The sequence below is a fragment of the Candidatus Nitrosocosmicus sp. R genome, assembly GCF_054408505.1.
Window position 1 is genome coordinate 2,316,103 of sequence record NZ_CP167090.1, and the last position, 230,686, is coordinate 2,546,788.

The 230,686-nt window shown below is 33.6% G+C and carries 262 protein-coding genes, 2 tRNA genes and 1 pseudogene (2 of these 265 running past the window's edge); 132 read left to right on the top strand and 133 right to left on the bottom strand.

From position 1 onward, the window contains the following. The 3 genes from AAGU22_RS11855 to AAGU22_RS11865 all read left to right on the top strand — a co-directional run. A protein-coding gene (locus AAGU22_RS11855) for an aconitase X (protein WP_458719314.1) crosses the window boundary here: on the top strand, window positions 1-125 show its 3' end. It extends 1,036 nt beyond the left edge of the window; 125 of the gene's 1,161 nt are visible here — the last part of the coding sequence; its start codon lies beyond the left edge, outside the window; it ends in the stop codon at window positions 123-125. Window positions 126-178: 53 nt separating this feature from the next. Beyond that, window positions 179-595 carry an aconitase X swivel domain-containing protein gene (locus tag AAGU22_RS11860; RefSeq protein ID WP_458719315.1) on the top strand — a complete coding sequence of 139 codons (417 nt, stop codon included), beginning with the start codon at window positions 179-181 and terminating at the stop codon, window positions 593-595. A gap of 328 nt (window positions 596-923) precedes the next feature. Next, on the top strand, window positions 924-1,133 hold the full coding sequence (locus AAGU22_RS11865; RefSeq protein WP_458719316.1) for a hypothetical protein: 210 nt from the start codon (window positions 924-926) through the stop codon (window positions 1,131-1,133). On the opposite strand, the gene AAGU22_RS11870 is transcribed toward AAGU22_RS11865, so the two are convergent. The 3 genes from AAGU22_RS11870 to AAGU22_RS11880 all read right to left on the bottom strand — a co-directional run bounded on the left by AAGU22_RS11870 (window position 1,130) and on the right by AAGU22_RS11880 (window position 3,641). Continuing rightward, on the bottom strand, window positions 1,130-1,942 hold the full coding sequence (locus tag AAGU22_RS11870; RefSeq protein ID WP_458719317.1) for a TIGR00269 family protein: 813 nt from the start codon (window positions 1,940-1,942) through the stop codon (window positions 1,130-1,132). The two genes, AAGU22_RS11865 and AAGU22_RS11870, sit on opposite strands and share 4 nt — an antisense overlap. Before the next feature lie 674 nt (window positions 1,943-2,616). Next, the gene (locus AAGU22_RS11875) at window positions 2,617-3,126 is read right to left on the bottom strand and encodes a hypothetical protein (protein WP_458719318.1); all 510 of its coding nucleotides are present in this window, start codon (window positions 3,124-3,126) and stop codon (window positions 2,617-2,619) included. A gap of 89 nt (window positions 3,127-3,215) precedes the next feature. Further along, window positions 3,216-3,641 carry a zinc ribbon domain-containing protein gene (locus tag AAGU22_RS11880; protein ID WP_458719319.1) on the bottom strand — a complete coding sequence of 142 codons (426 nt, stop codon included), beginning with the start codon at window positions 3,639-3,641 and terminating at the stop codon, window positions 3,216-3,218. Between the two features lie 96 nt (window positions 3,642-3,737). Here AAGU22_RS11880 and AAGU22_RS11885 point away from each other — a divergent pair, with 96 nt between their 5' ends. From AAGU22_RS11885 to AAGU22_RS11915, 7 genes are all read left to right on the top strand, one after another. Next, window positions 3,738-4,184 carry a 30S ribosomal protein S15 gene (locus tag AAGU22_RS11885; protein ID WP_458719320.1) on the top strand — a complete coding sequence of 149 codons (447 nt, stop codon included), beginning with the start codon at window positions 3,738-3,740 and terminating at the stop codon, window positions 4,182-4,184. Window positions 4,185-4,187: 3 nt separating this feature from the next. After that, window positions 4,188-5,711 carry a hypothetical protein gene (locus AAGU22_RS11890; protein WP_458719321.1) on the top strand — a complete coding sequence of 508 codons (1,524 nt, stop codon included), beginning with the start codon at window positions 4,188-4,190 and terminating at the stop codon, window positions 5,709-5,711. Continuing rightward, complete coding sequence (locus tag AAGU22_RS11895) at window positions 5,695-5,973, top strand: KEOPS complex subunit Pcc1 (protein WP_458719322.1); 279 nt, start codon at window positions 5,695-5,697, stop codon at window positions 5,971-5,973. The genes AAGU22_RS11890 and AAGU22_RS11895 overlap by 17 nt, the downstream gene beginning before the upstream one ends. Continuing rightward, entirely contained in the window at window positions 5,966-7,306 is a 1,341-nt protein-coding gene (serS, locus tag AAGU22_RS11900; protein WP_458719323.1) for a serine--tRNA ligase, read from the top strand. The genes AAGU22_RS11895 and serS overlap by 8 nt, the downstream gene beginning before the upstream one ends. A 168-nt stretch (window positions 7,307-7,474) precedes the next feature. Then, entirely contained in the window at window positions 7,475-7,750 is a 276-nt protein-coding gene (locus AAGU22_RS11905; protein WP_458719324.1) for a hypothetical protein, read from the top strand. A gap of 62 nt (window positions 7,751-7,812) precedes the next feature. Beyond that, window positions 7,813-8,463 carry a hypothetical protein gene (locus tag AAGU22_RS11910; RefSeq protein WP_458719325.1) on the top strand — a complete coding sequence of 217 codons (651 nt, stop codon included), beginning with the start codon at window positions 7,813-7,815 and terminating at the stop codon, window positions 8,461-8,463. An 87-nt stretch (window positions 8,464-8,550) separates the two neighbouring features. After that, window positions 8,551-8,943: a hypothetical protein gene (locus AAGU22_RS11915; protein ID WP_458719326.1), complete on the top strand. Its 393-nt coding sequence runs from the start codon at window positions 8,551-8,553 to the stop codon at window positions 8,941-8,943. A 7-nt stretch (window positions 8,944-8,950) separates the two neighbouring features. On the opposite strand, the gene AAGU22_RS11920 is transcribed toward AAGU22_RS11915, so the two are convergent. The 7 genes from AAGU22_RS11920 to AAGU22_RS11950 all read right to left on the bottom strand — a co-directional run bounded on the left by AAGU22_RS11920 (window position 8,951) and on the right by AAGU22_RS11950 (window position 14,638). After that, window positions 8,951-9,427 (bottom strand): cupredoxin domain-containing protein, encoded by a 477-nt coding sequence (locus AAGU22_RS11920; RefSeq protein ID WP_458719327.1) that lies wholly within the window; start codon window positions 9,425-9,427, stop codon window positions 8,951-8,953. 115 nt (window positions 9,428-9,542) lie between these two features. Beyond that, window positions 9,543-11,339, bottom strand: coding sequence for a cytochrome b (locus tag AAGU22_RS11925; RefSeq protein WP_458719328.1), 1,797 nt, complete (start codon window positions 11,337-11,339; stop codon window positions 9,543-9,545). Next, window positions 11,320-11,934: a twin-arginine translocation signal domain-containing protein gene (locus AAGU22_RS11930; RefSeq protein ID WP_458719329.1), complete on the bottom strand. Its 615-nt coding sequence runs from the start codon at window positions 11,932-11,934 to the stop codon at window positions 11,320-11,322. The genes AAGU22_RS11925 and AAGU22_RS11930 overlap by 20 nt, the downstream gene beginning before the upstream one ends. Window positions 11,935-12,138: 204 nt before the next feature. Continuing rightward, window positions 12,139-13,107: a rhomboid family intramembrane serine protease gene (locus tag AAGU22_RS11935; RefSeq protein WP_458719330.1), complete on the bottom strand. Its 969-nt coding sequence runs from the start codon at window positions 13,105-13,107 to the stop codon at window positions 12,139-12,141. Between the two features lie 116 nt (window positions 13,108-13,223). Further along, window positions 13,224-13,424, bottom strand: coding sequence for a hypothetical protein (locus tag AAGU22_RS11940; protein WP_458719331.1), 201 nt, complete (start codon window positions 13,422-13,424; stop codon window positions 13,224-13,226). Between the two features lie 95 nt (window positions 13,425-13,519). Beyond that, window positions 13,520-13,750 (bottom strand): Lrp/AsnC family transcriptional regulator, encoded by a 231-nt coding sequence (locus AAGU22_RS11945; RefSeq protein ID WP_144728919.1) that lies wholly within the window; start codon window positions 13,748-13,750, stop codon window positions 13,520-13,522. A 78-nt stretch (window positions 13,751-13,828) separates the two neighbouring features. Further along, complete coding sequence (locus AAGU22_RS11950) at window positions 13,829-14,638, bottom strand: helix-turn-helix transcriptional regulator (RefSeq protein ID WP_458719332.1); 810 nt, start codon at window positions 14,636-14,638, stop codon at window positions 13,829-13,831. Window positions 14,639-14,750: 112 nt separating this feature from the next. Between AAGU22_RS11950 and AAGU22_RS11955 the strand changes: the two genes are divergently transcribed. Further along, a tRNA-Asp gene (locus AAGU22_RS11955) sits at window positions 14,751-14,849 on the top strand. 356 nt (window positions 14,850-15,205) lie between these two features. Here the strand turns inward: AAGU22_RS11955 and AAGU22_RS11960 are convergent. Further along, window positions 15,206-15,475, bottom strand: coding sequence for a hypothetical protein (locus AAGU22_RS11960; RefSeq protein ID WP_458719333.1), 270 nt, complete (start codon window positions 15,473-15,475; stop codon window positions 15,206-15,208). 836 nt (window positions 15,476-16,311) lie between these two features. On the opposite strand from AAGU22_RS11960, the gene AAGU22_RS11965 reads away from it, so the two are divergent. Then, the gene (locus AAGU22_RS11965) at window positions 16,312-16,473 is read left to right on the top strand and encodes a hypothetical protein (RefSeq protein WP_458719334.1); all 162 of its coding nucleotides are present in this window, start codon (window positions 16,312-16,314) and stop codon (window positions 16,471-16,473) included. 43 nt (window positions 16,474-16,516) lie between these two features. Here the strand turns inward: AAGU22_RS11965 and AAGU22_RS11970 are convergent, their stop codons facing one another. From AAGU22_RS11970 to AAGU22_RS11980, 3 genes are all read right to left on the bottom strand, one after another. Next, window positions 16,517-16,669, bottom strand: a complete 153-nt coding sequence (locus tag AAGU22_RS11970) for a hypothetical protein (protein WP_458719335.1) — start codon at window positions 16,667-16,669, stop codon at window positions 16,517-16,519. A 117-nt stretch (window positions 16,670-16,786) separates the two neighbouring features. Continuing rightward, entirely contained in the window at window positions 16,787-17,173 is a 387-nt protein-coding gene (locus AAGU22_RS11975; RefSeq protein WP_458719336.1) for a response regulator, read from the bottom strand. A gap of 329 nt (window positions 17,174-17,502) precedes the next feature. Beyond that, window positions 17,503-17,736 carry a hypothetical protein gene (locus AAGU22_RS11980; RefSeq protein ID WP_458719337.1) on the bottom strand — a complete coding sequence of 78 codons (234 nt, stop codon included), beginning with the start codon at window positions 17,734-17,736 and terminating at the stop codon, window positions 17,503-17,505. 455 nt (window positions 17,737-18,191) lie between these two features. Here AAGU22_RS11980 and AAGU22_RS11985 point away from each other — a divergent pair, with 455 nt between their 5' ends. Then, window positions 18,192-18,473, top strand: a complete 282-nt coding sequence (locus AAGU22_RS11985) for a hypothetical protein (RefSeq protein WP_458719338.1) — start codon at window positions 18,192-18,194, stop codon at window positions 18,471-18,473. Between the two features lie 159 nt (window positions 18,474-18,632). On the opposite strand, the gene AAGU22_RS11990 is transcribed toward AAGU22_RS11985, so the two are convergent. Then, window positions 18,633-19,073, bottom strand: coding sequence for a hypothetical protein (locus AAGU22_RS11990; protein ID WP_458719339.1), 441 nt, complete (start codon window positions 19,071-19,073; stop codon window positions 18,633-18,635). Between the two features lie 476 nt (window positions 19,074-19,549). After that, a complete protein-coding gene (locus AAGU22_RS11995; RefSeq protein ID WP_458719340.1) occupies window positions 19,550-20,086 on the bottom strand; it encodes a hypothetical protein in 537 nt (178 codons plus the stop codon). A 120-nt stretch (window positions 20,087-20,206) separates the two neighbouring features. Here AAGU22_RS11995 and AAGU22_RS12000 point away from each other — a divergent pair, with 120 nt between their 5' ends. From AAGU22_RS12000 to AAGU22_RS12020, 5 genes are all read left to right on the top strand, one after another. After that, window positions 20,207-21,118, top strand: coding sequence for a transcription initiation factor IIB (locus AAGU22_RS12000; protein ID WP_458719341.1), 912 nt, complete (start codon window positions 20,207-20,209; stop codon window positions 21,116-21,118). Between the two features lie 217 nt (window positions 21,119-21,335). After that, entirely contained in the window at window positions 21,336-22,604 is a 1,269-nt protein-coding gene (locus AAGU22_RS12005; RefSeq protein WP_458719342.1) for an NAD(P)-dependent malic enzyme, read from the top strand. A 328-nt stretch (window positions 22,605-22,932) separates the two neighbouring features. Then, window positions 22,933-24,390, top strand: coding sequence for an NAD(P)H-binding protein (locus tag AAGU22_RS12010; RefSeq protein WP_458719343.1), 1,458 nt, complete (start codon window positions 22,933-22,935; stop codon window positions 24,388-24,390). A 163-nt stretch (window positions 24,391-24,553) separates the two neighbouring features. Then, window positions 24,554-25,276, top strand: coding sequence for a cobalamin B12-binding domain-containing protein (locus tag AAGU22_RS12015; protein ID WP_458719344.1), 723 nt, complete (start codon window positions 24,554-24,556; stop codon window positions 25,274-25,276). Window positions 25,277-25,286: 10 nt separating this feature from the next. Further along, window positions 25,287-25,472, top strand: a complete 186-nt coding sequence (locus AAGU22_RS12020) for a hypothetical protein (protein WP_458719345.1) — start codon at window positions 25,287-25,289, stop codon at window positions 25,470-25,472. A gap of 245 nt (window positions 25,473-25,717) precedes the next feature. Here the strand turns inward: AAGU22_RS12020 and AAGU22_RS12025 are convergent, their stop codons facing one another. Further along, the gene (locus AAGU22_RS12025; protein WP_458719346.1) at window positions 25,718-26,005 is read right to left on the bottom strand and encodes a hypothetical protein; all 288 of its coding nucleotides are present in this window, start codon (window positions 26,003-26,005) and stop codon (window positions 25,718-25,720) included. Between the two features lie 238 nt (window positions 26,006-26,243). After that, on the bottom strand, window positions 26,244-27,044 hold the full coding sequence (locus AAGU22_RS12030) for an inositol monophosphatase family protein (RefSeq protein WP_458719347.1): 801 nt from the start codon (window positions 27,042-27,044) through the stop codon (window positions 26,244-26,246). A 372-nt stretch (window positions 27,045-27,416) separates the two neighbouring features. On the opposite strand from AAGU22_RS12030, the gene AAGU22_RS12035 reads away from it, so the two are divergent. Further along, window positions 27,417-28,991 carry an ATP-binding protein gene (locus AAGU22_RS12035; protein WP_458719348.1) on the top strand — a complete coding sequence of 525 codons (1,575 nt, stop codon included), beginning with the start codon at window positions 27,417-27,419 and terminating at the stop codon, window positions 28,989-28,991. Between the two features lie 53 nt (window positions 28,992-29,044). Beyond that, window positions 29,045-29,338 (top strand): hypothetical protein, encoded by a 294-nt coding sequence (locus tag AAGU22_RS12040; protein WP_458719349.1) that lies wholly within the window; start codon window positions 29,045-29,047, stop codon window positions 29,336-29,338. 407 nt (window positions 29,339-29,745) lie between these two features. On the opposite strand, the gene AAGU22_RS12045 is transcribed toward AAGU22_RS12040, so the two are convergent. From AAGU22_RS12045 to AAGU22_RS12060, 4 genes are all read right to left on the bottom strand, one after another. Next, window positions 29,746-31,026 carry an SbcC/MukB-like Walker B domain-containing protein gene (locus AAGU22_RS12045; RefSeq protein WP_458719350.1) on the bottom strand — a complete coding sequence of 427 codons (1,281 nt, stop codon included), beginning with the start codon at window positions 31,024-31,026 and terminating at the stop codon, window positions 29,746-29,748. Next, a complete protein-coding gene (locus AAGU22_RS12050) occupies window positions 31,010-31,900 on the bottom strand; it encodes an AAA family ATPase (RefSeq protein WP_458719351.1) in 891 nt (296 codons plus the stop codon). Before AAGU22_RS12050 ends, AAGU22_RS12045 begins: the two co-directional genes overlap by 17 nt. A 2-nt stretch (window positions 31,901-31,902) precedes the next feature. Further along, window positions 31,903-33,156: a metallophosphoesterase family protein gene (locus tag AAGU22_RS12055; protein WP_458719352.1), complete on the bottom strand. Its 1,254-nt coding sequence runs from the start codon at window positions 33,154-33,156 to the stop codon at window positions 31,903-31,905. 71 nt (window positions 33,157-33,227) lie between these two features. Next, window positions 33,228-33,401: a hypothetical protein gene (locus AAGU22_RS12060; RefSeq protein WP_186434041.1), complete on the bottom strand. Its 174-nt coding sequence runs from the start codon at window positions 33,399-33,401 to the stop codon at window positions 33,228-33,230. Between the two features lie 101 nt (window positions 33,402-33,502). On the opposite strand from AAGU22_RS12060, the gene AAGU22_RS12065 reads away from it, so the two are divergent. Both AAGU22_RS12065 and AAGU22_RS12070 read left to right on the top strand, forming a co-directional pair. Further along, window positions 33,503-33,841, top strand: a complete 339-nt coding sequence (locus AAGU22_RS12065) for a hypothetical protein (RefSeq protein ID WP_458719353.1) — start codon at window positions 33,503-33,505, stop codon at window positions 33,839-33,841. Next, a complete protein-coding gene (locus AAGU22_RS12070; protein ID WP_458719354.1) occupies window positions 33,842-35,311 on the top strand; it encodes a UbiD family decarboxylase in 1,470 nt (489 codons plus the stop codon). A 127-nt stretch (window positions 35,312-35,438) separates the two neighbouring features. Here AAGU22_RS12070 and AAGU22_RS12075 read toward each other — a convergent pair whose 3' ends face one another. Further along, window positions 35,439-35,879 carry a hypothetical protein gene (locus tag AAGU22_RS12075; RefSeq protein WP_458719355.1) on the bottom strand — a complete coding sequence of 147 codons (441 nt, stop codon included), beginning with the start codon at window positions 35,877-35,879 and terminating at the stop codon, window positions 35,439-35,441. A 659-nt stretch (window positions 35,880-36,538) separates the two neighbouring features. Here AAGU22_RS12075 and AAGU22_RS12080 point away from each other — a divergent pair. Then, complete coding sequence (locus AAGU22_RS12080) at window positions 36,539-36,742, top strand: hypothetical protein (protein ID WP_458719356.1); 204 nt, start codon at window positions 36,539-36,541, stop codon at window positions 36,740-36,742. Here the strand turns inward: AAGU22_RS12080 and AAGU22_RS12085 are convergent. Next, window positions 36,739-36,897, bottom strand: coding sequence for a hypothetical protein (locus tag AAGU22_RS12085; protein ID WP_458719357.1), 159 nt, complete (start codon window positions 36,895-36,897; stop codon window positions 36,739-36,741). The genes AAGU22_RS12080 and AAGU22_RS12085 overlap by 4 nt on opposite strands. 457 nt (window positions 36,898-37,354) lie before the next feature. Between AAGU22_RS12085 and AAGU22_RS12090 the strand changes: the two genes are divergently transcribed. Together AAGU22_RS12090 and AAGU22_RS12095 are read left to right on the top strand one after the other, a co-directional pair. Next, window positions 37,355-37,678, top strand: coding sequence for a hypothetical protein (locus tag AAGU22_RS12090; protein ID WP_458719358.1), 324 nt, complete (start codon window positions 37,355-37,357; stop codon window positions 37,676-37,678). Between the two features lie 199 nt (window positions 37,679-37,877). Beyond that, window positions 37,878-38,249: a hypothetical protein gene (locus tag AAGU22_RS12095; protein WP_458719359.1), complete on the top strand. Its 372-nt coding sequence runs from the start codon at window positions 37,878-37,880 to the stop codon at window positions 38,247-38,249. A 531-nt stretch (window positions 38,250-38,780) separates the two neighbouring features. On the opposite strand, the gene AAGU22_RS12100 is transcribed toward AAGU22_RS12095, so the two are convergent. Continuing rightward, complete coding sequence (locus AAGU22_RS12100; RefSeq protein ID WP_458719360.1) at window positions 38,781-39,083, bottom strand: VOC family protein; 303 nt, start codon at window positions 39,081-39,083, stop codon at window positions 38,781-38,783. A 623-nt stretch (window positions 39,084-39,706) separates the two neighbouring features. Between AAGU22_RS12100 and AAGU22_RS12105 the strand changes: the two genes are divergently transcribed. Next, on the top strand, window positions 39,707-40,234 hold the full coding sequence (locus tag AAGU22_RS12105; protein ID WP_458719361.1) for a VOC family protein: 528 nt from the start codon (window positions 39,707-39,709) through the stop codon (window positions 40,232-40,234). Between the two features lie 287 nt (window positions 40,235-40,521). Here the strand turns inward: AAGU22_RS12105 and AAGU22_RS12110 are convergent, their stop codons facing one another. Further along, window positions 40,522-40,734, bottom strand: coding sequence for a hypothetical protein (locus AAGU22_RS12110; RefSeq protein ID WP_458719362.1), 213 nt, complete (start codon window positions 40,732-40,734; stop codon window positions 40,522-40,524). A gap of 199 nt (window positions 40,735-40,933) precedes the next feature. Beyond that, a complete protein-coding gene (locus AAGU22_RS12115; RefSeq protein ID WP_458719363.1) occupies window positions 40,934-41,539 on the bottom strand; it encodes a response regulator in 606 nt (201 codons plus the stop codon). Between the two features lie 620 nt (window positions 41,540-42,159). On the opposite strand from AAGU22_RS12115, the gene AAGU22_RS12120 reads away from it, so the two are divergent. Then, window positions 42,160-42,537 (top strand): hypothetical protein, encoded by a 378-nt coding sequence (locus AAGU22_RS12120; protein WP_458719364.1) that lies wholly within the window; start codon window positions 42,160-42,162, stop codon window positions 42,535-42,537. Between the two features lie 53 nt (window positions 42,538-42,590). On the opposite strand, the gene AAGU22_RS12125 is transcribed toward AAGU22_RS12120, so the two are convergent. Beyond that, complete coding sequence (locus AAGU22_RS12125; protein ID WP_458719365.1) at window positions 42,591-43,439, bottom strand: class I SAM-dependent methyltransferase; 849 nt, start codon at window positions 43,437-43,439, stop codon at window positions 42,591-42,593. 94 nt (window positions 43,440-43,533) lie between these two features. Here AAGU22_RS12125 and AAGU22_RS12130 point away from each other — a divergent pair, with 94 nt between their 5' ends. Then, window positions 43,534-44,193 (top strand): plasmid partition protein ParG, encoded by a 660-nt coding sequence (locus tag AAGU22_RS12130; RefSeq protein ID WP_458719366.1) that lies wholly within the window; start codon window positions 43,534-43,536, stop codon window positions 44,191-44,193. Window positions 44,194-44,443: 250 nt separating this feature from the next. Here the strand turns inward: AAGU22_RS12130 and AAGU22_RS12135 are convergent, their stop codons facing one another. Further along, complete coding sequence (locus tag AAGU22_RS12135; protein ID WP_458719367.1) at window positions 44,444-44,710, bottom strand: hypothetical protein; 267 nt, start codon at window positions 44,708-44,710, stop codon at window positions 44,444-44,446. Between the two features lie 281 nt (window positions 44,711-44,991). Here AAGU22_RS12135 and AAGU22_RS12140 point away from each other — a divergent pair, with 281 nt between their 5' ends. Then, entirely contained in the window at window positions 44,992-45,231 is a 240-nt protein-coding gene (locus AAGU22_RS12140; RefSeq protein ID WP_458719368.1) for a multiubiquitin domain-containing protein, read from the top strand. 82 nt (window positions 45,232-45,313) lie between these two features. Here the strand turns inward: AAGU22_RS12140 and AAGU22_RS12145 are convergent, their stop codons facing one another. The 3 genes from AAGU22_RS12145 to AAGU22_RS12155 all read right to left on the bottom strand — a co-directional run bounded on the left by AAGU22_RS12145 (window position 45,314) and on the right by AAGU22_RS12155 (window position 48,307). Further along, window positions 45,314-46,126, bottom strand: coding sequence for a class I SAM-dependent methyltransferase (locus AAGU22_RS12145; protein WP_458719369.1), 813 nt, complete (start codon window positions 46,124-46,126; stop codon window positions 45,314-45,316). Window positions 46,127-46,197: 71 nt separating this feature from the next. After that, a complete protein-coding gene (locus AAGU22_RS12150; RefSeq protein WP_458719370.1) occupies window positions 46,198-47,394 on the bottom strand; it encodes an MEDS domain-containing protein in 1,197 nt (398 codons plus the stop codon). A 112-nt stretch (window positions 47,395-47,506) separates the two neighbouring features. Beyond that, the gene (locus AAGU22_RS12155; RefSeq protein WP_458719371.1) at window positions 47,507-48,307 is read right to left on the bottom strand and encodes an LbetaH domain-containing protein; all 801 of its coding nucleotides are present in this window, start codon (window positions 48,305-48,307) and stop codon (window positions 47,507-47,509) included. A 401-nt stretch (window positions 48,308-48,708) separates the two neighbouring features. Here AAGU22_RS12155 and AAGU22_RS12160 point away from each other — a divergent pair, with 401 nt between their 5' ends. Both AAGU22_RS12160 and AAGU22_RS12165 read left to right on the top strand, forming a co-directional pair. Beyond that, a complete protein-coding gene (locus AAGU22_RS12160; RefSeq protein ID WP_458719372.1) occupies window positions 48,709-48,933 on the top strand; it encodes a hypothetical protein in 225 nt (74 codons plus the stop codon). 448 nt (window positions 48,934-49,381) lie between these two features. Further along, the gene (locus AAGU22_RS12165; protein WP_458719373.1) at window positions 49,382-49,714 is read left to right on the top strand and encodes a hypothetical protein; all 333 of its coding nucleotides are present in this window, start codon (window positions 49,382-49,384) and stop codon (window positions 49,712-49,714) included. A 1,024-nt stretch (window positions 49,715-50,738) separates the two neighbouring features. Here AAGU22_RS12165 and AAGU22_RS12170 read toward each other — a convergent pair. Then, entirely contained in the window at window positions 50,739-50,993 is a 255-nt protein-coding gene (locus tag AAGU22_RS12170) for a hypothetical protein (RefSeq protein WP_458719374.1), read from the bottom strand. A gap of 149 nt (window positions 50,994-51,142) precedes the next feature. Here AAGU22_RS12170 and AAGU22_RS12175 point away from each other — a divergent pair, with 149 nt between their 5' ends. Then, on the top strand, window positions 51,143-51,448 hold the full coding sequence (locus AAGU22_RS12175) for a hypothetical protein (RefSeq protein ID WP_458718797.1): 306 nt from the start codon (window positions 51,143-51,145) through the stop codon (window positions 51,446-51,448). A 19-nt stretch (window positions 51,449-51,467) separates the two neighbouring features. Further along, window positions 51,468-51,764: a hypothetical protein gene (locus tag AAGU22_RS12180; RefSeq protein WP_458718895.1), complete on the top strand. Its 297-nt coding sequence runs from the start codon at window positions 51,468-51,470 to the stop codon at window positions 51,762-51,764. A 222-nt stretch (window positions 51,765-51,986) separates the two neighbouring features. Here AAGU22_RS12180 and AAGU22_RS12185 read toward each other — a convergent pair whose 3' ends face one another. Continuing rightward, window positions 51,987-52,403 (bottom strand): hypothetical protein, encoded by a 417-nt coding sequence (locus AAGU22_RS12185; RefSeq protein WP_458719375.1) that lies wholly within the window; start codon window positions 52,401-52,403, stop codon window positions 51,987-51,989. Between the two features lie 653 nt (window positions 52,404-53,056). Between AAGU22_RS12185 and AAGU22_RS12190 the strand changes: the two genes are divergently transcribed. Next, window positions 53,057-53,230: a hypothetical protein gene (locus AAGU22_RS12190; RefSeq protein WP_458719376.1), complete on the top strand. Its 174-nt coding sequence runs from the start codon at window positions 53,057-53,059 to the stop codon at window positions 53,228-53,230. Between the two features lie 43 nt (window positions 53,231-53,273). Here AAGU22_RS12190 and AAGU22_RS12195 read toward each other — a convergent pair whose 3' ends face one another. From AAGU22_RS12195 to AAGU22_RS12205, 3 genes are all read right to left on the bottom strand, one after another. Next, window positions 53,274-53,621: a hypothetical protein gene (locus tag AAGU22_RS12195; protein ID WP_458719377.1), complete on the bottom strand. Its 348-nt coding sequence runs from the start codon at window positions 53,619-53,621 to the stop codon at window positions 53,274-53,276. Window positions 53,622-54,025: 404 nt separating this feature from the next. Beyond that, window positions 54,026-54,334, bottom strand: a complete 309-nt coding sequence (locus AAGU22_RS12200; protein ID WP_458719378.1) for a ZIP family metal transporter — start codon at window positions 54,332-54,334, stop codon at window positions 54,026-54,028. Next, complete coding sequence (locus tag AAGU22_RS12205; protein WP_458719379.1) at window positions 54,322-54,696, bottom strand: ZIP family metal transporter; 375 nt, start codon at window positions 54,694-54,696, stop codon at window positions 54,322-54,324. The genes AAGU22_RS12200 and AAGU22_RS12205 overlap by 13 nt, the downstream gene beginning before the upstream one ends. Window positions 54,697-55,043: 347 nt before the next feature. Between AAGU22_RS12205 and AAGU22_RS12210 the strand changes: the two genes are divergently transcribed. Continuing rightward, window positions 55,044-55,301, top strand: coding sequence for a hypothetical protein (locus tag AAGU22_RS12210; RefSeq protein WP_458719380.1), 258 nt, complete (start codon window positions 55,044-55,046; stop codon window positions 55,299-55,301). Between the two features lie 49 nt (window positions 55,302-55,350). On the opposite strand, the gene AAGU22_RS12215 is transcribed toward AAGU22_RS12210, so the two are convergent. After that, window positions 55,351-56,301, bottom strand: a complete 951-nt coding sequence (locus AAGU22_RS12215; protein WP_458719381.1) for a winged helix-turn-helix transcriptional regulator — start codon at window positions 56,299-56,301, stop codon at window positions 55,351-55,353. A gap of 157 nt (window positions 56,302-56,458) precedes the next feature. Here AAGU22_RS12215 and AAGU22_RS12220 point away from each other — a divergent pair, with 157 nt between their 5' ends. Next, on the top strand, window positions 56,459-56,587 hold the full coding sequence (locus AAGU22_RS12220) for a hypothetical protein (RefSeq protein ID WP_458719382.1): 129 nt from the start codon (window positions 56,459-56,461) through the stop codon (window positions 56,585-56,587). Beyond that, window positions 56,574-57,632 (top strand): class I SAM-dependent methyltransferase, encoded by a 1,059-nt coding sequence (locus AAGU22_RS12225; RefSeq protein WP_458719383.1) that lies wholly within the window; start codon window positions 56,574-56,576, stop codon window positions 57,630-57,632. Before AAGU22_RS12220 ends, AAGU22_RS12225 begins: the two co-directional genes overlap by 14 nt. Before the next feature lie 817 nt (window positions 57,633-58,449). Here AAGU22_RS12225 and AAGU22_RS12230 read toward each other — a convergent pair. Continuing rightward, a complete protein-coding gene (locus AAGU22_RS12230) occupies window positions 58,450-58,791 on the bottom strand; it encodes a hypothetical protein (protein WP_458719384.1) in 342 nt (113 codons plus the stop codon). Window positions 58,792-59,022: 231 nt separating this feature from the next. On the opposite strand from AAGU22_RS12230, the gene AAGU22_RS12235 reads away from it, so the two are divergent. The 8 genes from AAGU22_RS12235 to AAGU22_RS12270 all read left to right on the top strand — a co-directional run bounded on the left by AAGU22_RS12235 (window position 59,023) and on the right by AAGU22_RS12270 (window position 62,698). After that, window positions 59,023-59,373 (top strand): hypothetical protein, encoded by a 351-nt coding sequence (locus AAGU22_RS12235; protein ID WP_458719385.1) that lies wholly within the window; start codon window positions 59,023-59,025, stop codon window positions 59,371-59,373. A gap of 385 nt (window positions 59,374-59,758) precedes the next feature. After that, window positions 59,759-59,902, top strand: coding sequence for a hypothetical protein (locus AAGU22_RS12240; RefSeq protein ID WP_458719386.1), 144 nt, complete (start codon window positions 59,759-59,761; stop codon window positions 59,900-59,902). Beyond that, window positions 59,889-60,146 carry a response regulator gene (locus AAGU22_RS12245; RefSeq protein ID WP_458719387.1) on the top strand — a complete coding sequence of 86 codons (258 nt, stop codon included), beginning with the start codon at window positions 59,889-59,891 and terminating at the stop codon, window positions 60,144-60,146. The genes AAGU22_RS12240 and AAGU22_RS12245 overlap by 14 nt, the downstream gene beginning before the upstream one ends. Before the next feature lie 133 nt (window positions 60,147-60,279). Beyond that, window positions 60,280-60,477 (top strand): hypothetical protein, encoded by a 198-nt coding sequence (locus AAGU22_RS12250; RefSeq protein WP_458719388.1) that lies wholly within the window; start codon window positions 60,280-60,282, stop codon window positions 60,475-60,477. 192 nt (window positions 60,478-60,669) lie between these two features. Further along, window positions 60,670-60,876 (top strand): hypothetical protein, encoded by a 207-nt coding sequence (locus tag AAGU22_RS12255; RefSeq protein WP_458719389.1) that lies wholly within the window; start codon window positions 60,670-60,672, stop codon window positions 60,874-60,876. 48 nt (window positions 60,877-60,924) lie between these two features. Beyond that, on the top strand, window positions 60,925-61,164 hold the full coding sequence (locus tag AAGU22_RS12260) for a hypothetical protein (protein ID WP_458719390.1): 240 nt from the start codon (window positions 60,925-60,927) through the stop codon (window positions 61,162-61,164). A gap of 434 nt (window positions 61,165-61,598) precedes the next feature. Continuing rightward, window positions 61,599-62,009, top strand: coding sequence for a PPOX class F420-dependent oxidoreductase (locus AAGU22_RS12265; RefSeq protein WP_458719391.1), 411 nt, complete (start codon window positions 61,599-61,601; stop codon window positions 62,007-62,009). 407 nt (window positions 62,010-62,416) lie between these two features. Then, window positions 62,417-62,698, top strand: coding sequence for a hypothetical protein (locus AAGU22_RS12270; RefSeq protein ID WP_458719392.1), 282 nt, complete (start codon window positions 62,417-62,419; stop codon window positions 62,696-62,698). 253 nt (window positions 62,699-62,951) lie between these two features. On the opposite strand, the gene AAGU22_RS12275 is transcribed toward AAGU22_RS12270, so the two are convergent. Next, window positions 62,952-63,221 (bottom strand): hypothetical protein, encoded by a 270-nt coding sequence (locus AAGU22_RS12275; RefSeq protein WP_458719393.1) that lies wholly within the window; start codon window positions 63,219-63,221, stop codon window positions 62,952-62,954. Window positions 63,222-63,412: 191 nt separating this feature from the next. On the opposite strand from AAGU22_RS12275, the gene AAGU22_RS12280 reads away from it, so the two are divergent. From AAGU22_RS12280 to AAGU22_RS12290, 3 genes are all read left to right on the top strand, one after another. Continuing rightward, window positions 63,413-64,189, top strand: a complete 777-nt coding sequence (locus tag AAGU22_RS12280) for a hypothetical protein (protein ID WP_458719394.1) — start codon at window positions 63,413-63,415, stop codon at window positions 64,187-64,189. 213 nt (window positions 64,190-64,402) lie between these two features. Then, window positions 64,403-64,657 carry a hypothetical protein gene (locus tag AAGU22_RS12285; RefSeq protein WP_458719395.1) on the top strand — a complete coding sequence of 85 codons (255 nt, stop codon included), beginning with the start codon at window positions 64,403-64,405 and terminating at the stop codon, window positions 64,655-64,657. A gap of 95 nt (window positions 64,658-64,752) precedes the next feature. Then, window positions 64,753-65,226 carry a copper resistance CopC family protein gene (locus AAGU22_RS12290; RefSeq protein ID WP_458719396.1) on the top strand — a complete coding sequence of 158 codons (474 nt, stop codon included), beginning with the start codon at window positions 64,753-64,755 and terminating at the stop codon, window positions 65,224-65,226. Between the two features lie 198 nt (window positions 65,227-65,424). Here the strand turns inward: AAGU22_RS12290 and AAGU22_RS12295 are convergent. From AAGU22_RS12295 to AAGU22_RS12310, 4 genes and pseudogenes are all read right to left on the bottom strand, one after another. Continuing rightward, window positions 65,425-65,799, bottom strand: a pseudogene (locus tag AAGU22_RS12295) (NADPH-dependent FMN reductase); the annotation flags it as partial. Between the two features lie 277 nt (window positions 65,800-66,076). Beyond that, a complete protein-coding gene (locus AAGU22_RS12300; protein WP_458719397.1) occupies window positions 66,077-67,126 on the bottom strand; it encodes a diacylglycerol/lipid kinase family protein in 1,050 nt (349 codons plus the stop codon). Window positions 67,127-67,216: 90 nt separating this feature from the next. After that, a complete protein-coding gene (locus tag AAGU22_RS12305; protein ID WP_458719398.1) occupies window positions 67,217-68,200 on the bottom strand; it encodes a magnesium transporter CorA family protein in 984 nt (327 codons plus the stop codon). Between the two features lie 697 nt (window positions 68,201-68,897). Beyond that, on the bottom strand, window positions 68,898-69,527 hold the full coding sequence (locus AAGU22_RS12310) for a serine hydrolase domain-containing protein (protein ID WP_458721784.1): 630 nt from the start codon (window positions 69,525-69,527) through the stop codon (window positions 68,898-68,900). 860 nt (window positions 69,528-70,387) lie between these two features. On the opposite strand from AAGU22_RS12310, the gene AAGU22_RS12315 reads away from it, so the two are divergent. Then, a complete protein-coding gene (locus AAGU22_RS12315; RefSeq protein ID WP_458719399.1) occupies window positions 70,388-70,711 on the top strand; it encodes a hypothetical protein in 324 nt (107 codons plus the stop codon). A 66-nt stretch (window positions 70,712-70,777) separates the two neighbouring features. On the opposite strand, the gene AAGU22_RS12320 is transcribed toward AAGU22_RS12315, so the two are convergent. The 3 genes from AAGU22_RS12320 to AAGU22_RS12330 all read right to left on the bottom strand — a co-directional run bounded on the left by AAGU22_RS12320 (window position 70,778) and on the right by AAGU22_RS12330 (window position 72,316). Continuing rightward, entirely contained in the window at window positions 70,778-70,972 is a 195-nt protein-coding gene (locus tag AAGU22_RS12320) for a DEAD/DEAH box helicase family protein (RefSeq protein WP_458719400.1), read from the bottom strand. Window positions 70,973-71,339: 367 nt separating this feature from the next. Beyond that, window positions 71,340-71,498 (bottom strand): hypothetical protein, encoded by a 159-nt coding sequence (locus AAGU22_RS12325; RefSeq protein ID WP_458719401.1) that lies wholly within the window; start codon window positions 71,496-71,498, stop codon window positions 71,340-71,342. A 101-nt stretch (window positions 71,499-71,599) separates the two neighbouring features. Next, a complete protein-coding gene (locus AAGU22_RS12330; RefSeq protein WP_458719402.1) occupies window positions 71,600-72,316 on the bottom strand; it encodes an MIP/aquaporin family protein in 717 nt (238 codons plus the stop codon). A gap of 350 nt (window positions 72,317-72,666) precedes the next feature. On the opposite strand from AAGU22_RS12330, the gene AAGU22_RS12335 reads away from it, so the two are divergent. The 7 genes from AAGU22_RS12335 (at window position 72,667) to AAGU22_RS12365 (ending at window position 78,697) form a co-directional block, all read left to right on the top strand. Beyond that, complete coding sequence (locus AAGU22_RS12335; RefSeq protein WP_458719403.1) at window positions 72,667-73,101, top strand: hypothetical protein; 435 nt, start codon at window positions 72,667-72,669, stop codon at window positions 73,099-73,101. Window positions 73,102-73,344: 243 nt separating this feature from the next. Further along, the gene (locus AAGU22_RS12340; RefSeq protein ID WP_458719404.1) at window positions 73,345-73,716 is read left to right on the top strand and encodes a putative quinol monooxygenase; all 372 of its coding nucleotides are present in this window, start codon (window positions 73,345-73,347) and stop codon (window positions 73,714-73,716) included. Between the two features lie 50 nt (window positions 73,717-73,766). Further along, a complete protein-coding gene (locus tag AAGU22_RS12345; protein ID WP_458719405.1) occupies window positions 73,767-74,435 on the top strand; it encodes an alpha/beta hydrolase family protein in 669 nt (222 codons plus the stop codon). A gap of 8 nt (window positions 74,436-74,443) precedes the next feature. After that, the gene (locus AAGU22_RS12350; RefSeq protein WP_458719406.1) at window positions 74,444-74,887 is read left to right on the top strand and encodes a hypothetical protein; all 444 of its coding nucleotides are present in this window, start codon (window positions 74,444-74,446) and stop codon (window positions 74,885-74,887) included. Window positions 74,888-75,476: 589 nt separating this feature from the next. Further along, window positions 75,477-76,649, top strand: a complete 1,173-nt coding sequence (locus AAGU22_RS12355) for an aldo/keto reductase (protein ID WP_458719407.1) — start codon at window positions 75,477-75,479, stop codon at window positions 76,647-76,649. A 188-nt stretch (window positions 76,650-76,837) separates the two neighbouring features. After that, window positions 76,838-77,092: a hypothetical protein gene (locus AAGU22_RS12360; protein ID WP_458719408.1), complete on the top strand. Its 255-nt coding sequence runs from the start codon at window positions 76,838-76,840 to the stop codon at window positions 77,090-77,092. Window positions 77,093-77,665: 573 nt separating this feature from the next. Then, entirely contained in the window at window positions 77,666-78,697 is a 1,032-nt protein-coding gene (locus tag AAGU22_RS12365; protein WP_458719409.1) for an alpha/beta fold hydrolase, read from the top strand. Between the two features lie 336 nt (window positions 78,698-79,033). On the opposite strand, the gene AAGU22_RS12370 is transcribed toward AAGU22_RS12365, so the two are convergent. Beyond that, a complete protein-coding gene (locus tag AAGU22_RS12370) occupies window positions 79,034-80,587 on the bottom strand; it encodes a patatin-like phospholipase family protein (protein WP_458719410.1) in 1,554 nt (517 codons plus the stop codon). Between the two features lie 12 nt (window positions 80,588-80,599). Here AAGU22_RS12370 and AAGU22_RS12375 point away from each other — a divergent pair, with 12 nt between their 5' ends. Then, window positions 80,600-80,929 carry a hypothetical protein gene (locus AAGU22_RS12375; RefSeq protein ID WP_458719411.1) on the top strand — a complete coding sequence of 110 codons (330 nt, stop codon included), beginning with the start codon at window positions 80,600-80,602 and terminating at the stop codon, window positions 80,927-80,929. 418 nt (window positions 80,930-81,347) lie between these two features. Here AAGU22_RS12375 and AAGU22_RS12380 read toward each other — a convergent pair whose 3' ends face one another. From AAGU22_RS12380 to AAGU22_RS12390, 3 genes are all read right to left on the bottom strand, one after another. Next, entirely contained in the window at window positions 81,348-81,953 is a 606-nt protein-coding gene (locus AAGU22_RS12380; protein ID WP_458719412.1) for a hypothetical protein, read from the bottom strand. Further along, window positions 81,950-82,150, bottom strand: a complete 201-nt coding sequence (locus tag AAGU22_RS12385) for a hypothetical protein (protein WP_458719413.1) — start codon at window positions 82,148-82,150, stop codon at window positions 81,950-81,952. Before AAGU22_RS12385 ends, AAGU22_RS12380 begins: the two co-directional genes overlap by 4 nt. A gap of 233 nt (window positions 82,151-82,383) precedes the next feature. Continuing rightward, window positions 82,384-82,548 (bottom strand): hypothetical protein, encoded by a 165-nt coding sequence (locus tag AAGU22_RS12390; protein WP_458719414.1) that lies wholly within the window; start codon window positions 82,546-82,548, stop codon window positions 82,384-82,386. Window positions 82,549-82,749: 201 nt separating this feature from the next. Here AAGU22_RS12390 and AAGU22_RS12395 point away from each other — a divergent pair, with 201 nt between their 5' ends. After that, complete coding sequence (locus AAGU22_RS12395) at window positions 82,750-82,953, top strand: hypothetical protein (protein ID WP_458719415.1); 204 nt, start codon at window positions 82,750-82,752, stop codon at window positions 82,951-82,953. 498 nt (window positions 82,954-83,451) lie between these two features. Here AAGU22_RS12395 and AAGU22_RS12400 read toward each other — a convergent pair whose 3' ends face one another. Next, the gene (locus tag AAGU22_RS12400) at window positions 83,452-85,023 is read right to left on the bottom strand and encodes a sensor histidine kinase (protein ID WP_458719416.1); all 1,572 of its coding nucleotides are present in this window, start codon (window positions 85,021-85,023) and stop codon (window positions 83,452-83,454) included. Window positions 85,024-85,289: 266 nt separating this feature from the next. On the opposite strand from AAGU22_RS12400, the gene AAGU22_RS12405 reads away from it, so the two are divergent. The 4 genes from AAGU22_RS12405 (at window position 85,290) to AAGU22_RS12420 (ending at window position 87,400) form a co-directional block, all read left to right on the top strand. Beyond that, window positions 85,290-85,814: a hypothetical protein gene (locus tag AAGU22_RS12405; RefSeq protein ID WP_458719417.1), complete on the top strand. Its 525-nt coding sequence runs from the start codon at window positions 85,290-85,292 to the stop codon at window positions 85,812-85,814. A gap of 125 nt (window positions 85,815-85,939) precedes the next feature. After that, a complete protein-coding gene (locus AAGU22_RS12410; protein ID WP_458719418.1) occupies window positions 85,940-86,218 on the top strand; it encodes a hypothetical protein in 279 nt (92 codons plus the stop codon). Window positions 86,219-86,488: 270 nt separating this feature from the next. Then, window positions 86,489-86,911, top strand: a complete 423-nt coding sequence (locus AAGU22_RS12415; RefSeq protein WP_458719419.1) for a hypothetical protein — start codon at window positions 86,489-86,491, stop codon at window positions 86,909-86,911. A gap of 129 nt (window positions 86,912-87,040) precedes the next feature. Then, window positions 87,041-87,400, top strand: coding sequence for a hypothetical protein (locus AAGU22_RS12420; protein ID WP_458719420.1), 360 nt, complete (start codon window positions 87,041-87,043; stop codon window positions 87,398-87,400). 715 nt (window positions 87,401-88,115) lie between these two features. Here the strand turns inward: AAGU22_RS12420 and AAGU22_RS12425 are convergent. After that, the gene (locus AAGU22_RS12425; protein WP_458719421.1) at window positions 88,116-88,472 is read right to left on the bottom strand and encodes a hypothetical protein; all 357 of its coding nucleotides are present in this window, start codon (window positions 88,470-88,472) and stop codon (window positions 88,116-88,118) included. Window positions 88,473-89,166: 694 nt separating this feature from the next. On the opposite strand from AAGU22_RS12425, the gene AAGU22_RS12430 reads away from it, so the two are divergent. The 5 genes from AAGU22_RS12430 to AAGU22_RS12450 all read left to right on the top strand — a co-directional run bounded on the left by AAGU22_RS12430 (window position 89,167) and on the right by AAGU22_RS12450 (window position 93,515). After that, the gene (locus AAGU22_RS12430) at window positions 89,167-89,676 is read left to right on the top strand and encodes a hypothetical protein (RefSeq protein ID WP_458719422.1); all 510 of its coding nucleotides are present in this window, start codon (window positions 89,167-89,169) and stop codon (window positions 89,674-89,676) included. Between the two features lie 323 nt (window positions 89,677-89,999). Then, the gene (locus AAGU22_RS12435) at window positions 90,000-90,986 is read left to right on the top strand and encodes a hypothetical protein (protein WP_458719423.1); all 987 of its coding nucleotides are present in this window, start codon (window positions 90,000-90,002) and stop codon (window positions 90,984-90,986) included. 351 nt (window positions 90,987-91,337) lie between these two features. Continuing rightward, complete coding sequence (locus AAGU22_RS12440) at window positions 91,338-92,291, top strand: alpha/beta fold hydrolase (protein ID WP_458719424.1); 954 nt, start codon at window positions 91,338-91,340, stop codon at window positions 92,289-92,291. A gap of 227 nt (window positions 92,292-92,518) precedes the next feature. Next, window positions 92,519-93,091 carry a hypothetical protein gene (locus AAGU22_RS12445; protein WP_458719425.1) on the top strand — a complete coding sequence of 191 codons (573 nt, stop codon included), beginning with the start codon at window positions 92,519-92,521 and terminating at the stop codon, window positions 93,089-93,091. Between the two features lie 112 nt (window positions 93,092-93,203). Next, window positions 93,204-93,515: a hypothetical protein gene (locus AAGU22_RS12450; protein ID WP_458719426.1), complete on the top strand. Its 312-nt coding sequence runs from the start codon at window positions 93,204-93,206 to the stop codon at window positions 93,513-93,515. A gap of 287 nt (window positions 93,516-93,802) precedes the next feature. On the opposite strand, the gene AAGU22_RS12455 is transcribed toward AAGU22_RS12450, so the two are convergent. Then, window positions 93,803-94,060 (bottom strand): hypothetical protein, encoded by a 258-nt coding sequence (locus tag AAGU22_RS12455; RefSeq protein WP_458719427.1) that lies wholly within the window; start codon window positions 94,058-94,060, stop codon window positions 93,803-93,805. 551 nt (window positions 94,061-94,611) lie between these two features. Here AAGU22_RS12455 and AAGU22_RS12460 point away from each other — a divergent pair. Next, complete coding sequence (locus AAGU22_RS12460; RefSeq protein WP_458719428.1) at window positions 94,612-95,055, top strand: nuclear transport factor 2 family protein; 444 nt, start codon at window positions 94,612-94,614, stop codon at window positions 95,053-95,055. Window positions 95,056-95,262: 207 nt separating this feature from the next. On the opposite strand, the gene AAGU22_RS12465 is transcribed toward AAGU22_RS12460, so the two are convergent. Continuing rightward, on the bottom strand, window positions 95,263-95,721 hold the full coding sequence (locus AAGU22_RS12465) for an SRPBCC family protein (protein WP_458719429.1): 459 nt from the start codon (window positions 95,719-95,721) through the stop codon (window positions 95,263-95,265). A gap of 474 nt (window positions 95,722-96,195) precedes the next feature. On the opposite strand from AAGU22_RS12465, the gene AAGU22_RS12470 reads away from it, so the two are divergent. Then, complete coding sequence (locus tag AAGU22_RS12470) at window positions 96,196-96,582, top strand: VOC family protein (protein ID WP_458719430.1); 387 nt, start codon at window positions 96,196-96,198, stop codon at window positions 96,580-96,582. A gap of 592 nt (window positions 96,583-97,174) precedes the next feature. Here AAGU22_RS12470 and AAGU22_RS12475 read toward each other — a convergent pair. The 4 genes from AAGU22_RS12475 to AAGU22_RS12490 all read right to left on the bottom strand — a co-directional run bounded on the left by AAGU22_RS12475 (window position 97,175) and on the right by AAGU22_RS12490 (window position 100,385). Further along, complete coding sequence (locus AAGU22_RS12475; RefSeq protein WP_458719431.1) at window positions 97,175-97,432, bottom strand: hypothetical protein; 258 nt, start codon at window positions 97,430-97,432, stop codon at window positions 97,175-97,177. Window positions 97,433-97,495: 63 nt separating this feature from the next. Further along, window positions 97,496-97,840 carry a hypothetical protein gene (locus tag AAGU22_RS12480; protein WP_458719432.1) on the bottom strand — a complete coding sequence of 115 codons (345 nt, stop codon included), beginning with the start codon at window positions 97,838-97,840 and terminating at the stop codon, window positions 97,496-97,498. 488 nt (window positions 97,841-98,328) lie between these two features. Beyond that, window positions 98,329-98,619, bottom strand: a complete 291-nt coding sequence (locus AAGU22_RS12485; protein ID WP_458719433.1) for a hypothetical protein — start codon at window positions 98,617-98,619, stop codon at window positions 98,329-98,331. Window positions 98,620-98,732: 113 nt separating this feature from the next. Continuing rightward, window positions 98,733-100,385, bottom strand: coding sequence for a hypothetical protein (locus AAGU22_RS12490; protein ID WP_458719434.1), 1,653 nt, complete (start codon window positions 100,383-100,385; stop codon window positions 98,733-98,735). Between the two features lie 731 nt (window positions 100,386-101,116). Between AAGU22_RS12490 and AAGU22_RS12495 the strand changes: the two genes are divergently transcribed. From AAGU22_RS12495 to AAGU22_RS12520, 6 genes are all read left to right on the top strand, one after another. After that, complete coding sequence (locus tag AAGU22_RS12495) at window positions 101,117-102,097, top strand: hypothetical protein (protein ID WP_458719435.1); 981 nt, start codon at window positions 101,117-101,119, stop codon at window positions 102,095-102,097. A gap of 127 nt (window positions 102,098-102,224) precedes the next feature. Further along, window positions 102,225-103,256 (top strand): alpha/beta fold hydrolase, encoded by a 1,032-nt coding sequence (locus AAGU22_RS12500; RefSeq protein ID WP_458719436.1) that lies wholly within the window; start codon window positions 102,225-102,227, stop codon window positions 103,254-103,256. Window positions 103,257-103,528: 272 nt separating this feature from the next. Continuing rightward, window positions 103,529-104,563, top strand: coding sequence for an alpha/beta fold hydrolase (locus AAGU22_RS12505; protein ID WP_458719437.1), 1,035 nt, complete (start codon window positions 103,529-103,531; stop codon window positions 104,561-104,563). 323 nt (window positions 104,564-104,886) lie between these two features. After that, on the top strand, window positions 104,887-105,372 hold the full coding sequence (locus tag AAGU22_RS12510) for a hypothetical protein (protein WP_458719438.1): 486 nt from the start codon (window positions 104,887-104,889) through the stop codon (window positions 105,370-105,372). Next, the gene (locus tag AAGU22_RS12515) at window positions 105,329-106,165 is read left to right on the top strand and encodes a prolyl oligopeptidase family serine peptidase (RefSeq protein ID WP_458719439.1); all 837 of its coding nucleotides are present in this window, start codon (window positions 105,329-105,331) and stop codon (window positions 106,163-106,165) included. The genes AAGU22_RS12510 and AAGU22_RS12515 overlap by 44 nt, the downstream gene beginning before the upstream one ends. A gap of 431 nt (window positions 106,166-106,596) precedes the next feature. Then, window positions 106,597-107,628 (top strand): alpha/beta fold hydrolase, encoded by a 1,032-nt coding sequence (locus AAGU22_RS12520; RefSeq protein WP_458719440.1) that lies wholly within the window; start codon window positions 106,597-106,599, stop codon window positions 107,626-107,628. A gap of 82 nt (window positions 107,629-107,710) precedes the next feature. On the opposite strand, the gene AAGU22_RS12525 is transcribed toward AAGU22_RS12520, so the two are convergent. The 4 genes from AAGU22_RS12525 to AAGU22_RS12540 all read right to left on the bottom strand — a co-directional run bounded on the left by AAGU22_RS12525 (window position 107,711) and on the right by AAGU22_RS12540 (window position 109,627). Beyond that, window positions 107,711-107,785, bottom strand: a tRNA-Gly gene (locus tag AAGU22_RS12525). Between the two features lie 47 nt (window positions 107,786-107,832). Next, on the bottom strand, window positions 107,833-108,483 hold the full coding sequence (locus AAGU22_RS12530; protein ID WP_458719441.1) for a hypothetical protein: 651 nt from the start codon (window positions 108,481-108,483) through the stop codon (window positions 107,833-107,835). A gap of 326 nt (window positions 108,484-108,809) precedes the next feature. After that, the gene (locus AAGU22_RS12535; protein WP_458719442.1) at window positions 108,810-109,148 is read right to left on the bottom strand and encodes a nascent polypeptide-associated complex protein; all 339 of its coding nucleotides are present in this window, start codon (window positions 109,146-109,148) and stop codon (window positions 108,810-108,812) included. Window positions 109,149-109,156: 8 nt separating this feature from the next. After that, window positions 109,157-109,627, bottom strand: coding sequence for a PUA domain-containing protein (locus AAGU22_RS12540; RefSeq protein ID WP_458719443.1), 471 nt, complete (start codon window positions 109,625-109,627; stop codon window positions 109,157-109,159). Window positions 109,628-110,547: 920 nt separating this feature from the next. On the opposite strand from AAGU22_RS12540, the gene AAGU22_RS12545 reads away from it, so the two are divergent. The 3 genes from AAGU22_RS12545 to AAGU22_RS12555 all read left to right on the top strand — a co-directional run bounded on the left by AAGU22_RS12545 (window position 110,548) and on the right by AAGU22_RS12555 (window position 112,392). Beyond that, window positions 110,548-111,189, top strand: a complete 642-nt coding sequence (locus AAGU22_RS12545) for a helix-turn-helix domain-containing protein (protein WP_458719444.1) — start codon at window positions 110,548-110,550, stop codon at window positions 111,187-111,189. Between the two features lie 105 nt (window positions 111,190-111,294). Then, window positions 111,295-111,951: a tRNA (cytidine(56)-2'-O)-methyltransferase gene (locus AAGU22_RS12550; protein ID WP_458719445.1), complete on the top strand. Its 657-nt coding sequence runs from the start codon at window positions 111,295-111,297 to the stop codon at window positions 111,949-111,951. A 180-nt stretch (window positions 111,952-112,131) separates the two neighbouring features. Then, window positions 112,132-112,392, top strand: coding sequence for a winged helix-turn-helix domain-containing protein (locus tag AAGU22_RS12555; protein WP_196816873.1), 261 nt, complete (start codon window positions 112,132-112,134; stop codon window positions 112,390-112,392). Window positions 112,393-112,468: 76 nt separating this feature from the next. On the opposite strand, the gene AAGU22_RS12560 is transcribed toward AAGU22_RS12555, so the two are convergent. Then, window positions 112,469-113,542, bottom strand: coding sequence for a DUF1297 domain-containing protein (locus tag AAGU22_RS12560; protein WP_458719446.1), 1,074 nt, complete (start codon window positions 113,540-113,542; stop codon window positions 112,469-112,471). Between the two features lie 191 nt (window positions 113,543-113,733). Here AAGU22_RS12560 and AAGU22_RS12565 point away from each other — a divergent pair, with 191 nt between their 5' ends. Beyond that, window positions 113,734-114,291 carry an NUDIX hydrolase gene (locus AAGU22_RS12565; protein ID WP_458719447.1) on the top strand — a complete coding sequence of 186 codons (558 nt, stop codon included), beginning with the start codon at window positions 113,734-113,736 and terminating at the stop codon, window positions 114,289-114,291. Here AAGU22_RS12565 and AAGU22_RS12570 read toward each other — a convergent pair. Beyond that, complete coding sequence (locus AAGU22_RS12570; protein WP_458719448.1) at window positions 114,278-115,630, bottom strand: PfkB family carbohydrate kinase; 1,353 nt, start codon at window positions 115,628-115,630, stop codon at window positions 114,278-114,280. The two genes, AAGU22_RS12565 and AAGU22_RS12570, sit on opposite strands and share 14 nt — an antisense overlap. A 118-nt stretch (window positions 115,631-115,748) precedes the next feature. Continuing rightward, window positions 115,749-117,443: a thermosome subunit beta gene (gene thsB / locus AAGU22_RS12575; RefSeq protein WP_458719449.1), complete on the bottom strand. Its 1,695-nt coding sequence runs from the start codon at window positions 117,441-117,443 to the stop codon at window positions 115,749-115,751. A 132-nt stretch (window positions 117,444-117,575) separates the two neighbouring features. On the opposite strand from thsB, the gene AAGU22_RS12580 reads away from it, so the two are divergent. Beyond that, window positions 117,576-118,001 (top strand): thioesterase family protein, encoded by a 426-nt coding sequence (locus AAGU22_RS12580; RefSeq protein ID WP_458719450.1) that lies wholly within the window; start codon window positions 117,576-117,578, stop codon window positions 117,999-118,001. A 59-nt stretch (window positions 118,002-118,060) separates the two neighbouring features. On the opposite strand, the gene AAGU22_RS12585 is transcribed toward AAGU22_RS12580, so the two are convergent. From AAGU22_RS12585 to asd, 3 genes are all read right to left on the bottom strand, one after another. Then, window positions 118,061-118,939: a heme o synthase gene (locus AAGU22_RS12585; RefSeq protein WP_458719451.1), complete on the bottom strand. Its 879-nt coding sequence runs from the start codon at window positions 118,937-118,939 to the stop codon at window positions 118,061-118,063. A 77-nt stretch (window positions 118,940-119,016) separates the two neighbouring features. After that, window positions 119,017-119,478 carry an Lrp/AsnC family transcriptional regulator gene (locus tag AAGU22_RS12590; protein WP_458719452.1) on the bottom strand — a complete coding sequence of 154 codons (462 nt, stop codon included), beginning with the start codon at window positions 119,476-119,478 and terminating at the stop codon, window positions 119,017-119,019. Between the two features lie 85 nt (window positions 119,479-119,563). Further along, a complete protein-coding gene (gene asd / locus AAGU22_RS12595) occupies window positions 119,564-120,646 on the bottom strand; it encodes an aspartate-semialdehyde dehydrogenase (protein WP_458719453.1) in 1,083 nt (360 codons plus the stop codon). Between the two features lie 131 nt (window positions 120,647-120,777). Here asd and AAGU22_RS12600 point away from each other — a divergent pair, with 131 nt between their 5' ends. From AAGU22_RS12600 to cobS, 4 genes are read left to right on the top strand one after another with little or no spacing between them, the layout of a single operon-like run. Then, window positions 120,778-121,869 (top strand): pyridoxal phosphate-dependent aminotransferase, encoded by a 1,092-nt coding sequence (locus AAGU22_RS12600; protein WP_458719454.1) that lies wholly within the window; start codon window positions 120,778-120,780, stop codon window positions 121,867-121,869. Next, window positions 121,866-122,801: a cobyric acid synthase gene (locus tag AAGU22_RS12605; protein ID WP_458719455.1), complete on the top strand. Its 936-nt coding sequence runs from the start codon at window positions 121,866-121,868 to the stop codon at window positions 122,799-122,801. The genes AAGU22_RS12600 and AAGU22_RS12605 overlap by 4 nt, the downstream gene beginning before the upstream one ends. A 12-nt stretch (window positions 122,802-122,813) precedes the next feature. After that, window positions 122,814-123,818, top strand: coding sequence for a cobalamin biosynthesis protein (locus tag AAGU22_RS12610; protein WP_458719456.1), 1,005 nt, complete (start codon window positions 122,814-122,816; stop codon window positions 123,816-123,818). After that, window positions 123,808-124,560, top strand: coding sequence for an adenosylcobinamide-GDP ribazoletransferase (cobS, locus tag AAGU22_RS12615; protein ID WP_458719457.1), 753 nt, complete (start codon window positions 123,808-123,810; stop codon window positions 124,558-124,560). Before AAGU22_RS12610 ends, cobS begins: the two co-directional genes overlap by 11 nt. A 128-nt stretch (window positions 124,561-124,688) precedes the next feature. Here the strand turns inward: cobS and AAGU22_RS12620 are convergent, their stop codons facing one another. Further along, window positions 124,689-124,838 carry a hypothetical protein gene (locus tag AAGU22_RS12620; protein ID WP_458719458.1) on the bottom strand — a complete coding sequence of 50 codons (150 nt, stop codon included), beginning with the start codon at window positions 124,836-124,838 and terminating at the stop codon, window positions 124,689-124,691. A 114-nt stretch (window positions 124,839-124,952) separates the two neighbouring features. On the opposite strand from AAGU22_RS12620, the gene AAGU22_RS12625 reads away from it, so the two are divergent. Next, window positions 124,953-125,609 carry an NTP transferase domain-containing protein gene (locus AAGU22_RS12625; protein ID WP_458719459.1) on the top strand — a complete coding sequence of 219 codons (657 nt, stop codon included), beginning with the start codon at window positions 124,953-124,955 and terminating at the stop codon, window positions 125,607-125,609. 26 nt (window positions 125,610-125,635) lie between these two features. Here the strand turns inward: AAGU22_RS12625 and AAGU22_RS12630 are convergent, their stop codons facing one another. From AAGU22_RS12630 to AAGU22_RS12640, 3 genes are all read right to left on the bottom strand, one after another. Beyond that, window positions 125,636-125,833, bottom strand: coding sequence for a zinc finger domain-containing protein (locus AAGU22_RS12630; protein WP_458719460.1), 198 nt, complete (start codon window positions 125,831-125,833; stop codon window positions 125,636-125,638). Window positions 125,834-125,848: 15 nt separating this feature from the next. Continuing rightward, entirely contained in the window at window positions 125,849-126,127 is a 279-nt protein-coding gene (locus tag AAGU22_RS12635) for a 50S ribosomal protein L44e (protein ID WP_144728764.1), read from the bottom strand. A gap of 343 nt (window positions 126,128-126,470) precedes the next feature. After that, window positions 126,471-127,157 (bottom strand): ribosome biogenesis protein, encoded by a 687-nt coding sequence (locus tag AAGU22_RS12640; RefSeq protein ID WP_458719461.1) that lies wholly within the window; start codon window positions 127,155-127,157, stop codon window positions 126,471-126,473. A 110-nt stretch (window positions 127,158-127,267) separates the two neighbouring features. Here AAGU22_RS12640 and AAGU22_RS12645 point away from each other — a divergent pair, with 110 nt between their 5' ends. The 11 genes from AAGU22_RS12645 to AAGU22_RS12695 all read left to right on the top strand — a co-directional run bounded on the left by AAGU22_RS12645 (window position 127,268) and on the right by AAGU22_RS12695 (window position 135,287). Next, window positions 127,268-127,546, top strand: coding sequence for a ribonuclease P Rpr2/Rpp21/SNM1 subunit family protein (locus AAGU22_RS12645; RefSeq protein ID WP_458721785.1), 279 nt, complete (start codon window positions 127,268-127,270; stop codon window positions 127,544-127,546). 85 nt (window positions 127,547-127,631) lie between these two features. Continuing rightward, complete coding sequence (locus AAGU22_RS12650) at window positions 127,632-128,084, top strand: 30S ribosomal protein S19e (RefSeq protein ID WP_196816889.1); 453 nt, start codon at window positions 127,632-127,634, stop codon at window positions 128,082-128,084. A 10-nt stretch (window positions 128,085-128,094) separates the two neighbouring features. Next, entirely contained in the window at window positions 128,095-128,388 is a 294-nt protein-coding gene (locus AAGU22_RS12655; RefSeq protein ID WP_458719462.1) for a DNA-binding protein, read from the top strand. A gap of 110 nt (window positions 128,389-128,498) precedes the next feature. Further along, on the top strand, window positions 128,499-129,548 hold the full coding sequence (locus tag AAGU22_RS12660) for a zinc-binding dehydrogenase (RefSeq protein ID WP_458719463.1): 1,050 nt from the start codon (window positions 128,499-128,501) through the stop codon (window positions 129,546-129,548). Window positions 129,549-129,582: 34 nt separating this feature from the next. Beyond that, window positions 129,583-130,458: an HpcH/HpaI aldolase/citrate lyase family protein gene (locus AAGU22_RS12665; protein ID WP_458719464.1), complete on the top strand. Its 876-nt coding sequence runs from the start codon at window positions 129,583-129,585 to the stop codon at window positions 130,456-130,458. A gap of 76 nt (window positions 130,459-130,534) precedes the next feature. After that, window positions 130,535-131,191 (top strand): riboflavin synthase, encoded by a 657-nt coding sequence (locus AAGU22_RS12670; protein WP_458719465.1) that lies wholly within the window; start codon window positions 130,535-130,537, stop codon window positions 131,189-131,191. 23 nt (window positions 131,192-131,214) lie between these two features. Continuing rightward, window positions 131,215-131,928, top strand: a complete 714-nt coding sequence (gene ribB, locus AAGU22_RS12675; protein ID WP_458719466.1) for a 3,4-dihydroxy-2-butanone-4-phosphate synthase — start codon at window positions 131,215-131,217, stop codon at window positions 131,926-131,928. After that, window positions 131,925-132,383 (top strand): 6,7-dimethyl-8-ribityllumazine synthase, encoded by a 459-nt coding sequence (gene ribH, locus AAGU22_RS12680; protein ID WP_458719467.1) that lies wholly within the window; start codon window positions 131,925-131,927, stop codon window positions 132,381-132,383. The genes ribB and ribH overlap by 4 nt, the downstream gene beginning before the upstream one ends. A gap of 1 nt (window position 132,384) precedes the next feature. After that, window positions 132,385-133,182, top strand: a complete 798-nt coding sequence (locus AAGU22_RS12685) for a GTP cyclohydrolase IIa (RefSeq protein WP_458719468.1) — start codon at window positions 132,385-132,387, stop codon at window positions 133,180-133,182. Continuing rightward, window positions 133,179-134,564, top strand: a complete 1,386-nt coding sequence (locus AAGU22_RS12690; protein ID WP_458719469.1) for an amidohydrolase family protein — start codon at window positions 133,179-133,181, stop codon at window positions 134,562-134,564. The genes AAGU22_RS12685 and AAGU22_RS12690 overlap by 4 nt, the downstream gene beginning before the upstream one ends. Window positions 134,565-134,579: 15 nt before the next feature. After that, window positions 134,580-135,287, top strand: a complete 708-nt coding sequence (locus AAGU22_RS12695; RefSeq protein WP_458719470.1) for a 2,5-diamino-6-(ribosylamino)-4(3H)-pyrimidinone 5'-phosphate reductase — start codon at window positions 134,580-134,582, stop codon at window positions 135,285-135,287. A 7-nt stretch (window positions 135,288-135,294) separates the two neighbouring features. On the opposite strand, the gene AAGU22_RS12700 is transcribed toward AAGU22_RS12695, so the two are convergent. Further along, complete coding sequence (locus AAGU22_RS12700; RefSeq protein WP_458719471.1) at window positions 135,295-135,810, bottom strand: transcription factor; 516 nt, start codon at window positions 135,808-135,810, stop codon at window positions 135,295-135,297. 353 nt (window positions 135,811-136,163) lie between these two features. Further along, window positions 136,164-137,063: an NAD(P)-dependent oxidoreductase gene (locus tag AAGU22_RS12705; RefSeq protein ID WP_458719472.1), complete on the bottom strand. Its 900-nt coding sequence runs from the start codon at window positions 137,061-137,063 to the stop codon at window positions 136,164-136,166. 91 nt (window positions 137,064-137,154) lie between these two features. On the opposite strand from AAGU22_RS12705, the gene AAGU22_RS12710 reads away from it, so the two are divergent. Next, window positions 137,155-137,604 (top strand): hypothetical protein, encoded by a 450-nt coding sequence (locus tag AAGU22_RS12710; RefSeq protein ID WP_458719473.1) that lies wholly within the window; start codon window positions 137,155-137,157, stop codon window positions 137,602-137,604. Between the two features lie 53 nt (window positions 137,605-137,657). On the opposite strand, the gene AAGU22_RS12715 is transcribed toward AAGU22_RS12710, so the two are convergent. Together AAGU22_RS12715 and AAGU22_RS12720 are read right to left on the bottom strand one after the other, a co-directional pair. Continuing rightward, window positions 137,658-138,044: a hypothetical protein gene (locus AAGU22_RS12715; protein WP_458719474.1), complete on the bottom strand. Its 387-nt coding sequence runs from the start codon at window positions 138,042-138,044 to the stop codon at window positions 137,658-137,660. Next, entirely contained in the window at window positions 138,037-138,318 is a 282-nt protein-coding gene (locus AAGU22_RS12720) for a hypothetical protein (RefSeq protein WP_458719475.1), read from the bottom strand. The genes AAGU22_RS12715 and AAGU22_RS12720 overlap by 8 nt, the downstream gene beginning before the upstream one ends. A gap of 251 nt (window positions 138,319-138,569) precedes the next feature. On the opposite strand from AAGU22_RS12720, the gene AAGU22_RS12725 reads away from it, so the two are divergent. Both AAGU22_RS12725 and AAGU22_RS12730 read left to right on the top strand, forming a co-directional pair. Beyond that, window positions 138,570-139,076 (top strand): cupin domain-containing protein, encoded by a 507-nt coding sequence (locus AAGU22_RS12725; RefSeq protein ID WP_458719476.1) that lies wholly within the window; start codon window positions 138,570-138,572, stop codon window positions 139,074-139,076. 225 nt (window positions 139,077-139,301) lie between these two features. Beyond that, the gene (locus tag AAGU22_RS12730; RefSeq protein ID WP_458719477.1) at window positions 139,302-140,162 is read left to right on the top strand and encodes a hypothetical protein; all 861 of its coding nucleotides are present in this window, start codon (window positions 139,302-139,304) and stop codon (window positions 140,160-140,162) included. A gap of 63 nt (window positions 140,163-140,225) precedes the next feature. Here AAGU22_RS12730 and AAGU22_RS12735 read toward each other — a convergent pair whose 3' ends face one another. The 4 genes from AAGU22_RS12735 to AAGU22_RS12750 all read right to left on the bottom strand — a co-directional run bounded on the left by AAGU22_RS12735 (window position 140,226) and on the right by AAGU22_RS12750 (window position 144,431). Then, the gene (locus AAGU22_RS12735) at window positions 140,226-140,414 is read right to left on the bottom strand and encodes a hypothetical protein (protein ID WP_458719478.1); all 189 of its coding nucleotides are present in this window, start codon (window positions 140,412-140,414) and stop codon (window positions 140,226-140,228) included. An 80-nt stretch (window positions 140,415-140,494) separates the two neighbouring features. Continuing rightward, window positions 140,495-141,295 (bottom strand): right-handed parallel beta-helix repeat-containing protein, encoded by an 801-nt coding sequence (locus tag AAGU22_RS12740; RefSeq protein WP_458719479.1) that lies wholly within the window; start codon window positions 141,293-141,295, stop codon window positions 140,495-140,497. 174 nt (window positions 141,296-141,469) lie between these two features. After that, window positions 141,470-142,183, bottom strand: coding sequence for a M48 family metallopeptidase (locus AAGU22_RS12745; protein WP_458719480.1), 714 nt, complete (start codon window positions 142,181-142,183; stop codon window positions 141,470-141,472). Between the two features lie 181 nt (window positions 142,184-142,364). Next, the gene (locus AAGU22_RS12750) at window positions 142,365-144,431 is read right to left on the bottom strand and encodes a Y-family DNA polymerase (protein ID WP_458719481.1); all 2,067 of its coding nucleotides are present in this window, start codon (window positions 144,429-144,431) and stop codon (window positions 142,365-142,367) included. A gap of 584 nt (window positions 144,432-145,015) precedes the next feature. On the opposite strand from AAGU22_RS12750, the gene AAGU22_RS12755 reads away from it, so the two are divergent. Continuing rightward, a complete protein-coding gene (locus AAGU22_RS12755; protein ID WP_458719482.1) occupies window positions 145,016-145,462 on the top strand; it encodes a hypothetical protein in 447 nt (148 codons plus the stop codon). A gap of 48 nt (window positions 145,463-145,510) precedes the next feature. Here AAGU22_RS12755 and AAGU22_RS12760 read toward each other — a convergent pair whose 3' ends face one another. From AAGU22_RS12760 to AAGU22_RS12795, 8 genes are all read right to left on the bottom strand, one after another. After that, window positions 145,511-146,056 carry a VOC family protein gene (locus tag AAGU22_RS12760; RefSeq protein ID WP_458719483.1) on the bottom strand — a complete coding sequence of 182 codons (546 nt, stop codon included), beginning with the start codon at window positions 146,054-146,056 and terminating at the stop codon, window positions 145,511-145,513. A 557-nt stretch (window positions 146,057-146,613) separates the two neighbouring features. Then, window positions 146,614-146,904, bottom strand: a complete 291-nt coding sequence (locus AAGU22_RS12765) for a hypothetical protein (protein WP_458719484.1) — start codon at window positions 146,902-146,904, stop codon at window positions 146,614-146,616. Window positions 146,905-147,126: 222 nt separating this feature from the next. After that, entirely contained in the window at window positions 147,127-148,818 is a 1,692-nt protein-coding gene (locus AAGU22_RS12770) for a SagB/ThcOx family dehydrogenase (protein ID WP_458719485.1), read from the bottom strand. Window positions 148,819-149,020: 202 nt separating this feature from the next. Beyond that, window positions 149,021-150,781, bottom strand: coding sequence for a sensor histidine kinase (locus AAGU22_RS12775; RefSeq protein ID WP_458719486.1), 1,761 nt, complete (start codon window positions 150,779-150,781; stop codon window positions 149,021-149,023). Window positions 150,782-150,857: 76 nt separating this feature from the next. Continuing rightward, complete coding sequence (locus AAGU22_RS12780; protein WP_458719487.1) at window positions 150,858-151,268, bottom strand: response regulator; 411 nt, start codon at window positions 151,266-151,268, stop codon at window positions 150,858-150,860. Window positions 151,269-151,414: 146 nt separating this feature from the next. Then, window positions 151,415-151,867: a hypothetical protein gene (locus AAGU22_RS12785; RefSeq protein ID WP_458719488.1), complete on the bottom strand. Its 453-nt coding sequence runs from the start codon at window positions 151,865-151,867 to the stop codon at window positions 151,415-151,417. Between the two features lie 479 nt (window positions 151,868-152,346). Then, window positions 152,347-152,892 carry a hypothetical protein gene (locus AAGU22_RS12790; RefSeq protein WP_458719489.1) on the bottom strand — a complete coding sequence of 182 codons (546 nt, stop codon included), beginning with the start codon at window positions 152,890-152,892 and terminating at the stop codon, window positions 152,347-152,349. Between the two features lie 231 nt (window positions 152,893-153,123). Then, window positions 153,124-153,573: a PPOX class F420-dependent oxidoreductase gene (locus AAGU22_RS12795; protein WP_458719490.1), complete on the bottom strand. Its 450-nt coding sequence runs from the start codon at window positions 153,571-153,573 to the stop codon at window positions 153,124-153,126. A 381-nt stretch (window positions 153,574-153,954) separates the two neighbouring features. Between AAGU22_RS12795 and AAGU22_RS12800 the strand changes: the two genes are divergently transcribed. Beyond that, window positions 153,955-154,224 carry a hypothetical protein gene (locus AAGU22_RS12800; protein ID WP_458719491.1) on the top strand — a complete coding sequence of 90 codons (270 nt, stop codon included), beginning with the start codon at window positions 153,955-153,957 and terminating at the stop codon, window positions 154,222-154,224. A 309-nt stretch (window positions 154,225-154,533) separates the two neighbouring features. On the opposite strand, the gene AAGU22_RS12805 is transcribed toward AAGU22_RS12800, so the two are convergent. Together AAGU22_RS12805 and AAGU22_RS12810 are read right to left on the bottom strand one after the other, a co-directional pair. Further along, on the bottom strand, window positions 154,534-155,325 hold the full coding sequence (locus AAGU22_RS12805) for an ion transporter (RefSeq protein WP_458719493.1): 792 nt from the start codon (window positions 155,323-155,325) through the stop codon (window positions 154,534-154,536). 308 nt (window positions 155,326-155,633) lie between these two features. Then, a complete protein-coding gene (locus AAGU22_RS12810; protein ID WP_458719494.1) occupies window positions 155,634-155,933 on the bottom strand; it encodes a hypothetical protein in 300 nt (99 codons plus the stop codon). 628 nt (window positions 155,934-156,561) lie between these two features. On the opposite strand from AAGU22_RS12810, the gene AAGU22_RS12815 reads away from it, so the two are divergent. Beyond that, on the top strand, window positions 156,562-156,975 hold the full coding sequence (locus AAGU22_RS12815; protein WP_458719495.1) for a response regulator: 414 nt from the start codon (window positions 156,562-156,564) through the stop codon (window positions 156,973-156,975). A gap of 203 nt (window positions 156,976-157,178) precedes the next feature. On the opposite strand, the gene AAGU22_RS12820 is transcribed toward AAGU22_RS12815, so the two are convergent. Then, window positions 157,179-157,631 carry a hypothetical protein gene (locus AAGU22_RS12820; protein ID WP_458719496.1) on the bottom strand — a complete coding sequence of 151 codons (453 nt, stop codon included), beginning with the start codon at window positions 157,629-157,631 and terminating at the stop codon, window positions 157,179-157,181. A 207-nt stretch (window positions 157,632-157,838) separates the two neighbouring features. Between AAGU22_RS12820 and AAGU22_RS12825 the strand changes: the two genes are divergently transcribed. The 3 genes from AAGU22_RS12825 to AAGU22_RS12835 all read left to right on the top strand — a co-directional run bounded on the left by AAGU22_RS12825 (window position 157,839) and on the right by AAGU22_RS12835 (window position 160,078). After that, on the top strand, window positions 157,839-158,174 hold the full coding sequence (locus AAGU22_RS12825; protein WP_458719497.1) for a hypothetical protein: 336 nt from the start codon (window positions 157,839-157,841) through the stop codon (window positions 158,172-158,174). Window positions 158,175-158,485: 311 nt separating this feature from the next. Then, complete coding sequence (locus tag AAGU22_RS12830; RefSeq protein ID WP_458719498.1) at window positions 158,486-158,737, top strand: hypothetical protein; 252 nt, start codon at window positions 158,486-158,488, stop codon at window positions 158,735-158,737. 333 nt (window positions 158,738-159,070) lie between these two features. Then, window positions 159,071-160,078 carry an adenylate/guanylate cyclase domain-containing protein gene (locus AAGU22_RS12835; protein ID WP_458719499.1) on the top strand — a complete coding sequence of 336 codons (1,008 nt, stop codon included), beginning with the start codon at window positions 159,071-159,073 and terminating at the stop codon, window positions 160,076-160,078. A gap of 307 nt (window positions 160,079-160,385) precedes the next feature. Here the strand turns inward: AAGU22_RS12835 and AAGU22_RS12840 are convergent, their stop codons facing one another. Further along, window positions 160,386-161,672: a hypothetical protein gene (locus AAGU22_RS12840; protein WP_458719500.1), complete on the bottom strand. Its 1,287-nt coding sequence runs from the start codon at window positions 161,670-161,672 to the stop codon at window positions 160,386-160,388. A 446-nt stretch (window positions 161,673-162,118) separates the two neighbouring features. Between AAGU22_RS12840 and AAGU22_RS12845 the strand changes: the two genes are divergently transcribed. Further along, window positions 162,119-162,487 carry an MGMT family protein gene (locus tag AAGU22_RS12845; RefSeq protein ID WP_458719501.1) on the top strand — a complete coding sequence of 123 codons (369 nt, stop codon included), beginning with the start codon at window positions 162,119-162,121 and terminating at the stop codon, window positions 162,485-162,487. Window positions 162,488-162,612: 125 nt separating this feature from the next. On the opposite strand, the gene AAGU22_RS12850 is transcribed toward AAGU22_RS12845, so the two are convergent. Continuing rightward, on the bottom strand, window positions 162,613-162,780 hold the full coding sequence (locus AAGU22_RS12850; RefSeq protein WP_458719502.1) for a hypothetical protein: 168 nt from the start codon (window positions 162,778-162,780) through the stop codon (window positions 162,613-162,615). A 92-nt stretch (window positions 162,781-162,872) separates the two neighbouring features. Between AAGU22_RS12850 and AAGU22_RS12855 the strand changes: the two genes are divergently transcribed. After that, window positions 162,873-163,226 carry a PadR family transcriptional regulator gene (locus AAGU22_RS12855; protein WP_458719503.1) on the top strand — a complete coding sequence of 118 codons (354 nt, stop codon included), beginning with the start codon at window positions 162,873-162,875 and terminating at the stop codon, window positions 163,224-163,226. A gap of 123 nt (window positions 163,227-163,349) precedes the next feature. Here AAGU22_RS12855 and AAGU22_RS12860 read toward each other — a convergent pair whose 3' ends face one another. Continuing rightward, complete coding sequence (locus tag AAGU22_RS12860; RefSeq protein ID WP_458719504.1) at window positions 163,350-164,291, bottom strand: 6-bladed beta-propeller; 942 nt, start codon at window positions 164,289-164,291, stop codon at window positions 163,350-163,352. Window positions 164,292-164,615: 324 nt separating this feature from the next. On the opposite strand from AAGU22_RS12860, the gene AAGU22_RS12865 reads away from it, so the two are divergent. Continuing rightward, window positions 164,616-166,460 (top strand): sensor histidine kinase, encoded by a 1,845-nt coding sequence (locus AAGU22_RS12865; RefSeq protein WP_458719505.1) that lies wholly within the window; start codon window positions 164,616-164,618, stop codon window positions 166,458-166,460. Window positions 166,461-166,630: 170 nt separating this feature from the next. Here the strand turns inward: AAGU22_RS12865 and AAGU22_RS12870 are convergent, their stop codons facing one another. After that, window positions 166,631-167,290 carry an MOSC domain-containing protein gene (locus AAGU22_RS12870; protein ID WP_458719506.1) on the bottom strand — a complete coding sequence of 220 codons (660 nt, stop codon included), beginning with the start codon at window positions 167,288-167,290 and terminating at the stop codon, window positions 166,631-166,633. Between the two features lie 96 nt (window positions 167,291-167,386). Then, the gene (tatC, locus tag AAGU22_RS12875) at window positions 167,387-168,214 is read right to left on the bottom strand and encodes a twin-arginine translocase subunit TatC (protein WP_458719507.1); all 828 of its coding nucleotides are present in this window, start codon (window positions 168,212-168,214) and stop codon (window positions 167,387-167,389) included. Between the two features lie 145 nt (window positions 168,215-168,359). Between tatC and moaA the strand changes: the two genes are divergently transcribed. After that, window positions 168,360-169,355: a GTP 3',8-cyclase MoaA gene (gene moaA, locus AAGU22_RS12880; protein ID WP_458719508.1), complete on the top strand. Its 996-nt coding sequence runs from the start codon at window positions 168,360-168,362 to the stop codon at window positions 169,353-169,355. Between the two features lie 213 nt (window positions 169,356-169,568). On the opposite strand, the gene AAGU22_RS12885 is transcribed toward moaA, so the two are convergent. After that, window positions 169,569-170,888: a molybdopterin-dependent oxidoreductase gene (locus AAGU22_RS12885; protein ID WP_458719509.1), complete on the bottom strand. Its 1,320-nt coding sequence runs from the start codon at window positions 170,886-170,888 to the stop codon at window positions 169,569-169,571. Between the two features lie 188 nt (window positions 170,889-171,076). Here AAGU22_RS12885 and AAGU22_RS12890 point away from each other — a divergent pair, with 188 nt between their 5' ends. Together AAGU22_RS12890 and moaCB are read left to right on the top strand one after the other, a co-directional pair. Beyond that, window positions 171,077-171,241, top strand: a complete 165-nt coding sequence (locus AAGU22_RS12890) for a hypothetical protein (RefSeq protein WP_458719510.1) — start codon at window positions 171,077-171,079, stop codon at window positions 171,239-171,241. A gap of 210 nt (window positions 171,242-171,451) precedes the next feature. Then, window positions 171,452-172,360 (top strand): bifunctional molybdenum cofactor biosynthesis protein MoaC/MoaB, encoded by a 909-nt coding sequence (moaCB, locus tag AAGU22_RS12895; RefSeq protein WP_458719511.1) that lies wholly within the window; start codon window positions 171,452-171,454, stop codon window positions 172,358-172,360. Between the two features lie 29 nt (window positions 172,361-172,389). On the opposite strand, the gene AAGU22_RS12900 is transcribed toward moaCB, so the two are convergent. From AAGU22_RS12900 to AAGU22_RS12955, 12 genes are all read right to left on the bottom strand, one after another. Next, a complete protein-coding gene (locus tag AAGU22_RS12900) occupies window positions 172,390-173,673 on the bottom strand; it encodes a molybdopterin molybdotransferase MoeA (protein WP_458719512.1) in 1,284 nt (427 codons plus the stop codon). Window positions 173,674-173,800: 127 nt separating this feature from the next. Continuing rightward, the gene (locus AAGU22_RS12905) at window positions 173,801-174,340 is read right to left on the bottom strand and encodes a molybdenum cofactor biosynthesis protein MoaE (protein ID WP_458719514.1); all 540 of its coding nucleotides are present in this window, start codon (window positions 174,338-174,340) and stop codon (window positions 173,801-173,803) included. Window positions 174,341-174,347: 7 nt separating this feature from the next. Further along, window positions 174,348-174,608: a MoaD/ThiS family protein gene (locus AAGU22_RS12910; protein ID WP_458719515.1), complete on the bottom strand. Its 261-nt coding sequence runs from the start codon at window positions 174,606-174,608 to the stop codon at window positions 174,348-174,350. Window positions 174,609-174,944: 336 nt separating this feature from the next. Then, window positions 174,945-175,361: a hypothetical protein gene (locus AAGU22_RS12915; RefSeq protein WP_458719516.1), complete on the bottom strand. Its 417-nt coding sequence runs from the start codon at window positions 175,359-175,361 to the stop codon at window positions 174,945-174,947. A gap of 411 nt (window positions 175,362-175,772) precedes the next feature. Beyond that, window positions 175,773-176,870 carry an ABC transporter ATP-binding protein gene (locus tag AAGU22_RS12920; RefSeq protein ID WP_458719517.1) on the bottom strand — a complete coding sequence of 366 codons (1,098 nt, stop codon included), beginning with the start codon at window positions 176,868-176,870 and terminating at the stop codon, window positions 175,773-175,775. Window positions 176,871-176,883: 13 nt separating this feature from the next. Beyond that, on the bottom strand, window positions 176,884-177,705 hold the full coding sequence (locus AAGU22_RS12925) for a molybdate ABC transporter permease subunit (protein ID WP_458719518.1): 822 nt from the start codon (window positions 177,703-177,705) through the stop codon (window positions 176,884-176,886). A gap of 426 nt (window positions 177,706-178,131) precedes the next feature. Beyond that, window positions 178,132-178,974: a hypothetical protein gene (locus AAGU22_RS12930; RefSeq protein ID WP_458719519.1), complete on the bottom strand. Its 843-nt coding sequence runs from the start codon at window positions 178,972-178,974 to the stop codon at window positions 178,132-178,134. A 260-nt stretch (window positions 178,975-179,234) separates the two neighbouring features. Continuing rightward, a complete protein-coding gene (locus AAGU22_RS12935) occupies window positions 179,235-179,945 on the bottom strand; it encodes a helix-turn-helix domain-containing protein (RefSeq protein WP_458719520.1) in 711 nt (236 codons plus the stop codon). Window positions 179,946-180,196: 251 nt separating this feature from the next. Next, on the bottom strand, window positions 180,197-181,801 hold the full coding sequence (locus AAGU22_RS12940) for an MFS transporter (RefSeq protein ID WP_458721786.1): 1,605 nt from the start codon (window positions 181,799-181,801) through the stop codon (window positions 180,197-180,199). A 28-nt stretch (window positions 181,802-181,829) separates the two neighbouring features. Further along, the gene (locus AAGU22_RS12945; RefSeq protein WP_458719521.1) at window positions 181,830-182,378 is read right to left on the bottom strand and encodes a MarR family winged helix-turn-helix transcriptional regulator; all 549 of its coding nucleotides are present in this window, start codon (window positions 182,376-182,378) and stop codon (window positions 181,830-181,832) included. A gap of 208 nt (window positions 182,379-182,586) precedes the next feature. After that, a complete protein-coding gene (gene hflX, locus AAGU22_RS12950; protein ID WP_458719522.1) occupies window positions 182,587-183,711 on the bottom strand; it encodes a GTPase HflX in 1,125 nt (374 codons plus the stop codon). Window positions 183,712-184,089: 378 nt separating this feature from the next. After that, window positions 184,090-184,347 (bottom strand): hypothetical protein, encoded by a 258-nt coding sequence (locus AAGU22_RS12955; RefSeq protein WP_144732226.1) that lies wholly within the window; start codon window positions 184,345-184,347, stop codon window positions 184,090-184,092. 368 nt (window positions 184,348-184,715) lie between these two features. Here AAGU22_RS12955 and AAGU22_RS12960 point away from each other — a divergent pair, with 368 nt between their 5' ends. Beyond that, window positions 184,716-185,813 carry an MBL fold metallo-hydrolase gene (locus tag AAGU22_RS12960; RefSeq protein WP_458719523.1) on the top strand — a complete coding sequence of 366 codons (1,098 nt, stop codon included), beginning with the start codon at window positions 184,716-184,718 and terminating at the stop codon, window positions 185,811-185,813. A gap of 325 nt (window positions 185,814-186,138) precedes the next feature. After that, the gene (locus AAGU22_RS12965; protein WP_458719524.1) at window positions 186,139-186,609 is read left to right on the top strand and encodes a hypothetical protein; all 471 of its coding nucleotides are present in this window, start codon (window positions 186,139-186,141) and stop codon (window positions 186,607-186,609) included. Between the two features lie 120 nt (window positions 186,610-186,729). Here AAGU22_RS12965 and AAGU22_RS12970 read toward each other — a convergent pair whose 3' ends face one another. The 3 genes from AAGU22_RS12970 to AAGU22_RS12980 form a co-directional block, all read right to left on the bottom strand. Then, entirely contained in the window at window positions 186,730-186,987 is a 258-nt protein-coding gene (locus AAGU22_RS12970; protein ID WP_458719525.1) for a ChaB family protein, read from the bottom strand. A gap of 352 nt (window positions 186,988-187,339) precedes the next feature. Then, a complete protein-coding gene (locus AAGU22_RS12975) occupies window positions 187,340-187,489 on the bottom strand; it encodes a hypothetical protein (protein WP_458719526.1) in 150 nt (49 codons plus the stop codon). A gap of 673 nt (window positions 187,490-188,162) precedes the next feature. Next, the gene (locus AAGU22_RS12980) at window positions 188,163-188,615 is read right to left on the bottom strand and encodes a hypothetical protein (protein ID WP_458719527.1); all 453 of its coding nucleotides are present in this window, start codon (window positions 188,613-188,615) and stop codon (window positions 188,163-188,165) included. 609 nt (window positions 188,616-189,224) lie between these two features. Between AAGU22_RS12980 and AAGU22_RS12985 the strand changes: the two genes are divergently transcribed. Together AAGU22_RS12985 and AAGU22_RS12990 are read left to right on the top strand one after the other, a co-directional pair. Then, entirely contained in the window at window positions 189,225-189,581 is a 357-nt protein-coding gene (locus AAGU22_RS12985; RefSeq protein ID WP_458719528.1) for a DUF6659 family protein, read from the top strand. 590 nt (window positions 189,582-190,171) lie between these two features. Beyond that, window positions 190,172-190,996, top strand: a complete 825-nt coding sequence (locus AAGU22_RS12990) for an adenylate/guanylate cyclase domain-containing protein (RefSeq protein WP_458719529.1) — start codon at window positions 190,172-190,174, stop codon at window positions 190,994-190,996. Window positions 190,997-191,382: 386 nt separating this feature from the next. Here the strand turns inward: AAGU22_RS12990 and AAGU22_RS12995 are convergent, their stop codons facing one another. After that, window positions 191,383-191,754, bottom strand: a complete 372-nt coding sequence (locus AAGU22_RS12995) for a hypothetical protein (RefSeq protein ID WP_458719530.1) — start codon at window positions 191,752-191,754, stop codon at window positions 191,383-191,385. Window positions 191,755-192,100: 346 nt separating this feature from the next. Then, a complete protein-coding gene (locus AAGU22_RS13000; RefSeq protein WP_458719531.1) occupies window positions 192,101-193,057 on the bottom strand; it encodes a hypothetical protein in 957 nt (318 codons plus the stop codon). Between the two features lie 7 nt (window positions 193,058-193,064). On the opposite strand from AAGU22_RS13000, the gene AAGU22_RS13005 reads away from it, so the two are divergent. Both AAGU22_RS13005 and AAGU22_RS13010 read left to right on the top strand, forming a co-directional pair. Then, complete coding sequence (locus AAGU22_RS13005; protein ID WP_458719532.1) at window positions 193,065-193,412, top strand: hypothetical protein; 348 nt, start codon at window positions 193,065-193,067, stop codon at window positions 193,410-193,412. A gap of 200 nt (window positions 193,413-193,612) precedes the next feature. Next, complete coding sequence (locus AAGU22_RS13010) at window positions 193,613-193,804, top strand: hypothetical protein (RefSeq protein WP_458719533.1); 192 nt, start codon at window positions 193,613-193,615, stop codon at window positions 193,802-193,804. A gap of 522 nt (window positions 193,805-194,326) precedes the next feature. On the opposite strand, the gene AAGU22_RS13015 is transcribed toward AAGU22_RS13010, so the two are convergent. Beyond that, a complete protein-coding gene (locus AAGU22_RS13015) occupies window positions 194,327-194,752 on the bottom strand; it encodes a hypothetical protein (protein ID WP_458719534.1) in 426 nt (141 codons plus the stop codon). Window positions 194,753-194,908: 156 nt separating this feature from the next. On the opposite strand from AAGU22_RS13015, the gene AAGU22_RS13020 reads away from it, so the two are divergent. The 3 genes from AAGU22_RS13020 (at window position 194,909) to AAGU22_RS13030 (ending at window position 197,392) form a co-directional block, all read left to right on the top strand. Further along, on the top strand, window positions 194,909-195,313 hold the full coding sequence (locus AAGU22_RS13020; RefSeq protein WP_458719535.1) for a hypothetical protein: 405 nt from the start codon (window positions 194,909-194,911) through the stop codon (window positions 195,311-195,313). A gap of 821 nt (window positions 195,314-196,134) precedes the next feature. After that, on the top strand, window positions 196,135-196,371 hold the full coding sequence (locus AAGU22_RS13025; protein WP_458719536.1) for a hypothetical protein: 237 nt from the start codon (window positions 196,135-196,137) through the stop codon (window positions 196,369-196,371). Window positions 196,372-196,816: 445 nt separating this feature from the next. Further along, entirely contained in the window at window positions 196,817-197,392 is a 576-nt protein-coding gene (locus AAGU22_RS13030) for a class I SAM-dependent methyltransferase (RefSeq protein WP_458719537.1), read from the top strand. Between the two features lie 70 nt (window positions 197,393-197,462). On the opposite strand, the gene AAGU22_RS13035 is transcribed toward AAGU22_RS13030, so the two are convergent. From AAGU22_RS13035 to AAGU22_RS13050, 4 genes are all read right to left on the bottom strand, one after another. Then, the gene (locus tag AAGU22_RS13035; protein WP_458719538.1) at window positions 197,463-197,834 is read right to left on the bottom strand and encodes an antibiotic biosynthesis monooxygenase family protein; all 372 of its coding nucleotides are present in this window, start codon (window positions 197,832-197,834) and stop codon (window positions 197,463-197,465) included. 1,379 nt (window positions 197,835-199,213) lie between these two features. Continuing rightward, window positions 199,214-200,389, bottom strand: a complete 1,176-nt coding sequence (locus AAGU22_RS13040) for an alpha/beta hydrolase (RefSeq protein ID WP_458719539.1) — start codon at window positions 200,387-200,389, stop codon at window positions 199,214-199,216. Between the two features lie 419 nt (window positions 200,390-200,808). Then, window positions 200,809-201,414 (bottom strand): hypothetical protein, encoded by a 606-nt coding sequence (locus tag AAGU22_RS13045; protein WP_458719540.1) that lies wholly within the window; start codon window positions 201,412-201,414, stop codon window positions 200,809-200,811. A 304-nt stretch (window positions 201,415-201,718) separates the two neighbouring features. Further along, window positions 201,719-202,690: an AsnC family transcriptional regulator gene (locus AAGU22_RS13050; protein WP_458719541.1), complete on the bottom strand. Its 972-nt coding sequence runs from the start codon at window positions 202,688-202,690 to the stop codon at window positions 201,719-201,721. Window positions 202,691-202,721: 31 nt separating this feature from the next. Here AAGU22_RS13050 and AAGU22_RS13055 point away from each other — a divergent pair, with 31 nt between their 5' ends. The 3 genes from AAGU22_RS13055 to AAGU22_RS13065 all read left to right on the top strand — a co-directional run bounded on the left by AAGU22_RS13055 (window position 202,722) and on the right by AAGU22_RS13065 (window position 205,266). Next, on the top strand, window positions 202,722-203,072 hold the full coding sequence (locus AAGU22_RS13055) for an SRPBCC family protein (RefSeq protein WP_458719542.1): 351 nt from the start codon (window positions 202,722-202,724) through the stop codon (window positions 203,070-203,072). 8 nt (window positions 203,073-203,080) lie between these two features. Beyond that, window positions 203,081-203,377: an SRPBCC domain-containing protein gene (locus AAGU22_RS13060; protein WP_458719543.1), complete on the top strand. Its 297-nt coding sequence runs from the start codon at window positions 203,081-203,083 to the stop codon at window positions 203,375-203,377. A 554-nt stretch (window positions 203,378-203,931) separates the two neighbouring features. Further along, window positions 203,932-205,266, top strand: coding sequence for an ArsB/NhaD family transporter (locus AAGU22_RS13065; RefSeq protein ID WP_458719544.1), 1,335 nt, complete (start codon window positions 203,932-203,934; stop codon window positions 205,264-205,266). Between the two features lie 181 nt (window positions 205,267-205,447). On the opposite strand, the gene AAGU22_RS13070 is transcribed toward AAGU22_RS13065, so the two are convergent. Continuing rightward, entirely contained in the window at window positions 205,448-207,391 is a 1,944-nt protein-coding gene (locus AAGU22_RS13070) for a S9 family peptidase (RefSeq protein ID WP_458719545.1), read from the bottom strand. Window positions 207,392-207,798: 407 nt separating this feature from the next. Here AAGU22_RS13070 and AAGU22_RS13075 point away from each other — a divergent pair, with 407 nt between their 5' ends. Next, complete coding sequence (locus AAGU22_RS13075; protein ID WP_458719546.1) at window positions 207,799-208,137, top strand: hypothetical protein; 339 nt, start codon at window positions 207,799-207,801, stop codon at window positions 208,135-208,137. A gap of 802 nt (window positions 208,138-208,939) precedes the next feature. After that, window positions 208,940-210,838: a YncE family protein gene (locus AAGU22_RS13080; RefSeq protein WP_458719547.1), complete on the top strand. Its 1,899-nt coding sequence runs from the start codon at window positions 208,940-208,942 to the stop codon at window positions 210,836-210,838. 1,371 nt (window positions 210,839-212,209) lie between these two features. Here the strand turns inward: AAGU22_RS13080 and AAGU22_RS13085 are convergent. Together AAGU22_RS13085 and AAGU22_RS13090 are read right to left on the bottom strand one after the other, a co-directional pair. After that, a complete protein-coding gene (locus tag AAGU22_RS13085) occupies window positions 212,210-212,341 on the bottom strand; it encodes a hypothetical protein (protein ID WP_458719548.1) in 132 nt (43 codons plus the stop codon). Window positions 212,342-212,521: 180 nt separating this feature from the next. Continuing rightward, on the bottom strand, window positions 212,522-212,803 hold the full coding sequence (locus AAGU22_RS13090) for a hypothetical protein (protein WP_458719549.1): 282 nt from the start codon (window positions 212,801-212,803) through the stop codon (window positions 212,522-212,524). 941 nt (window positions 212,804-213,744) lie between these two features. Here AAGU22_RS13090 and AAGU22_RS13095 point away from each other — a divergent pair. After that, a complete protein-coding gene (locus AAGU22_RS13095; RefSeq protein WP_458719550.1) occupies window positions 213,745-214,224 on the top strand; it encodes a hypothetical protein in 480 nt (159 codons plus the stop codon). Window positions 214,225-214,783: 559 nt separating this feature from the next. On the opposite strand, the gene AAGU22_RS13100 is transcribed toward AAGU22_RS13095, so the two are convergent. Then, window positions 214,784-215,167: a response regulator gene (locus tag AAGU22_RS13100; RefSeq protein WP_458719551.1), complete on the bottom strand. Its 384-nt coding sequence runs from the start codon at window positions 215,165-215,167 to the stop codon at window positions 214,784-214,786. 141 nt (window positions 215,168-215,308) lie between these two features. After that, the gene (locus AAGU22_RS13105; RefSeq protein WP_458719552.1) at window positions 215,309-215,458 is read right to left on the bottom strand and encodes a hypothetical protein; all 150 of its coding nucleotides are present in this window, start codon (window positions 215,456-215,458) and stop codon (window positions 215,309-215,311) included. Window positions 215,459-216,086: 628 nt separating this feature from the next. On the opposite strand from AAGU22_RS13105, the gene AAGU22_RS13110 reads away from it, so the two are divergent. From AAGU22_RS13110 to AAGU22_RS13130, 5 genes are all read left to right on the top strand, one after another. Continuing rightward, complete coding sequence (locus tag AAGU22_RS13110) at window positions 216,087-217,139, top strand: extracellular solute-binding protein (RefSeq protein WP_458719553.1); 1,053 nt, start codon at window positions 216,087-216,089, stop codon at window positions 217,137-217,139. Continuing rightward, window positions 217,129-217,599 (top strand): type 2 periplasmic-binding domain-containing protein, encoded by a 471-nt coding sequence (locus tag AAGU22_RS13115; RefSeq protein ID WP_458719554.1) that lies wholly within the window; start codon window positions 217,129-217,131, stop codon window positions 217,597-217,599. Before AAGU22_RS13110 ends, AAGU22_RS13115 begins: the two co-directional genes overlap by 11 nt. A 90-nt stretch (window positions 217,600-217,689) precedes the next feature. Beyond that, on the top strand, window positions 217,690-217,995 hold the full coding sequence (locus tag AAGU22_RS13120; RefSeq protein WP_458719555.1) for a hypothetical protein: 306 nt from the start codon (window positions 217,690-217,692) through the stop codon (window positions 217,993-217,995). Between the two features lie 19 nt (window positions 217,996-218,014). After that, the gene (locus AAGU22_RS13125; protein ID WP_458719556.1) at window positions 218,015-218,311 is read left to right on the top strand and encodes a hypothetical protein; all 297 of its coding nucleotides are present in this window, start codon (window positions 218,015-218,017) and stop codon (window positions 218,309-218,311) included. Window positions 218,312-218,474: 163 nt separating this feature from the next. Beyond that, entirely contained in the window at window positions 218,475-219,575 is a 1,101-nt protein-coding gene (locus AAGU22_RS13130) for a cache domain-containing protein (protein WP_458719557.1), read from the top strand. Between the two features lie 1,124 nt (window positions 219,576-220,699). On the opposite strand, the gene AAGU22_RS13135 is transcribed toward AAGU22_RS13130, so the two are convergent. The 4 genes from AAGU22_RS13135 to AAGU22_RS13150 all read right to left on the bottom strand — a co-directional run bounded on the left by AAGU22_RS13135 (window position 220,700) and on the right by AAGU22_RS13150 (window position 224,549). Beyond that, window positions 220,700-221,518: a cupredoxin domain-containing protein gene (locus AAGU22_RS13135; RefSeq protein WP_458719558.1), complete on the bottom strand. Its 819-nt coding sequence runs from the start codon at window positions 221,516-221,518 to the stop codon at window positions 220,700-220,702. A 213-nt stretch (window positions 221,519-221,731) separates the two neighbouring features. After that, window positions 221,732-222,733, bottom strand: a complete 1,002-nt coding sequence (locus tag AAGU22_RS13140) for an extracellular solute-binding protein (protein WP_458719559.1) — start codon at window positions 222,731-222,733, stop codon at window positions 221,732-221,734. 80 nt (window positions 222,734-222,813) lie between these two features. Beyond that, entirely contained in the window at window positions 222,814-223,785 is a 972-nt protein-coding gene (locus tag AAGU22_RS13145) for a hypothetical protein (RefSeq protein ID WP_458719560.1), read from the bottom strand. Window positions 223,786-224,249: 464 nt separating this feature from the next. Beyond that, window positions 224,250-224,549, bottom strand: a complete 300-nt coding sequence (locus tag AAGU22_RS13150) for a putative quinol monooxygenase (protein ID WP_458719561.1) — start codon at window positions 224,547-224,549, stop codon at window positions 224,250-224,252. 736 nt (window positions 224,550-225,285) lie between these two features. On the opposite strand from AAGU22_RS13150, the gene AAGU22_RS13155 reads away from it, so the two are divergent. After that, a complete protein-coding gene (locus tag AAGU22_RS13155; protein ID WP_458719562.1) occupies window positions 225,286-225,840 on the top strand; it encodes an RICIN domain-containing protein in 555 nt (184 codons plus the stop codon). A 200-nt stretch (window positions 225,841-226,040) separates the two neighbouring features. Here AAGU22_RS13155 and AAGU22_RS13160 read toward each other — a convergent pair whose 3' ends face one another. From AAGU22_RS13160 to AAGU22_RS13175, 4 genes are all read right to left on the bottom strand, one after another. Beyond that, window positions 226,041-226,517, bottom strand: a complete 477-nt coding sequence (locus tag AAGU22_RS13160; protein WP_458719563.1) for a hypothetical protein — start codon at window positions 226,515-226,517, stop codon at window positions 226,041-226,043. Continuing rightward, the gene (locus tag AAGU22_RS13165) at window positions 226,486-227,859 is read right to left on the bottom strand and encodes an FAD-binding protein (protein WP_458719564.1); all 1,374 of its coding nucleotides are present in this window, start codon (window positions 227,857-227,859) and stop codon (window positions 226,486-226,488) included. Before AAGU22_RS13165 ends, AAGU22_RS13160 begins: the two co-directional genes overlap by 32 nt. A 470-nt stretch (window positions 227,860-228,329) precedes the next feature. Next, the gene (locus tag AAGU22_RS13170) at window positions 228,330-228,629 is read right to left on the bottom strand and encodes a hypothetical protein (RefSeq protein ID WP_458719565.1); all 300 of its coding nucleotides are present in this window, start codon (window positions 228,627-228,629) and stop codon (window positions 228,330-228,332) included. A 403-nt stretch (window positions 228,630-229,032) separates the two neighbouring features. After that, window positions 229,033-230,686, bottom strand: partial view of a trypsin-like peptidase domain-containing protein gene (locus tag AAGU22_RS13175; RefSeq protein ID WP_458719566.1) — the 3' portion only. Its footprint extends 200 nt past the window's final position; 1,654 of the gene's 1,854 nt are visible here — the last part of the coding sequence; its start codon lies off the right edge, out of view; it ends in the stop codon at window positions 229,033-229,035.

Consider the following 230,686-nt stretch of genomic DNA (forward strand, 5'->3'; position numbering starts at 1 on the left):
ATAAGAAAAATTACGATAGTATAATTACTAACAGCGTCAAGGCATCATATTATATGAAAACATCAAATAAGGTTTCAGTAGCTTTAAAGAGCCTTAAATCAATAATCAAAGAATATACGGTATAAGCTAGCTTGGAATCACTTTTAAAGCAATAGAGTTGAGGTTTGATCTGGAAATAATGTGTAAAAAGATAGTTCGAGGTAGAGCTAAAGGCAAATTATTGTTGTCAAAAAAACCCATAAATTTTCTTGGAATGGTTAATACCCAATCAGGAGAAATAACAAGTACTAGTAACGGTTTTGAAAGACAAAATTTAAAGGGAAAAATCCTCGTTTTTCCTAATTCAATTGGTAGTAGCGTAGGAGCATATACAATTTATTCTCTAAAGAGCAACAATGTAGCACCTAATGGCATAATTTGTACTAACAATGTAGATATAACTACTGCTTCAGGTTGTGCGATTTCAAATATACCATTAGCTTTTATCGACAACCAGAGCTATAATGATTTAGTCAATTGTATAAAAATTTTAGGTAAAAACAAGGAAATGGAAATCACACTAGATACAGAAGAAGGGAAGATTATTATCGATTAGAGAAATCTATATAATCTATACTTTTCATCTAATGTGTCTCGGCATTGGCTTTCGATGGGCGAACGGACCATTTTAGAATGGAATGAAGATAAAAGTCCATATGCCGAGACGAGAGGTAAATACTTTATAGTCTGGAAAATTAATTCGACATAGTATATCTATAATGATGAATACGGGTTTGGTTTGATCTGGCAGGTCAATGCATATAATTCAAACTGCGTAGTGTCTCTTTCATAATTACTATTTAGTCAAGAATATTCACGTTATCATAATGCAGATTGATTGATAATCCAAAACACTTTAGTATAAATCTTTACAAGTTATAATATTGGTCAAATTTTGTCCTGAATGTGGAGGTAGCTTGAATTTTGATACAATTACAAAGAACTTTATTTGTAGGGGTTGTGGCCTTTATGCTCCTAGAGAGAAATTCGAAGAATTGCATGAGAAAATAAATACGGTAGATCGGAAGAATAAAAGCGACGACTATCTAGACTGGTGGCAATCTTCTAAAAAAGATAAGAAGAACGATCACTAGTTCATTAGTTTTTTTTTATTCATATCCAACATTAATACCGTTTTGCAGACGGAACAAATTTCGTCGGTTGAAATCCCACCACAATTTAGGCAAGCATTTTTGGTTTGTTTATTATTATCAGAATTTTTTATTATTTTAGATAGTTTATTCATGGAGTTGAAACAATTGTATTTTATGCCCGGGTGGATTTTTTCTAAATCATTGAAAAATACTCGAAAGTCGCTACGGATGCTTTCGTTCATATAAGGACATTCATCTGCCTGAAATTCAATACCCATGTGGAAGGCGTAAAATACTATTTCATTTTCATATAACTCTACGAGTGGCTTAATTTTCTTTAATCCATTTTGATATGTTATGGGTTGAGGATACATCCAGCCGATTCTCCCAACATCACCCGAAAACAAATTTATCATAAATGTTTGAAGGTGATCATCTAAATTATGCGCAGTTGCAAGAATGTCTGATTGCATTGAAAGTGCTGCAACATCTAATGCCCTTCTCCTAAATGTTCCACAGATGGAACAGGAGCTAACCTTTTTTGATGGCCTTTTTACAATCGCTTCATCCATACTTGAACCAAACAATTCTTTATAACTGAAAATCTTAAAAGGCACTTCTAATTTATTGCAAAAATCTTTCACTATGGTGAGAGATTCATCACGGTAGCCCTCAATCCCCTCGTCGATTGTGATTGCGACTATATCATTATTATTATTTTTTAAAATTTTTTTTAAGATGTAAAGAAGAACAAGGCTGTCTTTTCCGCCGGATACTCCTACAGCGACCCGTTGACCATAATTAATCATGGAATACCTTGAAATGGTGTGTAAAGTTTTCTTTTCAATTGAATGTATGAAACAAGATTTACAAAGAACTTCACCAGAGTACAGCCGGTTAAACACCACTGGTCTTTTGTTACATTTATTGCATGTAGGCAGCAAAGCGCTAAGTACAGCATACTAACAAACAAGTTAAAAGTGTTAAAGTCAAAACAATAATCATTCGTTTTCAAATATGCGTAAATTTAGTTTTTTGTGTTTACATTAACTTGGTAATGATGTTTGTCTATAATCCCTTTATGATCCTCCAAAAAAATCATTAATGGTTAACATAGCATCTCAAGTTTTGTGGTGAAAATCTTAGAGTGAATGTTTAATGGTCACACTTTATCAATTAATCCTTGCCACGATCTTGGATCAGCGGATTATTAGTCCCTACTAAGGTGCAAAGACTTGATCTCACTCGAATGTGTTATTATGAAAATAACATGAATCCCGGTGTGACGAGTACCAAAATTATAGCGCATAGTTTTGATAATCTACAGATAAAAAATGCTAATAATTTTGGCTCAATCCGTTGAACAAATACAATATGTAAAAAACATCATACTGAAAGCCTAAGAACGTGTAATAAATTTCTTTAATATTGCAAAAATCATCTAAAAAAAGAAGGACTAAACCAGTAGGTTGTAAAAAAAGGTTTATTTATTTTGATAAAAAGACCTAATAAACGCGTTCCAGGCATTAAAGGCGTTTGTGATATATTCGGTATATGCATCTAATGTTTTATTATATAGCTTTACATTTTCACGAGTAGTATCGATTGCATCAAAATTAAATTGATTATTGGCGGTGATTGCTTTTACAAAGTTATCTACATTTTCATTGGTCTTGTTGAAGAGCTGTTGATATGTTTCATTAGGCTGTGATTGAGACACGTTTACATATTCCCTTATCAATTCTTTTTGATGGGTAATTGTCTTATTGATAGCATCCTTTGAAGATTGAATCACTTCAAGTTGAAAATCAGAAACAGACTGTAGAAATCTAGGTTGAATTTTAACATATTCATCGAATGATTTTATCATATTATCTTTCATAGTATCAAGTGTTTTTTCTGCCGATTGTTCTGTGAGGTTGATATAAGAATTTACTTTTTTGTCCATGTTGGTAGAGACATTTGTATTTGTTGTATTAACTTCTTTACTCATAAGTTATAGATCAACAAGGTGACTTATAAACTTTACCAAAATTACCCATTTAATTCCAATGAAAACCGCTAAATGGTCAAAACAAAAAATTAGGCTTTGGTTCCGCAGCTTCCACAGAATTTTTGTCCGTCACCCATTTGTGTACCACAGTTTGTGCAGAATTTGCCACTGGCAGTAGTACTACCATCAGCTGTTACAGCCAACTTCTTCTTCTTACCACTAACTCCGCTTGCAGCAAAGAATGCAGCACTAACCCCGCCAATAATTACAGTGATTAGAATTATCATCAATACTGTGCTATCCAAATTAGTTCCAAACATTGCAGTACCAGAACCGTATGCACCTTGTTGTTGAGCATTACTAATTTTCTCTTTAGCCAAGGTAAGTTGTTCTTCCAAAGTTGCAGAACCAGGTTGACCGCTATATTGAGCATATGCAATATTTAATACTGGTAATAATAGTATTGAACCCATTACCAATGAAAAAGCTGCTACCATTGAGTATGCCTTGTTCATATTAAAAATTACTCAGATAGGAATTATATAACTTTTATGTTAAAGAATAATGATAACATTTAAGATATGTAAATTTTCATATTAAGACAGAGAAAAATGGCACGAACTCATGCCCACACACATGGAAAATCACATTCTATTAGACCAACTTCTAAAAATGCACCCTCTTGGGCCATCGATAGTCAAGAGATTATAAAGAAAATTGTAGAGTTTGGAAAGGATGGTATGTCCGCTAGTGAGATAGGTTTAAGATTAAGAGATGAATTTGCAGTCCCCTTAGTTAAACCAATTATTGGAAAAACCATTACTCAAATTATGCAGGAAAATGATATCCAGAGATCAATGCCTGAAGATCTAGAAAGGCTCCTTCGCAAGGCCTTGGGATTACAAAAACACTTGAATGTCCACAACAGTGATAAGAGAAATGTCAGGTCGCTGGAGTTGATAGAATCGAAAATACATAGGCTATCCAGATATTATAAAAAAACAGGTAAAGTAACTAAATCTTGGAAATACGCAGCAGTAATCGCTAAACTAGAGTAGAGAATGCGATTTACTGATCGTGATCATATATTAAATACAGCAAGTCAAAAATTATTAAATCAAATAGAACACCAAAAAGATATTTTTATTCTTTCTAATTCAACCGTAGATGGCTTAGTGGGTAGCGCCATCTTACTAAGTTCTATTCATAACTCAAAAGGAAATACGACAGTTAGATGCATTAATTCATCAAAAGTTGAAGACTTTAAAATAGAATTGATGAAGGTAGCTGAAGAGAAGCACGATTTTTATGTTTTTGTAGATTTTGATTCAAACTTCTTTGATCTTATAACCAGCCTCATCCAAGAAAGCTATTATTTGTTTGTTAATTCAGATTCACGCAATTTAGATCAAATCATAGAAAAAGATAAAGCCGTAACCTTTGTTAATCCGTGGATATGGCAAAGGGATAGTGACAAAGAAAATAAACATACATCGTCCAGTTTGACATATTTAATAGCCAAAAACTTTGATAGAAAGATAATTCATAGTTCTTTCTTACCTATCGTTGCTGCATTTTCAAAGAACATTGATTTTAACAATATTGATCAGACGGAACTCAAAGAAATTTTGCAATCTGCACTGGACCTCACCTTAATCGAGAGAAAAAAGGGACTAAACTTTGGAGTAAGTGAAACTACACCAATTGTAGACGCCATAGAAAATAATACAACCCATTTCATCAAAGGAGTTACATGGGATAAAGAAAATTCAATTAAAATAATAGAGAAATCAGGGATCAAAATTACTGATAATCAAAGAATTAGAACATGGAATGAACTTGAGGATGAAGACTTCAATAAAATATTCAATGCCATTGAAAAGTACATAGAGGAAAATTGCTACCATAAAAACAAAAGCGATGACAATATCAAAGAGATGAAAAAAAGAAATCGAGATTTATTGTTTGGGTATAACTACATCTTGACGAATGAAGAAACAGGTAGCATCTTAAAAAATATTGGGTCATTTTCTAAATCTCTAGACTTGTGTGTCAGAAATCAAACGTTTGGACTCGGGTTATCAATATGCCTCGGTGAAAGAGACGACGCAATGATGCAAGTAAAGAACCAAATTATAGATCATGATAATCTCATAAAAAGTGTAAGCAACAAGATTTTTGATGAAAAATGGAGATTCTATGATGACAAGGAAACCATTTACGTTAACGGGGAGGGAATACTAGATGAAAAAAACATTGATCTTTTCACTTCAATTCTCGAAAAATCTGTTTCATTTGCAGACAGATTGATTTGTATTAGAATCCTGTCAACAGAGAGTGATGACGAATACAAGTATACCCTGATAAAACCAAAGCTAGCAAAGGTAGACTTTGTTAAAATGAAGAAAATGATTTATGAGCTTGCCGAAATCCATGACGGTTTGAATAGTTATAATACTAGACCCAGTCCAACAAGTGTTATAATAGATATTGCTGACAAGATAGAGATCAGAGTTCCCATAATTAATTTAGAAGTCTTTTTATCGAATATCAAAAAAATAGTTTTGGATGCAAAAAGATCCTGATATTTGTATTGATACAAAAATAGTGATAGAATGTAAAGAAGAAAAAGATGTACAAACCATTTTTAAAACTCTAAATCCCGATAATAAAGAATTTCCCGAGGGGCTAAAAATGGAAGTACAGACAAACAGAACACAGTTTTTGTTGAAAGTCGGATTCAGAGATAATATTGGAAGGAAAAATAATATTAATACGCTTATAAACACAATTGAAGAGATCATGGAACATATTGCTATTATCAAAGAAGTGACCAAAATTGATTGATCCAAAGATCATAAAAGAAAATCAGACAGCAGTAAAAGAAATGCTAGCTAATAGAAATATGGATTTTCCCCTGGACAAACTATTCAATGCAGACAAACAAAGACGGGATTTGATAGTTGAATTACAACGCGTAAAACATCAGAAAAACACACTGTCTAAGGAGATATCAGAAAAAAAGAAGAGAAAAGAGGATGCGTCTATGAAGATCGATGAAATGGGTGAGATCGGTACGGAAATTAGAAAATTGGAGGAGGAAAGCAAAATAAATGAAGAATTATTCTCTAAATACATCCGTAGCTTACCAAATTTCTTTCACGAAACTGTTCCATTAGGCAAAGACGAAAAAGACAATAAAATAACAAGGGAGTATAATGGAAGGCTAAAGGTATTAAAAAAACCTACCGAAGGAATTGAAAAATCAGCGAGTGAAATCATGGCCCATAATGAACTTTCAGGGATTTTACAAATGAAAAATCATATAGACCTTGCAAATGAACTTGGCCTAATTGATATGGAACGGGCTGGAAAAATTTCAGGATCTCGTTTTTATTTTTTAAAAAACGAAATGGTCAAACTAAGTATGGCACTATCTAACTTTGCAATAGATTATTTGATTAAAGAAGGATATACAGTAGTGCAACCTCCTTTCATGATTAGAAGGGATGCAATGGAAGGAGCGGTCATATTAAGCGATTTTGAGGAAACCATTTACAAAATAGAAAATGAAGACTTGTATATGATAGGCACCTCAGAACACCCCTTAGCATCAATGCACATGAATGAAATAGTGGACGGGAAAAATCTCCCCCTCCGATATGGTGGGATTAGTACTTGCTTTAGGAAGGAGGCTGGTGCACACGGTAAAGATATGAAAGGACTTTTTAGGGTACATCAATTTGAAAAAGTAGAGCAATTCGTCTTTTGCAAACCCGAAGACTCTTGGAAGGAACACGAAAAACTCTTGCAAATTACTGAAAAATTTTATGAAATTCTAGAGATTCCATTTAGGACAATAATTTTGTGTTCTGGAGATCTTGGAAAGGTGTCTGCGAAGACTTATGATATTGAAGCGTGGTTTCCTGCTCAAAATTCTTATAGAGAGATATGTTCATGTTCAAATTGCACCGATTATCAAGCAAGAAGTTTAAGGATAAGGTATAGAAACAATCCTAACGATGAAACATCCTTAGTTCATACATTGAATAGTACCCTTGTAGCGATTCAGAGAACCCTGGTCGCTATACTAGAAAATTATCAGACTAGTAAGGGAACAATTATGGTTCCGGAAGCTTTGAAAAAGTACATGGATGATATGGCGGAAATAGGCAAATAAGGTAAAAAATTGCATATCCATGTTCTATAAAAATTCATCCATGCTTGTCAAGATGTTCATTAACTTGGTTTTCATATAAACGGAGAAAAATTAATCGCTAATGAGATATTGTTTTGCAAAATATAGCAACCAAAATGTATATATCTTAGTTGTCAGGCTCATATTATAATGAGCTTGTTAAACGTACTGTCTCAAACAAGTAGTATGTTCCAAAACTTTGGCTTACAAATCGGGCCTCAATATGATCCATTGTTCTATGATGTAATGATATACATATTTGGAACCATGTTATTTGGAGTATTCTTGCTGAGTGTAATTGCATTTTGGTTGAGAAGGAAAGGTCTTGGGGGGTCATCTGCTAAAGAGAAATGGACTCAAGAATTAGAGAAATACTTCCAAAAAGAACAGATAGGGCTAATGCCTGACGAGAAACACCACTGGTAATAAATAAAAAGGATCAGTACTTTTTATTTATATAATAAATTTTTAATTATTGTTTGTTTCTCTTGTATCAAATTATAGTGAGCCAGTGGGGTCTATCGCTTGGTGAAATTGAGACTATCAATAATCTTTTCAAAGACTATTATATTTCAGAAAATTCTATTAATCAAGATGTAGGCTATGCAAGCACTTTAGAAATTGAATTTGTAAAAAACAAAGATACAGACTTTTTCGATTGCATAACAATCGAAAAATGGACAGATCTGGTAGGAGTTATCAAGAATATTAAGAAAAGAAGGGGAAGAAAAGGGCTTAAATTAAAAATAACCATAACAGATTATTTTGAATCTGAAGATACCATTGATGTTAATGTGCACGTCAAAAATAGTGATAAAGCAGACACCAAAAGGGAAGTTGAGCTATTATTTTTTAAGAGAACAATTTTTTTGTTAGTACATAAGATTGACTCGGAATTTATTAAAGGGCTTGAAAGAATCGAGGTAGCAATTGAAAACTTAACAGAATTATTCAAGAAAGTATCTCAATCCTCATTTTCAGAGGATCAATATGAAAAGAATAAACATGAATACGGTAAAGCCGAGTATTACGATAGTCTGCTCAATGACTATGACGGGACTACAGGTAATAAAGAAAGTGAGATCCAAATGCAGATCTTTTTATTTGATGACAAAAAGAGGGTTTGGAAAAGTCTTTAGATCAGTATTAATATGAATAATGAAAACGCAGTAGAGCGATTGCTCAACCCATAGAATTAAAAAAGACAATCTTTAGGAAGATAAAGTATGGGGAGAAAGGATGACACAAGTGGTGTCGAAAAAACTAAGAACATCTTTCTAGAATTCAAGAACAAAGAAATCAACGTGGGAGAAGAGTTGGAGTGTATAATAACAATTGATTATACTGGTAGATTCGACAGCATAAGTATAAATTCCCAAATCGAAGATTCGTCAGATGTTTTTACGTATACAGAGATTAATGGTAAAAAAATTAACCATCCATACGCAAGACTTTCTATAATGAAAAAGGAGCTTCAAAACCCTAGTAGTATAAGATTGAAAGCTATTACAAAACATGTTCCCAAAAATACTGAATCAGTTGTCAAGCTTAGAGCCACACTAATTCAAGAACATAAAGAAATAGCATCAGATATTAAATTCATAAAAATAAAAAAATGAAATAAATTTATCCGAAGCTGGGTTCAACTGATACCTGACCAGTCATCCAAGGATGCGGTTCACAATGGTACATGTAATCACCCCGTTGGGTAAAAGTGAAGTCATATGTACCTTGAGGTGGAATTAGACCTATTGTATCTAGAGAATTGAATGGGCCATTGATAGGGTCTACATAGTTATTATCGCTCGTTACCGTATGTGCAGTAACATCATCATTTGTCCAAACCACCTTATTTGAGACACCTAATGATGCTCTTATTTCTTTGGGAACAAAGAAAGTTGGATTTGCAGGTAGCGAAGAACCTTCAGCAATTGCAATATCAGTAGTTCCAGATGGATTCAAGATTTCCTCGGATACTTCAGGTTTTGCATTTATTGCTGGAGTATAAACGAATTGATAATATGCTAAACTAATAGTGACTATCACTACAAAGGAAATAATACTAATCCCGCCAATTTGGGACTGTTTTTTTACTTTTTCCAATTAGATTTTATTCCTTGATACAATAATAAATATTTTTTTTTATGAAACTATAAAAATAGAAAGGTACTTGGTAAATAAAAGAAATCAAGAGATAAAATTGCAGGAGTAAAAAAAATTAGGTACGATTCTTGTCTGGATTAGTAGCTTTTGATCCTTCCATATCCGAAATTGAAGTAGCAGGGGTTGATTCATTGGAATTAATCTGTTGGCGTAATTTTCCATCATTTTGATCATTTTTGATGGAATGTAATAAACCAGTAGTGGTTCGCAAATTCGGATTATAGTCATTATCTGGTGTAGACCCAGTACTAGCATCAATACCTGTTGCGGAATTGCTTGAGGACGGCGGTAAAGAACTTCCTTTTGATGAGGATATTTCAGGAACCGGGACAGGTTTTTTGTCTTCTAGCGACTTATCCGATGGGGCATTAAAGATGCGATCCGAAGAATCAGATAGTTCACCAGCCTTAGCAGTTTTATCCGGTAATGACTTTGTGGAACCCGCACCAAAAGACGGGAAAACGAATTTGCGCTTATTGGTAGTTATAACTTCTACATTAGACTTGGTAAGTCCCCGCGAATATCTATAAAGATGGAACATTCCCGCAAATACCAGCATCAATATTCCTATCAAGAAGAGAGAGTAGTTCTTCATACCATTTAATACAGCGTAATATGCAGCTATGTTCAAGTATACTTGAAATGCTATTAACACTATAAAGAGAATATACAGCCATTTAGCTGGAAGCTGTATTGGATTCTTCTCGGCGGGTTTTTGTTTCTTTGCGTTAGCCTCTGCATTTTTCGCCAGCTTTATCATCAAGTACGTAAAGCCAAATGACAATGGAACTAGCAATGCCATAACGGTGTATAGGAAAATCGGGTCAATTACCAATCGTTCCAACAAAGACTTGGTCCTATCGGGATCGATATAAAATCCCCAATATGTAGTAATAATGATCTGAGCTATACTGGTTATACCTATCGCGGTTATAATCGGCCTGTCCTTCCAAGAGAATTTTTTGTACCTATCTATGAATGGAATTATTAACAATGTGAATATGAATAGTCCAGGCCAGAGTACACCAGTAGTAAACTTGTCGAATGCACTTCTTAAGAAAGAATACAGCCCTGTAAGATACCATTCTGGAACGGTGATTCCCGGCGGCACATTTGGATCAAATTTAAGTCCCATATCAATTGGAAATACACCTCCGGTCAACATTATCGCTCCCGCAACAGCCATCACCATGGGAACATCAAATACCAAAAATCGTGGAAAATGTACTACCATTAATCCCAGCAGTACAATGGGCAAGAAGAAAACATGGAATGCATAGAATCTGAGTACAAAGTCGTGAAACCCAGACCCGAAGAACGCGTTCATCATGTCGGGCCCCAAAATGGGAATGGAATTAGTCAGCGATGCCGCTATAGAAATAGCTAGTTCAGCTCTTTCACTAAAAATGATATCATAGCCAGTAAAAGCCTCGAGAATAGTTAATACGCCTAACAAGATTCCTGTTACCCACAGCATTTCATTTCGGATTTTATATCTACCACTGAAAAACTGGTAATACATGTGCAGTATTGCAAGCATAACCATCGCATTGGAGGCATGATAATGTATATTTCTCATATGAAATCCGTATGGTATCGTATCGTTAATCTTACTTACACTATCCCATGCTCTATCGAGTATGGGTTCATACCATAACATTAAGAAGGCACCTGTGATACCTAATATGATAAAGACTACAAAAGTTAACATACCAAGGAATCCAAGCGGGCTGACAAACTTGGTGGGTAGGGTAAATTTTAGCCCCATGAATATGGTTCTATCGAAACCGGTGTAAATCCACTTGAATAGCCTTACCAGGCTGTTGTCTTGATTATGTAAGGAAGCGCCCATATCCAACTACCCCATTTCCAGATGGAGTCCAATTAGGGGGTTTGATCCAAACATTGCCTTCATCATCAACCTCTAGATCTAACATTGGTAAGACATTAGAAGGTGGGGCTTGAAGTGCGGCCGGCCCTGCAAAAGCTTCCCCGGTCAAAGGATCGTACATTGACCCATGGCATGGACATTCCCCACGCTTTCTGCCGTCTTCAGGCCAATATTTCCACAAGCACCACAAATGCAAGCAAACCATACTAAACATTCTGAAGGCAGATGCATCATTTTTTTCTCCTCCAAGTTCTGGCGGTAGCCTAATAAATTGCCAGGTTCTGAATGCTTCTTCATTTAGTACTGGATCCTCCGATAACGGATACACAACAGCTTCAGCATGATTTATTTTGAATGTATTAACATTTGCTTGACTTCCGTCAGGCAGAACCACCTTTGATCGCTCTTCCGAACTTTCTTTTGGATTAGGCAAAAATTTTCCCCAATCTACGAAAGGAGTAAAGGTCATAACTGTACCTGCGGCTGCAAGCAATTTTAAAAAATCTCTACGTGAAATCTTGCCTCCGTCAACTTTTGGAGGTTGTCGTTGAGACATTATATTCAAAAATGTGGAAAGATATCTTATAAATCTTTATTTAGATTTTATATATTCAACACCATGGTTTTTCACCAATAAATTTTTAATTGATTTTACTTTTCCAAAAAGAAAAAAATGCTTAGCAGTAGCAAGCTTTAAAATTGTTAGATCAAAACAATTATACAAAAAAGACTAGTGTTTGTAGACAATACTTAATATATTTTAGTTCACATCAAGTCTTATTCTAATAATTCCATTTCTAGCAGAAACATTTGATACACGGAGAATGGTATTCGCTGGATGTGGAACAGGTATATCATATCTCTTGTTAGTATCAATAATAAGTAAGGATAAGCTGTTTATTGATTCATCAAAATTTGCTTGAACTTGAGAATCACTCAAAGTATTCCGATCTTCTACTATTACGTCGATGAATTTCTCTCCGATTATGATTTCGGGAATAAAGGATTTTTCCAATTTATCTTCATCCATGGATTTTGAACGGTCATTTCTATTTGGGGAGTCGTTTGAAAAAGAGGGCGAGGAAATAGAGGACCTTCGTCGATAATTTTGTGAAGGGTATTGTTTTTGTTTAGAAAGCATATTCGAAAAGAACTTCCATCCAAAAGCTGTTGCCAAGCCGATAATAAATCCGCCTATGTGAGCTAGATATGCAACTCCGCCTGATTGTCCGATTAACGCAAATACTAATTGCATTATGAACCAAAATGGAATGTACGCTATTGCAGGAATTCTGACGGTAGTTATAAAAAATGCAAATATGATGGTATGAATCTTGGCATGAGGAAAGAAAACTAGATAAGCGCCTAAAACACCCGATATTGCTCCGGATGCACCAATTGCGGGTATACTTCCTTCACCTGTGGCTACAGCGTAAATACTGTGTGCAAAACCAGCCATAACCCCCCAAAAAAGATACAGCATCAAATACTTGAAATGACCAAAACGATCCTCTAAATTATCGCCAAAAACGTGAAGAAAGAACATGTTACCTAAAAGATGTGCTATGCCTCCATGCATGAACATTGAACTAAAAAGTGATCCCAGGTTTTGACCCGAAAGAATCAAATCTGGAATAGAACCATAGTTGTAAAATAATGCAATAACTGCGGATCTATTTGAAAAGTTAGAAGTTACAATGACTTCATAAATAAAAATGACAATATTCATGCCAATCAGACCATAGTTTACATATGGCCGTCCATTTAATCGAGGAGTATCATCATGAATTGGGAACATAATTAAAGCAGGTTGTCAATCATAAAATAGAAAAATATTTGTGTTTCTCACGTACCAAAAGGGTTGAAATTAGGCATATCGCTATTCGTTTCACTATGAGCTTTTCTAATATGTCGTCTTAGCCGATCATCTTCTTCGAATATCATATCACAATATTTGCATTTCTTTTTATTACCATCGTCCTCATTTTTTTTATTTTTATCCTTTGTATTTTTTTTATCTGTATTTTTTTTAGAAAATAATTTCACAATTATTTACAAAATGAGGATATAAATTAAAGTTGCTATTAACATCTTTTACCAAAATTCTACCAAACTAGAATAAAAGAATGAGTGGAATTTGATTATTCCATTACTATCATAGTCAAAGTAGACTTTACCCCATTCAGCTTTCTTAGCTTCCATGTTATAGTTTCTTTCACTTTATCCATGCTTTCGCCCTCTACTAAAGCTACTATATCATAGACACCATATACCTGATAAACATGTTTTACTAAATCTATTTTTTTTAATTCATTAACAATTGATTCCTCACTACCCAATTCTGCATTCATAAGCACAAAAGCTTCTGGCATATACCAGATAACTACCTATAACAAATATAAAAATGTGATTTAGATTCGAATTTATTAGTTCAATTGAATTTCAGAATACTAGATTTCTGGACTTAATTTTGATTCATCAAATAATTTAGCCCTGGCCCATTCATAATCAAAAAAGTCTTCACACCATTCATGAAATGAGGTATCTTGGCTATAAAACATAATATTAAGATCAGGTTCCCCCTTTAGAGTCGGAAAGGATATGCAGGATTCTTTTTCATTAAATATCGTCACTATGTTTGTTTTATCCATCATTCGACGTTCTACAATTCCCTTAGACACAAGATTTTTCCATCCAAGTTTTTTTAATAGTTCATTTCTTCCCTTGGGAATCACAACATCAGCCGGGAAGATATAACAGAATTTGACATTATTATTCACTCTTTCAGCTATGGTTTCTATCAAATCGATTGGAACTTGAGAGATGACCTCCTTGATATAGTCTTGAGAGTTGTGGTAAACAGCCTTCCATCGTTGAAGAACAGCCATTACACCCACGACCACCTCACAATTGTTCAAAGAACCAATTCTCTGAATGAATTTTAAAGGTAGGTTACTAAGTGTATGTTCTTGGAAATAGTCTTTGTGTTTAAATGGGAAGTTGAAGTTTGGAATAAGAGAAACAATAATCTCACCATACGGAGTCAATAATAATTCGCCTTCTCCTGTTTTTTTCACAAGTTTTGAATCAATTAATCGGTTAATATTACGATGTGATTCCTGCATAGTGGCATTTAAATCCGTTGCCAGCTGAGATAAGCGATAGGGTTTTATGGATAATTTCATGAGCATGTATATCCGCAGGTCCCCTGCAAGTTCAAAGAAAACTGATTGAAAGTCATCGTCGGCCTGGCTGAGCATACGTTAAATTGAGAGAACTGGAATTTAAACTTGATAATTTAAATGAAGTAAACCTACGGAGGGTATAAAACAAAACGTTTTAATTGGTTTTGGTAATGATAAAATTTGAAGTGCCCGGGTAGTATAGAAATGCATTAATTGCATTGTAAAGTCCGGTCCAGTATGGGGGACTGTCACTCCCTTGACCCGGGTTCGAATCCCGGCCCGGGCGCTTTATAGGATTCTTGTTTCCTCCTCAGAATTTACCTCATAACTAATAGTAAGGTTCTTGATAATAGGACGTTATGAAAGGTCGATATTAAATTAGTAATTTTGATAGCACCGTATATTTAGAAGTTTTTTGAATTCGTGCTATCAGTTGTTAAATAATATTTAACAACAGTATCGATAACTTACTCAAGAGGAACTTTGTTACAGATATCAAAATTTTTAGGGTTCTTACAAAATAAACCATTCTGCGGAAAGTTAAGTCTAGAGAATACTGAACACAGACAGCCAGGATAATTACAAATATCCACGAATTGACCAAAGCTAGTCTTAGTCAATTCTTAGATTTTGGATTTGGTTTTAGGATGGAATGGATGGATTCTTTTTGTCCGTCTTGGCGTACCATCCATAAAGCGATACAGCCCATCCAACAATAATTAACATGATAGAGACAACTTCTGCATCTACCATCGGATTTCGGAATTCTACTTCATTAGGAGGAGATTGTATATTATATTCCGTATCAGGTATAGCATCTTGAATTACAACAGGAAATGTAATCGATACCCCTATTACCCCAACCACTACCATGATTAAACCAGCTATTAATATTGGTTTATAACTGACCATGCAAAGAACTACATTTTTTCCTATATAAATATAACTCTATTTTAATGGAGATAGTTAGAAAAAGTCTTACAACCAGATGCCGGCTACTTTATATCTAACGATCGAATGACCAATCAACAATAAAATATAGAAAATGCAATATATGTTGGTCAATTGCTCTTTACAGCCTAGAAAAACCATTATAAGGATATTTTGATAATATTAGAAAAGTGAACCTGATTATTTTATATCTAACATATTTAACGCTTTCAGAAGAATCATCCGATTTGAAATTCTACAAATAGAATTAGGATTTTTTTTCAAGATATCCGATATCACGCGTAAGCGCAGTTGTCCAAAAAAAACATCAACAGTGACACAACGTAGTCAAACTATTTCATACTCGGCTTTCTAAAGTCACCAATTACAATAAACTTCTGCATTAATCAAGTGTTCTTATCAATCCAATATCTGCAATATCATTTTTTGAACCCGCTGGATTTTCAGTATATGATCTACTCCATTAAAACGTAAATCAAATACCAAAATCTAAAGTTACTTTCTTATGTCATTTTTCTATTTATTGTCATTAGATCAATCGTGTTTTATTGATAGGAACATCAAAATGGTCAAATAATACTGTACAAAATATTGATAGTTATCAAAGTAACATCTACAGCTAAATTTTCTAGATATTATATTTTTTACTACTTAAATTATAGTAATTCAACGTTTAAATAAACCACATGTATGGACAGTCGATATATTCTCTAGGACACTTTTATTATTGTTTTTTCTAGGAATCACATTTATCAATAATTTCAAAGTTTATTTATTGTTCTTGTACTATGATGTCTATGGACAATAATGAGAAAAAAAATGGGGAAACATTAGATAGCGACAAATTAAAAAAAGAAATGCTTAAACCTATAACCAAATCAAAAACTGAAGTAGACGAAGAATTAAAGGAGCTAGAAGTAGAAAGTTCGGGTGGTGGAAAAGACGGTGGAGGAGGGTAAGAAAATCAAGCCTACTAATGAAATGAAAAGTGGCAGTACGTGATCATGGTCGTTTAGCAGGTATCCTTTTTTCGCCTAACAAATCGATTAGTTTTTTCTCATTTGGAGTTGAATTTGTCAATACTATTTCAGTAAATCCTGCATTTTCAAAACTGGAGAACTTTTTGACACCATAGTCATTTGTGATCTGAAACATTAACTTTTTCAATATATCGTCTTCTATGATTATCCAATCAGGTTTGTTGTACTAACGGGAATCTTACCCAATTTAAACCACATTTTATTATCAATCTACTTAATGGTAACAACAATATTAGTTTTTGATTTGTTTATTGGGTCGTCTGTTCACTAAATCAACTGCTAATTCATTTAGCTTAGATAATTTAAATGGTTTAATTAACAATTTAATGTTTTTAGCAATGAATTTTTTCTCACTATTAAAAGATTGTTTAACTGAATCATACGCAGAAATGATTAGAATGGATGCAAATGGATACTTTCCAAAAATCTCATTTGCCGCTTCAAGCCCGTTCTTACCATCTGGAAGTTTGTAATCCAAAATAACAAGATCGGGTTTAAACTCTTCATAATCACCCAGAACATTTGAAGCGGTCGTGTTTGTAACAGAAATGTGATATCCCTTGTTTATTAGAAAATCTTTATATAAATTTAACAAATCCTGCTCATCTTCAATGATCATTATCTTTATCACTTCTGTAAGATATCAAGTACAACATACATTAATAAATTCTAATGTTTATATTTTATAGATATTTTCTAATCTCAGATTCGGTTTAAACAGTCAAGATTAAAAATATTTATCCATCAACTCATCTTAAATGATTGCATAATTCTGCAGCCATTAGTATCAATATACGTTTACTATTCATTTCTGACTAACATTTCAACTGCAAATCACATTTCAGAAAATTATGAATACATTATACGATCCTGACAAAAACGAGGTATTCTGTCAAAATGTGTATTCAGAATAAAACACACAGGTTTTGGTAAATTCTATATTTCTACTTATTGTTTATATTTATGGGCGTCTTGCTCAGAGACGGTAAAATGTAAATTATGTCCATCAAAATTAGAAACTAATGTTTTAGGTATCATATATTTAGTTTTGTCAACTACGCCTCTTTCTGCAATAATATAGTCTTCACTAATTTCTTGGACCTCCCCTAAATCATAATCATTAATCCCTCTTGCTTCCTTTTTAATTACATCTGACCAGTTTATATCCAAATTGCCCGACACACAATTTCATATAAAACAAGTTTTAAATAGATCATATAATTGGACAAACATTTTATTAATTATTTCGACGGAAGATAAATCTATGCTCAGATAGAAGGCCATATTTTTTTATGACTCCATATCGTATTAACTAGATGTTTTCTATACAGATTTTTATAGATAATGAGGCACGAATAAAGAATTTTTTACTATATATTGACTACCGTCGAGTATTAATACGGACCCTTAATGATTCAGAATGGGAATTTCTGCAATTATAACAATATAATAGCCCCATAATAATCCAAAAAATATTCTATGGGCATAATTCTCGAGGTGTTCTAACTTAATTATTTGGATCGTTGATCAAAAATTACATGAATATCCAATTATTTTGGAGTTATTTTCGAATCATCTAGACAAGACTTGGATTTCTAGCAATAAATATAATAACTTCAGATACAATAATAGATCGGTTGAACACAGAAAAAGAAAGTAATGTTCCTACACCTGCCGCCTCAAAATCTGTGGAATATGTTCTTTTAGATGGGTTTATAAACGAATTATGGGAAGTTGACTATGAAAATGGAATTGCATTAAATGTCACAGAGATAATAAAAGCAGAATTGGCAGGAAACGTAATAAAGTATTCCGGCAAGATCGAAGATTTCCTATCAAATGAAAGAGGTTTCAAGAAACTTCACTTTCATGAATCCGTCAACTTTCCAATGCGAGTACATTTTGAGACTTTAAAGTAGTTAACAATAATCAATATTTATTTGAAATATTGCATCCATAGTTATACTACATATTAGACATTTAGATTAAAGGTCTAAAAGATAATGATTATTTAAACGTGTTTTATCGCAACAAAAATGGGATTTTTGAAAATTATGATGATTCAACAAAGGAAATTATTATTGTCCGAATGGTGCCTGTAATTCAGCTCCTCCATACGTACCTGCTGCATTAGGGTCGACATCATCAACTGGTTCTTCAGTTATAATAAATTGTGTATAGGTATATGGATTTACCATGTTATCTGAGACTTTCAAGCTATTTCCATCAAGTGAACCTAGGCTTAACTTGTAGTTAGATCCGTCTGCGTCAACCAGCCATGCTTCAAAGACTTTATCCTGTTTAGGCGTTGCTGTCATATTTACTGAAATATCTAATGTTTTATTTTGGGTATCGATTGAGAGTGTCCCTATCTTTTCTGTACCAAATCCAGGACCAGGATCTTTAGCTTTATTAATATCCATAGTCATGGGTTCGGCATTGGCTGATTGTAAACTAAGAGTCATTGAAAATATAGTTGCAATCACAATTCCAAATAACGAAATATTTATTTTAGACATTGTAAAGATCTATTATTCAAACTATAAATAGTTGATATAAAGAAAGAACACAAATATATTTATCTAAAGAATCTAAAAAAGATTTCCAATATAGGAATACAATTGATGCTCCACCGAAGTTACCATATAGAATATCAAAAGAAAGATCTAGGAAAAATGAGATGATATATTATATAAAATATCTAAATATCTTTTACTTCTTCCTTTAACTTTTCTTCTTTGTATTCGGTGTCAAGGCCGGTGTTTGGATCTTTTATTTTGTTTCCTATGGCTTTAGCACCAGCTTTTATTTATCTCCTGCTTCATCAAAGCCTTCTTCGACATGATCTGCGGTATCTCTCACATCCTGTTCGACGTCATCTTTTCTGTTAATAGGTTCTTCGGACATTACAACTTCTTGTGTAACAAAGTTTTTATTTATCCATAAAAATTGACTGGCAAGATTTGTTTTTCCTTTTACGAGATCACAGATCTATTTATTCCGATACTCTTATCTTTATTTTTACAGAGTACTCGGTAATATCTATTTCAGCAACTATTCCCAAAGTTTGTTTGAGCAATGATCTAAAAAATCCTGACAGAAACTTTGAACCCTTCCCTTCCAATCTATGTCTAATTACAATTATTTTGTACTCACCGGTAATCAATTCATCGTAAGTTCCAATATATCCATAAGTACATACTATTTTTTCAATATATTCCAAAACACCATTAAATGTGATATCTTTTTTCCAAAATAGTATAGTATCATTTGGAATATCTTTGCCCATTTCAAGGCCAAAGTTATATGCATCATCGTCATTTAAACGACATAATAAAGACTTGAAAACTTCACGATTTACAATAAGCATGTCCAATTTTGATTGAAACCTCGTAAATTCAGCATACTGCTTAAGGACTGAATTAATCATAGCATTTACAGATATACCCATTCGCTCTGCCTCTGCATTTAGAATTTCAGAAAGGGATTTATCAATACGAAAGGATCTGACAGTAGACGATGGGCCATCCATGATATTATTTAGTACTCATACCTTAAAACCGTAACTATTTGTAACCATTTGTAATCGAAATAAGAGAAATGTGACATAGTATACATAGATGTCTTATATCCTGCAAGATAACATCCATCGATGTATAATAGTTTAATAGTTAAAAATATAGAAAAATATTCACCAGTACACGAACACACTATTATCTATGACTACGAGAAAGGTGAGAAGCTTTGTAAGTCATGTGGCATCATTGTTCAAGATAAGATATATGATGCTGAGTTAGACACTGATTTTCAAAAATATAAAAGTGATACTAACACCGTATTGCCTCATTCCATTATTCTTAATGATAAAGGAATGTCAACAGCAATTGCAGATTATGATACCAGTACATCCAAAAGGTTTTCAAATAGGAAAGAACATAATAAGATAGAATTCTTAAATAAAATTGTCAGTTGCTCAAACAAGAGGAGAAATTTGAAAATAGTCATAGATCTTTTGAATCGTATAAAAGATAAATTATCCTTGACATCGTTCTGCATAGAAGAGGCATTATCTTATTACAAGAAGGCATTAGAAAACGGACTAATTAAAGGAAGATCAATAAAGGAAATGATCGTTTCATGTGTATACCTAGTTTGTAAGAAAACCAATATCCCAAGAACATTGCCGGAAATCTCCCAAATGGTACAAGCTGATGAAATTTTTGCCGCCAGATGCTATCGTCTTTTAATGAGAGAGTTGAAAATTACACACGTACAATTCAAACCAGCTATTTTTATAAGAAAGATAGCAGACGAGGCAGAAATTAGTGAGAGAACAGCAAGAGAATCTATAGATATGCTTTTGGCCATACAAAATGAGAATGTATTCTCTGGTAAGAATTCGCTCTCAATCGCTGCAGCCATTCTTTACATAACATGTAGAAAACATAAACAAAAAATATCGCAAGCAAAAATCGCTTCGGCAGCTAATATTAACATAATGACGCTAAGAAAAAGACTTTCAGAAGTCAGAAATGTAGTTGTGAATGCATCATTTCTCAATTAACGCCCTCTTTTTAACTTTAGTCTTTTTTTGAACAATTACAACAAATAGTATTCATAATAGAATTTGGTCTTTTGCTAATTGTTTGTTGTGATTTGTTTTGTCTACTAAAATTTCATTCAAACATACTAATCACGAATATCATTTTTGTTTGACTATTGATAAAATACTAGAACAAAAATGATTCGTTTAAATAATTTTCAAGATATTCATAAGAAGATTGACATTAAAGGAAGACGCAATAAATTTACACCGCTTACTTAGAGGTAAAATAGAGATCTCAAGCAGGATATCTTCAGATAATATTTTTGAAAATTCAAAAGAAGGCCGTGGAACTTTAAGTTCGATCTATACTCCGGGTGTCGCATATGTTTCAAATGAAATCCAAAAGAATAAAGAATTGGCATACGACTACACCTCAAAATGGAATAATATAGCGATAGTGTGTGATGGAACTAGAGTCTTAGGACTCGGCGATATTGGTCCAGAAGGAGCACTACCCGTAATGGAGGGAAAAGCAGTCTTATTTAAGACTCTTGGTAATGTAAATGCATTTCCACTTTGTATTTCTATAAAGGATAAAGAAGAAATTATCAAATTTGTCAAAGCTATTGAACCTTCATTTGGTGCAATAAATATAGAGGATATTGAATCTCCCAAGGTTCTAGAAATAGTAGAAAGACTTCAAAAGGAAATGTCAATCCCAATTTTTCATGATGATAGACATGGTACAGCAGTCATTACTCTTGCAGCTTTAATAAATGCATTACGGATAGTACAAAAGAACTCGAAGAACGTTAAAGTCGTGATTGCAGGTGCAGGGTCTGCAGGGTACGGCATCTTTAAGATTTTATCGAGGGCAGGCTTTAAAGAGATAATAGTAATAGATAAGAAAGGAGCCATTTACGATGGAAGAGATAACAATGATAATAACAAAAAATTAAGAAATCTAGAATCAAACAAACAAAATGATCCAAAGCTCGATAGTAGTATTATCTTGAATTCATTTAAGAGAGAAATAGCTTTAAACTCCAATCCAAACAAGATAGTAGGCAATCTAGAAACAGCAATCAAAGAATCAGACATCTTTATTGGAACATCAGGGATTGGAAATCTCATGAGTTCACAAATGGTAAAATCGATGAAAAGAGATCCAATTGTTTTTGCATTGAGCAATCCTACACCAGAAATTTTACCCGACGAAGCAAAAGGTGCAGGAGCTAGAATTATGGCAACTGGTAGATCGGATTTTCCAAATCAAATTAATAACGCGGTAGTTTTCCCCTCAATATTTAGAGCATTATTAGATCTAAGAATAAGAAATTTGGATGAAAACATATTGATATCTGTATCCAAATCTATAGCAGACCTGGTTGACATTAAGCATTTAAACGAAGAATTCATCATTCCTAAAATAAACGATCCGAGGATACTACCGGTAGTTACAAATTCCTTAAAGGAATATATCTTGAATCAAAATCCAAGATGATTAGAACACAATACAAAAATATGATCGTGATTTATCATGAAATGGCGTACTTAGATCCATCTTAAGATCAAATTTATCAAACCGATATTTTAGTTGCAAGCAGTCATATATCACATATGATTATAAAATTTCATTAAATTGGGAAACATCCAGAAATCCTAATTTGATGATCCCTGAGAATGCATCAGACCTTTTAATATCTATATGAAGAGAAAAAAGAAGAAATGAAATATACAGTTTTGGTCACTAGTGGTAACAAAAACAAAAATGTGGTAATCTTATTAAGAGTTTAGCTTATCATCACTAATCATAGTAGTGAACAAGGATTATGAAAACAGACGACATTAAAAAATCTCAAAACGAAATCACAGATAAGAAAAATAATAATCCTGATGGTTTGAATTTCAACATAGATAAAACAGTTATCCTGATTACCGGTGCGAGTGGGTTTATAGGAAGCAGACTGTTGAATGAATTGATTGAAAACAAAGAACAGAAAGATGTTAAATATTTTATACGAGGTTTATCTAGACATAAAAATCAATTTGATATTGAAAAATTAAGGAATTCTCAAGTTTCAGTTGAAATTATGGAAGGTGATTTAAGTGATTATGATGATTGTGTAAAGGCATTATCAGATGTTGATATAGCTTATTATCTTGTTCATTCAATGGAAGGGTCATCCAGAAATTGGAAAAAATTCTCAGAAAGAGAAAAGATTACCGCAGAAAATTTTATGAACGCGGCAAACCAATGTAATGTAAAAAGGATCATCTATCTGGGTGGATTAACCTACGGTAAAGATGATGACCTATCTCAACACATGCAAAGTAGGAAACAAGTAGGAGACATATTGAAGAAATCGAAATCAAAGGTAACAATTTTCCGTGCAGCAGTAATTTTAGGTAGCGGCGGAGGATCATTTGAAATGTTAAGATATTTGGTGGAAAGATTACCTTTAATGGTATGTCCTAAATGGGTATTGACAAAGTGTCAACCAATATTCATAGGAGATGTTATAAGATACCTTTCTAAATCTATCGAGATAAAAGAAACAGAAGGTAGGACCTTCGATATAGGGGGTCCAGATATACTTTCGTATTTAGACATGATGAAGATTTACGCCAAAATTCTTGACAAATCTATCAAGATACTCATAATTCCTTTTTTGACTCCAAGATTGTCTTCATACTGGGTAGATTTGGTAACGCCCATAAGAGCATCACTAGCAAGGCCTCTGATAGACAGTCTAAAGCACGAATCAACAGTAAGAGACGATTCAATTCTCAGAATTATTCCTACTGAATTAAAGCCATTTAAAGAATCATTAGAATTCTGCATGAAGGAAGAGAAAAAGTATAAGAAAAAGGGTACAAGAAATTTGAAGAAAGAAAGAACATCTCTGTCAATAAACTACAAGATTCTTCTAATTTCTTTATTATTACTACTAGTAATAGGAACTACCTACTATTTTCTAGATGATAGAAAGACTTTCTTGGGACCCTTCTGGCTATCCATCGCAATCGTTTGGTATATTCTAATTCTAACAGCCATATACTTTGTACGCTTTGGAGCCAGGCTTGGTGCTTTGATTGCTGGAATACTCGCTTGGGGAACTTTATTCTTCTGGATCTTGGATAATGCGTATATTGTATTTGGACATCCAATAATAGCACAAAAGCCAGGAGCAGATGAAACATGGAGAGACATGATTGGAATAATAATTGCAATCTTTACCATCTTATCATCCCACAATATCTTTCACAAGATTAGATTACACAGTTAATTTCATTTTCCCGAAACTTAATCCGAACGAGGTTTTAGAATCAATGATATCATGATTTATTCTGAATTGACATCTCAATAATAATCATCCATTAGTATACGAGTTAGCACTAGTTACAATGTTTTAGCACTATGTTAATATCTTTGTATTAACACACAAGAATATGGTTTTCATACGAGTAAAAAAAGTAAAAGGCTTTGATTATTATTATTTGGTAAAGAGCCAATGGGATTCGAAGAGAAAGATATCCATGCAACATACAATAAAATATTTGGGAAAGGCTACTGATGTAACAATTGATAGTATTCCTCCAGAATATAAGAATAATCCAAGAATCTTATCTCTGTTAGCATCAGTTACTCAAAAACATGAAAACAAAGTGGTCGTAATAACAGCTTTGAAAAAAAGGGTTTTTGATGCATTAAAGAATGGTGATACTGAAAAGATAGCAGGTGTTGCAGGAAAATACAAAGAACAGGCAAGCTTAGCTGAATTTTATGACGATATTCTAAGACCCGTTCTATATGACATTGGGTATCTATGGCAAGAAAATAAATTAGATATTGGAATGGAACATGTCTGTAGCAACACGGCAAACAAAACAATTCACATGATCACAGATTCAATCAAGCCTAACGATAAAATGGAGAATATTATCATATGTACTCCTGATGGAGAACTTCACAATATAGCCTGCAACATCATAGAATCCTTACTATTTGAAAAAGGGTTTCGAGTTATTAACGTATCACCATCAATTCCCACTGATTCAATGATTAACTATATTGATGAAACTAAACCATTTATGATACTTATTTCAGTTACCCTTAAAGATAACATAGGGTCGGCAGTAAGGCTCATAAAAAAGAATCAGTACAATATTTAATATTCCTATCTTGGTTGGAGGACTAGCCATAAATCATAGTAGCGATATTGAAAGAAAAAATATAGAAGCTATTAGTCCTCATGTCAGAATAATTGTAAACTCTCCATTAACTGCAATCGTAAAAACCATTAAAGGTATAACCAAGAGTAATAACACAAGAAATATTAAGAAGTTTGAGCAAGAGTTGGTAGTTTAACTAAAAAACACCTCCTTCAGTAAGACACTGATGGGACAATAGATTGAAAAGTAGATCAAATTGATGAAAAATTAACCACTCAACATTTCTTTATTTATAGAGACCAATGATCATAATCATCATGCATATAATTTGTATAAAACGTTTTTAGATACATACACGGATTATTAGTACAGGAATCTGTATTTCAGGAACTTTGTCTTATTACCCGTAAAGGATACTTGCTTGTTCTTAGTTGCAAAATATTAGAAATTGTCGCCAAAATTTTTCATATTGGAATCTACCTGGTCTTGAGTATTTGCAGTCCCTTTCTTTTTATGTTCACTCTTATGAACCCTAGTGTCCATCTCTTTTTCATGTTCTTCACGTACATGATGTAATCTATCCTTTTCGTGAATGAATTCTTTCCCACATTTATGGCATTTTAAGATCAACTTATGATGTACTGTTTTATAATGATTCATCAGATCTTCCTCAGAACTAAACTTTTCCCCATCAACTTCGCAAGAATATTTATTATGAAAGAAATCCACACATCTTCTAGTCATAAGATATTATTAAGTTCTTTTATTGTGTATTTGTGGCAGAATATCTACAATAAGAAAAAATCATTATCAATGGTATTTCAATTTATGAGATTAAATCTCTGTTATAATAGTGGATTTGTCAAATTCATGAAATGAGAATAAAAAGGGTTTGTGGATAAAGTCAAGTATCGTATCAGACTAAGAATTCAAAATATTCTAAAATATTACATGAATAGATAAAGGATCAGCTTATCAGGTTAATTATCCAATCATACATAGGAATATTGGCAACAGCTATGAATGACATTCTAGAGTTTACAGAAAGATTAGTATTTAATTCCTTTCCAGAAGTATCAAAAATTAATCCTCCTGCTTCTTTAGCTATTAGATAACAGGCGGCCATATCTATTGCCCTTATCTTGTCTCGGATATCAATATATGCATCTATAGAACCACGTGCAAAATAGCACAATTCTAATGCATTTGCACCCAGGTGCCTAACGTGACTAATTGACGAAACCAATTTTGAAATGGATAAAAAATGGTCTTCCGATAGTCCAGAAATATTCAATCCAATCACCATTTCTTTTATAGAAAGTGAAGGCTCCTTAGCAGTATGGATTTTTTTTTCATTCAAAAATGAGCCGATGGACAGGGATGCATGGTATAAATCTCCAGATACTAGATTAAATACCACAGCATCAGTAACAGATTTTAAGTTAGTATCAGGAGAATAAGCAAGTGAACAGCAGTAAAATGGCAATCCACAATTAGCGTTGGTTGTACCGTCAACTCCATCCATAACAATTAGTCCACTATCTTTGCCTTCTATAAACCCGCATTCTTCTCCCACCACATCAGGATTAAAAGAATTCTTCTTTAGAATCTCAAAAACAGATTTTTCGGCAAGTAGATCAATTTTAGTGGATACATCACCGCCTGCACCGATTCCAAACTGTTCTTGTCCCTCAACGGTTCCAATCAAATCATGGGTATTCTTATAAACATTAATAGCACATTCTTTTAATATATCTAAGATCGGCACATCGAATCACAATGATCTTATTTTAACAAGCAAATAAAAACTATGAAATCAAGATTCAGGGTGAAGACAACAAACCTAGAAAATTAGATACAAGAATATATACTTGATCAAGACTTGAAATTAAATGTTATTTATTCACATGGCTATGAAATATTCTTAGTATCGATAACTATATTGTACAATATACATCAAATTAGAAGAAAATTGTAAATTTCATCTATCAAATGATTGAGGCTATGAGCAGATTAGCCTCATAGGTCATCAGTTTTGTCTATAGATTATATTAATTAGGACCTTATGACAAATAATAAAAACTCCAATCTCTTAATTACTGTATAAATGCGCAGAGAGGTAAATAAATTACAGAATGATTTGACGACTACCACGATTACAAATGAGGAGCTTTTAGGTGTGGTCATAGGCGTAACTAAACCAGGATACATTACTTTTGAAGGTAAAGAGCCTGTGGGCTTAGGAGAATACATCACAATAATAGAAGATCTTCAAAAAAGGATTCTTGGTGTAGTGGAATCATGTTCTATTAAGAGCGATGCGCTAGATGAGATTTCTAACTTTGAAGAAGCTCTAGAGAGTAAGGTCGTAGCTGAAATAAACAAGAGAGATAAGAGCTTTAAGGTTAATGTAAAAATTCTCGGCATGCTTGACTTGTTAAAAAAATCAAAGGCCATCTTACCGGAAATACCACCACTGCCAGGAACCGAGGTATATAGAGCAAAAAAAGATGATCTAAAGGACATTTTTGATTCCGAGGATGAATCATGGCTAAAGATCGGTACTCTCTTAAGAAATGCAAACGTGAATGTCAGAGTCAACATCAATAGACTTACAACTAGACACCTAGGAATTTTGGCAATGACAGGTATGGGAAAAAGTAATTTAGTTAGTGTCATTGCAAAATCAATAGCAAAAATTCCGGGCACTATGGTGATCTTTGACTATCACGATGAATATCGCTTTCTACAGGGAGAGAACATAAATTTTGTACAAGCTCAGATAAACCCAAGATTATTAACATCCGATAAGTTTGGAGAAGTCATAGAAATAAGAGAAAACGCAGACATTCAAAACACAATATTACTAAAGGCCTATGATAACGATGATCTGAAAAAGAAAATAGGGGACGACTTTTGGGAGGAATTAGAGAAAAATGTAAAAGACATAGGTTTTAGGGAAAAGAGATTTGCAAGTTCTGCAGACAGAGTATTAGACAAGATCAAGGAAGCTAGGAGAAGATTTGATAGCATTTTGATTCCAAATGCATCAGATCCTGTTTCTCAAATCAGAGAAGGTTGTATAAATATAATAAATCTAATAGAATTTACTGAGAAACAAGCTAATGTAGCGATATCGTTTTATCTCGAATCAATCCTGTATCAAAGAAAGCTCTCAAAGAGTCTGAGCTTTAAATCAAATTACGGAAGCACTGACCAAATATTATTTCATAGTCCTGTTATTGTGGTAATTGAAGAAGCCCATGTATTCATGCCTAAGAATGAGCATACCGATACCAAGTATATTGCTTCGAAGGTTGCAAGAGAAGGAAGAAAATTTGGGGTAGGACTAATAATAGTATCTCAACGACCACGAACTTTGGACCCAAATGTATTAAGTCAAATGGGTTCATTGGCAATAATGAAGTTGGTTCAACAAGAAGACCAATCACAAATTGAATCATCTAGTGAATCAATAAACGGTAAGATTATTGAACAATTGCCGTCTCTTAACCCCGGAGAAGCGATGTTAGTAGGACAGTGGGTAAATTTACCTTCATTTATAAGAATTGACGAAATAGTTGAAAGAACAATGGGAAAGGATCCAGAACCAGTAAACGAGTGGAAAAACAACAAAGAGAAAAAAGATATGTCAATCGAGGACAGTCAGATGTATATCAGAGAAGATTACATAGAAGAGGAATACATAGAATAATATGATAGAGTTAAATACATAAATTTGTTAGGCTCTATTCCCTATCTATAATAATGAACATCGCCATGATTACCAAAACTAGGGAAAGGATAGATTTAAAGCTATATGATGATAATCTAAAAAATTTGACTAACGAGATTTTTGAGGATATATATACACTGAATTTTTTCTTACAAACTATCCCAAAAACTTTTGGTCAAGACAAGACGCTTTTGATTTTTAACGATTTGGAAAGAACAAACAGCGTTTTGGACCTACCAGATAAAGATGCAAATCCAGAAAGTTATGGCCACAATGTAAAACTTTTACTGGCCAAGGATGAAAATTCCTATTTTATAGAAGAATAGGCAACTCTTTTACTTGACAAAGGATCATAATGAATGAGAGAAGGCTAAAGTCATTTATTTTCTACGTTTCAGGATTACTATATTTAAAACATTTTCTTGCTATTGAAACCTTGCTTATAGAGTGACATATTGGACATTCAGCCCAGTTTTTTCCTCCAGAGTATCTCCAATAATAATTACACTTTTGGTACATACATTGAATCCAAAATGTTTTTTTTGGACCCTTCAACCAGTTTTCTTGCAATGGTTTACGAGTTCTTCGTGCCGCTCTAGGCAAACGAGATAATTTCATGGTGTTTACGACATCTACTATATTTGTTCATGATCTATTAATCTTTTCTATACATGTGATCTTGGAGTTTCAATATTGCAAATGCGAATGAGTTCATACATACTCTAACGAATTTTTAGACAACACTCACACTGGAACCCTTCTCAGTCATCTTGAATTTATACACTTGTTCAACCTCAGAATTTTCAAATATCTCTTCATCATGAGTAATAATTATCATTTGGGACAACGGACTCATACCTTTGCTAAAGACGTCTGAAATAATTTTTACAAACGATCGACGTCTTTCTTCATCCAAATTGGTCGTAGGTTCATCTAAAACTATGAAATCAATTTTTGATGAACCCATCAAGAATGCAATCCCCATCCTAATAGCCAGTGATACAGCGACTTTCTCGCCTCCGCTCAATGATACAGTATCAATTTCTCCTCGCTTTCCATAACAAAGTACCTTTATTTCTCGTGGTTTTTCAACTAATGTAATTTTTGAAAGTCCAACGTTGAAAATGTTGATGTATTCAGAGGCTTTAGCAGAAATCAAGTTTAATGCTCGTGTCCTTAAACTTGAACTCACGATACCATCTCTGTTAAAGACCGTGGAGCGAATATTTTCAAGATCTGAAATAAATTTTGCGGCAGACGATAACTCTATAATCAATGTTTGAAATTCCAAATTTTCTCTTTGAATGTCTACGATTGTTTTTTCCAATATCGCTTTTTGATTGTGAATACTGACCATTTCCACTGAAAGCTTGCTTTTGGTTAATTTTTTTTGTTGATAAGAATTTAAATCAACCTCGATTACATCATTTCTCATATTTTGAATAATATCAATCAAGTTTGCAGAATATTCATCTAATTTGTATGCGGATAGATTGATATTTATTAAAGTATCCAATTGTAGTTTGGCTAGGCTCTGTTGATCTTTTTTTAGATTCTCTAGTTTATGCTCCAAGGTATCGGTACTACCATCAACATCAAAATCATAATTTAATAGAGTACGCTCTGCAGATATTATATTTTTCTCCTTCCTCTTGAATTCCATCTCCTCCTTGTTTAGTTTGGAAATTTCAGAGAGTATAGACTGTTTCTCTTTAATCTTTTTGTTGAGTTCAGAATTAATATGAGAAATATCAAACATTTGGTTAAGCGACATGATTTCAGAGTTACAAACAGGACATTTGCCATCTTTAATTTGGATTTTTTGAGCACATTCTGTAAATCCTCTTAACTTTCCTATCTCCCCCTCTACTTTGATAACTCTACTATTTAATTCATCTAATTCGGAATTGACCATCTGAATAGTGATATAGACTTCGTCTTTGTCCCTCAAAAATCTAACAGCACTTTTTATGTCCACAATCATTCTTTGTGATCTATCAATTTCTGTTTTCAAAGAATTTGATCGTTCTCGGAAATATTTTAATAAGGTATTTTCTAAAGAATCTGATCTCAGAAAGTTTGGCTATTTTTGGCTCAAGAATTTCGATTTGTTTTTCCAATTCATTTAATGTTTCTGTTTTTTGAGATAATTGTACGAGGACGGTATTTAACGTTTGTTTTGATTGCAAGAGTCTAGATTCATTATCTTTAGTTTTCTTAATGAGAATGTTTATTTGATTATCGTCATAACCTTGGGTTTTTTCTCGTAGTATTTTTCTAAATTCTTCAATAACAGTATGCATATTATTGAAAGATTTATCCAATCTATCTAATCCAATCATGTTATTTAGTAATTCTTTAAATTCCCTAGGTTGTGAATCTATTATTTTACTAATTTCACCTTGTTGAATAATGCCAGCTATTTGCAATTTAGTATAGTTAATCCCCATTATAGCCTCCGTTTCATGGATTACTGATTCACCAAGTTGCTTTCGTTCGCCAGAGATCATTGGTCTGTAGATGGATTTGTTATTTTGATCCATCTCCAAATTATTGTTGCCACTTTTAATCACCTGTTCTAATTTAACCGAAGTCAATCGGCCTTGGCTATCTATTTGTCTTTTGATCCTATAATTTGTGGACCCAATAGAGAATTCTAAAATAACATACGATCCCGTTTCATTATTAACATACCCACCCATTCCTCTTGTTAGCAAATTCTTGTTAGATTTGCGAGTGTGTTCATCGAATAGGGCAAAAGTTATAGAATCGATAATACTGGATTTACCTGAACCGTTGTGCCCCACAAAAACTGTAATGCCAGGATGAAACTCAAGAATAGTATCGGTGTGTGACAAAAAGTTGTTTAAAACAATCCTTTTTATCAATCTTAATCACCTTTCCCATCAATGTTTGATTCATTCAAATTTTGATAGGTTGATTTGTTATTTTCAAAAAACTTCCAAACGTAATTGGCAATTTGATTATTTTTACCTTTATCAAAATTGTTATTATCGTTGGGGTCATCCGGATTATGAAACATATTGATTAAGTCTAATGATAGATGAGTCAAAGGTTCAGAATGGAGAGATTTTAGAATTAATGAAGACATCTCTTTATCCATGTCAAAATCTCCAGATCTATCATAAGAAAATCCAGTGGCGGAATCTTCGTCTAAAATACTCCAGTTATAATATAAAAATGAAGCCCCTAATTGTAATAATTGTCTAGATAAGATTTTGGGATCTATATCCGCTCCACCTATTTTTAGATCAATAACAGGTTTCTTTGTGTATTGAGTAGATTCTCGTACGATATTACCCAGTTTAGTATCCAATTCGGGATATTCTATCTGGTATTCAAATTGATGTCGTCTCTTTTCTAGCTTTATCCAATGAGTATTAACGTTTGCAGAGACTTCCGAAAGATCTACTAACAGAAATCCCTTCTCCACGTCTGAAATGGCTTCGTTATGTCCTAGATCAATGGAACCAGGATAAGCCACCATACCTTCGTTTAGAGTAGGAAATCTTTTCTCAATATGGTCATGATAGTGACCCATAGCATAATAATCAAATCCGACTGGTAAATCATGAGAAAAAATTTCGCCTGCAAATTTATTAAAATCATAGAGGCCTTGATGAAGAACAAGTATTTTTTTTAACCAATGATTTTGGACTGAATGTTTTTGGATGTCATTTTTCATGGTAGACTCTAATTTTCTAAATGGTCTAATCAAACCGTTATCAATGTTGGAACGACGTTCCTTATTGAATCCATAAATTAGTAGATTTTCAATTTGAACCGGTGATTCGGGTTTGAGTCTTCTTGCTAACCCTAAATTATGAAAAAGGTATGGCAGAGGTACATCATTAGACCTACTTATGTCATGCTCACCTAATACAAAAAATACTGGAATTGATTTTTCTTTTAGTTTTTTTAATTCTCGGGCAAGCCGAATAATGGCCGCACCATTTGGTTTAGGATTATGAAATATATCACCCGCTAAAATGATAGCTTTTACGTGCTCACTAATGGATTTTTCAACGGCCTCTCCAAATACTTCGTAAAGATCTTCTTCTCGTTCTTGGAGATTGAATTGAGCATAGCCCAAATGAATATCGGAAATATGAGATATAAGCAACTATGGTTCAAAAGATCAATGCCATATTTTATTTATTAATTGAAATCATTCTTAAAAAGATGCATTTTAACTTAACCGCCACCTGCTCCACCTCCCAATGTACCCCATTGAACTTCTTGATAATTATCAATTAACTCATTTAACAAATCATTGATATCCTTATCTTGTTGTTTTGAAGAAATATACTCGCTTAGCAGTGATTGGAGTCTCTTATAAGTAATGTCGTCTATTTGTAGATTTCTCATTTCTACCTAGACTATCATGAGAATTTAATTATAGATATATATTTGCACCTGTGTTCAAAGAAAGATTTAACAGTAATATAATTTACTTAAAATCATAAATAATGTCGATTAATTATCCTACGGAGATTTTTTCGAACACATTTGGAAGAAAGTTTCTCCTAAATATACTAAGATTTGATAACGGTTATTTTATTTCAATATCAGAGAATGAATCAAAGCTTGGATCTATATCGGTATCTTTAGCTGTGACAAACAAATCAAATACGGCCAGAGTGATTCAAGACAAGAATGATCAATTATTCATTGACACCCTTTCTACCAGAATTTCCTTGATGAAAAATGGAATCTGCATAATATCAATGTTCACAAAAAATAAATTACATTTAGATGACATGAAAGTAATTAATGAAAAGATCCTTTCGGCAATAGAGGAGAAGTAAATGGTAAAAAAAGAACAAAACAACAATGATCGAAAGGTTATTTTGAAGAACAACAATTCTAGTAACTCTTCAAAGTCCAAACTAAAGAATGTTGAAAATAACATCAGAAAAGATGACTCAGAATTAAAGCATGAATATGATTTAAGAAGCTTTTTATCAAACCTCGAGAAAAGAGGCGAATTAATAACAATACACAAGAAAGTAAAAAAGAAGTTTGAGCTTGCAGCAATAATAAGTAAATTCGATAAGAAAGAGGCTATAATGTTTACCAACGTCGATGAATCTAAATTCAAAGTTGTTTCAAATATCTTGGGAACTAGGGAACGCTTTTTTTATGGGATTGAGTCTTCAACCCCAACTAGCAAAATCGATTTATCTAACTTTGGAAACATTGGATCAGAATATTATCCAAAAGAATTTTCAAAAGATGCGCTATTTAATAATAATAGTACTAGAAATCTTTATGATCTTCCAATCATAAGTCATTTTGAAAAAGATGCAGGCCCATTTATCACCTCATCTACAGTATATGTAAAAGACCAAGAGAATGGAAATCAAAATTCTTCAGTTCACAGAATGTTACTGCTAAATAATAGCCAAATGGTAATAAGAATGGTAGAGGGCAGACATCTTCATAAATGCTTCGTTTACGCTAAAGAGCATAAAGAAGATTTGAAAATTAATGTTGTAGTTGGAGTGCATCCAGCTCTAAATATTGCAGCAGCATATCAAGCAGCATATGGAATTGATGAAATTGCAATTGCAAATTATCTCTTGAATGGAAATCTAAAGCTTGCAAAGAATGATTATTCTGATTTAATGATACCAAAGCACAGCGAAATAGTAATAGAAGGCAAGATACTTCATGACGAAGTATCCGAAGAATGGATGGTCGAGATGCTGAGGACATATGACTTTAAACGAAAACAACCAGTTTTTGAAATTAATAAAATTTGGTACAGGGATAATCCCATATATTATGATATATTGCCTGGATACACAGAACACAGGTTATTAATGGGATTGCCCATCGAAGCCAAAATTTTTAGTTACGTTAAGAATACTGTTCCCTCTACTAGAACTGTACACTTATCTGATGGAGGGAGTAACTGGTTAACCGCAATCGTACAAATTAAGAAGAGACTAGAGGGTGAACCAAAAAATGCAATTTTAACTGCATTTGCAGCACACCCGTCTCTTAAGACTGCAATTATAGTTGATGAAGATATTAATCCCTGGAATCCTGTAGAAGTGGATTATGCCCTTTCAACTAGAACCCAAGCGGATAAAGATTATCTAATAATAACAAATGCAAAGGGTTCAAGTTTAGATCCCTCCAGTGATCAAACCAATCTATTAACTACAAAATTGGGAATAGACGCTACGATTTCTCTTCTCAAAGATAAAGAGAGATTTGAGATTGCTAAAATACCTGGTGCGGATAATATCGATATCAAAAAGTATGTATGAGAAGAAAAAGATAGTTACTTAAAATCATGAAGTTCTAAATCTGTGTATTCGTAGACAGAAATCTTTTGGCAGAGATTAATTCAAAAGGATCAGAAGTACTCTAAATTAGCAAGAATGAAAAAGAAATTTAGAAAATATGTATTATAAGAACAGATAGAATCGCACCATACAATAAGTGGCCAATTAAACTTGTGATGGACGGACCAGGTCCTAATGGATGTTTAAATGGATCAATTCCGGTTATGGGTTTGTGAATTGGCAGTAGCGTTAGAACCCATAAAACTAGACCAAATATGATGCCTACGAAAAACACCATGGTGCTTAAGAATGGAACCAAAGTCAGTAAAAAATAAAATCCAATTCCCCCCAATCCACCATTTACAAAATGAAGAAAAAAAAGTCCAGGAAAATTAATCTGCGTTCCATCAGTTCTAAAAAATTTGCTATATAACACCTGATTTTCATGCCATTCAAGAACCCCTTCTAGTCCCCATTTTCTCCACAAAGGAAATTCGAAAATACACATCATCAGTGTAGAAAATAAACCAGCCAGTAAACTTAAAAACATGGAATAATATTCCATCATGAGGTTATACCCAGGTTATATGGAATATAATGTATTATCTGAATTGCAAATTAGTTGGCATTAGATAGAAAATAGAGGATTCTAGGAAACAAGTAGACGCCGGTAATTATCATTTTAACATTGTAAGACATATGGTCTGAATATTATATTGAATCTCAAGCCAAAATATCAAGAGATCTTATGTTAATTTGCATCGGCAAGGAGAACCTGCCTTTATCAATCAGCCAGACCATCTTATCTTATCTTATCTTATCTTATATCTCATCTCATCTTATCTCATCTCACCAAAACAAATCATGGAGAAATGTTTGATATTCTATCGGAAACAAACGCAACTACAAAAATCACATGTCTTTGTTTGACAGTCTCTACAAATTATCACCTATATGGTATTTACAGCAGAAATGATTCCAATTAGAACTTTAATATATCTATGGGCTTTTAAATATACAAATTATTGATTGCTTGCGGGCTTTATAGAAAGATTGAATCCATATAACCTTAGCAAAATCAAGTTTTAACCAATCAAGTATCAACTAAAGTAATATCAAAAACAATAGCAGAAGCAAAAAACTGTATCATAGGTGAACAAATATGAGAGTAATATAGAAGAATAAATACTAGGAAATTAATAGTTTAGTATGAACCGCCTGATAGTCGAATCCTACACCAACTCGACAATAAACACAATTTTAGATGACATATCTAAAAAGTATCAAATCGATACATCCAAAGAGCACCTTGATGAGGATATTCCGATTAATGAAATTAAATTCAAATATAGAACTTATTCTGAAGTGGTTAAAATGCTCTACAAGAGTGCAGGCGTAGTCAACGCAATTTAGGTTCTAACTTTCATTAGTTTTATATGACCAGTAGTACAGGCTTCTGAACCTTCTTCATGTTCGTGCAAAAGCTTTTTTGCATTTTCCTCAGGTAATTTTTCTGTTGAAATATAACCACATTTTTCACAAATAACAATATAGCTCCAGCCAACCAAATAGATTTCATTGTAGTTATTAGCCTTCGATATTTATCTATATGTGCAAATTACCAGATAAGAATCTGGAAGATTACCACATTGATGATTTGAAAAAGAAAATACAATTTAAACCAAAAGAATAGGGATTAAAAATTTTGGAAATCTTTGTAGATCAGAATTTATTTTTTTGAACTGGATAATAAATATGACCCTATGATTGAAAATGATAGAGGGAATAGAATTACAAAAGACAGTGGTTTCAATTTAATCGAGTTTTGGATCAATATATGATAAAATCTTAAATAGATTCGAGTCTGCTATGTGTAATGAGTTGCAAAGACAGTTTTATTCGATATCCCCTACTATTAGTATAATAACCACAAAAAAAATAAAAGATTGATCATCCTTTTGTAATAAGAAAGCTAGATAACTATTTGAAGCAAGTGGTAAATAGCATATCTTTTCAGTGGAAAACATGGGTAAACTAATTACTGGAATTCTTTCAGTTTTTATAGTAACAGGCATATTGGGTGTTTACATCCCAAATGCAGTGGCAACACTAGGAACACCATTGGAAATTTGTAGTGGAAATAGTGCAGCAGGCCAAGCAGGTAATAGTGCTGCGGAACAGGATACAGAACTAGGACAGAGCGGTGCCACAGGAGCACAATCTGTTTCCCCAGAATTTAATGCGTTAACAGGAAATAACCTTGGTGTTGATGCACATCAAAATGGTGAATGCATACCAACTTTTGAACAACCACCCACCGATTCAACGGTCCTAACTCCTCGAAATTAAAGAGATAGATTAAGGCGCAAAGTCAACTCATTTAATAAATGCACCCAATCTTCTTTTTTTCTTTTTTTTGAATCAATTACTAAATCAATTCTAAAGAATATAGTGGATATTCATAACTTGCCAACATACCAATAATGAGAAAGATCTCAATTATTCTAACACAACATGTTTTAAAAGACGTGAAAGAGATTTGTGAACAATGATAAATATTTGGAAAAAGATATTTGATGAAATAGATGTTATAACCAATAGCAGAATAATTTCAGAGGATAAAGATAAATCAATAATCGAAAGAGAAAGCAGTTGGACAGGCAACATTAAAGGAATAGATTCGTTTCCAGATGGTACTGTAGATGGTCATGGGCGTTCAGTTATTTTTGAAAATGGTGTCTCCATATCCAACTGGCAAGGTATTTTGACCATAAAAAACGGGCAAGAAATATCCTTTGTTGGAAAAGATACAAGCAAGGATGGCAAATACTATGTACTAAGAACGTACTTTACTCACAATGAAGAGCTAAAAGATCTTGACGGCATGGTTTGTTTCTTAGACGGAGTATTTGATTCCTAAAACAAATCATATACTTGTAGTGGATACAGATTAATCTAATAATGCACCTGATTTGCAGCTTCACTCGTGTGATGACGACAGCAGGTATTCTATATTATTATCTAGATCAATAAATAATCTCAAGGTAAGCAAGTGTTTGACAAATTAATGCTCAAATAATGAACGCTTTTTTCTGAGTATTTGTCTTGACTTTTATCGTCTTTGCTAGATCAAGATCAAGAAATTATCATCGTATTAGCAATTCTAGACCGGTCTGAATCACATCATAATGTAAAATTAGGACAATTACATCCCTCAACCTTGCAAAAAGGGGGAGCATTGCCCATACCCATGGCCACATGAACGGATTTCGGATGGTTGCATACTTTACATGTTACAAAATCTTCAGGTCTACTAATGCTCATGTATTTGATTAGTTATTATTTTATAAAAAGCATAACTATTTCAAGTATAATCTACCAAGTCTATTAATCATAAATTGTGGTGCAGATCAATAAACCACAAAAAAAATATGGTTGCTCTAGTGTTCTTCTATCTATTTTCCGGGTATAGCCCGAACATGCTGCCCTCACCATCTAAATATATTTCATAATACCCCATATTCTGGATTTCTGTTTTTGGTACAATGATCTTACCTCCTGCCTGTTCAATTTTTTGTATATAATCCGCTATTGAATTAACAGTAATGTAATTTGTAACTTTGTGTTCCTGAGATTGTCTTTCCATCATTCCTCCACTCAATCTTTTGTTCCCATTCTCATCTTTTGTCTCAACAAAACCAGTAATCTTTATCAGGGTTTTCAGGATTTCCCTACTTCTCCATTTCCCATCCAAATACCTTTATAGAATTTCCTTGCCCTTTCTACATCACCAGCAGGAAATTCAAAGTGTTGGATATTAGGCATTGAGTCCTGTCTCATTTACCATCGACATTGTAATTTTCTTTTTATGTAATGAAGAATTGTTCAAGTAATTTTTACAAAATCAATACCATAAAAATTAGGATGGGATCAAAGGTATAACAATTAGAATAATACAAATTCCCATGCACCATAACATTCCCCAACACCTACTCAAAAATCTTGAAGTTAGCTTTATTCCAGATGGTTTATGTTCAAACCAATTCATTGAGCTTCCCTATTTATTTCAGTTTTTTACATAAAATACTAAAAGGGATTATACTATAGGACTAGTTTAAAAAAAAATTTGCTCGATAAGTCGGGTAAATATCTAATTCCAAGATTAGATGCTCTTCTCAATCTTTTTATTCCGTTGTGTTGTTTTCTTTCAGAAAAAAGGACTTTAGGTACCGTCGTCGAACTTTTCAAACATCATCAAAAGGGTCTGGCTTGGATGATTCCTTATTGGAAATATTCTCTCAACAATATTTTATTAAGTATACATTGTGAAAATTATATGACAAACTAAATTTTAAGATATAAAGTATATGATAAGCTATGGAAAATGTAAATCCTATTCCAACTGGATACGACAGAATAATTCCTCATATTTTTGTGCCTGAATCTGCAGCTGCCATCGAATTTTATACTAAAGTATTTGGTGCAGTTGAAGAATACCGTCATTCGATTCCTGGAGATAAGAGTAAAGGAAATAAAGAAAAGATTGTTCATGCGGTGATAAACATAGGAAAGTCAAAAATCATGCTGGCTGATGAATTTCCAGAAATGTGTAATGAACACGTCAAGGTGGGCGAAAAAATAGGGGCACCTAGTACGATAGGAGGTAATTCAGTATTTCTTAACATGTATTTTGAGAATGTTGATGATATCTTTGAAAGAGCTAAAATGGAGGGAGCAACTGTGATTATGCCTTTAACGGATGCGTTTTGGGGAGATAGATATGGTCAATTTAAAGATCCATTTGGACATATTTGGGAAGTTGCCACGCACAAAAAAGATATGACAAACAAGGAATTAGAAAATGCAGCTAAAGAATTCTTTGAAAAAATGGCAAATACGAGCTAAGGAACATATTTTTTACCTCAGGCATAATAGCAACAATAACAACAATCCATCACAGACAATACGCATAAAGGATTATTTTAAACCAATCCTTTCTTGTCGCAAGTTTTAAACAAATATAACATTACGCTAAGAAAATGCTTGAGAAATAAAGCGAGATGACATTTCTCCCTCAAATAGACAGAACAAGTAGTAAACGCAAGGCCCATTTAGATAGAAATAACGATTTGCCAGTATGGAAAAAGTTATAAAAGGAATTAGATCCAAAAGCTTTTTTTCTGATCTAATAATTATGCGGAGGCAGTAGTTACTGCAGGTTGACTATCAAAAAAGAGAGCCGACGAAGAAGATAAACATTCTCTCTCAGCACCATCGCCACTTTCAACTGCATTGACTTGTTGAACTGTAGAAGATATATCGATTGTTCCCGGGGTTACTGCAACTATTGAGAACAACACTACGGCTGCCAGAAGGCCAAGCCCCAAAATTTTTGGACTATTCATTATATAAATACACTCATGCCAATATTTAAAATTGATGGCAACGGAAATAGGGTCTCCGGCCTACTTGGATGCTATAAATTTCTAAATAATTATTTTGTCTGATAAATGATAAGTGGTAAGTGGTATTATGACTCTTTGAGTTTCCTCACATAAGCAAATCTATTACAAATTATGGCACCAAACATACAAAGTCCAGGGTTCATGCTAGCTGTTTTAGTCGGGAAATGAAATCGGATAGTTTGAATGGCATGGTTAGAATATCCACCTCATCTATCATTGCAGACCTTAAGACATTCTTTGGTAAGTATTCCACCGGAGTTGTTGTAACCATAAGTATTCTTTGGGTAGGATTTATATCGTGTATCTTTTTTGCTAGGTCAAGGCCGCCTAAACCTTTTAGGTGAGTATCCAATACAACCACGTCGTACGGTCTACCCTTGTTTTCATTCTCAAGAAAAACTTCAAGGGCCACCTCACCATCAGCGACTGTAGCCGATTTTACTCCCAGAGTTTCCAGAAATGTCTTAAACAAGGATAGAATATCTGGTTCTGGTTCTGCAATTAAGATTTGGTCGGGTTCAAATTCTTTTGATAAGGAATTATTGGACTTACTATCTTCATCTTTGCTTGATGTTCTTTTGTATTCAGTGGATAAGCTGGAATCTGCAACGGATGCAGCTGAACTATGGGTTTTGTCTTTAAACCAAGTAATTTCAGCATAATCTTTATAAGGTTTGTTCACAGGTTTTTCAAATGGTTGTTCCTTTTCTCGTTGGATTTCAGATTCTTCAAAGTACATAACCATTTCATTCACCTTAGACTACAAAGATGTAATCAACATACCTTAAATACATCGTTTTAAGCCAAATCATCTAATTTGTTCTGATAGCATACTGCCAAGGGTGAGGATTACTTTTATGGTGGCATTAAATATCCATACCCAAATTTTTGATATACTTCAATACATCACAATCTTTCAAACCACACTTAGACATAACATCAATCTTAAATTTGATAAAGCGAAATGAATAAGCATTTTAATACCTCAATTGAATAACACTAGCAAACTAATTTACCAAATCCTTCGGTGAAGATTAGTTATATGACTTTAAATGCCCAAAGTTTACACCAACTTGAAGGGTTTGCAATCAAAAAAAATAATAATTTGATTTACTACCGCATTTATACGTGACCATTATTACAGACCTTATGAACTTGATTTCAGTCTTATTCTATACAAACAAACATGTGCTATGTTGCTCCAAACCTCAACTATCATGATAAGATTGATCAATATATAATGCTTGAATCAACATGAAGATACATTTTACATTCTAGACAGATATTTCCCAGTTGGATAGATACAGAAATAACCACAAAATAAGATAAATAATTATGTGTAGACCACCAAAATAATTTAGATCTGTGAATAAAGACTTAGAAATAACAAAAAGTATAATGACCCATATACATCTGATCTTAGGAAACGAACCTAAGAAAAATCATACATTTAATTCCATACAGGAGTTATATGATAAAATAGATGCGAGACTTGAACCCAACGATACAACCAAAGGGACAAGTTATCATAGAAAGGAACTATTATATACATTTGACAAAAACATTGAATGGATGAAAGTTAGAAAAATAATTATTTTTGATCACGACAAGAAAAGTGGCATTCTAGGTATTAAAATAGATAAAGAAAAGTTGGTGAAATACATTGTAGATCCTGAGACGCCTTTGATAGAAACAAATGAAGATAATGATAGACAAAATGGACAAAATATGGTACAGTCATAATCATTACAAATGCAATATCATGAATTTGTTGATGCTTTACACCACAAAATGTACTATCTTTTTGCAATGGTCAATAGGTAACCTAATCCTATACTATTGTCATAGACATATGGATCTATCACTTTCAAGAAATCATCTCTAAGTGAATCGGTTTCATAAGAATCACCACGTTTCTTTAATAGTTGAATAGTATTAATCAATGGTCCATATTTTGTACTTGTACTCATAAATTCCCAAAAGTGATTTGGACTAAGAATTGGGAAAAGTACCGTTCCTCGTTCAAATTGCACTTTTGTTACCTCATTTAATCTTTTTTCTATTACTTCAGGAACACCCCACAGTATTGGGGAGGGCGAACTATTGACTGGTCTAGGTAAATGTTTCCCATTTACTTTAAATATTGATCCAATCGCAAGTTCGGGTGGCCAAGTTGCGAATCCTATTCTACCACCTTTCTTTGTTACTCGAATCATTTCTTTGGCAACGAGGTCTGCCTGAGGGGCAAACATATGTCCAAAGGTTGAAAGAACGACATCAAAGGATTCGTCCTCAAATGGTAGATTCTGGGCATCACCCTCTTTCCAAGTTATCCCGTCGACCTGTGCTATTTTCGCTTCTTCTGCGGCGAGATCTAAAAGTTCAGTCGTTATATCAATTCCGGTTACATTTGCACCCATTCTCCGGGCCGTAATTGCAGTGTTACCATTTCCGCATGCGATATCAAGAACATCCTCTCCAGATCGAATTTTTATTGATCTCACCAGGTGAGAGGAAATTGAAGGAAGCATTGTAGAAATAGTACGGTAATCACCTAGTTTCCATACATTCTCTGTTTTGGTTTTTTTCAAACTTTCTTTGTCACTTGCTTCATTCTCTTTATTTGATAGATTTAGTTGACTCATATTATGATATCACGATATCACTTTATAAAAAGTTTTCTATTGATGATATCTAGATATCAGAACTTATATTGCTCTGGAGGCATCATAATAGGATATGGCTCGTAACATGATAATCCGAGGCTTCGACGATGAGATTCATTCTCAACTGGGGGATCAATCAAAAAAGAAGGGTGTTTCCATAAATTCAATTGTAAAGGACGCCGTAGATCAATGGCTAAAAAAACAGGACGAAATCCCAAAACGACATCATTTACTTCTATATGATAATACAGAGTCTGTTATCCGAATGATCAAGTCATTAGATAAATTGGCCAAGGAAGGCGAATGGTTTAGATGTTTCGTCTCTTCATCAAATTCTTCACTTACCGAGGTGTTAGAAAAACTAGACTGGTTTGACGGGACAATAACACCGTACAAGTCGTCCCAAAAAGATTCCCTGAAACACATCAAAGACATATTGCAAAACATTTCCCAGAATTCTAATAATAAAGAAATATGTTTGCTTGATTTCCTCATTAATGATATTGCAGACTCGTCAGTCAACGAAGCATGTTATCTTGAAAAAGAATATGACAAGAATAGATTAGAGGGCCTGGTATTTTGTGCGTATGAGTTAAATAATCTATTTAAAGCTTCTACAACAGAAATGATAGAAATGTTCGAGTTACATGATCAGGTATTTATCCTCAATAATGATCAAATTTACAAAATGCATTTGACCAAAGAAAATATGCATAAACTTTTCTTGAGTTAGTAATATACACGATTAAGAATTAAACGTTCCTTACTATCGATACGATATGAATGAAAAAGAAGTTAGCGCAGAAATCAAATATAAAACATTAAGGTGCAATCGATAATTAAAATTATCATATTTGATCTAAAATTTGAATACCATTATTTAGAAATAGTAAACCATTATTGTTGGAATGTTAATTCAATACAAACATCAAAGATCAGAAAGTTCAATTATTTTTAATAGATGGTAAAAGCAAAAAAAAGATTTATTGTTGGCCTAATGCCAATTTGCCTAATTGTTCTTGTAATTGTATTCCTACATTGTTACATGATGCGAAGGTGATTTCACCAGATACACATTGTGCATTCTGTTCGTTTGATTGTCCTTGTTCGATTCCCTGCTCTGCTTCGTTATGTTTACCTGTTGCAAAGGCCATGTTATCACCAAAGGCTACGACTGAACCAACGAGAGCTGCAGCGATAAACATCATTGCAAATACTCCAGTCTTACTAGTTTTTGTTATGTTACTCATTATAATCATAATGTATAGATGAAATTTATTATATCATAGTTTGGATACTCATTCCTGTCATATTTCTATAAAATACTTAACCAGTAAAATATTCTGATATATAATTTTGTGAAAATGTAGGGACCATAATGCAACATAGATACATCGAATAGTCCACTCTATCAAATCAGCATACCAAAGAAAAGTATAATTGAAGACCTCCAAATTAGGTTTCATTACTGCTAACTTGAGACTGCCTCAGACTAGTTTTATAAATTATGATCGCAATACTATATCATATAATGGAATTAACAAAAGTCGAGAGAGAAAATAAAGTGTATGTAAATGATAAAGCAATAGTTCTGGACAAGAATACTATTACTGCATCTGAATTATTGGAATTAGCTGGATTTTCATCTCTAGCGTACAATATCTACCTAGTTCTAGATAGAAAGAGGAAGAAGATCAAATTGTTGGGCGAAAATAAGAAAATTAAGATTGAAACAGGGATGCGTTTTGATGCAGCCTTAAAACAGAATTAGTTATGGTATCATGATAAGATGGAACATGCTTTAGTTCCAGTATTTCTTCTATTCAAGTTATATAAGAAAAATTAGACCATAATTATACCTTAGTTGCTACAGTCAGCAAATAACCTAATCGCACTATATTATCATGTATGTATGGTTCCAAGGTTTTAAGATAGTCTTGTCTAATCAATTCTATTTTTTCTATTTTATTCTCCTTTTCAAGTCCTCGAATTAATTGAATCATTGATCCTGATTTTGTTGCCATCTCCTGCCAATAGTGATTTGGACTAAGGATAGGATATTCAATGGTATCATTTTCAAAAAATATATCCTTAACGTCGAATAATAGTTCTTGGATGTTGCTTGGGATTCCCCACTGCATAGGGGACAGAGGTGGTACTAGTGATTGGTTGTTTTGAACGGTGGGTAAATACTTTGAGATCGTTGCATACATTCTTCCCCATGCAAGTTCTGGAGACCATGTAGCAAATCCCATGCGTCCACCTTCCTTGAGAACTCTTTGCATCTCATTTGCCGTTGCTTTTTGATTTAATGCAAACATGTGACCAAATGTTGATAATACAATATCAAATGATTCATCTTCAAATGGAAGGCTTTCAACGTTACCCTCTCTCCATTCAATCCCGCTGACTTTTGCTATAGACTCCTCCTCTTTTGCTTGTGTTAAAAGTTTAGGTGTAATGTCTATGCCTGTCACCTTTGCACCGGCTCTGCGTGCAGTTATTGCAGTGTTACCAAATCCGCACGCCACATCTAAAACAGAATCTACAGGTTTAACATTAACAAGTCTTACTAGCTTAGCAGAGACTGGAGAAATTACCTTGCCAATATTTCTATAATCGCCTAAGGTCCATCTTTCTCTGATGCCCTGATCTGAATTATTCAATTTAAAACCATACCTCAGTTTAGTCTGATAAACTTTAATATTGTATTTATGACGATATATAGTAAGAGAGTCTATACCATATATTCGCGATTTAATTTTCCATTGCTATCTACAATTACATCATGGTTATGAATGAGTCTTGAAAGGAATGCATTAAATGGATATTGATCAAGTAATGACTTTGGGTATGGGCATACATAGGAACCGTCAAAAGGTTTTTCGTGCCACCAGTTCTCCAGATTTATGCATTCCTCAAAATGCTTGTTCTTAAGCAGCAATGTAGCACAATCTGCGGTTAAACGTATATGCTTATCTTTTCTGTTTGTGTCTTTATTGGCCTTAAAAATCATTTCTTCTTTTAATTTATTAAAAGATTCTAAATGTCCTACCATCGCATTAACATAATAGGGTACCAAGTCAACAACAATCAGATTTCCTTTTTCTAGGTTTTCTTGATAATTTGTGATCTGTGATGAAAAGTTTTTTAAATAGCCTTCATTTGCTAAACTAACAGAGGCATGAACGCATATCTGACCTCGCTTTAAGCCTTCATTAATATATGCCGAAATTGCCTTGTCTAAATCATCTTGTTTATTATACAAAAGTATGACATGCATGTTGGTACTAGGAGTAATCAAAGCATCGTAGTTCATTTCATTTATTAGAGTATGATTCTTTACTAATGTCCTAAATGCTTCTGGACTTATCTCTTGCATCAACCCTATTTCATAAGCACACAAAGTATTTGCTGGACGGGAAGCACCTTCTTGTGTTAATTCATAATGGAGCAACGCATCGTAATATTTCCTCTCAAAAAATGGTTTCATATCGTAAAAAGCTCGAAATATTTTTTTGCCTTCCTTTGGTAAAATAAAATGATTACACTCACTATTACCTTTATTCTCAATTTTAGCATCTTTGTGAATCGGGGAAAGACTTTTACTCACTGTTATTCCTCCAGAGGACGACACCCTACCCATTTCTAATATGTCGTCAGAAAAATACCACTGAGTACTCGACATGATAGTAATTGTCCCATCATTTACTAAGGTAGAGATATTGAATCGATATTGACAAATCTTTTTTAGTCTTTCTATAATTTCTTCTTTAGGAAGATCATCTGTTACAAACAAAACAGATTCATCATTTTCCAAACCCTCAATCAAATATTTAAAACCAGCATCTAATTTCTCTTGACTATTAGAATAAATGGAAAATGTATGTGAGATAATATCACTCTTTTTGGGTTTATATACATTAATTGTCAAGATTATACACTATTCTATTATGATCATGAAGTATATGAGTATTATTAAGAATAAAAAAATTAGATTCGAGAATGCTAAAAAACTAAGTGACCTAGCATACCCTTAACTATGTTTACTTTTCAATACTCGCGTTATTATACGCCTTCGCCAGAGCTTGACTATTCAAAAGATCCCCTTGATTTAGATTTTGACTTGGATTTCCAATAGTTGAAGGAAGATTGGTAACCTGTGTTTGGCTCGTTATTATACTACCAAAAGGAACAAGCGTATTGTCTGGAATTTCAACTCCTATCACAATGCTGCCAAGCCTTATGACAACATTATTACCTATTTTTGAATCAAGTACTGCACTTTTTACACCTACTATGGTGTTATTTCCAATCCAAACAGGTCCGTGGACTATTGAATCATGTGCTAGACTCACATTGCCACTGATGAAAATAGCATATCCCTGATCGAACCTCGTATCATTCTCCAGTAATCGTTCCCCATTCTGAGAGAACCTTTTGTTATCATTATTTACTCCATCTTTAACAGCTTCAATGGCATGTAGTATGACCCCATCTTGGACGTTAGAATAATCTCCGACATGAATTGGAACACCTTCATCGGCCCTGCAAACCGCCGTTGGAGCCATTAATACTTCCTTACCTATAAAACAATCACCTATGACAACTGCAAAAGGATGTATAAAAGCTGAATCATCTATTTTAGGAGAGGAAACATTTGAAACTACAAATGTTTTTACATTAGACATTATGTTTGGCCATTGGTTTGTTGCTCCCGTGTCATTAGTTTCTTTACCTATTGCTAGTAGTCCCTGATGACCAACAAAGACAACTATCCCCATTACTATTAGCAAGGTCATGACTGTTACCCGTATAGTAATATTCCTGTTTGTATTAAATCTCATTGGATCAATTGTATGTTTCAAATGTATATAAACAAATGAGTTTTGACGGATTATTGGTTAAATAATACATTTCCTTTTTTAGATTTATTCGCCTCACCCTTTTTCATTCTCATAATCTGGATCCTTAAAAAATAGGAAAAGCCTTTTTTATAGGTATGGTAATCAAAGTAAAAATTCCTATATAAAAAATTACATGCAGAATTTGAACCAAAATTATCAAATAATCAGGAAATAGGATATCTTGATCGTTCATAATACTACTGGCGATCTAGTTATCTATGATGATCAAAATGATAAATTATTAGTCTCAATCAATACTACCTTTTATTCAAAATCGATATCAGATTCATTATGCCCAAAATCTTATAAAAATACAAAAAGGATTTATTGCATTGTGCATCTTGGTCTCCTCCGTAAATGTGATTACGAATGAGTTGAGTCCAGTTGAACTGATTTTTGCTCAGAAAGAAGATAACAATGTAATTGAACAAGAAGGGGATGGAAATGACGCATCTCAAAGTGAAGAAGATTCTCAGGAAACAGATCAAAATAGTCAATCCATCCCCATAATTTTATCTTTTTTAGTAAATGACTTTTTTGGTGATTTCTTTATGAATAGTCCCTAAGGAAGGAATTCTTGAATTGTTACAAAGGAATCTTCTATTACCAATTGACAATCTAACACATAATACCAATCAACTAATAGTAATTTATTAACAGATCTAAAGTACTCTATTTTCATTAGAAAGTTTAAAATTCACTCTTTATATTTAAGATCATTTCAAAACATCATCATCATCTGATGGATACGCATATAATGATTCTAGCGTCAAATATAAGCAACATATCTAAATATCAAATTTGGGTTTCACCTTTTTTTGAAATAATACTCAATTTTTTTAAAGTAATTATAGTTTTTAGTACATGGAAGCCAGTAAATTAATTATTTATAAGGTCAATTAATGATATTTAGGGTGTTTTTTTTGAATTCTTCCTAATTACTGTATATTAACGGCTAGAATAATGTTGTCTTAAATGAAAATACTTATTTACCTAGGACTTCGATAAACCGTGATGAACAAAATTAGAAATTTAAGCATCTTTATTGTAGCATTTTCTGTACTGATGATTGGCGCATCAGCAGCATCTACCATAGGTTCAATTAGTCCAGTATTTGCTAGTACAGACAATTCTAACAATGATGATCAATCTAACAATGATCAATCTAACAATGATCAATCTAGTTCAAGTCAAACAGCTAATGAACAACCATCTTTAGAAACTGTAGACACTCATTTGGAAAGTTGTATTCAACAGATGCAAAATGATAATACTGATGAGGCCTTAAATGATTGTCAAAATGCTGATGATGAGTTAGACAGATTATTAGCTAATGCAACTGGATGATGATGTATAAGGTTCGAAATATAACAAATTCGTCTTAACTGAATGAAATAAGTACAACACATTCCTTAATTTTTTTATTACCAATCAGAGTTTATGATTATTAAAATTTATACAATGCCTGCATACCTACTAAACTAGAAATATTGAGGTAACACTATTAGATTTGATCAAAAATGGTACTTTATTACAAGGGAACGATAATGATCCAAATGATACTTTTTCCAGTAATCCATCTATAATTGAAAACCTTAAATTCTGACAAAGTGTCGAATAACTCGACAGATTTGTTTGAAACTGAATTAATTTTCATAAGCATAGAAACAAAGTTATCCTATAGGAAAAATTCGAAGTCAAATAATTGATAAAGTACAAATATTAAATTGAATTTGGATAAACACTTAAGTTTCGGTTGAGCCAAACTATTATTGTGATTCCTTCAAACTTTGTATTTTTATTGGTAACATTGATCCCAATGTTCCACAATGATTTCCAGTAACGGAAAATCGACAGACAATTTTGTTTTTTTTCCTTTAGAATATTTAGGATTAACATTTGTGACCTGGAAAATACAGACCAAATGCTTGATAAAAATACCTTAAACTTTCAATTCCAGGTTTAACTCCTGGAAATCCTGGGGCATAGATTTTTTGATTATTTGTTTGTATATAACCGTCGAGGCCTTGAGCATTCATCTTTCAACAATTCATGTAAAACATCTTCATATTGATTCAATTTGATTGGTTGAAAACAACAGAATCAATTAAGTATTTTGAGAACGATTAGCTAAAGATTGATAAAATCATCAGATCTTACAAAAATATATTAAGAAAAAAATGCAACGTGAAGGATTTGAGCTTGACTACAATCTGACTGCAAATATTAATTATTTAAAGGATCATTATTCGGGAGAGCAAAAAATAGCAAGCAAATCTAGAATACAATATACAATGACTACATTTACTAAAACAAGATACAGATGGATATTTATTGCCAAAATAACAAAAGAATTTGTTCTCTACATGCATTAATTTAAAACTATATCTATTTTATCCTTTATTTGAAAAAGATTTTTCTTATTTACGGTAATATTATGAGATTTGATAAAGTTTTCGCCCCCATAAACTTGATGAACTATTGAATACTGATTCTCAAACATAATGTCTACTTTATGTAGCTTGTAAAGATCATTAACTTCAATAATCCAACGGATTTTATTTTCTTCTCCTGATGTACTTTCTTGTGAGATCACGAACGATATTGTAAGGTGGCTAAACTTCATTTATTTGTATCCACCCAAAGATCTTTATTTTCATAATCAATATGAACCAATTTTACTGATTATAATGTACTATTTATTCTATCCAAAAGTGCAAAGGGCCCTGTTAACTTAACGATAAATCTTTAGCTTAAAGACGCTCTATTTCTGTTATGTTAAGTACAAGAAATAAAACATCTTCAGAGCATATTTACTATGGTCTGTATTTGTACTTTCTTGGCTTATCGCTTAGAAATACTGCCAAGGCATTGTCCTTTTTACATATTATCAATAGAAGTCACGTTGCAATTTGGAATTGGATTCAAAGGTATAAACCTCGAAAGGTTTCAACAAGAAGAACAAAAATATCAGAATACCTCATTGATGAGACATTAATAAAAGTCGGCTCAGAATACTCCTGGTTATGGGCAGCAATCGAACCAGAAAATAGGCAAATTCTCGCACTCTTTCTTAGCTAATAAATCCAAGGAGAGGAACATGCTTATCGCAGAGAGATTTATTTCAGGTCTGATCAAGATTCACGGAAAACATGTCGTATCAACAGACGGTGGAACCTGGTACCCAATGGCTTGTAGATTCCTAAAACTAAAACACCATATCAATTCTTCGTTTGAGAAAAGTCTGATTGAAAGAACTATGCAGTACATCAAGGATCGAACTGAAGGATTTGACGATTACTTTCCATGTAGTAAAGAGAAGTGTAAACTAGATCATGTCAAAAACTGGTTGAATCTATTTGTAAAAATACACAACAAGGAGGTGCCAAACGCCTAAGTTAACAGCGCCGTGCAAAGTGCGGGATTTGAAGCCGATCCTTCATGCAGTATTCGTCATTTAATTAAGTATTTCTTTAAGAAGGTGTTTATTCTTCATATGGTAGTATTTGGTTCTTGGTTCTAAAGTATTAAACAAAATGATCTGAAACCACATAGATATATCCATTTGGGCTAGAACCATCCAAATTGTTGATTTTGGTAAAAAAATGGAATAAATTATTTACTTGCAGTGACCTTTTGACCAGCCAACACTGTATCCTTTAGCGTAATCCCCTGATCCTGGAGAATATCCCCAGCAGTGATTATGATCCCACCAGCCCTGTTGGCATCCTTTTATCCAATTCTGAGACTTTCCAGAGTATTCTGTGCAATAATGGGGCGAGCTTTTGCATTCTCCTTTATTCCAACCAACTTTGTACCCCTTAGCTATCTCGCCGGTCCCTGGGTTGTAACTTTTACAATGGTTATGATCATACCAACCTTGTTTACATCCTTCTACCCATGCGTTTGACTTTCCTATTTCATCTGCACAATAATATGAAGCAGCATATACAGATTTACTGACGATCAATGACGGGGCGACTGCGATTGATATTGCAACAAATGCTATTGCGAGTATCTTTATATTAGTATCCATTAAATTGTTCTTATAATTTGGGCATATAAAAGCATTTTTGGGTCCTTTTGAATTATACATGCCATCTGATGTTATTCCAATTCTCAAAGATGCTGTAAATATGATGGTATGGAAGCCACAAGGTCATGAATATCATTTATGTTATCAGCAATTGTTTGAATCCAATATGTGGTCAGAATAGAAAAAGTCCAATAAATAAAGAAAATTTTAGTATTGATTTTTCCTCTGGATCAACAGGGATGAACCCTTTAATTTGAACCCTATTTTTTTTATTCTTATCAAATGAATAATGACTGTTGCCTTGTTAATTTCATGAATCTTAAATCTTAATTTTGGAAATTATTGACAATTCTTAAATAATTAATTTGCCTAGAGTTAAAATAATCCAATAAAACAAATTCGGGTAGCATTCTAACTCTCATAATAGTAGCTATAATAGTAGCGATTATGTCTACAATGATCATCACAAGTCCGGTGAAAATTGCTACCGTAGATACTCAAAATATGGATACCTATAGTCACACCCTATATGGTAATAACGTAGTATGATACTGTTTAATTGACCTTGATACTGCGAAAAAGTGGTATAGACATATTGAAATAATAATACCAACCTACAAGTGCGTACATACCGACTTCGGAAGAAAACACCGTTGGCTGAGATAACACTAGTCCAAAGGACGGTGGAGGAGTACAGAACCCACAGTTATAGCAATTCGTGTGGCCCAAAAGGAGGTGTTGATTCGACCAAAATCAATAGCGGTGCAATTTTTGATTATAAAGAATATCGCAAAAACATTGGAATATACAACATTTTTTTACTTTAATAATCTAAAAAATATAAAGATCGGGATTTGAGCCCCGTAAAGGTTATAAATTCCTTATCTTGTCAATTAGATCTAGTGAATTAGATCCAACATCAGTAGTGATATAGAGTAAGTGACTCTCGTCAAATGGCATGGTTATACGCTTTATCTTTTCGTACTCCGCTAGAACATATTTTCCTTTTCCTATCTTTGAAGCCAACTTACTCCGTGTTTTCCATGCGTTAATGGCCAACTGCAAGGATTCCTGACTCTCTTCTTTTGATAATAAATTTGTAGTTCCGGGATTATGCTCCGAATACAGGATCTTTTCATCCTTTGTATCAAATATTGTTACGAACCTTATTGCAGAATCCATTCCCAATATCCTTTTTCCTAGTTCATTGTATTCCAATTGTATAACTTTGTATCATACTTTTTTATAAACATTCTCTAGATAATATATATTTTTAATTAATAACATCTAAAATATGTATTATTTGTAAATTCCGTATAAATATTTGTAAAAATAATAATATGATTGAAAATATATTAATAATACATTTCTTATTTTGATGACTGCAACTTATTGAATCTAGTATTAAAGTAAAATTTCAACACCAAAATCATGATTAAGAAAAATTGCCAAACTTTACGGTTGCAAAATTGCGGTATTGAAATATCATATTTGGTTTAGATTCTATTGATTTCATCAACCCTGTAGTTTTGTTAATATAGCGGCGACTTGAAAGCCTGCTAATAGCGCGATTCCTTTAATAATTCCTCCTTCCTTAAATGCCACTGGAATCATAGAATCTGCTAGCATAACAAGTTACTGCTCCCCGCTGCGAAAGCGATTGATATTGAGATAATAGGTGGGCTAGCATATGATAAAATAGTATACCCCAGAGTTGTTGATACTGTACATAATACTAATGCTATGGACCATGTTACTAGTATTCGTTTTTCACCTATGCCACTAGATTTCATTCCATAAGTTGAAGCCAATCCTTCAGGAAGATTTGAAACAAAAATTGCAACAAGAAAGGCAAAATTTAAAGCACCTCCTGTAGCAAGTGTAAGCCCAAGGGCCGCATTTTCTGGTATACCATCCATTAGAGCACCCATGAATAATGACCGACCAGAATCTGATGATGTAGTATTCCCTTTTCTTGATAATTTGATCCCTTCTTCAGGTGATTGCTACTAGCTTTGGAATTCGATTTTTTCTTGAGGAAATAATTTGCAATGTTAAAAGATATTCCTCCGAGAATGAAACCAGTTACAGTAGCGGGGAGAGTGTGGGTGACCTGAAAAGCCTCTACTAAAATTGAAAAAGTCAAGGTTGCAATTAATACCCTGCTTCCAAAAGCCATTATTGTTGTAATGACTCTACGGGACAAATTGACATATAAAGCAATAACGCAACCAATAAGTAAAGGACTGCTTGCAATAAAACCCCAAATCAAAGAATCAACTATCCCATTCATATAGCTTCCTAATTTAGGTATTTAAAATATTTTTAATTACTTGAAAATGGAATAAATAACTCTATCTAAGTTCTATTAGAAGAATATCAAATTCAGTTAGCTTATATCCTAATCCATGTTGCACCTTGGAAAGATCTCTTACTCTTCCTACAATATGTGGTGGTTACTATCTGATTGAGCTTTCTGGAAATATTAACTAATCCTGATATTTGTTTTACCACAATCTAAGTAGTAAAGTTATGGAAATGAATGCCAAGACGATCTCCTCGGATTTTATATCCTATATTATGAGTGCTAATAATTGGGAAATCATAAAGAATAAGTTACCATTATAAGGATCTAACAGTATGAAACATTTAATTATTATCATCTATATCCTAAATGAAACAAAGATAAATGAACAAAATAAAGTAAAAAGTATATACGAAACTTATTCTTTAATGCTATGCATGGCAAAAATGATCACTTGCCCATGTGGTTGGACACTTATATCTCCCCAAGGAAATGACGATATAAAAAAGCACATACAAATACATGCTAAGGATCATCATCCTGGCTTAACGGAGACAGAGGATGAAGTTGAAAAGATGATTAAAACAGTTTAATGTTTAGCCAATGTTGGACCGGCGATAGTATTATGACATCGAATTGCCTTCACGAACTGCAAATTTTATCTAAATTTTGACTCATGATTTTCTGATCTATCAAGTCATCCATCCAATTTTGCCTTTTTGGTTCGACAATTTCTTTAAATATAAAAAGGGAGCAAGATCTAACACCTTCTAGTTTTAGTACGTTTACATATGTTTCTTCAGGCTCTGCAAGAGTAAATGCAAAAAGATTAGCAAGCAAGATCTTCTCTGCTATGATTCGTACAGACCAAAGTTTATCTGCATATATTTCCCTTAAATGCTTGATAATTTTGTATCGGCTTGCTGCATCGACTGACAACTCCAGTTCATAAAATATTAAACCTTGTTGTTTCTGGCTATTTATTATTGCTCGTACTATTAACATATCCGAACCTAAGAGTTTTGTAATCCTATATCGAACCATCCTCGGAGTAATTGATAATGAGGCTGAGATCTCGTTGATTCCGGATAGTGCATTATATCGAAGCTTTTGGATAAGTTTCCAGTCTAACTTGTCCGGAATGATTAGTGGTTTTTTTATTGCACAACTTCCAAGCCTCCACTTAAATAATTCAAATCTATTGGCTATTTCTATGGCTACTTGATCTATTTCCTCAGAGGAACCCCCTGTGATACTAATAGATACTGTATTCCCTAGATAGTCGACTATATCGACAATAAATGGATGTTCATAAGCATATTTTATAACCCCGTGTTTAGTGGTAATATTTAACGCTTCGAATCGATAGGTATTAATATTTTTGAATTCGAAGAAGCCCAGCCTGGGCATAGCCTGATAGTATTTTATGAATCCGTCATTTTCCATTTTCTTTACTCTTGATCTAACTGTCTTCTCATCTAATCCAAGCTTCCTTCCAATCGCTGAAGGACTAACTCTCCTGTCTGTAAACGAATCATAATCGACTCCTTTGAATGCTATTTCGCAGAAGATCCATACGTCTTTGGCATCCATCAATTTTCCCTGAACTACATTGCTAAAAAATTTAAGTAAAAATTGTCATCCATGATCGATGCATTGGCGATAGACGCAATGCTATCAATTAATATGTAGAATACGGGTGTCAAGCTCCCGGCATTTATTTACCAATCTTGCACCTTGTATCTATATAATGAAACAAGAAACAACATCATTGGTACCCTTTCAATTGGAGATGGTCGATCTCTTAAAAGGGCACCCAAGTATCACACAAGATTCTGCTAATTATACAGGAGAAGTGGAAACAAATGGTAGTAAATGAAATAAAATTGCAGGAATTCATTGGAAGGATCATAAACGACTGGGGAGCTACAGAAGGAGCTTTGATCACTTTTGTTGGAGATAGGCTTGGATTGTTTAAAGCTATGGCGGGAGAAGGTGAACTGGCACCTGAAGAATTAGCAAAGAAGACAAACACACATCCACGAATGATTAGAGAATGGCTAGCCAGTCAAGCTGCTGGAGGTTATGTCATTTACAACAGTAACACCAGGAAATTCTTTTTGCCCGAAGAACATGCACTGGCACTGACTGATGAAAATAGTCATGCATATGTCTCTGGATTTTACCAATCAATAGTAAGTCTTTTCAAAGATGAGGAAAAAATTTTAGAGGTATTCAAGACTGGAAAAGGTCTAGGATGGGGGGATCATCATCATTACTTGTTTGAAGGAACTGAAAGGTTTTTCAAACCTAATTACATATCTAATCTAACACAAAAATGGATTCCAGCTCTTGATGATGTCGAAATAAAGCTGAAAAATAGAAAATGCAAGATAGCGGATGTGGGATGTGGTCATGGAGCATCAACAATCATGATGGCAAAAGCATATCCAAATTCAAGTGTTATAGGATTTGATTCACATAAGCCATCTATTGAATGGGCCAAAAAGCGGGCAGTAGAAGAGGGTATAATGAACATTACATTTGAAGTGGCAAAATCATCAGATTATCCAGGCGACGATTATGATTTGGTTACCTTCTTTGACTGCTTCCACGACATGGGTGATCCATTAGGTGCAGCCAAACATGTTTGTAAAACCTTAAAGAAAAAGGCAGGCACATGGATGCTAGTAGAACCATTTGCCAATAATCAATTAGAGGATAATCTAAATCCTCTTGGAAGGGTATTTTATTCGGCATCTACTCTGATTTGCGTTCCGGCATCTTTGAACGAAAATGGACCGGCTTTGGGAGCTCAAGCGGGTGAGCAAAAAACAACGGAGATAATGAAAACGGCAGGATTCTCAAAGATCCGTTGTGCTACTCAAACACCATTCAACTTGGTCCTAGAGGCACGACCATAATCCACCTATTCCTTTCAATATTTGGAGAGTAATAGGACAATCAACCAAAAGGGGTATTGATAATGAGGATCAGAAAATAGCCTAAGATAAATTGATCTTTCTTCGAGAGCAAGTATGAACCTCTCTATTGGAATCCGCAATCTGTGACTAGAAAGAACCTTATATGAATAACGTTCCAGATTTAGATTCTAAATCATCAAAAGGTTTTATGAAATATCTGGAGTTTCGAAAGATTGAACCAAAGACAATTAATAAAACTATTTAGAATTGCTCTAAAATATCATATAATATATTTTATGAAAGAAATGGAGTTTAACTTACTGCTTATTACATCCAATCTAGCAAATATCGATTCAAAAGTTCTGAATAGATGCACCATAGCAAATATTTTTGAATTCATGTTATAGTAGACTCATCCCAGGGTTAAACCACTACCAAGTCTTAAAGTTGAGACAAACAAAACAATGTAGTTTTCTATTGTGGAGAGATTCCTTAAGTTTAAATTCTGTATTGCATTTGTCACAAATCAATTATATTGCCAATTAAAAACAATTATCAACAATATTAATCTTATTAATAATGTGACTGATTAATCAAGAGTCAAATAAAAATAATCGTCAAATATGTAGTCAAGAGATGAAAATGACAGGAATGGTACATTCATCATTTTTAAAATCCATGATTGTTTATGCTGTGGATTCACTTCACCATCGTCATAAGTTAAAAGTGATTATATAGGGTTTCTGGTTTATTTCTAACTTCTTTAAGTAGTTTCTTAATACTATAGAGCTGTTGTTTTAATTAAGTACTATATATTTTAGGAGCCAACCAATCGCTTACCGCAATAAGGACAAAACATTAAAGGTGCGCTGGCAATATTGCCTTCAAACATTAAATAGTAAACTCCTTTATGATCTCCTGAATACTTAAAAATCTCTGTATCATGTCTAATGCATTCACTTTCATATTCTTCTTTAAATTTCTCACAACAAAATTCTCTAGTCATTCTTCCTTGCTCACTCCACAGATTGGACAAAACTTTAGGAGTATATAAACAAGATTGCAAATCTCTATTTTGATTTACGAGTAGAAAATTAACCAGGACTCCAAAGTCAGTAATCATTCTAAGAACAAAGAGTGGAGAGTGTGGACTAGTCAAACATTAATCAATCTTATTAAATATAATAGAAAGTGAGCCTGGTTTGGTTTGATAGTAGGCTTTTGTAAATATACCATATCTTATTCATATTAATAACAATTCAGATATACAAATGATTTTGGTGTAACTATTATTGTTCTAAGAAATTAGTATAGAAGGCTATTTTGGATTTGGGAAAGCCATAGGAATAGTTGGTACTTTGTTTGTCGTTCCTTATTTTTTAGAAAACAAATGCAAAGCCTATCGGTTGATCTTGAAGCAAAAATTCTACATGATTTGGATGATAAGATAAATGGATTAACAAGAATGATGGTAGATGATCCAGAACTAATCAAGATTGTGAGTAAATCGGAATCACATTTTACACCAGATCTAGTATTTAGTTACCATGTGTTATATACATTTGCATATGTTTTTCATATGCAACAACGTGGAGTAGTTAGGTATAATGAATGGATTGGATGGAATAGATATATAACATCTGCATTTCAACCGGGTAATATATATGAAATATGGAAAAATAACATAGAAGTAGAAAATGGTTCGACCCTGATTTTCAAAAATTCATTAATGATGAAATAATCCCGGCCATTAGGAAGTAGATAATTTGAAAATATTTTTAATTCAATTATCTAAAAAGTAAAATCTCCTTATTTAAACCCACTTGATATTATCCTAGAGAGCCTGACGGGGGTAACATTAAGAATACTATTTTAGATCTAAATCGTACATTAGGGTTTTTTCTTTTAGATGTTGTATAGACAGGACACAGAAATGTTGTAAGCAAACTTATCTTTTAGTCTTTAGAAAAATCAAAGTTTATTGATTTAGTTATATTTATTTTGTAATGCGGTATTTGTTTATTAATTCATTAATAAGATTGTTTTTGGTTTTATTATTCATTATAAAGTGTCTAAATGATTTGTTTGCTCAGGATTTATATAACCATCAAACAGTGTGGGACTATATGATCTCCCCAGCATCCGTAATGGTGGTGGATGATGAAAAAGACCAGACAATTCTGTTTAGTCTATTTCTGGCGAGATTTGGATTTGACTCAATTACGTTTAACGATCCATTAGTCGCACTCAAACATTATGGCCAAATATAACAAAAGATACTCATTGGTACTTGTAGATTGGAATATGCCTAAGATCGACGGATTAGGGCTTGCTAGAAAAATAAGAGAACATAATTCCAAAGTGAAAATCATTTTGATTACAGCCTACTTTATTGGCGACATTTTTACAAAGGATGAGTTTAAAGAAGTTAAAATAGCAGACGTAATTCAAAAGCCGATAGTACTTACGGAATTTGGACGACGAATAAACCTACTTTATCCAAAGAAGAAATAGATATACTAATAGCAACCCGATGCACAAACAGATTATCAGAGGGGAACAAATTGGTTCAAATCCCATAGCATATTTTCAAATTCTTTATGTAAGTTTATTAAGTGAGATGTGGGGAATTTGAATCCTCCAACGCTTGTCGCCTCAGGATTCTAAGCGATTAGGAGGCATTAGCATAAAGCCTATTAATGCAGGTGAAATGATATACTATAGTCAAAAGACCTCAGAAATAGGATACTTGAAAATGGCACTGATAAAATCAATACTGATTGGCAGTAACAACGAAGAATGTTCAATTGATGAAGTTAACGATGCAACTCAACTCAAAGATTAGGTCGGTTACAATCAACCAATGAATAAAACTTTGAATAATAATTAAGTATAATACGGAATAGTAAGCAAATCTTATTCTCATATGGTATTTTAATATCCGATGTTTTTATTCAATCCATTTCCCTTACATATACCCAATTCTCCATACGTTATTGCTAATAGTTTATATATATTGTCTTTTAATCACAAAATAATGAATAAACTAGGTATAATATTAACTGCAATCGCGTTGCTTAGTGCAATTGCTTTAGTTATACAACTCTCGGAACCAATATCGGCACATCAACAGGAACAATCTACTCCCTTTGTAGTACAATCTACAAAACAATCTATGCAAGATCCTCTGCCAGGTCATGAATCACATCAAGTTGTGATTGCAGCTCCACTCAGAGATGACTGAAACATTTATTCAGGTATAGTTTCATTTACTGCAAGTCAACCCATCGATGTGGTAATACTACATAAGTACAATCTGGTACCAAATTCAGCTATAATTGCAGAGCCATTGAAGCCATCAGTTGATGATGGCAAATTTGTAGCATCAGTGATGAAGCAATTCACAGAATCCCCGTTTAATGCAGGATCATTTGTATTTGCAGGTAACGCTTTAGCATTCCACAGTTTAGAAGGAAAACCCTTCGTCATAACATATACAATAGATGGAGATGTCAGTTCCTTAACGCAATAAAGATGACAGATATGTCAAATACCTAGGATAAAAATGCAAAGTGTTGGATTTGAACCCGTCATGTCGTGATTCTGTTATGCGGCCATATATCCCTTCAAAATATCGTTTACTTTTGAATATCGGTTTTCTGATTCTTGTATTTACAGATAAAGGAGCAACAGAAGCAGCATTTTACCTTTAATGCCAATCATTCAAATCAGATAATGAGTTTTAGATTTCAACCATTCATCAAGTGTAAGAATATTTTCGTACAAAATTGTCACGGTTACAAAACATTTTGAATAAAATTTTCCATAACAAGTTTGGCATATGAAGTTGCTTTTAGTAGACAATTATCAAGACGCTTAGAACAATAGGTATTCATGTCATCTATAATAAAGACATGCTCCTACCTTGAAATTCTTATTTAAATAAGATTATTTAATATAAAATACATGCAAGTCACTCATGAACTAACAGATTCGGCCCTTGGACTATTAAGAGGGAAGAATATTGCTTTTGTAGCATCTTTAATGAAGGACGGTGGACCACAAATCACCCCTGTCTGGATTGATTACGATGGAGAATTCATATTAATTAATACCGCAGAAGGGAGAGTAAAACAGAAAAATTTTCAACGAGACCCAAGAGTAGCCATCTCCATAATCGATCCGACCAACCCGTATAATACAGTTAGTATTAGAGGAAATGTAAAAGAACAAAACTCAGATGGTGCAGATGATCATATCGATAGACTAGCAAAAAAATATCTAGGAGTTGATAAATACCCGTTTAGGTCGCCGGAAGAAAAACGAATTATTCTAAGAATAAAACCTGAAAAAGTATTTCATATTTCGAATGAATAAAATATATCGTGATACTCTTACATCAGAGATTTATTTACACGGCATTACGGGGTAAAAATATTCGAGTAATCATTTCAGTCCATCGCCCTTGATAATGATGAACATTCTATCAAGTTCAATTAGTCATGTACACGGAATATTTTGTTGTCAAAATTAAAAAGTGCTTAATGCGGGATTTAAATCAGACTCCTAATATAGATTAGCCTAGCTTTTTATCATACCAAACGAAATAGACATGGGACTCCCCTTAGGGAACAATTCCTTTTATTTCATGTTTGAACATAAGATGATAATCATGGAATCATCGAAAAACAATAAAGATACTAAAAATTATGTGGAATTTGTCTTTTATCGTCCTCAAGAAAAATCATGAGTCATTATTACAAGTTACAAATCGATTGATCGAGTTGCTTAAAAAAGAGGAGGTGACTTATGACTGCTTTGGTTTAATTAGTGCTGAAAAAATATCCGGATTCACTAGCATATCCAAAATCATACCTATCAACCCCGAAGAAGAAGATATATGGATAAATATAGTAACATACAAAGACCGGCGACACCGTTCTGAAGTTGTAGTGAATATATCAAATGATAAAGAATGTCGAGATATTTACGAAGAGTTTATGAAGTTAATTACTCCAAATACGGAATTTATCAACGGTGAATTTAGAAATTTATTGAGAAGTTAATGACTAGGTGTAAGATACTCAAATCCCTACCTATAAAATTCATAATCGTGATTAGAATGATCTTTCCTCAGGATCGATTATGAATCGCTTTATTCGAACCCACTTACTGGGACAAAAAGGTCAAATATGTCAAAGGTTGGTATGATCATAACCATTGTTTGTCATACAACCCAGGGACCGGCGAGGTAGCCAAGGGATATAAAGTCGGTTGGTCAAAGGGCAGTTGCTAATAACTTATTTTTTTATTGTTGATTTATAAATTAGATAGTCTTTTTATTTCTAAATTCTGTTCTATTAGTGTAGCCATTAGTGTTGAAAGTAGCAGTTCCGTATCACTTTCAGATTTTGTTTGTATGGCCTTGCGCCGCTTGTAATAAACCTTTGATACCATTTCGAATAGCAGTTCCTTATCCTTTGATGAAGAAAATCTAGCCATAAAACCATCAATATTCTTTTTGATTCTGTTATATGCTTCATCTTTTATCAAATGAGAATTATCAGAGGCATCAATATAACGATACATGAAAATTACTAAAGTTAAAAATATTTAAGTTAATATATTTACTATCTATAATATTTGAATCCTTTGAATTTCCAATTAGCTTAAACAAGAAGTTTAGCACAAATTAATGGTCATCACATCCATTGGATGATCCAACATTTAGTGGGTCAAAGGAATCCATATAACGCAATTCATGTTATGTAATAAAATCTATGACTACCGTGATATCCATAAAATCTAAAGATGGAATTGTTTTAGCAAGTGACAGCCAAGGCACATCATCAAAAGTCAAAACCACTATAAAAAAAGTTTTCAAAATAAATAGTCATGCAGGAATAGGTGCCTCTGGAGATAGTTCACAAATTGAATTATTTGTTGATGAACTCAAGCAAAACTTACAAAACGAAATTGAATTAGAATCAGGATTTAGAACCCACATGTATAGTATTATGGCGAAGTTGCATCGAATATACAACTACAACCATTCATTTCTATGTGGATATAGTGGAGCACGATTGTTTTTTACTCCAGTCTCACTAGTAGCTGTAAAACCAAAAAACGGAGATTCTTATCTCTACCGTATGGGTTTTGGAATAACCGGGAAAAATAATGAAGTATCTTCGTATCTATACAAGGTAAATAATGATTATGTGTCAATAGGTTCTGGTTCCACTTATGCACGTTTGGTTCTTGCACAACAAGACAGACTTAATTCCACAATAAACAGGAAATTATCTGATTTATCCACAGAAGACAATGTCGGGATAGCAGCATACATTATTAATGAAGTGAAGCAGTTGGACCTAGAAACAGGGGGAAAGACCCAGGTTTCAATAGTTGATCGTGAAGGCTATAGAGAACTTTCATATGATGAGCAAGCCAAATGTCATCAAACGATGACCTCTAATCTATATTCCTCTTTGAACGAATACTTTTCAAATAAGGATAAAACAAGCAAAATTATTGAATATCTTTTTCCATACGACTGAACCATATTTGATTACCACTAATTTAAGTTCCATAATGGATGAGTTAATATTTGACGATCATATGACCCTCCTCCTCCGTCACAAAGTATTTTTTGTTGTTGCCCTAATCCTCCATTATCAAGTGCGTATAATGATTGCAATGCATAATGAATGAATTTTCTATTATGTTTTGCTTGAAACCCTAAAAAGGACTAGTCAACAAAGCAAATGACAATGCGAGATCAAGACAAGTCATTTCAAAATAAAAGTAACCTCTATTCCGTTTATCTTTGCTTTTCTTGTCCAAAACAAAAAGGAACAGATATTAGCACCGCCCGTAGGGCTTTGTACAACGACGATTATCAAAAAGATACTGCAAGTCGACCGCTCCATCACCACGCAGTCAAACTCGATACAATGGATTCTTCCTTTATCATTACTGCACAGTTCAGGATCTCCAAAGATTCATTTCCCGGCTTTTACAATTGATCTACTTCTTATCAGCTATTAGCATAAATGTATGATTTTGGTTGGTATTTACAAAATATAACAATATTTATAAATATGGGTACCAATTATAATATATGGTTAAATGCAATAAGACTTTACTAAATATTAAGAAAGTGTTAAGGCTATACCAAGAATTGTATAATATTAATATACCTTTAGTAATTATTGTCTTGTTTGCCATAGCTTTTTCAATAGTTAATGGCATACTCTTTTTACCTATCTATTGTCATCCGAATCCTTTATCCTATGAACCACAACCCAATCAGATAATTGATTTGATACAAACGCCGCCCGACAAAGTAGCTATCACTTTTACAGAGAGACCAGAATTAAAAGCTAGCAGCATACGTGTTATGAATTTAAATAACGAGAGGATAGACAACCATGATCTTAAAATAGCAGGGTCTGATAAATCACTTTCTGTCTCCTTAAATAAATCGAAACTAATATCTGGTGATTATACCATAAAATGGTTAGTCTTGTCAAAAGATGATGGTTTTATTACTAAAGGATCATACATTTTTTCAATTGGTAGAACTAAAAGTTAGAATCAAAAATGAGAGTAACGTCTGTCATAGTGATAGAGTTCGTATTGAATCTTTATTGAAACCAATACTGGAAATTATTAGTTAATAGTATATTGTTACTTATGGTAAAGTAATTTAATAGAAACAAGTATCAAGAAAAGTTACCTCGAAGACACTTGTTTCTGTTTGAACTTGCTTATTCAGTATATGTTGAATGATTTAATTTTCACTAATTCGAACTGTTTTCAGAGCTTTTCCCCAAACGATAACTTCATCCAACATGGCATTGACCGATTTTTCATGTACTGAATGAGGTTTAAACCTTGTAAAGTTTTCAAAATCAGTATACAGAGAAAGTTGTACTTGAGCTCGAACAGTAGCGACCTTAACCTCTGCCATAACCAAACGCAATTGCTCAACTGCTCTTACACCTCCTGCACTTCCATAACCAACAAACCCTGCTACCTTGTTGTTCCATTCTTTGAAGAGAAAATCAATGGCGTTTTTTAAAGCGCCAGGAATTCCATGATTATATTCAGCGGTCACAAACACAAATGCATCAAATGAGTTGATTTTCGCAGCCCAACGTTTTGTGCAGCAACTATTCCCACGTGTTTAGTAATATCTTAATCCACAGTAGAGAAATCCTATGATTAGTGAATTGTTATCATCTATTTGTGATTGTATTTAGGTTCATGAAACTTTAAGATTGAAATTCATACGATCAATTGAAAGTTCCTCTTCCAGATATTGTTTGAATTATGCTAAAGTCCACAATTCTTACACTTTTGTTAAGTCAACAAGGCCTTAGTGAGGCATGACCATCTAATGTGATGGTAGGATTCATATTGGCTTTTTCGGTTCATCACGGCTATTCTTTAATATTTATACATAATGGAAAAACTTTGAAATATGATGGTAAAATGCCGATTGGTTCCCCGTCCACCGATACCGTAATGTTATTTTCAATGTCTGATAATAATGCTACAGCTTGTGATTGACCATAATAAATTCCATCTTGGTTATCGATAGACTCCTCCCCCCTCTTTATATCCACAAGTTTATCAAGTATTTTGAAACTACTTGAATCTTTTACTATTATAGTATCAAGTAATCCGTCGTTCATTTCGGCTCTTGTTGCCGCATTAAAACCTCCTCCCATAATACTGCCGTTTGATACCATTGCCATCGTCATCTTGGTCAAAAGCTTTTTTACGTTTATATTATCAGTATCGCCTAAAAATTCAATCAATTCGCAAACATTGCTCTGATATGTTGGTATTGTTGCAAGTATGCCTGTAATGGTTGATAGCAATCGACTGCTGATTCTGTCTCTTACCATTTTAGACCTGTTTATTACTTCTGCCCCAATTCCTATTTCGGCAGCATTTAAAATAACCCTACTGACATAATCTTCTTTTACTTCTTGGTCAATTATCTTATTGTGCACAATTGCTGTGATAACATCTATTTTCTTGAAGTTATCTGTTGAAGTTACTACCTTGCAGCATTCTTCAATTTCTGATGGCAACCCCAATGACTTTACTAGAACATTTCTAGTTCCACCTGGTAGAACTGTTAGTATTGCTTCGGGATTAATGACATCCATATGAACAAATTTTGATAAAGTTTTATCATCATTCATGTTTTCTAAATTAAAGTCTTTATCTATTTCAATATTAAAAAATCCATTAGCAACTTCATTTATCATTCCGTCACCTCCTATTGGAATTATATTGTTATAGCCTTTTTCGAGATATTCTAGTGTTAGAATGGTGCCATCATTGGCTTTCTTTGTAAAGATGTATTCGATGTCTTCTCCAAAATATTTTTTTAAAATAACATACAAGGAATCCCAATTTTTTCCTGTTTGACCTCCACTTGAATTTGGATTTACTATTACTATGGACTTTTTGGTCATTGTTATAATCTTCAAAGTATATATTCATATTGATTAATGTGTCGGTGTGCCTACCTACAATTGTTGTGAATATTTATGTTTTACTTTTTATTACTTTGATTTGATTTCCTTATCGTAGGAAAATATCCATTTTTTCTTCCAAAATACAAATAACGATACTATAGTTATGACTAACATCACTAATACCAAAGAGCCCAGATACCTTGGTATTGTGTCTAGGTTGTTTAAATCAAATCCCTGCAAGCCTAATACACCTATCAAAAGTGTGAGAGGTAATACGATAGCAGAGAAAATCGTCAATACTCGCATTGTCTCGTTTATCTGTAAAGATATACTACTCGAAAATAGATCTCTTGTAGAATTTATTGTATCCTGATAGGATTGGATCATTTCTATGAGCTGGTTAATATTATTGAATACAATCTGGAGATATTTTATATCATCTTTGTCTTTTTCCATAGTAACATGATAGTTTATTATATTCCTAGCATCCCAGAAATATCGTCGAAGGGTAATGACCTGCCTTGATAACGTATCCAAATAGGTGAGCACTCGTTTGGATGGTCTATATTGTGCGTCTTTTTCAATATCAAATACCTTGAGCTCTATTGCTGTCAAAAGTTGTTCGTAATCTTCTATGATGTCTGAAATTATACTATAGTAGAGTGCATCGATTGAAGATTCCAAAATTGTTTTTCTATCTGCGAGAATTGTTTTTACTTTCGTTACCAAATCTATTTTATTTGAATGAATAGTTATCAGCCACCTATTTCCTACAAAAAAGTACAGTGGAGAAGATTCAAGATGTTGTAGATTATCAAATTTGAGGTCTAGTAAGATGATGAACTTACTATCATGTTCTATTTCTTTTACCACAGGTTTTTTTGATTTTTGTTTTATTCGACCTAATGCTTTTTTGTTTAGTGAAAACTTATTTTCCAAATTTGTAATATCCTCATCTGTGGGATCTGAAATATCGATCCAAAGATTATGGTTTTCTTTTAGATCCCCATTTAATTCATTTTTCTCTTCTACCATTCCCTTTTGATCATAATAGAAGATAGTTTTTTGCACTATATTTGATGTTGTTTTAAAGTATTAATGTCTATTTCATATTATAGCAGGTCCATCAACCAAGCATTTTTGAAGATCAATTTATTCGGCAAGAGGGTTTAATTGGTTTCTAATTGTATAATTTAAACATTTGACTAACTCTAAGGTTATGGCTGCACCATCATTTGAAAAAGACGGGATCTCAAAATAAATTTGATAAATTTGTAATAATAGACAGAGCAAAAATTACTCTAATAAAAGTAAGACACTCTTTTGTTATTCTGTTCAGGTGATTGTTCCTTAAGGATTGGAGAGTCACTAATGAAAAACTAGCAACGCTCGCGTGTGTTTGTGATGTTGATAAGTCATAACCTTTCTTAAGCACAACTAGAGGGCATACTTATCGTGAATTTGATACTAATCGAAGTTTTGTATATCCATTACTTTAATATTTCAATATTCAGGTCAAATGGCAGGAAGATGTAATTTATTCTTGTTAGAGAGAATGAAATCTAGAATTACCGCATATTCTTTCCTAGAATCTAATTTATAGATCACCTTTTATTTAACAAAATATATAAAACTTGTAATTTTGAGGATATGAAAGTATGACATCGCTTTGCACGTTCAAAAAAGAATATTATGATTTTCAAAATAGACAAATGAAGACAGTTTCATGCGAATATGATCTTTGAAATAGAAAAATGATAAAAACTGGTCATTTAGAATTAGGGTAGAAAAGAAGAAAAGGTAAAGCAATATTTAACATTTCTATAGGCGGCACATCTGTGAAATAACAACCACACAGTATTACCAATCCTATTTGTTTGTCTGGATTGAATCCGACAAATGAACTATAACCGTCTATACCTCCATTATGCCAAATTACCTGATTTCCTAAATCAGTTGTGTTAAACCACGACAATCCGATATATCCATAGTGGAACGATTCAAATCCTGAAGGATCATCAAATGGAACTTGTACTTCAGTAAACGGATGTCTAATCAAGTGACTTGTCTCCATTGCGTTATTGAGCTTTGTACCCATCAATCCCATGTTAGCTGAGACATACTTTAGTAAATCATTAACTGTTGAGTACATCGCACCTGCACCTTGTACTTTTTGAGGGAGAAATATTAATTCACTTTCATTTCCTACCATGTGGCCTTTTGCAAATTTAGATACAATATTCTCAGGTACTGATATACTTGTTGCATTCATTGCAAATCTTGTACTATTCATTCCTAATACATTCCCTATTCTATCCTTAAGCAGCTGATCCAGGGGAATACCTGTAATGACAGGACATGTTCTACCAGACCCAATCCTATATTTGAATAAGCAGATTTAGTTCCTGGTTCAGTTGCTAGTGTTGAATTCGAAAGAAAATCATAAGATTTCTCCGGTAGAATGAAGGATTATACTCTACCAAAAATCGAATACAATGAAAGTTCACTCAATTTCAAGGAGAAAAAAAAGAAATCGCTAAACTATTAAGAACAGATAGACATGAGATCCTACTGTTCAAATCAGAAAATATTAGCACAAATCCAGATGAAATTCCAGAGGATGAAACTGCGATCACCGATAATATAATTAATTATGATTAATGGGTCAACTCGGTCTATTAAATAGTTTTCAGAATAAAGCCAGATCGTGTACGGTTCATGTTAGACTAGATAAACTAAACACAAATTCAGACTTGGGTAAAATCATTAGCAACCTTATCTGTATCAGACAAAGGTATTGTTACTTCTCGTACGTTAGCAAGAAATGATGAAGTAATAATAGGAATATCAGGTTACCACATAGAAACTGAGACTAAAGAGGAGCATATCTGTATCTATTGGAAGTGAAATGTTGAATTAACACGCATGGACATATACCATACCCATATTCTCGTGCTCTAGTAGAGTGGGATCATAAAACTAGGTATGGAGGATATGTTTAAGACAGAAATTTCGGAACTCGATGCCAACAAGATGAAATCAAGGTTAAGAAAGAGAAAGATAACTTGTTTATGAATCCGAGTTTGGGACTCTTAAAGTCTTTGATTATGTCGATTATTTCTTTTCATCTAAATACGTTAGTGCAATTTTACGATGGAATCTCCTGACATATTACTGCTATAATCCCAAACGGACTAAAATCCTCAGATCTATCCAAATTATTCTAATTTAAATATGCAATAGGACCTTAAACAACCGATGAACGCATCACATAAACTTTTTGGAATATTCGCAATCCATAGCCCAGAGTCTTGTCCGCTTAATAATACTAAAAGTAAAGAGATCTTTAAAGAAATACACAAGAAGCTAAAATCAAATGCTGTAAAATATGGAGTCAAAGAAATTAATGGATTTTATATGTCCGTACTAGAGCATGAATGGTTTATTCTGGTTCAATCAAATAATGCTCATGATATTGAACAGCTATGTATCGAATCTGGGATATCATCTTTTAATACAGTAAAGATTGTGCCTCTGACAGACTATCAAGATGTCCTAAGCAGAATTAATCAGAATCAATAAATGGATATTTACTATCTTTATTTTCATCCTTTGTGGCTTTTTATATTCGTATAAATGCTAGACTAACTATACTAATTTCATTTTGTCATGCGAGAATTTATGCTGAAAATAGATAATAATAGCACTAACTGCTGTATAGGTTTTACCACTCCCAGTCGCCTTTTGAATCAAGGCGCTGGATTTATTGTCTGATAATGACTGTTCTAAATTCTTTATTGCCTCCATTTGTCTTAAATTTAGAGCGATGCATTTTGAAACCAACCTAGATAAGTAGGTTCAATTTTAGATTTGAAAGTAAGATATTACTTGCCTATTCCGCTCTTTAGATTGTCCTTGGAAAATATGAGAGTCAGAATACTTTTCTCCAAAACCAGATTGTGCACCTACATTATTACCAGAGTTTTCTTGAACCTAGATATTGATGTTGTTGCCTGAATCAATTATTTCTTCAAAATTAGAACCCAGGGTTATGGTGACGCTATCGGGTTTACTTACCAAACCCTGCTTGTTTGTCACAACCGGTTCAAAATGCAAATGTATGTTGGAATATGGTTCGGGGTGCTGTAAAGATTCAATTTACAGCTGTTGAGTTACTCAGAGTGACTCCAAGTCCGTTTGATCGAGTCCACTATAAAGTCAGTGTTTCATTCCTTGGGTCAGTACCACCATGGTCTTCTAAATGCACTGTCACACCAGAGTCTACAGTCTGGTCAAGTCCATCATCTGCAATCGGCACTATTGACCCAATTACAGAGACTGGGTTTGAATTTGTGCTTGCTGCGTACATGTTACCATTATCCTAATTGTAGGCTGTTACCTGTGGAGACCCTCAAACTGGTATGGTTCATAATACCTCATTAGTATCTGAATCAGGTTCTTTTACAAACATTATTTTGGTGGAAGTTTTTCCTCTTCCTGCTCCTCTTCAGTATGAAGCAATATGTACACTCCTGCTGCTATTAGTCCACCAGCAATTGGTGCTACCCAATAAATCCACTGATAAGCAAAATCCCAAGTTATTAAGGCAGGACCAAAGGAGCGAGCTGGATTTAATGACCCTCCAGTAATTGAGCCTCCGAATATAACATTGAATCCGAGAGTAAAACCTATGGCTATTCCAGCCAATGGAACTATCTTAAAGTTTTTTGAAGTGGTTGTGGCCAATACAACATATACCAATGTAAATGTCATTACTGTTTCTAAGATAAGGGCTCTTACAATGTTGCCGTCGGAAGGTAATGTTACACTAGCTGACATTTCAGAGCCAAAAATTGAATAGACAACTGCAGCTGCAAGCACGGCACCAATAATCTGAGCAATGATGTACACAACTGCTTCCTTTCTACCAATTTTCTTGGCCACTAAGAGACCTATTGTAACTGCAGGATTGACCTGTGCACCAGAACGATATCCTATGGCATATACAATAGCTGTTAAGACTAGAGCATGAACCAAACCTATTCCAATTACTCCTAATTGTCCGCTATCAGAATAGACGGTTGCAGCAGAAGCAATTGCATATACTAAAATAAAAGTACCTACAATCTCTACCAAAAATTTGTTTCTTAAAGACGGTCGGAAAATCTTTTGAACGTCTTTATCCATGTTCCATACTAATAGTCGCAAATATATTTAAATGATGGTATAATCCCAATTTTAGAGAATCAATGTCTTTTGAGTTGAGATAATTGATAAAATTAGAACATTATATTATGATTATTATTCATGTGATCAAATCCCGCTTGAAAAGTGCAAAGTGCGGGATTTGAACCATAGTCTTTTGGAATCCTTTTATAACAAATGATTAAAAATCATTATCAGGTATTAATTCACAAATTAATTCACAAATTATAAGAATCTTGGAATCTTACAAATTGTCGAAAATTCTCAAATAATTCAATTGCCATGACTTAAAATACGACTAACAAAATAAAATTCAAAATGCAGCGCTCCCTATGACATTATTACCACTGATTTCAATGATAATTTTAAGCACTATGACTATAGGTAATGTAGATGCACGAAAAATGAATACTGCTACATGTACCAGTAATAATGATGGAACCGTCGGTACAGTAATTTGTTTTGCATTAGATCAGGACACTATGGTTCAATGGTGTACTACCTGTGTTAATACTAAACCCCCTAGTAACTGTTCAGAAGCAGAACAGCAATTTCATACCAAGGGTGGGGAAAATGCGAATCCAAACAATGGTGGGGTACCAAGTAGCGACGACTCAAGCAATCAAGGCTGCTCAAATACTGCTGATCCAGACAAGATTATTGATGGAGGAACATTCAATGATGATGGCAGTTCAAGCAATTCGGGTGACTCAAATGGAGGGATTGATTCGAACAAAATCAATAGCGGTGCAGTATTTAATCAATAAGAATATCGCAGGAATCATATATAAATAACGTTTCTTATTTTACTTATCTATGGAGGTGCGGGATTTGAACTGTATATTGTATCAGACAAACACTAGTCAATTATTGACAATATCATGAAATACTTAATTACAGGCATTAGAAGGGTTCTAATGAATAAAGTTTGGGTTATGCATCTTGCCTATTGAAAACTGAAAAACAAAATTAAGACAAATAAGATATACTTGCTTTAGAATCAAATGATCATGTCTGAAAATATCCATATCAGAGCTGAATTCATCATAGAAAAAGATAATGTAGAACAATTTAGAAAACTGATAAGAGAAATGAGCAATGTAGTTGAGACCAACGAACCAAGCACATTAGTGTATCAGTTCTATCTTAACGGAGATGGAACAAAATGTATGGTCCATGAAACATATGTAGATTCCAAGGCTGTGATATCTCACAATGATAGCACGGCTTCAAAAACAATTCTCCCTAGAATATTTAACATAGCCAAATTAAGAACACTTGACGTTTATGGTAATCCCAATAATGAATTGAAAAAGTTGTTGGCAGGTTTCAATTCACAGATATTTAATTTGTATATAGGATTCAGTCGGAAAAACGAATAATATGTCTTATCAAGATACTAAATATTTATTTTCAATCACAATCACTTTATATGCTAACGCTTATTGTTATAGTTAGTGTTTTTAATCAATCAAAATCAGCACCATTTATAGTTTTAAGCGTATTTTTTGGTACATTCTTGATTTTATCAGCATACTTATCGTCGTTTGATTCATCTCTTTTTCATGATGCTTTGGCCCAATCTGATATTCAAACTGTCAAATATAGAAATCTAACACTAGATCTTGGTAACGGAGTAACAACAAACGCTCAGTTATCTTATCCCGCAATAGGTAAAGGACCATTTCCGGCAGTGTTGCTTATTCCTGGCTCTGACGCAGTTGACATGAACGAAACCTTGGGCGTAAATATCAAACCATTCTGGCAAATATCTCAATATCTTTCTGAGAGGGGATTTGCGGTACTAAAGTACGATAAAAGAGGTGTTGGTGAAAGTTTCACTATTTTGAACCCAAATGTATGGGGAAATAATACAGTCAATGATCAAATTCAAGATAGCAAGAAAGCCTTGAATGTTCTCGTACATCAGCCTGAAGTAGATCCAAATAGGATAAGTATAATTGGCCATAGCGAAGGTACACTTTATGCTCCAAGAGTCGTGGTTGATAATTCGACAAAGATAAGCAACATTCTACTTATGGGTGTCCTAGCCCAAAACCCTTTAAAAGAGAGTACTATCAAGACGTTTCCTTACCATTAGAATACACTATGCAAGTATTAGATAAAAATCACACCGGATTGATATCTATACAGCAACTAGTAACGAATTATTTATTAAAGAACTTTTTGCTGTCTTCTTCAGTTTTGCATACTAATGATACCAAAGACATTACTAATACTTTAGTTAAGGAATTTGGTACTAGTGGGTACATACATATTGATGAACAACTTAAACCATTTCTGACAAAAGGCTATGAAAACATTACGGCATTCAATTTGCTAAAATGTAATACTCTTGGAGTATGTCCTATATTATGGAAATCTTTATCTAATATGACAACAAATTTCAGCTTAATTGGTAACGTATCTAACTCCACAGGCATTCTAATACTTAATGGGAAAAATGATGCTCAAACACCAGTTCAACAAGCATTTTTATTGCATCAGAAGCTTAATGAAGTAAATCATACTGACCATACATTAATAACATAGCCCGACCTTGGACACGTTTTTTATCCATCATCAAAATGGCAAACAGGGATCGGACCTATCCAACCTAATGTTTTGGCAGATTTATATTCATGGTTGGAGTCCCATTCAAGATAGTAAATGGAGTTTTATTTCGCTTTTTATCAGACAGGACAATGTATTGTCATAAACCTCGTTCTTTAGCAATAACCTATTAAAATGAATTGAATTGCATAAAAACATGCTACTAAGAAAATTATATTGTCAATAAACAGTTAATTTGAGCATAATAGAGAGCGAAGTGCTATATTTGAACCAGTTTCTATGACATGATTAGCCAAGGTTTAATTTACCATAGTTAACAACAATAAGGAACGGGTTCAAAATTATATATGCTTTAATGTTTTCATACTAATCGACTTTTGAGGATTCATCATTTTCTCTCTATTGTGTGCTATACACACTAATTGATTTTTTTCAGTTGCGGTGCGGAAACGAAAAAAAAGAATCAAGATAAACAGATGAAAATAATTTATTCTATCAATATTAGAAAAATAAATATTCAATGTCCCCTTATGGTTCTATTTAAATTGATGAATTAGACTATTATAGTATGAAATATTATCTTTTAGGCAAGAGCGGCCTTAGAGTTTCAGAGATTTGTCTTGGTACAATGACATTTGGTAAAGAATGGGGATGGGGCGCCTCTAAAGAAGAATCTCGCAAGATCTTTGATGCATACGTAGATTCTGGTGGTAATTTTATTGACTCTGCTAACATATACACGGACGGAACAAGCGAAAAATATGTTGGAGATTTTGTTTCCTATGATAGAGATAGATTTGTTATTGCAACTAAGTATACTTCTAATACAAGAGCAGGAGATCCCAATGCTGGGGGAAACCATCGAAAGAACATGGTACAATCGTTAGAAGCGAGTTTGAGGAGGCTAAATACGGACTACATTGATCTTTATTGGGTACATGCATGGGATCAAACAACCCCGGTAGAAGAGATGATGCGAGCACTAGATGATATGGTCAAATCAGGCAAGATCCTGTACATCGGAATTTCAGATGCTCCAGCATGGATTGTCTCACAGGCTAATACTCTTGCAAATCTTAAAGGTTGGACAGAGTTTGCGAGCATTCAGATAGAATATAGTTTGATTGAAAGGACTTCGGAGCGAGAATTACTTCCTATGGCAAATGCACTTGATATAGGAATAACAGCATGGTCTCCGTTAGGAAGTGGAGTCCTGACAGGAAAATATAACAAATCAAGTAATAAAGAGCATAAAAATAATACAGTAAATAAAGATTACAAACAGAAAGAGAATACAACTAATGATGTTAATACTAGTACTAGTTCATCATCATCAAAGTTCGATCAGCAGACTAGTAATAGACTAAATGTAGCAAATTTTTCAGAATTGTCAAATACTTTACTCAAAGAAAGAAATTTGAGAATTGCTGAAGAGGTTATAAGTATTGCTCAGGAGATTAAGCATACACCTTCCCAAGTTGCACTTAATTGGATAAGACAGTCGAAAAAGATAGTTCGAAATAAGATAATACCAATAATAGGGGCAAAAGACCTTCTACAGATAAATGATAACTTGGCATGTATGGAATTTGTGTTATCTGATGATCATATACAAAGATTAAATGAAGTAAGTAAGATAGAACTTGGCTTTCCACATGATTTCCTATCCTCTGATGCAATTAGGAATATAATTTACGGAGGAACTTACTCGTCATTATATAATCATAGAAAATTCAATTAAAGCAAGAGTATGGACAGTTTTGGTTGTTCTTGATTGGTGGGTTGGTGGTTCGGTCTCCTCAATTCTTTTTTTACTCATTCTCGCTCAAATTGTTTCTACCCTCCTATTATCTATTTCAGTTAATGTTCCTATGTAATTCATATATGGATGATAATACCTCTCAAATATAATTATGTAATTTTATACTCATGGAGAAAAAAGCCATTATTGTCTCTATATTTGCAATATTATTAACTACTGGAATTTCAGCATTAATCCCTGTTAATATGACATACGCCAAACTAAACTGTACCGAACAAAAATGTACAGGTGGACAAGGAGGACAAGGAGGTGGAGCAGGAGGCAATTTTACAATTGAATGTAACACTTTTACTCAATCTGGCGTTGGAGGTTCCTCATTTTTGTCAGGAGGCGGTGGCGGACACCTTGAATCTAATTCTTAAACCGGCGATTTCTCCAGAAGTGGCGGTAGTTCTGATACAGGAGGAGGACCATGTACTGGTAACCTAAATGAAGGAGAACTGGAGTGCACGGGGAAAGATTAAATTATTTTTATTTTTATTCACAAATCCCTTAATTTTTGATTTAGAATTGTATGGATTTATGAATATTCAAAGTTCTTGATGATGAATAAATTGGAAATAATATTGATTTATTATTTATTTTGATTTTTTCGCATGATCAAGGATGAATCGTCTTATTTGAATACTCAGGCTAATTAATTCTAGAAGTTAGTCGATCAGTTCTAGAATCTACTAATGTCTAAATTTAGACGAGTAATCCAAAATATGAGGTATTACAAAACTATTTCTTTCAAATCCCGCTTAAAAAGTGCGAGGTGCGGGATTTGAACCCGGTTCTTGTTTTGTCCAGTTCAAATCCCTTTGCTTAAGGAGAGAGAAAGAGAACCCGCGATCCCTCTATCTTTAGTTATGGTCGTAGAGTGATAATTTGATCAAGATAATCTTCTTACAAGATTACACCCTCTTTATATACTTCCTTGATTGAATTTGGTTATGAATAATAATAGACAGGCAAGAAAAGATTATCTTTTCATTATAGTATTCATTTATACTCTAATTTTCTCAAGTATGACCATGATCAATGGCTTTACTAATATAGTGGATGGACAAACGAATGTTACCCAGACCAATTCAAGCAACACCACGAACTTGGTAAATACCCAAGACATTCCATTAGATAAAGTCCGTGTTGGAGATATTGAAATGGCGTATAAAATGTTTGGTAAAGGAGATCCCTTGATACTTCACAATGGTGCTTCTGATCATATGGATGCATGGGATCCAGCCCTTTTAAGCAGACTAGCATCAAATAACACAGTAATTATTTTTGATAGTCGTGGAATAGGAAATACCACTGCAGGTACCGAACCGTATTCTATTCAGTTACTTGGTAATGATACTGCTGGTTTAATGGACGCTTTGAAAATACAAAATGCAAACGTTTTAGGATATTCTCTAGGTACATTTACAACCCAACAGTTTGCAATTACGCATCCTGATATGGTTAGTAGTGTTATACTTATTGCTGGAACCTGTGGTGGGAAAGATGGTATACCTAAACCGACTGAGTTTATGAAATCGATGTCCGAAATGGCAAATAAGTCTTCAAACAATGAATCCATGACGCAGGAGGATTTCAAATCCCTTGTAACTGCCTCATTAGGATCGGGATGGGTAAAACTGCATCCTGAATCTGCTGATATTCCAGAAAATATGACACTAGCAGCAGCAAAGCCTGGTCTTTCCCCTGAAGCAGTGAATAATCAGATGAACGCTGGATTTGCTTGGGAGGCAACCAACTGGAATGGTGTTTGTGACGACCTTGCGAAAATAGACAAGCCCCTGTTAACTATAACAGGAACAGACGACAATGAATATGTCCCACATGAAAACTCTTTAGTCATTGCAAACAAGGTTCCAGGAGCATGGGTTGTACAGATAAAGGATGCTGGTCATGCAGTTCCGGATCAATATCCTGAGGAAGTCGGTAACATAATAGAAACATTCTTGTCGACTGTAAAATAGTAGGAGACTAATCAGGAAACAAGAATTAGATATTAATTTCGTACGCAATGTAGACAAGCGGGTTCAAATCCTTATCTGAAGAAAGGAGAAGGAGTGCGAGGTGAGGGATTTGAACCCTAAGTGATTATTATGATCTTGTTTTCACAAAAATTGAAACCAAATAGATGAAAAATTCTGCCATTCTGATTCTTAGATTTGCCATCATTCTTCCTGTATCATTTGTTAAATTAATTGCATGTAATCCATTTAGGTTGGATTATCTATGCTCAATTCGAGTAGGATTAATATCGATTCCAGTAGATCTTAACAAAAAGGGGTAATTTTTGGATATTTCCTTTAGGTTTGGAAATTGCACTGAGCTCTCGTATCTACACTTCCTCGATTTATTAAATCATTTATTGTTTTTCTTGAGAAATCAAAGGCCTTCCCATTAATGTCATCGCTACTCTCTAGAGATTGACCCTCTCCATATCCTATTCTTTGTAGTTTGTTTATTGTTACTCTTCCCTCAATTAGTTTTCTTATTTCTCTTGGACTGCCATTTCTACTCATGCTAACTAACTTGTTTGCTAATGGTTTTTCCAACTCTCTATAGATAGAGTCGTTTGATGGATAATTGCGGTCTGACCTAATCATGTCCATTAAAGAATTTATTATGTTAATATAATCAGATACCATTGATGTTACCTTTTCATCATGCTTTGATTTATCATGAAATAACACATTCTGGACCCGGTTATTGATAGAATCCGGGTCCTCAGGGACTCCCTGTTCTTTGGTGGGGTACAAAATACCTATATACACCTCTAAGGATGGAACATTATCTAAGCCTTTAACCTTATACCAATAGTCCCTGTGTGATTGAATAACTTCTCTTAAAGGCGTATTACTAAGGTAATAACCATCCATAAATATTCTATTATACTGTTTTCCTTCCGGAATTTCATCATCAATGACTTCACCTGTAATAGCGAGCAGTTCTGGGAATTTGTATCTTAGATGAGAAGACATGGTGGTTAGGAGATGCTCCATCTTTATTCCATCCGGATATTTTATTACATGCTTTGATTTACTATCCTCATCGCCATATACGGACATTCTTTGGTTGTACTTCTTTGGATAGCTATCAAATGTTATGGTTGTTGCATCTTGTACATCTACACCTACCAATAACAATCTTGGTTCCCCTTCATCGGTCTTTATTGGATTTTTTGAATCATCCCAAAACTTTCGAATTGTTTCTACAATAGGGGAATTATCAAACCGTAATATATAATTAAAAGGATTTAGAAATCTAAAATCCGGTTGGTATATCGGAGGAGACAGAACCTTATGAGTTCCCCAAGGAAGATAAGCAAATTGATACCATGACCAATATCTTCTGAATGCCTCACCTGAGGCTAATCTTCCCAATTTATCTGGCCACATATAATAGTAAGACAATAGTGGTGATTGTTCCCTCAAATTGCCAAATATGTTATCAAAAGGCTTTAATGTATTAACCCAAAAGTTGTTGACTCCTTCTCTTAGCTTGGATGAAGCGTATAGCCAGCCTTGTAGAAATGGATTTTCATATTGAGGAGTGTCTATTGATACCTCTTGCCAGAATCGATAAAGGGTCTCGTCTGACCCCTTCCAAGGATTTTCCTCATCCTTATTTTGTAGAACGTGATTGACTATCAGGGTTGCGTTTATTGCGCCTGCCGAGGTACCAGCAACGATATCAAATAAAGGTCTATTTTCTTTTACTTCCCACTTAAGACCCTCATACAGTGACTTATAGATTCCTGCCTCGTAGGCTCCCAATGCCCCTCCTCCTTGGAATACAAGAGCTCTTTGTTGTAACGGTCTGGAATTGCTATGTTTACTGTATGTTGGAGGATTTGACATATCCTACAAAGAATGACCCTAAAAATAAAGGTTTTGGTAATAAATTACAATTATCTTCACTTAAATAAAAATCCACCATATGGTGTTATATCAAATACTTTTTTGATGACCAGTGTTTATGTTTTCATAGTTCATTTGGATTCTGCAGCCATTAACATGGCAACAGATTCCTCTTTGCGAAGAACAATTGCAAAATCGTCACAAAAGGAGGTCGATTTCCTACTGTTATTAGGTCTTACCGAGGCTGAAGGTATTGTAACAAATAAGATCGAAAGTATCAGTAAACTAGTTTACAATAACATTCAGTACGATAATCTTTGCTATTTCCTCCGAACCAAATAACGTTAGAGAATATGTTAATCAGGTAGTAAAGAATTGTGGAAGATAGATCCAGATGTACTTCAAAAAGCAAAAGATAAACACGATGGAAAAAATCATAAATAAAGAAATATGATCTTTAATTACGCTCCTACTCTCTAATTAGACATTTTTAATAATGTTATTACATGACATGTCGCAATTAATAGTTTTTTATCCTTACCCAGTATCAGTTATATTGATTGAAGAGAATTTTTCCTTCTTGATATATTACCAATTTATTATTACGTTCATTGACTCGGACATCAGGACGGCATCATAAATATTGATGACTAATTCTGATCAAAAAGATATTTCTTTTAGTATTGTGAATTAATATATTATATTCTTTATTATCATGTGAGCAATGTTTCTTTCTTCTTTTGTTACCTTACTAAGACTTCTAAACATATTCCAAAGTATTGTTGGAAACTATTGTAAAGTAAGAATGCTTCTGACCGACAATTCTATTTAGAACAATAATAGAAACTTTCTTCTTTTGTGTAATGTGCAACTTGTTACAGTTACATCCCGTCAAAGAATCACAAACAGGGGTTTCATATGCATACGTAATCTCCTCGCCTATATGACCAGAGATGAATGCAAACTTTATGAATAAATCAACACCACCATCAATCGCTAATGCCTTGTGGACCATTGTTTTAATAAAACCTTCATCTGCTAACCATACACGATCATGGATACGCATTTTCTTATTTAGCTTGTAACTTCGGATTATTTCTTCAATCAGGATTTTGAGTTCGGGACTATGCATCATTCTATCACAGTATATCCCGAACTTGCGCATAGCGTCACATATCCATGCACGCTTGTGTCCACTTTCAGAAGCTATAAGATTTGGTTTTGTGAAGAAAATGTCAACATATCTTTCATAATAACGAACTAGATCCTTAGCATGTTTCTTATAGACATACTTCTTTGATAGTCCTTGAAGCATGTCTTCACGATCGATATTCTTGTGGAATGTAGGACTAAATTCTCCTGTCAAAGGATCTGATATCTTCCTCCATCTTTTTGATGAACAGGATATTTTCCGTCAATCCAGGCATGAACGAATTCACTAAACGTTTTAAATCCATTCATGTTTAATTTGCTGTTCAAAACTGCCACGTCATTCTCCTTTAATCTGACAGTAACACTTTTCCAATGCTGTATTTTTTTATGGATTTGTATTTGTTCATTCATACCTGAATAAAGATATACTGAGCTTTAGCTTTTTCGTCAACAATTTACGAACAGATGTCAACAATTTAAGCTTCTTAACGAAGATCCCATTCGTCAATAAACCACATGTCAACAATATCATCAACAAATATACAATTTCAATCATAAATGAGGTGCTAAGTGCGGGATTTGAACCCGATATGTATATGTCACCTATCTACCTGTCACAAATTATTTTCATTCCCATCACCCACCTATTTCTTTATTAAATCAAGATCAATTGCATGCAGTTCTTTTACATTACCCAATGCATAATCGGGATTTGGATAAAATTCGATCGTACAAACTTTGGATTCATGTGGTCGGATCTCCACAAGACAAGGCGATTCATCATAGATAAGTTGAAGGCCAACATCCATCGACAGGTAACTTTCCCCGGATGCACAGTGTGTTTTACAGAAGTATTCCCACCTTTTAGACAAAGAGGATTTGCCAGATATGATGTCATGGTATTGTCTCCATTATCTACCTCGGTCTGAACACAAACAGATATGGAATTAATGGCTTTTCCATAATCAGCTGTAAAATTGACAGCTCCAGTTGCTATTGTTAGGTAACCGTTGGCAGTAAAAAGAGTGCTGTCACTAGGTAATTCTTGTACACCTTTTATAGGAGTAGCAAAGCAGGATTATCAAGTGGTCGCTCACCAAGTCCCCTACTCCCACTTAAAGTATTTGGTTGCAATTGATTGTTATTTTGAAGTTTCAGATCTTGTGAAGATTCGGTGCTTGTCCCCTGAGAGTCAGTCGTTGTTGTTTGAGTAGGGACTGGACAACCCTCTGGTACATCATCAGATTGATTCTCCAGAGTAGGACGTGGTCCGGGACAACCATTTTCATCAATTAAACTAGTCCCTTCAATTGTTTCATTTGAACAAGCATTGTTTTGCTCGGATTGGGTATCAGACGATTGATCATTATTATCAGTCGACTCTTCGTCAGTATTACTATCTTGCGATTGATCCTCCTTGGATATATCGATATATTAATAGCCTCTCCAAGCATTGATCTTAGAAGATAGGTTTCTCATACTACTTTAGAAAATTCTATAGGAGCAATATATAAGAAAAACCTCACTTGAAATTTTATAATTAGTTAATTGTAGTTGTAGTTTTCAATTTTGGTATTCATGTAGAACTGTGCTTGTTAAATGGATCAGCCTGTTCCTATAACTCAACTCCAAAAAACGAACAATGAGTTATATCATAATTATAAAGTTTGGATCCTTTCTCAATTCTATGGATCCATCATGCTCTACCATCTCTACCCATCCTTATTTAATGGCAAAGTAAAGGTAAATGTTGCTCCTGTATCATCCTTGTTATTTTCTGCCCATAAGTCTCCATCGTGTGCCACAACAATCTTTTTTGAGATATACAATCCCAAACCCATACCTTGATACGAGTTAGTGGTAAACGTGGTAAACAATTTCTGAAAAATCTCTTTATCAATCCCGACACCTGCATCCTTTACTTTCAAAATAACCATTTCCTTACTACTTGCATTATGCATATTGATTACCTTACTTTCAGCTTTTATTGATATTGAAACCAAGTCGGAGGAAAACTTTATTGAATTACTAATCAAATTAGAAATAACTTGGCTTATCCTACTTTTATCTCCAAAAACGACCAAAGTATCAGGGATTTCATATGTGATTTTTATATTTTTATTATCAGTACAATTTTGATAATCTCTTATCATATCTGGTATTATTTCCTTAAATGTAAAATTTTCTTTAATGAGCGTAAGAGAATTACTTTCAATTTTTGCTACGTCTAAGATATCTTCGGATAGTTTCTTTAATCTTTTTGCATTTCTGTTTAAGATATCGAGAAATTCCCTAAGTTCATGATCTTTTATTCTACTTTTAACAAAGTCCGATACATTAATTATTGGCTGTATTGGTGTTCTTAATTCATGGGCGGCTACATTAATGAATTCCTTTTGCATTCTGTCATTGACTTGTAATTGTTCATACAACTCTATTTGCTTCCAAATAACGTCGAATATTGCAGCATATGTTAATACAGTGGGTAAACTATTAGAATAAGTTGCAAACCCTATTGCTTCTGCAACTGTATGCTTGGCATCATCCCTTAGCTCTACAACTATCGAATATCTTCTATCAACCACCAAAATTGATACTTGAGATATCGGATCCATAAATCTAAAATGAATATTTAGATTGTTGGCTAGACCTTTACATGTTGCTTCTATTTCATTATCCTTAGGTATCAGCACTTTCATTTTTACATTGGGGTTAGAGTCTGTTATTTCTTTAAGAATTCGTATAGATCCATTGTGCTCTAGTCTGTGAAAAGCATTAGCGGTAGAGAAGATAATTAAAATCTCCTCTTTTACAGACCTCAAAAGATCAACGAGTTTGTTTTGTAAGACCACAGGGTCATTTATAGATTCAATGACTTCAGGAATTATACCCTTCTCGATTTCCTTTATTTTTTTCTCACCTGGAACTGCTGTTCTCCATAAGGTATCAAAGATATATTGACCCTGTTCAATCACTTCTTTTACATTGCTATAGATAACTTGGGTAAGAGGAGTACTTTCTTGAAGAACTGTGGTAGCCATATATTCTGACTCGCTGACGGCAACTCCACCTCTAACGCCATCTAGATGCCGGAGTTCATCAACAAGATTTATCAGATCTTTACAGTTACCGACATTTTCTTTTGTAATCTCTGTAAATGCCCTTATCTTCCCTCCCCTGTTACGAATATTTAGATATCCATCTCTATATTCTTTAATCTCTACTACAATTGATGGAGCACTTTTGTCAAAATATATATCCATCCTTTCTTTGACGTTTTCCATAAAATATATTCCCCTCCCCACCGCTTTCTCGACGCCATAAAGAATCTCTGAGCTTTTATCCTTGGTTTGAGGGAAGGAAGGAATACCCGTAATGTTTCATCTAAATATTATGTTTAAGATATAAAAATATGCCGCTGCAAACACTTTAGTACGAAACTGTCATAGTTCATTAATTCTCCTATTTTCAAGTAACTTTTAATTAAAGAAGTTGCTTTGAGACATAGGCATAACAAATTTTTAATAAAATGGACTAGTAATACAATATAGTGGATGAAATAACTCTCAAGCAGTTAAAAGAGTCCAATTATTATCATCCTGTAATTACTGACGTTATCCATGATTATAAGATAGTGCTTGAAATGGTCGCAGATGGATTGAATTCGACCGAATTAGGATATAACACAGTTTGGGATGCTGAAATGTGTAAATGGGCTTCCAAATATTTTGTAGAAGGATTAGAATTAGTAAAACAGAGAATCAAAGGAAAGGGCATAAAATGTAGACTAATTACTGAAGTGAATACAGAAAATGAAGGATTTCTTAATACCTTACCTTTCGTAGAAATTAGACATTTAGATGGATTGAGGGGAAATTTTGGCATCCGTGACGAGAAGGGATACATGGCGTTTGTTCTTCACAAAAAGAATGATGAATTTCTGCAGACATACTTTAGTAATTCTAAAGTCCTTGCAGAGGAACAAATGCAATTGTTTGAAGAATTGTGGAGTATGGCCATACCATTTTCTACAAGAATAAAAGAATTAGAGTATGAAGTTAAAAGAGACACTTAGAAAACCATGTCAGATTTTGAAAATATTCAAGGAGAGTTAGAATCGTTGCTCATAACATGTAAGAAGGACCTGACAATATTTTCATCCAACAAAATTCTTTGCTATCCTAAATAAAGGTAAATTTATTGATTATTTACCAAAGATACTCCAAAAAAGAAGCATCAATCAAAATTCTCATGGAGGATGTAGACGAATATTTGACAAGACAAATTGCTTCCATAAATGCGTCAACACAAGTCAATCCAATCCAAATCGGATACACGAATAAGATTGCAGAAATAAATGAAATGGTCATAATATTTGATAGTAAACACGTGCTTCATGTCAACTATGATCCAAACAACAAACTAGTTGCAACATACTCAAATGAGGAACACAGGGTATTGATTCGAGTTAATGTTTGAAAAGCATTGGAATGAAGTAAAAAGCCTGGATATCATGAATAACAACTAATAAATCCAATAACATTGATAATACTGATCTTTACTCGGGATCAAGGACGAACCGCTTTATTTGAACCCGCGGCTGTCATTGTTTTCTTTAGTTTATTAAAAAAATATTCAAACAAGATATGGTTGAACAAGGCTTAGCCATGTTAAAATAAGCATAAAAAAATTACATGACCTATTAGATTTGTCTAAGACAATACAAAATATCAAAATAGAGCGATCTCCATGATAGTATTAGTATTGATTTCAATGATAGTAATAAGCACCATGACCATAGGTAATACAGATGCACGAAAAATGGGTACTTATTCTTGCACCTATCATCTTGATGTGGTAAGATGCTGTGCAATAGACCTTGACACTATGAAAACATGGTGTACTTATTGTAAAAATACCAGCCCACCTAGTGGATGTATACCTGCTGGAGAAGAAAGTCCTAAGGGTAACAAAAATACTAATCCAAAAAATGGCGGTGGGATGCGTAGTAATGATGAGTCAAGCAATTCCGGTGGCTCAAATACTGTTGATCCAGACAAGATTATTGAAGGAGGAACATTCAATGATGGTAGTGGTTCAAGCAGTTCGGATGGCTCAAATGGAGGCATTGATTCGAGCAAAATCAATAGCGGTACAGTATTTAATCAATAAGAATATTTCATAAACCATATTTTTTTCACTTATCTAAAAAGTTAAGGTGGAATTTGAACTCCAAAGCAGACATTAAATCCTTTGGCACTATGAGATATATTTAAATAAATACTCACGATAATCGATAAAATGGTAAATTATTGTTTGGTTGTGCCTTTACTACCAGGAAAAATGGAATTATCAAAAAAGTTTGAAGAAGAAAATGGTGGTCATGGCAAAGAACATGATGAATTTTACAAGATTGCAGGTGTGACTCGTGAACAGGTTTGGATTCAGCATAGTCCACCAGGTAGTGGTGCCCCTGATCTTGAAATAGTTAGTTTAGAAACGGAAGATCCTGCCAAGACTCTAAAAGAATTTGCTACGTCAACTCTTCCATGGGCTATAAAGTTTCGCGACTTTGCAAAAGAAGCATTTGGAATAGATTTTTCAAAAGGGCCTCCACCGCCTCTAAACGAGTTACTAGTTGACTGGCATAAAGATAAGTAATAGAAAAGTATTTTGGATTTCAATCTACGTCTTTCCACAGTATCAAGGATGAATCGCTTAGTATGAATTTAAAAGTCGGTCGATTAGTTTTAGAATCTAGTAATAATTAGACTTAGACATGACTTGAATGAGTAATTCAAAATATAATGTTTTACAAACACAATCCGGATCTTGCATTCACGGGTTTAAACTTTGATAGATAAAAGTATGATTCATACTTCAATATTGAAACCGGGAAAGGGACTCGAAGCCCTGTCATAGAAACGGGGAATCTAACAAATCATGACGGTCTCGAAAATTAGAATGGAAGGATTAGACCCTACATGTTGAGTATAATCTTAGTATCACTATATGACAGTTGCTAGACGTTTTGTCTATATTTGTTTTGGCACTACTTCCATTCACTATTCTAATACGACAATTTTATTTTATTGTAGTTTCTTCAATAGCATAGTCTTGACAATTGTTTTGGATATTTATATATGATAACATATTGAGGAATCTGACAATAGGCTATTAGACACACAGATCAGTGTTAGGCAATCCATTTTAATAACATCCTTCCATCATATTCCAAACGATCGGGAGTGTAAAAATATCTGATTGGAAAGAGTCTCAACTTTAGAATAACATTTGGCGAAATAGCTCTTAGTTTCAAAAAAAAATAAATAAATTGACTTTATTTAACCGGTGGTTCCCAGTATGACTACTTTAATTAATTATCGTCGTCATTATTACTGCTGTCATCACTATTACTGCTGTCATCACTATTACTGCTGTCATCACTATTACTGCCAATATAAATTGGGGCAAAACAGTCTCTTATTTGGCCTTCAGTAGCGAATCCCGTGGTCCCAGCATTCTCTTTAAGACAACTCTGGAAATCATCATAATTCTGCTGCTCTGAGTTGTTGTTATCATTGCCAGTATTCGTTTGGTCTTCACCGCCATCGTTTGATTGGCTTAGAGTGTTGGATTGAGCAAACGAGAGGCTTAATGCGTTGCCTGAGGAAAGCAATATTGCTGCCAAAACGAATGAGATACTAAAAAGCATCATTTTGGTTGTTTTCATTGTATATTCATCAATCAATAAACTATATAATGATGATCAAGTAAACTATTGAGACAATTTGCTCAACAATTTTAGATCCGGTCAAAGTCAAACTTCATTTTTTGACATTGAAGATAATCAAACTAATGGTAGAATAGCAAAAGCATGACGATACTGTAATTGATTTTATATTTATAGATATTTCTCTTTCTTTTATTTAGAACCTGGGCACATTATATTCTCTCAAGAATACTGATATTTTTAGAATATTTTTATTAAAATAGACATCGCAAAGAGACTAGCCAATTATCTTTCATAATTCATGGGGTCTAAGAAATTGGTTTCAAGGTGTATTGTTGATTTGGTTCTTTATTGCAACATACTCAAATGAGGAACACAAGGTATTGATTCAAGAATTAATGTTTGAAAAGCATTGGAATGAAGTAAAAAGCCTTGAAGTTATGAATAACAATTAGAGGACTAGTTCAATAGTGTTGAATGGAGTGATCTTTGCTCTTGATCAAGTATGAACCGTTTTATTTGAACCCGTTTCTGTCACACACTAAAAAAGGGTTAATAACAAATTAAATATTTATAAGATTTTAGCCTTTTCTCATATTAAATTCATTATTATCCTATCTAAAGTTATAAGACTATAAGGGTTTTAGAACTTGTCAATCAATCTTATTTACTTCTTCTCCATTGACAGAACATTATGGATAATACAAGATATATCCAATCAAAAACAAAAACATCATCAGACGCAAGTCATCTTACTAATGTACTTCTAAAGAATATTTATCGAAATACAAAAAAGAGCAGAGATATGGTAAGGATCGGTGTTATAACTACATTAACTGTGGTATTGATTTATAGTACGCTAACATCATCGAACGCATTTGCTGCTAGCCCCCGAGATATCTATACAAATGATGAATGTTATTGTACTAATGATCCAGAAACTCTTACAGTAGCATGTTGTGACCCTGCAAGTAATAAGTGTATGACTTGTCAGATTGATACATCTACAGGAGATTACATGCTTTGTACTTCTTATATCGACCCATCGATGAATACAGATAATCCTAAAAACGATGACGGAGTTTTAGAACAGCCCCCAACTTCACCAAATGACAATTCTGGTTTTCCTAAAGATGGAGTAGCAGAGAACCCCCAAACATCACCCAAGGTTCCTTTCAATAAAGGAGGAGTACTGTCACAATAGACTTAGATTAAGTTCGCTAAAATCTTTATTTATTGATAACAAATCCCGCATTAAAAGTGCGAAGTGCGGGATTTGAACCCGCGAAATCATGAATCATGTTTTATAAAACCATCATAGTGTAAAAAGACAAAAATACTAAAAACCATTGAAATAAAAACTCTTATATTTTCACATCGATATTTTGGATAGGATGAGGTTCAAATCACAATTGATATGCTTCCCTCTTGTTTACGGGAAATCATCAGATTAATAGAGATATTTTGGATATTGGGATATAATGACCAAGACGTTTTTAATCTAGCAAATACATATATTAGAAATAGTTGGAAGATGCGACATTCAAACAATTGATGGAGTCAGGTCAATCATTCCCTGAAGTAACTGATGTAATTTATGATGCTAATCAAATGGAGAAATTAATTTTAAATTCAGTTGATGTAGTAAATATAGGATTCGATACAATTTGGGACAAAAAGATATTCGATTTTCATTTTAATTATCTAAGAGAAGGATTTGATGTATTGGAAAAGTTAATTGAAGAAACAAGTCTAAGGATACGGCTTATAGTCGAGACTACTCCTGAAAATATAGAATTCATCAACAACATAAAATACTATGAAATAAGGCATCTTGACAATATAAGAACTAATTTTGGTATAATGGACGAGAGAGCTTACATGTTATGGGTATTCCATGAAGATGGTCAAAAACCTGAACAGGCTTTTTTCAGTAATTCAATATCCTTAGTTAAGAAACAACAAATGCTATTTGACAAGATTTGGAAACTAGGAATACCGTTAAGTGAAAGGAACAGACAGTTAGAAAATGAACAGCTGCCTGAATTTCATAAAATATTAGTTAATTTTGTCGATGCCCGAACCGAAATTATGACTTTTCTTGATCATAGTAAAAGGGAACTGCTTATCCTTTCATCAATTAAAATGCTAGACTATTTTGCAGATGATGACCTTTTTTGGATAAAACTCTCATTGTTGTATAGAAAAGGAGTATTAATCAAATTATTAACGGATGGATATAACAGATCACTAATTTACCAACTAAATAAAATTACAAATGAAGCACATAGAAAGACCCATGATCATTTTCAAATAGGATATTCTACCAAACTTGGAAATATTGATGAGTTTGTTTTGATTACTGATAATAAGGCCCTTGAGTTGACTTACGCAGATCTAAATCAATATAAAATATCGTTTTTAAATGATAAAAACCATGTATTAGTTCAGGAAATCCTTTTTGAAAAGTACTGGAATGAGGTTAATAGTCTTGAAGTTATACACAACAATTAGGTTGACAATCATGTAGCTGGGATTCCTATATTTGGATAGCATAGGAAAATCTGATGAACTAAGCAAATAATTTGATCTTTGCTCGGGATTAAGTATGAACCTCTCTATTTGAATCCGCTTAACGCTTTGGTAAGTTCAAATCCAATTGTTTAGAGAGAGAACCAGCGATCCCTCTATCTTTAGTTATGGTCGTAGAGTGATAATTTGATCAAGATAATCTTCTTACAAGATTACACCCTCTTTATATACTTCCTTGATTGAATTTGGTTATGAATAATAGTAGACAGGTAAGAAAAGATTATCTTTTCATTATAGTATTCATTTATACTCTAATTTTCTCAAGTACAACTTTTGATCAACGGTTTTACTAATATAGTAAATGGTCAAACAAATGCTACCCAGACCAACTCCACCAATACTACTACGAACTTGGTTAACCTACAGAATATTCCAGTAGAAAAAGTCCATGTTGGAGATATTGAAATGGCGTACAAGATGTTTGGCAAAGGAGATCCCTTGATACTTCATAATGGTGCTTCTGATAATATGGATGCATGGGATCCAGCCCTTTTAACTAGACTAGCGTCAAATAACACAGTAATTATTTTTGATAGTCGTGGAATAGGAAATACCACTGCAGGTACCGAACCATATTCAATACAGTTACTTGGTAATGATACTGCTGGTTTAATGGATGCTTTGAAAATACAACAGGCAAACGTTCTTGGATATTCTTTAGGTACATTTACAACTCAACAATTTGCAATTACGCATCCTGATAAGGTTAGCAGTATTATACTTATTGCTGGATCATGCGGTGGTAAAGATGGGATACCTAAACCACCCGAGTTTTTAAAATTGCAGGCTGATATTGTAAACAAAACTCAAAATAATATAACTGTTCCTCAAGAAGATTTCAAAGCTCTCGTAACTGCATCATTAGGATCTGGTTGGATAAAACTCCATCCTGAATCTGCTGTTATTCCAGAAAACAGTTCCTTATTAGGGTCAAAGCCCGGTCTTTCCGCTGAAGCATTGAACAATCAGGCAGATGCTGGCTGGGGTTGGGAGGCTAAGAACTGGAGCGGTGTCTGTGACGACCTCGCAAAGATAGACAAGCCTCTGTTGGTCATAACAGGTACAGATGATAACCAGTACAATCCTCATCAGAATGCCTTAGTCATTGCAAGTAAAGTTCCAGGAGCATGGCTTGTACAGATAAAAGACGCTGGTCATGCCGTTCCAGCTCAATATCCAGAGGAAGTCGGTAAAATAATAGATACATTCTTGTCGACTGTAAAATAGTGGGAGACCAAGCGGAAAGAAGAATCCGATATTAATTTTGTACGCAATATAGACAAGCGGGTTCAAATCAATCATAAAAAAGTGCGAAGTGCGGGATTTGAACCCGCGAGTAGAAAACCCTTCGATTTAATTCATACGATATTTAAGTGAAAGCCAAATATTTTGTTAATGATATACTTATTCCTAAATCTTCAAAAGAATTCTCTAAATAGCAAGTTTTTAATAAAATGCAACTCATCACAATAGTGGATGATTTAACATTTAGACAGTTAATGGAGTCAAAACATTATCATCCAGAGGTTACAGATGTCATTTTTGAATCAGATAAAATGTTAGAAATGGGCATAGTTGCTATTAATAGTACTGAAAGAGGATTTGATATAGTATGGGATAAAATAATGCTTGATTTCTTGTGGAAGTTTTATAAAGTTGGTATACTCCTTGCTGAAAAACATGCCAAAGAAAGGGGTATCAAATTTAGACTAATTGTTGAAATTACGAAAGAAAACATGGAGTCTGTTAAATCATTCAAGTATTATGAAATAAAACATATTGATAATATAAGAAGTAACTTTGCTGTATTGGATAACAGAGCCTATATGGTGCAAATATTTCATAAGGAAAATGAGCCTCCTGCTCAGGCGTTATTTAGTAATACTAAAGCCCTAGTAGATAGTCAACAAGTACTATTTAACAGATTATGGGAAATTGCAACTCCAATAGCAAACAGATTAAAAGAGATAGAATATCGTGATAAATTAAACTACCAGAGGATTTTAACAAATCAAAGAAATTCATAATGAAATAGATTCTTTAACAGAACAATGTGAAAAAGAATTACTAATATTTTCGTCATTCAAGTTAATTTATACTGTACTTAACAAGAATAACTTTGTAAATAATTTTAACTCATTGCTAAGAAAAGGTATTACAATTAAGATTCTCACCGACGATATTGATGAACATTTAATGAGTCATATTGCTCAAATAAATGAAACAAATAAAGATAATCCGATGCAGTTTGGGTATAGCAACAAGTTGGGAGAATTTAATGAATTTATAATGTTAAGCGATAACAAGTATGTCTTGCAAATAAAATATGACCAACAAAATGAAATAGTTGCCTCATTTTCAAATGAAGAGCATAATGTAATGATTCAAGAGATTCTATTTGAAAAATATTGGAATGAAGTCAAGAGTCTTACAGTCATTAGCAATAATTAGATAGTTTTAGATTCAATAATTGAAGGTCATTAAAACAAGGATTGACAAAATGTTGAACGCAATGATGCGCTAATAGTATTGATCTTTGCGCGGGATCAAGGACGAACCGCCTTTATTTGAACCCACTAACAATTATTAAATGATAATCTCGATGCTCTCAACATTAACCCTCTAATGTTATAATAAGGTCATTGGACTAGATAAGATGCGGATTTGCATAGAAACCTTTGAAAGACAATAAAAATGATTTAAGGTAAATTAAATTCATTATGGAATTTTATGGTGTTCTAATTTAATAATCCACCTAATATGCCGGTTGCTTTTTCTGTTAGAGATGAGTCGGATGAGGTAGAATCATTTGTTGTTGATACTGAACTATTATTAGTTCTTTGACTATTATCATTTCCTGTCAGTAACTTTGTTGCCTCATCTTTAAGAGTGGACAAATCCTGTGCTAATGCCGTCTGGCCTAATGAATTACTTACTAGCGATGCTGTCAATACAAATGACAGAACAAAACTCGCGATTACTAAAATTTTCTTCATCTTTTTCAAATTGTATGTTCATCATATTATATAACAGATACAACATTGAACAAAGTTATCAAGAGTATTTCATCCAGATATCAGAGTGGGAAGTTTTACAATACCAATAATAAATTTACCATTTTCATTTAGCGTGAGACCGATTGATTAGAAAACAGAAACTAGGTAGACAGATTTGTAGATAAGCGGATTCAAATCATTCTCAAAGAAGTGCGAGATGCGGGATTTGAACCCGTAATGTTTGGATTTTGGTCCTACAATAAAGGTGCTATAAAAAATCAAATAATGTAATAATTCATTGCTTTAATCAATGGGCCCTGTTAACTTAAGTATTTGAAAAAGAGTAAATTTGAGTTGTCACTGGACTAAACGAGGCAATATAGACAAGATTCCGTGTATTTTGAGCACGATTTATGACCCTTTGTTCTGAAACGATTCATCTTAATCGATATGAAATACTGGGAAGCATTTGAAAAATTACATTAAGTTTACAGGGTCGCGCCCAATCATGCAACCTGTAAATAATATGCTTTAGGAGAACCATCTGTTAAATGCAAAAAGATAATGGAATTGCAAGTGAAGAGGTAAATCAAGCTAACATAAGGTTTTACCGTGCTTTTGAAAACCTATCTATCGAATCAATGGACAAGATATGGAAACATGATGAAAATGTCGTTTGCATACATCCAGGGTGGGATTTATTTACTGGTTGGTTGGCAATAAGAGAAAGCTGGACAACAATATTCAGCAACACAGAGATGATAAGGTTTACAATCACAAACACAAAAATTAAGATCTTTGATAATAAAATTTCAGTAGTTGTATGTATAGAAAACATAGAAACAAAAGATCTATATAGCGGTCGAGTGATTAGGACGGGTGTGATTGCTACCAATGTATTTGAAAGAATGGAATCAAATTGCGAGTGGTCACTTATTCATCACCATGGTTCTCCTATAACAAACTACATTCCACCAAATACATCTTCTCACTGATGATTGTAGTTAAAGGGTTTCTCTTTAACGAAAGCCTCATAAATATGATTATTAATTTACAATTCTCTTGAACATAAAGCGCAGGTTGTTTCTGGAGACAGTAGTGTTTTGCAAGGAAACAGCTTACTGTGTCAAAAAATGAAGGCCTCTACTAGAGACATTGATAAATCATGTCTTCAAAATAAAGATGGCAATACGATCTAAACATTACCTTAATTCTAATTTTTGTTTTCCCGTTAGAGCAGCCTGATATGCCCCCTCTCTTATTTTATTTTCTGCTTGACCTCCTGTCAAGAAGTTGGAAATCTTTCCGATAGTTGTTAATTTATAGTTTATAGTATGATTGACATTCGTAGAATTATTTCCATTGCTTTGGAATTCTTGAGTGCTCTCCCATTCTTGAAATGGCCCTTCTGTTTGTTTTGTAACTAGCCTTCTATTCGGTTCATTTTTAACTACTTCTAAGATCATTTCATCTTCTTTACCCATATATTCGCCTGTCACTATCATTTCTGAACCCTCTTCGCTTTTTTTGGTAGATTCATTTTCTGATTCTTTTAAAATGTCACTTGGCCATAACTCTTTAATAGTGTCTGGATTTGTATAATATTCAAAAACAGTGTTAACAGGTGCATCTATTTTAATTTGAGTTTGTATTTTAGTCATACCTATTATTACACAGTATGTTATATAAGGTAGTTGTATTATTTTGACATAGATTGTCAAAAAAACTAAAAACCATCTCAATCATGAATAAAAAAATCACACCTGCCAAATAATTCATTGAGTATACAAAAAGTGCGAAGTGCGGGATTTGAACCCGTTTATTGTTTTGTCCAGTTCAAATCCCTTTATTACTATTAAAACGAACCCTCGATCCCTCTATTATGATTATCCGCACTTCGCCTAACTTGTCTACAGAACATCAGAAAATTATATCTAAAATCTAAAAAGGAATGAGTAATTCTAAATCTATTGAATATTCGTATCTTCTCTTGTTACATTCATTTCCGCCATATCTTTATATTTATATTCATGGAAATGAATTAGACATTCATGGATATGTATTCATGTAACTCACTGACCGAGCAGTATTTTTTGAGTATTGTATCTTTTACATATAATGATGAGTGATTATAGATGGAAATGAAACTTGAATTGATTGCAATTCCGGTAACTGATGTGGATCGTGCACGTGATTTTTATAAAGATAAAGTAGGTTTTAATTTAGACCATGACCATACAGTGAACGAGAAGCTACGTTTTGTTCAAATGACACCTATAGGCTCTGCCTGTTCAATCTGTTTTGGGATTGGTATAGCTGACAATATGAAACCAGGTAGCATTAAGGGTTTACAAATAGTAGTCAAGGATGCTCAAGCCGCTCATGATGAGCTTAAAATACGTGGAGTGAATGTTACTGATGTCGATACTCAAGTTTGGGGGAAGTTCGTTTATTTTAATGATCCAGATGGCAACGCTTGGGCGCTCCAGGAATTACCTCCTCGGGGCCAATTTAAAGTATAGAGGTCAGAAAAATCTATCGAGCGTTCTTCAAATAATAGTACGATTATTAGAGATTAAAACGGGGATTTAAATGATTTAGGGGCTTTAAACTAATAACAGAATAAATTTAACTAAGAATGTCATGTTGATCTTAAACAATAATTTGGACTAAACTGGTTTGTTTCCTAATTTTTCATCCTTTAGTAACATTCTTTCTTATTCCTCTATAACCTAAAATGCCTATAGTTAACCCACTGACGAGCGTATTTAAAAAAGGTTAACCAATATGTTAACCCATTGGTGAAAATCCCGCATAAAATGACTAAAATCAGTGCGAAGTGCGGGATTTAAAAATATTGACTTCTTTTAACTCTTGTAGAAAAGAGTGCTCTGACAACGTTTCTTAATGACAGGCCCAGAAAATACAAATAAAGACCATAACCAATGTATTCTAAAGGTGTTCTATTTCTTTTACCAAACATATCAGGAATAGAGCATCTTCAAACTATGATTTATCGTTAAATTAACAACGCTTTATTATGTATTACAAATATATAGATTCATCGTGATAATTTAACAAAAAGAGGAAGATGAATAAAATGATTTATGCCAATTATTTGCAGGAACCGTGGTTCCAACCTGCTTTGAATCCCTCAACTTCTTCCTTTGTATCGCCGACAGGGCTGTATTTTTCACATTTATCATGACTTGACCATCCTTCTTTACATCCGTTTATCCAATTACCAGACTTTCCCTGTTGTTCACACCAATGTGTTACTGCGGCTGCAGAGTTTACATTAAATAAAGAGGGAGCCATCGCCAATGATGTGATAGTTAAAACCATCACAAATATCTTTGATTTAGTATCCATTACTATGACTACTTATTGAAATATATAAGGCTTAGTAAAGAATATCGCCACATATCTTTCGAACTATCTTACCAAGTCCTTAGCGTGTTTTGGATATGCATATCTTTTTGATAAATCTCTTAGCAGGTCTGTAGAGTCCACACTTCTATAAAAAGTAGGATTAAATTCTCCAGTTAGTGGATCTTTTATACCTCTATCCCTAATTCTTTCAATGAGATTTTTAACTTGTTCGTTATTTTCATGTTTAGGATATTCCCCTTTAATCCAGGTATGAACAAAGTGACTGAATGTATCAAATCCATTGTATTTTAGTTTACTATTTAAAATAGCTAATTCATTTTCTTTTAATCTAACAGTTACACTCTTCCACTCAGCGTATTTCCTTTGAGTTTGGGTTTGCTCATTCATACGTCTTGAAAGTCTTACTGAGCTTTAGCTTTTTCGTCAACAATTTACGAGCGGATGTCAACAATTTAGGTTAAATGTCAACAATGTCAATCGTAGAATATCGAGAAGTCAACACTTTGGTCAACAATCTTGTTTAGAGGTTCTCAAGCTCGGGATCAAGGGAGCAAATTCCCGCACTAAAAATATACAAATTCTCAAAATATTTCCATCTAAAATCAAAAAGTGCGAAGTGCGGGATTTGAACCCGCGATCCCTTCGCATAAAACAAAAATATATTAATAGTGATATGATCCCGCCACTTCGTAAAGGGCCAACCTCGCAATATTCTTTTAATTAATTTATCAAGAATGTATGGTTTAGCTATCAAACTGACCTTAGATCTTCAGGGCATACTCAGTATTGATACGCGTAAGTTTTGATTCGACCTCTTTCGCCAATAAGATTGAAGAGTAATGAAACAATCTCCATACTAATAACTCTCCATCATTCTAGCAGTTCAACAAGTTTCCGACATTATACATTTGTTCTTTACCTAGTTCATCAAGTAAATTACAGACCGACCTGTCATTTCTCGGATTGTTATATGACAGTAAGTTCTTTATCTGGTTTGCAGCATCTATAGAGTTTGTCACATTCAATGGATTCTGAATAATACCTTTGCTAAAGTCACCAGTTGTCTTTGGGTCTTCATTTGGTGGTGGTGGAGTATTAACAGGATTTATGGTTATTATCACTTCATCAGGTTCGCTCGATATACCTTCTTCATTAGTGACTGTCAATTGAAACGTAAGATCTGTTTGTTCATTTGTTTCGGGCGCACCAAGCCTTGATTCAAAGATAGTAAGTTGGATCAGATAATAAAGGAGAGATCGGTTCCAACCATGATACTTCTTCAGTCGAAATCAATGTCAAATTCTATGGAATTATTTTCAGCAAATTGTATTGGATTATCGCCATTATTCCATAACACTATTCCATTCACGTTGCTAATCGTTCTAGATTCACCGGTTTCCAAGTCTAATCCTTCCTGAGTGCCAGAAATAGTTGCTTCATATAGTGAATTATTTGAATTAGAGTCCCCATCATCCACAGGCGCTAATTCAACCTCTATGGCGTCTGATTCACCATCCTCAAAGTTTGCAGCGACTAGTTTGAGATCATTATCTTCAACGAGATTTAACTTCAATGAGGCCTCATCTAATTTGCAGTCCTCAAAATATGCAATAATTTTCACACGTTCAGAATCTAGTTGACCAGGGTATAGATCTATAGTATCAGAAATATCATCGCAAGTATCTTGTGAAGCTCTGATCACATCTGAATTGCCGTTATTATCATTATCATTATCGCCATTATCATCTGTTTCACATCCAATACCATCGTTATCATTTCCATCAAAACCATGGGGGTCGGGCCCATTTACCTTGAAGTTATGGTATGGAACCTCGTCATCCTCAAGGTCTCCACCTTGGTCACAGTTGAGATAGGGCGGAGGGGAGGGGATGCAATTATTTGGATATGATGGGTCGCATTGTTGTTGTTCACAATCTGGATCTTCAGAATCAGTTAAGCCATCACTATCATCATCTCTATTATTATCGCATTCGTCAGGTGTTTCTACACAGTCATCAAGATCGGGATTTTGTTTGCATATATCGTCCTTGTAGCCACAGGTTTTTCCGTCAGGTCTAAATATCATTCCCTCTGGACATCCATCTGAGTCTGGAATACATCTTCCAGTTTCATCATCATCTACACTATGATACCCATCTGGACAGCCGTCACGATGATCTGGAACACATTGTTCATCCTCATTTTGAAAGAATCCAGCAGGACATTCTCCATCAACAGAAGCACATTTTGGTAAATCAGGATTAAACAAGCAGTCTTCATCTGGTCCTTCATCATTCCCCTCAGGATTAGGAGTAGTCACATTTCCATTACTATTTCCACCGTTGCTTTCACAACCTATACCATCATTATCTTGATCAAATCCATTTGGATCATTAGAGGATACTATGAAGTCTCTATCAGAGATATCATCACAATCCAACTCTTGTTCTCCATTATTATCATTCGAGGAAGTAGATGAAGAATTGTCATCGTCATAGGTTAGAGTAGCGGGATTTTGTAATGTTGGTGGGATTGTAGTTATTGGGGATGGAGATAAAGATGGATCAGTGGCCGCCGAGGCTGTAGAGTCTGTACTGGTTGGTGGTGGTGGTGGTGTAGAGTCAGTTGGGTTCGTAGAGTCTGGATTATCGCTTTCACTACTCCTATCGCTTTCACTACTCCTATCGCTTTCACTACTGCTATCGCTTTCACTACTGCTATCGCTTTCACTACTGCTATCGCTTTCATCATTGCCCTCCCCATTTTGAGCAAATGCCTGTTGTAATCTTAATTGTGAAGAGGGACTGGGGAGAGAATACATTAAACTAGATAATGAGGGTGAACTAAACATGGAAACAGATACGATAAGTATCAAGGACACTAACATTAACGATTTAGCAGATAATTTTCGATTTGAATTATCACTATGCATATTTCTGTTACAATCGTAATCTCATTTCTGTATAATATCTATTTGATAAATTTGTTATAGATCAAATTTATATAAGAATTAAATATTGCGTTCTGGTTTGTATCTGATTAACGAATTTAATTGGAATATATTGAATAGGTGATCTGATTGTTACCATGTCTATATATTACTAGTCTACTCTGAATTCCATAATGCTGAACTATTTGATGATTTAATAAAACATGATTTAATTCGGCCCCTGCAAACGCCATAATAACAGTGAGTATAGTTACCATATCCAATGTGGATATCAAAGTTGTAACCTGTAGATCATATGCCATTCCATGTAAATTTTCTATGGTCTGAAGTTATCATGGTTATGGAAGGTGGGTTTGACCATTTGAATTTTTTACGAGGTCTACCAAACAATGATAGACAATTAAAAACATTGAGTAAGATAGTTAGAACACAAAAATTCTGAACAATGCTTTCGATGAGATTTTAGAATTCAAGGGTTAAATCCCGCGTTAAAAGTGCGAAGTGCGGGATTTGAACCCGCTCTTTGCTTTGTTAGGTTCGAATCCTGAAAATAGTGGAAAATGAACCCGCGAAAATAGAAATTCTTTCAATGATTCATACCAAACTCAATTGAAAATTAAATATTAACACTATTATTATGATTAAACCTAAATCCTACAAAATAATACTATAAATAACAACTTTTTAATAAAATGGAGTTTTGATACAATACAGTGGATGATTCAACCTTTAGGCAATTAAAGGAGTCAAAAGCCTATCATCCAGAAGTTACAGACGTCATTTTTGAATCAGATAAAATGTTAGAAATGGGTATAGATGCTATTAATAACACAGAAAGAGGATTTGATATAGTATGGGATAAGATAATGCTGGATTTCTTATGGAAGTTTTATAAAGTTGGTATACTCTTTGCTGAAAAACATGCTAAAGAAAGGGGTATCAAATTTAGGCTAATTGTTGAAATAACAAAAGAAAACATGGAGTCTGTAAAATCATTCAAGTATCACGAAATAAAACATATTGATAATATAAGAAGTAACTTTGCCATATTAGATAACAGGGCTTACATGGTGCAAATATTTCACAAGGAAAATGAACCTCCTGCTCAGGCGTTATTTAGTAATACTAAAGCCCTAGTAGATAGTCAACAAGCACTATTTAACAGATTATGGGAAATTGCAACTCCAATAGCAAACAGATTAAAAGAGATAGAATATCGTGATAAATTGAATTATCAGAGGATTTTAACAAATCATAAAGAAATTCATAACGAAATAGATTCTCTAACAGAGCAATGTGAAAAAGAATTACTAATATTTTCGTCTTTCAAATTAATTTATACTATTCTTAACAAGAACAACTTTGTAAATAATTTCGACTCATTACTAAGAAGGGGTATAACAATTAAAATTCTAACCGACGATATTGACGAACATTTAATGAGTCATATTGCTCAAATAAATGAAACAAACAAAGATAATCCAATGCAATTTGGATATAGTAACAAGTTAGGCGAATTTAATGAATTCATAATGTTAAGTGATAATAGATATGTGTTACAAATAAAATATGACCAACAAAATGAAATAGTTGCCTCATTTTCAAATGAAGAGCATAATGTAATGATTCAAGAGATTCTATTTGAAAAATATTGGAACGAAGTCAAGAGTCTTGAAGTTGTGAATAGCAATTAGAGGACTAGTTCAATAGTGTCAAATGGTGATCATTGCTCGGGATCAGGGATGAATCGCTCTATTTGAACCCGCCATTTCTCATCTGAGACTCGATTTGGTTTATATACTCCGTCGAGTGAAATTGGTTATGAATAATAGTAGACAGGTAAGAAAAGATTATCTTTTCATTGTAGTATTCATTTCTACCATAATTTTCTCAAGTACAACTTTGATCAACGGTTTTACTAATGTTGCGTATAGTCAAACAAATGCTACCCAAGCAAACTCCACAAATGTTACGGGCTTAGTAAATACAGAGGATATTCCATTAGAAAAAGTCCGTGTTGGAGATATTGAAATGGCGTACAAGATGTTTGGCAAAGGTGATCCCTTGATACTTCATAATGGTGCTTCTGATCATATGGATGCATGGGATCCAGCCCTTTTAACTAGACTAGCGTCAAATAACACAGTAATTATTTTTGATAGTCGTGGAATAGGAAATACCACTGCAGGTACCGAACCGTATTCTGTAAAGTTACTTGGCAATGATACTGCGGGTTTAATGGATGCTTTGAAAATACAAAATGCAAGCATTCTTGGACATTCTCTAGGTACATACGTAACGCAACAATTTGCAATCACACATCCTGATAAGGTTAGTAGCATTATACTTATTTCTGGTTCCTGTGGTGGTAAAGATGGTATACCTAAACCGGCTGAGTTTTTAAAATTGCAGGCTGATATTGTAAACAAATCTCAAAATAATGTAACCGTTCCTCAAGAAGATTTCAAAGCTCTCGTAACTGCATCATTAGGATCTGGTTGGATAAAACTGCATCCTGAATCGCTTGATATTCCAGAAAATATGACACTAGCATCAACAAAGCCCGGTCTTTCTCCTGATACATTGAACAATCAAAACAACTTGGGTGTGGCCTGGGAAGCAAAAAACTGGAGCGGTGTCTGTGACGACCTTGCAAAGATAGACAAGCCCCTGTTGGTTATAACAGGTACTGACGATAACCAGTACGAACCTCATCAGAATGCTTTAGTCATTGCCAGTAAAGTTCCAGGAGCCTGGCTTGTACAGATAAAAGACGCTGGTCATGCAGTTCCAGATCAATATCCAGAGGAAGTCAGTAAAATAATAGAAACATTCCTGTCGACTGTAAAATAGTGGGAGACCAAGCGGAAAGAAGAATCGGATATTAATTTTGTACGCAATATAGACAAGCGGGTTCAAATCAATATTAAGAAAAGTGCGAAGTGCGGGATTTGAACCCACGATCCCTTCGCTTTATTGTAAAGTTCAAATCCCGAAAATAAAAGATGAGAACCTGCGATCGCTCTGTCTTTAGTAATTAGTTATAGAGAGAGCAATAATTTGGCCAAGGTAGTCTTCATACAAGACTTCACCCTCTTTATATACTTCCTCGAGTGAATTTGTTTGTGTATAAGAAAAGACAGGTTAGAAAAGATCATCTTTTCATAGTAGCGGTTTTATCTACTTTAATTTTCTCAAGTATGACTGTGATCAACGGTTCTACTAATACAGTGAACGGTCAAACAAATGCTACCCAGACCAACTCCACCAATACTAACAATTTGGTAAACATACAAGACATTCCATTAGAAAAAGTCCATGTTGGAGATATTGAAATGGCATTCAAGATGTTTGGTAATGGCGACCCTATTTTGCTTATTCAGGGTGTTGGTGGGTCTATGGATGACTGGGAACCAACTATTTTAAGAGAACTATCCTCAAATCATACTGTAATAATATTTGATAATCGTGGAGTTGGAAATACAACTGCTGGTACAAAACAATTCTCAATTCAGCAATTTGCAAACGATACAGCTGGTTTACTAGACGCTCTGAAGATTCAAAAAGCAGATGTTATGGGACATTCTATGGGCTCATTTATAGCTCAACAGCTTACTCTTACTCATCCAGAGAAGGTCAACAGGCTTGTACTTGTTTCTTCAACATGTGGTGGGAAAGAGAATATACCTAATACCCCTGCAGATTTAGAACTGGCTAAGAAGTTCCTCAGTAGTATTGTAAATAACACTTCAATAGAACCACAGGAAATAAAAACGGCTGTATCTCTCGGCTACGGACCAACATGGATCAAACTGCATCCCAACCTCCTTGAAACCATTCCAACAAACCCCAAAGATTTGCTACCTTCTGGTATGACTCTTGATACTTATTTACAGCAGAACAATATAGTACAAAACTGGAAGTCAACCAACTGGAGTGGTGTATGCAGTCAGCTTCCAAATATATCCAAACCTACCTTGGTAATGACTGGAACTGAAGATGTTACTATACCAGCTGCTAATTCTTTAATTATTGCAGAAAAAATCCCAGGAGCCTGGCTTGTACAGATAAAAGACGCTGGTCATGCAGTTCCAGATCAATATCCAGAGAAAGTCGGTAATGTAATAGAAACATTTTTGTCGACTGTAAAGAGTAGGTGACCAAGCAGGAAAGAAGAATCCGACATTAATTTTTGTACACCATCTTGACAAGCGGGTTCAAATCAATCTCAAAAAAAAGTGCGAAGTGCGGGATTTGAACCCGCGATCCCTCCGTTTTATTGTAAAGTTCAAATCCCGATAATAAAATAAAGGACCACGAGATCCTACTCATTTTAAAGATCCTTTCCGGATTATTTTTGATTTGAGCAAGAAGAATACTATTGGAGATGATACGGAAAGGATGAAGATTTGTTTTTCACCGAAGTTGACTGACTTTTATTCTAAAAATCATTGTTTGTTTATATATAGAGGGTTTATTACTAATGTTATTGCTTTTAATAAGATTTAAGCGAGAACCCTTAATAGTTTTTGGAATATTTTTTGGTACATTTTTAATTTTAGTGACTTATTTATTATCGTCTGGTTCGTCTGTGTTTCAGAATGCGTTGGCACAACATGATATTCAAACGGTCAAATATAGAAATCTGACTATTGATCTTGATAATGGATTAAAGACCAACGCTCAATTGATTTTTCCTGCTATTGGAAAAGGACCATACCCTGGTGTAATTATCTTTCCGGGCGCTGGTGCTGGTTCAGTAATTACACCGTCATATGGCAAGGTAATATTCTATGGACATCTAGCTGAGTATCTCGCAGAGAGAGGATTTGCCGTTCTTAAATATGACAAGAGGGGTGTGGGGTCGTATCTCACGATATCAGATAGTAATGCATGGGGCAATCTTACATTTGACAATCTGAAGCATGATGCTGAGAAGGCTTTATCAGGTACTATTACAACAACCTGAAGTAAATGCAACTAAAAAGGTTACTTTGATTGGACACAGTGAGGGTATTACCTTCCCTCCAAGAATTGCCGCCGAAAACCCCGATAAAGTCAGAAATATAGTCCTAATGGCTCCAGTAGCTGAAAAATGGACTGATATTATATATTTCCAAGAAGTCGCTAATCCTATTCTTTATGCTGAGAACATATTAGATAAAGGTCATCCTGGACAGATCTCAGTGAAGGAAGCATCAAAAGATCCTATCTTTCAAAAGTTGGTTGGTGGAAACCTAACTCAACTTCTTCTTAACCCGACTCACGTTACCGGTAATAATGGCACCGATATTTTACCTGAACAAAAAAACAACACGAGTGATGACTTGATTAGTATTGAAGGTGTGCTAAAGCCTGCACTTGTAAGAGGATATGAAAATGATACATCACCAAATACCTCAATGCTGTCAGCCAAATGCGTAAGCGTAATTGGTTGTCCTAGTATTGGAAAATCTTTTTCTGCCCTCCCTAGCGTCATCGGCATGATAGGGAACGTATCTTCAAATATTAGTATACTTACCCTAGAAGGGCAAAATGATAGTCAAACCCCTCTTCAACAAGCATTGTTATTACAACAAAGATTAACAGAAGTAAATCATCCTGACCATCAAATTATTGTTTATCCAGATCTTGGGCATAATTTTATTCCTAGCAATCAATGGGTAACCTCAGGTGGTCATCAAATGGAAGAATATGTATTACAGGATATGTATGAATGGCTCACATCTCCCGCAAGAGAGGTCAATCAAGAAGCACGGTAATGAAATCGAGGCTGATTCTGAAGATGTCAACTATATGATGTGATATAGTGAGTATAATAGAGTGGATTTTTTGATGTAGGGACAGTCGGTTTAGAGCAGCATGGTTTTATAGATTAATACGCTTTTTAGCCTGCAAACCAGATATATCTCTGCAAATGTTATTGAGATCCCCCACTTATGAGACTCAAATCTCTTTTTGTACAAATTCTAAAGGATTACATAAAACACAATAAATTAATTTGATATCATGGTTTCCAGGTCGCATGGTGAACGGGTTCACCATGAGGATTTAAATCCCTTTGATTATTGTTGGAGAAGAGAACCTTCGATTCCTCTATCACTAGTTTTTGGTATTAGAGTGATAATTTGACCAAGATAATCTTCTTACAAGACTTCACCCTCTTTATATACTTCCTCAAATGAAAGTGCTTATGTATAGTAATAGCAAGATAAGAAAAGATCATCTTTTCATAGTAGCGGTTTTATCTACTTTAATTTTCTCAAGTATGACTGTGATCAACGGTTTTACTAATATAGTAGACGGTCAAACAAATGCTACTCAGGCCAACTCCACCAATACTAACAATTTGGTAAACATACAAGACATTCCATTAGAAAAAGTCCATGTTGGAGATATTGAAATGGCTTATAAAATGTTTGGTAAAGGAGATCCCTTGATACTTCATAATGGTGCTTCTGATAATATGGATGCATGGGATCCAGCCCTTCTAACTAGACTAGCGTCAAATCATACGGTAATTATTTTTGACAGTCGTGGAATCGGAAATACCACTGCAGGGACCGAACCGTATTCTATACAATTACTTGGTAATGATACTGCGGGTTTAATGGATGCTTTGAAAATACAACAAGCAAACGTTCTTGGATATTCTTTGGGTACATACATAACGCAACAATTTGCAATTACGCATCCTGATAAGGTTAGTAGCATTGTACTTATTGCGGGTTCCTGTGGTGGGAAAGATGGTATACCTCGACCTGCTGAGTTTGACAAATTACAAGCAGGTATTGTAAACAAAACCCAAAATAATATACCTGTATCTCAGGATGAAATGAAGTCGCTTGTAACGGCCTCATTAGGACCGGGTTGGATAAAACTACACCCAGAATCTGCAGCGATTCCAGAAAACATCACATTCCAGGAAATGAAACCTAGTCTTTCCGCTGAAACATTGAACAATCAGAAGGAAGCTGGATTTGCTTGGGTGGCTTCCGACTGGAATGGTGCTTGTGACGACCTTGCAAAGATAAACAAGCCTCTGTTAGTTATAGCAGGAACAGACGATAATCTCTACGTCCCACATGAAAACTCTTTAGTCATTGCAAGTAAAGTTCCAGGAGCCTGGCTTGTACAGATAAAAGATGCTGGTCATGCAGTTCCAGATCAATATCCAGAGAAAGTCGGTAATGTAATAGAAACATTTTTGTCGACTGTAAAATAGTGGGAGACCAAACGGAAAGAATCCGACATTAATTTTTGTACACCATTTTGACAAGCGGGTTCAAATCAATCTCAAAAAAAAGTGCGAAGTGCGGGATTTGAACCCGCGATCCCGAGCTTGGGAAGCTCGTACCTTAACCAGGCTGGGCCAACCTCGCCTGAAATAAAATTAACTAGACGGTATTAATAACTTAATGCTGGGCTGTTATTTACAACTATTCCATATTTTCCCCTTTCTAAAAGCAATTTTTCTAGCAGAGCTAATATCACGTATCCCACCTCGGTTTTTTTCCGTACCTTGCCTTATTGAGGTTCCATACTCATCTACAATTTCAATAATTACCTCGTCCTTGAAATACGATTTTAGAATTCCAGCTATTTGGTGAGATAGAGCCAAGCTTCCATCACCAATTCTAACTATTTTAGTTGGAGACTCGATTGAGGATAAAACAAAGCTGATTTTTTCAACTGTGGAATTAACCGAAGACAAAACTATTCTATCTAGTTCGAAATAGCAGTACAGTATAGAAATGCCAATCCTTTTTCCAGGATCTATTCCGATTATCAATTGTTCTTTAGATGAACCAAAGTAGCCCATGCAATTTTGTAGAATTTTCGCTTTTATGGACAGAGGAAATTCTTCTAATTGGGTATCCAAATACATGTTATCTCTATTTACGATTTTGGATTCATCGATGGTTGTAATTATAATTTTCCCGGTTGATAGCGCCGCTTCTTCAGGTGATAATGACAAATAACGTAAGTCAAGCGACTTCAAAACATTTGTTATTTTATAATAGGAACGGCCTGATACTGTCGCAACAATAACTGGTGGACAACTTGTTAAGTTGAACATTTCTATTGCTACTTTAGCGTGATGTTATAAGCCTATTAAAGATTACGTATAATTTTTGGGTAATCAAAATGCAAGAATTACATAAATTTCAAATGATCCAAATCCAAATATAATCACGTAGTGACTTTTCTGAAGTTAAAACACAGATTATTAGCGTAATGAGAATCGATAATAAATACAACATTTTTAAATGCAATTTTATAAAAATCAATCGAATATCGAATAATATTCTATAATTTCCAAATAATTATTAATACTTTAAAATTATAATATAATAAAATTGAGTCTTTTCGTACCTAATTAGTTGATAAAAGAGAAAGTGTTTGTTAAACTGTCAAATTAAGTATTGCTTGTGCGATATCGCCCTTGGTATCTGTCAAAGCAACGATCGCTTTTTCTTTTGAGACACTGGCTTGTTGCATAACTAAAACAATATCTTCTTCCTTAAAAGAAGGAACGTCCCTGTTAGTTTCTTCTATATCGGTAGCAATAACCTGAAAAATAGTACTATCTTTGCCTTTCATTTCAACAACTTGGGGTTTTTTAAGAAATATTTCTTTCATATCGGTTCTTATAATGACTTCCTCTACCGAACCTAAATCTTTCATGTCTAAACCCATCCGGTCAAGCATTCTGCGCATATCTCTATTGCCCGATCGCATCATAGAATTCCCTAAGTACTTCTGCTTTTTATTCCTTCTCTAATTTTTACCCCTATGCCACGGATAAGTGTGCCCATATTATGATCAGCAATATCATCTAATGATTGTAAATAGTAAGAAAAAGGTAACAAAGATCGACCTACAGCCAAAACGGATTGATTTTTGTCTATAACTGCAACATCCGACCCGCTTTTCACGTTCTCACCACATTTTAGCACATGTTTTACAAAGAGAGATCTACCTTCCGATACGAAAGGTATAGCATCTTCAACAGGTATAACACAATTGGATTTATACCCCTTTTGATTTAGAAAAAGTTTGGCACCGTCAATAGTTAATGCAATTCCCCCATCGGTTCGAAAGGTTCCGATTAATTTTCCATCTATGCTAAAACTCTTGATTTTCCCAGTTTTTCTAGAATATTCAAGCTCTAAATCTTTTGGAAGAATTGAGCTGATATCCCTTCCAAAGAGAAAATCCACATGAGAACATATTTTCTGATACGGATTTAGAAATAACTTTTGCAATTAACAACCTAACTTGAGATATCTACAATAAAAACCATCTGGATTGCCAACTTATAAGGAACCTCTGGAGCTAATATGGGATTATTTTACCAGTCAAAAATTACCCTGGATAATGAAAATCGTCAATATTTTATCACTAGTTATAATTTTTACAATATTTTGACTATATTTTGCAAATATCCGACTGTAATTAGGGTTTTGTAATTTCCTTATTATTTCCCATATGTCAAAAACTTAGTACAAACTAATTAAAGGTTCAACGTTCCTCCCTCTTTGCATATCATATGTCAGGTCTAGGATACGAATGTTATAAGGGAGAATTCAATATGTGTACATACATGTATTATTGGTTAATTAATACAGTATCGGTATGCCTTCGTGTCGCTTAATAAATATAGCAAAGAATAATGACATAGCCTAATAATTGATATATTAAACTAATTATAAGGTCCATCAGACTGATGGGTTCAGGTTTGTGTATCTTGCTTCCATCATGCCATATTCAGTTAGAGAATTTGGCATTCAGATAAAAGATAGAACCGATAGTGTATTCGCTTACCCGGATTCCTATTGGTCAGGGGCGAAAATTTAAGGTTTTTGTTACAGCCTGCAAGAAGAGAAATAAAACTAATATCAATATCCTTGTTGCTGTCACATACTGTAGGCTGTGACCTCCTTCAACAGATTATTACTTTTATACTATAAAGCCAGTATGGACAAATCAAAGGTTAGTAGAAATCATGCAGCCATTTGATCTTATTTGGATAAACCATGAGCAGACGGCCTACTAAATGGATATCAGGAAACAAAATCGAATACATGTTTAGAAATCAACCAGTTGTAGATAACTCTCGTTAGTTGCAATATACCCAGACATGAACAACAGAAAGAAAAGTATGACGCCAAAGACGCCAAAGACGCCAAAGACGCCAAAGACGCCAAAGACGCCAAAGACGCCAAAGACGCCAAATCCTAATAAATTAGAACCGATTAGTACATACATGGCTTCTTTTTGTGAATTATGCGGAAAACATACCGAGGTAAGCAAGAAAGTAATAATTGAGAAATCAATTATGAGTGTCTGTTTGTCTTGTTCAAAAAGAGGCAAAGCAGTAGAATCCAATAATGTTTCAAAGAACATGGGTCCAACAAAAGTGACAACCCCTGTAGGATATTTATCCCCCAAACCTGCACCTGGCCCCCAACAAGGTTCAAGGAATCTTTATGCCAGAAAAATAAGAGCACCTCCAAAGATTAAACCACCACCCTTAAAGAAAATCAACTGGGTTGATGAACTGATTCTTGATCCGGAATTTCCATCTTTAATAAGAAATGCCAGGAGTAAAAAGGGGCTAACACACGAACAACTTGGACAAAAAATTAACGAAAAAGTGACACTGATAAAGAAAATCGAAACAGGTTCGATAAGGCCTGATGAAATTATAGCAAAGAAACTTGAACGGTTTTTGGGAATAACGCTATTTATAAACCCCAATGAAGAGAACGTAGAAGAATAGAATAGTAAAAGCAACAAAAGATGTAATCTTGTTATTTTTTTTATAAATCTCCATTGGTGACTGAAAAGATGATAGCAGGGTCGTGATGAAGATTAGCTAATGACTATGCCACCATCTGTAGCAGTACTTAGAATAGGACACAGACTGGTAAGAGATGACAGAACTACTACTCACGCCGTGTTGGTATCAAGGGCTATGGGAAGCGAAGTAATCTACATGACTGATGTGGATGATGAAATAAAAAAAACACTAGATAAAGTCAATAAAAGATGGGGAGGAGAAAAAGAATTTAGACTTGAAATCATTGACAATTGGAAAAAGATACTGAAAACATGGAAAGAAAATGGCGGCAAAATTGTTCATCTTACAATGTATGGAGCGCCAATCAATCAAAAAATAAAAGAGATCAAAGAATTAAATCAAAGAATATTAGTCATAATAGGAGCAGAAAAGGTTCCAAAAGAGGTTTATTTTCTTGCTGATTATAACGTTGCAATCGGCAGTCAACCTCACTCAGAAATTGCTGCATTAGCAATTTTTCTAGATAGAATATTTGAAGGCAACCAGTTTAACAAGAGTTTTTTGGATGAAAAAATGAAAATCATACCTTCAGATAAGGGAAAAAATGTAATAAAGAGGAATCAGGGCTACTCAAGTAGCAACAATAACAACAATAACAACAATAACAACAATAACAACAATAACAACAATAACAACAATAACAATAACAATAATTCCAGGTCTAAAAATAACCAAAATTAAGAGGTAGTTAAAGATGCATACTACTGCTATCGCAAATTGGGATGAGATTGTAACCGTGAAATCACTATGACGTTAGATGACACTCATAAAAAGAGAACAGTTAATCGATTCTTATATAATTAAGTTATAATAAACAACACCACAAGAAATAAAAAAAAACAGGATTATATGATAGAGTCAATGGGTGATACACAGCTTAGGGCAAAAAGAACCAGGATCAAGATATTGAGAGCTATTGTAAAGAAGAATGGATCCGCATGTTTTTCTGAAATTAGAACCATCACAGGTCTATCTACTGGATCTATCTATTATCACCTAGAAAGGATGAAAAATTATGTATTAAAGAATTCAAAGTATTATGTCATAACTAAGGAAGGAATGGATTTGTTGGTTGAAATAGATAAGAGAAAAGATTTCACATTATCGACAAAACTAATTTGATTTAATCTGCTTGATTCGATTTCATGCGAGTAAACATTCTTTTTTTTCAACCATTGGGACTATAAGATTAAAAAAATCAAGTCGTTATTAAACCAATTTTGGATGATTCAATAGCCCTTTTTATCTCCAAGGAGATTCGCCTCCCCATACTCATCGGAGTCTCAAACAATAAATCTGAATAAGGTGAACCCGAAACGTACAAGTTTGTTCCAGCTACGATGCGCGCTGAAAATTCAAATGCTATGAAATTAGCATTATTATCATAAACACCTTCGATGCAAAAGGGTCCAGGTATTCCCGGCGGGACTAATTTTCTTGATGATTCAACAAATCGTTCGCCCATGGAGTAAACCTCTGGAAGCAAAGATTCTCTTAGGACGATCGGCATATTTCCTACAACAGTATAAGACGGCTGAATGTTAGAAGTTATTTGATACTTTGATGGGATTCGCCCTATTGCGTCTATATCAGTTTCATAACGTCTGTCTATCCCTAATAACTCGAGTTCATTGGTAATAGGTGAATAAAAATATTGTAAATAAACTGGGACTCCGTTAGCATATTTTTGTATAAACAAATTTTCCTCGGACTCTATTACATGTGATTTTATGAGTTTTTGTGCCTGTTCTTCGAATCCCTTTTTATCAGTGACCAAGAAATACCCTTTTCCCCCAGCTGCTCCATGTAATTTCACTATACACAAACCATTGATTTCATTCTTAGAGGATATTTGAGTCGGCGAAGGTAACTTTGATTCGTCCATTAATTGTTGTTTTAACATTCTATCTGATTCCCATCTTAGGATCCATTTATTACCAAATATGGGTATCTTAATACTCTCTAGTTCATCCATATTTAATGTAGAAATCAAGGTTCCGTGAGGGATCAATATTGGACTAAACTTTTCAATTAATCCGTCTTGAAAATTCTTATTTACTATTTCCTTAAAATTTTTAATCGATACAATATTATCAATAAATTTAAACCGCTTGTACATGTCAAATCGTTTTTCTTCACATACTAACAAGGTTTTGAACCCCTCATCTTTGGCTCCTTTCAATACCTGTAATGAGCAATGTGAGCCCAAAGTCATAACAGTTTGTTTATCAACATCTTTATCGAAATTTCTTTCAGCTTTTTGGTCATTCATGATCCATATCCCGTTTATTAATTGGAATTTTATCGGAGATTAATTTTATTTGTTTCTCATCAAATCTCGCACAGAATAATTACTTTGTAATTAGATATGAAAAAGAGAGAAGAACAAGCAACGTATGATGCCATTAGCACCATAGACACACAATTAGTAAATATTAGTCAAAAATTACTTTTAATGAGTGAATGTCTAAAGAAGGGTACAGCGTAATAAACAGGAAGGTAGTCCATGAGGGCCCAGTAAGGTTAAGAATAGATACATTTAACTATAAAGGAAAAGTCTTTAGAAAGGAAGTAGTTGAGCATAGTCCTTCTGTCGGAATTATTCCCATCATTAATAAAAAAGAGATTTTGTTAATTAAACAATTCAGACATGCCGTAAACAAATATTTAATTGAAATACCTGCAGGCAAGATTGAAAGTAATGAATTACCGCATGAAGCAGCAAAAAGGGAATTAGCAGAAGAAACAGGATATGCAGGGGTACTAAAACCGCTTACTCGATGTTTTTTGGCTCCAAGCTATGACACCGAATTAATGCATTTTTTCGTTGCAGAAAATATGTCTAAACTGGAGAATCCAAATAAAATGGATGAGGATGAAAACATTACTAATTTTGTTGTTGAATTAAAGGATGCTATCAAATATTGTTATGATGGTACAATAATAGACTGTAAGACGGTTACGGCAATATTCCTATATTATTTTACCCTCCACAATGATAGTGTATTTAGAAATACCTAGATTTGATATAATCAATAATTTCAGATAATGAAGGGTTATCACCAAATGGATTTCCTACGTGGAGTGAGGATAATAAATTGGCAAAACAAATTTTCTCTATAGTTGTGAATCCATAAAGATGTCCAAAAATGAAACCAGCATCCCATGAATCTCCTGCTCCACTTACAATATCTATTTTGGATGGAACAATAGAGTTTACAAATAACGATTCTTGACCATCAGATATTGCAGAACCCTTAGTTGTATGTACACATACCGTTAAATTAATAAAATTAGCAAGGAACTTTGCTGATTCGCAAAGGGCGTTAATATTATTAGGGGATAAATTGCTATCAAAGGTCAATAGAGTACTATTGTCATAACCAATTACGCTCTCTAATGCTTTGATTATCAGATTATATTCATTTTCATTGATACTTAGAAAGTCTACTAATTTAGAACGACTTTTTAGCACATTAATAAATTCAAAACATCTCCTTTCGATATCAGCGGGATCCAAAAAATGAATCGATTTAGGAGAATTTGAAAAGGTATAATCTAACAAGTCGGTTCCTCTTAGATTTGACGCCCAATTTGTCATTATCACAGCATCAGATGTTCGCAAAATCATCCTTACTTCTTGTGATTCAATTAGTTCTGGGCCAAAATTATCGTTGTCACCTACATCACTTACCATCACATTTGAGGTGGGGTTGGAGGCATTTGAAAATTCAAATACTGTCGATAATCCATGTTTTCCTTTCATAATGTGAAGATTTACGTTTGTCTTGAAGGGCAAAAATACAGAACGCAAAATAGCAGAACCAATTTCATCCGCTATGGTAAACAAATCTACGCGAACATCGAGTTTTGCTAGACTATATGCCATATTGACTGCGTTACCACCTTTGATATCCACACTAGAATACCCTCGCATACTTCCACCTCCCGCAACAATCTTTTTTTGGATATCATTCATAAAAATGGGATAGTCCAATACTTCAATAATTCTATCCACAAAAAAATCAGGCAAAATGGTAACCTGTGGTTGATGATACTTATCTTCCTTTATATCTGAAAGTTTGATCAACAGGTTTCTGAGAATATCAAGAGTATGGGAATCCCCAAAAATCTGATTTGTCAAACTCTGCCTATTTTCCGTTTTAACTCTTCTGTCAGACTGGTTTGTGTTTTCTTTATGAAGATTTTGATTATGATTTGGACGTGGAAATGAATCATTACCCGTAGAAGAAAAAATATTTTCTAAAGACTTTGATGAACAAGACAAATCTAAAAACGGTGATGAGAGAGAGCTAGGAAATGGAATAGGAGATGCGGGAATAAAAGTCCAAGGATTCACGGTATGAATTTTGAATTTTGATAAATATAATGGTATCAGAAAGGCTTAAATAAATGGAATAAAACGGTGGACATGTATAAAAAAAATTAATCTTTTTTTTGCAGAACAAACGAATGGATTAGTCCATATCCATGCCGCCCATGCCGCCCATGCCGCCCATGCCGCCCATGCCGCCCATGCCGCCCATGCCACCAGGTGGACCAGCGGGCATTCGAGACTTTGTGGCTGCAATGACGTCATCAATTCTCAACAGCATACAAGCGGTTTCAGTAGCTGACTTTATGATTTGTTCTTTAATTACAGTTGGTTCGAGTATATTATTTTTATAAATATCTGAAACAACAGCTGCCTTTACATTTATACCGATCCATTTGGATCCCTTTGATTGTTTTGCCTTCAATTCAGCCATAGTATCAATAGGATCCATACCAGCATTCTCTGCAAGGGTTAAAGGTATTACTTCTAATGCTTCAGCAAACTTTTGTGCGGCCAATTGTGATCGTCCTTCGAGACTGCTAGACCATTGTCTTAATTCATTGGCTATGTATGCTTCAGGTGAACCACCGCCTGCAACTATAGATGGTTTTTCTAACACATCCTTCATAACCATCAATGCATCATGTAAAGATCTATCAGCTTCATCAACTACTCTTTGTGATCCACCACGTACAAGAATGGTTACTGCTTTTGGATTCTTGCATCCTTCTATGAACACCCACTTGTCAGTTTCAACTTTTCTTTCTTCAACTAAATTAGCGATTCCTAAATCACTTTCACTCAAGTCATCTAGATTATTTACCAGTCTAGCGCCTGTAGCCTTTGAAAGTTTGAACATGTCGCTTTCTTTTACTCGCCTTACTGCAAGTACATTTGCTTTAGCCAAATAATGTTGTGCAATATCATCAATTCCCTTTTGACATAATACGACGTTAGCTCCAACTGATTTTATCTTGTCTACCATATCCTTGAGCATCCTATTTTCTTCTTCTAAGAACATTTGCATTTGCTGGGGCTCACTGATTCTAATTTCTGCACTCATTTCAGTTTTTTCGATTTCAAGAGCAGAATTTATGAGAGCAATCTTTGCGTTGTCGACTCTCTTTGGCATTCCAGCGTGAACTATTTCCTTATCTAAAACAATTCCTTGGATGAATGTTGTATCACGTATAGAACCTCCTGCTTTCTTCTCAACCTTGATATTGTCTAAATCCACTCGTAAACCTTCACCTGAGGTATTTTTTTCTGTAATTTGTTTGGCAGCACTTACCACAATTTCACTCAATATGGGACTATCATCAGATACCAATTTAGATTCCATGCTGGTTTTTGCAATTTTGATAAGAAGATCCTTATCATTGACATTAACTTTTATTCCAATTTTATTTAGGATAACTAGTGCTTGCTCAGAAGCTGCAGTATATCCATCTACAATTGCAGACGGATGAACATCTTTACTCATCAATTGTTCGGCTTTTTCTAAAAGCGCGCCGGTAAAAATTACAGATGAGGTAGTCCCGTCTCCAACTTCGTTATCGACGGATTTTGCAACCTCTACCATTATTTTAGCGGCAGGATGTTGAACATCTATCTCTTTCAAAATAGTTGCACCGTCGTTGGTAATAGTGACATCACCTAACGAATCCACTAGCATTTTATCCATACCACGTGGCCCTAAACTAGACCTTACAATTTCCGCTACTAATTTTGCTGCAGAAATGTTATTTTTTTGTGCCTCTCTGCCTTTATTTTCTTTAGTTCCTTCTTTTAATATTAATACTGGCATACCACCAGCTGTTTGTTGAATTGAAGCCATGTTCTCATATCACCTTAATAGAATGGTACAATTTTTCGGTAAGCCCCTTTTATAGGTTTCACAAATAAAATGCCAAAAAAGATAGAGATCCAGACCAACAAATGATTTATCAAAGCAAACTGAATAATTCTTATGGATTTTGACATAAAATTAGGAACCAAAAATGAAAGGAGAATTAAAGTTAGTCACAATCAGACCACAAGTTTTCTTTGGGAAGGTGAAAACGTATTCTCGACACCTTCAATGATATCAGAAATGGAAGAAACCTGTAGATTGTTATTGAAAGAGCAATTTCTAAAGGTTGATTCAGAATGGGATTCGGTAGGTACCGTTGTAGACATTAATCATACTGCTGCAACTCCTGTAGGGGCGGAGATAATTCTGAAAGCCGAAATCATAGGAGTTGATGGAAGAAGAGTTCAATTCAAAGTATCTATAGAAGACAATTTAGAACAGATAGGAGAGGGAAAGCATGAAAGGTTCATTATCAATATTCCCAAATTCAAAGAAAAGTTCGACTTGAAGGTGAAAAAACTAGCTGAATTTCAAAAAGGATGAGCGAGCAGAAGTCTAGGGTTGATTTGTCCTGATTAGAAAAAAACAAGAAAGAAAGCGATCTAGTGAAAGAACGCGTCTACCATAAAAGCAATAAATAATGCTGCCAAATATGGACTGCTAAATTTGAATACTAACCAAGAAGTTTTTTCACTTGGTTTTAGCAATAACCACACAGACAAAATTATCATCACAATACCAAATACGGTAGCAGTCAATAGATATATCAAACCAAATTGATTAAAGAAAAATGGCAGTATACTAAATACAACCATCATCAAAGTTGTTAGTGCTATAATCCTTACAGATTTAGATTCGCTTGATACAACGGGAAGCATTGGAACATTGGCCTTTTTGTAATCTTCTTTTACATGTAAGGCTAAGCTCCAGATGTGTGTAGGAATCCAGAAAAAGACCAATCCGGCCATTGCAATGCCTATTTCCACATGTTGAAATGTTATTGCAATATATCCAATTAATGCTGGAGCGCCACCAGAAAATCCACCTAATATAATATTAGATTGACTGGTTCTTTTTAGCCATTTGCTGTATACTATGATGTTATCAAATAAGCCAAATGCCATTAACCCAAATGCCCATATGTTTATGAACCAAGAACAAACCAGAGAAATTCCTGTTAAAATGAGCCCAAAAATTAAAGCGTTACGTGGAGAAATTCTTCCCGAGGGAATCGGACGACCTTTGGTTCTTTCCATTATTGCGTCAATATCTCTATCGTTATATCCTGTGAGTGTATCCGCAGCTGCTGAGCCTGCTGCGATTGCAAAGAACAATAAAGCCCAAGTCATCCAACTGACCTGAACATCAAATAACCAGGATGCTGATACCGCAGCAGCTATAGCTGTGAAAACTAGTAAATACCAAATTTTTGGTTTTGTAAGCTCATAATAATTTTTAACTTGGTTACCAACTGTCTTCATCTCTAAAACCAAATAGTCTATTAACCTACCACCATATTATAAATAAAATAGTTATTTATATCTTGAGAGAACTTTTTTTATTTAGATACAGAATTTGATATTATTTCTCTTGAAGTCTTTCTCATCTCAATAAATGTTTCAGTTTTCTGTACCCCTTCGATCCGTCCCACCTTTTCAGATATGATTTGATGCATTTCATCTAGAGAACGAGCAGTCATGGTTACCAACACATCAAATCTTCCAGTAACTTCAGCTACTTCTCTGACCTCGGGAATTTTAAAAAGCTCTGCAAGCACATTATCCCTTAATTTAGAATCCATGGTAATTCCAGTTAGTGCTTTAACATTAAAACCTAAGGCTTCATCATTTATTACAATAGTAAATTTCTTAATCAAACCTCTCTTTACAAGTCGCTTGATTCTACTATAAACTACAGACGAATTGATATTGATTTTTTTTGAAAGCCTGGGAACCGATATACTTGCATCTTTTGACAACTCGCTTAATATTTTTAGATCAAGATCGTCAATTCTTCCCATAATTTTCAAAATATACTATTTTTTCGTGGTTAATAAATGTATAATTTTTATTTTTGTTATAAAGTTTGTTTATTTTTAAAAAAATTTATATAATTTTTTTTGTTTTGAACAACTCGGCTAATAATACTGCTCCTTTCGCCGAACCCATTTTTTCATTGTGAGTCAGTAGAACATACTTTATACCATTGTCAAACACGGAATCTTTTCTCAGTCTACCAACCACTGTGGTCATACCATCGTTGATTTCTCTGTCTACTCGTGGCTGAGGTCTTGTAGGATCGTCATTGACAACAATGTAATCTCGTGGAGCAGTAGGAAGATTCTTTATGGATACATTGTCAGAAAATTCCATCATTTTCTTTTTGACTGACAAGGGGTCTACATTCTCGATTGTCTCTACAAAAACTACCTCAGTATGACCATCAGACACTGGTACCCTGGTACAGGTGCAACTAACCTTTACATCATTAACAGAGATTTCTTTAGATTCTGTATCATATTTACCCAATATTTTTTTGGTTTCTATTTGAACTTTTTCTTCCTCTTTAGGAATGTATGGAATGACATTGTCTAATATATCCAAAGCAATAACACCAGGAGACCTACCTGCTCCAGACAATGCTTGCATTGAGGTCATAAAGACGCTTTTCACTCCAAAGCTATCAATCAAAGGTTTTAGAGTAATAGCGAGCCCAGTAGTAGTGCAATTAGGCATTGGGGCAATAAAGCCCTTCCATTGACGCTCTTTCTGCTGTTTTTTTAAAAGATCGGTGTGGTCATCATTGATTCCAGGTATCAAAATTGGAACGTCGTTTTCGTATCTAAAAGCAGCAGCGGTACTAATAACAGGAACATGAGCAGCTAACTTTGGTTCTATGATTTGTGCGTCATCAGATTCCAAAGCAGTAAAAATCAAGTCAAACTCCTTTGGGTTTATGTCGTCAAATTTAGATATGGTTTTATCTCTAACATATTCAGGGATTTGTTCTCGATTATGCCACTTTAGTATACCAGACTGAGGATCTCTAATTGCGTCCACATATTTTTTGCCAGCAGATCTTTCAGAAGAGACAATATGAGTTAAATTAAACCAAGGATGTTTGTCAAGTGCAACTACAAATTCTTGACCTACAGCGCCAGTTGAACCGATTAACGCTACTTTTAACATATTGAAATGGTTAGAAATAAAACAATTAATAATCCTTTTTAAAGTGTAAAAAACTAAAACTATTATACAATAGATGAAAAGATCTTTCCATACTAAAAAAAAAGATAAGAAATCATCTGATTGAATCGACATTGCAACATTGTCATCATGGTGGAATCTATTCTGTAAATAGTCAAAAGAATATAAGAATAGATTTTAGTTCAAACATAAATCCTCTTGGAATTTCCAAGAAAGTTTTTGAAAAATTAAGAACCAATATCAAACTAGCCTATATTTATCCTGATCCAAAATGCACTGAATTGAAAAAAAAGATAATAGAGTATATCGATTGTGAATTTAATCTCGAAGTAAATGAGAATTTAATAACGGGAAATGGCGCCACAGAATTAATACATTATTTCGCCGCTGCTTTTGCCCGAAAAAAAACACTTATTCCAATACCCACCTTTTGTGAATACGAGCTTGCTGCAAGGCGTAGGAAATCAAAATTGGTATTTGTACCCCCTCTTGACAATAACTTTCAAATTGATTCAGATTCTATTGCAAAGCTAACAAACAACCCAGACAATGAAATAGGATCAGTATTCTTATGCAATCCAAATAACCCTACAGGAAAGTTTTTCAGAAAAGAAATACTAGAGATACTAGAAAAGATCGATAAAAAGATTCCAATCCTGCTAGATGAATCCTACATCGAATTTACCGATACTAAAAAGGAAAACGACAATAACTATTTTATTAATCTAATAAAGGATTCCAATAATCTAGTGATTTTAAGATCGCTTACAAAAACATTCGGTCTAGCAGGTTTGAGAGTAGGCTATGCGCTATCGACCAACGAGAATATTCAAAAATTAAACAACAATTTGATTAGCTGGAACGTAAACGGATTAGCCCAGATTGCTGCCATAGAAGCGCTAAAAGACAAATCTCATATTAAAGCCGCCAAGAAAAACAACATTTCTGAAAAGAAAAGAGTTTTCAAATTGCTTGAAAAAAACCGAAAAATAAGGGTAATCTCAAGTGATGTTAATTTTTACTTGATCGAGATACTAAATGAGAAAACATCCACAGAACTAACTAGCAAATTATTAATAAAAAACGGAATCCTCGTGAGAGATTGCAATAGTTTTAGAGGCATGAATGACAAATTTATTAGAGTAGCCATCAAGACTCCAAAAGAGAATGATGTCCTTTTAGAATCATTGGAAGGAGCACTTTGAAATCAAAACTGATAATGATTCAGGGGACGTCTTCGGGAGCTGGCAAAAGTATGCTTGTTACTGCACTATGCAGAATTTTGACCAACAAAGGATTCAAAGTAGCTCCCTTCAAATCCCAAAACATGTCCTCATTTACACATAAAATAGAAAACACAGATAAAGTGATAGCAAATGCTCAAGCGATTCAGGCTATAGCAAGTAGAGCGATTCCTGACTCTAATATGAATCCAATATTATTAAAGCCAATAGGTAACAGCAAGAGCAGAATATATGCAAACGGTGAATTCTTGTCGGTAATGGAAGCTAAAGATTACTATTCAGATTTTGTTCTCGATAAAGGTTTTAGAATAGCATTGGACGCATTCAGAGAATTAAGAAGGAAATACGAAATAATAATATTAGAAGGAGCAGGCTCACCTGCTGAAATAAATATACAAAAATACGACATCGCCAATATGATTTTTGCAGAAAAAGTAAATGCACCAGTAATCCTGGTTTCAGATATTGAACGTGGAGGATGTTTCGCTAGCATTGTAGGAACAATGATGTTGTTAAAACCATCACATCAACGATTAGTAAAAGGAATCATAATTAACAAATTTCGTGGAGATAATACAATATTATTCCCCGCGATAAAAAAGATCGAGTCAAAAATAGCAAAACCATTTCTAGGTATCGTTCCTAAAATATATCACAATATCCCAAAAGAGGACTCCTTAGACAGAGATAATAATGACAATGAAATAAAACAGGGTCAGAATGAAAACAAAAACAAGAGAACATATGTCCGATCGATCAAGAAGAATGACAAAATAAATAATCATCAAAAAACGACAGATCAGTCAGATTTAGACGCAGAGATCAGCAGGTTTGCAGAAAAAGTAGAATCATCAATCAACATGGATTATATTCTAAAAAAAATTATCAGATAAAAAAATCAAGCCATGTCACTTGAAATCGTAACAGAAATCATATCAATCTTATTTATCGCGACTTTGATAGACATCACCTTAGGCGAACCGCCAAATAGGATACACCCCGTTGTATTGATTGGTAGAATCATAAACTTCTTAATTAAAATAATAAAAAATGCTTCTAAATACATGAAAGATAAAGATAAAGAAAATTTTGAAAAGGTAATGGGATCGATTTTAGCATTAGGATTAACAGTCATGGTTAGTTTGGTAGTTTATTATATTTGCATGCAATCACTTTTTTTGTTAGGTATTATTTTTTTTGTCATAGTATCGGCAGCGTTGTTAAAAACAACATTTTCAATAAGAGCTATGGATAACCATATCAAGGAGATCTTGGAGGAATTAGACAAAAATGATTTGGATAAAGCTCGCAGAAATTTATCAAAAATTGTCAGCAGGGACACACGGAATCTATCAGAGTCCAGAATTTTATCAGCTTGTATCGAATGTGTAGCAGAAAGCTTTGTAGATGGTATACTCTCGCCACTATTCTATTATGGTCTTTTAAGTATTCCAGGTTCTATGATGTATAGAACCATAAACACATTGGATTCCATGATCGCTTACAAGGATGACTACTATAATAAAGTGGGATGGATGTCAGCTAAACTTGATACCATCGTAAATGCCATACCTGCACGATTGTCATCAGTTTTTTTGATTATCGCTATGATGGTTTGTAGACAAGATTGGAAAAATGCAATAAAAATATGTAAAAGAGACTACCAAAATACCGAAAGTTTCAATGCAGGGGTACCAATGTCAATTATGGCTGGAGGATTGAATATTCAGTTAGAGAAAATTGATCATTATAAATTAGGAGATATGAAAGAACAACGTACTATCCAAAAATGCAAAACATCCTTAAAAATAAGCAAGATAGCGACACTGATATTTATGTTTAGTTTTCTAATTCCTGTTATCATGATTTTGAACTATTTTAATTGGTGGATAATATTATTTGGTATTTAAAAGCATCTTAGAGATCATTTCATTTTTAACAATAATACCTATTGGAAAATTTGGCAAGAGTGATGGTTTAGGGGACATTTCAAAAAAAATGTTCTTGTTCCCTTTTATTGGACTATTAATAGGACTTTTAACTATTCCTGTAGTATTAATTTCCTTTTATTTATTTAATCAATTTGTATCAGCATTCATAGTAACAATTTTTCTAATAGTCTTAACAGGCATACATCATACTGACGCCCTCGCAGATTTTGCCGATGGTATTATGGTAAGAGGAAACAAAGAAAAGAAATACAACGTAATGCATGACCCAAGAATTGGATCAGCAGGAACTGTCGCGATTTCAGGATATGTTATTGGAATGGTAATATCAATCTCTTCAATCACAAGTTTAGATAGGTTAATGATTGCAATAATTCTCTCCGAAATCATGTCAAAATATTCTATGGTACTGGAGTCTCATTATTGTGAGTCAGCTTGGGATGGATATAGTTCATTGTTTACAAAAAATATGAAATCAAAAAAGAAAATGGCAATTGCAACAATCATTACTATAGTTTTGATAGCTTTGATAGCTTTGATTTCAGACATGAGTGTGATTGGATTGCAGATATTTATTGTAGGAATTATTTGTTGTTTTATTGTCATTTATATTTCAAAAAGGAACTTTGGAGGAATTACAGGAGATGTAATGGGAGCAACAAACGAAATAGTAAGACTTTGTTCACTCCTATCCCTGTCATAAAAGTTCAATCTTGTTTTTGTAATGAGCAAATTACAGGCAGGTTGAAAAAATAAAAGAATGAACCTTTAACCAATATTTATCTTATTAAATTTGATGTAGTAAAGACATGTAGATAGGTGATATTCAAATCAACTACCGTCTATCGAATCTGGATTGGCATGAAGTGGTAATTTTGCTAAACCAAAAATGAAATAAGTTAATTTATTGATTGATTGATTGATGGATTCATGGACATTTACATTAGCAATTTGAACAGATAGCAAGATAATAAGAATCATAAAATTCACCCGGAAATCAATTAAAGAATGTCATAATTAAGGAGCAAATTTTATTAGTTGTTAAATTAACAAAATCAAATTGACAAAAAGAGAGAAATGATCAGTTGTGTTCTAATGTGTGGAGGAAAAGGAAGTAGACTGAATACAAATCCAACAGTCAAAGTAGAAAAACCCCTCTTAGAATTGAGGAATAAATCATTGATAGAATACATGATAGAGGCGGTACAGAATTCAAAAAAGAATTTTAAGATATATGCTGCAGTGAGTAAGAATGCAGTAAAAACCAAAGAGTTCCTAACAAACAGATACTGTAATGATATAACACTGATAGAGACAACTGGTAGCGGATTTTCAAATGATTACCTAATTGTACTCCAATTCTTCAAAAATACAGAAAACAAATGGGGAAATAGAATTCAAGATTTTGCGTATAATAAAATTTTGTTTTTACCTACTGATCTTCCCCTGATATCATCTAAAACCATAGACGAAATTTCAGATTTGTATCAGAGTAGTCCTAGTATTGCAATAGTTGTAGACAAGAAAATGTTTATTCAGAACAATTTCGTTCCCTCAACTTTCATAACAGAAATTAGTAAAGTTGATTATTGTTATACGGGGATTTCGATATTAGACTTTCACACTATTGCCGCATTGGAGCATATAGACCAAATCAAAGAAGTACCAGTGATCATGAGTAATCTGGAATTAGTTTATAATATTAACACGGTTGACGACTTGAAAAAAACAGAAAAATTTATTGGATTGTAGGATGTGAAGCCAAAATCAAGAAATGATTAATCCAAGGTTTCTAGGATATTGCCAAGTATTTTAGCCTGGCCACCGGTATTTACCAAAAGTTCAGCATTACAAGATGGACATGAAATAGGTTTTGTACCGAAAGTATACAAGACTTTGATATTTTTGCATGAATCACATTCAACTTTTACAAAGTGACTACGAGGTTTTGGGATCATAATGTTATGTTTTTTCACAATCATTCACTCCAACTAAGCCTGGATCTCCAATTTCCTAATTCGCATTCCTTGTTTCATCGTCTTTCTTTGACAAGTTTTGCAAGTATATTTCAGGGTTACCTTTTTAGTAGTTTTAGCGGTCCTTTTTAATTCAGGGAATTTTTGACCACCATACCCCTTTTTATCTTCTGCGTGGCGCCTGGCACCTTGAGCACCCTTTCTATCTTTACCTTTTTTATAAGTAGAAACAGCTTGAGTAGTATGAGTTTTACATTTCGGACAAAATTTGCGCAGCTCTTTCTGCATCTTCATATATAAAATCAGTTCGAGAGGGTAATTTAAAGTAAATATACATAGTCCACTAGAATCCACGATTTCGTAAGAATCTGGTAATATTATATCGATTTACAAAAATATAATATCATAGTAATCGATTGTTTTTTATTCAATAATGTCTTATGTAGAATAAAAAATAAGGCAATACAAACCTTATATATATCCATGATCTATAACCCTCAATGTTGCAGTTCTTACAAATAGTGATAAACCCTGAAGCTTTTGGAGTTTGGGTACCGTTAGCAGTCGGTTTAGGGATTGGTCTAATTTATGCACTAGCATCGATGGCCAGAAGGGCAAGATAAGCCCATTAATTTTTTTAGACTAGAATATTTTTTTCATATTCATATAACAATCGAGAGATAACTATTTGGGATTCTAATCCCATGTCTGATACGGATAACTTTTTGTCAAAATAGGATTCAATGTTTTTTGAGAAATGTCCCTTTGGGAAGCCTCCAATAACAACACATCCATTTGTATATGATGCCAGACCGGCACCTATCGATTCAAGGCTCTCATAGGTACCTGTTATTGAAAAACCCAATACTATTTCAGGTTTAACAAACACCTTTAATAAATCTCCAAAATTAGTATTAGGTCGAAGATCCAATAATAACTGCCCTTCTTCTGAAATTATTTTCTTATCTCTAAAGAGATTTAACATCAGACCCTCAAATCGAAAATAAGACTTGGGAAACCTAACATTATTCCCTACCAAAATAACGTTATTATCAACTGTATGAATAAACACCCTAAGATAGTTTCGTTTGTATAGAGGCGTGGCTAATGCATTGAGCAAAGCAATGTGAAGGATATCTGGTCTCCCCCTCTTATAGTCCTCATCTAGTTTAGCAGACATCATAGCGAAATGGTGAAGAGATCTATCTAACAAGATTTCTTTGGGCTTTTTCCCACTATTACGAATTTTTTTAAGAGATGGATGCTTGAAAACATTGATAGGTATAATTTCAAGAGAAGTATCTGCTATGATCAAATTTAACAAATGATACTGATTTAAAGGGAAATAATTATTATTTAAAGATATATAATGCAAACAGCAAGTCAATCACAAAAAGGTATGTCATGAAGAAGAGCGTTATAAAACAAATAGCAATGCAAAGAGTAAAGGTTTTGATTGATAGAGCACTATATTCTAGAGATGAATTCTCTGACCACCATATTGTGATTGCTAAAAAAATTATCTTAAAGTATAAACTAAAAATACCTTTTGAATACAAGCTTCTTTTTTGTAAGCAATGTAAAAAATTTATCATCCCAGGTAGGGATTCAATCATTAGGATAGGTAGATCGAATACAAAGGCTTTAAGGATAACCTGCAAATTATGTGGTCACACGTATAGAAAAATTATTGAAAAACCCAATCAAATCTGATATTTTGTTCAGTTGGGCATACAGATGACAAGATAAAGAATAAGGATTATAAGGGAAAATTAATGAAAGAAATTTGTAATATTAAATGGCAAAGGTTTTTGATGTTCCAGCAGATGACTTGATATCAAAATTATCAGATCAACTTAAAAAAGATAAGAAAATAAATCCCCCAGAATGGGCCAGTTATGTAAAAACCGGCACTCATGCAGAAAAAATTCCGCAAAACAGAGACTGGTGGTATACTAGATGTGCATCTTTAGTAAGAAAGGTGTATTTACATGGCCCAATAGGAATTTCGGATTTAAAAAGTTATTATGGAGGAAGAAAAAGAATTGGCTATAATTTAGATCACCATAAAGATGCTGGTGGCGCAATCATTAGAAATGCCTTACAACAATTAGAGGCATCAGGATATGTAGAAAAAAAGAGCAAAGGTAGATCAATATCAAGCGAAGGTATGAAAAGAGTTGACAGACTAGCCACTGAAATTTTTAAAGAGATATCTAAACTTAATAAAGATTTAGAAAGATACGCATAGAGGATCTAGCATGTCTGGCCCCCCACAATCTCATCAGCCTTCTGACGATGAAATTAGAAGGCAGCAGGCTGAAGCTGAGGCAATGAAGCAAAAAGCCCTAGGTATGTTATTAGATGTTGAGGCAAGGCAAAGACTCATGAATGTAAAGATGGTCAAGCCAGAGCTTGCTTCAGCTGTTGAAAATTATCTATTAAATGCAGCTACTACTGGAAGATTAAACAGAGCAATAACAGACGATGAATTAAAACAAATTCTTTCTACAATTCAACAACCAAAAAGGGATTTTAAAATCAATAGAAGATAAGATAAGATTTGACATAAATTATAAGTTTTTTGTTTAGGTATTAAAGGTTATTATTTAGTAACCTATGATTTTGAGTTAACTATATTAAGGTTTTAAAATATCTTCTCCCCATGAAGGCAGCTGTATTTAGAGAATATAACAAAGATCCTACTAAAGTAGTAAAAATTGAAGACATCGACGTACCAAAAATAAAAGCAAACGAAGTTTTGATAAAAGTTGAGTCGGCATCATATAATTATAACGATTTATGGGCAATCTGGGGAGATCCGGTTAAAACACCACTTCCACATATTTCTGGAAGTGATGTGGCAGGAACAGTAGTTGAGATAGGAGAAGATACAACAAAGTTCAAGGTTGGCGACAGAGTTGTATCTCATTCTAATATGAGTTGTAGAATATGTGAGCAATGTACAGCAGGAAGAGAGTATGATTGTAAAGAGAGAACCATATGGGGATTCCAAACCGGTCCGCTGTGGGGAGGTTTCGCTCAATATACACATCTACCGGAAGTAAATGTAGCAAAACTACCAGAAAATGTATCATTTGAGGATGCTGCTGCCATTTCAATGGTGGGAATGACAGCATGGCACATGCTTGTTGGACGGGCAAGAATAATTCCAGGTCAAACGGCATTGATAATGGGTGGAACAAGTGGTGTAGGCATGGCAGGCATACAAATCGCAAAGTTGTACAATTGCAATGTCATTGCCACAGCAGGAAACCAACAGAAAATGGATAAATGTCTGGAACTTGGCGCAGACAACGTTGTGAACCATAGGGAGGCTGATTGGTATAAAAAAGTAAGAGAAATTACCAAGAAGGAAGGTGTGGATGTGGTGTTTGAGCACATTGGAAAAAACGTTTTCCCCCAAGAAGTTGGCTTGTTAAAAATGGGAGGCACACTCGTTGCTACAGGAGCTACAACAGGTTATGATTCTACCTTAGATTTGAGATACTTATTCTTCAAAGGTACCAACTTGCTTGGTTCCACTCAAGGGACAAAAGCAGAATTAGAGCAGGTCATTTATTGGTTAAGCAAAAATAAAATAAAGCCACTTATTGCCACTACATTACCTTTCTCAAATATGGTGGAAGGTCACGTAATGATGGCAGGGGCCGAACAAATAGGAAAGATCTTAACCACTCCTCAAAAACTTTAATTTTTTTATATCCAGCTGTAAATACAAGTATATTGTGGGAAGATCAAGAAGTCTAATTTTTATTCCTGGAAACAATCAGAGATTTTTAGAAAAGTCTATAACAATAAATTCGGACATAATCTGTTATGATTTAGAAGATTCTGTACCTCGAGAAGATAAAGAAATTGCACGAGAAAGTGTAAGAAGAGCAATTCAAGAGATAAATAAGATTGATGATGCTAACAAGGAGCGAATCCTGGCGGTAAGAATCAATTCCCCAACATCCGATCAGATGATTACAGATTTGAAAAAGATAATCACCCCAGGGATTGATGCAATTGTAATTCCAAAGGTCGATGATGACAGACAAATAGCAGAAATTTCAAGAATAATTGAAAAAGAAGAGAGTGCAAAAAACATTCAAAGAGGGATCATTAAAATAATTCCATCTATTGAATCTGCGTTGGGAGTAGTTAATGCGTACAATATAGGTAAATCAGATCCGAGAATTACTACTTTGGTATTTGGCATTTTTGATTTCTTACACGACATGAAAATTGATAATCAGGATATGGAGACCATTGCTGGTTTCATGTATGGTCGAGCAAAAGTTCCTGTAGATGCTAGAGCTGCAGGTATTGACTCTATTGATTCCATCTGGCAAGACATTCATGATCATACCGGTTTGATAAAAGATCTTGCCCTAGGTAAAAAAATGGGTTATAATGGAAAATGTATTATTCATCCATCCCAAATTGAGCATGTACACAACGCATTTAATACTTCAAACCAGGACATCGAATGGGCAAAAAAAGTAGTACAAGCCTTAGACAGCGCGAAAAACACTAATGCAGGTGCAGTAAAGTTAGAAGGGAAGATGATAGACGCGGTCCATTACAAACAGGCCAGAAGAATTTTAGACTCAATGTAAGAGAAAATAAATTATCAGGAGCAACACTTGATGGATTTCAACAATCTTCAAATTATATTTTCGTTTATTACAAAGTGTGTTTACCGGAATTACAGAATATTTAGGTGAAATCGAAAACATTAAAAAAAACAAAAGTAAAAAGACTAAGAAGAGCGATATTAAAGCGAATCACCACACCGAAATTACCCTAGTTTTACCAGAACCAAAAGATATCAAAATTGGAGATAGTGTATCAATAAATGGAGTTTGTCTAACTGTTTCAAAGTTAAACCATTCCAAAGCCACTTTTCAGGTCATTGATGAAACCATCAATAGAACTAATTTTATTGATTTAAAGATAGGAGACAAAGTAAATGTTGAAAGGAGTCTAAGCCTTGGAGGTAAACTGGAAGGTCACTTTGTGCTAGGGCACATCGATGGCATTGGCATAATCAAAAAATTAGAGAGAGGGAACCTGGGAAGTAGAATTAAGATAGAAATATTAAATAAAGATTTATTGCCTCTTATTGCTCAAAAGGGCTCTATAGCAATAGACGGAATAAGTCTCACTGTCGTAACCGTTAGAAAGAGTATCGTTGAAATAGCACTGATTCCTCATACTTTGGAGAACACAACACTGGGAATCAAGAAGGAAGGCGATGCGGTTAACATTGAAGTAGACATACTATCAAGATATATATCAAATATCTACCAATTTTCTGGTAATAACAAGAAAAATAGTAATATATATTAACATTAAAGTATAAAAAAATATAATTGACAAGGATATCTGAAGCCATAACTTCGTTAAAGAATGGAAATTTCGTTTTAATTCATGATGATGATGGTCGTGAAGACGAGGTTGACATGGTCGTATCTTCTAATAATATATCTCCGAAACACATTGCTACAATGAGAAAGGATGCTGGAGGGTTGATCTGCACGGCAATATCAAAGGAGATAGCCACAAAATTGGGGTTGCCATTTATTTACGATGTACTAAATATTTTTGGACCCACGAATCAAACCATTTCTTCTATTAATAGTAACAGCTCACCGTATGGTGACAGACCATCTTTTTCCGTTACGCTAAACCACATTAACACTTACACTGGAATAACTGATCGTGACAGAGCTTTAACCATTTCATCACTAGCAAATATTTGTAATGATTTGAGTGATTATCAGAAAGATCAGAAAGAAACGATTGAAAAGTTTCGTAGCAACTTTAGAACACCGGGACACGTACCTATTCTAATTTCTTCGAAAGGGTTACTCAATGAAAGAAAAGGACACACAGAGATGTCAATCTTTCTTACTAAAATTGCTGATATGACGAACGTCACAACTATTTGTGAGATGTTAGATCCCCACAGTTACAACGCCTTATCGTATAAGGATGCAGTCGAATATGCAAAGGAAAACAATCTAGTAATCATCGAGGCAAAAGATTTGATAACCTATGCGGAATCATTCGAAAAACAGAGATGAAAATAAGAATTGGGATTGTTGTTTCAGAATTTAATAATGAAATAACCTTTGCTATGCTGAGTGAGGCCAAGAAATATGCAAAGGAATTTTCATCAAAAATAACCTACGTTTGTTTTGTTCCCGGTGTATTTGATATGCCTATTGTAGTACAAGCAATTCTAAAAAAAAAGGATGTTGATGCAGTAGTGACCCTGGGGGCAATAATAAAAGGTGATACCAGTCATGACAGAGTAATAGCTAACAGCACAGCCAAGTTACTTTGCGAACTTTCTTTAAAATATGATAAACCCATATCCTTAGGGATCACCGGACCAGATATGACATTTGAGCAGGCCGAAGCAAGAATAATTCCCACATCTCATCATGCAGTTTATACCGCGATCGAGATGGGAAAGAGACTAAGAAAAATAAGAAATAATAAAATGAAAAGTAACGATATACAAATAGTAGATTAGGTTGGTTTGTCAAATAACAGTAATAAAATTAGAGGGTTATGGTGCATGGACTCTAACCCTAGGTAGTGACAGGGAATATGCTTTACAAATTCTGCAGTCAAAAATGTATGCAGATCTTCAAGAATGTTTTTCTGCTAAAAACGGATTAGTATTTTCTAACCGATTTGATGAGTTTATTGCAGTTACAAATGAAATTAGCTTACCTGATCATAAAGAAATCCATGACAGGGTTTCAAAAAAAAATGAAAACATAAAGATATCAATGACGATAGGGACTGGAAAAACTCCACTAGAAGCTGACAAGGCAATACATGAGATAAAAAGAGATGCAAAAAACATGATCTGTCCAAATATTTACGGTATACGAGAAAATTTCAAGGTACAAGAGGGCCAACAAACTATTGAATTAGAAAATCAAAGAGGCCATAACAACTTAAAAATATTACACATAGACATCAATGGCTCTACCTCGATAGCTAAAAATCTTTCAACCTACGAAATCACAAATTTAATAATGAGACTTTATTTGGCAATATCAGATTCATTCCTCAAGGAAGAAAGTTTGACTTTCTTTTTGGGAGGAGATAATTTTATGATTGTTGCAAAAAATGATATTCAAATAAAAAGAATAGCAGAAATAGTTAATTTTTTAATAAATTCAACTGGAATCAAGCTGAATTGCGGTATAGGAAATGGCATTAACGCAAGAAAAGCTGCAGAGGAAGCAACCAAATCACTTGATTCAATAAGAACCTACAGAAGAAGCGGAAAAATAATTAATGTTTTTGAATCGAATTGAAAAAATCATTAATAAAAAATGCGTACATTTTGTTTGGTAAGGAACTTCAAATAGTTCAGAATGGAACTATACTAATTAATGAAGATGGAACGATTGAAGATGTATTCACATCCAAAAAAAATACAGAAAAAAAAGGCGATGTAATAAACAATTCAGTCAATAATGATAATAAAATAGACATTATTGATGCAGAAGGTTTTATTCTCCTCCCAGGATTAATAAATTCTCATGTTCATATAGGAGACGCCATAGGAAAAGACGTCTCAGCTAGTTCGGATTTAAATCAAAGAATACATCCACAGTATGGTATTAAGAAGACAATACTCGAAAAAACTCCAAGTTCTCAGTTAATGCAAATGATTAGAAATGCAGCAATGTCAATGCTACATAAGGGAATAACTACCTTTGTGGATTTCAGGGAAGGAGGACTAGAAGGAATAACCCTCATACAAAATGCTTTAGAAAATATAGCTATAAAGAAGATGATACTGGGAAGAATTGATTTTAATGCGAATTATGAGGAAACGGGTACTACCACTAGATTTCTTGAAAATGGTAAAGATATCGGGTCAAATGGTAAAACTTTAGGAAACCCGAACTGGATAGAAGAAAACCATATTATTAATCAGGGTAGTAAAATAGTTGAGAATTGTGATGGCTTTGGCATTAGTGGTGCAAACGAAAATACTGATGAAATGTTAAGGCTGTATAATAAAATAATTATGAAATATGAAGAAGGTCAAGGTCAGGGTAAAACTGAATTGAAAAGTCATAGGAAGAATCCAGTGGTAGCAATACATGCTGCGGAGGCCGAAACAACAGTAATGGAATCTGTAAAAAAGTACAAAAAGACTGAAATTGAAAGAACCGTTAATACGTTAAACCCTGACATATATATTCATGTTACCAATCCATCGAACTCAGACCTGCAATTATTATATCAGAACAAAAAGAAAATAGTCATTTGCCCGAGAGCCAATGGAGTGCTTGGAACAGGTTTTGTACCATTACGAAAAATGTTAGAATATAATTTTGAATTAGGTATCGGAACAGATAATGTTATGCTTAATTCTCCGGACATGTTTAGAGAAATGGATTTTCTCATAAAGAGTCAAAGAGCTGTTGAAAGGAATACTAGATTTCTAGATGCAAGGAAGGTGCTAAAAATGGCTACAATAAATGGCGGTAAAATTTTTAACTTAAATATCGGAAGTATTGAAAAGGGATTTCAGGCAGATTTGCTTTTTATTGATAAATACGATTTAGATCTATATCCGATTCATGATCCCCACATGTCTATAGTACACAGATGCACTGAGAGACAACTAAAAGCAGTTATGATTGATGGTAATTTTGTATTGGAAAAAACATCAATAAGATAAAGGTATCAGCGACGAATGAAAATAATACTAAATGCGGCTATTAGTATTGATGGAAAAATCGCGACCGTTAATGGCGACACAAAAATTTCATCGGCATTAGATCTCAAACGTGTTCACGGATTAAGAAGAGAAACAGATGTAATTTTGGTGGGTATTTCTACAGTTATAAACGACGATCCATTATTGACGATACGATATGGTATGAATAAAAAAGGTACTAAAAATCCTATTCGAATAATAATAGACAGCAAAGCTAGAATCCCCATTCATTCCAAAATTGTAAAAACAGCAAATCAAATTGAAACCAGAGTAGTGGTAACCTCAAAAGCTCCATCTAAGAATTTGAAAAAATTGGAGGAAAGAGGTATCAAAATAGTTGTGCTAGACCAAGGAACAGAAGAGGATAGAGAAGATAGAGGAGAAGACAATGGAGAAAAGGTGAATTTGAAAAAATTATTTGATCAATTAGAAAAGGAGGGTGTATCAAATGTCTTAGTGGAGGGTGGAGGAGAAATAAATTGGTCCGTCATAAAAAATAACTTGTTTGATGAGATAATAATCACTATATCTCCGCTCATAATTGGTGGGAAAAAGGCGATATCATTAGTGGGTGGAGAAGGCTACAAGACAATTAAAGAAAGTGTAAAAATAAAGTTGTCACGAATACAAAAAAAAAATAATGGTGAAATAATACTACATTATAAAAATATCAAAATAAAATAAGAAATTGTTATTTTACGGTATTTGAACTAAGTTGTTCTATTTTATACCTTAATGCATCTTTCAATTTACTGTTATCTACCATATTCAATGGTTCTTTACAATTAGGACACTTAAAGAATAGTTCAATTGCATAATCAAATTTTATTCTATCACAAGCAGAATTACCGCAATGATAAAATTCGGATGATTCTTCATATTCAAGTCTATTTTGCAATCTTTCCAATATTTTCTTCTTCTGATTGTCAATAAAATTATCTACATTATCTCTCTTTGCTCTCCATCTATACACAAACCATCCCTTTTTCTCATCTTTAACGCGAATACCCGTTATCAGAGCCTTTCCAAAAAGATCATATAGAACTTTTCGAATAATATTTATTCGAAGACCTGTTGCAACAGCAATTTCTTCGTCGGTTGAATCTTCAGTCTTTAACAGTGCTTTGGCAACATGATGATATTCATCCCCTCCTATTAGAGATGCAATTTTTACAAAAGGATCTTCACTACTGTCAACACTTCGCATAAAGATATACTATAATAGCGTGATTAAATGATATATAGTTTTCCCAATAATTGCGAGAAATTCAGGGTTTTCTCCCCATATAATGCCTTTATTTTTAATCGAGTTTTTATGTGCCAAGCCTGGTATGATATTTTATCCATTTTCACTAAATTATATTAATGACAATACATAAAATCTGCAATAAATTACTAAAAAAAATTTACTGACGATTGTGTGAAAAACATTAATTTCGGCCCGGCACCATAATAGATTGCCTTCCTTATCAAAATCAAAATGTAATTAGATTTTTTAACATAAAAATATGGTCATGACAATTCTTAATTTAACATTTTTTCATCTATCATGAGATGGTTTCATTTAGAATTTAGTTCCTCCAAAAACTGGTAAATTACCGAGTAGTCTTTATTTTTTCTATCATCACTATTGTTAGCTGCCCTAAAAAGCTGCTGTGATAAGGAGGTCATGGGTAGAAACAGCCGCAAATCTTGTGATGCATCCATCATTAGATCTATATCTTTTAACATGTTTTTTAGGAAAAAAGAAGGCGAATAATCATTATTTATCATCATTTGACCTTTCCTTTCACTAATTCCAGTTTTAAGCTTAGTAAGATTAAGAATTTGTAAATAGAGATTTGGATCTATTCCACTATGTTTGGCTAAAATTAATCCCTCAGACAAGGATAAGGTAATTATGGCTATATTTAGATTGAGTGCCAATTTTATGGAATTAGAAACCCCATTGATTTGGCCAACATAAAACACGTGTTTGGAAATTTTTTCCAAAACATGACGGATTTCTTTAAATGAGGTTTCATTTCCTGAAACAAGAGAAATAAGTTCCCCCTTTTTCGCGTCATTGGGTCCACCCATCACCGGGGTGCTCATGAACGTAAATCCATCCCGTTCCCTTACAAGATTTGAACAGTACAAAGATTGATCAGAATTGACGGTTGTACAATCTGCAATGATTAGTTCCTTGTTACTACATTTCATCACACCATTCTTCTGAAACAGAATTTCCTTCAATGATTCAAAATTAGTAACACATGTTATTATTAAATCGCTTTGTTCAGCCAAGGTTCGGGCATCGCTAAATATTTTTGCACCCTTATCCTGAAAATAAGTGAGTTTGGCTTTGTTCCTACCGTAAACATTTACTTTAGTACCTAGTTCTATTAATCGTTCTATAATCCCAGTACCTAACATGCCAACCCCAATTACACCAATCGCCATATCGCTCTTTAGTGACACAATCTTTGAGCATATTAGAACAGTTTTAAGTGTATATGTAATTTCTAAATGAGAAGAATAAAATAGATACGTAATGGATCACACATATAACATGACTTTTACATTATTGATTGGTAATAACTTTATATCAAATAGTCCAAGAATCATAAGGTATAACGAAAAATCTTTATTCAAATTAGAACAAATATCAGATTCACAAAATCCTTTTATTTCGGTCAATATAGTCGATCCCGACAATAAGTTAGTAATTGAAGTCGTAGAGAACGTATGCAAATATTGTTCCCCAGATCTGAAAATAAAAAAATCAGATCTTGATCATGTTTTGATTGTTGATAAAGCTGGTGAAATAGTATTTGAATCCAGAATCCTAGATAAAAAAACAATTCTGGTCAGCGGAATTTTTTACGTTGATGATCTAAAACTCACAATTACGCAAAACTACATTATTCTTCCGACCCAAAAGTGGATAATGCATGATAAGGTAGATGCAAATAATAAAGATATAAACATTACAAATGAAGGCATAAGAGTGTCTTCCTGATAATATTAATAATAAAGTCTACAAACATGACGAAAATAAGAATGGATCATTAGCTATCCGCGTTTCTCTTTAGCTACAATCCAATTGCCTGATTTTCTTTTAAGGATCAATGTCCCAACAAATTTTCCACTGCTATAAACTTTGCAAAATTCTTGGCTCATTCCAAAAAATGCTTCAAGGATGTTATGTTTTTTATGATATCCAGCCTCAATTACTTTGATATTTAATTTTGTACTTGATTTTTTTATGACGTTTCTGGCTATGCTCCAATCACCGCTCCATTCCACCAAATCAAAATCTCCAAAATTTAAGGTATGTATTTGATTATTTGTAATAGAAATTTTGAAAGATTTGTTGCTCTTTATGATAAATTCATTTATCCATTTTATCGCTACATCGCCTTTTCCCTTTTCTATTCCAAAATTATTCGCACTAGCCAAAAAATATCAAGTTATAGTAGCATGGTTCTCTATAAATATATAAAAAATACAAAAGTAAATGAAAATACCAGGCAAGCTTGCTTACGACGTCTTGATAGTTTTTCAATGGAACTATTTTCAGTGTATTAAAGGAAAAGATGTCTGAACCAATGTAGAGTTGTTCTATATCATGAGCACTGTTTGCTTCAACCATAATAATCCACTCATGTTTAAGCACAGACATATAGAATCCACTGATATTTTTTACCCCATATTTTTCAGAGTTTGACTGCAATTTATTAAAGATCTCTTTAAAAACCTCTTTTTGGTATTATTTAATGGACAAGCTTCTGGACTATGGATAGCAAATATCCCGAAAAGATTGTAAGAACTCTTAATTCTTAGAAAAGTTACTCTCATTTGTATAAATTAAAATGGTAATTTGACAATGTTGAATGTATATTTTATTCTCACTGTTTACACCCTAAATTTTTGACTGGTAAAGCACAACTAGAATGCTTATATCAATAATTACTAACTATGGTTATGAATGAAGACAGCCTCATAAAACACAATCATCTAAACGAGGGTATAAAAAATGATTGCTCTAGATATTTTTTGGGAGGATTGATATATACCATAGGTATTACAGGAAAAGAAACTGATCAAAATTATTCGGTCTTAGAACTACTATTTCCAGCAGGGGTCGAGCAGAATGTACCTCCTCACAAACATAGTAATGAAAATATTGTATTTTATGTGGTCAAAGGAAATTTTCTTTTCGAGTATGGAGACAAAAGTATTAAAGCGGATCCGGGAATGTTTTTGAATTTAAAGAGTAATATTTTTCACTCATATAATAAAATTGGGGTAGAGGAAGGTAAATTAATTATGATTATTTCTCCGGCAGGATTTGAAAATTATTTCAAAGAAGTAGGGATGCCTATTAAAAATGACTATAATACCAATATCCCCAACATCAAAACCGATGATGATAGAATAACACTTCATATAGGAGAAACAAAGTATGGTCTAAAATTTGTAGGCGAATAGTAATTCCATTTAGACATAATTACCAAATATTTTCAGCAGGATTCCAATTAAATAAGCTAGAACGTTTAAGAAAATTAAAACTATTACAAACAGTAATTATGATAAACACTATGATAAAGAGGACCAGACCAATCAAGTCATATCATAATTAGGCAAAAATCCACAGATAATAGATAAATAGTCCATCAATTAAGGTATTTAAGAAAGGCATTAACGTAAAATAAATTGGCAAACGAATCAAGTTATAAAAAAACATTAAAGTATCTAATAATTTTGATGGTTTCGAGCATTATATTTGTCGATTTATCCATAGTACTAATCCCTGATGAACATTTTCAGCATGCAATTGCAATAATTAGTCTTAATATTGCAGGTGCTACTGCCACGGGTTTGGGCGTAATAGCGGTTGTAAGACATGGAATTTCTGGAAGCCATGGAAAATCTTATTTGTTTTTAACAATTGGTATTGCATTGTGGTTTGCAGCAGACTTGGGAATAATGTACTCTTATTTTGTCTTACATGTGGATGAATTTAAGCGAATAACTCTATTAGATATGCTATGGTTGGGCGGGTATCTGTTTCTTATTTTTCATTTGGTATCCATTATTAGAACAATAAAGATTAGAAACTTGTCTGTAACTCTGACAATTATTTCTGCAGTTGTTATAGGGTTTGTTATAGTCAATTTTGTTAGCTTCCTACCTTTACCAGAATCGTTCTTAAATAATTGGGAGATTGATGCTGCTGAAAAAGGTTATGGATGGTCAGATCTTGTAGTTACTTTACTATATCCAATTTTAGATTTATGTTTAATTATTCCCTCGATAACCATATTGTTGAATATATATAGAGAGTACCAACACTCGGTACCTTGGGTACTAGCTTCGTTATCGTTATTAGTAAATGCTATAGCCGATAATGGTTATACAAATGATTACATCAACGGTTCAGCATCGGCTTTACCGTGGGATTTATTTTACATCGCTGATTTCATAATCATGTCTGGTGCCCTATTTTGGTATAACAAATATCATATTACCGACTACATTTCAAAAAAGAATAAAAGAAACGAATTCGTCAATTAGGCCAGTTACCCTTTGTCTTTGCATTTGCCTCCATCTACTAAAGAATGGATAATTATCAGTCAGTTAGCCATTATCGGGCTGTGGGTCACTGTTTTCCTCCTCGGATTCATCTTCATCTTCATCTTCATCTTCAAAATCTATATCCTTTTCCTCTTCCTCCTCTTCCTCCTCTTCCTCTATATCGCTCTCATCGTCTTGTAGTTCATGGGTCTCATCTTTGATTTCATCCCTTTCGGCATCTTGATTACTCATATTGTCGAAACCTACTATACACAAATGGTATAAAAATTTTGAATTACTTATCGATTAATATATGTAGATTATTGTATTGGCTATTTACACAATTTTTCAGGTATACTTATAGAGCAAGTATTATTTGAAATTGAATTACCGATTTCGTTAAATTTTCCTCCATTTCCTATGTTTATGTCTACACCAAAACTCCTTGTAAAATGATTAGAATTCAAAGAAGTAGCTGTACTTTTAGTATCAACAAATATTCCATTTAAGCTGCTGGATATAAGATTATCATTTATTATATTATCATGAGAACCAAATAAAGAAATAGAAGAAATATCATTAGAATCAAATGTGTTATTTGAAATCATAGAATCACCATTTGTGAAGAATTTAATCCCGGCAGTGTTAGTATAGAATCGATTATTGTCTATGAGAATTCCTGAAGAATTTGCAGCATAAATGGAAATTTCATTCCCTGTGAAGTTAACTTTAGATATAACAACATTTTTGGAGTTATTTATGTAGACGCCAATTTGAAAATGACCAACTATTCCATTTCCCGTTAGAGTAACATTTTCTTTATCTGATATCAAAATGCCGGTATAAGGGTTCAAATAACCTGAACCCAAAATAGAAAAGTTATTTAAATTAATAACAGTATTATTGGTATTTATTGATATACCATTCTCAAAATCGCAATCCAAGGACTTGTTTAGCGTATAAAACTCGCCAACATACGAATCACACTTAAATAGACTCGCATCTGGATTCATATTTTGACCACTAGCAAGTTTAGGTTCAACTTCAACTTCAACTTCAACATACCATAGAACAAAAAATAGTGCAAAAATAACTGCAAAAGTGTGAAGAATACAATTCCTTAGCGTGAACACACAATTAATTGAAAGGTCTGTTTTATTTATTTAGTGTTTAGCATCACACGACTCACGACTCTAAGTAAAAGTACTGTGAGGACCGCGACACTAAGGTTAGCTAATCTTTAGTAATAATAAGATGCTAGTCAAAAAAAGTACAGACACGAAATATCTAAAACTAAAAGAAGACCTTCATAAAATATAAGGGCCGTTGATTTTGAGCCACCTTATTTTGATTTTATAATCACTCATATTATCTGATACTATTTTCCAGAATCGCTTAGAATGATTTCTTTCAATGAGATGACTTAGTTCATGTAATACCACATACTCAATTACATCCATTGGAGCCTTTAAAAGATGGATATTAAGATTTATGATATTACGATATGTTGCACTGCCCCACCTACTTTTCAATTTTTTTAGCAATATTTTTGTAGGTGACACATTTAGAAGTTTTGAATACTTTGCTATTATTGGACTAATAATCGGATAAGCCATGTTAGCTAACCATTGTTCATAAATGCGTTTTACGTTTCTTCTATTGGCGTAAATAATAAATCCATTATTAGAAAAACTCAATAGATTCGAATTATGACCAATAATCCTTAATCCATAGTTCTTTCCAAGATATGGTAAAGTAGAATTATTTTGATAAAGGGGTACTTTAATTGATGCATCTGGATTATCTTGTTCTTTGATTTTTTGAAATATCCACTTTGCCTTTTTACTTACGAGTGACTCGATTTCTTTCAAGGATGATGATGTTGAAGTTCGTACTGACACATTGCCATATTCAATCAAAATTTCGTAAGTTTTTCTTCTTCTTTGTGTCCGAATTATTTGAAATTCTAAAACATTGTTGTCATAAATAATTTTATGTTTGTGGTTGAAAGAAGATGGCACACTCATAAATATTGGCTAATAATAATTAGAAGACTGTTTTTATAAATTTAAGGATGTATATAAAGTGTCGATATCAATCCATTACAGGGCAAAAAATATGTTTTTCTTTATTGTTTATCTATCCAGAGTTTCCTAAATGTCCTAGAATGGTCAAAATTTTATTAAAATATTAATAATAACGTCAAAGGAAATCCATTATGGATTTTTGAGGATTTCTTCCATCCTTATCTATTTTTAGCAGGTTGGACACTTTAATGCCAAGTTTTCTTATGTACATGGAATTTACATCATAGCTATTGGCAGTATGAATATCCCCTTCGCCAATCTCTTCGGTGTTGCTGTCATCATCATTAAGACTGAATCGATTCAATAATGTCCCCATAACAGATATTAGACTTTCTTTAGTCTTTTGATAAGATGAAAAGGTAATTTCTCTGGTTTCAATTGAAAAATCAGTCCTAACTAACTTGATTCCAACAGTTTTAAACTTGTATCCTTTTCTCCTGACACGTTCATAAATATCATCAGCCATATCATTAACAAGAATATTCAGGATATCTTTTCTATTAATTAGAGGTCTTAACAATGTCTCCTCGGTACTTAAGGACAGGTTGTTTTCGCGCGGTATAACAGGTTCATTTTCTTTGCCATTTGCTATCTGCCACATCCACAGTGCTTGTTTTTTCCCAAATTGATCAGACAGTTTTTGGATATTCGAATCGGATAAATGTCCTATAGTCTCAATCCCCATGTCTTTAAGTGTACGTGTAGTTTTTATTCCAATTCCAGATATTCTATCTACTGCCAGTGCGGACAAAAATGTTATAGTGTCTTGAGGATAAACGATAGTAAGCCCATCTGGTTTTTGAAAATCAGATGCAATCTTGGCAACCGACTTGTTTGACGCAACTCCAATTGAACAAATTAGTCCATTACACTGTGACCTGATAGAATCTTTAATATTTAATGCAAATTCCAGGATTGAAAAACCCTCCTGGATGTCATATTTTCTTGTGGAATGATTAGGGGTATTTTTCAATTTTTTCTGATCGACAGGATTATCTCCTGAAATATTCTGTTTTTGATACTGCGAAATTTTTTTAGTGCAATCAATGTATGCCTCATCGATACTAGTTTGTTCTAATGCATCGGCATATTCCTCCAATAGTCTCATTACCTGCTGAGAGATCGAATTGTAATATTCTTTGTCTACAGGTTTTAGTATAAGGCTAGGACACAACTCCTTGGCTTTTGATAAAGACATTGCAGACCTAACGCCAAATTTTCGAGCTGCGTATGAACAAGAAGCGACGGCGCCTCTTGTTATCAAGCTGCCTTCTCTTTCAGGAGTCATTATTACTGCATGGGCCTTACCTTTAAGAGAAGAGTCTCTCAGTTCTTCACAGGCTGGAAAAAAAGCATTCATGTCAATGTGCATGATAATTTTTCCCGACCAGATTTGAGTAGCAAGAGAAGGCTTTTTGGAATCTTCTGATGAATTAACACTTTTAGGTTTAGGAATTATCAAATTTTGAATAAGATGAACCATGGACGGGTTCCGGAGTACAATAATTGAATAATCAATAACATTATTGGTATATTTTGGATAACCTGTTTCCTTTTCCTTTTGCTTTATCAAATTGATCCATCTCATAGCTCGGTCATTATTGATAGAAGCATTATCAAGATTAAGGAAAATGAAATTAGAAGTAACGGCTGGATAGTAATATCGATATCCGGAATGTGACCAAGCAAAAGATGAATTATGTTTTCTCAAAATATTGTACGTTAATTCTTGGTACCATGTATTAGTGTTCCCAAAATCAACAGCCACAGAAAAACCGTGATAAGTAGCGTTATGCAGTATTTCCTCTAACCAGGTACGTCCAGTATTTCGTAAGGATATTTGGGGGGGTGGTGACAATAAAATTACAAGAATTTTTTCTTTTAGCACTTGTAAATCTTCCAAAAACCTTCCAAGTGATTCAAATTGGTCTGATCTCATGGTCTTATTGATAAGATTTTGAGGAATTTTTATAGAGAATCGAAAATCATCCGAAGTTTCATTCGCCCATTTTTTTAGAGCAATAGAGCTTGGAGGAAATAAGCTCTTGCCGAGGTCAAGATGCACAAATTTGAAAAGTTTGGAATAATACGAAAGATATTGCATTGATTCCAATCCAGCAGGATAAAATTTCTTGGCCCATTCTGGGCTCTTCCATCCACTGCAACCTATATAGTATTTCAATTTATCTTTCTCTTTTTCTTTTCTGATCTACCAAGATTAATCTTACTTTCTTCAACCAGGAATTCTATATTTGAAGTCCCAAGAGAAGTTATGAAGGATGGATTGATCTCGATGAAGTTAAAGATAGGAATTGAAAGAATTGGTAGTAGTCCTTGAAGTATGTGGGGAGGTGGGGAGGTGGGGAGCGAGAATCAAGAAAAAGTCTGAGCAACGAAAAACATTGTCAAAGTTATTTTGAAATAAATCTGACCTTTTGACAAATATCACAAAAAAATGTGACGCGCCATGTTAATTAAAAAAAATGGTTGTTATTCTGGATGATAAGCATGATACTAGGATAGTATTTTCCTCATCTCTGTAGAACCTCAATTCAAGATATTATAATAATAAAATTAATAGAATTATTTAGTATTATTATGATATATAAATAAGTTATATACAAATCTTTAAAAATAGTAATATTATATATTATTGTTTAAAAATATACGGGTAAAAGTTTGCAGATTAAGCATCGTTTAAAAACATCTGTAATGATATTAACGGTTTTACTATTAACTGTAACCTCATTTTCTTTCTTAGGATCTATGGAATATAGTGCACATGGAAAAAAAGATTTTATTCAATCTCAAGTATCTAAACAAAACTCAAAATGCGAGGCGGGAGAGGATAACAACAATTCTTGCAATAACATAAGCATATCCAAACACGATAATGATGGCAGTGGGAGCGCTAGCAATGGTGGCAATGGTAATGACGGAGGAAATCAGGTTCAAGTATCTAAACAAAACTCAAAATGCGAGGCGGGAGAGGATAACAACAATTCTTGCAATAACATAAGCATATCCAAACACGATAATGATGGCAGTGGGAGCGCTAGCAATGGTGGCAATGGTAATGACGGAGGAAATCAGGTTCAAGTATCTAAACAAAACTCAAAATGCGAGGCGGGAGAGGATAACAACAATTCTTGCAATAATTTTGATCTTAAAGAAATGATTAGCGATAGACTTAAAATGTTAAGACAAACTTAAAAATGCATTTACTCTTTTGATATTTTTATAATATAGTATTTTTGAATCCTAATTTTGATAATTCTCAGATCTCCAAAGGTATTCGTAGCCATGAGTATAAATATCAATGATGTTTCCAAACGGATCTTCACACGATACTACCTTGAAAGGTTTTCCATTCGTTAACTCCCATATTTGAGTTCTCTGTTTACCACCACTATTAACAATCCTTTCCGTGGTTTCCTCGATATTAGGATCAGTTATGCAAATATGAAAGAATCCGGTCTTCCAATACTCAAAATTGTCCTCCCTTTTCTCTTCTTTAGGTTCAATGAATTCGAAAACTTCGAACCCAATTTGATTGCCAAAGCTTAGGTGAGCAATCTTTAGTTTCTTAAAATTCTTGCCAAAAACATCTTGAAAGATCTTGCCTATGTGAGTGTCATCTGCAATGGCTTCGAAAGGTGGTTTTACAACATTAAAACCCAAAACTTTTGTGTACCACGCTATTACATCTTCAATATTAGTTACACTTACAGCAATGTGGTTTAAATTACTAGGATATGGATACAATTTTGATTTGTTGTCAGATATTTTATTGGAAGGCAAAGTCATTAGTAAAGCAAATATTTTTCCCTATTGTTTAAATTTGTTGCTGAGATTAAAATTCATTTAAGGCCAGTCTAAAAACATTCCCGGTGGTAACTATATGCTCATGGATTCGAAAACAATTATTAGAACTACATAAAATTTTTCTGATAAATTATAATTGCATAATGCATTCATACAATCCATCGAATTGGTTCGTATTTACTGTACCATACGGCCATTCGATAATAAAACTAGTTGATCTTTTAAATAGTCCCTATAATCAGTTTTTTTAGAAACGGTCTAAACATCTTCGTATCCATAATACTACATTCTTATCTTTAGGAAATATAATACTAGAATATCCATAGGCATTAGGATCATCATATATCATAACCTTACCAAGAATATATGAAATTTTGCATCATCATTTTAGTCCTTCGTATTTAGTAATAAAAGCTCCAATCATTTCATTCAACCCGAACTGATTAGATTTGATGGTAAAATATTGAAAAAGAGTATTAACAATATGAAAAAAATTTTAGCTATCGATTATAGACGACGGTGACTCACATAAGTAGCCATTAGAGGCTATTTTTCTCGTCGTTAATTAGTTCCGTTGATATAGTTATTTTACCATCCACCTTCCACTTTGCACCCCCTAGTTCTCGACCATCAGGACCGTAAGCTTTTGGGATCTCGATTTCCAAATTATCAAAAGAGTAAGTAACTTGCAAATCCTTGCCGGTCAATTTGTCTATGATCTTTGAAATTAATTCCGACCATTCTGAAATGTGCTCTTTAGATGAGTTCTTTGATCGGTCAGAATTGTTATTTACATTCTCGTTTCCACTATTATTAGAAAGTTCGCTCATATCTATTCATATTTATTAAGCTTTAAATAGATATCATCACAATGCGACATTTCTAATCTAGTGAGATTCTTTTTGATAGTTTTAAAATTAAGGGAAAAATAGTCTTTTTTCATTTTTGAAGGGCATTAATCTATTGAATCCGGAGTTCAAATCAACAATCACATCATAGGACCATAATAGAATATGGAGGTGGTGGATGACATAAAGGATCAGTTAAATCAACTAGCCGGTACTAGATGCATCTATCATTTGTTCGCGTGTTAGTCTGACCGGTAGTACTCTACCCGGTTTCGATTGGTATGATGGAATTCCGACTCCGATAGCAATCAATGTTTCCTTTTGTTTAGTATGAGGAGAGAAAAATTCGATCACTTCATTATCATAAAAAGTGGAACCTGATGCTCCCAAGCCACTGGCATAAGATAAAAGATAAATTTTTCCTGCAGTGATCCCTGCTTCCATCTGTACTGCTCTGTAACCCCGATTACCCAACATATCAAGTATATGTTTTAGATCAGTCATTATGAATATCACAACGCTTGCGTTTGCAAAAAGAGATTGATCTAAGCAAAGATGACCGGAGATATTATGACCTGGTCTATACTTTAACAAGTCTATAGAATTATTCCTCTGATTAAAAAAATACCCACCCTTTTCAAGCCCATCAACTGAATTAACTACAAGAAATAAATCAATTAGACTATCTGAATCACTTTTGTAATCCATTGGAATTCCTCTTGTTGAATTTAAAAGAATATTAGATAAAGTCAAAAAGGAGATGGGTAGCCTTGAAAATTGTCTCGTAGAACCTCTCTTCAAAATGGTGTTTCCAATATCAGGGCCGTGGTCATCCACACAAGGCTTGGGCAAGGAATATTGTCTTAAAGTACCCGTATTAGAATTATCTTTTTTATCTAGTTCGTCAACTTCTCCAATCCTCTTGTGATTAATCCATTGGGAGACCTGAGCATTATCGAATAATTTAGAACTGTTGTAAGCTTTCCAAATTTCAGGATAGTCAATTTCTTCTAAGGAAAGGGGATAAACCTTTGGAGTAGGTGAATTTAGAATCTTTTCTTGCATTGATTGCTCTTGGTTAACATTGTTTTTCAAAGAGTCTGCATCAATGGCTGCAATCAATATGGAAGCCTCTTTATGATCTTCTAGTCCCAGCAATCTGTTAGATTGGTCGTCCAGAAACCCCATAATTAATCTGGTATAAAGATGCATAGAACTTGAGACAGCCAGTAGGTTAGAAACTATAACCCCAGCGTCCCAAAACCAATGTCTATAAGATCGTGATTGATACTTCCATGCATTTCTCCATGCATAAGATGTAAATATTAAGGAAACAGGAGATGTTGTAATATTCGTATTGTTACCAGCAATAGTTTCTAGAAAGTTTCTATAATCACCTTTATGAATAGCAGTCAAACTAAATTCACCTGGATTAAAATGATACACCCCTGCATGCAATTCAGAACCAAGACCTTTAGTAACCACGTAGGTTTCTATTGGATAAAGGGCTCCTGTTGCAGAAGCAGCACGCATATAATAATCAACAGAATTAAAACGCATCACGCGTGTTATACCACAAGAATAAAACAACAGGGAAGATAGATCAGATAATGTAATAATTTTAGAAACATCCTTTGAAGAGGATAATGGAGAAGCAAATTGGGTCCTGTTATTAAATGACTCATTGTCGCTTGATAAATTACTAATTGCGGTCATAGCATTCAAGGTAGGATGAGGAAAATCTATTGGAAGAGGGAAGGAAGATAATTCTTTATACACCTTAAATGGTTTAGGCCGATTACTCCAATCCAGATAGTAATTTGAATTCATAACACTAAATTCAGAATGCTTTGTCATTTCATGATAGTTAATCGAATACAGGATATCATTATTCATGAGTTATAAAGTTATAACAATTATAGCATATTTAAGTTAGAAATCACATCTGATAAATTCAAAATCCGACCAGTCCATTAACATGTTTGTTTGCTCTCTAGAGACAGCCCATAAAAAAACACCCGGAAATTAAATTCTTTAAACGGAGGCTCATGCAAAATGATACTAATCGTGAATACGCTTCTCTATTTCGAATGCTAACTCATGCGAGGGGAAGTATAAATGAAAAAGTTGATCCTTGTCCATCTGTATTATTCTGGGCCCAGATTCTGCCACCGTGGGATTCTATAATATATTTTGAAACATACAGTCCTAAACCTATATGATTATCGACTGTAGAGACAAATTTGTTAAATAGTTTTGAGAGAACATATTTATCTATTCCTTTTCCATCATCCTTTATTTGGATCAGAATGAAATTGTCAGTATCGTGTTTGTGATCATGTTTGTTTAAACTTTCGTAATCATGACTTTTTACTTGGTTTATTTTGTCTAGGTAATGCCTATCTACAACTGTAACTTGTACTGTAACTGTACCAATGGATTGAATGAATTCCACCGAATTATTAAACAGATTTGTCAACACTTCATAAATTCGAATTCTATCTACATTGGCCCTTACCGATTTCACAGAACTTTCAGCCACCTCGAATTGAATATTCTTATTTTTTAGATTGTCGTCTGTCTTAGATACGTACCTATAATCGTTCACTGCTTCAGAAACTATTTCATAAATGTTGGTTTCTTCTTTATTCAAATTGAAAGTGGTATTGTCTATTTTAGCAACATTTAGTATGTTAATTACGATAGAGTTTAACCTATTGGCGTTTCGTATGATAGAATCAAAATAATGTTTGTAATATTGACCTGACTCATTGTTATTAATATCTATCGTTGCCATTTCCGAATATCCTAAAATTGCTTGTGTAGGAGTTCGTAATTCATGAGCTATGGTATCAATCAAGTTTCTTTGCATTATGTCTTGAATGTACAGTCTCTCGGCTAATTCTGCTCTACCCCATTGCACATCAAACAACAATTTGTATTTATTGATAGAGTCTAATTGAGTGGTGTAAAAATAAGAATAATCACCTTTCTGATTATCATCGTTTGATGGATGTTCGTCATTTAGATGGGGATTTACAATAAGTAGATGATAATTATCTACGATCAGGATCAAAGATTCAAGTTCAATATCATCGCCTTTTGGTAAAGCCCTACACAAGAAATGTGACTCCTCTTGTTGTTCCATTATGCCTAATTCCAAAATTATGTGTTTCAAATTATTTGACTTTAGTATTATAAGAGATGGAATGATAAATTTGACTTTTATCTTATTTTTCAAAACCATATTTTTTAAGAGCCCAAATAGATCTTTTGATATGAAATTATTGCTCCCCCATAAGGTAGAAGTATAAAACAAGACTTCATGTTTTGATGTACTTATTAATTTTTCAACAAATTGGTTTATACCATTCTTGTCAACTTCACGTATAACAGAAGCCACATCAAATTCAGTTTCTAGAAGATGTATTTTCTTTGTTGCATCTATTCCAAAATGCCATAACTGTTCAAATATTAATCTATATTGTTCTATTATTTCGTTGTTTATATTAGTAATATAATTCAAGTCACTCATAATATTATTCCCATTATCAGTTTTGGGAAGAAATACACAGGTTGACTCATTAACCATAAATTTTAGATTCAACTCGTCAACATGTCGTATATCTGCAACTGATAATAGTTCTTTTATCTTGTGTTCATTAGATAGACTGACTCCTGTTAAAATCTTGATTTCAATCTGGTTTTCCTTAAGATCCGATAATAATTTGAAGAAAGAATCATTACTGATTCCAAGCAATTTTGAAAATAATGAATAGGGTCCACAAAAAAAGATGTATTTAGAGGTAATTCTACAGATGTCTAAATATCTATTTGGATCTGAAGATACGTCATTCAATTGTTTGAATACACCCCTAAACAAGGATATTTACGAAAGGTAATATGAGGTTTGATGATATTAAATAAGCATTTATTTATTTGATCTGAGATTCGATAGGCTTCTTCATTAATAACATACTTATCTTTTCTACGACAGTAGTTGGACTGATTGGTTTTACCGCAAACTCATCTGCACCGTAATCTAAGACTCTGGTCTTACTGTTTTCATTTTCAGCAAGTGCAAATATCTTTACATCAAGAGTCAATTTTCGTATATTTACGATTAACATGGGACCTCTATCAGCAGCAATCGACCCATTTATTAATATAATATCCACCCTGTTATTCAATTCCTTAAGCTTATCTAGACATTCTGTTGCACTAGCGGTCTTGTATACCTTGAATTTGGCCAAAGTGAAATGACCTGCTAAAATATTAGAGACATCAGCATCATCTTCTACTAATATGATAGAATGTTTGTTATCTTCTGTGGATCCGTTTTGCAACTATACAGATATATCACATCTCGGATAAATTAATCTTTCCAGAATTACGAAACTTGACACATTTGAATGGTTGGTTTCTTCGTGAATTAATAGGTCTATATCTTCAAATATTTCAAATTCAAAAATAATAAAGGTTGAACGGACTACTAATCAGAATCTAGATCAATTGCAGGAGCTGGAACAATTACCACGGGTTTGCCTATCGCTTTGATCAAAGTATTTTGAATTTGAACCAGGTTTTGCTGTATGGCAGTTTCATTGTCGTCATTTAATGCCAAAATAGCGTCATTAGTGTAATTTAATAATCTTTCTTTCATCAGTAAATCCGAAGAATCGGCGGCGGATGTAGAATTAGTTTGATTTGTCGGTGATTGTATTTGTAGTTCTGATTGATTAATGTCGGCTTGGTCGAATTGGCTCACATTCTGATTGGTTTGATTACTAATGTCAGCAGCAGCAGTATCCGTTATAGTAGTATTGGTATTGGTGGTATTTGCTACCGGTTGACCATAACCATTATAGCTTGCTGTACTTAAAATCATCATCAAGCTTAGCGACATGATAACTGGAACAACTATTTTCATAAACGATTCCATCATGCTATCTAGAGCAACAATATTTATATAAATGATTGGAATAACAACTACAACTAATCAAAATTAACTAATATTATTTCCAATAACGTTACTGTTTTAGGTTAATCAGTAAAAGATTCTTAATGGTTGGAGTCAAACGTATGACGATATGACTGAGACTATTGACTTGATTAACCTGGGATATCTGTATAGAATAATTAAGTGAGGCTTATGAAAGGGATATTGATTACTGCTAATTCAAACCGGATGCTACAGTCTGATAACTGATTTGTGCTGTATATGGACAAGAAAGGATAATGGATTATTGAATCGTAAAGTCACAAGATTAAAAGAACAACTCATCTCGAATAACCGTTATTTTAATAATTTCAGAAATTAAGAATAAAAAGCATATCCGTGTGTTGGATTAATATTTTTGTTAAATGAAAAGTCGTAATTAAAAATAGTTAGAGTTCTAGATTACGAGAGAGGATAGAAAGCTCTCATTGTGTGCTGTTTGCAGATGATAAAGCATTGGTTTGATTTTCAGGCTCTACATACTGTTCCTGTTCCATTCCCTGTCCTAGTGAGGTATTACCGCCTGCCAAGTCTGTATTATTAGCTAAGATTTCTTGATTTCCAGATGTTAAATTCTGTAATTCTTGAATTGATCCTACATCTGATGATGTTTCGTTACCTGAACCGGTGCTTGAAGCATTACCTGATGATGATGTTTCGTTACCTGAACCGGTGCTTGAAGCATTACCTGATGATGATGTTTCGTTACCTGAACCGGTGCTTGAAGCATTACCTGATGATGATGTTTCGTTACCTGAACCGGTGCTTGAAGCATTACCTGATGATGATGTTTCGTTACCTGAACCGGTGCTTGAAGCATTACCTGATGATGATGTTTCGTTACCTCCCATCATCCCGGAAGTCAAATTACTAAAGGCTTGACCAATTTCCTCCACGATATTTTGTGCATGTGCCACCTGAACTAGCGGTATAAACAATACAGAAAGTAGCAATAATGATAGATATTTCATTAATGATTTTAGTTCACCATGATTTAAATAGTTGTACCCATTTATAAAATTCGAAAATATCGATAATATAGCATATATTTTAATCTATCGAAGCCGATATGCTTTTGCTATTAATAATAATTCTGAAAATCCTATGGAGTCAATCAAACTACAATATGACAAAATTTCCGACAACAAAGTAAATTGAGGTTAATTGTCAAGACTGACTAAAACTAAATAAAACATGCAATTTTAGTCGGAAACATTCTTTTGAGCAATAATTTTGCTGGGTTTTATTTTAATAATGGATTCACCTTCTACAGCGTTTCTCTTACCATATGTTTCTGCATTCTCTATTCCCATGTATCGCTCAGCTATGCGGCTGGTTAGACTTAAAAGTTCGTTGGAGTTGGGATGCGGATCTATTTCTGCGACTCCATTGATTATGACAAATGAAAAAGGAGGTTTTTGATCATCTACACAGAGACATATTTTAGGATTAGATATCAAGTGTCTTGCCTTCACTGAATTGTAAAAAGTTGTAAAAATAATTGTAAAATCCTTATTATTGCTACTACTTGGATCATAATCAATAACAAACCAAACTGGAGCAACGTGAGGGGTCCCATCTAAAGTTGCTGTAGAAACTTTAGCAGTCATCGTCCCAAGATTTAGGAAGCTCATAACTTCTTCTCGATTCATTTCTGTCAAATCTCTTCATTAGCAATATTAGAGTTCTCATTTAAAAACTTGAATTCTACTTTGGTTGAAATAAAAACCACTAAATAATTCACAAAGATTTCAATTAGAAAAACAGGTAGATTGTAAATTTTTGATAATTTCCTAAATCCCTAAATTTGTCTCCCAGTCGAACGATATAGAGTACACAATAGTCAATACGTTATTTATTTTTATAATTGTACAGTATCATCATATCTAATTATTTACAATAGTAACAATATGATAAATAATATTGAAATCAATTTCCATAACAAATTAAGAGCAAATAAACACATAGAAGTAATACAGAAATGAGTATCAAAACTATAATATATCAAAATTCAGGTATAGATTTAGATAATAATGAGTAACATAACAAAAAACTATAAGGTTGGACTTTTTACAATGTTTATCGCAGCCGCTTTAATTGGCTCAGTAGTAGCATTTGGCGACAACTATGCATATGCAGGTGGAAAGAAGAAATCTAATGACGCAGAGCAAGAAATCGAACAAAGCCAATCAAATGAACAAAATGCACAATGCGTATCTGGTGAATTCACTTTAGCATCATGCAACAATATAGGTTTATTATTCCAGAATAACGAAGGCAACTTAGCCTTAGGCCAACAATAAACTTCCTCCTCTTTTTTTACTATTACTCTAACTAATTTAAACATCTTATAAATTAATTTGATCTAGATAAATTAGCTCATCTTAGTTTTTCCCGATTATCAATTTTAGAAACAGAAAAAAATTTTAAAAAAATAACACTTGTTTGGTTGGTTCATGCCAAATTTGATCTATCACGACTTTGTTGAAATAAAAATAAAAGACTTCATGATAAAAAAGGAAATTTTCTTAGAAATTTAATTTGAATCTCAATCACCGAAACTAACAGCCCAACTAGTAATTGGATCAGTAATTCAAATTTCTGTCTATAAACTAAGTTGAGAGTCTTGACTCCAAGTCTTCAATTTTCTTTCTTATTTCCTTCATCTCATATAATATTTCGTTTTGGGTAACCGGATTAGCCAATTCCATTTCCAAATTTTTGTATGCTTCCTCAGATTTTCTTACTATTACAGCCACAAAAATATTAATAACAATAAACGTTCCTATTACTATGAAACTAATAAAGTAAATCCCGTATAGTGGATTTACATGAGTGACTGCAGACATAACTTCTATCCACCCCTCCAGAGTTAATATTTCGAATAAGGTTAAGAGTGATTTAGCCAAGGAACCCCAGTGAATTGGGTCTATGTCACTGAATAAATAATACCCAGCAATACCATACATGAAAAAGAGTAGAGACAAGAGCAGAGAGATATTTATCATGCTAGGGATTGATTTGATAATTGTCATGATCACAGCAGACATCTCTTTAGATCTGTGAGTCAGTCTTGTTACTCGCAAAAGTCTAACTAGACGAGCGACGGTTGTGTATCCTTCACTAAGGGGCAGCAGAGAGATTACAATTATTGAAAAATCCATAATATTCCAACCATTCTTGAAATAGGTTGAGAAGTGAGGGTAAGAGGCAGTAATCTTTAAGGCAGCTTCGACTATGTAAACAACCAAAACCATGGCACTAATAATATCAAATATAGGGTAATATTCAGCCAACTCTGGAATAGTTTCTAATACCAAAACTGCAGCTTGCAATAATATTACAAAAGTTATAAAATTATTAAAGGCAGGATATTCAATTATTTTTCTTATCGTAGTTAGCATACTATGTCAAGTTCAGCTAGAGAATATTTTTAATTTTGGATCTGTGGTGATAGCAGACTATAATCAATATGAATATCACTATTACTTTTATCTTACTATCGACAGATGCTCGAGGTACATAATATGTATATCATCATAATATTGATACTCAACTTCTATCTAACCCGATACTCATTCATCTTAGGCAATTGTGACTCTATAATGATCAATAGGTGTAAAAAATAAAGCATTGTGAAAAATTCGCATATAATTCATTTTCGATGACAAGATTTTTGAATGAATTACTATTACAAAATTTTAGATGAGAACTAATCAAGCATGTTAATTTTTTTCACACCAACATCCGATACAATATAAAAATCTTCAGAAATCTGTATGATGTCACCCATATTTATCTTGGAATGATGTCGTTTGCATTTTAAAGAAATCCCAAAAGGATTTGCCTCTTCGACGAACTTTATCCAAACTCTCCCCGGGCTCAATATATTCTTAAATTCTGCTTCCCATACCAATTCATAAATCGTAGAGAGTGCTTGTCGACTCAATTTACTTGAGCCAAGCATGATTTCAGGATTAGTTTCTTTATAAAAATAAACTCTAACTATCATTAAAGATAACTATGTACTTTTTATTAACTATTGAGGTTTATTATTGCTATGATTTGGGACGGATTCCTATTGAAATATAAAGAAAATGAGGTATCCCTAGGGATACCTACTTCAATTAATTATCTGTTTGTCTTTTTTTATCGCATTTATATATCCGATGACTAAAAGAAAAAGAAATCAACCATTAGACCTTGAAGTAACTATTCATCATAATTCATAAATATGTTAAAGTTGTAATAATGCCAAGTTCTCTCATGGGTGCTTTTTTAGCAAACATGGTTAGAGCCCCTTAAGGGCTCCAAATGTATATCTATCTTAATTCTATAGCAGCACGATGATTGATTGAAAATATTTATAACGTTTATCACAAAGGAAAAAAATCCAATGAAAAAATCGAGTATTAGTTAAATGGGGAATTTTCTATCAATACTATGATCTGGTTAGCAAAAAATTCTTAAGAATAACTTTTATAATGAACTCAACAAATTCAACCTTATTTATTATAGAATAAATGGAAGCTGTAGAGTCAAGGTTATCTATGGAAATCAAGAAATAATCTATTTATTGTGTTTCTCTTTATGGAAATTAAATTTAAAAACTTTTATAGAAATTACATCTAAATTCATTATTGTCTGACAGTACAAAAAACACTTCCTCTAATTACAATCAATGCCGTCGCCTTCTGATTGTAGATGATGAAAAGGATTTGTTATTTGTATACGAAAAAGCTCTAAAATTAGTAGGTATGGAAATCTCTACATTTGACAACCCAGACATGGCATTTAAGGAATTTAAAAAGAATCCGGAAATGTATAGATTGTTATTAACAGACATGCGCATGCCGAGCATGAATGGATATGAATTAATAAATAAGGTAAAAGCTATCAGGCCCGAAATAAGGACTATCTTAATATCTGCTTACGATATCACACAAGATGAAATTACACGAAATCTAAACCCTAATATAAGAATAGATGGATTGATTTGCAAGCCCATTGCATTGGAACGTTTAAGAGAAATCATCATTGATGTCTTAAAATGAATATTTGATGAGCCCTCATATGTCCTCTAACCGTTAATTTTAAGGCTAGACATATCAAATCCAACTAACGGATCGGAAAGGAACTTGACCTTGAGAGAAAACAGAAGCAGTGGAGATAACTCGTATACTATTTAAAATTGATGACATACAGACTGAAAAGAAATGTGTAATTAATAAATACAATCCAAGTAAGAAAAAGAAGTTTATCCTTGTGCTAATGCGTTACTTCCTGTATTTTCTTGACTTTGGACGTTGATGTTGTTACCAGAACCTATTGTATCTGCACCTGATACTACTTGGCTGTTTTGGCTGGAGGATTGAGATTGGCTGATGCTTTGTTCTGCAGAGTTTCCACCCTGTCCACCTTGTGCTAATGCGTTGTTTCCACTGTTCTTTTGGTGTTGGAAACTAAGGTTGTTGCATGATAGAAAGGTTGTTCCACCTGATACACATCCAGCATTTTGGTTTGACGATTGTGATTGGTCTATGGACTGTTTTGCTTTATTTTTCTTGTTGTGTGTGGCTAAAGCATCATCTACATTGAGTATTGGACTGACAAATAGGGTTAATGCTACCACTATTGCAATTGATGCGACAAAGATTTTGCTGTTTTTGTTTTTGATTTTGTTTTGGTTGTGAATATTTGTTTTATTCATACCTTTGATACTATGGAAAAAATATATTGGGATTGCTAACTAGGTGCAATACTCTAATATTCTAGCAGTTTTAGAATTAGAAATTGTTTATAAAAATATGAAATTATTCTTCAAAGTAAATTCATCAGAATTGTGAACGCATCGTGTTTAAACTTGAATGAATCTTAAACTAATAAATAGGTTAAAAAACTAAATAAATATTTATTTATGAACAAATTTGGATTTCAAACAGACAAACCGAATATTTCTTTTGAAAGTCATTTAGTAAATTTAGGTAAAGACATAGAGATATTATTGGTAAGTCTCAGAGAATTTGTTTTATCTTTAGGAGATAATGTGATTGAAGAAGTTAGACCACATAGGATAGTCTATGCAAAGTCATTGACATTTAGGTATTTCCTAGATATTTATCCTAGGAATAGTGATCTTATAATTGGGATTAGAAAGAACAGAAAAGAACCGACAAAAGAATATGTAGTTAGTAACATCCAAGAAATAGAAAGTATTGAACTAGAAATTAAAGAAGCTTATAAAGCAATATGAAAATCAGTTCAGTGTAAAACACTACTACATGTTCCTTAGCCAAATGTATTTGACTCCTTTCCTAGCAGAGAAATTTTGAACAAGATATGATTTATTCAAATGCTTTTCTTTTCGAATCAAAATATATAGTTAGTACTATTTTAGATTTAGATAGACATAGACATAGAGTGCAACCAGAGTGCATAATTGCAGATAAAGTCATCATGACAATATACATAAAGGTGTCAACCAAAAGAATACCCATCATTTACGTCATCCTTCAATGTCTACTAAGAGAATAATAAAATACTAGAAAAACATAGCTTAAATAATTGGATGCATATTTAGAAGAAGAATTGATTGATTTGTTCACATACTACTTGCAAAATCCAAACGCTTCTGATTTGGAAACAAAGAAGCAACGTGTTATTGAAATTGGAAGAGAATTGTTTAATGATGGAGGGACTGATGCAATGGAAAACATGTTCTATTCGGTAGAAATAAGAATAAAGGAGGAAATCGGAAAAGATATAAAAGAAAATAGATCTTGGTGGAATGGAGTTTCAGAAGACTGGAAATACTAAATATAGGTAAATTATCTAGGGATCCGATTATGAAACGATATCCGACATTAAATTTAATTTTGTCGAACCAGTTTGTAGTAATATAGAATTGAATTAATCAAACTCGGTATTATTTTTTTAAGCACAATAATACACATTCGGACTGCTTCCCACCTCCCCTCCTTCCTTCCTCCATCCGTTTCAAAGAATCTTATTTCATATGAACAGATTTAGAATCCATTTAATCTTGAAATAGTTTGTGCAAATAGAATTTGGCGAATAAAATATGATAAGAAAAGGGATTTATTATTCAGATATCATCTTTATATCTGATGAAAAAAATTGGATGATGTATTGGCGAATAAATTGCCTGAAGCTTCAGATCAAAAGAGAACTATACTCAACTTATATAATTCAGGAATTGAACCAGAAATAATTTCACTTGAATTAGATATCAATGAAGACATCATAAGAGATATTATTAAAAATGAGAATAAGAGGGAAGGAGATAATACTAATAATAATTTATCAAATTATCTTTTGAATAAATTTTATCTTGATGCGATTATAGACATCAATTCAGTCGTAAAGGAAGCACAATTCAGGACATGGAATGCACTCAAAGCAAAACCTGAACTAAATATTATAGTAAAAGAAACACAGAATATTTTGGAACAGAACGCCGAATCTAAATTGAGATTAGTAATGCTGCATATTGACCTAGTTGGTTCTACGAAAATGGCCTTAACTTTACCTATCGATCGATTGACCACCATAATCAGATCATTTGCTCAGGAAATGACAAACATAATATCATTGTACGGCGGTTATGTTCTAAAATATATCGGAGATGCAGTCTTGGCTTTTTTCGTTATAGAAGATATTACTGGTGAAGAACAAAACATGAACAAAGCCAATAATTCGGGAGATGAATCAGAAACCAACAATGGTTTCTCCTCCCTCCAATTCAGTAATGGGATTAGTTGTGCTTTGACCATGATTAGAGTTATTAAAGAAGGGATCAACCCAATTTTAAATCAATATGACTATCCCGAGCTGAAAGTAAGGGTAGGAATTGATTTTGGGGAAGTTGCTGTTGTACAATATGGAATTGATATTTATGAATTTGAAAAAACAATACTAAAAACTCCTCATTTGGACCTTATAGGATACACCATAAGTGTGGCAGTTAAGATGACTTCTCTTGCGGAAGCTGACCACATTGTAATTGGTCAAAAATTATATGATCAATTAGATATTAAAGATAAAGACTCATTTAGACAATTGAAGACTAATACTGAAATTTGGAATTACGCCAATCATACCGATGGCGAGCTTTACAACATCTTTACCAATAATTAGTTAAATATCTAATTATTTGATTTGGCAATCCCAAGTAAGGTCCAACTTTTTTTAATTATTATTTAATTACACACACGGTCTTTTGTTTTACTTCTACTAGACTAGGTCAATGTTTTCTTAAAGATCAGTGGTATTAGATAACCAAAACAAAATCTCTAGATTCTAAACAAAATCACCAAATGGTAGGAATAAGAGGTTTTGTCTGAATAATTGTAAATAATGAATTTTGACTGCCTGTTGTTAAAAAATCTCTATCTTTGAAAAATTTGAACAAAGTTAAAGTAATAGTAAAAAAAGAGGAGGAAGTTTATTGTTGACCTAAGGCGTTATTTCCGCTGTTTATTTGGTTTTGGAAGTTTTCATTGTCGCAAGATACGATAGCATCTTTACCAGATACACATTGTGAGTTTTGGTTAGAAGATTGTGATTGGCCTATACCTTGATTAGCAGTGTTACCGCCACTGCCACTACCGCCACTTTGGGCTGCTGCATTATTTCCGGTGTTTTGTTGGTTTTGAGTATTTTTGTTGCTACATGAATTGCTTAAGGAGCCGCCTGCTACACATTGTGCGTTTTGGTTAGAAGATTGTGATTGGCCTATACCTTGATTAGCTGTGTTACCGCCACTGCCACTACCACCTTGTTGTCCTACTGCATTGCTTCCGCTGTTTGCTTGGTTTTGAGTACTGGTGTTATTACATGAATCAGCTACGTTTCCGCCACCAACGCATTGTGCATTTTGGTTAGAAGATTGTGATTGGCCTATACCTTGATTAGCTGTGTTACCGCCGCCACCTTTGCCTTTTCCACTGCCACTACCACTACCACCTTGTTGAGCTGCTGCATTACTTCCGGTGTTTGCTTGGTTTTGATTGTTTACATTATTGCATGAATTTGCTGTATTTCCTCCAGATACACATTGTGCGTTTTGGTTAGAAGATTGTGATTGGCCTATACCTTGATTAGCTGTGTTACCGCCGCCACCTTTGCCTTTTCCACTGCCACTACCGCCACTTTGGGCTGCTGCATTACTTCCGGTGTTTTTTTGATTCTGGTCATTTACATTGTTACCTGAACCTACTGTATTGCCACCAGATACTACACCGCTGTTTTGGTTAGAGGATTGTGCTTGACCGATTGCTTGGTTAGCAGTGTTACCGCCTTTACCACTACCACCTTGTTGAGCTAATGCGTTGTTTCCGCTGTTTGCTTGATTTTGTGAATTCAAATTATTACAAGAAACAAAAGTACCAGTTCCTGAAACGCACAAGGCATTTTGGTTAGAGGATTGTGCTTGACCGATTGCTTGGTTAGCAGTGTTACCGCCTTTACCACTACCACCTTGTTGAGCTAATGCGTTGTTTCCGCTGTTTGCTTGATTTTGTGAATTCAAATTATTACAAGAAATAAGAGTACCAGTTCCCGATACACAAACACCAAGTTGCGATGAGGATTGTGATTGACCTATACCTTGATTAGCTGAATTGCCTTGAGCAAATGCATTCATTGACATCGAAGTTGGCCCTACCAAAAGTAATAATGATAGTGCTACTACCGCTGCAAATGACGCTAGGATATGTTTCCCACTGTTCATTTTATATTGAATAATAGATTTATTCACCCCCTTATTAACATAAAATAAGTATATTTGGTTTGCTAACAAGTTGCAATATTCTTATACTCTAGGATTTCTAGAATTTTGAACCTTGAACCTTGAACCTTGACAAGAATTGGTATTTATCAGGTTATGTAGTAGGTTTAGATGGTAATGTATTGAATATGAGTGATTTGCAATATCATGAATTCTCAGATTTAGATGTTCAAGCAAAACAGCCAGGAATATCATGAATCCAACGGGGATTCAAATCATGAATTAATCAAAAGAATAAGAACATTAGTTAACGAAAACCAATCGTTTATTCTATATTTATAATTAAATAATGGGACAAGTGTTAGATGCATAGTATGAATGAAGAATATTTTCGATATCATGCTATCGTATTTGAATAAATTTAAATAAGATCTTAAGATATTATATACATGAAGCAAAATAGTCGCAAGCAAGGCAAGAATATTAGCAAAAGACCATTGACCAAGACAATAAACAGTGAAGATGTTTACAGCATGCTATTAACCATTCCTAAAGGCAAAGTTTCTACCTATGGAGATCTTGCCAAAGCCCTTGGAAACCCCGCTGCTTCAAGACATGTTGGGAGAATATTAAGCCAGAATCCAAATCCGATTAAAGTACCTTGCCACCGGGTCGTCATGTCCAATGGCAAAATAGGTGGGTATGCCTTTGGAACCCAGAAAAAGAAAGAATTACTGCAAAATGAAGGAGTCATTTTTTCTGATGAATATAGAGTAAACGAATTTAGCAAAGTTCGTTACTATCCAAAGAAAGGATAACACAATTAATTAGATGTAAGTTTAGCCAAATATTTACCGAATACAAGATAGTTGATATTTTAAGGTCGTCATAAAATATTGAGTTACTAAAATATGATAAAATAGTGAAAAATATATAAAAAAAATTATGATGCTTCTAACTCGTTGATCCTTTCTGATACTCCTTTGACCTCTTTCTCTAAATCATTTTTGTATTCCTTCAATAAATCTACTTTTTCTTCACGAGTTAGAAAGCTTCTTGATTTCTGTACTCCAACAGCGTTTACACCACCATAATTACAACCGCAACCCATTATTCCACCTCCTCATCCATATCATCGGACATACGATACATAGCATTCAAGATGTATTTATATATATCGGATACCCAATACCTTTATTATCTATGCGCGGAGAAAGGGTGGACATAGAAAGAGAGGGAGAGAGGGAGAGAGGGAGAGAGGGAGGAGATTGCTGCGACATGAGAGGAATGTTGGGCTTTCTGATCCTTTTCTTACTTTCGAAAAAACCAATGCATGGTCAAGAACTAGCTGGAGAAATTGCAATTAGAAAAGGTGAGAAAAAACTAAGTCCCGGAACAATATATCCGGCACTAAAAGGTCTAAAAGAATTAGGTTTCATTGTTGAGGAAAGAGATGGTAAAACAATAGTATATAGTTTGACTGATAAGGGCGAGAAGGCTTTGAAATTAGCTAAAAGAAAATTCATAAAGACTTTTTTTGGCATTTTTCCAGAATAATATCTTCCGATGAAACCTTCATAGGATGTTGAATTTATCGTGAAAAAATAGAGTATTTCAAAAATAAAATATGTAAAAAAAGATTAAAATGATCTTGTAACCTTGGGTAAATAAGGTCTTTAATCAATTAGAAGATATAAACAACTGAACGTTGTTATTAGTAGTGTCTGCCACATATACACGTCCATTAGAATCAATGGTTATACTCTCTGGTTTCGAAAATTCCCCGGGACCTTCACCCATTTGTCCAAATCCTGTAATATATGTACCGTTTTTCGAAAATATTTGAATTCTTTGGTTGTCTGAGTCTGTCACGTATAGATTTTCGGCATTGTCGAATGCTATTACTGCTGGATGATTAAATTCTCCGGCGCCCTTTCCTTCTGTCCCCCAATCCCTAAGAAATGTACCGTTGTTGGAGAAAACTTTAATTCGATTATTCCCATAATCAGGCACAAAAACATTATTTCCACTATCAACTGTAACATCCCATGGCATTTCGAACTGACCATTCCCTGTACCTTCGCTACCCCATGAAGCTATGAAAGTACCATTTGGAGAGAACTTTTGAATAGTATCAAGATCTCTGTCAGATACAAAGACATCATTCTGGGAATCTACTGCAATGCCATGTGGATGTAGAAAATTCGCACCACTATTTTCATTTTCACCCCAAGATGTTATGAACGTACCATTTGGAGAGAACATTACAACTCGTTTGTTATTTTGATCTGTAATGTAAATATTCCCTTGTTTATCGATTTCATTACCATGAGGATGATTTAGCGGAGTTCCATTAGCAGTTTGATTTCCCCATTTTAGAATAAAATTTCCATTCATATCATATTTCTTTATTTCATTTGACTGAATATCGTTGACGTACAAGTTATCATTACTATCGACTATTATTCCTTCAGGCTGAAAAATTTGAGTAGAATTTAAGTTTTCAGTTTGTGAAGCTATCTCTCTTTTGAATTCAAATTTTGTATCAGGCGATATTGGGCCAAATGAAGGAGACTCATGATTTTGAGCAAATATAATATTTGTCGAACAAAATGATGACATCAAAACAATAGATATAGTACAACAAAGAAATAATTTGTAGTTAGTTTGCTTACAGTTCCACATATGGAAATAATGGCTAATATATAATATATAACTTAAATCCAAGTCAACGCAGAATTACAGAAAAATTGAGCAAGATGATTCAACTTTGATGGCTAGCAATTGAATGATTAATCCGCGTATAGAAAAATCAAGTGCGGACTACAATCCAAACCAAAAAAGGATATTGGATCTCTAATTCAATAAATCAAGACACAGTTTTGTGAGTTTATGCAATATTAGAGAAATAACAATTTATTCATGCCATCTACATAGTTATATATTATGAAACTGGGCAGATTCAATAATATAAAGGAATCAATTTCAAAGTTTTTTACAGTAAATAATTCAATCTATACTGCTGCTATTTTCATAGTCATAATCCCGCTTATTTTATTTTTCTATTTACAACAAGAAACAGAAGAGAGTATAAGAGACAGCATATTTGAACAACAAAAGCAAGTTCAAATTGATTCGAGTCGTGCGATAGCACATCACTTGCAGTCGGACATAGAATTGATTTTATCAAGACTGCAAGGATTAGCAATGTCTGGTAATATTCAAGATGGAGATTTTACATCCAATTTGACCAAAAGCTTGTTAGCAGATTATTACAACAAGATAAATTCCACTACCCCTGTCGACAGATTGTTCCTTCAAAATAAAAATGGGATCGCTGTTATTGATATGGCCTCTAGTGGAAGCCCCTCTTATGCAGGAAAGGACTTTTCTTTTAGGACTTGGGTTAATCAGACAAAAAATACAATGTCTCCTGTAATTTCTGACATGTTTGTTGGAATTGATGGTAAAAATAGAATTGCAATGACTTACCCAATCATCACAACAAATATCAGTGGTTCTTATTATAATGGCTTGGTCGGGGTAGTAATTCCAACTAATGAATTTTTTAACTATTATGGCAATGTCTACGACATACAGTCACAGTATTTGTCAGTTTTAGATAACAGGGATATGCTGTTGGTACATCCTATATCATCAATAGTAGGAAAACCTTTTTTTGGAAATTTTACCCAGAATTTAACTGGGCATAATGACATGCTAAACAATCTAGTAAAAACAGTCATGTCAGGGGCTCCATCTTCTGCAGTATACAAGTTGCTAAACAATGAAAGACTAACTACGGGATCCCCGGTCATCATTGAGGGCGCTCCCAAGTATTCTGTATTTGTGATATCGCCAACCTCCTTTATTTATTCAAAAATTAATGAAATAATAAACATGGAAAGGCTGCAAATGCTGACTTTAATAATAGGAATAATCGCAGTAGTACTTTTGTTGATCTTGTTCCTAAGTAAAGTTAACAGTACCTTGGATAAATCAGTTAAGAAAAGGACCAAGCAATTGGAAGATACAAATAGGAAACTCGAAATAGCTAATAGAAATGTCCAGATTCACGATAATATGCAGAAGGAATTTATAAACATAGCTGCTCATGAATTAAGAAATCCGGTACAATCGTTACTGGGCTTCTCAGATATTTTAATGAAATCTATTGGTAACATTGAGTTATATAAACATCCTATGGAAGCAATAAGTAGAAATGCGAAACGGCTCAAGAGATTGGTGGATATAGTCTTTGAAATATCTCAACTAGATAATGATCTATTGCTACTAAAGAAAGGACCAATCAATCTCAAGAAATTGATAACAGAGATAATGATTAACTACCAAGATCGTAAAAAAGGTGATCGCAAGTATAATATTATACTTGAAGAGTCATATGCTCCTAATGACAGTCAAATATTAAATGCTGACGAATCTCATTTGACGCAAGTTATAATAAACTTGATAGATAATGCCCTTGAATTTACAAAGGACGAGGATGAAATAAAAATAAATATGAAAAAAATAAACAATGGAAAGGAAATAGAGGTTACTATAAGTGACCCGGGACATGGAATTCATCCAGATGATCTACCTCTGTTATTTACTAGATTTGTAAAAAAATCGAGCAGAGGAACAGGACTTGGTTTGTATGTTTCTAAAAAGATAATCGAAGCCCATGGTGGAAGGATTTGGGCTAAAAACAATCAAGATGGAAAGGGTGTAACCTTTGGATTTAGTTTGCCGGTACAAGACCAACTTTCTAATCCAGATAGACAACTTTGATGATCGATAATTAAATACGATTATGGATTTAAGATCAAAAATTATTCAACCCATTGCTATCAATGGGTTTATATCTTAAAATAAGCAGATGGATTAGGTAAAGCATGATACAAAGATACAAATCAATATAGTATCATTGCTAAAAGCACAAAGATTTAATTAGTTAGTATCTAGCTCTTCTGCAACCGGGCTACTTTTTGACCAAAATAAATTCTCCAGGATTCGGGCAAACATTTTAATTTTGTTGCTCTTTTCATTTTGGATATAATTTCTCTATTATTACTATCATTTATATATAAACTAACAATATCATTTATAGTAACATTATTTTTATCCCTGTATAACAATTTTATGTCGTCCCCGGCACCTAATTCACCTTCTTCTAATACCTTGTAATATATTCCTGGACGTCGACTATTGACGAATTTCTCTAAGACATCCATGCGACCAAATTTGATCCCTAGTTTATAACAAGGCATTCGAGGTTGTGTTACAACTAACCGTGTTGAACCGATTTGATATTGATCACCTATGTTTACCATGTCTTCGGTTAATCCCTGAGTAGTAAGATTTTCTCCAAACATCCCGAAAGGCATAACAATTGTAGGGTATACCGCTTTCCAATATTTGTAATGTTCCTCAGGATATGAATAAACCGCCTTGTCAAATCCACCATGAACCGACAGGTCTGCTTGTGCATCCCCATCCAAATTAAGTGTGGTTACTTTTACCCTTCGCTCTACAGGTTCTTTGAATATGCTCGTAACAACTTGTCGCTTCCCATATGAAACCTGTCTGGGTAATCCCACGTTAACTGAAATTACTTTCATCATAGGTCTTATCTACCTAACATAGAAGTTATTCTTAACTTTAATTCTAGACTTGATTTCAATTACCATATTTTCAATTGTCTAGATTAGTTCCAATCATATTTTGAAATTCGCAAGTCTAGTTGAATTATATTTTGAAATTCGCAAGTCTAGTTGAATTGTTATTATTCCGATGACGTACAAAAGCATCAATGGTCCCACTACAAACCACATGGTTATTCCGCTCCCATCCGGAGTTATGATTGCACCCAGTATGACTAGAAAAATAACCACGTATCTCAGATTATCCTTCCAGAAATTTGTATTAACGATTCGTGTTTTGGTTAGAGCCCACATGACTACTGGAAGTTGAAAGGCAAATCCAAATATCAACAACATATTAACGACAAAAAGGATAAAAGGAGTGATTTCAAAAAAAGTTAGTACACTTATAGCCTGTCCATATTGGTACAAGAAATCAAGAGTATATGGAATTGCAACATAGTAAGAAAAGAGACAACCCATTACAAATAATGATATAATCGGTACAACGATTCTCTTAATGACTCTTTTTTCAGAATAATGGAGTGCAGGACTTAAGAAGGCAAACAGTTCCCCAAGTATGACTGGCAAAGACCCCACAATTCCGATTATTATGGCCACGTATACCTGCGCCGTAAAAGCCTGCCCTGGAGTAGTTTGTATCAAGCTAACGTTATTAGGCAGTAAGTCGTTCTTCATCTGGGAAATTACTTGAATAGATAAACTGTTAAAAGTATCAGGATGAAGGATAAATAAACTATATCCGTCAAATTTGATCACAGTGACACCAAGGGTCATACACACAGAAACCAATATGATCATTACAATACATATTCTGGTTACTCTTACTCTGAGTTCGTATAACAGTTTTACAAATGGTTTATCCTCAGATATCTTTATCACCCTTGTCTAATCCATCCAACCTAATAAACTGTTTTAGCAATATTGATTTCTTAAATTTTCATCTTGGTTAATTAGCGATGTTTCGTAAAGGCCTATATACATCAAATGGGTTTTGACATTATATCACACGGTAGAGGAAATGTAATTGAGTAATAACCTTGTAGATAGTTTTGGAAGAATAGCAAAGAAACTAAGAATTTCAATAACTGATAGATGTAATATGCAATGTGTTTACTGCATGCCTTCAAACAATACCAATTGGTTAGAGCAAGACAACATTCTAAGTTATGAACAAATAACTCGTCTTGCCAAGATATTTGTATCTTTAGGAATTGAAAAGATAAAAATTACAGGAGGAGAACCTACAGTTCGAAGTAACGTAGAGAATTTAATCAAATCTTTGTCCTCTATTAAAGGATTAAGATCAATTAGTATGACTACAAATGGAATACTAGTAAAAGATAAAATAAAGATTCTCAAAGAATCTGGATTAGAAAGTTTGAACATTAGCTTGGATACATTCAAACCTGACAGATTTAAAGCCATGAGTGGAATTGATGGCTTTTATAAAGTAAGGAACGCAATTAATACTGCTATCGACGAAAACTTACCAGTAAAAATCAATACTGTAATTATTAAGGGATGGAATGATGATGAAATATCACATTTTGTAAGATTTTCAAGAGACACTGGATGTATTGTTAAATTTATTGAATTCATGCCGTTGGATGGAACAGGCATTTGGTCTGAAGAATTGGTTGTAAGCAAGAAAAGAATGATAGAGATAATAAACAAGGACTTTGATCAACTATCTCCACTTTATAATGATAAATCTGACCCCGCTAGATTATATACCTTTGAGGATGGAAAAGGAGTTATAGGATTTATTCCCTCCATCACAGAGCCTTTTTGTCAGAACTGTGATAGAGTTCGGATTACTGCAGATGGTAAGCTTTACAGTTGTTTATTTGACAAGTCAAGCAATGATCTAAAGAGTTTACTTGAAGAGGGAAAATCAGATATAGATATAATTAAATGCATCAACAAGTCAGTGCAGGAAAAACCTGAAGGAATTATTAAAATTATTAATACACACTCATTAAGGCCAACTTTGAATGTTATGCACACTATTGGTGGATAAACGCCTGAACGAAAAACAGGTGTGCAGAAAATATGTACGACGTTTAAATTTGGATTCCAAATAGGAAGAATATACCATTTCTTTGGTAATCGCGATAAATCGGATCTACTCTATTATGTTTTATTTGATTTGATTTACAGTTTCAGATAAGAAAACAAAAAATGCGGATTATGTACAAAAGACAAAAATGGTTTTACATCAAAAATGCAAATTTTATACTGAAATATTTACTTGATTATAGCCTCCAGCACCGCTTGGAAATGGCTCTTCTAATTCAGAAGTCTGGATCTGACCGGTCTTGTCTGTTGCTCTCACGATAATTTTATAATCCCCTTTATCTGCAGCTGTAAAGCCACTTGTCCACAAAACCCATGTATATTGTGATAATGGATCTTTGACTATCGCAGTTTTCCACGTAGTTCCCCCATCTACACTTACTTCAACTTTGGATATTCCTCTATCACCTGCAAATGCTATCCCAGCAATAGGAATGTTTTTACCATTCAGGAAGCTGCTATTAGGCACTAAATTCGGGAATCTATCATCTATGGGTTGATTGCCAGGTATAACTATAGATGAATAAATATTTTTGATGTCATTATTTGTCCATCCTTTTCTTTGCCAAAAGCCTTCGTACGTTTTATCTACCAACTCTATTTCTGTAATCCATTTTGGATTCATCATTCCATAGAATCCGGGCACTATTGCTCTAACAGGATATCCATGTTCGCTGGTCAATGGCGAATTATTCATGTCGTACGCTAAAATGGTGCCATCCATCATGCCATTCTCCAATGGAATTCCTACATCATATCCATCAGAACATCTAAACACAATATATTTAACGCCAGACTTAACCCCAGCTTTAGAAATGATATCTCTAAGTCTTACTCCCTTCCATAAAGCGGTGCTTACAAGATTTCCACCTATTTTGTTGCTAATACATGTCAAGGTTGCAAATTCTTCAACTGAATTCATATCCTTAAGATCTGCATAGTTAATTACAACAGGGTTATCCACTAGGCCTTTGATAGTGAGATTCCAGTCACTAGCATTGATAGTGGGTATTACCGTGTTTATATCTATCCTATAAAAAATAAAGGTTGGAGTCACCTCAGCATCTACCAGGGGAGTAAGAACAGGATTTTCAAAACCAGGAGGTTTGGATTTTGATTGCAAAACTTGCTGAATAGACTTGTCAAGGGCTTGGGGCTGTCGTTGCTGTTGTCCTGACCCAGATATTAAACGATTAAATCCAAAATACACTAATGGAAGGGCAATAACTGAAATGATCAAGGCACGGATCATATCTCTCTTGTTATAATCGATATCGAAAGTTTTGTTACTTTTATTTAAAACATCATCATCATCATTAGAAGGAATTTCAACCAGATCAATTTTCTTATTCTTATTCTTATTCTTATTACCAAACAAGAATGCAAAGATCAATCCAAAAGCGGCACTTGGTAATAAAAATATTACAAATGAATTAATAGGAATAGATACAGATTGTCCAGGCGTGGTACTAAGCACCAAAAAAACAATTGTTAGTATAATCAAAATTAAATAAGAAATGAAAGTAGATAGTATGGATTTAATTACATAGTGTGGCGATTTCATTTTCATAAACAATTTACCTAAAATGATACCGATTATACCCCAAAGTAGGATGTTTGCTACCGTTGCACCTATAAATGTAGAATATTTAGCTAAAGGACCTAGTGTTAGTACCTGCTTGCGATTCGATTTCGCCAGAAGTAATTGAGATTAATCCCTGGGAAGCAATCTCAGGTATGAATAATCCATTAATGGTTAACTTCAATAAAATTGATAATGATAGACTCGCAATTCCTGCAGCAAGACCAAAAAGAAAAAATACAACATAATTATTGCCCCTTATCCTTAGGACCACCATATAATCAAAAAACATGATGGATTTAAGGTTTTTTCCAAATTCAATCAACATTCATTCGTATCAGTCTACACGTAATTTGACCCAAACAGTGACTTTACAGATATAAAGCCTCGACACTCATGATATGGCACAATCTTAATCTTATATAGATAATTTATTCTAATTGTAAATAATGGGTGGTATGATTGATGTCGGCGACAAACCAGAATCCCTTAGAACTGCTGTTGCTCAAGCGCTTTTATCATTTGATAACAAAATTATGAGCATAATAAAGGATGGAAATTCCCCAAAGGGGAATATTTTTGAAATAGCAAAAGTGTCAGGTACTCTGGGAGCTAAAAAAACTTCAGATCTTATTCCATACTGTCATCCTATTCCGATTGATGATGTAAAGGTGGATGTTACTATCGAATCTAGCTATGTTAGGATTCTAGTCAAGGTAAAAAGTATTTGGAAAACAGGTGTCGAGATGGAGGCGTTAACGGGAGCAACTATCGCGGCTTTATCCGTATATGATATACTAAAGCCTCTGGACATATCTCTATCCATTGATAACATCAAATTATTAGAAAAACATGGAGGGATTGGAGATTTTAAGGAAAACTATGATAAGAAACTCCAAGCGGCTGTTATTACAATTAGTGATTCTAGAAAGAAAGGTCAAGATGAATCTGGTAAATTGATAGTTAGTGCCCTTACAGCAAACGGATTTAATATTGTTGACTATAAGATAATTCCTGATGAAATTAAATTAATAGAGAAAGAATTGATACATTATTCTGACAAACTCAAAGTAAATATGATTATTACTACTGGAGGAACAGGGGTTGGACCCCGGGACGTCACTCCAGAGGCTACAAAAAAAATCATAGAAAAGGAAGTGTCAGGTATATCAGGGAATCTTCGAAACTATGGACAAAGTAGGACCCCCCTCTCCATGCTCTCACGTGGGGTTTCAGGAATTAGAGGGAATACATTAATTGTGAACATGCCAGGTAACACCAATGCAGCTTCTCAATCCATAAATGCGTTATTTCCAGGGGTAATGCATATTTTTAGAATGATTGCAGGGCATGGTCATCATAAATAGCAGTGCAGTGAAACATACACATAGATGCTTCATCTAGTAAACTGGATGTCGTTAACATATGAGTAACCGGGCAAAATATTTACTTGTACCACGTCTCCCTTAAAAAGATTTATTACATTCTCAGGAACAGTTACATAACCATTAGTGTCGACTATCAATGAAATACTCTGGGTTTCGCCCATTATTGGTTTTGCATAGAACTTGTCTTTTATTTTTATAAGGCGGACATATACTATTTTTCTAAAATCATGAAATTTCTTCCGACAAGTCCAATCTTCAACCATTATGGCAGAAATGGCAAAAACACTAATTTTAGTTTGTCCCGAAAATAGAGAGATCAAGGGCCTTGCAAATACAAAAAAGGCATTCAAACTGCCTTGAATTGGTCCGGGCATAATTATTATTGGCTTTTTATTGACGACGGCAAGTCCGGTTACTCTACCCCTGTCGAGTTTTATTTTATGAGCTATAATATCTGACGAAGTCATCGAATCAATGGTTGATTTCACAACATCCTGTTTACCGGCTGATGTTCCTCCTATCGTTATAATTAAATCAGAAGTTTTTACGGCATGATTAATTTTTCTTTTTAGGATGTCCACGTCATCTGGTGTAACTCCCATATCTATTGATATGCCACCTAATGCACTTACTAAGCAAGAAATAATAGGACCATTTGTGTTGACTACTTTATGTTCTTTGTTTTCTTCAACATCGTTTGTAAGTTCGTTACCTGTAGGTATAATAGAGACTAAAGGCCTTTTAAAAACTGAAATTTTACTAATCCGTAAAGAAGCCAAAAGACCCATGTGTTGAACTCGTATTGCCTGTTCTTTACATAACACCTTTTTTCCTTTTTTAATATCCGATCCAGTTGAATAAACAAAACTTGCTTTTTCTACGGGTTCAACTATCTCCACTAGATCGTTATTGATTATTTTTGTGTTTTCTATTGGTATTACTGCATCGGATTTTAATGGCATATATCCACCAGTTTGTATTCTATAAGCTTCTCCTTTTTTTAGAATATGGCGTGGTAAGATCCCTAAAGTTGATTCAGAGCGTGAAATCTTTAAAACAACAGGATTTTTCTTTGATGCTTTAGTCACATCGCTAGATCGGATTGCATATCCATCCATGTGAGAAGAATCATAGGTAGGTATATTTTCTCGTGCAATAACATCATCTTTTAGGATCCTTCCAAGGGATTCAAAAACAGGAACAAGTTCTATATTCTTAGGAACTGTTATCTTTTCTAAGAGAATTTTGAATGCCTTATCTACGGTAAAATAGGCATTAGAATTTTTTTTCATATACTAATTCATTCATTTAGAAAGAGAACGATATTAAATTTGTTCAATATTATGCAGGGCGTTTTATTCAAATTTTTACTTCCAGAGTTTGAACCAAATACTTGTATTTGTATTTGTATTTGTTTTCTCAATTTGTCTTGATTAATTTCCCATCTACCCATTTTTCATCGCCTTTTGATAGAATTTCTTTTTTCCAAATTGGCACCTCTCGTTTAATCTTTGCAAGAATGTATTTACAGGCCGTAAAGGCATCTTTACTATGAGGAGTTGAAAGTGCTATGATTACACTGTTGTTCCCTAAAGCTAATTCACCTATTCTGTGAACTATTTTTATTTTTTTAATACCATACTTTTCCATAGCCAATTTTTCAATATTTTTAATCTTATTTTCAGCCATTTTTACATAAGATTCATAATACATTTTTTTTACCTCTCCATTGATTCCAAAGTTTCTTACTGAACCTACAAAAATTACAGTTGCCCCGGAATGTCCCTCAGTGTCCACCATCAAATTTACAATATCATTGATATCAATTTCTGATTCCGTTATTCTTTCAGATGATGATGATGGCTCGAGTGAGTCTTGGTTAATAATAGATCTACGTGGATCATTACTAGAATTAGGTTCTGATTTATTGGTCTTTTTTTGCAAATCTCTACTTCTCAAATCAAAACTATCCTCCAGAAATTGGTGGTAGAAGGGCCACTTCATCATTGTTTTTTAGAATTGAGTTTGAGTTTGAATCGACAATGCGATAATTGACAGAAATTTTCATGTTTTTTATGTTTTTTATGTTTGGATACCGGGTTAGTATGATCGAAACAAGTTCCTTTATCGAAGTATTTGTAGACAACTCCATTATTTCCTCTTTTTTTCTAGTTGTTTCATGTACAAAGGCAAAATATAGGACGGTGACACGAATCTTTGGTATCATCTGGGTTGTCATGAATACTCCTACTATTTAAAATGATAAAAACTATATGAATTGTCTGTGATTTGGTCTACGTAAACTAAACCCATTTCAAATAGGTCATACCACTAAAACAGTATGTTAACCAGAAACAGTATTTGATTTTCAAAATGCCATTTTTAGTATGTTTTGAATAGCAAATTATAAAAAATGTAGAAGATAATCTCCTCTACCCGAGAGATTGATAATAGCACCCATTACACTATTTTTAATAGTTAAAAGGTATTCGATGGGCACAAAATACATCACGAGTAAAAAATATGAAAATCGAATCAAACTAAAAAGGAGGAGTAATGAAATTCAAATTAAAAGCTTGTCAATTTCCTTGTCGATTTCTCTTAAGATAAAATCCAGATCTTTTTTTAGATTATTTAGTTCTTCTATAGAAAGATTATTTATTTCTATATCTTTGTAATAAAACCTCTGAGACCCAATCATAGAATGAGATAAATCTATTCTGAAAAGAGGTTTTTTTCCTATTGTCTCATTGGATGGCTTTACATCCTTTTCATTACTTGTCTTTTTCTTATTTTGAGAATCGACTTTAAATTCAACATTAGGAGCATGTGAAGGAGAATGAATCTCGATCACCGAAGAATAAATAGAAATCTTATTAAAATCAATATCAAGGGTTTGTTTTATTTCGTTTAGGATTTTTTGTCTTTGATTATAGTTCTTGTTAATTTTTTTATTTATTCTATTTCGTAAATCTTTCAACTACAAGAAAATGGATGTACCATTTTTTTATAAATCTTTAAAGGTTTTCTCGCTTTCGAACAAGCTCCACCAAATAACCCAATGGCAAACTGCCAATCATTGGACAAATCTCCAACGATAGATTCTCCAGATAACAAACCAGAATTAAGAGAGGAGATGAATGAATATGACATAGTTACTCAGTCGACCTCATGACCCGGGTCAACTAAGGAACATCCTTTATTTTTTAGCTTGTTGATTGATGGTGTATCATGACGCAGACATTAAAGTTAAATAACTATTCTACTTTTTTGCTTTAATCTGTAGAATTTTTCCTCATATTGATACGATAGTTTAATTTCCTTGGAATATTCCTTGAGTATTATTACCTATCGTTAAATAAGTAACTTTAACAACTTCCATTATGAAATTTTATTTACTTTTATCTTCACGCACAATATGAGGAGCAGTAGCCTTGAATATGGCATAAACATACTTGCCCTCGACGATCTTTAAATGTTCTTTAGATTCCTGGGTAATCCTTGATACTAAACTGATATTATTAATAACTAAATGAATATTTAGTATGCCTGTTTTGATGTTTGAAGCATAAATGGCGGCTATTTTTGTCTTAATGATGTTTCTTGCGCTGGTGCGGACAAAATCTACAGCCAAGATAATATCTTCAGGTTTTATTAATACTCCTACAGTAGAATCAATTGGATAATCCCCCAGGATTTCAAATTTATGTTCTCCTACTTTGAAAGTAGTAATCCCATTTGTTGAGTCAATAACACAGCCCTCCAAATAATTATGATCCTTTTGAAAAAACTCTGATATTGAGGAGGTTGACATGGGTTGATTATTTGGAAAAGCTAGCATTGTTTTTAATGTATCAGTCTTTTTGATAACGCCTTTTTCTAATACCGAGACAGAATCAGCAAGTGCATATACGTCATCTTCAAAATGCGTTACATATATTCCCAATACTCCCTCTTCCTTGAGTATTCGTCGAAGATCCTTTCTCAACTGAACTCGAGTTTTAGTATCAAGATGAACAAGGGGTTCATCCATGAGCATTATTTTTGGTTTCGTCACAAGCATTCGCGCTAGGGATATTTTCTGCATCTCCCCACCACTTAACGCATGTATATCTCGGTCAAGAAGATTGGACACTCCAAAGGACTCTACAAGTCTTTTAATTTGTGATTTTTTATTGTCCCTGACAGATTTTCCAATACCAAATACAATATTCTCATAGACATTCAAATGCGGAAAGAGGCTTGGGTTTTGAAAAGAATATCCAATTCTTCTTGTTTCAATAGGTGTACTGGTTATATCAACACCATCGATGTAGATAGACCCTTTTTCAGGTTTTGTCAATCCCACTATTAAGTTTAGAAGAGTGGATTTACCACTTCCAGTGGGACCTATCAATACCATTATTGTGTTATCCTGCAATTTCAGATCAATCGGTCCTAATGTAAATCCTGGAAATGACTTGGTTAAATTAATTATTTCGAGGGTCAACCTAATCTCTCCCTCATGAACTTTCAAAACTAAAGATTTTATTGTTTTTTCTAGTATCACCACTTGATTTTTTCATAATTATAGAATATACAATTATGAGAATTATTGAAAGTAAAATGGATAAGATTATTCCCGGAATAGCTTGTGATAAACCTCCTACGGCATTATCTTCATATATTTGGATAGAAATGGTATGGGGATTATAGGCTAACATCAAAGTTGCTCCCAATTCTCCAATGGCCCTTATCCATGTCATCATTATTCCAATCAAAATCCCTTTTTTTGCAAGTGGAATCGATATTCTTACGAAAACCTCCAAATTTCTCTTTCCAAGAACTCGTGCAACATTTTCTAATGATTTATCGATTGAATCAAAGGCAGCCATACTTGCAAGGATCATAAATGGAGAGGCGACATATGTCTGCGCTATGATAATCCCAATTATTGATTGAGTGAACTCAACATTGGGAAACAGTCTATCCAGAAATGATTGGGGATTAAACACTCCCAACAGAAGAGCACCACTGGCTAGTGGTGGCAACACTAAAGGAATAACAATGATAATTTGTGCAACAGATCTGCCTGGAAATTTATATCGGGATAGACAATATGCCAAGGGTATGCCAAATAATGCAATCAGCAAAGTGGATACTGACGCAGTACCTATGCTTAAAAGAAAAGCGTCAATGACTCTCGGCCTTATGAGTGATTCTAGTAAGCTGTTGGGTTCAACAAAAATCAAGATACTAAAGAGCGGATAAATAATATATAACAAGGCAATTCCGGATAAAACACATATTACAAGTTTGAAGTTGATCAATCGGGTATTATTCATAGAGTTATTCTTTGAAAAAACTAGTTACTCTGATTGCATTTATTATTATCGTGTCTCAATCGATATATTCATCTCTAACCATAATGCATTATCGAAAGTTAATGTCCAATTAAAGTAATTTTGTATCCGCTTATGGCGTTTCATGATTTTTTGAAAATACTTTATTTTACAATGAAAGGACTTTACATTTCAATCAAGATTTGAACAATATTACATCCTCTAAATCCCTGCATGTGGGAATATGATAATAGTCAGTTTTTGCGATTCTTATAGTGAGAGCATCGTCATTCATATCGTCTTTTTTTTTAACTTGATTCACAAAAATAGGACACAAGTAGAAAAAGGAAATACCTTCCTTTTTTATAGTTTCATTTGTCTGTCTGTCTGGTTGATACTAATGCATTTATCCATGTAGAGATGTGTAATTCAGCCAAAATACTGATCTACATAAGTTTCCGAAATTTCTATATAAGGTTCCTCAATTGCATTCTTTTTAGTATTTAGATGATTGATTTCCGATCTTATTTCATTCCTATGAATAATTAGTTTTTCGATTTCTGAATCGATGCTCTGTATGCCTCTTAATCTATTGATAAGTAATTTCCAAGTTTCATTTTTGGAGTTTTTATCGGTATTATTTTCAATACCATTAGCTGCATTTCCGCCTTGAGATGAGGTATTAGTTAGAAAGTAACCATTTTGAAGTGAAATTACGAGCTGACTCATGTTTATGATATCTTCATTTGTTACTCCATTGTTCGCTAGATGTAGCAATAAAGAGGCCACTTGGCTTTGGATTAGTAAATTTGATTTGTGGTGAGGAATTTCATTTTCCAATTCATCTATTTTTGCACTCAATTCTTTTATTTTGGTTTCAAAACCTAGTTTGTTATCATACTGATTCTCAATATCATTTAGAAACTTTGTAACGGCGTCCTGTGGTAGTATATGATTAGCTATTGCGGTTTCAATAATCGTACCATAAAGTTGTTTAGGTTTTTTAAGATTAAACCCCATCCCGTCGAGTTCCCGGTATATTTTCATAGTTTGTGTAGAGATGTCAAGTTGAGAATTTGTGGACGCAATCTGTTTAGGCAAGTCCTGATGTAAAGGGGTATTTAGATTTATGTCATATTGAATACGATCTATTTCTTTTCTTAATGATTGAATTTGTTTGTATTCTTTCAGTATGTCAAGAATATTGTAGTTGTGTGTCTTAAAGTCATTAATTATAGATGAAAAAAATATGATTTCTTCATCTAGATTCATGTTGTAATTATCAGACAATTCTTGTTTTAAGAAATCATACCACTGCAAATGAGCTAAAATGTTGTTGTTTTTGCTAGTCGTTTCTCTAAGGTTAATTTCTAGAGCCGATTTTTTATTTTCTAGGAAGGATATGTCAATGTTTAGGGATTTCCTATACTTTTCTTGTTCCTTAAGCTCTAGTTTGATTTGATTGATATAGTAAGAAACTTGCGAAACAAATGGGATTTCAATAGATGCATCTGGTTTATGGATTTGCTTCGTTAACGTATCACCTTTAATCTCAAAGTTTTGTGGAATATCATTACCAGATTCCCTTTGATGAGCCTATCCAGATAAATCATGATTTCAGATTCATCCTCATTTTCATGGGATAAACAAAGATTATTGTCTTTGTTAATAGAGAAAGGGGATCCACATTCAAGAGAGTGAAAAAAATCAAGCAAATCTTTGATAAATCCTATAAAATCGGATGGTTTAATATTATATTTTTTACTGTTATTGTAAATATCTTCAATGAAATGGTGAAAATTATTTTTTGTAAATGCATCTTTATTTCTTCTCCCCCTTCTTTCCGTTAACCCATGAGATGGAGATCTAAGGGGATCATTATCATTTTTTCCTATTTCCCAGTTAGTTGTTCCATTTCTGATACATTCCAAAAGATCTTGTTCTGGAGCAAAATCATCTCCATCCTCAAATTCATCGTTGATACCCAATTCCTTTAGAATTTGAACGATTCTAAATCCCTGAGCACATTGTTGAATTGTCATTCCTGACTTGCTTACAACAGTTGCAAATTCCCTTATTTCTTCAATTCCAATGCTCCCCAGCTTATCCTTCCAGCGTTTGACCAAATTGTATACGGTGCCTTTGGATAGATTAGTTTCTTTGACTATTTGATCAAGGGTTTTACCGTTGAGATATTTTTGAATAACAATGTCATTTCTAAAAGATGTAATTACGGTCTTCATAATAATTATGTGATGCTAGCTTAATAAAGTAGTCAATTTGTTACTCATTTTAGTCAGCATTCTAGTCGATAAAGTCAAAAAAATAGTCAATTAATTAGTGCTTAAAATATACTCTAGATAGCATCAAAGAAAAGGTCATAGTTAGAGCGTATTCAAATAAATTTAATCATAAATAGGGTATAGATGACCCAGTCTAAATCATATTGATAAGAAAATATTGATAAAATCGATTCTAATCCCAAGAATATGTTCTATTGCAAGTAGGGTTTAGCATGTATTTTTTTGCTTAGTACTATAGACATGCTTATAGCAGCTATTGAGAAAACCAGGGCGCTAAGAAATATCAGATCAAAAGAGAATGAGGAAGGTAATGATTTAGTTATTCCTTGTATATTAATTAGCGACTGATTTGTTTGCATATACATCGCAGCCAAAGCTGGTCCAATTGACGACCCCACAATTCTCAACATTGTACTAATCCCCATCGTTACACCTGTAAATTCAACAGGTGTAGATAGTATAGTGACGTTAACTGCCCCCACGGCAGCAAGGGAGAGGCCAGTCGATAATATCGCCAAGCCTATAGAGATGGAGATTTCTGTTGAATGAAACAAATATAACATCGAAAACCCGGTTGCTGTAAGAACAGTACCTATAATCATTGGCTTTATTGATCCCAGTTTTGAAATGATAAATCCAGAAGTAGGTCCAAATATTAAGAGGACTATCGCGAAAGGCAATTGGATTTTACCAGTATTGATAGCATTTTCACCAAATCCGATAGGTTCTGGGCTTTGTACCAGTATAGGAATAGTCTGAAAAACCATAAACATCGACAAGCCTACTATCATTATGATCATATTTGAAAGCAAGATTGGTGGTCTCAGGAAAATTCTAAAATCTATTAATGGATATTTGATTCGCCTCTCCAAATGAACAAATAAGATTAGAGATATCACTCCAATTATCAAAAATGGCGCAATTTGTTCCAAGGAAGAATAAGGACTAGTAACAGCATTACCGGAAAAATTTGATGTATTTTGATCTGGGGATGGTTGCAAGTATGTTAAGGAGAGCAGAAAAGAAACAATAGTAATCGCTAGTAAAATTGATCCTTTAATGTCTATTTGAGAATAAATCATTTGTTTTTTCTTTGGAATTTTGTTTGAAGAATTTTTCAGTAACTTTGTATGTTTATCTTGTTTTTCGCCCTTTTCCTCAAGATTATTATTGTCAGAGACTTTAACATATTTTCGTATCATTAGCAGCAAGAGTATCGAAATAGGAATTATTGTAAAAAATGTCATCTTCCATCCAAATTCATGAATAATCAAACCCCCGACTGATAATCCAATGACTGAGCCTGCAGCAAACATCGAAGTAATGATTCCGGTTGTGATGGAAATTCTTTCCCTTGGAAATTGATCTCGAATAATGCTAAATGCTATAGGGAACATTCCTAGTCCAATGCCCTGAATTGTCCTTGCTATTATCATAGTAAGAAAATCGTTTGCAAATCCTCCTAAAGAAACTCCTACAGTGTATATAGCCATGATAATTAGCAAAACTTTTTTTCTTCCATAGATGTCAGACAGTTTACCTGCTATAGGGGTTATAACTGCCCCTGCTATCAAATAAGACGTCAAAATCCATGATGATAATCCATATGAGACGTCAAAATCATTGATTAGAGTAGGAATGGCAGGTATCAACATTGTTTCTGCATACATAACCATTGTGGCAAGGCAACTCAGAATGAATAGTACTTTCCATGGTTGTGATACCGTTAGTAGACTTTTGTAATCAAAAGAGGACCCCTTTATTCTTTTAGATGTCAGTTTCTTTAACCCCCCAATTTTTTATTTTTTAACCCTTTTACCAACCTTAGAGATTAGTTTTTGTGGATGTATGTCGTTTTTCAATAATAATGTTCGATGTAGGTTGATTGATTAATTCCCGTTTTTGTTTGATTTCTTCTGAGCAACTTAAATTGAATTTATCTTGCAAATTAAGCCACATTTGTACCAAAGTTTTTTTTGTTGTGGAAATATCCTCTTCAGAAATTTGATCGAGGCATATTTTTTTTATTTGAGAGACACATTCTATAGTTTCATCTAGAAATTCGTGTGCCTTTTCGGTCAACAATATGCGATTAATTCTTCGATCCTTCGGGTCGATCTTTCTGATTACAATTGCATCCTTTTCTAATTTATCGATTATTGGGATAAGGGTCGGCCCTTCTAAAGATAACTTATCAGCAATTTCCCTCTGAGTTAATCCAGCAGCATTATTTGCAAGTATTATTAGCACTTTCCATTGTCCAAATGTAATACCAAATTTCTTACGTAATTCTTGGTCTATTACATAAACTAATGATTTACCCATCCTATTGATGATAAAACCAATGCTATTCTGAAAATCATACTTAATCATATACTATGCACTAATAAGTAGTATACTAATCAATAGTATTTAAATGATTAGTTATAGAAAAATGATAATGGAGTAATTGAACGCATCTCTGCAATTTCTATTCAAAATAAAATCAACAAAGATTGTATTAATGACACATACTCTGTCATAGATAGGGCATCATTGTACTAAATAATTTGCGATATTGTTTAACTAAACAGGAGATCAATTACGAAGGAGTGAGTTTTGAGGGTTCATCCTTTACGTGGGCCTTTTTTGAAGCTATCAAATTTCTCAGTTTATGAATCCCATATCCTGATTTTGATGAAATGGCAATCTTGTCGATTGTATCGTCCATGTATTTCATTATTTCTTGTATTTTGTCTGATTTAGTAGTCTCTACTTTGGTCAACACTATGTATAATTTTGACTTGTCGATTTTGAGTTCCTCGAGAACTTTCCAACAACTAGAATACTTTTTGCCAATATCCTCTAAATTCTCTGAACAATCAATCAAGAAGAAAATCAAATCGGCTTCAAGTGATTCTTCTAATGTGGATTTGAAAGCGTCTATCATGTAATGTGGAAGTCTGCTGATAAAACCTACTGTATCCACAACCAAGACATCTACATCACCCTTATTGTCAATATTACTAGAATTGTCGAGTGATCTTGTGGTTGTTGAAAGTGTTGTAAACAAATTAGCAGAAGTTTCTTTATTTTCCTTAGTAAGTAGATTGAAAAGAGTTGTTTTTCCCGAACTTGTATATCCAACAAGGGAAACGATGAACATTCCTTTTCGTAGTCTTTGCTTGCGATACTCGTGACGCTTGAGATTTGCATCTTTTAATTTTTCTTTCACAAATCCCATCTGTCGTTTTAAATCACGGAATTGAACATCTACGATGTATTCACCCATTCCTCCTTTTCCTACCCTCTCATTACTTTTACTCATGAGTTTTGCATTTTCTCTTACACGAGGCATCTTGTATTGAATCTCAGCTAATTGGATTTGCAGTTTGGATTCATTCGTTGTAGCCCGAGAATAGAAAATATCAAGAATCAATCTTTCTCTATCAATTATTGGAATTTCTATAAGTTCTTCTAAATTAAATATCTGTTTTGCACCTAAATGTTCATCAACAAATATTTTTTCTATATTACCTGCTTGTGAAACAAATTGTTTTATTTCTTCCGCTTTGCCAAACCCCATACCATATTTAGCGCGGTTTAAGTACTTTTGAGTAAAAACCTTTACTACTTTATAATCTGGGATTGATTCAACCAAACTTTTGGCTTCTTCTACTGCAAATTCTTCAGGATAAGTAACTAGTATTATATTGGCTTGATGCAAATTAATGACTTTTCCATATGATTATTTGGATCATATTTATTATACATATGTATTGGATATATATTTTGAAAGTCCAATAAGATAATTTTAGATTATAGAGCAAATCAAAACAAAATGAGAATATATTGTTACTTTCTATTGGTCAGCTAGATTCAGTGCTGATTACTTCACTTTATCAAGGTTTTGATTATAATTCATTAGAACTCAATTGAAAATAGAAAAGGGTTAGAATCTAGAGGAATATACAAGTAATTAGTTTGAAAATCAATATCATATCTTATTTCGATATAAAAGACATCAAATTGGTTTACGCACAAATAAAAATATCATACTGTATTTTGATCTTAATTAAGATGGTCTAAGAAGCTGACTGTCCCATTAGACACCTATTTCTGCTGCTAATTTCAACATCTTCTTTCCTTCTTTTGTTAGTTTATTGTAGGTTCTATTCTTAACGATGTTTCTTTCTACCAACCCTCTCTCTGAGGCTTTAAGCAGTAACTTGTGTCCATAGCCGTATGCACCAAGTTTTTTCAACAAGTCTCTAGTGGAATATTCGTTCTCACCTATAGATTTGATTAATTTTACCAAAGCTCGTTCTTCTATCATTATTTTGATTAAGTTTGCATCTCGCATACCAGTAATGACACAGATTGACTATTTATTAGTTACCCTTTGATGGCAACAAATACCTCATTTGGAGATGGTCACAGAACCATTAATATCTACTAATCTCAATATAACACACCAATCTCATTAAAAGGATATCTATAATTTGGATATTTTGTATCATATTCTGAATACATAAAAAGGGGGATAATGATCAGTTTTTGATTACAGATATATTTTCATATATGGTATCAAATGAAGATCAAACTAAAGATTTAACTAGATTAATACAACAATATACATTATTAGTTCGGTCTATGAGTTTCCTGTTTTCGAAATCTTTGTTCTCTCAGGATTAAAAAGCCTTTATACCCCATGAATTAATAATAAATGGAATGATATTAAAATTTTTAGAGAAAAATCTATCCACATTCTCTTTTATGACTATGCTAAGTGCATTAATCCTATTACTCTCCAATTCACTGGTTCCCAATCAAACCTCAGCTATCACTCTGGAAGAACAAGAAGGATTTTCAAATTTGATTCTAGTTTCGACATCAGCCAATAGTCAACAAGACCCAAACAATTCAACTTCCGTTAATGCTACTCAAATACCGGAAAAGGCCAAAGGACCTGCAATACCATCCAAGGGTTACTTAGTCGAGGAAATACGCGACGGTCTTTATTGGGTTACTGATGGAGTTTATAATACCATGTTTCTTGTGAGTGAAGATGGTGTAATCGCTGTTGATGCACCACCTTCCCTGGGTGAAAATTATATCAAGGCAATCAGAGAAGTAACAGACAAACCGATAAGATATGTGGTTTATAGTCATTCTCATATTGACCATATCGGGGCTGCTGGAAACATTTATCCAGACAATGTCTCGATTGTAGCTCAAGAAGAAACAGCCAAATTATTAAAAATGGCAAATGATTCAAACCGACCAATCCCTACCATCACCTTTAAGGATAATTATAATTTGACCCTAGGTAATCAAACTCTAGAACTTGACTATAAGGGTGTTAATCATGAACCTGGCAATACGTACATTTATGCTCCAGGTCAAAAGACATTAATGTTTGTAGATGTCATCTTTCCAGGTTGGGTTCCATTCAAGGATTTGGCTGTAACCACGAATGTTTCTGGTTTTGTGCAGGCTCATGACATAGTATCAAGTTATGATTTTGATACACTTGTTGGTGGTCATCTCACTCGATTAGGTACTATGGAAGACGTGAATACTCAAAAGGAATTCATCACGGATTTGATCAATGCTTCAAAGGCAGCAAATAGTAAAATCAACTTTATGGACTATGTCTCAAAATATGGACTCACAAATCCATGGCTTACATTTTCTGAATATGCTGATGCAGTAACTAATGAATGCACCACTACAATGCTAGGAAAATGGAAAGATCGATTGGGAGGAGCAGAGCAATTTACAGAAAGTCATTGCTGGACAATGACTGAAAGTCAGAGAGTCGATTGATTAGTATTATTATTTATATTAACTAATCGATCAATTCTTTTATAATTTTAAAACATTTATGAATTTTTTAATAAATATAAGAAATTGAGAAATAAGTAGATCCGGGTTCTTTTAGTCCACGAAACTACTCTAAACCATTAGATAACGTTTAATAGTATTTGTATTACTCGAGTAAACACGAAATACGAATCCATACCAAATGAAAACTATGCCTTCAAATTGAACGATTCTTACCTAATTACCAATTATCATATAAGTATGGTCTTTGCAATTTAATCATATAAACTCTTTTTCCAAACTAACATTAATGATCTTGGTAATGTTATTGATTCTTAATTACACCAAATTCCCAAATTTCGTCTTTTCCCAAAATAATAAAATCAACGTTAATCTCATTGTTAACGGTACATGGATAAGTAAACGTGACAATCTCAATATAACAATGTCCTTAATACCTCCAATGCCAATAATTGATCAGACAACAAAAATCAACTTTGAAGTAAAAAAATTGGATATTTCAGGTTTTTTTGACACTGCAAGTGCAAAAATAACAATAACGGATCAAGATGAGAGATTATATAAATTTGACAATAAATTTTTTCCAATAGTAGATGGAAATGTTTCTGTAGATTATCTTTTCCCTGTAGAAGGCGAACATGAAGTCATCTTACAGCTATATAATAATTCTAGACCTTTTACCGTAAGCTCATTTGATATATTAATACCACAATCGGTCCCCAATGGTAATAATATTGTATCTAACCTATTTGGCAATCAGTTCCCTCAGGTTATTTAACTCTAACTAACCAAGTTCATTTTGGAATGAGATTTGGCTTGGAATTTATAAATAAACGATTTAAGATCTTATTTGATCAATAGTTATAAAAGAAATTAATAAAAACAAGTCATTATTCATCTATTTCTTAACCCATTCATCACCCTTTTTCTTATATTCTTTCTTCACAGCAGCCCAAGCTACCTTGTGAGCCACTTCTTCTACATCCTCCTTTGCACCACCCCTCCTCTTCTTCGGGTCTTCATATTCTTTGAGGGCGCTAGCATGTGCTTTCTTAAAAATATGCTGAGCATGTTCCGGCAGCTGATCTATTCTTTTCTCTGTTGCCTCAGATAATTCGACGTCTTCCTCTTTTTTCCTTTTGTCTTTTCCAGGCATTTCAATCATACCTTAACCATATTGATAATCTTCCCTGTCGAATTTCACAGTGATTAAATTCTGTTTCATTTAGCATTGATCCTCTGTGCCTCTTTTTTTGAACCATACATCACAATTTTTCATGCAAAACACTGGGCAACATACATTAAATACTAAATGCTTTGACCAATTTTTCAAAGTGAAAATTACGATTAATAGGCGAAATCAATGTTTGTAAAAAGAATCGCGGATGATCAAATAATCATACCAAATCGATAGTCACTTAAGATGACCTAGTCTCCAATCTTGAACTAAAATAGTAACGCTTTACCATTTAACCGAATCAGCTAAAATAAAATAAGAATAAAAAAGATTAATTCGTATCCAATTCCTTTATTCTTTCTTCTACTCCTTGAACTTTCCTCTTCAAGGACTGATGATATTCCTTCAATAATTGAATTTTCTCTTCTTTAGTTAGAAAACTTCTTCCAGTATAACTTGAACCATAGCAACCGTAACCCATTATTTCACCTCCTCATCCATTCCATCGGAGTTACGATTCATAAAGAATAGGACGTATTTATAGATATCGTATGTCCAATATCATTTTTTTACAATGTACTTATTTGAGAGCAGCAGGAAAGAGCCGAAGGATGATAATTTTTTTGTCCCTCTATTAATTTCTGAAAATAAACTACTTGGTATTATTTAGTTACAAAATGATTAAGAAGGAAAAACGATAATCGAAGTAACTATTTCTACTGTTATTACAATGTGCTGAAATTTGAGTATGTTAAAAAGATAGACAAAAAAAGGCAAATATCAACCACCTGTACTAGGATATAGCTTCCTAATTATAACCAAGATATGAATTTCGATTTGTTAACCATTTTGGTAAATGGAACTCGGTCAAATAAAGAGGGATTAACATCTATGTGAATAACTTTCAAATTCTTGTTAAGATATTGTCAATCGAGTTGGAAAAGAAATAATGGTTACTATGAAAATGTTCTTCGATATTATTACAATTAAGACAATTCCAAGTAATGACTTCTTCACACGAAGAATTAGATACATTCATGCATATTTGATGAGGTTCTAAAACAGATCCACATTTTCTACAAGAATCTGTATTGTGCAATGACTATTTCCTCTGGTTTAGTCAACGTTTTCTAAAAAAATAAAAATTCTTGGACTTAGTTCTGTGCTGCTGCGTTACTTCCAGAGTTCTCTTGACTTTGGACGTTGATGTTGTTACCAGAACCTATTGTATCTGCACCTGATACTACTTGGCTGTTTTGGCTGGAGGATTGAGATTGACTGATGCTTTGGTCTGCAGAGTTTCCACCGTTGTAGTCATTGTCATCGTCTTGTGCTAATGCATTGTTTCCACTGTTCTTTTGATTTTGGAAGCTAACATTGTTACATGATAGGAATGTAGTTCCACCAGAAGCACACAAGGCATTTTGAACTGATGCTTGCGATTGGGATATAGACTGTGAGGCCTTATTTCCTTTCTTTTTAGTTGCAAAAGCATCATCCATAGCCACTAGGGGACTTGCGAAAAGAGCTAATGCTACTACTATTGCAATTGATGCGACAATGAGTTCGCTATTTTTATTTTGGTTGTGAATATTTGTTTTATTCATACCTTTGATACTATAGAAAAAATATATTGGGATTGCTAACTAGATGCAATACTCTGATATTCTAGCAGTTTTAGAATTAGATAATAGATCAAAAAATTCAAGAAGAATTAGGGAGGAATTTAGAAAAAAAGATTAGAAAGTATATCATTTGAAGAATAATTTTGTTCATCCTAGATTAATTGCTCATGACTGAAAACGTTTCATAGGTTATTGAGGCTAGTCATTATTGTAATAGATCTATAAATTGAAATCAAATTTCAATTCTTTTGAATGCAATTCCTAGTGGCTAGTATTCGATTACAAGACATTTGACGTCCTCCTATAAGTGAAATGAAGATAAAAGAATTGGAAATTTCATCCAAACACTTCATAGCATCAAAACTTGACCCTACACAATAAGTTCAACCACATTCATGTTTATTATTACCTAGACTTTAGGTCTAAAAAAATTAATTAGTAGAACTATTAAGGAGACCATTTGGATATAAAATTATGAATTTTGTATGATTTTTTAAACTAATAAACTAAAATTCGGATAATACCAGCTAAAAATCATATTTTATTATAAATTTATGATATGTTTAATACAAGCCATCTATCTATATTATCATGGATTATGATAAGATTTGTAAGAGTGTTTTAGATATCGATCCAAAAGTTCGTTTTGCAGGCGTTTGTGATGAAACCGGTGAAACAAAATATGGTGGCATGAGAGATGGTAAACCTAGTCTACTTTCACCTCAAGAATCACAAAAATCTAATTTGCAAGCAGTGGGTAGATGGGGACTGAGAAAATCGCTAACTAGTAAAACGGGAAAGGGAATATATGCAATGACAGAATATGAAAAATTGAAACGAATAACATTTCCTTTGGATGATGATGATCATCTCCTTGTGGTGACTACGGAAGTTGATGCAGATCACGGAAATATTATTAGCAATACCCTCAAATTAATTAATCAGTAACAAAATAAGAAACAATCTACTTTTTTTGATCCTTTGCATATCCATTTTGAGATTAGCATAATAAATCCGATTTAGGGTCGGTACAAAGATACAGGGATATCTATAATCACAACATCCTAGCGGTCGAACTACAATTTGTTAATCGATACAATAAAGCAATAAATTTAACCTTTACTGCACTTAGTTTTATATAGACCAAGAAGCAGAGGAGGTTGGGTAAGACAGGTATAAATACAGAAGTAAATTAGAATGTTCGTTGAATAATTTATTTCACCTTGTCTATTAATTAGCCCCTAATGTTTGATAAAGATAAACAATTTTTTGTTGTTACCACAACAATTGTTTGTAGTAATTTTTTTCAATCAATACTAGTCTAATACTTCAGGGATGACTTTGAAAGGCATTGAAAATATTCTTTTTGAAATCAGCTTTACTAGAATATACTAAAAGATATACCAATAATCGATATGTGTTTGTAAGATGAGTCGACGTCGACTTCATGCAGCAAAAGATTTTAGTCAAAAGGAAAATTGTCCAGAAAACAACATATTCTAGAAATCCTTTTAAAGCATGATCTTAAAATTTACTCTTTGAAGGAAGAGAATACCGACTCGGATAAGCAAGCAAATAATGACAAACTAGATGATGAAGATAGAAGGGTTCTAGAAGACATTATTTACAAAAAGAGTAATCAAACTGAAAAGGAAACAGAAATTTTTGATCTAAAGACATTGGTTAATTTAAGGCAAGATCGATTATGGGGAGCAATAAAAGAAAGATATCGATACAACACATCCATTAAAAGAGGACAAAACTATTTGCTAAGACATGTAGATTCTAAAGTATCATTAGTAGTAATGTATGCTGACTTGGTCGGCTCCACTAAGATGAGCATGACCCTGCCGGTAGAAAAATTAGTGACGGTTGTAAGGGCGTTTTCCCATGAAATGTCCTCAGCCATAGAAAGCCTTAATGGATATGTTCTAAAATATGCTGGTGACGCAGTTATCGCTTTTTTTCCTTCCGGCTTCAACAAATATCTAACATGTGATAACACATTCAGATGCGCTGAATCCATGATTAACATCATCAAGGACGGTATCAATCCCATCTTAAGTAAACATGATTACCCAAGTCTTTCGGTCAAAATTGGTATCGACGAAGGGGAAAATATTGTATTTCAATACGGTTATGATAAGAGTTCTCAAGTTGATATTTTGGGTTACACAATGAATGTAACTTCGAAAATTACTTCTATTACATCACCCAATGAAATATCTGTTGGAGAAAATGTTTATAAACTACTACATCCACAAATTCAAACTAATTTTAAGCAAGTCAATTTTGAGAATAGTGATTGGAAATATATTGACATAAAAACAGGAAATCCTTACAAGGTTTATACCTTAAAGTAATCGGACATCAGAATACCATCAACCCCGTTTGATCTTATTCCAATACTAATACTGCTTATTTTTTCCCACTTTGATTACATCTATACAACATAATAATCCACAGGATTGTAATGGTACGCGTGGGCGGATATTTACACGAGCGTGTTCTACTTCAAATCTTCCTAGATATGATTAAGTGAACTAAGTCATCCAATGAAATCTAGATCAAGATAGGAACATTCTGTGTCAAATACATTATGATCTCAATGATCATATGATTTTTTCACAACTGATTTATTTAAATATACATCAGATGGTAAAGTATTTGGGTCATACCGTTCGCGAGTACCATCATGCATTTTAATTCCCATCATTCATAACTCAGGTCAAGTGATGATGTTCAGATATCATCTTCTGGTAACTATAATTATTGCAGTAATTATAACATATGATATCTGAAATATTTCTATTGCAACTGCCAATTCAGTTACCCCAGGTGGTGTCGACTGAGGATTCCCAACCGATTCAATGACTACGTAACCAGTTAAACCCACTAACACAGCCGTACCCGCAAATCCGATAATATTCCAAATCCTACCCCATCTTTTTACCATGGGTAAAACCCAAAAGAGCTGTACCAGACCAGAAATCAAAAAAAACGTAGCGTATTGGATACCAGCAACAATCGAGCTTGGAACTAACATGAGGTGTAAAATTCCAGCTATACCGGTACATACTGCAGCCCCCAGATATAGGAGTGTTCTATTAGTATTTGGCATTTCTGATCCCAATCCACCTAACTATGATTAATGCTGTGAATTGTCAACGCTCCACTATATATTCCATTTGTTGTAGGCTAATTCAGTTCATAGATTGACACAATATGAACTGCATACCTTTCTTTACATTATCTCAACACTAACTGTGGTAGTCCACTGTCCACTTATTGAAGTTCATTATTTAATTTCATACAATAAAACTTGTGTTAACTTCCAAATTTATTTTAATTTTACCTTGCTCTAGATTAATATTAAATTGTCCAATAAAACAAAGGAATTGTTAAAGTTTTTTTGAACATAAAATCTTTTTGAAGTTCGTCTGATTCCTTCAATTTCTCTACCAATTCTAATTGTTTCCAGAAACTCTCAAACATAGAAATATAAGAACGACGGTGGGAATACTGTTACTATATGTAGCAAAACCAATTGCCGATTTAAAGTCAACTGCATTATCATCCTTCATTTCCATTGCAATTGAATATGATTTATCTGTAATTATTATGACCGATTTAGCATCTAACGATGTTTCAATTTCTTTGCATTGAACCATGTTGTCATTATTTATTCCAATAATTTGTGTTACTTTGGAATTATAGAAATTTGATGGTAGTAACAATTTTATAAACTCTTTTCGATGTAAATTCTTAAAGTCCCAATCAGGGTTAAATGCGTCGGTTTTTGTATTTTCATAATCATATTTCTTTTTGTTGCATATTTCATGGAGAATCTTAAGAAATCCAGCAGTTATCCAGCGGGTAAATTCGTTTTCAGTTGGTATTACTATTTTAATTTGGTTGTGTGCAGACTTTAATAAATCTATTAATAAATTCTTTATTTCAAGCGGTTCCTGGATCGTCTTAATGATTTCAGGTTCAATTCCATATTCAAGCTCCTTTACTCGCATCGCTGCTGGGATAGCCTTATCCCAGAGCATGTCAAAAAATGATTGTTGTTGTTCTACAAATGACTTAACCGTACTGTGAATTAACTGATTAAGTGAATTTGATTGTACCATGGTGGCAGAACCACAATACTCTGTATCGGTAACACCAAAATTTCCTTTTACATTAGGTAAATGTCTAAGATCGGCTATTTCCATTAGCTTTCTACAATAAGATATGTTATCACTATTTATTTCCGTGATTTGTCGATGGACTGTCTTTCTATCCCTCAACTTGCTTAATTCTTTATTCCAAGGTAATACTTCAATTGAAACGCTCGGAGATGTAGAATCGCCACATATATCAACAGTTTTTTTAGCTCTTGAAACAACTTTGCATGCCAATTCAAGTGCAAGCCCCATTGTGGCTATGGATGATGCCTTTGCAACCAAAAAGAAAAAAGGTAACGTAGCTGAGCAATCCATATCTCAATCACAAGCTTCAGTTCAAAATGCCTTGTGTGCTTCTGGTGGAACCACATTCCTATCATGTAACAATGTTAGCTTCCAACACCAAAAGAATACAAGAAACAATGCATTAGCACAAGATGATGATGACGGCAACGGTGGAAACTCTGCAGACCAAAGCATCAGCCAATCACAATCTTCTAGCCAAAACAGCCAGGTAGTATCTGGGGGAGATACAATCGGTTCTGGTAACAACATTAACGTTCAAAGCCAAACAAACAGTGGTAGCAACGCAGCAGCACAAAGCTAAGCCCAGAAGCTCCTATCTTTTTTTGAATTTACATTTTCATCTTAATTTAAGATTAATATAAGTATGATTAATTTATCATTAAAACGATTACTTCTATATACAAAGATTTGTATCAAATCATGATGCCTTGACTACTCTCTAAATTGCTTCTTAACATAATGTGTGTATGCAATAAAAACTATCATGCATTAACAACTATAATGTCAGAAAAACCACTTAACAAGAAGGATGACCTGCAGCAGGATGTTGGCGACGCAGCTGATAATAGTGAAATTATCGTAGACGAGATAGGGGACACCGTGGAGCCTGGACCAAGGGGAATGGCAAACAAGAGAAAGGAAACAAACAGCGCAAACATCGACACGGAATTAGACAGAGAAAATCTCAGTTAGAAATGAATACAATGGCACTATCGATACATATCTTTTTTCGCTAATTTGACGTATCAATTTAATTTACGGTTACTTATTTTATAATCATAATCGAATTGTATGGAAACTAGAATCCTAATTAACGAACCGATATCAACACTAATCCCTACGCGCCCAATTCAGAGATTTAGTATTACGTTAATAATAGTTTCTTATCACTCTAAATTCAAGAATGGATAAAATATGAATAATTGAGTATATTTAACAAACATGTAACGACTAAAGTAAATTCATTTAGTTTTGGATCAGAATAAATAAAAATATGTTAAGTTATGATTTCGATCGCCTTAAATAAATTGGTTTACTTAATATGGTAATACTAACTAAAATACTATGTTTAATATCACCATTAAAGAAAAACTTGACTATGTTCAATTAGGTATGATGATCAACCTCGTCATCCTTAACTCAATTCACTATATTGGTTTTCATTTAAAAAAATAATATGAGGTCATTTCAAAGTCGAGTATGAAAATATAGCTACTATTTAGATAATGGTGGATACATTGGACCCCAATTACATAGATAGTGATGTTGCCATATATGACCATCTCTCTCATAATACAATAAACAAACACCCGAAGCATCTGTGCTACCAGATTCTAGTGCTTCCTTGATAAGTTCCATTGATGCTATATTTTCATAACCGTTGTATGGAACTGTCACGTTTGAATTGTTTCTGAAAACAAATGTTATTGGATCATTCTGTTGTATACCTGTCTTACTATCAAATTCTTCTCCTAGTTCAACATATCTATTAATTATTTCTTCATCAGTTCCTTTTAATTTAACTGTAGTCCCATTAAATATTGTGGAGTTGTCTTGATTTGCAGTAACAAATTCCCTTCTTACTTCTACAGTTTTACCTAATACAATGCTCGACTGTTCATACATTTTAGGTATAAGCATTTAAACATACGACAATAGCTTGACTTTTTATAGATTATTTTAACTGAATTTGAATCATTTTATATGGGTTCGAGATTTCAAATCAACTTATTCTAATATAATGATATTGTAGAAAAATGGCTATAACTTTAAATATCTCGCATTTGGTAATATATTATGGCTTTAAAAGCATGTAAATATGAAATTCCAAGTGGTATAATAGAGTGCACAGGCGATGGGAGTCACTGTAGAGTAGCTGCAGTTGAGATGTTTAAAGTTGACGAACTGGAAAAATTTAATCATTTTGTGCATACCTCAATGACAGAAGTAGAAAGAAAAAACATACATGACGATATACTTGTTAAACTAACCGATGACGTTAATAAGTTGATCCATGAAGCCCAGAAAAAAAGACCCGATAAAAGAATTGGGATCTTGAATGCACCTTCAGGGCTATTTTTCAGATACAATAGTCATATTCCTCCGACGAAGGAATGGTTAGAGGAGGCAATAGATGTAACTGATGAGAATGTTGCACGGCTTTTGAAACTACCTGAGGACGAAGAACAAAACGCATCATAAATATTCTCCACGGTATCATATGAAATAAAGGGATAAATCCAAAATTTTTTGAAAAAATAATCAAAATATATCTCTCAATTTTTTTTAATAGATCGTGATTACTTTCTCATATGTGAGTGTTATCTATAATTCAGCTCATGAAATCGGCTTTACTAAGGAGTTTAACACGTCTTATTTAAAATATCGATATCGGCATTAATCCCCACGCGCCCAAACTTGGTGATATGGTATTTGGTAACAATTTATTGACTAGTCGGGAGTTTAACCTTTATCCCGACGCCCGTATCAAATTTATTCTGGATTCCATTCTGCCTTGAACGTTATCCTTACGTATGACAGCGTTTACAATCTAATTATACTTAAAATTACTGTAGCACGAAAAAAGAAACTGGTTATTATAGAAGGTTTTTATTTTACTTTCCTGGCAGCGATAGCCTTATAGAGTGAAGATACAGACATCATAGAACCTGTAGAATATTTTTCGTTTTCCACATACTATATATACATTTTGACACTATTAAGTGTTACACGAGTACATGCAGATATCTACAAAGATTACATGCTAACATTCAATGAATAATTTCTTCACATTGATCACTAATTTGCTTTCAAGGTGCTCACTTGACCTAACAAATCATTTTCATCTTGGAACACTACTGTCCCAGGGAACTTAATCTCCACGAATCAGGATGATAATTTGATTCTCAATACTTTGACAAATTGACTGAAATTAAGTTAAAGCAATAGAAAAATTAAAAATAACATCTCATTTACTCATTTGTAATTGAAATAATGTGGAGGAATATGAAATAAATTGTGTTGTGAAAGATAATACTGGATTAATAACCCAATTAGGATTTAAAGACCAAGGAATTCATTCAATCTTCATTATCAGTCGGTTAATTCTTTCAGGAAGAATCTCCCCTTATGTAAACAAAAATGGAAAAAGAGTAAGAGTTGTTGTTAGAGCGACCACACTCGACATTGAATTTTCTATTTCTAATGAAATGCATATAGATATCGATGATCTGGATTTCTTACCAAAATGCAATAATTAGAATTAACCTAGATTGAAGCGTTTTAATTAACCCGAACCATCATACTATCTAAATTAAGTCAAGTAATATTTTGTATCATCATTGGATCAACGAGCACGTTGATATATGCAGAAGTTTGTCTCTGAAATAGCATCGAAATCAATAGTGTAAATTCTTTAACACAATCTTTAAATTTATCTCTACTGAAGGAGATGTAGAATCTTATTTAAAATATCGATATCTGCACTAATCCCCACGCGCCCACTTCATAACTGAATCCTTTTTTTAGGCCCAAATTGAAGGATATTGTAAAATGGATGCAACAACAATTTCATTACTCAGGGAATTTTAATCACGAGTTCGATCCTACGTATTTACGATTGTCTATGCGTTAATGACTTCAGAAATTAAAAGACAATATCTAGAGCCTTTGTTAATATTATTCCATGTTATATAGAATTTGTTCATGATAGAAAATACAAGATCATTTCCTGACTGGGAAAATCTATACAAAAACCAAGATGTGAAATCCATGCCGTGGTATAATGAATCTCTTGATCATGATTTAGAATTAGAATTAGATAAAATGAAAATCAAAAAGGGCTCCTTCCTTGATCTTGGGACCGGACCTGGGACACAAGCAATAAAACTTTTTGAAAGAGGTTTTGAAGTCACTGCATCTGATCCATCCCATGCAGCAATTCATAAAGCATCAGTTCGTTATAATAACAAAATGAACAATAAAATCAAGTTTATAGTTGATGATATTGTAAATTCTCATTTAAGCAGTAACGAATTTGACTTTATTTTTGATAGAGGATGCTTCCACGTAATTTCACCAGAAAAGAGGTCGATATATACAGAGGAAGTAAACCGAATTTTAAAAGAAGGAGGGCTATTGTTCTTGAAATGCTTTAGCGAAAAAGAACCAGTGAGAGATACTGGACCTTACCGATTTTCAAATGATATGATAAAAAAACATTTGAAAACAGTAGATTCAAAGTACAAGGCATTAGGGAAACCGTTTATCAGGGCACATTAAATCCGTTACCCAAAGCACTTTTTGTGGTAATTTCAAAGTAAACATAGAAATTTACAAAAAAATATGCAGTCTAATCTACACATATGTTGGATATTGCCACTTTCCTAAACAAATGAGGCGACATAACAGTGTCCGGTGGCAGTTCAGCCATAGATTTTTGGAACTCAGGATTATTAAAGGCCCGCTTAAAATGTGCAGCAGATTCCCAAACTCCATAGTTAAAGAACGTATGGCTTCCAGCAATACCTTGATGTAACTGTGCTGATATAAATCCAGGTTGTTGTTTCATTATTTTGGTAGTATTCTCAAATACTTTTAGAAATATTTCTATATCCTCTGGCTTTACAATGAATTTGTTTAATAGAATCACAGGATTGGTATTTTCTTCATCTAACTGTGTTTTAATAGTTACATTTGGGTCCAAATCCATTATTTTAAACATAACAGATAACATTGAAAATAACTACCTTATAAGAAAATGGTGTAAATATAAACTCCATAGGTTGACCATCCATCCCTAGCGTCTATAACAGAAATATAAGAAAATAATAATTATGCTAAATTCATTGTTAATTAGGATATAACAAGAGTAAAATTCTATGAAGTTACTATCTACTTCAGATAAATATCAAAATAATAATCTTAAAACCAAAATAGCTTTTGGAAAGTTTTTAGAATTTGCTATATCCTTTCAATCTACTACTAAGAGAGACCAAATTCTAGCTTCTCAAGATACAAATCAAGAATTCAGAAGTAGATTCTGATATACGATGAGTTACAACCTGGTATGACTATCTTTGTAGAATAAAATATTTCTTTAGATGATTACATAATACTAAAGACTTTGGATTAAGGGATAATCCTAATAATGCAGAAATCTATATTTCAATCAAAAGAACTGAAAACACCTCTCTTCTTAAAAATAGATAAAAAAAACTAGGCGATCGAGTCTATATTTAGAAACTGAACTTTGGGAAAAAAGATATTCTAACTATTGTCAAGTATGATAGTTATGAGAGAAATCAAGTTGCTTTAACATTGCTTTGGGCTTTAGACGCTCGTCCATATGAAGTTACTTTTTTAAAGATAAAACTTATTCGCCTTAAAAAAAAATATGGTGATATGGAAAATTAAGCCTTTTCTCTCAATTTTTTAGCCATCAAACTCTTTGCAAATGCTTTTACGTCAGTACCATCTTTTTGGGTCTATTCTGCTTCCTTCTCCAAAGCATTTGCACGATCGTTAAGTTTCTTAGAGACAGGGTTAAATGCAAAGGATTCACTCATTATAGCTGTTGCAGCTATTATCACTGAGAGGATAGTAATTGTTACAATTACAATATTGTATTTTTATTCATAATATTACAATAACGTACATCTTTTTAAGATTTTTATTATTGGGTTTTATTACCATATATTATCAACGTCATAATATCGACTAAAAAAACATGATGAATGTATGGAATGTGTTGCAACAGAGTATCTGAAAAGGCGGCTCAAAAGTTGAAATGAGCCTAAATGATGCAAAACTTATCTCTAATAGGGACCTGGAAATTCCAGCTTATATGTACATCATGATTTTAATCACCAATCTATTATGTGCTAATGAGGATTGTAAAGGTCGATTCAAAGGGTTAGTACGATTAGAAGCACAAATAATGATGTGACATAAATTAATGTCGTCATTCATGAAGGTTAATACGTAGACTCAAATCATTTAATGTTATCAAACTCTATTACCCTCGGAACTCAATCCCATGGGGAGGGACTTGGGCTGTACCTTGATTTCTAAAATTCATTCCTACTGCACAATAATATCTGATTAGTTGTTCTCACTTTGCCAATCATCAACTATTTGTTTTATTGCTCCACTATCATGCACAGTCTGTCTGTAGATATTATCCCTATATCCCATGTACCCCATATGATTATCACCGTTTTTAGAAATTGTACAAATATGGGTAACAGGATATCGTATGTCACATTCGCCATCTTTATTTGAATCGGTATCAACAATGATTAGGGATGATACATCCGTTTCGTCAAAATTAGAGGGTACAACTATAGTAGATGCAGCCCCGTAAGCTCCAAGGGCATTATGACCTTCACTTAACTCATAAGGGCTTTTTACTAAACCACATATCCAACAGAATGGATTTATTTCACCTGCTAGCATGTTATCTTCGGGATTAAACAAATTAGAAAAATATCCTACTTCGGATTGAATAGCATCTCCAGAACAGGGTAAATAAGGCATATAAGAAATACAATCATTTGGGTTTGTTGAGATTTGGTCATTGTTAACTGCAGCACCCATCAGATGCACTGATGTTATTTCTTTCGAAGTATTGTTATCATTTTGTTCGTTGATGTTATCATGAATCCATTGCAGAGCCGACAAGGTTACTCTTGAACCAAGTGAATGCGCAATAATCCTTACCTTATCTTCAGGACACTCTGTCTTATAGTCAGAAATAAATTTTCCTAATATTGGACCATTTTCATTAGCTATTTTTTTTGCTATCATCCATCCGTGATAGGATAATGTTGCGTTATCAAGGGAGAAAGCAGTATTTGAATCCCAACTAAATCCTATCAGCGGAATATCATAACCCGAATCTCGTACTGATAGGGATACTCTGTCAGATTGCTCTTCTGCTTGCAAATCACTGGCCCATATACCGTGAACATATATTGCTAGTTCTCCGGGACAATCTTTGGTATCTAAAATTGAAAGAACTGAAGGCAATTCTACTTGTTGAGTTTCATTCCCATTGGTCGTATCAAATGATCCGCGGGTAGATGCGATAAAAGGATATAATTGTGCATGTGCATTACCTGTAGGATACGCATTTATTAATAAGAAAACGGTAGATAAAACAAATACAGAAATAATTGAGAATAATACACGTCTCTTGTAATTTTGTGTATAATTTAATAAATTAGGGCCACTCCAGGATTTAAATTTGTTCTTGCCCGCATCTGATTTGTTTACCATTTTTATATACTATCAACTCTATTATGTAATATAATCTATAGCAATTGATTTAGACGAGGATGATGAAATATCCACAATTCCATATGTGTCGAAATCGATTCAAGAATTATTGTTCAACAATTATGATCACTAATGGTTAGACATTTTATTAAGCATATTATTTTCAATAATCTTTAAATTTTACCATTAATGTATATAAGTAGAATCTCTTTTAAAATATCGATATCAACAAAAATTTCGACGGATGCAAACTTTTGTAAATTAATGATGCAGTTTTAGACTTGTATTGTGAATATGCTAAAGACGAAAAAATAGGTTAGTCTGATGGTACTTCCACCAGTAATTGTAAACATATTAACAATAGTACAAGTTAATCATAAATCATGAATTATTCTAGATAATCGTTATAAGAGAAGAAATTAGTTTACAAAATTGTTGCTTAAAGGAGTTGCTTCTATGTGATATCTTAAAACATAATCAGGGTCCTTGTTTATAATTGCAGTGTATTTGTAAATCACCAAATTAATATTAACAGTATCCTCTTTGCCATCATCCGTAATTGCGATATGACTTCCATTTCCAAAATTATTTGTTTGATTATACTTTTCAGATATCCAATCAAGAATACCTATTTTTCCTGCTTTTTGAATATAATAAGGCTGAGAAAACAAATAAAGAGTATCTGATATAGGCATCACTAATGAGATATTTTTTCCGTTAAACTTGACTGTTTGTCCCTCATTTACTTTTTCGTTAACAAGTAACTCTATGGGTTTATCATTTATATCAACTGAAAAATTCCATAAACCTTTTCCGAATAGATTTTTATCATTGTCGATAAAAAGGGAATCAAAAGTTACATTGACTAAAACTTTGGAGGAGTTGGAGACATTATGAGATGTATCATTTCTTGCGACCGAGAATCCATCATAAGAGTAAGAAATTATTGGGATTGTAGAGAAAATAACAAGAATAAGAGTTAAAGAGGTGCCAAAAAAGTTTGTGAATTGAATTTGATCATACATTTCTAAATTTATGGTAATGATAGTATTTATGATTACGTTAATATCAAAGAATTCAATTTCTTTCCAGATAAAGTGGCTTTTATTTTTTAATTGTTAATTATCATTTAACTTTGACTGAATCAGAGTTAACTGAATCATAGAATCAATTTTAATAAATAATTTATTCTAAAATATGAATGAAGGCAATACATTTGAGCCGTCCAATTTATAGCTCCGTAAATTAAGTCATAAATATGTTATAACCCCATTACCGTTACCATTATCACAGTGGAGGAACTTAATACCCCATGGATGAGGACTGTTCTTAATCAATGGTATTATTAATTTTGATAGATCCGTACAAAAATGGTTGTCGTCGTGGTATTCTATTATTGATCTCTTTTCTTATCCAGTCATCATGATATTGCCATTTTGTAAGTATGTATACATCCGCGCTTTTAACCCCTTCAAAGGAGCTTACCTTATTTATAACAGAATCCACCGTGAATATGTTTTCACTAAAGAATACGAAAGTCAGCCTATCTTCTGAATCAATCACACTAGGACTGTATAAAATATTTGCTTGAAATTCTGAGTACATGCGTTCAAGTACACTCCGACGATGAAATTTTGTAGTGATAATCGGAATGGCAAATTGAATATACCCTACCATAACAGATGGATTGCACTGGATTGAGAAATCCAATATTCTTGCATCCTTCATCCTAATAAGACGTCTTGTTGTGGTTTTTTCAGAAATACCAACTTCCTTAGCAATATCTGCTATTTCTGTCCTTGCCCCTAATAACAGTAAACATTTTATTATTCTGAAATCTGTTTCGCTTATATCGATTGATTCAACATGTCGTTCTAAAATGCTAATACTCACAACGGTTGCAGGTTTTAAGAGATGATTCAATGATTGGATGGTTTTATCATCTAATGACTTTTCGATGATTAGCGCTGCAACACATGTTCTTCCCATATGATATACATGATATGCAAGGTAACCAAGTTGCTTTACCTGTCGAATAGCATCATCTTTATTTATTCCATTACTAGTTTTTAAAAGTACAATAGCTACCTTGAATCCAAAAGTTGTAGGATTAACTCTAACTACAAATTTTTCGATGACTCCGTGAAGTACCATCTTCTTGACTCGTGCCTTTACACTCTTTGATGTTAAGTCAACTTCTGAACCTATGCTGCTATAAGAAGATCTGCAGTTCCTAGCTAATGTGGAAAGAATGGTTAGATCAGTTTTATCAAGAACTAATATCTCTTCAACCTCAGTCATGATTTAATTGTTGCAATAACTAGTAATTAAGTTGTCCGATATAGGGAGTTTTGCTTCCCCTAAAGATAAGTATCTGTACAAGTATATTGTATATATGACAAAGTTTGAAATAACAAATGAAAATGTTGAACAAAGCTTTTCTTCAAATATGAGGCGAAACAATAAAACACTGAATGCTGAATCTAAAGGAACCATAACTATTGAAGAAACGCATGGAGCAGTAAAGTTTGAACGTCGACTTTCTAATCCAAAAGAGGCGGTCTGGAAAGCAATTACAGATCCAAAAGAAATATTCAGGTGGTTGCCCGATTATAAAGGAACCTTCGACGGGTACAATGGTGGTGCGATTGATCTTGTCAATACCTATCAGGATCACACGTAACTGGAGATATGCTGGTCTGGGATCTTCACAATGTTTTTGAGTATGAGTGGCATATCGCTCCTAATCAAATGTTCCCTAATGGAGAACCTGAATCTGTTATACGGTGGGAGCTCAAGCAGGATGACGATTCAAACACGGACACACTACTTATACTAACTCACAGCCGCCTCACCAAATCAACAGCTCTAAGTTTAGCCCCTGGTTGGCATGCGTACCTAGATCGGCTTGAAGCCATTCTAAATAATCAGGTACCACCAGATTGGGCTCGTCGGTTCGCAGAGGTCAAAAAATTGTATTCCTCATGATGAGGCTGTCATATATTAAGTAGCAGCCGGACTGTATAAAAAAATAAACTTTATGGTTTGAGTATCCTGCCACCAGAGTTATACTGTTATTGGTATTAAAACCTCACCACCGCAGGGAACTTAATCCCCATGGACTAGCTGAGTAATAGGATCGTTATACCTGATCAACGTTAACGAATATCGTCATCAAGGAGTGATGTGGATACAGTCAAAATTTCTCTAATCATAAACAATATTCAAACCATATCTAATGAAGATAATCGAATTTCGGTTAATAAATTTTACGACCCCGTATTTTTTTTCATGATGGTCAAACTCTTATAGTCCTTTCTCCTTGTTTCACCATAGTATTATTTTGTTCTTTTCGTTTCCAAAATGATGGGTAGAGAGGAAATAGAAAATACTGACTCTACTATAATAAGGCATTGATAGAATAATGAAATATCGAATAAATAATTAATAGTAATTTCTCATTAATTAGACATAATCTTGGAAGTACATCAGATTTGAATGAAATCATTACGTTTGGCATTTTTTTGTTGGTTTACTTCCTAATGATTGCTAGGATAAGGCTAAATAATCTTCCATTCTGGATAATAATGTCAATTGGAACTATTCTTGTTTTAGGATTTGGAATAATTCCTATAGAATCCGCTTTAGAATCAATTAATTTTCAAGTCATAATGTTTCTTTTTGGAATGTTTAGTATTACTTCTGCTCTCGAAAGATCTGGTGTACTTAATTACGTAGTTGGAACAGTTTTACTCAAAATCAAAAAGGTGGATCATATTATTATAGTAATTGTATTCATGTCAGGGTTTTTAGCAGCTTTCGTGGTAAACGATACAGCAGCGATTCTTCTAATTCCATTTGCTATATCAATTTCTAACCAGTTACGAATTAAACCATCAATTGTATTGATTTCTATTGCTATTGGGATAAATATTGGGAGTACGATGACACCTATTGGAAGTCCTCAAAACCTACTTATTGCTAGTCAGAGCGGTATGACTTTACCTTTTATAACATTTCTTTCAATATTGGGGCCACCTACGATCATAAATCTATTCTTAAGTGGTTTAGTTTTGCACCTTTATTATAAGAGATCTTTAGTTACAAGATCTCCTTTAGATGAGAAATCCACAAAAAATGATGATAAAGGTGCCAATAATGAACTTCAATATAGCTCTGTTGAAATTTCAAATAAGTTAAAACCAATCCAATTTTCATTTACCAATAGGTTTGCCAAAATTTCTGTATTAGTTTTCTTATTTACTATCGGATCTATGATACTATCAGAGGTAACACATCTTTTATTTGGGATTCATGTGGATATCGGAATAATATCGCTTATCGGTGCAGCTATATTATACATATTGTGTAAAGAAAGAATTTCTATATTGAGAGATGTAAATTATTCTGTCTTAGTCTTTTTTGTTGCCATGTTCATTTTCACGTCTGCATTATGGACATCGGGACTAATTCCCATAATGATGGATTATTTTCCTCCACTTAACCCGAATAATACTTATTATGAGACTGATGACATGCTTCATAATAACGCAATTATTTCTGTAATAAGTATAACTATGAGTCAAATACTAAGCAATGTACCGTTCGTCGTCATCTACAATCATTATATGATTGAGAATGGATTTGATAAAGATGATGTATCTGCTTGGCTAATGTTAGCTTCAGCAAGTACCATTGCTGGCAATCTTACTATATTTGGAGCTGCGAGTAACATCATCATAATGCAAACTGCTGAGTCTAGAGGGTTGAAGGTGTTCACCTTTATAGAATTCTTCAAAATAGGGTCACTAATAACGGTACTAAATGTTTTTGTTTATTATTTATTTTTGGCTTTTTATATTTTTTACAGGTTTTAGAATAATGTATATTATTCTTTGACTAATCTGGATGTAAGAGAATCTATAAAGGACTGATATGTTGATTAAGAGGATCTTCCCTCAACAAAGGTATAACCCTACTACTGCAGGGAACTTAATCCCCATTGGTCCTATATAATAAGGGTGCTATAAAAAGAATGGTACAAATTTTGAAATATATTTACGATGATGTTTTTTCTAAAAGAAATTCTGCAGATCTCTTTAATGCCTTTATTTGATTATTATATTTGGTAAAGCCGTGCCCTTCGTCTTCAAAAATCATGTATTCTATATCCATTCCCTTTTCTCTTAGTCTTTCAACTATCTGATCAGATTCGCTTTTAACTACTCGGGGATCATTTGCTCCTTGTATCACCAACAAACTAGTCAATGGATTGGTATCATCTACAAAAGTAATAGGAGACCTCTCCTTAAGAAAAATTTCTTCTTTGTCTGGATCCCCTACTAGCTCAATAGTGAGACTTTTCCAATGTTCAGGTACTGTCTTGATAAATGTTACAAGATTGCTTGGACCAACAATGTCCACCGCAGCTCTTAAACTATACTGAGGTAGGCGAGTTATACAACTTAATGCTGCAAATCCCCCAAAGCTAGCACCAAATAGCCCTATCCTTTTAGGATCAATCCAATCCTGAGAGATGAGCCATTTTATTGCATATTCTAGGTCCTTTAGTTCATTACCACCCCAGTCATGATATATTTTTCTTTCAAAACTTTTGCCATACCCAGTACTTCCTCTAAAATTGGGTGCAATCACTGTCAATCCATTATAAGAAAGATATTGATAAAGCCCAGAATAATCATAGTATGGTCTTTCTTGAGCTGTTGGACCACCATGAATTGACAAGATAGCACCAAATTTTAGCTTATCCTTTTCATTTATTTTTTTGAAATTAGTGTTATTAGGAACATATATTAATGCAGAAATCTCTAATCCATCAAAACTTTTGTATTTTATTAATTGTGGCTTGACTAGTTTATCATCAGATAAATTACCATATAAGGATGTAGTAACGCGCGTACAATTATTATTATCGTCATTCTTCTTGAGATCTATCAAATAAATATTGGTTGGAGATGTAGGCATATCCATCATGATGCCGATTCTTTTTCCATTTGAAGATAATTTGAGATCTTCAATAACGCCGTTCAAAGGAACAATCTTATTATTTTTCTTAATGGTTGGAGTAATTTCCGTAATTTCTTGATTCACCATGTCTCTCTTGTACAATTTACTATAACCATCCACATTTTCTGTCCACAAAAGCAGTTTTCCATCTAAACTAATATCAATTGATTCTATGTCATGAGGAGAAGTTAATATCCATTCCAGTTTTGAAGTATCAATATTGTAGAATGCAAGACCCATGAACTCTCTTTTTGAATCAGATAGAATGTAAAAGCCGTTTTGATTAACAGACCAGGGTCCAACAATGAATTTGCTTTTTTGTTCATACTCTAAATTAATTTTTTCCATACTTCTACTTTCTACATCGAGAATCCATATGGCATAATCAGTTAAAGTTATTAATTGAGAACAGTTTAATTTTTTATTATTGGGAGACCAGTAGCCTGGAATATACCAACCTACCCTATCTGTAATACAAAAATCTTTGTTTTCACTGCTCATGTTCCTTACATATATAAGCATATCAGAAGGATTCTTTCGATTCGATCCATAAGTAATGTATTTTCCATCATGACTGAAACATTGCGAACCCCATTCATGTCTTATCGTTGGATCAGAGGTTATGGGTTCAAGCCAGGAATTGAAAATATCTTCAATTCTATATATCTGGAAATTTTCATCCCCTTGATGATCTGCAAAAAAGATTAAACTATTATCTACCGGAGAAGAAAAAAAATGTCTTATTGAATGATCGATAAAATTAGTTAATGGATAAGGAAAGCATTGTACCTCAGAAGTCAAATTAGAGTTATGTCTCCATAAGTTAAACTGTCCATTGATGTCTGAAATATACATTATCCAATCATTATCTTTTTTGAGGAAGTCAAAATCAGTGTATCTATTAGTTGATGCAAATCTTTCAAATGGAAATTGTTGGGTAGGTTTATTCTGCTTACTGATAATGGAATCTACCATCTTTCTATTTTGAATATCATGGATAATAGATATGTATTTAGTATTTAGTAAGCTATTTGATGTTCGAACGCGATCAATATTCTTTGATTGTAATCAATTTACCTTTTCATACACAGTTAATTTGTTTGAAAATTATCAAGTTTTTCAAAATATTGTATTGTTCAAAAACTTATTCTGGTAAAAATTTACAATTAGTTAATGATTATTATGGATGAAAAGAAGATACACATTAGAACTTTATGTCATATTATTGTGAATTTATTTTCACTTTATTCAAGCCGTTTAAGGATATCTGTTACTACGTACTATCCAGAATTTTAAAAATTTGCGAGTAACCAAGTGGACGGATTAAACAATTCCAAATCCTAGTGATACGATTAATATGCTAGCGATAGAGTAATTATATATTGGATTGTCATAAGTTTACTGTTTGGTGTTTTTCTGGAAGAATTAAGAAATTTGGTGGTAAACTTTCACTTTATGAAAATGATGAAGGTACCTTGATTTTAAACGGAGATACTTTTCTTCTGGTTGAATTTGCCGAATACAAAAAATTTCTAAATGAAAATCCGTCAAAGAATTATGTTTGTTTATGGGGAACTACATCGAGTATTTCATCTAATGATGTTATAACTATCGAAGGTTATGAAAATCATAGACACATTGATGATTACATTACCATTAATATTACAGTACAAAATTATTTACCGGGATGTCATGCATCAAGTTTTGCAAAAAGGATTTAGTCAATCATAATTCCGGTTTATCTATAAAGAGTTGAAGTATATCTTTCTACTATTGATTTGGAAATCCAATTTAAAACACCGATACCAGCACTAATCCTCAAAGGCCGAGATTAACCACATACACTCAAATCCGAGAACACGGTCAATTATTATAGCCTACGAAAAAAGAATTGCCATTTGATGAGGCGACTAGGCATGATACTCCTAAATTTTTTACGACTGTCATCATATGTTATTTATTTAGGATAGAAAACTCTCAATTATTGTTAGAATTTTACTGGTTTGTAAAACAAAAATCTTTTAAGACATTGAATAGATTGATTTTTATCTAAATATAAAAGATAGGGCAGGTTAACTTGTAAAAGAACTAACGATATAAGGTCAAACAGAGGATTATGTTACTTGGTGTGTTATATACAAAATTGATTTGAATAAAATTACTCATTAAGATATCTAAATATTCTACAAGATTCGCTAGTTATGTTAGAATACCCATAAATATCTGATGCAACTGATCCTTTGTTTTAGATACCTTTTACTAATCTTTCAAGGATTTCATGGGGTTACTTTGATATTATATCCGCTTTTGTATCGATAAGGTTTGTTGGTGTTTCCTACTCAAAATTAATAATTATTTGGTCATTAGATTCATCATTATTCTAATCGTATGTGAAAACGCCTTTTAAATGATCTTAGCGAAACTTATAAATACTCTATTTACTAGAATGGATATTGAATGGTTTATGAAATATTCTGTCATGTAGTAATCTGATTAGGGATATGATGGGTAGGTGTCGTTTTATTGTCTGTTATCTTTCTGTTTTTGATAATTATTTTGTCTAATCTGTTTTTTAATAATAATGCAATTGGGCAGACTCTGGAGAGTATTAATGAAAAATATCATATGACCAATCCCCGGCTAGAAGTAGGAATAGAGCCAAATGAGGTAAAAGTCGATAAATTTTTAAATAAAGTATATGTGGCTAACGAACGTTCTAATTCTATATCAATTTTAGACAACAATTTGGGAACCCTGAAAGAAATTTTTATTAATACAATACCTCACGATGAGGAAGTAAATGACAAAATACATCATGTATATATTTCAGGTAAATCCCCTTCAGAAACTATATCTATAATTGACGGAAGAACCGATGAGTTACTACGAAATATACCTTTGAATCAAGAGCCGACCGATATTGAAGTCAATGAAAAAGAAAGTAAGTTGTATATTGCAGGAAAAGATGGTATAAGGTTGATTGATGATAACGGTTCCAATCCACTTAATATCAACTCAGTTAATAAATATGATATAGAGGCAAACTTTTCCAAAATAGCGGTAGATGAAGACGCAGAAAAAGTTTACGTACTTAATGAAGATCCACCAGAACTATTCATTTTTGATGATGATTTGAAGTTTTTGGAAAAATTATCCATTCCAGATAAAAAAGAGCCGACCGATATTGAAATCAATGAAAATGACCATTCTGTATATATAATTACTGAGAAGAATTTTTACAAACAGTATAATGATACTCAAATGACGGGTATTGAGTTAAATAACAAACCTCGTACTTTAGAGGTTAATGAGAACGATAACATGATATATGTAATTTCTGATAACGATGTTTCAATTATAAATGGAACTACGAATACTAAAATTGATAAGATAATTCCTTTGTTAGGGCCGCTCTTAGAATTAGAAGTCAATGAGAATACCAATACGGTATATGTACTAGCAGAACACGGCCTGTACTCTCTGAACGAAAAAACAAAAAGATTTTCTAATATCAACATGTCTGAACCACTCTCGAATATTGAAGTAGATGAGAACAGTAACATTATTTATTTGACATCTGAGGATTCTGATAGCTTGTTCGCAATCCATGGTCCTAAAAACAAAGTTGCTGTGGGAATTACATTTAATACATTTCCCTTAAACTCTGGAAGGATTTTATGTGGTGATGATAAAACTGAATATCCAATAAATCAATACTTGTATGAAGTACCGGGTATAACCTGTATAGCGAAGGCAAATAGTGGCTATGAGTTTGTAGGCTGGAATGAGAATATTGATTCAAATACTACTAGACCGCTGAGACAATGTATAGAAGAATCTTACAATTTTTATGATCCAGTCATAGAACCAATACAAAAAACTTTGAATATTTACAACGACACTGCGGATACGTCTTTTTGCCTAACCCAATATGGTACCTTTACTGCAAGTTTTAAGGAATTGCCTGCTCCCCTACCTACTGAATACTGGATTCCTCTGTATGGCCTAATTGTTTCGACGATCATTGGTGCTTCTATTCCAAGTATTATAGGATGGACTAAAACAAGAGGAGACATAAAAAAATTAAATCTTCACCATGAGAAAATAAAGTCACTATATGAAGAGGGTAGTCGAGATGACCATGATTTTGAATCACTGAATAAACTGAAAGATGAAATCTCTGATTCATTTTCAAAAGGTAAGATAAGCCAATTTCACTATTCGAATTTGAAAGACGAAATATCCATACTATATCAGGAGATATTTATGAAAAAAATCGATTCTATGGACGATGATAAAGAAGTAGATCTTTCATTAAAGTTAAAGCTTGTAAGAGAGATTAAGGATGCTTTTTCAAAAGGCAAATTAACCGAACTTCATTATAATTTGCTTATGAATAAAATTTCAGAGATGGAAAAATAGAATGCATCATCTAATTTATTTTAATTATTTATGAAATCTTAACTTGAACTTTTCATAGTATTTGTTTTCCCCCTTTTACGTATCAGACCCAAACCCTCTTAAGTTCGATTTGAAAATTTAGTTATTTTTTATCTTAACACAAAACAAAATTACGCTCAAAATAAGTTTATTGTAATGCCCCCTGGGCTAGCTTATGAAAAATAATTATTTTAGAAATATGTTATCATTAAGGTATTAGAACCCTACTGCCACTTATGATATTTGCGGAAGTACTGACGGAGTACTATCGCTTATCAAAAGTTTTGGTACAATGGAATTAAAATACAAACGTGCAGATTGTATTATTAAGGAGGTTTGGGAAAATACAGTAAACAAGAGAAATTAAAAAATATAATTTTTTATTTAGATAAATTAAAGCTTCTAAAATCAGCTCATCAGTGTCAGCAGTAACGTATTTTGTATCTAGGATCTGATCATCATTTTCATAATTATTAAGTTGAAAAAATAAATTTTCTAATTGTGCTAGACCTACTTTCCTAAAAGATTCTTTTGCAGACTGATATAACTAGAGTTAAGTTCTTTGTGACAATAAGAGCATCTTGTCAATCAAATTATTATTAAAGGAGTTCTATCAAAACTTTAGCAATAAGTGCGTTAGTTGTTGTCAGAGGAAAATATGTAGCGTTGGATCTTTAAATAGGGTCTCATAAATAGCTAATACCGATGACGCATCTGAGGATAATGGTAAAAAATGATGTAGACTGTGCTCAATTGTACGCCTACTTAGGCTCTCTGAAAGACTATTCCAATAGAACAAGGATTGAAACTTTCTGGCCACGTCATCAGGGGCGACTTTGATGAGAACGCTCTGAAAGACTATTCCAATAGAACAAGGATTGAAACTTGATATATTTAATGGTGATATACAAAAGGAGCAGATGAAATGAATAAAATGAAGAGACTAAAAGAAGTAGATGGTGCTATCTGGTTTGTCATATTTCTCTATATTGGATTATTTTCAATAGCATTATCATTGGTAAAATTAGGGATATGGGATTAGAAAATGGATAATAACGAACCATGCGCTATGAAAGACTATTCCAATAGAACAAGGATTGAAACGGACCGCCCCCTCATTTTATCTTCCATATGCTCTACAGGGTTAGTACGCGTAGATATATGATAACAACTCAATTTATAACTCAAATTACCAAAATAAGAAGTAGGATGTGTGCCAAAACTGCTGTCCCTTTATGCCATACTGAAATTAAGCCCACCGAGTCTATGTTTTTTGATGATATGCTCACCTATATCATGATAATTGATCAATTATCAAAATCATAGGATACCTGTTTTAAAATTAGAAGGATTTCATTCTTTTTTAAATAACATCCCACCGGGCCTGGTTGAAATCTGTTCATCTTCAGTTTGAGGATTCTTTACTATCATATTATCCATATTTTGTTTAAATTGTGAAGAAGCCTTGTCATTGAGCTTAAGCATAGCTTCTTCGTAACTTTTATTTAAGCGTCCAAATTGTTATTGCTTGCAATGAGAGTCATGAATATATCAATTATAAAAAGATTTTAAGCCTAATGTAAAGAATCCTCAAATGTACGAGTAAATTAGAAATTCATGTAATCTAATAATATTAAAAATATCTAAGTGCGAAGAGAGAATATATTACTTATTGATAGATTTCTGTGCTTTGTTGATTATCGATTCCACATGTGAAGGTAGATTCACTTCGTGAATTTCCTTTTTAATTTTGCGCTTACTCATCAAATATTGGTGGGCAAATTCGGGAGTAATTGATTTGACATTAGAAAAATCAATTATAATATCATCTGAAGGGGTATACTCAACCTCTTTTTCAACAAAAGTCATCGCACTTTTTTTAATATCTAAATCCGCTGAAACAAAATCTCTAATGGAAACAACATGAATAGCACTCATGGCTGTCATATCAGTTTAGAATTCTCCTTCTCTAAATTTGTCTATTTCTATCAATTGTATTTGATGATTGCTATCTATCAGTTTTAGCTATCATTAGTGCTCTTTCGCATTACTCAACATATTTGGCTTAGATTTTGGTCTACATTTTCAATAGTTTGACCGGCCTTTTTGTAACCACTCATTGGTTCGAAGAGGCGAGATCCTCTTCTCCTATGATTTCCTTGATAGTTGGGGGTTCAGAGATAGAAAGAGATCAAATTACTTTTTGTATTGAAACAAAAAATAACTAATTAATTTTACCCAGATTTAATTTTATGAAAATAGTGACACAGGAATTTCAACATAGTATTTACATGTATTACGCTGCGTAACATATATTAACATGTTATAACATATAATTGTATGATAAAATCAAAAAAAATAATAAAATTGCCCATCGTTAATACAACAAAGCCAATCCGAAAAATCTTCAAACGTTTATCAACTAGAACGGAAATTGTCTAAAATAACTTTACGGAGATGTAAAAAGTTAATTTGCGAGCATACTATTATCGAGAGAACAATCACAATGTAGATAATAATTTTGTACTGCCTTTGATGAATTTAATGACATAAACAGGAAATTATTTGAAGTACCTGAGATTGATAAACTCTTATCTTTTTCAGATAAGAAAAACATTTGTATCCAAAATCAATCCCATCAAAGCAGCAATTTTTTAAATCGTGTTATTGCAAGAATTTGCATTGATTATCATTCATCTAAAACAAGTGATAAAGATAATAAAGTTGAAAAGAAAAGAACCATTCTAATAGATGCAGGAAGCGGTAATAATCTAGGATGTTTCTATATCAATTTAGTTAATCAAGCAATAAAGAAAGAAATAGACATTAACAGCATCCTTGATGGGATTATCATTAGTAGAGCCTTCACATTTTCCCAATTGGCTAATATGTTAATTTATGAACTTCCCAAGATGGTGAGAGAAATAGGTAACAAGTTACAGATCATTATACTGGACTTGTTCGATACATTGGTTTCTTCGAATGTAAAAAGCAGAATGAAAAAATTTGAAAATAATGGTTATTCAGAAACATCAAGAAATGCTATTCAAGTGAATATAAGAATAGTCCATGAAATGATTGACGTTTTGATTGGTCTTTCAGTAAAATATTTCGTAATTCTAACTTGCGAGGATTGTGAAAATATTAAGGACAATCCTATAGCATTCAAATTCAATAACGCTATAAACATAAAGTACTCTACGGATAAGAATAAAAATAAGAACGAACAGATTTTTAAAATAGAACAAATAACAGGCCGGAACAACAGATCTATAAATAGCGTGAATACCGAACAATTGGCACATCTAGACAGGGATAAAAGCTTAAGCTTCTCACCAACAAGATTAGTTAATTTGAGTGGAGCCTGATGGATCGTTCTGTCTCCTCATTCAGAATGTTGATAGACATTGAAAGATCATAATGGATAGATTTTAGAAAAGAGCTCTGTAAAGAAGACAAACAACGATTTGATGGATTGTTTTCAGTCCCCAAACTATATCATCATGCGTCATCCAATTCATCTAATATAACAACAATTGAACCAATTATTCTCAATCTCATTTTCAACAATTTCAAGATAGTTCATGGCACACAGACTACATCTGTACAAGTCGAAAACAACAGTATCAATGGAGGTTTTCAAATCTGTCAGTCAAGCAAAGAATCAGAAATTGAAATACAAATTGGATTTAACAAAATAATACAAGATTGGAATAAATTCATTCCCATGGGATATAGTAGGACATCATCATGCACATTCGTGTTCAATTGAACAGGATGTAGTTCACAATTGTAATCAGTGGTTGACTTAATCTAATACAATGCGTTAAAATGAGATGTGAGACTGATGGTTAGTGGGCTCGACTCGCTATGATATGATTTATGTTAACAAAGATATAGAATAACCTCCTAAATAAGTTATTTGTGTTATTGATCAATCGACCATTTGTCATTCGTCGGATAGCTTTTTACAATCCTATCAAATTGATCCAATCCTAGTGGTTTCTTAAGGATTTCTCTGACTCCAACATCTATATAGTCAGCGATATCATCTATCTTCAAATTGGAGCCAGTTAATATTATTATGCATTTATGTCGCACACCTTGTTTTTTCAATTGTCTTAATATATCAAATCCTGTGTAAAATGGCATTTCAATATCCAAAAATATTAGATCATAATGCTGATTTTGAATCTCAAACAATCCCTTTTGACCATCATTGACCTCCTTACAATCAATTTCCATCCCCGTACAATACCCCGCCAATAAGCGAGTGATGTCGGTGTTGTCATCAATTGTCAGTAATTTCAATGATAATCATACTATTGATCAAACTTATAAATATTGAGTGAAATTGCAATATTTAAGAAAATATTGAATTCATGAATTCTATTAATATTCGAATATAATTTTTGAGCAACCAAGAATTATGGATAATAAGGATTAATTACCCTAATACTCAAAATTCTTCAAATTTGTAGAGGTCGATTCTACATATTGTCGCATTCCTTCCATATCTTCAGTTAGAGGTTGGAAAGAATTGATCAGAGAAGGAGATTGTTCCTTTTTATCTCTGACAGAGAAAAAAGAGGGTGTATGCAAGGACTTCTCCAAATAGAACATTATTTCTTACCGCCGATCCCCGTGGGTTATGATATTAATAGATTAAACTTTTTACCCTATTTGATAGACCCTTATTAAGACAGCTGATATAATCGTACGTTAAACTAGATTTCTATTGAATTGTTAGAAATATATCTTCTCTTGTCTCCATATAAGAAATACCAAAGAGTAATCTATGCCTTACTTTAAGAGCATGCAATGGCTTGCAATGGTATAAACTACCATGATTTACCATGCCTACATATATTATTATTTACTAGGATCTTTTTTCTTTTATCTTATTATATATCCCTAATTAGCTGATACCAACTTAGCTCACAATTCCACTTGATAGAATATGTATTAGGCTTCCAATTGTAGTGATATACAGAGATAGGAAACTACATTGATTTTTCTTCATTAGATACTCTACATCTTTAAGCATTCATAATTCTGTTTGTAACATCTATTGATCCTGCCTGCCTGCAAATTAAGTTCTATCGGATTAAACACAAGAATCAGCAACGAGTTCTAGGCTTTATTATATAATTAATATCCTGTTCGATTTTGTATCGGAATTTGAATGAAACAAAAAACCTTATAAGCATTGTAATTTTTGTTACTATTCATGGTAGAGTCAGCCTTTGAAAATCCTCACAATAATTTTTTCAATAAATTCCTAAACCTAGATCATAAATTAAATACACAAGACAAAGAAATTTACCTAATTTTTAGAGAGAGAATGTCATTGTATGAGAAGACATACGCTGCATCCTTAATGAAAAAAATCAAATACTCGATGATTATAACTTTTCTCTTCATTATTGTGACAGCAGGGCTGTCACAATTGGATCAGTTTAAAATATCCTCTTATTATGTTCTTGGGGCTCCTCAACCAAAAGAGAATGTAACCATTACAGCCCTTTTTAACCAAATGGGCAAAGCAGATATGGTGAAGGAACTATTGGTTGATGCTATCAATAAATTAAAAATCAATCAGCCTGACCTTGACATCAATCTAAAGTATATCGAACTTCATGATCTGACTCATAATGCTACTAAAGATGAAATGTTGAAGACAATATCAAATGGTACTCATATCGATATCATATCATTAGACCAGATTTGGCTTGGAGAGTTTGCCGGAAAGGGATTATTAACAGATCTTACTAATTATACTGAAAAATGGGGGAGGATCTCTGATTGGTATCAATCAAACTGGGCTGGTGGTATCTATAAAGGCAAACCTTATGGTATTTGGTATGAAACTGACGTGAGGGGAATATGGTATTGGAAGGACCTATTAAAACAAGCTAACATTGAGCCCTCTATGCTAATGACGTGGGAGGGATATATTGACGCTGCTAAAAAGCTTAATACAGCACTAAGACCGCAGGGAACGGAAGGAGTTCACCTCACAGGGGCTAGTCATTCTCCTGACCTATGGTATCCCTACTTATGGGAGCTTGGAGGAGAAATAATTAAACAAAAGAGTGGCCACCCAACTAAAGGTGCGTATTGGTTTCCAGCTTACAATGGTTCAGCAGGGGTTAAAGCCATGGAATTTATCAAAACTCAGGTTGATTCAGATATTATACCACAGAAAAAACATTTCTTTGGAGATGAATTTGCTAACAGGAAATTTGCAGTAATGATTGAAGGATTCTTGGATGCCCAGTAAATGGTCCAATTTAACAGGACAACAGATTGAAAATATAGGATTTATTCCAATGTTTCCAGTGCCTGATAATAAAACTAAGAACTCTACATTGATGGGTGGATGGGTGATTAGCATTCCGGTAACTTCTTCCAATAAGAATGTAGCATGGGAAATAATTGAACAATTGTTAGAGCCAGAAATTTTATCTCCTTGGCTAGCTAAGCAAGGATTCCTACCAACACAGGTAACACTGGGGCAAGGTACAACCTCCTATTCGGATCACTTAAGAAAATCTATTCCATTCTATGACGATATGATTTCAATCATTCCTACTGGAGGAAGCAGACCTAATATTCCAGAGTATCAAGATATTGCTGAACATATAAGACAAGCATTAGAGGAGGTTTTCTATGATACAAAAGAACCTAAACAAGCGCTTGATGATGCTGCAGTAAAGTCGGCAAAGGCTCTAGGATGGTAAAAGTATTGTAAAGAATACAAAGGAAGATCAATCACAGGATCCTGTTAACTTAACTATAAATCTATAGCTTAAAGATGCTTTATTTCTGTTATGTTGAGTAAAAGAAAGAGAACATCTTCAGAGCATATTTACCATGGTCTTTATTTGTACTTTCTTGGTTTATCGCTCAGAAATTCTGTCAAAGCATTATCCTTTTTACATGTTATCAATAGAAGTCACGTTGCAATTTGGAATTGGATTCAAAGGTATAAACCTCGAAAGGTTTCAACAAGAAGAACAAAAATATCAGAATACCTCATTGATGAGACATTAATAAAAGTCGGCTCAGAATACTCCTGGTTATGGGCAGCAATCGAATCAGAAAATAGGCAAATTCTCGCACTCTTTCTTAGCTAATAAATCCAAGGAGAGGAACATGCTTATCGCAGAGAGATTTATTTCAGGTCTGATCAAGATTCACGGAAAACATGTCGTATCAACAGACGGTGGAACCTGGTACCCAATGGCTTGTAGATTCCTAAAACTAAAACACCATATCAATTCTTCGTTTGAGAAAAGTCTGATTGAAAGAACTATGCAGTACATCAAGGATCGAACTGAAGGATTTGACGATTACTTTCCATGTAGTAAAGAGAAGTGTAAACTAAATTATGTCAAAAACTGGTTGAATCTTTTTGTAAAAATACACAACAAGGAAGTGCTAAACGCCTAAGTTAACAGCGCCGATCACAGTCAAATAACTAATAAATAGATTCTATTGTGGACCACATTATTTTTGATCATAGATGAACGAGTAGCCCATCCACGGCGGACTCTGCATAATATTATTAATACCCGACTATAACTACTTGCAGGTACTTATTATGGATATATTTTTGGGAAAAGAAAGAGAGATAGGTATCATCTCACTTATTTTAATTATCTTATGCTCAAATGGCTTATTATTTTATATCCAAAATATGACTGCTGCGGACCTAAAAAAGACTGTATTTGAACAACAAAAAGAGCTTCAGATACAAGCTACAAATGATATTGCTCGACATATAGGCTCAGATATCAACTTAGTTATGTCAATGCTCTATGGTTTAACAAATTCGCACTATATACAGCTAGGAGAATTGGGAGACGACAAAACTACAAAGCTTTTGGATGACGCTTATAATAAACACAATCTTACGATAGATAGCCTGTTTATTTTGGACAAGAACAATGTTATGGTAAATACGATATCTACCCAACCATCAGAATTTGTTCTCGGCGAAGATTTCTCATTTAGAGACTGGGTAAAGCAGACAACAAGTGGCCACTTACCCGTCTTCTCTAATGGCGATTTTGAGAGACAACAGATACTCAGAGAATTCATATCTTATCCGATCCTGAATCAAGATACGGGTCAATATATGGGGATGATTGTAACATCGATACCTACAATACCATTTTTTGCACACTATGGAAATATTCAAGATATTAGTTCGAAGTTTTTGGTAGTATATGATAAAAACGGTTTCATGCTAGCTAATGGCGCAAGCGAGACGCTTGTGGGACAAAACTTTTTTGGCAATTATACACAAGAATTTATCAATCACAATAAAATCTTGAACGATGCGACTCGGAATTTATTAAACGGCAAATCAGGTTTCGCAGTTTATGATTATGGTCGTGGTGAAAGATTAACCACTCAGTATCCTGCATATATAAACAATCAATCTTCATTTTTTATTCAAATAGTGACTCCCACGTCAGAAATATATTCAAAGATTGACAATGCTCTTTCCGAACAAAGAACAGGAATCGTTACTTTATCTATTGTTGCCAGTATTATTGCTGTTACTATCTTAGTAATTTTACTCAGACGATGGAATATTATTCTAAGAAGAGAAGTAAAAAGGAGAACACAAGAGCTGGAAGATTCTTATAATGAGATGAAACATTACATGGTAGAAGTTTTGAAGGACCTATACAAAGATAACAAGTAAAGAGACAATTTCAATAAAGACTTTCTCAATGGCCTTTGCATAGGCTCAGAGTTTTATAAGTCAGGCAAGACCATTTGGGCAACAATAACTATTCAACTCAACTATTATTAGAATCACTCTTTATCATTATTAATGACAGATCATGTAGAAAATTCAAAAAGTGTAATCTTCTCGGGTTGTTTTGTTATCCATTGATTTTGAAAAGAGAAAGAAAGGTCGGACATTTTCTCTTTCTATTGCGGATTTCAAATTATAACATGATTTAAGAAAAAGCATGATATAAGGTTATTCCTGACATTTTATTTAGGCGAGAATTCAGATTCCTGTCATTCCAGACATTTCGCCTTTAGTATGGCTCTGATTCTTTCTCAACAAAAGCAGATTGATTCACATCTAATAAAATAATTTTTGATTCTGATTAACAATCTTTAACTTTTGGATTTCAGATTAAATTCCACAAGGTTTATTGAGAACTAATCCGCACAGATGAGGACCATGGTCTTGGCAACTATTAATTTGATAGCATAAGTTTCGCTCATACTTTATTAACTTGTTAACATCGATCTATTTGTTATTCATTATTTAGCCAAATCGATGAGTTTGGTCTAAACTCTAATCTAAGTATCATTATTGTCAAAAAAGATGAAATATTCTTGAATAATTGAATAAATAATTATTTCATAATTCTCTAATGAATTAGGTATATCGTTTATTAACTTTAGTTACGAATTTCTTACAATGTCCTAGGGAAATAGTATTGAGGGCTACATTCATGTGATAAGTGTCTATCGTCAAATGCAATAGCTTCGCAACTACTTGTTCCATTGATTATAGGCACAAAAGCATGAGACTTGAAAACTAATCATGGTGTTGACGGCGCCGCATTATACTGATGCCTTTAATACTTCTCAACTAGGATTTTGTTATTAAACATGTTGGTGTATGTATTAATCATTATGGGATATCTTTGTCTTTCAAACTGGATGATTAGAACCAATCCTAACCCTGTACCACTTGGAACCTAATCCCAATCATGACGACTTGACCAGATTGGCATATTATGATTTTGTAAATTGTCAAATAATCCGAGGTATCAAAAAGTACTGATAAAAAATAGTTAATTATTAACTATATGGTAATTCAGAGGATAACCCACTTAATAATGAAAGTGTTTCACCTAAATCTTTACCACCTGTGGTCCATACAATTAATGTTTGTGTATCACCTGTTCCTTCTTGTCCACCTCTCAAGTCTTTAAAGTCGTATGTATTGTCAACAGTAATCCCTGCACCTGTTATCTGTTGGATGTAGTCATCAATATTTTGCGTGGGTACCATCAAAATTCCCACCGTATCAATATTGCTAGAGTTTGAACTTGTGGATATGGCTGTGCTAGACGGCGTTATTGATGATAGGATATTACCTACTGTTACAGAACCAGTCATTGTTACACCTGGGTCACCTTCTGCTTCATAATTATACACACCTGGATTACTAAATGTAATAGGATTTGATGCTTGGCTATCAACTATCTCTCCAGTGTTAAAAAATGTAGTGCTACCGTCAATGTCCTTCACATCTATTGTACGTTCGTGACCTGCATCACCGTTAAACCATTGTACGGTAGTTCCAGTGCTAATTACAGCATTTTCTGGTACAAAGTGTTGATCCAAAAATCTGGCTTCATTGTCTTCACCAGCAGCATGGTGACCTTCATTGGGAATGAGGATAACAAGATTTTTTACATTATTGCCTAACGTCATTGTTTTGGTGTTAAAAATGCTTTCTGCATTAATATTTGGCTGTACATCAACACTATCAGTAGAATTTGTTTGCGCAAATACATTATTGGAGAAAACATACGAGATGGGTCCGGATAAAACCAACATACCAGCAATAGCTAAAAGTAGATGTATATTCGATAAATTATTTTTATTATCCATTAATAAAAAGGGAGTTTGAAGTTACATAAAAGCTATTATCATTCTCTAGAATGAGAATTAGGCCATCATTCCGTGTTAATAGTGAATAAGGGTGGATAAGATTTGATATTAAATTGCATTAAAACATACCATAATACCACTAGGGACTTATTCCCCACAGATGAGGACAGCTACCCGGTCATACAAATTTGCTCAAGGGATAAGACTGCATTCCTACGAAATTGCCTCTTTTATAGACAAAGGAACATCATCGGTATTTCCTTCAGACGTTATGTTGATCGGATTAAGTCCCTGATTTTCTAGTAACTGTGAACCATTATTGGAAATTATAAAATTTACAAACGAGATTGCGCCGTCCATATTCTTAACAGTCTTTGGAATAGTGATTGAAAAGTCAACTGGTTCCCCGTAAATTGTTTTTTGATCAGCTTGCAAAGTGTAATTTGCATGTTTGTAAAAATCAGAATATGTGGGATCACCAAGATTGATCTCGTTGGGTAAAGTGATATAGGGAAGATCTCTCGATATGGCCTCATGTTTGTATGCTATGACTGCATCCAATGAACCCGTTTCTAACACTGTCTTAAGCGTTTCTTCAGGAAATATCTGTTTGGGATTTCTATCCTCTCCAAATATTCTATTCTTGATAGATGAATAATTGTAATAGGAATTTGCTAATTCAGCGGTAATAATTCCATAGTATCCTTTTGGATCCAACTCAGGATCTGTTCTACCAAATTTGAAACCATCCTGAGAAACAATTTCATACCATGGAATTTCACCCATTCTTGCTTTTTCTAAATCACCAAAGTGTGGACTATAGGGCGAGTAAGCAATCACAATTTCGGCTGATCCAAACTTTAAAAGCCAATCTACTAGGGGAAGAGTAGTATTCATTAGCCTTGTCATTGGTACCGTTCCAGCACTAACAAATACATCTGGTGTTCTAAATCCATCCTTAATCAAATTTGAAACTTGAACAGACCCCTTCCCTTCCCCGACGTATGGATATCCAGATTCGCTTTGAAATGCAGGTCCAAGTACATCTTCAAATATCTTTACAAGAGATCCAGCGTACATCACAAAGACTTTATCTTGATTACCGCCAGTTACACTTCCTTTTGCACTTGAAAATTCACCTAGTAAATGTACTGAATATAGTCCGATGATAACAAAGAGTATCAAGAATAAACCATTCTGCTTCTTGTTAATCACTAAATAATTAATCACAATATAAAACATAAGAACCCTGCTACCACAGGGAACTTAATCCTCATGGATGAGAACTAGTAGAATTATCTATGAGTAGCTATGGATAGTTTAACGATATACTGTGAAGGTGGTCCACATCCGGGTGGACTTGTGGTCCCAGGATAAGTTTTTTCTGTAATGTGTTCTCCGTTAAGGGCAGTTGAATTTCTTAAAAATTCAGATGACAGAGGTATCTCATCTATGAATACCAAACCGTTGCATCCTCCTGGAATTAATCCTGGAGATAAGGACCTAATGACGTTTGTCGCCTGAACCAGATCAGAAATATTGTATGATGGTTCCATTAGTTGAATAAGAGTATCTCTAAGGTTGATTAATGTAAATGATGTTGTACTGTCTGCCTTATTTAGTCCCAAAATTTCTACTTTAAGGGAATCGTTTTCATTATTAAATGTAAATGGACCAATTCTTAGGTTTGTTGTTATGTTTGCACCATCTCCTCTAGATCCCAAGTATTTAGTTGCGGTCAAAGGATTGTCATTATTCTTTTGACCGCTTATACCAACGTATAAAATATCGGAAGTAGGAGCACGTGCTTCATTGATCAATAAATTTTCCATTGACACATAAATTGTTAATGGACCATGAAGAATGGGATCATATTTGGCCAGTATAGTTGCCGGATAAACGTTGCTTGATCCTGATGTTGATGGAATTTTAGTCAAAGTTATATTATTATTTGAGTCGTTCATCAAAATATTAAAATCAACATTCCCACTGTTAGTATTATTTGATAATGGAGAATCTATCCATTTTCCAGTTATCTTGCTAATGTTATTTTCTAACGTTCCACTAAAAATGTTTGCAATGGTGCTGGACTCAACATTTGGAGCTGTCCCTAATATCCAAACTGTATTATTTGTTTGTTTAACATGATAAATAGCCTGCTTGTCTGACAAGTAAATACCACTGATGTCCTTACTATTGTTAGTTGGCGATTGTGCATCTGCACAAATTACAAAAATCATACAGGAAATTGAAAAGAAAATAAGCATGGAGCAATAGATAATACCTTTTCGCATATTTTATGATCTTTATATATTCCCTTATGTAGGATTTAAAGTTAAATCGTAAGGTACAGGGAAAATCAGTAAGAGAAAATATATTACATAAAAATGACCTAATCCGGATAATGTGAATGTTAAATATTCTTATATTCATCATCAAATTCAATTTGTTTTGCATTTGCAATTTGATTTGATCGGCTTAGAGCATATTTTATATCAGATTAGATCAAATTAAGAAAGTAATTGTCGTAACTGTAATTATGTAAGAAGAAAAAGAAAGAAAACCGGCCCATCCGTGAATTGCTAATTCATAAGAGAACTGCGTTGCATGACCGAATTGAGGTTCTAATCAAATTACATTATCGAGACCGCATCTAAAAAAATAAGTCAACAATAGATATTTTAATAAGTGTTCTCCTACAGGTTCCCAACTGGATCCAGAAGCGATCCAGCTATGGAAGTTTAGATGCAATGATATCTATCTTCTCAATAGATGGGGGGCTTGCAAGTAGATCCGAAGATTTTTCCATTAGGGCAGCAGCAATTTGTCCTGAAAGATGAGCTTGTCGATCAGATTCGTCTGGAAAAACATCAAATATTCCAAAAGTGGATGGTCCTAGTCGAATTGCAAACCATGCCACAGTATCTGGCTCTTCCTGAACTATTGGTAATCCATCTTTGAGGAACCGTTCTACTTCATCTTCTTTGCCTAGTTTTGCTTCCAATTTAACATAAAGCCCTACTTTAACCATGGTATTTGTCCCTCTTAGTAAAACAATATCCTAAATTTTGTTTCCTCATTTTAGAATCAATGTGAAAAAAGTATTTAAGGTTTAGTCTTTTGAACATGATTTAGATCTAGTGTCAAATACTATGTTCAAAAAGAAAAGAAAGTATTGACAATAATCAAAAGTTGAAAAGGTAAGACACAGTTTGATACCATCTTGAATTGTCTAATGTTTTATCGACAATATTTTAATTATGATATTTGGAAAATATCGGCCTAGTGTATGATAGAACATTGATGCCGCTAGGAACTTTGATCCCATGGGCCTACTTCATGACTGAATTTTTTTAGGTCCAATGTGAAGGACATAATATAAGTATAATAAAATGCGATCAATACCTTAGAATAAGATTTACATGAAAATTGTTATATGATAAAGCGTACTTTTGATTCAATTATACTTTATAACCTCTGCCTCCAGTCTATATTCTCTAGAATTGATACTTGTACTACTAGGATTGATTTGCATTATTGTAAAATAGAGATTATTTAACGAGTTTTTAAATACTGATGACGTGGTGTGATATGGTAAATACAAAGCATAATTTAGATAAAGATATGTCTTTTCAATACAAATCAAATCAAACTTCATAATTGAATCAAAGGATTTCGTTAGAAATACCATATTGGTTAAACATAGTTAACTTGGTTCCTATGAATAATTTGTTTATATGTTCCGATATCATAATGTATTAATCATAATGACAAAAAATAATGGAAATACATACAATTATCATTTAATTGCCGCAGTATCTTTAGGTTTAGGAATAGTCAGTATACTCTTGTTATCTTCAAATCATTTAGACTATGCATACAGTGAATCATCTTATTTCATAAAAAGTAAACTTAATGGCATGGTTCTTGATATTCCAGGATCAGATCCACGTCCCGGTGCCTTTATACAAACTTGGACACAAAATAATGGTTTGGGTCAACAGTGGACAATTACTGGTGATGGATTTATAAAGAGTAAACTTAATGGCATGGTTCTTGAAATTCGAGGATCAGATCCACGTCCCGGTGCTTATATACAAACTTGGACACAAAATAATGGTTTGGGTCAACAGTGGACAATTACTGGTGATGGATTTATAAAGAGTAAACTTAATGGCATGGTTCTTGAAATTCGAGGATCAAACCCTCTTCCCGGTGCTTTTATACAAACTTGGACACAAAATAATGGTTTGGGTCAACAGTGGACTTTAGAAAAACTTCCCGAAAGTACATCTGATAACTCATTCAATGTTACCAATTGAATCAAGCCGGGTCATGTAATTGTAACACTGTAATTATCTATTTTATGGTCAAGGGAGGAGGGGTTTTTTTAGCATAATGTCCACAATAGAAATACTAATTGTAATTCATCCAATCATTCTTAGGAGATAGACTGCAGCAGTAACAAATTGGTATGTTGATACGTTGACAAGTCATAATACTATGTAACGAAGTTTGTTACTCATTCAGACTCATTATTATGAATGGGTTTTGAATGGTTTCTTATCACTTCTTTCAGAGTTCCTTTTACTTCTTTGACATTTTGTTTATATAGTATCATTTTTCCATCTTCCTTGGTACAATAGATATTAACACGCCACGCATCGTTATCGATAGTTGGAAAATCAGAACGAAAGTGCGCACCTCTGCTTTCTTTTCGTATAAAGGCACTCTTTATTATCGCCTCACATACAATCAAAGATGACCTGACTTCCAAAGTTATAATGAGATTCCTGATGTGGTTATCATTATTTAATTCATTTTTCGGTAGTATCCGAATCTGAGAATAAAACCTATCCTTTAAAGTTAGAATTTTATCTAACCCTTTTTGAAGATTTGATGCACTCCTTACTATTCCTGCAACTTGATTCATTAGATCTTGTATTTCTTTGCGAAAACTTAATGGCTCATCCAATACCACAAAAAGAATCTTTTTCAAACTTTTGTATATCCATATCTACTTCCGACTCTAGTGAAGTTTCTTCAAGTGGGGTTTGTACCTGCTTTGCAAAAATCGAGGCTTCCCTCCCCGCCATTTTTCCAAAAACCAATGTATCAAGTAGACTGTTACCACCTAGCCTATTGGCACCATGAATCTGACTTATTGCTTCGCCAGCTGCGAATAAACCCTCAACTTTTGTTTTGCAATTTATATCTACTAATAATCCGCCCATAGAATAATGTGCAGTAGGACCAACTTCCATTTTCTCCTTAGAAATATCGACTCCGGCTATATCCTTAAATTGTTTATACATGGTGGGCAATCTATCTAATATTTTTTTCAAGGGAAGATGAGTGACATCTAACCAAACTCCTTTATGGACAGTACCTCTACCTTCTGCGATCTCGTTATAAATGGCTCGTGCAACTTTATCTCTAGGACCTAGTTCCATCCTTTCGGGATAATATTTTTTCATAAATCGTTCATTATTTGAATTCAGTAAAATGCCTCCTTCTCCTCGGATAGCTTCAGTAGCAAGCGTACCTAATGCATTTTCAGGCCATACCATACCAGTAGGGTGAAATTGAACCATTTCCATATCTACTAAATCTACTCCTGCTTCATATGCCAGCTCAATTCCTTCACCATAGTGTTCATAATTTCTCGAACTGCTTATAGAATATACTCTTGTATATCCTCCTGAAGCAAGTATTAAAGATTTACAATTAAATTTCACAAGTTGTTTTTCCTTGATGTCAATGCCAATTGCTCCTATTATTTTGGATGGTGAAGAATTTGAGTATCCATCTACATTTTCTATGTTATCTTTTAGTAGCAACTTTGTAATATAGATATTATCTATGATATCGATCTTTCTCTCATTAACCTGTTTCATCAGGACACGGACTATCTCATTGCCAGTCCAATCTTCATAAAAAACAGTTCTTCTGTAAGTATGAGCTCCAAAGAAACGTTGTGTTAGTCTCCCATCTTGCTCCCTATGAAATCTAGCGCCCCAGTTAACTAATTCACGGATAGCATCAGGAGCACTCTTGCAAAGAACTTCAACTCTCTCATAATCAGCAATATGTTCGCCTTCTATTAAGGTATCAGAAGCATGTATTATCCAGTTATCTTTGGGGTCCATGTTTCCAAGTGCAGCATTGATTCCTCCTCTTGCAAGCACCGTATGAGGATCACCTTGTTTGCTCTTGCTAATTAGAAGAACAACTGATCCATTGTCGTGAGCCTCAATTGCAGCTCTTAGACCGGCAGAACCACCACCAATAACTATGACATCATAAGAATAATTAGTCTGACTGTGATTATTTTCAGTCATAATTATGTTTTATGGTAAAGATATTTAACAAATATTATGAATTGAATACAAACTATATTCAATGATTGGTAGCAAAAGTTTTTAAATATGATATCGTTGATTTAGGTTAAAACTTTAGATAACAAAATAGAAAACGTAATCCTTTAATCTATGAGGATAAAGTTCTTCTAGAAAATTCATCTGAGATAAATTAATCAAATACATTTCTTAACTATATTATAGTCTTAAACAATAATTCATTATCATTTAGATTACTTATCTTAACCAATTAATTTGAATTAATTGAGCCTTAAAATATTTAAGGCTCAGCTAGAAAAGAGTTATTTCATACTTACTTCATAAAAAGAGAAAATATTTGCTTCTTTACTGCTTCACTTTTATTATTCATATTTCCACTACCTATTCTAGGTTTAAGTTCAGGACTAAAACCAAATCATCCTTTTTTGTTACCTAGTTATATGTTTCATAGTCTAAAACGATGATCCTTTATTGCTCAGATTCTGATAGGTTTTAAGAAGTTTAGTTATTCCTTGATCCGGTTTCTTCACCAGATCTGCTGGTTGAACATCTCCAGATTTTGCAGGTACTTGTTTGCAATTGTATTTCTGCCCTGTTTGAAGGTCTGCATCACATTCAAGGCATTTTGGATTGTTATCTGTACCATCACAGCATATCTCTTTATTTTTATCACTGTCATATACGCAACTGAAAAGGGGTTTTCCGCCGGGGTTTGCTGCGTATACCTCACTTTGAACTGAAGCATCAGACATGATTATGACCAAAAAACTGTTATACCAGCGTTCATGAAAATTTTTGAATTTATCTTGTAGAACTTAATCATGCATCGACTTATAGCCAAAAAATATGAACCCCTTCATTTAATTTCAACATTCGTATTAAGCTAAGGCAAATAAAAATAGGAAAGGTAAATGCGAAAAGTATGGAATGACAATGGTTGGTATATGTATGTGTGTATGTGTGTATGTGTGTATGTGTATGTTATGTGTTGTGACCTTTCTTCCTCTAATAATCTGGAGAGATACTTCCTTTTATGATATTGTCAAGGAAGGTGTTAAAGAAAATAAAAAATAGTAAAGGTAACGCCAGTCAACTATGATATAAGGAATAAATTGCAAAAGAAAAATACTTGAACAAAAAAATAATGTTTATTTTTTATCTCCCGAATAATCTGTCACAAGTATCCTTACCCATCATCTCTACACATTGATCATAGATGCCCCCATCATCACCAAAATCGTTGAACGGATTGAAAGGTTGGAATGGAGAGGGATTTCCAGGGATTTGTGGTGAAGGAGAAGAAGGAGGTAGAGGTATGGTATTTTTTATCCAATCTTGTTGTGATTCCTTCTTTAATACAACCGGGATATTCAGTGTGCTGTTATCTCGATAAATAGTGAGCTGCACACTATCTCCTATCTGTTTTGTAGAAAGTGCATTCTTTATGTCTTCTACCGATCCTATAGTGGTATTATCGATTCCCATTATTATGTCTCCTCCAAGCTCTACTTGGTTTCCATCAATATTTGAGGCAATATACCCACCCTTAACCCCGGCGCTTTCTGCTGAACCATTCCTAAGAACATCAATTACTAAGAATCCTTTCCCTCCATTAGTAATATTAGAAGGTACGTTCATTTGTGAGGCTATTTCAGGTGTAACATTAATACCATTAATACCAAGGGCGGGCCTGTCTTCTTGTGTGTCTTGTATAATTTCGCTGCCTAAAACCGTAGATTTAGGTCTGTCCGCCAAGGTTAAATCTGTTTTTTCTATCTGTCCATTTCTTACAATTGAAAGAGTAACATTTTCTCCGACCTTCTTTTCTTTATCTAGATAAGATAGTAAATCATCTATTTTTCTAATGGGTTTATCATCAATTCCAACTATTACATCCCCTCCAAGTTCTACATCTCTTCCGTCTATTTTCGTTAATATTGATCCTCCATGTATACCAGCCTTATCCGCAGGACTATCAGCAGTAACCTGAATAACAAGAAATCCCGTAGTATTCTGAAGGTTCATGATATCTGCAATATCTGCATCTATGTCTGTTCCAGATATTCCTAAATAGGGGTGTTGATATTCCCCTGTAGTAATAAGGGAAGGCACTATCTTTTGTATTAAATAAGAAGGAATTGCAAAACCTACTCCCGAGTACACGCCAGTATTAGAGAAAATAGCAGTATTGATACCTATTACTTCACCATCCATATTTAGTAGCGGTCCACCGGAATTTCCAGGATTTATTGCAGCATCTGTTTGTATAATGTTTGGAATTGAAAAAGCAGGAGAGTCTTCAATAAGAGGTATTTGATCAATTTCAGGAGGTAAAGCTGGAAGTAATCTTCCCAAGCCACTTACTATTCCTTCAGTAATAGAAGCCGACAATCCGAATGGATTACCAACAGCAGCAACCCTTTCTCCTACACTCACTTCAGAAAAGTTGCCTACCTGTAAAGGTATTAGCTTCTCACTCACTTGGGTATTATTTTCTAATGGGATCTTTAAAACGGCTATCTCAGCATAAGGGTCCACACCTACAACTTTAGCTTTATATGTGGATCCATCAGTCAACGTTACGTCAAACTCTTTACTGATATTGTCTCCAGCCACGACGTGGTAATTCGTAACTATGTGTCCTTCCTTATCATATACAAAACCCGAACCAAGCCTAGACTTTCCCGGTATATCTGATTTTTGCGTTACTTGGACTACAGACTGGTCCACTTTATCATACAGTTTGATTAAATCGTCTCCTGTAGGTTTACCAGAACTATTACTTGACGATAGGGTATCATTATTCATA

Excerpts from the sequence above, each read along its gene's own strand:
- AAGU22_RS12900 (WP_458719512.1), bottom strand. The coding sequence starts at position 173,673 with ATGAAAAAAAATTCTAATGCCTATTTTACCGTAGATAAGGCATTCAAA.
- AAGU22_RS12220 (WP_458719382.1), top strand. The coding sequence starts at position 56,459 with ATGAAACAAGAAACAACATCATTGGTACCCTTTCAATTGGAGATGGTC.
- AAGU22_RS12300 (WP_458719397.1), bottom strand. The coding sequence starts at position 67,126 with ATGACCAAAAAGTCCATAGTAATAGTAAATCCAAATTCAAGTGGAGGT.
- AAGU22_RS12010 (WP_458719343.1), top strand. The coding sequence starts at position 22,933 with ATGAAAACAGACGACATTAAAAAATCTCAAAACGAAATCACAGATAAG.
- AAGU22_RS11970 (WP_458719335.1), bottom strand. The coding sequence starts at position 16,669 with ATGTTTCAGATCACAAATGACTATGGTGTCAAAAAGTTCTCCAGTTTT.
- AAGU22_RS12565 (WP_458719447.1), top strand. The coding sequence starts at position 113,734 with ATGTCTAAAGAAGGGTACAGCGTAATAAACAGGAAGGTAGTCCATGAG.
- AAGU22_RS11950 (WP_458719332.1), bottom strand. The coding sequence starts at position 14,638 with ATGCTCAGCCAGGCCGACGATGACTTTCAATCAGTTTTCTTTGAACTT.
- AAGU22_RS11885 (WP_458719320.1), top strand. The coding sequence starts at position 3,738 with ATGGCACGAACTCATGCCCACACACATGGAAAATCACATTCTATTAGA.
- AAGU22_RS12765 (WP_458719484.1), bottom strand. The coding sequence starts at position 146,904 with ATGAGCGAACTTTCTAATAATAGTGGAAACGAGAATGTAAATAACAAT.
- AAGU22_RS12695 (WP_458719470.1), top strand. The coding sequence starts at position 134,580 with ATGAAAATAATACTAAATGCGGCTATTAGTATTGATGGAAAAATCGCG.
- AAGU22_RS12155 (WP_458719371.1), bottom strand. The coding sequence starts at position 48,307 with ATGAGATTTAATACAAACAGGAATATTACTATACGGGTAACAGTCATG.
- AAGU22_RS12980 (WP_458719527.1), bottom strand. The coding sequence starts at position 188,615 with ATGAATAAAACAAATATTCACAACCAAAATAAAAATAGCGAACTCATT.
- AAGU22_RS12850 (WP_458719502.1), bottom strand. The coding sequence starts at position 162,780 with ATGGGTTGCGGTTGTAATTATGGTGGTGTAAACGCTGTTGGAGTACAG.
- AAGU22_RS12325 (WP_458719401.1), bottom strand. The coding sequence starts at position 71,498 with ATGTACGCAGCAAGCACAAATTCAAACCCAGTCTCTGTAATTGGGTCA.
- AAGU22_RS12110 (WP_458719362.1), bottom strand. The coding sequence starts at position 40,734 with ATGAATAGTCCAAAAATTTTGGGGCTTGGCCTTCTGGCAGCCGTAGTG.
- AAGU22_RS12465 (WP_458719429.1), bottom strand. The coding sequence starts at position 95,721 with ATGACTAAAATACAAACTCAAATTAAAATAGATGCACCTGTTAACACT.
- AAGU22_RS12445 (WP_458719425.1), top strand. The coding sequence starts at position 92,519 with ATGCAACTCATCACAATAGTGGATGATTTAACATTTAGACAGTTAATG.
- AAGU22_RS11860 (WP_458719315.1), top strand. The coding sequence starts at position 179 with ATGTGTAAAAAGATAGTTCGAGGTAGAGCTAAAGGCAAATTATTGTTG.
- AAGU22_RS12280 (WP_458719394.1), top strand. The coding sequence starts at position 63,413 with ATGACTACCGTGATATCCATAAAATCTAAAGATGGAATTGTTTTAGCA.
- AAGU22_RS12060 (WP_186434041.1), bottom strand. The coding sequence starts at position 33,401 with ATGAGAAATCTACAAATAGACGACATTACTTATAAGAGACTCCAATCA.
- AAGU22_RS12870 (WP_458719506.1), bottom strand. The coding sequence starts at position 167,290 with ATGAAAGTAATTTCAGTTAACGTGGGATTACCCAGACAGGTTTCATAT.
- AAGU22_RS12365 (WP_458719409.1), top strand. The coding sequence starts at position 77,666 with ATGAATAATAATAGACAGGCAAGAAAAGATTATCTTTTCATTATAGTA.
- AAGU22_RS12075 (WP_458719355.1), bottom strand. The coding sequence starts at position 35,879 with ATGTTTTTAAGTTTACTGGCTGGTTTATTTTCTACACTGATGATGTGT.
- AAGU22_RS13000 (WP_458719531.1), bottom strand. The coding sequence starts at position 193,057 with ATGGGGCTTGCACTTGAATTGGCATGCAAAGTTGTTTCAAGAGCTAAA.
- AAGU22_RS12960 (WP_458719523.1), top strand. The coding sequence starts at position 184,716 with ATGATATTAAAATTTTTAGAGAAAAATCTATCCACATTCTCTTTTATG.
- AAGU22_RS11890 (WP_458719321.1), top strand. The coding sequence starts at position 4,188 with ATGCGATTTACTGATCGTGATCATATATTAAATACAGCAAGTCAAAAA.
- AAGU22_RS12790 (WP_458719489.1), bottom strand. The coding sequence starts at position 152,892 with ATGAAATATCTATCATTATTGCTACTTTCTGTATTGTTTATACCGCTA.
- AAGU22_RS12170 (WP_458719374.1), bottom strand. The coding sequence starts at position 50,993 with ATGAAGTTTAGCCACCTTACAATATCGTTCGTGATCTCACAAGAAAGT.
- AAGU22_RS12415 (WP_458719419.1), top strand. The coding sequence starts at position 86,489 with ATGATAGTATTAGTATTGATTTCAATGATAGTAATAAGCACCATGACC.
- AAGU22_RS12430 (WP_458719422.1), top strand. The coding sequence starts at position 89,167 with ATGGATAATACAAGATATATCCAATCAAAAACAAAAACATCATCAGAC.
- AAGU22_RS12700 (WP_458719471.1), bottom strand. The coding sequence starts at position 135,810 with ATGCGAAGTGTTGACAGTAGTGAAGATCCTTTTGTAAAAATTGCATCT.
- AAGU22_RS12955 (WP_144732226.1), bottom strand. The coding sequence starts at position 184,347 with ATGCGAGATGCAAACTTAATCAAAATAATGATAGAAGAACGAGCTTTG.
- AAGU22_RS11965 (WP_458719334.1), top strand. The coding sequence starts at position 16,312 with ATGGACAATAATGAGAAAAAAAATGGGGAAACATTAGATAGCGACAAA.
- AAGU22_RS12340 (WP_458719404.1), top strand. The coding sequence starts at position 73,345 with ATGTCTGAAAATATCCATATCAGAGCTGAATTCATCATAGAAAAAGAT.
- AAGU22_RS13045 (WP_458719540.1), bottom strand. The coding sequence starts at position 201,414 with ATGTATGATCAAATTCAATTCACAAACTTTTTTGGCACCTCTTTAACT.
- AAGU22_RS12970 (WP_458719525.1), bottom strand. The coding sequence starts at position 186,987 with ATGCCTGGAAAAGACAAAAGGAAAAAAGAGGAAGACGTCGAATTATCT.
- ribH (WP_458719467.1), top strand. The coding sequence starts at position 131,925 with ATGAAAATAAGAATTGGGATTGTTGTTTCAGAATTTAATAATGAAATA.
- AAGU22_RS12185 (WP_458719375.1), bottom strand. The coding sequence starts at position 52,403 with ATGGATACTAATATAAAGATACTCGCAATAGCATTTGTTGCAATATCA.
- AAGU22_RS13170 (WP_458719565.1), bottom strand. The coding sequence starts at position 228,629 with ATGTCTGATGCTTCAGTTCAAAGTGAGGTATACGCAGCAAACCCCGGC.
- AAGU22_RS12125 (WP_458719365.1), bottom strand. The coding sequence starts at position 43,439 with ATGAGTCAACTAAATCTATCAAATAAAGAGAATGAAGCAAGTGACAAA.
- AAGU22_RS12080 (WP_458719356.1), top strand. The coding sequence starts at position 36,539 with ATGAACCGCCTGATAGTCGAATCCTACACCAACTCGACAATAAACACA.
- AAGU22_RS12995 (WP_458719530.1), bottom strand. The coding sequence starts at position 191,754 with ATGCCAAATACTAATAGAACACTCCTATATCTGGGGGCTGCAGTATGT.
- AAGU22_RS12985 (WP_458719528.1), top strand. The coding sequence starts at position 189,225 with ATGGATTATGATAAGATTTGTAAGAGTGTTTTAGATATCGATCCAAAA.
- AAGU22_RS12845 (WP_458719501.1), top strand. The coding sequence starts at position 162,119 with ATGAAGCAAAATAGTCGCAAGCAAGGCAAGAATATTAGCAAAAGACCA.
- AAGU22_RS12265 (WP_458719391.1), top strand. The coding sequence starts at position 61,599 with ATGCAAGTCACTCATGAACTAACAGATTCGGCCCTTGGACTATTAAGA.
- AAGU22_RS12240 (WP_458719386.1), top strand. The coding sequence starts at position 59,759 with ATGATCTCCCCAGCATCCGTAATGGTGGTGGATGATGAAAAAGACCAG.
- AAGU22_RS12755 (WP_458719482.1), top strand. The coding sequence starts at position 145,016 with ATGGAATATAGTGCACATGGAAAAAAAGATTTTATTCAATCTCAAGTA.
- AAGU22_RS13120 (WP_458719555.1), top strand. The coding sequence starts at position 217,690 with ATGTTGAGTAAAAGAAAGAGAACATCTTCAGAGCATATTTACCATGGT.
- AAGU22_RS12095 (WP_458719359.1), top strand. The coding sequence starts at position 37,878 with ATGATAAATATTTGGAAAAAGATATTTGATGAAATAGATGTTATAACC.
- AAGU22_RS12200 (WP_458719378.1), bottom strand. The coding sequence starts at position 54,334 with ATGGGTGCTCTAATGGATGGTATACCAGAAAATGCGGCCCTTGGGCTT.
- AAGU22_RS12545 (WP_458719444.1), top strand. The coding sequence starts at position 110,548 with ATGAACAACAGAAAGAAAAGTATGACGCCAAAGACGCCAAAGACGCCA.
- AAGU22_RS12105 (WP_458719361.1), top strand. The coding sequence starts at position 39,707 with ATGGAAAATGTAAATCCTATTCCAACTGGATACGACAGAATAATTCCT.
- AAGU22_RS12860 (WP_458719504.1), bottom strand. The coding sequence starts at position 164,291 with ATGTCATCATTTTGTTCGACAAATATTATATTTGCTCAAAATCATGAG.
- AAGU22_RS12255 (WP_458719389.1), top strand. The coding sequence starts at position 60,670 with ATGAATAAACTAGGTATAATATTAACTGCAATCGCGTTGCTTAGTGCA.
- AAGU22_RS13030 (WP_458719537.1), top strand. The coding sequence starts at position 196,817 with ATGATAGAAAATACAAGATCATTTCCTGACTGGGAAAATCTATACAAA.
- AAGU22_RS12165 (WP_458719373.1), top strand. The coding sequence starts at position 49,382 with ATGAACAAAATTAGAAATTTAAGCATCTTTATTGTAGCATTTTCTGTA.
- AAGU22_RS12655 (WP_458719462.1), top strand. The coding sequence starts at position 128,095 with ATGTCTGGCCCCCCACAATCTCATCAGCCTTCTGACGATGAAATTAGA.
- AAGU22_RS13165 (WP_458719564.1), bottom strand. The coding sequence starts at position 227,859 with ATGACTGAAAATAATCACAGTCAGACTAATTATTCTTATGATGTCATA.
- AAGU22_RS12130 (WP_458719366.1), top strand. The coding sequence starts at position 43,534 with ATGGCTCGTAACATGATAATCCGAGGCTTCGACGATGAGATTCATTCT.
- AAGU22_RS12345 (WP_458719405.1), top strand. The coding sequence starts at position 73,767 with ATGCTAACGCTTATTGTTATAGTTAGTGTTTTTAATCAATCAAAATCA.
- AAGU22_RS12520 (WP_458719440.1), top strand. The coding sequence starts at position 106,597 with ATGTATAGTAATAGCAAGATAAGAAAAGATCATCTTTTCATAGTAGCG.
- AAGU22_RS12975 (WP_458719526.1), bottom strand. The coding sequence starts at position 187,489 with ATGGGTTACGGTTGCTATGGTTCAAGTTATACTGGAAGAAGTTTTCTA.
- AAGU22_RS12180 (WP_458718895.1), top strand. The coding sequence starts at position 51,468 with ATGCTTATCGCAGAGAGATTTATTTCAGGTCTGATCAAGATTCACGGA.
- AAGU22_RS12490 (WP_458719434.1), bottom strand. The coding sequence starts at position 100,385 with ATGCATAGTGATAATTCAAATCGAAAATTATCTGCTAAATCGTTAATG.
- AAGU22_RS12390 (WP_458719414.1), bottom strand. The coding sequence starts at position 82,548 with ATGGATGTTGGCCTTCAACTTATCTATGATGAATCGCCTTGTCTTGTG.
- AAGU22_RS12550 (WP_458719445.1), top strand. The coding sequence starts at position 111,295 with ATGCCACCATCTGTAGCAGTACTTAGAATAGGACACAGACTGGTAAGA.
- AAGU22_RS12785 (WP_458719488.1), bottom strand. The coding sequence starts at position 151,867 with ATGATGGAATCGTTTATGAAAATAGTTGTTCCAGTTATCATGTCGCTA.
- AAGU22_RS11935 (WP_458719330.1), bottom strand. The coding sequence starts at position 13,107 with ATGAATATTGTCATTTTTATTTATGAAGTCATTGTAACTTCTAACTTT.
- AAGU22_RS12140 (WP_458719368.1), top strand. The coding sequence starts at position 44,992 with ATGGAATTAACAAAAGTCGAGAGAGAAAATAAAGTGTATGTAAATGAT.
- AAGU22_RS12620 (WP_458719458.1), bottom strand. The coding sequence starts at position 124,838 with ATGATTCTTATTATCTTGCTATCTGTTCAAATTGCTAATGTAAATGTC.
- AAGU22_RS13020 (WP_458719535.1), top strand. The coding sequence starts at position 194,909 with ATGGCTTTAAAAGCATGTAAATATGAAATTCCAAGTGGTATAATAGAG.
- AAGU22_RS12825 (WP_458719497.1), top strand. The coding sequence starts at position 157,839 with ATGAACAAATTTGGATTTCAAACAGACAAACCGAATATTTCTTTTGAA.
- AAGU22_RS13085 (WP_458719548.1), bottom strand. The coding sequence starts at position 212,341 with ATGCTTAAGCTCAATGACAAGGCTTCTTCACAATTTAAACAAAATATG.
- AAGU22_RS13005 (WP_458719532.1), top strand. The coding sequence starts at position 193,065 with ATGGATGATGCCTTTGCAACCAAAAAGAAAAAAGGTAACGTAGCTGAG.
- asd (WP_458719453.1), bottom strand. The coding sequence starts at position 120,646 with ATGTTAAAAGTAGCGTTAATCGGTTCAACTGGCGCTGTAGGTCAAGAA.
- AAGU22_RS12590 (WP_458719452.1), bottom strand. The coding sequence starts at position 119,478 with ATGGGAAGAATTGACGATCTTGATCTAAAAATATTAAGCGAGTTGTCA.
- AAGU22_RS12205 (WP_458719379.1), bottom strand. The coding sequence starts at position 54,696 with ATGAATGGGATAGTTGATTCTTTGATTTGGGGTTTTATTGCAAGCAGT.
- AAGU22_RS12210 (WP_458719380.1), top strand. The coding sequence starts at position 55,044 with ATGAAACATTTAATTATTATCATCTATATCCTAAATGAAACAAAGATA.
- AAGU22_RS12625 (WP_458719459.1), top strand. The coding sequence starts at position 124,953 with ATGTGTGGAGGAAAAGGAAGTAGACTGAATACAAATCCAACAGTCAAA.
- AAGU22_RS12820 (WP_458719496.1), bottom strand. The coding sequence starts at position 157,631 with ATGAATAAAACAAATATTCACAACCAAAACAAAATCAAAAACAAAAAC.
- AAGU22_RS12865 (WP_458719505.1), top strand. The coding sequence starts at position 164,616 with ATGAAACTGGGCAGATTCAATAATATAAAGGAATCAATTTCAAAGTTT.
- AAGU22_RS12235 (WP_458719385.1), top strand. The coding sequence starts at position 59,023 with ATGCAAAGCCTATCGGTTGATCTTGAAGCAAAAATTCTACATGATTTG.
- AAGU22_RS12215 (WP_458719381.1), bottom strand. The coding sequence starts at position 56,301 with ATGGATGCCAAAGACGTATGGATCTTCTGCGAAATAGCATTCAAAGGA.
- AAGU22_RS13125 (WP_458719556.1), top strand. The coding sequence starts at position 218,015 with ATGCTTATCGCAGAGAGATTTATTTCAGGTCTGATCAAGATTCACGGA.
- AAGU22_RS12065 (WP_458719353.1), top strand. The coding sequence starts at position 33,503 with ATGTCGATTAATTATCCTACGGAGATTTTTTCGAACACATTTGGAAGA.
- AAGU22_RS12015 (WP_458719344.1), top strand. The coding sequence starts at position 24,554 with ATGGTTTTCATACGAGTAAAAAAAGTAAAAGGCTTTGATTATTATTAT.
- AAGU22_RS11995 (WP_458719340.1), bottom strand. The coding sequence starts at position 20,086 with ATGGATGGCCCATCGTCTACTGTCAGATCCTTTCGTATTGATAAATCC.
- AAGU22_RS12510 (WP_458719438.1), top strand. The coding sequence starts at position 104,887 with ATGTTATTGCTTTTAATAAGATTTAAGCGAGAACCCTTAATAGTTTTT.
- AAGU22_RS12350 (WP_458719406.1), top strand. The coding sequence starts at position 74,444 with ATGCAAGTATTAGATAAAAATCACACCGGATTGATATCTATACAGCAA.
- AAGU22_RS12425 (WP_458719421.1), bottom strand. The coding sequence starts at position 88,472 with ATGAAAACAACCAAAATGATGCTTTTTAGTATCTCATTCGTTTTGGCA.
- AAGU22_RS12115 (WP_458719363.1), bottom strand. The coding sequence starts at position 41,539 with ATGGTTATGTACTTTGAAGAATCTGAAATCCAACGAGAAAAGGAACAA.
- AAGU22_RS12710 (WP_458719473.1), top strand. The coding sequence starts at position 137,155 with ATGACTTTTACATTATTGATTGGTAATAACTTTATATCAAATAGTCCA.
- AAGU22_RS11930 (WP_458719329.1), bottom strand. The coding sequence starts at position 11,934 with ATGTCTCAACGACAACCTCCAAAAGTTGACGGAGGCAAGATTTCACGT.
- AAGU22_RS12275 (WP_458719393.1), bottom strand. The coding sequence starts at position 63,221 with ATGTATCGTTATATTGATGCCTCTGATAATTCTCATTTGATAAAAGAT.
- AAGU22_RS12810 (WP_458719494.1), bottom strand. The coding sequence starts at position 155,933 with ATGATAGTTAGAGTTTATTTTTATAAAGAAACTAATCCTGAAATCATG.
- AAGU22_RS12335 (WP_458719403.1), top strand. The coding sequence starts at position 72,667 with ATGACATTATTACCACTGATTTCAATGATAATTTTAAGCACTATGACT.
- AAGU22_RS12530 (WP_458719441.1), bottom strand. The coding sequence starts at position 108,483 with ATGTTCAACTTAACAAGTTGTCCACCAGTTATTGTTGCGACAGTATCA.
- AAGU22_RS12650 (WP_196816889.1), top strand. The coding sequence starts at position 127,632 with ATGGCAAAGGTTTTTGATGTTCCAGCAGATGACTTGATATCAAAATTA.
- AAGU22_RS12315 (WP_458719399.1), top strand. The coding sequence starts at position 70,388 with ATGAACGCATCACATAAACTTTTTGGAATATTCGCAATCCATAGCCCA.
- AAGU22_RS12040 (WP_458719349.1), top strand. The coding sequence starts at position 29,045 with ATGAACATCGCCATGATTACCAAAACTAGGGAAAGGATAGATTTAAAG.
- AAGU22_RS11925 (WP_458719328.1), bottom strand. The coding sequence starts at position 11,339 with ATGGGCGCTTCCTTACATAATCAAGACAACAGCCTGGTAAGGCTATTC.
- AAGU22_RS12660 (WP_458719463.1), top strand. The coding sequence starts at position 128,499 with ATGAAGGCAGCTGTATTTAGAGAATATAACAAAGATCCTACTAAAGTA.
- AAGU22_RS12500 (WP_458719436.1), top strand. The coding sequence starts at position 102,225 with ATGAATAATAGTAGACAGGTAAGAAAAGATTATCTTTTCATTGTAGTA.
- AAGU22_RS12360 (WP_458719408.1), top strand. The coding sequence starts at position 76,838 with ATGGAGAAAAAAGCCATTATTGTCTCTATATTTGCAATATTATTAACT.
- AAGU22_RS11875 (WP_458719318.1), bottom strand. The coding sequence starts at position 3,126 with ATGAGTAAAGAAGTTAATACAACAAATACAAATGTCTCTACCAACATG.
- AAGU22_RS11905 (WP_458719324.1), top strand. The coding sequence starts at position 7,475 with ATGAGCTTGTTAAACGTACTGTCTCAAACAAGTAGTATGTTCCAAAAC.
- AAGU22_RS12585 (WP_458719451.1), bottom strand. The coding sequence starts at position 118,939 with ATGAAGACAGTTGGTAACCAAGTTAAAAATTATTATGAGCTTACAAAA.
- AAGU22_RS13095 (WP_458719550.1), top strand. The coding sequence starts at position 213,745 with ATGTTAATTTATGAACTTCCCAAGATGGTGAGAGAAATAGGTAACAAG.
- AAGU22_RS13010 (WP_458719533.1), top strand. The coding sequence starts at position 193,613 with ATGTCAGAAAAACCACTTAACAAGAAGGATGACCTGCAGCAGGATGTT.
- AAGU22_RS13035 (WP_458719538.1), bottom strand. The coding sequence starts at position 197,834 with ATGTTTAAAATAATGGATTTGGACCCAAATGTAACTATTAAAACACAG.
- AAGU22_RS12000 (WP_458719341.1), top strand. The coding sequence starts at position 20,207 with ATGTATAATAGTTTAATAGTTAAAAATATAGAAAAATATTCACCAGTA.
- AAGU22_RS13135 (WP_458719558.1), bottom strand. The coding sequence starts at position 221,518 with ATGGATAATAAAAATAATTTATCGAATATACATCTACTTTTAGCTATT.
- AAGU22_RS13065 (WP_458719544.1), top strand. The coding sequence starts at position 203,932 with ATGATTGCTAGGATAAGGCTAAATAATCTTCCATTCTGGATAATAATG.
- AAGU22_RS12555 (WP_196816873.1), top strand. The coding sequence starts at position 112,132 with ATGGGTGATACACAGCTTAGGGCAAAAAGAACCAGGATCAAGATATTG.
- AAGU22_RS12090 (WP_458719358.1), top strand. The coding sequence starts at position 37,355 with ATGGGTAAACTAATTACTGGAATTCTTTCAGTTTTTATAGTAACAGGC.
- AAGU22_RS12375 (WP_458719411.1), top strand. The coding sequence starts at position 80,600 with ATGACCCTAAAAATAAAGGTTTTGGTAATAAATTACAATTATCTTCAC.
- AAGU22_RS13015 (WP_458719534.1), bottom strand. The coding sequence starts at position 194,752 with ATGCTTATACCTAAAATGTATGAACAGTCGAGCATTGTATTAGGTAAA.
- AAGU22_RS12535 (WP_458719442.1), bottom strand. The coding sequence starts at position 109,148 with ATGATGCGATCGGGCAATAGAGATATGCGCAGAATGCTTGACCGGATG.
- AAGU22_RS12070 (WP_458719354.1), top strand. The coding sequence starts at position 33,842 with ATGGTAAAAAAAGAACAAAACAACAATGATCGAAAGGTTATTTTGAAG.
- AAGU22_RS12805 (WP_458719493.1), bottom strand. The coding sequence starts at position 155,325 with ATGCTAACTACGATAAGAAAAATAATTGAATATCCTGCCTTTAATAAT.
- AAGU22_RS12460 (WP_458719428.1), top strand. The coding sequence starts at position 94,612 with ATGCAAAAAGATAATGGAATTGCAAGTGAAGAGGTAAATCAAGCTAAC.
- AAGU22_RS11945 (WP_144728919.1), bottom strand. The coding sequence starts at position 13,750 with ATGCCAGAAGCTTTTGTGCTTATGAATGCAGAATTGGGTAGTGAGGAA.
- AAGU22_RS12910 (WP_458719515.1), bottom strand. The coding sequence starts at position 174,608 with ATGATACCAAAGATTCGTGTCACCGTCCTATATTTTGCCTTTGTACAT.
- AAGU22_RS12515 (WP_458719439.1), top strand. The coding sequence starts at position 105,329 with ATGATGCTGAGAAGGCTTTATCAGGTACTATTACAACAACCTGAAGTA.
- AAGU22_RS12800 (WP_458719491.1), top strand. The coding sequence starts at position 153,955 with ATGAGTAACATAACAAAAAACTATAAGGTTGGACTTTTTACAATGTTT.
- AAGU22_RS11975 (WP_458719336.1), bottom strand. The coding sequence starts at position 17,173 with ATGATCATTGAAGATGAGCAGGATTTGTTAAATTTATATAAAGATTTT.
- AAGU22_RS12285 (WP_458719395.1), top strand. The coding sequence starts at position 64,403 with ATGCGAGATCAAGACAAGTCATTTCAAAATAAAAGTAACCTCTATTCC.
- AAGU22_RS13145 (WP_458719560.1), bottom strand. The coding sequence starts at position 223,785 with ATGCTTATTTTCTTTTCAATTTCCTGTATGATTTTTGTAATTTGTGCA.
- AAGU22_RS11880 (WP_458719319.1), bottom strand. The coding sequence starts at position 3,641 with ATGAACAAGGCATACTCAATGGTAGCAGCTTTTTCATTGGTAATGGGT.
- AAGU22_RS12760 (WP_458719483.1), bottom strand. The coding sequence starts at position 146,056 with ATGACTTTGCCTTCCAATAAAATATCTGACAACAAATCAAAATTGTAT.
- AAGU22_RS12560 (WP_458719446.1), bottom strand. The coding sequence starts at position 113,542 with ATGAATGACCAAAAAGCTGAAAGAAATTTCGATAAAGATGTTGATAAA.
- AAGU22_RS13060 (WP_458719543.1), top strand. The coding sequence starts at position 203,081 with ATGCTGGTCTGGGATCTTCACAATGTTTTTGAGTATGAGTGGCATATC.
- AAGU22_RS11915 (WP_458719326.1), top strand. The coding sequence starts at position 8,551 with ATGGGGAGAAAGGATGACACAAGTGGTGTCGAAAAAACTAAGAACATC.
- AAGU22_RS12580 (WP_458719450.1), top strand. The coding sequence starts at position 117,576 with ATGGATTTTGACATAAAATTAGGAACCAAAAATGAAAGGAGAATTAAA.
- AAGU22_RS12795 (WP_458719490.1), bottom strand. The coding sequence starts at position 153,573 with ATGAATCGAGAAGAAGTTATGAGCTTCCTAAATCTTGGGACGATGACT.
- AAGU22_RS12420 (WP_458719420.1), top strand. The coding sequence starts at position 87,041 with ATGGTAAATTATTGTTTGGTTGTGCCTTTACTACCAGGAAAAATGGAA.
- AAGU22_RS12175 (WP_458718797.1), top strand. The coding sequence starts at position 51,143 with ATGTTAAGTACAAGAAATAAAACATCTTCAGAGCATATTTACTATGGT.
- AAGU22_RS12370 (WP_458719410.1), bottom strand. The coding sequence starts at position 80,587 with ATGTCAAATCCTCCAACATACAGTAAACATAGCAATTCCAGACCGTTA.
- AAGU22_RS13150 (WP_458719561.1), bottom strand. The coding sequence starts at position 224,549 with ATGGTTAAAGTAGGGCTTTATGTTAAATTGGAAGCAAAACTAGGCAAA.
- AAGU22_RS12475 (WP_458719431.1), bottom strand. The coding sequence starts at position 97,432 with ATGGATACTAAATCAAAGATATTTGTGATGGTTTTAACTATCACATCA.
- AAGU22_RS12635 (WP_144728764.1), bottom strand. The coding sequence starts at position 126,127 with ATGAAGATGCAGAAAGAGCTGCGCAAATTTTGTCCGAAATGTAAAACT.
- AAGU22_RS12610 (WP_458719456.1), top strand. The coding sequence starts at position 122,814 with ATGTCACTTGAAATCGTAACAGAAATCATATCAATCTTATTTATCGCG.
- AAGU22_RS13115 (WP_458719554.1), top strand. The coding sequence starts at position 217,129 with ATGCCCAGTAAATGGTCCAATTTAACAGGACAACAGATTGAAAATATA.
- AAGU22_RS13090 (WP_458719549.1), bottom strand. The coding sequence starts at position 212,803 with ATGACAGCCATGAGTGCTATTCATGTTGTTTCCATTAGAGATTTTGTT.
- AAGU22_RS13070 (WP_458719545.1), bottom strand. The coding sequence starts at position 207,391 with ATGGTAGATTCCATTATCAGTAAGCAGAATAAACCTACCCAACAATTT.
- AAGU22_RS13110 (WP_458719553.1), top strand. The coding sequence starts at position 216,087 with ATGGTAGAGTCAGCCTTTGAAAATCCTCACAATAATTTTTTCAATAAA.
- AAGU22_RS12645 (WP_458721785.1), top strand. The coding sequence starts at position 127,268 with ATGCAAAGAGTAAAGGTTTTGATTGATAGAGCACTATATTCTAGAGAT.
- AAGU22_RS11960 (WP_458719333.1), bottom strand. The coding sequence starts at position 15,475 with ATGGTCAGTTATAAACCAATATTAATAGCTGGTTTAATCATGGTAGTG.
- AAGU22_RS12855 (WP_458719503.1), top strand. The coding sequence starts at position 162,873 with ATGCGCGGAGAAAGGGTGGACATAGAAAGAGAGGGAGAGAGGGAGAGA.
- AAGU22_RS12290 (WP_458719396.1), top strand. The coding sequence starts at position 64,753 with ATGGTTAAATGCAATAAGACTTTACTAAATATTAAGAAAGTGTTAAGG.
- AAGU22_RS12470 (WP_458719430.1), top strand. The coding sequence starts at position 96,196 with ATGGAAATGAAACTTGAATTGATTGCAATTCCGGTAACTGATGTGGAT.
- AAGU22_RS12245 (WP_458719387.1), top strand. The coding sequence starts at position 59,889 with ATGGCCAAATATAACAAAAGATACTCATTGGTACTTGTAGATTGGAAT.
- AAGU22_RS12455 (WP_458719427.1), bottom strand. The coding sequence starts at position 94,060 with ATGAAGAAAATTTTAGTAATCGCGAGTTTTGTTCTGTCATTTGTATTG.
- AAGU22_RS12385 (WP_458719413.1), bottom strand. The coding sequence starts at position 82,150 with ATGAATGAACAAATACAAATCCATAAAAAAATACAGCATTGGAAAAGT.
- AAGU22_RS12135 (WP_458719367.1), bottom strand. The coding sequence starts at position 44,710 with ATGAGTAACATAACAAAAACTAGTAAGACTGGAGTATTTGCAATGATG.
- AAGU22_RS12935 (WP_458719520.1), bottom strand. The coding sequence starts at position 179,945 with ATGAAGACCGTAATTACATCTTTTAGAAATGACATTGTTATTCAAAAA.
- AAGU22_RS11870 (WP_458719317.1), bottom strand. The coding sequence starts at position 1,942 with ATGATTAATTATGGTCAACGGGTCGCTGTAGGAGTATCCGGCGGAAAA.
- AAGU22_RS12735 (WP_458719478.1), bottom strand. The coding sequence starts at position 140,414 with ATGAGTAATCAAGATGCCGAAAGGGATGAAATCAAAGATGAGACCCAT.
- thsB (WP_458719449.1), bottom strand. The coding sequence starts at position 117,443 with ATGGCTTCAATTCAACAAACAGCTGGTGGTATGCCAGTATTAATATTA.
- AAGU22_RS11895 (WP_458719322.1), top strand. The coding sequence starts at position 5,695 with ATGCAAAAAGATCCTGATATTTGTATTGATACAAAAATAGTGATAGAA.
- AAGU22_RS13155 (WP_458719562.1), top strand. The coding sequence starts at position 225,286 with ATGACAAAAAATAATGGAAATACATACAATTATCATTTAATTGCCGCA.
- AAGU22_RS12400 (WP_458719416.1), bottom strand. The coding sequence starts at position 85,023 with ATGGAAAACGTCAAAGAAAGGATGGATATATATTTTGACAAAAGTGCT.
- AAGU22_RS12925 (WP_458719518.1), bottom strand. The coding sequence starts at position 177,705 with ATGAATAATACCCGATTGATCAACTTCAAACTTGTAATATGTGTTTTA.
- AAGU22_RS12355 (WP_458719407.1), top strand. The coding sequence starts at position 75,477 with ATGAAATATTATCTTTTAGGCAAGAGCGGCCTTAGAGTTTCAGAGATT.
- AAGU22_RS12225 (WP_458719383.1), top strand. The coding sequence starts at position 56,574 with ATGGTAGTAAATGAAATAAAATTGCAGGAATTCATTGGAAGGATCATA.
- moaCB (WP_458719511.1), top strand. The coding sequence starts at position 171,452 with ATGATTGATGTCGGCGACAAACCAGAATCCCTTAGAACTGCTGTTGCT.
- AAGU22_RS12330 (WP_458719402.1), bottom strand. The coding sequence starts at position 72,316 with ATGGATAAAGACGTTCAAAAGATTTTCCGACCGTCTTTAAGAAACAAA.
- AAGU22_RS12930 (WP_458719519.1), bottom strand. The coding sequence starts at position 178,974 with ATGAATCTAGATGAAGAAATCATATTTTTTTCATCTATAATTAATGAC.
- AAGU22_RS11990 (WP_458719339.1), bottom strand. The coding sequence starts at position 19,073 with ATGTCTAAAATAAATATTTCGTTATTTGGAATTGTGATTGCAACTATA.
- AAGU22_RS13040 (WP_458719539.1), bottom strand. The coding sequence starts at position 200,389 with ATGGTAAACAAATCAGATGCGGGCAAGAACAAATTTAAATCCTGGAGT.
- AAGU22_RS12725 (WP_458719476.1), top strand. The coding sequence starts at position 138,570 with ATGAATGAAGACAGCCTCATAAAACACAATCATCTAAACGAGGGTATA.
- AAGU22_RS13050 (WP_458719541.1), bottom strand. The coding sequence starts at position 202,690 with ATGACTGAGGTTGAAGAGATATTAGTTCTTGATAAAACTGATCTAACC.
- AAGU22_RS12770 (WP_458719485.1), bottom strand. The coding sequence starts at position 148,818 with ATGAATAATGATATCCTGTATTCGATTAACTATCATGAAATGACAAAG.
- AAGU22_RS12945 (WP_458719521.1), bottom strand. The coding sequence starts at position 182,378 with ATGATTAAGTATGATTTTCAGAATAGCATTGGTTTTATCATCAATAGG.
- AAGU22_RS12840 (WP_458719500.1), bottom strand. The coding sequence starts at position 161,672 with ATGAACAGTGGGAAACATATCCTAGCGTCATTTGCAGCGGTAGTAGCA.
- AAGU22_RS12480 (WP_458719432.1), bottom strand. The coding sequence starts at position 97,840 with ATGAATGAGCAAACCCAAACTCAAAGGAAATACGCTGAGTGGAAGAGT.